The 222,955-nt window shown below is 53.4% G+C and carries 239 protein-coding genes, 2 tRNA genes, 2 pseudogenes and 1 riboswitch (2 of these 244 only partly in view); of the genes and pseudogenes, 94 read left to right on the top strand and 149 right to left on the bottom strand.

Annotated features, from left to right (window positions below):
• From CYQ09_RS04290 to CYQ09_RS04280, 3 genes are all read right to left on the bottom strand, one after another.
• On the bottom strand, positions 1-636 hold the 5' portion of the coding sequence (locus CYQ09_RS04290; protein ID WP_106744173.1) for a lysophospholipid acyltransferase family protein. It extends 222 nt beyond the left edge of the window; 636 of the gene's 858 nt are visible here — the first part of the coding sequence; its start codon is at positions 634-636; the stop codon falls past the left edge of the window.
• Positions 611-1,387, bottom strand: coding sequence for a GNAT family N-acetyltransferase (locus tag CYQ09_RS04285; protein ID WP_106744172.1), 777 nt, complete (start codon positions 1,385-1,387; stop codon positions 611-613). Before CYQ09_RS04285 ends, CYQ09_RS04290 begins: the two co-directional genes overlap by 26 nt.
• Before the next feature lie 100 nt (positions 1,388-1,487).
• Positions 1,488-1,667: a DUF3553 domain-containing protein gene (locus CYQ09_RS04280; protein ID WP_106359024.1), complete on the bottom strand. Its 180-nt coding sequence runs from the start codon at positions 1,665-1,667 to the stop codon at positions 1,488-1,490.
• Positions 1,668-1,696: 29 nt separating this feature from the next.
• Between CYQ09_RS04280 and CYQ09_RS04275 the strand changes: the two genes are divergently transcribed.
• A complete protein-coding gene (locus tag CYQ09_RS04275) occupies positions 1,697-2,287 on the top strand; it encodes a histidine phosphotransferase family protein (RefSeq protein ID WP_106744171.1) in 591 nt (196 codons plus the stop codon).
• Here the strand turns inward: CYQ09_RS04275 and CYQ09_RS04270 are convergent.
• The 9 genes from CYQ09_RS04270 to CYQ09_RS04230 all read right to left on the bottom strand — a co-directional run bounded on the left by CYQ09_RS04270 (position 2,284) and on the right by CYQ09_RS04230 (position 8,311).
• Positions 2,284-3,549, bottom strand: a complete 1,266-nt coding sequence (locus tag CYQ09_RS04270; protein ID WP_106744170.1) for a glutamate-5-semialdehyde dehydrogenase — start codon at positions 3,547-3,549, stop codon at positions 2,284-2,286. The two genes, CYQ09_RS04275 and CYQ09_RS04270, sit on opposite strands and share 4 nt — an antisense overlap.
• Before the next feature lie 12 nt (positions 3,550-3,561).
• Positions 3,562-4,668 (bottom strand): glutamate 5-kinase, encoded by a 1,107-nt coding sequence (gene proB, locus CYQ09_RS04265; RefSeq protein WP_106744169.1) that lies wholly within the window; start codon positions 4,666-4,668, stop codon positions 3,562-3,564.
• On the bottom strand, positions 4,656-5,702 hold the full coding sequence (gene obgE / locus CYQ09_RS04260; RefSeq protein WP_106744168.1) for a GTPase ObgE: 1,047 nt from the start codon (positions 5,700-5,702) through the stop codon (positions 4,656-4,658). The genes proB and obgE overlap by 13 nt, the downstream gene beginning before the upstream one ends.
• A 38-nt stretch (positions 5,703-5,740) precedes the next feature.
• On the bottom strand, positions 5,741-6,238 hold the full coding sequence (locus CYQ09_RS04255) for a GNAT family N-acetyltransferase (protein WP_106744167.1): 498 nt from the start codon (positions 6,236-6,238) through the stop codon (positions 5,741-5,743).
• Positions 6,231-6,458: a GNAT family N-acetyltransferase gene (locus CYQ09_RS04250; protein ID WP_106744166.1), complete on the bottom strand. Its 228-nt coding sequence runs from the start codon at positions 6,456-6,458 to the stop codon at positions 6,231-6,233. Before CYQ09_RS04250 ends, CYQ09_RS04255 begins: the two co-directional genes overlap by 8 nt.
• Positions 6,455-6,745: a GNAT family N-acetyltransferase gene (locus CYQ09_RS04245; protein WP_162617565.1), complete on the bottom strand. Its 291-nt coding sequence runs from the start codon at positions 6,743-6,745 to the stop codon at positions 6,455-6,457. Before CYQ09_RS04245 ends, CYQ09_RS04250 begins: the two co-directional genes overlap by 4 nt.
• A complete protein-coding gene (locus CYQ09_RS04240) occupies positions 6,745-7,284 on the bottom strand; it encodes a GNAT family N-acetyltransferase (RefSeq protein WP_106744164.1) in 540 nt (179 codons plus the stop codon). Before CYQ09_RS04240 ends, CYQ09_RS04245 begins: the two co-directional genes overlap by 1 nt.
• Before the next feature lie 127 nt (positions 7,285-7,411).
• Entirely contained in the window at positions 7,412-7,681 is a 270-nt protein-coding gene (rpmA, locus tag CYQ09_RS04235) for a 50S ribosomal protein L27 (RefSeq protein ID WP_090197892.1), read from the bottom strand.
• A 12-nt stretch (positions 7,682-7,693) separates the two neighbouring features.
• On the bottom strand, positions 7,694-8,311 hold the full coding sequence (locus tag CYQ09_RS04230; RefSeq protein WP_106744163.1) for a 50S ribosomal protein L21: 618 nt from the start codon (positions 8,309-8,311) through the stop codon (positions 7,694-7,696).
• 187 nt (positions 8,312-8,498) lie between these two features.
• Between CYQ09_RS04230 and CYQ09_RS04225 the strand changes: the two genes are divergently transcribed.
• A complete protein-coding gene (locus CYQ09_RS04225) occupies positions 8,499-8,846 on the top strand; it encodes a hypothetical protein (RefSeq protein ID WP_106744162.1) in 348 nt (115 codons plus the stop codon).
• A gap of 17 nt (positions 8,847-8,863) precedes the next feature.
• Here CYQ09_RS04225 and CYQ09_RS04220 read toward each other — a convergent pair whose 3' ends face one another.
• From CYQ09_RS04220 to CYQ09_RS04175, 10 genes are all read right to left on the bottom strand, one after another.
• On the bottom strand, positions 8,864-9,268 hold the full coding sequence (locus CYQ09_RS04220; RefSeq protein ID WP_106744161.1) for a hypothetical protein: 405 nt from the start codon (positions 9,266-9,268) through the stop codon (positions 8,864-8,866).
• Between the two features lie 193 nt (positions 9,269-9,461).
• The gene (locus CYQ09_RS04215; RefSeq protein ID WP_106744160.1) at positions 9,462-10,685 is read right to left on the bottom strand and encodes a cysteine desulfurase; all 1,224 of its coding nucleotides are present in this window, start codon (positions 10,683-10,685) and stop codon (positions 9,462-9,464) included.
• Positions 10,682-11,272, bottom strand: coding sequence for a YIP1 family protein (locus tag CYQ09_RS04210; protein ID WP_162617564.1), 591 nt, complete (start codon positions 11,270-11,272; stop codon positions 10,682-10,684). The genes CYQ09_RS04215 and CYQ09_RS04210 overlap by 4 nt, the downstream gene beginning before the upstream one ends.
• A complete protein-coding gene (locus CYQ09_RS04205) occupies positions 11,269-11,772 on the bottom strand; it encodes a YIP1 family protein (protein WP_106744158.1) in 504 nt (167 codons plus the stop codon). Before CYQ09_RS04205 ends, CYQ09_RS04210 begins: the two co-directional genes overlap by 4 nt.
• On the bottom strand, positions 11,772-13,058 hold the full coding sequence (locus CYQ09_RS04200; RefSeq protein ID WP_106744157.1) for a SufB/SufD family protein: 1,287 nt from the start codon (positions 13,056-13,058) through the stop codon (positions 11,772-11,774). The genes CYQ09_RS04205 and CYQ09_RS04200 overlap by 1 nt, the downstream gene beginning before the upstream one ends.
• A complete protein-coding gene (sufC, locus tag CYQ09_RS04195; RefSeq protein WP_106354087.1) occupies positions 13,058-13,813 on the bottom strand; it encodes a Fe-S cluster assembly ATPase SufC in 756 nt (251 codons plus the stop codon). Before sufC ends, CYQ09_RS04200 begins: the two co-directional genes overlap by 1 nt.
• A gap of 166 nt (positions 13,814-13,979) precedes the next feature.
• Positions 13,980-14,489 (bottom strand): hypothetical protein, encoded by a 510-nt coding sequence (locus tag CYQ09_RS04190; protein ID WP_106744156.1) that lies wholly within the window; start codon positions 14,487-14,489, stop codon positions 13,980-13,982.
• A 114-nt stretch (positions 14,490-14,603) separates the two neighbouring features.
• A complete protein-coding gene (sufB, locus tag CYQ09_RS04185; RefSeq protein WP_106744155.1) occupies positions 14,604-16,127 on the bottom strand; it encodes a Fe-S cluster assembly protein SufB in 1,524 nt (507 codons plus the stop codon).
• A gap of 12 nt (positions 16,128-16,139) precedes the next feature.
• On the bottom strand, positions 16,140-17,171 hold the full coding sequence (locus CYQ09_RS04180; RefSeq protein WP_106744154.1) for a cysteine desulfurase family protein: 1,032 nt from the start codon (positions 17,169-17,171) through the stop codon (positions 16,140-16,142).
• Between the two features lie 60 nt (positions 17,172-17,231).
• On the bottom strand, positions 17,232-17,693 hold the full coding sequence (locus tag CYQ09_RS04175) for an Rrf2 family transcriptional regulator (RefSeq protein ID WP_106744153.1): 462 nt from the start codon (positions 17,691-17,693) through the stop codon (positions 17,232-17,234).
• A gap of 163 nt (positions 17,694-17,856) precedes the next feature.
• Here CYQ09_RS04175 and CYQ09_RS04170 point away from each other — a divergent pair, with 163 nt between their 5' ends.
• The 6 genes from CYQ09_RS04170 (at position 17,857) to CYQ09_RS04145 (ending at position 22,729) form a co-directional block, all read left to right on the top strand.
• Positions 17,857-18,510 carry an alpha/beta hydrolase gene (locus tag CYQ09_RS04170; RefSeq protein ID WP_106744152.1) on the top strand — a complete coding sequence of 218 codons (654 nt, stop codon included), beginning with the start codon at positions 17,857-17,859 and terminating at the stop codon, positions 18,508-18,510.
• Between the two features lie 6 nt (positions 18,511-18,516).
• Positions 18,517-18,924 carry a hypothetical protein gene (locus CYQ09_RS18575; RefSeq protein WP_343229852.1) on the top strand — a complete coding sequence of 136 codons (408 nt, stop codon included), beginning with the start codon at positions 18,517-18,519 and terminating at the stop codon, positions 18,922-18,924.
• Entirely contained in the window at positions 18,924-19,505 is a 582-nt protein-coding gene (locus CYQ09_RS04160; protein ID WP_106744151.1) for an HD domain-containing protein, read from the top strand. The genes CYQ09_RS18575 and CYQ09_RS04160 overlap by 1 nt, the downstream gene beginning before the upstream one ends.
• 97 nt (positions 19,506-19,602) lie before the next feature.
• Positions 19,603-21,693 carry a DEAD/DEAH box helicase gene (locus CYQ09_RS04155; protein WP_106744150.1) on the top strand — a complete coding sequence of 697 codons (2,091 nt, stop codon included), beginning with the start codon at positions 19,603-19,605 and terminating at the stop codon, positions 21,691-21,693.
• 239 nt (positions 21,694-21,932) lie between these two features.
• Positions 21,933-22,265 (top strand): TfoX/Sxy family protein, encoded by a 333-nt coding sequence (locus CYQ09_RS04150; protein WP_106744149.1) that lies wholly within the window; start codon positions 21,933-21,935, stop codon positions 22,263-22,265.
• A gap of 41 nt (positions 22,266-22,306) precedes the next feature.
• Positions 22,307-22,729, top strand: coding sequence for a DUF4112 domain-containing protein (locus tag CYQ09_RS04145; protein WP_106744148.1), 423 nt, complete (start codon positions 22,307-22,309; stop codon positions 22,727-22,729).
• Here CYQ09_RS04145 and ndk read toward each other — a convergent pair.
• Positions 22,726-23,148, bottom strand: a complete 423-nt coding sequence (gene ndk / locus CYQ09_RS04140) for a nucleoside-diphosphate kinase (protein WP_106354065.1) — start codon at positions 23,146-23,148, stop codon at positions 22,726-22,728. The genes CYQ09_RS04145 and ndk overlap by 4 nt on opposite strands.
• Before the next feature lie 230 nt (positions 23,149-23,378).
• Here ndk and CYQ09_RS04135 point away from each other — a divergent pair, with 230 nt between their 5' ends.
• Positions 23,379-25,103, top strand: a complete 1,725-nt coding sequence (locus tag CYQ09_RS04135) for a Hint domain-containing protein (RefSeq protein WP_239495867.1) — start codon at positions 23,379-23,381, stop codon at positions 25,101-25,103.
• 57 nt (positions 25,104-25,160) lie between these two features.
• On the opposite strand, the gene CYQ09_RS04130 is transcribed toward CYQ09_RS04135, so the two are convergent.
• Positions 25,161-27,320, bottom strand: coding sequence for an esterase-like activity of phytase family protein (locus CYQ09_RS04130; protein ID WP_106744146.1), 2,160 nt, complete (start codon positions 27,318-27,320; stop codon positions 25,161-25,163).
• A gap of 134 nt (positions 27,321-27,454) precedes the next feature.
• On the opposite strand from CYQ09_RS04130, the gene abc-f reads away from it, so the two are divergent.
• The 3 genes from abc-f to CYQ09_RS04115 all read left to right on the top strand — a co-directional run bounded on the left by abc-f (position 27,455) and on the right by CYQ09_RS04115 (position 30,624).
• A complete protein-coding gene (abc-f, locus tag CYQ09_RS04125; RefSeq protein WP_106744577.1) occupies positions 27,455-29,308 on the top strand; it encodes a ribosomal protection-like ABC-F family protein in 1,854 nt (617 codons plus the stop codon).
• A 98-nt stretch (positions 29,309-29,406) separates the two neighbouring features.
• On the top strand, positions 29,407-30,036 hold the full coding sequence (locus CYQ09_RS04120) for a MarC family protein (protein ID WP_106354059.1): 630 nt from the start codon (positions 29,407-29,409) through the stop codon (positions 30,034-30,036).
• A gap of 9 nt (positions 30,037-30,045) precedes the next feature.
• Complete coding sequence (locus tag CYQ09_RS04115) at positions 30,046-30,624, top strand: retropepsin-like aspartic protease family protein (protein ID WP_106744145.1); 579 nt, start codon at positions 30,046-30,048, stop codon at positions 30,622-30,624.
• Between the two features lie 88 nt (positions 30,625-30,712).
• Here CYQ09_RS04115 and CYQ09_RS04105 read toward each other — a convergent pair whose 3' ends face one another.
• Positions 30,713-31,168, bottom strand: coding sequence for a DNA polymerase III subunit chi (locus tag CYQ09_RS04105; protein ID WP_106744143.1), 456 nt, complete (start codon positions 31,166-31,168; stop codon positions 30,713-30,715).
• Position 31,169: 1 nt separating this feature from the next.
• Positions 31,170-32,636, bottom strand: coding sequence for a leucyl aminopeptidase (locus CYQ09_RS04100; protein WP_106744142.1), 1,467 nt, complete (start codon positions 32,634-32,636; stop codon positions 31,170-31,172).
• A gap of 139 nt (positions 32,637-32,775) precedes the next feature.
• Here CYQ09_RS04100 and lptF point away from each other — a divergent pair, with 139 nt between their 5' ends.
• From lptF to rsmA, 6 genes are read left to right on the top strand one after another with little or no spacing between them, the layout of a single operon-like run.
• A complete protein-coding gene (gene lptF / locus CYQ09_RS04095) occupies positions 32,776-33,906 on the top strand; it encodes an LPS export ABC transporter permease LptF (protein ID WP_106744141.1) in 1,131 nt (376 codons plus the stop codon).
• Positions 33,903-34,997, top strand: a complete 1,095-nt coding sequence (gene lptG, locus CYQ09_RS04090; protein ID WP_106744140.1) for an LPS export ABC transporter permease LptG — start codon at positions 33,903-33,905, stop codon at positions 34,995-34,997. The genes lptF and lptG overlap by 4 nt, the downstream gene beginning before the upstream one ends.
• Positions 34,997-37,096: an LPS-assembly protein LptD gene (locus CYQ09_RS04085; protein WP_106744139.1), complete on the top strand. Its 2,100-nt coding sequence runs from the start codon at positions 34,997-34,999 to the stop codon at positions 37,094-37,096. Before lptG ends, CYQ09_RS04085 begins: the two co-directional genes overlap by 1 nt.
• Positions 37,097-37,116: 20 nt before the next feature.
• Positions 37,117-38,334 (top strand): peptidylprolyl isomerase, encoded by a 1,218-nt coding sequence (locus tag CYQ09_RS04080; protein ID WP_106744138.1) that lies wholly within the window; start codon positions 37,117-37,119, stop codon positions 38,332-38,334.
• Positions 38,331-39,302 carry a 4-hydroxythreonine-4-phosphate dehydrogenase PdxA gene (gene pdxA, locus CYQ09_RS04075; RefSeq protein WP_106744137.1) on the top strand — a complete coding sequence of 324 codons (972 nt, stop codon included), beginning with the start codon at positions 38,331-38,333 and terminating at the stop codon, positions 39,300-39,302. Before CYQ09_RS04080 ends, pdxA begins: the two co-directional genes overlap by 4 nt.
• A gap of 47 nt (positions 39,303-39,349) precedes the next feature.
• Positions 39,350-40,198, top strand: coding sequence for a 16S rRNA (adenine(1518)-N(6)/adenine(1519)-N(6))-dimethyltransferase RsmA (rsmA, locus tag CYQ09_RS04070; protein WP_106744136.1), 849 nt, complete (start codon positions 39,350-39,352; stop codon positions 40,196-40,198).
• Between the two features lie 33 nt (positions 40,199-40,231).
• Here rsmA and CYQ09_RS04065 read toward each other — a convergent pair whose 3' ends face one another.
• From CYQ09_RS04065 to CYQ09_RS04040, 6 genes are all read right to left on the bottom strand, one after another.
• The gene (locus tag CYQ09_RS04065) at positions 40,232-40,792 is read right to left on the bottom strand and encodes a DUF4167 domain-containing protein (RefSeq protein WP_106744135.1); all 561 of its coding nucleotides are present in this window, start codon (positions 40,790-40,792) and stop codon (positions 40,232-40,234) included.
• Positions 40,793-41,015: 223 nt separating this feature from the next.
• A complete protein-coding gene (prmC, locus tag CYQ09_RS04060; RefSeq protein ID WP_343229851.1) occupies positions 41,016-41,852 on the bottom strand; it encodes a peptide chain release factor N(5)-glutamine methyltransferase in 837 nt (278 codons plus the stop codon).
• Complete coding sequence (prfA, locus tag CYQ09_RS04055) at positions 41,849-42,904, bottom strand: peptide chain release factor 1 (RefSeq protein WP_106744134.1); 1,056 nt, start codon at positions 42,902-42,904, stop codon at positions 41,849-41,851. Before prfA ends, prmC begins: the two co-directional genes overlap by 4 nt.
• Positions 42,905-42,922: 18 nt before the next feature.
• The gene (locus tag CYQ09_RS04050) at positions 42,923-43,360 is read right to left on the bottom strand and encodes a DUF1499 domain-containing protein (RefSeq protein ID WP_239495843.1); all 438 of its coding nucleotides are present in this window, start codon (positions 43,358-43,360) and stop codon (positions 42,923-42,925) included.
• A gap of 19 nt (positions 43,361-43,379) precedes the next feature.
• A complete protein-coding gene (gene speB, locus CYQ09_RS04045) occupies positions 43,380-44,357 on the bottom strand; it encodes an agmatinase (protein ID WP_106744133.1) in 978 nt (325 codons plus the stop codon).
• A gap of 30 nt (positions 44,358-44,387) precedes the next feature.
• On the bottom strand, positions 44,388-45,545 hold the full coding sequence (locus CYQ09_RS04040; protein ID WP_106744132.1) for a M20 aminoacylase family protein: 1,158 nt from the start codon (positions 45,543-45,545) through the stop codon (positions 44,388-44,390).
• Between the two features lie 145 nt (positions 45,546-45,690).
• Here CYQ09_RS04040 and mazG point away from each other — a divergent pair, with 145 nt between their 5' ends.
• On the top strand, positions 45,691-46,512 hold the full coding sequence (gene mazG, locus CYQ09_RS04035; RefSeq protein ID WP_106744131.1) for a nucleoside triphosphate pyrophosphohydrolase: 822 nt from the start codon (positions 45,691-45,693) through the stop codon (positions 46,510-46,512).
• A 67-nt stretch (positions 46,513-46,579) separates the two neighbouring features.
• Complete coding sequence (locus CYQ09_RS04030; protein WP_106744130.1) at positions 46,580-47,584, top strand: Fe(3+) ABC transporter substrate-binding protein; 1,005 nt, start codon at positions 46,580-46,582, stop codon at positions 47,582-47,584.
• A 150-nt stretch (positions 47,585-47,734) separates the two neighbouring features.
• Here the strand turns inward: CYQ09_RS04030 and CYQ09_RS04025 are convergent, their stop codons facing one another.
• The 3 genes from CYQ09_RS04025 to CYQ09_RS04015 all read right to left on the bottom strand — a co-directional run bounded on the left by CYQ09_RS04025 (position 47,735) and on the right by CYQ09_RS04015 (position 50,802).
• Complete coding sequence (locus CYQ09_RS04025; RefSeq protein WP_106744574.1) at positions 47,735-48,118, bottom strand: GFA family protein; 384 nt, start codon at positions 48,116-48,118, stop codon at positions 47,735-47,737.
• 131 nt (positions 48,119-48,249) lie between these two features.
• Positions 48,250-50,058 (bottom strand): ABC-F family ATP-binding cassette domain-containing protein, encoded by a 1,809-nt coding sequence (locus CYQ09_RS04020; protein WP_106744129.1) that lies wholly within the window; start codon positions 50,056-50,058, stop codon positions 48,250-48,252.
• Between the two features lie 30 nt (positions 50,059-50,088).
• On the bottom strand, positions 50,089-50,802 hold the full coding sequence (locus tag CYQ09_RS04015) for a GNAT family N-acyltransferase (protein WP_106744128.1): 714 nt from the start codon (positions 50,800-50,802) through the stop codon (positions 50,089-50,091).
• 73 nt (positions 50,803-50,875) lie between these two features.
• On the opposite strand from CYQ09_RS04015, the gene msrB reads away from it, so the two are divergent.
• Positions 50,876-51,271: a peptide-methionine (R)-S-oxide reductase MsrB gene (gene msrB, locus CYQ09_RS04010; RefSeq protein WP_204353898.1), complete on the top strand. Its 396-nt coding sequence runs from the start codon at positions 50,876-50,878 to the stop codon at positions 51,269-51,271.
• Between the two features lie 366 nt (positions 51,272-51,637).
• Here the strand turns inward: msrB and CYQ09_RS04005 are convergent, their stop codons facing one another.
• The gene (locus CYQ09_RS04005) at positions 51,638-52,501 is read right to left on the bottom strand and encodes a DMT family transporter (RefSeq protein ID WP_106744573.1); all 864 of its coding nucleotides are present in this window, start codon (positions 52,499-52,501) and stop codon (positions 51,638-51,640) included.
• Between the two features lie 75 nt (positions 52,502-52,576).
• A riboswitch (FMN riboswitch) is annotated at positions 52,577-52,720 on the bottom strand.
• Between the two features lie 71 nt (positions 52,721-52,791).
• Entirely contained in the window at positions 52,792-53,265 is a 474-nt protein-coding gene (locus CYQ09_RS04000) for an outer membrane protein assembly factor BamE (RefSeq protein WP_106744126.1), read from the bottom strand.
• 81 nt (positions 53,266-53,346) lie between these two features.
• Here CYQ09_RS04000 and CYQ09_RS03995 point away from each other — a divergent pair, with 81 nt between their 5' ends.
• The 8 genes from CYQ09_RS03995 to CYQ09_RS03960 all read left to right on the top strand — a co-directional run bounded on the left by CYQ09_RS03995 (position 53,347) and on the right by CYQ09_RS03960 (position 58,603).
• Positions 53,347-53,892 carry a YceD family protein gene (locus CYQ09_RS03995; RefSeq protein WP_239495842.1) on the top strand — a complete coding sequence of 182 codons (546 nt, stop codon included), beginning with the start codon at positions 53,347-53,349 and terminating at the stop codon, positions 53,890-53,892.
• 162 nt (positions 53,893-54,054) lie between these two features.
• Entirely contained in the window at positions 54,055-54,261 is a 207-nt protein-coding gene (gene rpmF, locus CYQ09_RS03990) for a 50S ribosomal protein L32 (RefSeq protein ID WP_106354002.1), read from the top strand.
• A gap of 22 nt (positions 54,262-54,283) precedes the next feature.
• Positions 54,284-55,405 (top strand): phosphate acyltransferase PlsX, encoded by a 1,122-nt coding sequence (plsX, locus tag CYQ09_RS03985; protein WP_106744124.1) that lies wholly within the window; start codon positions 54,284-54,286, stop codon positions 55,403-55,405.
• Between the two features lie 5 nt (positions 55,406-55,410).
• Positions 55,411-56,382, top strand: a complete 972-nt coding sequence (locus CYQ09_RS03980) for a beta-ketoacyl-ACP synthase III (RefSeq protein WP_106744123.1) — start codon at positions 55,411-55,413, stop codon at positions 56,380-56,382.
• A 96-nt stretch (positions 56,383-56,478) separates the two neighbouring features.
• The gene (gene ihfA, locus CYQ09_RS03975) at positions 56,479-56,781 is read left to right on the top strand and encodes an integration host factor subunit alpha (protein ID WP_106353995.1); all 303 of its coding nucleotides are present in this window, start codon (positions 56,479-56,481) and stop codon (positions 56,779-56,781) included.
• Between the two features lie 4 nt (positions 56,782-56,785).
• Positions 56,786-57,319 carry a MerR family transcriptional regulator gene (locus CYQ09_RS03970; RefSeq protein ID WP_106744122.1) on the top strand — a complete coding sequence of 178 codons (534 nt, stop codon included), beginning with the start codon at positions 56,786-56,788 and terminating at the stop codon, positions 57,317-57,319.
• A gap of 59 nt (positions 57,320-57,378) precedes the next feature.
• Positions 57,379-57,455, top strand: a tRNA-Pro gene (locus CYQ09_RS03965).
• Positions 57,456-57,517: 62 nt separating this feature from the next.
• The gene (locus tag CYQ09_RS03960) at positions 57,518-58,603 is read left to right on the top strand and encodes a 2'-deoxycytidine 5'-triphosphate deaminase (RefSeq protein WP_106744121.1); all 1,086 of its coding nucleotides are present in this window, start codon (positions 57,518-57,520) and stop codon (positions 58,601-58,603) included.
• Here CYQ09_RS03960 and CYQ09_RS03955 read toward each other — a convergent pair.
• The 10 genes from CYQ09_RS03955 to CYQ09_RS03910 form a co-directional block, all read right to left on the bottom strand.
• The gene (locus tag CYQ09_RS03955; protein WP_106744120.1) at positions 58,593-58,781 is read right to left on the bottom strand and encodes a hypothetical protein; all 189 of its coding nucleotides are present in this window, start codon (positions 58,779-58,781) and stop codon (positions 58,593-58,595) included. The genes CYQ09_RS03960 and CYQ09_RS03955 overlap by 11 nt on opposite strands.
• A 68-nt stretch (positions 58,782-58,849) precedes the next feature.
• Positions 58,850-60,232: a GGDEF domain-containing protein gene (locus tag CYQ09_RS03950; RefSeq protein ID WP_162617562.1), complete on the bottom strand. Its 1,383-nt coding sequence runs from the start codon at positions 60,230-60,232 to the stop codon at positions 58,850-58,852.
• A 66-nt stretch (positions 60,233-60,298) separates the two neighbouring features.
• A complete protein-coding gene (scpB, locus tag CYQ09_RS03945; protein ID WP_106744118.1) occupies positions 60,299-60,943 on the bottom strand; it encodes an SMC-Scp complex subunit ScpB in 645 nt (214 codons plus the stop codon).
• Positions 60,936-61,733, bottom strand: a complete 798-nt coding sequence (locus CYQ09_RS03940) for a segregation and condensation protein A (RefSeq protein ID WP_106744117.1) — start codon at positions 61,731-61,733, stop codon at positions 60,936-60,938. The genes scpB and CYQ09_RS03940 overlap by 8 nt, the downstream gene beginning before the upstream one ends.
• 6 nt (positions 61,734-61,739) lie before the next feature.
• The gene (locus CYQ09_RS03935; protein ID WP_106744116.1) at positions 61,740-62,723 is read right to left on the bottom strand and encodes a glycoside hydrolase family 3 N-terminal domain-containing protein; all 984 of its coding nucleotides are present in this window, start codon (positions 62,721-62,723) and stop codon (positions 61,740-61,742) included.
• Between the two features lie 6 nt (positions 62,724-62,729).
• Positions 62,730-63,644 (bottom strand): SPOR domain-containing protein, encoded by a 915-nt coding sequence (locus CYQ09_RS03930; RefSeq protein ID WP_106744115.1) that lies wholly within the window; start codon positions 63,642-63,644, stop codon positions 62,730-62,732.
• 70 nt (positions 63,645-63,714) lie between these two features.
• A complete protein-coding gene (gene argS / locus CYQ09_RS03925) occupies positions 63,715-65,454 on the bottom strand; it encodes an arginine--tRNA ligase (RefSeq protein WP_106744114.1) in 1,740 nt (579 codons plus the stop codon).
• A 118-nt stretch (positions 65,455-65,572) separates the two neighbouring features.
• Entirely contained in the window at positions 65,573-66,127 is a 555-nt protein-coding gene (locus tag CYQ09_RS03920; protein WP_106744113.1) for an MOSC domain-containing protein, read from the bottom strand.
• On the bottom strand, positions 66,124-67,959 hold the full coding sequence (locus CYQ09_RS03915; RefSeq protein WP_106744112.1) for a cation:proton antiporter: 1,836 nt from the start codon (positions 67,957-67,959) through the stop codon (positions 66,124-66,126). Before CYQ09_RS03915 ends, CYQ09_RS03920 begins: the two co-directional genes overlap by 4 nt.
• The gene (locus CYQ09_RS03910; RefSeq protein ID WP_106744111.1) at positions 67,949-69,121 is read right to left on the bottom strand and encodes a deoxyguanosinetriphosphate triphosphohydrolase; all 1,173 of its coding nucleotides are present in this window, start codon (positions 69,119-69,121) and stop codon (positions 67,949-67,951) included. Before CYQ09_RS03910 ends, CYQ09_RS03915 begins: the two co-directional genes overlap by 11 nt.
• A gap of 73 nt (positions 69,122-69,194) precedes the next feature.
• Here CYQ09_RS03910 and CYQ09_RS03905 point away from each other — a divergent pair, with 73 nt between their 5' ends.
• The 5 genes from CYQ09_RS03905 (at position 69,195) to CYQ09_RS03885 (ending at position 71,511) form a co-directional block, all read left to right on the top strand.
• Positions 69,195-69,521: a HesB/IscA family protein gene (locus CYQ09_RS03905; RefSeq protein WP_204353897.1), complete on the top strand. Its 327-nt coding sequence runs from the start codon at positions 69,195-69,197 to the stop codon at positions 69,519-69,521.
• Complete coding sequence (locus CYQ09_RS03900) at positions 69,521-70,033, top strand: hypothetical protein (protein WP_106744110.1); 513 nt, start codon at positions 69,521-69,523, stop codon at positions 70,031-70,033. Before CYQ09_RS03905 ends, CYQ09_RS03900 begins: the two co-directional genes overlap by 1 nt.
• A 34-nt stretch (positions 70,034-70,067) precedes the next feature.
• Positions 70,068-70,265, top strand: a complete 198-nt coding sequence (locus CYQ09_RS03895; protein WP_106744109.1) for a hypothetical protein — start codon at positions 70,068-70,070, stop codon at positions 70,263-70,265.
• A 54-nt stretch (positions 70,266-70,319) separates the two neighbouring features.
• Positions 70,320-71,120: an exodeoxyribonuclease III gene (xth, locus tag CYQ09_RS03890; protein WP_106744108.1), complete on the top strand. Its 801-nt coding sequence runs from the start codon at positions 70,320-70,322 to the stop codon at positions 71,118-71,120.
• A gap of 64 nt (positions 71,121-71,184) precedes the next feature.
• Positions 71,185-71,511 carry a hypothetical protein gene (locus tag CYQ09_RS03885; RefSeq protein ID WP_106744107.1) on the top strand — a complete coding sequence of 109 codons (327 nt, stop codon included), beginning with the start codon at positions 71,185-71,187 and terminating at the stop codon, positions 71,509-71,511.
• Here CYQ09_RS03885 and CYQ09_RS03880 read toward each other — a convergent pair.
• On the bottom strand, positions 71,508-72,656 hold the full coding sequence (locus tag CYQ09_RS03880; RefSeq protein WP_106744106.1) for an FAD-dependent monooxygenase: 1,149 nt from the start codon (positions 72,654-72,656) through the stop codon (positions 71,508-71,510). The two genes, CYQ09_RS03885 and CYQ09_RS03880, sit on opposite strands and share 4 nt — an antisense overlap.
• 1 nt (position 72,657) lies before the next feature.
• A complete protein-coding gene (gene dksA, locus CYQ09_RS03875; RefSeq protein WP_106744572.1) occupies positions 72,658-73,080 on the bottom strand; it encodes an RNA polymerase-binding protein DksA in 423 nt (140 codons plus the stop codon).
• A 189-nt stretch (positions 73,081-73,269) separates the two neighbouring features.
• On the opposite strand from dksA, the gene CYQ09_RS03870 reads away from it, so the two are divergent.
• The 6 genes from CYQ09_RS03870 (at position 73,270) to CYQ09_RS03850 (ending at position 78,073) form a co-directional block, all read left to right on the top strand.
• Positions 73,270-74,109, top strand: a complete 840-nt coding sequence (locus CYQ09_RS03870; protein ID WP_106744571.1) for an AAA family ATPase — start codon at positions 73,270-73,272, stop codon at positions 74,107-74,109.
• 73 nt (positions 74,110-74,182) lie between these two features.
• A complete protein-coding gene (locus tag CYQ09_RS03865; RefSeq protein ID WP_106744105.1) occupies positions 74,183-74,632 on the top strand; it encodes a GNAT family N-acetyltransferase in 450 nt (149 codons plus the stop codon).
• Positions 74,629-75,975, top strand: a complete 1,347-nt coding sequence (locus tag CYQ09_RS03860) for a DUF2927 domain-containing protein (protein WP_106744104.1) — start codon at positions 74,629-74,631, stop codon at positions 75,973-75,975. The genes CYQ09_RS03865 and CYQ09_RS03860 overlap by 4 nt, the downstream gene beginning before the upstream one ends.
• 14 nt (positions 75,976-75,989) lie before the next feature.
• The gene (locus CYQ09_RS18395) at positions 75,990-76,160 is read left to right on the top strand and encodes a hypothetical protein (RefSeq protein ID WP_204353896.1); all 171 of its coding nucleotides are present in this window, start codon (positions 75,990-75,992) and stop codon (positions 76,158-76,160) included.
• 3 nt (positions 76,161-76,163) lie between these two features.
• Positions 76,164-77,351, top strand: a complete 1,188-nt coding sequence (locus tag CYQ09_RS03855; RefSeq protein WP_106744103.1) for a vWA domain-containing protein — start codon at positions 76,164-76,166, stop codon at positions 77,349-77,351.
• Positions 77,352-77,392: 41 nt separating this feature from the next.
• Complete coding sequence (locus CYQ09_RS03850) at positions 77,393-78,073, top strand: M48 family metallopeptidase (RefSeq protein WP_106744102.1); 681 nt, start codon at positions 77,393-77,395, stop codon at positions 78,071-78,073.
• Here CYQ09_RS03850 and CYQ09_RS03845 read toward each other — a convergent pair.
• The 3 genes from CYQ09_RS03845 to CYQ09_RS03835 are packed head-to-tail and all read right to left on the bottom strand — an operon-like array spanning position 78,070 to position 80,412.
• Positions 78,070-78,612, bottom strand: coding sequence for an RSP_2648 family PIN domain-containing protein (locus CYQ09_RS03845; RefSeq protein WP_106744101.1), 543 nt, complete (start codon positions 78,610-78,612; stop codon positions 78,070-78,072). The two genes, CYQ09_RS03850 and CYQ09_RS03845, sit on opposite strands and share 4 nt — an antisense overlap.
• A complete protein-coding gene (locus tag CYQ09_RS03840) occupies positions 78,609-79,817 on the bottom strand; it encodes an RSP_2647 family RNA methyltransferase (protein WP_106744100.1) in 1,209 nt (402 codons plus the stop codon). Before CYQ09_RS03840 ends, CYQ09_RS03845 begins: the two co-directional genes overlap by 4 nt.
• A gap of 43 nt (positions 79,818-79,860) precedes the next feature.
• A complete protein-coding gene (locus CYQ09_RS03835) occupies positions 79,861-80,412 on the bottom strand; it encodes a DUF6778 family protein (protein WP_106744570.1) in 552 nt (183 codons plus the stop codon).
• A 179-nt stretch (positions 80,413-80,591) separates the two neighbouring features.
• Here CYQ09_RS03835 and edd point away from each other — a divergent pair, with 179 nt between their 5' ends.
• Positions 80,592-82,397, top strand: coding sequence for a phosphogluconate dehydratase (edd, locus tag CYQ09_RS03830; protein ID WP_106744099.1), 1,806 nt, complete (start codon positions 80,592-80,594; stop codon positions 82,395-82,397).
• Positions 82,398-82,477: 80 nt separating this feature from the next.
• Positions 82,478-83,122, top strand: coding sequence for a bifunctional 4-hydroxy-2-oxoglutarate aldolase/2-dehydro-3-deoxy-phosphogluconate aldolase (gene eda, locus CYQ09_RS03825; RefSeq protein WP_106744569.1), 645 nt, complete (start codon positions 82,478-82,480; stop codon positions 83,120-83,122).
• On the opposite strand, the gene CYQ09_RS03820 is transcribed toward eda, so the two are convergent.
• Positions 83,123-83,392 carry a hypothetical protein gene (locus tag CYQ09_RS03820; protein ID WP_106744098.1) on the bottom strand — a complete coding sequence of 90 codons (270 nt, stop codon included), beginning with the start codon at positions 83,390-83,392 and terminating at the stop codon, positions 83,123-83,125.
• Positions 83,382-86,150, bottom strand: coding sequence for a glutamine-synthetase adenylyltransferase (locus CYQ09_RS03815; protein WP_106744097.1), 2,769 nt, complete (start codon positions 86,148-86,150; stop codon positions 83,382-83,384). Before CYQ09_RS03815 ends, CYQ09_RS03820 begins: the two co-directional genes overlap by 11 nt.
• Before the next feature lie 78 nt (positions 86,151-86,228).
• On the opposite strand from CYQ09_RS03815, the gene CYQ09_RS03810 reads away from it, so the two are divergent.
• The 4 genes from CYQ09_RS03810 to CYQ09_RS03795 all read left to right on the top strand — a co-directional run bounded on the left by CYQ09_RS03810 (position 86,229) and on the right by CYQ09_RS03795 (position 88,492).
• Positions 86,229-86,432: a hypothetical protein gene (locus CYQ09_RS03810; RefSeq protein ID WP_239495841.1), complete on the top strand. Its 204-nt coding sequence runs from the start codon at positions 86,229-86,231 to the stop codon at positions 86,430-86,432.
• A gap of 219 nt (positions 86,433-86,651) precedes the next feature.
• Positions 86,652-87,071: a DUF2852 domain-containing protein gene (locus CYQ09_RS03805; RefSeq protein ID WP_106744096.1), complete on the top strand. Its 420-nt coding sequence runs from the start codon at positions 86,652-86,654 to the stop codon at positions 87,069-87,071.
• Positions 87,072-87,137: 66 nt separating this feature from the next.
• Positions 87,138-87,566 carry an RDD family protein gene (locus CYQ09_RS03800; protein ID WP_106744095.1) on the top strand — a complete coding sequence of 143 codons (429 nt, stop codon included), beginning with the start codon at positions 87,138-87,140 and terminating at the stop codon, positions 87,564-87,566.
• 119 nt (positions 87,567-87,685) lie between these two features.
• Entirely contained in the window at positions 87,686-88,492 is an 807-nt protein-coding gene (locus CYQ09_RS03795) for an arginyltransferase (protein ID WP_106744094.1), read from the top strand.
• Positions 88,493-88,560: 68 nt separating this feature from the next.
• Here the strand turns inward: CYQ09_RS03795 and CYQ09_RS03790 are convergent, their stop codons facing one another.
• The 3 genes from CYQ09_RS03790 to CYQ09_RS03780 all read right to left on the bottom strand — a co-directional run bounded on the left by CYQ09_RS03790 (position 88,561) and on the right by CYQ09_RS03780 (position 93,084).
• A complete protein-coding gene (locus tag CYQ09_RS03790) occupies positions 88,561-90,915 on the bottom strand; it encodes a TRAP transporter large permease (RefSeq protein WP_106744093.1) in 2,355 nt (784 codons plus the stop codon).
• Between the two features lie 15 nt (positions 90,916-90,930).
• Positions 90,931-91,878, bottom strand: a complete 948-nt coding sequence (locus CYQ09_RS03785) for a TRAP transporter small permease subunit (RefSeq protein WP_106744092.1) — start codon at positions 91,876-91,878, stop codon at positions 90,931-90,933.
• 123 nt (positions 91,879-92,001) lie between these two features.
• On the bottom strand, positions 92,002-93,084 hold the full coding sequence (locus tag CYQ09_RS03780; RefSeq protein WP_106744091.1) for a TRAP transporter substrate-binding protein: 1,083 nt from the start codon (positions 93,082-93,084) through the stop codon (positions 92,002-92,004).
• A gap of 241 nt (positions 93,085-93,325) precedes the next feature.
• Between CYQ09_RS03780 and CYQ09_RS03775 the strand changes: the two genes are divergently transcribed.
• Entirely contained in the window at positions 93,326-94,753 is a 1,428-nt protein-coding gene (locus CYQ09_RS03775; protein WP_106744090.1) for a cache domain-containing protein, read from the top strand.
• Positions 94,750-95,382 carry a response regulator transcription factor gene (locus tag CYQ09_RS03770; RefSeq protein WP_106353915.1) on the top strand — a complete coding sequence of 211 codons (633 nt, stop codon included), beginning with the start codon at positions 94,750-94,752 and terminating at the stop codon, positions 95,380-95,382. The genes CYQ09_RS03775 and CYQ09_RS03770 overlap by 4 nt, the downstream gene beginning before the upstream one ends.
• A gap of 39 nt (positions 95,383-95,421) precedes the next feature.
• Here CYQ09_RS03770 and CYQ09_RS03765 read toward each other — a convergent pair whose 3' ends face one another.
• Complete coding sequence (locus CYQ09_RS03765) at positions 95,422-96,543, bottom strand: LysM peptidoglycan-binding domain-containing protein (RefSeq protein ID WP_106744089.1); 1,122 nt, start codon at positions 96,541-96,543, stop codon at positions 95,422-95,424.
• 212 nt (positions 96,544-96,755) lie between these two features.
• On the opposite strand from CYQ09_RS03765, the gene yghU reads away from it, so the two are divergent.
• Positions 96,756-97,613 carry a glutathione-dependent disulfide-bond oxidoreductase gene (gene yghU, locus CYQ09_RS03760; protein WP_106744088.1) on the top strand — a complete coding sequence of 286 codons (858 nt, stop codon included), beginning with the start codon at positions 96,756-96,758 and terminating at the stop codon, positions 97,611-97,613.
• Positions 97,614-97,645: 32 nt separating this feature from the next.
• Here yghU and CYQ09_RS03755 read toward each other — a convergent pair whose 3' ends face one another.
• The gene (locus tag CYQ09_RS03755; RefSeq protein WP_162617561.1) at positions 97,646-98,380 is read right to left on the bottom strand and encodes a GGDEF domain-containing protein; all 735 of its coding nucleotides are present in this window, start codon (positions 98,378-98,380) and stop codon (positions 97,646-97,648) included.
• Positions 98,381-98,709: 329 nt separating this feature from the next.
• Between CYQ09_RS03755 and CYQ09_RS03750 the strand changes: the two genes are divergently transcribed.
• Both CYQ09_RS03750 and ilvN read left to right on the top strand, forming a co-directional pair.
• Entirely contained in the window at positions 98,710-100,461 is a 1,752-nt protein-coding gene (locus tag CYQ09_RS03750; RefSeq protein ID WP_106744086.1) for an acetolactate synthase 3 large subunit, read from the top strand.
• Positions 100,462-100,566: 105 nt separating this feature from the next.
• Positions 100,567-101,130 (top strand): acetolactate synthase small subunit, encoded by a 564-nt coding sequence (gene ilvN, locus CYQ09_RS03745; RefSeq protein WP_106744568.1) that lies wholly within the window; start codon positions 100,567-100,569, stop codon positions 101,128-101,130.
• A 42-nt stretch (positions 101,131-101,172) separates the two neighbouring features.
• On the opposite strand, the gene CYQ09_RS03740 is transcribed toward ilvN, so the two are convergent.
• The gene (locus CYQ09_RS03740; protein ID WP_106744085.1) at positions 101,173-101,415 is read right to left on the bottom strand and encodes a hypothetical protein; all 243 of its coding nucleotides are present in this window, start codon (positions 101,413-101,415) and stop codon (positions 101,173-101,175) included.
• 343 nt (positions 101,416-101,758) lie between these two features.
• Here CYQ09_RS03740 and CYQ09_RS03735 point away from each other — a divergent pair, with 343 nt between their 5' ends.
• Both CYQ09_RS03735 and CYQ09_RS03730 read left to right on the top strand, forming a co-directional pair.
• A complete protein-coding gene (locus CYQ09_RS03735) occupies positions 101,759-102,700 on the top strand; it encodes a nucleoside hydrolase (protein ID WP_106744567.1) in 942 nt (313 codons plus the stop codon).
• Positions 102,697-104,097: a protein adenylyltransferase SelO gene (locus tag CYQ09_RS03730; RefSeq protein ID WP_106744084.1), complete on the top strand. Its 1,401-nt coding sequence runs from the start codon at positions 102,697-102,699 to the stop codon at positions 104,095-104,097. The genes CYQ09_RS03735 and CYQ09_RS03730 overlap by 4 nt, the downstream gene beginning before the upstream one ends.
• Here CYQ09_RS03730 and CYQ09_RS03725 read toward each other — a convergent pair.
• From CYQ09_RS03725 to CYQ09_RS03715, 3 genes are all read right to left on the bottom strand, one after another.
• Entirely contained in the window at positions 104,054-104,971 is a 918-nt protein-coding gene (locus CYQ09_RS03725) for a DMT family transporter (RefSeq protein WP_106744083.1), read from the bottom strand. The two genes, CYQ09_RS03730 and CYQ09_RS03725, sit on opposite strands and share 44 nt — an antisense overlap.
• A gap of 169 nt (positions 104,972-105,140) precedes the next feature.
• Complete coding sequence (locus CYQ09_RS03720) at positions 105,141-105,686, bottom strand: peptidylprolyl isomerase (protein ID WP_106744082.1); 546 nt, start codon at positions 105,684-105,686, stop codon at positions 105,141-105,143.
• Positions 105,679-106,185, bottom strand: coding sequence for a peptidylprolyl isomerase (locus tag CYQ09_RS03715; protein ID WP_106744081.1), 507 nt, complete (start codon positions 106,183-106,185; stop codon positions 105,679-105,681). Before CYQ09_RS03715 ends, CYQ09_RS03720 begins: the two co-directional genes overlap by 8 nt.
• Positions 106,186-106,314: 129 nt before the next feature.
• On the opposite strand from CYQ09_RS03715, the gene CYQ09_RS03710 reads away from it, so the two are divergent.
• Positions 106,315-107,490 carry a phosphoglycerate kinase gene (locus tag CYQ09_RS03710; protein WP_106744566.1) on the top strand — a complete coding sequence of 392 codons (1,176 nt, stop codon included), beginning with the start codon at positions 106,315-106,317 and terminating at the stop codon, positions 107,488-107,490.
• A gap of 556 nt (positions 107,491-108,046) precedes the next feature.
• On the opposite strand, the gene CYQ09_RS03705 is transcribed toward CYQ09_RS03710, so the two are convergent.
• Positions 108,047-108,787 (bottom strand): SDR family oxidoreductase, encoded by a 741-nt coding sequence (locus CYQ09_RS03705; RefSeq protein ID WP_106744080.1) that lies wholly within the window; start codon positions 108,785-108,787, stop codon positions 108,047-108,049.
• A gap of 106 nt (positions 108,788-108,893) precedes the next feature.
• On the opposite strand from CYQ09_RS03705, the gene CYQ09_RS03700 reads away from it, so the two are divergent.
• From CYQ09_RS03700 to CYQ09_RS03690, 3 genes are all read left to right on the top strand, one after another.
• The gene (locus CYQ09_RS03700; protein ID WP_106744079.1) at positions 108,894-109,778 is read left to right on the top strand and encodes a LysR family transcriptional regulator; all 885 of its coding nucleotides are present in this window, start codon (positions 108,894-108,896) and stop codon (positions 109,776-109,778) included.
• 121 nt (positions 109,779-109,899) lie between these two features.
• Positions 109,900-110,829 carry a class I fructose-bisphosphate aldolase gene (locus CYQ09_RS03695; protein ID WP_106744078.1) on the top strand — a complete coding sequence of 310 codons (930 nt, stop codon included), beginning with the start codon at positions 109,900-109,902 and terminating at the stop codon, positions 110,827-110,829.
• Positions 110,830-110,946: 117 nt separating this feature from the next.
• Entirely contained in the window at positions 110,947-111,246 is a 300-nt protein-coding gene (locus CYQ09_RS03690; RefSeq protein ID WP_106353878.1) for an FtsB family cell division protein, read from the top strand.
• A gap of 58 nt (positions 111,247-111,304) precedes the next feature.
• Here the strand turns inward: CYQ09_RS03690 and CYQ09_RS03685 are convergent, their stop codons facing one another.
• Positions 111,305-111,700, bottom strand: a complete 396-nt coding sequence (locus CYQ09_RS03685; protein ID WP_106744077.1) for a DUF5071 domain-containing protein — start codon at positions 111,698-111,700, stop codon at positions 111,305-111,307.
• Between the two features lie 231 nt (positions 111,701-111,931).
• On the opposite strand from CYQ09_RS03685, the gene pdhA reads away from it, so the two are divergent.
• Genes pdhA through CYQ09_RS03665 form a run of 4 tightly spaced genes read left to right on the top strand, consistent with a single transcriptional unit; the run spans position 111,932 to position 116,173 of the window.
• Positions 111,932-112,933 carry a pyruvate dehydrogenase (acetyl-transferring) E1 component subunit alpha gene (gene pdhA / locus CYQ09_RS03680; protein ID WP_106744076.1) on the top strand — a complete coding sequence of 334 codons (1,002 nt, stop codon included), beginning with the start codon at positions 111,932-111,934 and terminating at the stop codon, positions 112,931-112,933.
• Positions 112,934-113,482, top strand: coding sequence for a hypothetical protein (locus tag CYQ09_RS03675; protein ID WP_106744075.1), 549 nt, complete (start codon positions 112,934-112,936; stop codon positions 113,480-113,482).
• Between the two features lie 12 nt (positions 113,483-113,494).
• Positions 113,495-114,859 (top strand): pyruvate dehydrogenase complex E1 component subunit beta, encoded by a 1,365-nt coding sequence (locus CYQ09_RS03670; protein WP_106744074.1) that lies wholly within the window; start codon positions 113,495-113,497, stop codon positions 114,857-114,859.
• Between the two features lie 12 nt (positions 114,860-114,871).
• The gene (locus CYQ09_RS03665; protein ID WP_106744073.1) at positions 114,872-116,173 is read left to right on the top strand and encodes a pyruvate dehydrogenase complex dihydrolipoamide acetyltransferase; all 1,302 of its coding nucleotides are present in this window, start codon (positions 114,872-114,874) and stop codon (positions 116,171-116,173) included.
• Between the two features lie 55 nt (positions 116,174-116,228).
• Here CYQ09_RS03665 and CYQ09_RS03660 read toward each other — a convergent pair whose 3' ends face one another.
• The 3 genes from CYQ09_RS03660 to CYQ09_RS03650 all read right to left on the bottom strand — a co-directional run bounded on the left by CYQ09_RS03660 (position 116,229) and on the right by CYQ09_RS03650 (position 118,065).
• Positions 116,229-117,113 carry an NAD(P)/FAD-dependent oxidoreductase gene (locus CYQ09_RS03660; RefSeq protein ID WP_204353895.1) on the bottom strand — a complete coding sequence of 295 codons (885 nt, stop codon included), beginning with the start codon at positions 117,111-117,113 and terminating at the stop codon, positions 116,229-116,231.
• A gap of 3 nt (positions 117,114-117,116) precedes the next feature.
• The gene (locus CYQ09_RS03655; protein WP_106744072.1) at positions 117,117-117,560 is read right to left on the bottom strand and encodes an Rrf2 family transcriptional regulator; all 444 of its coding nucleotides are present in this window, start codon (positions 117,558-117,560) and stop codon (positions 117,117-117,119) included.
• Positions 117,561-117,636: 76 nt separating this feature from the next.
• Positions 117,637-118,065 carry a MarR family winged helix-turn-helix transcriptional regulator gene (locus CYQ09_RS03650; RefSeq protein WP_106744071.1) on the bottom strand — a complete coding sequence of 143 codons (429 nt, stop codon included), beginning with the start codon at positions 118,063-118,065 and terminating at the stop codon, positions 117,637-117,639.
• A 109-nt stretch (positions 118,066-118,174) separates the two neighbouring features.
• Between CYQ09_RS03650 and CYQ09_RS03645 the strand changes: the two genes are divergently transcribed.
• Entirely contained in the window at positions 118,175-118,606 is a 432-nt protein-coding gene (locus CYQ09_RS03645; RefSeq protein WP_106744564.1) for an organic hydroperoxide resistance protein, read from the top strand.
• Between the two features lie 58 nt (positions 118,607-118,664).
• On the opposite strand, the gene cysE is transcribed toward CYQ09_RS03645, so the two are convergent.
• From cysE to fabD, 23 genes are all read right to left on the bottom strand, one after another.
• A complete protein-coding gene (cysE, locus tag CYQ09_RS03640; RefSeq protein ID WP_106744070.1) occupies positions 118,665-119,471 on the bottom strand; it encodes a serine O-acetyltransferase in 807 nt (268 codons plus the stop codon).
• 368 nt (positions 119,472-119,839) lie between these two features.
• A complete protein-coding gene (locus CYQ09_RS03630; protein WP_106744068.1) occupies positions 119,840-123,730 on the bottom strand; it encodes a baseplate multidomain protein megatron in 3,891 nt (1,296 codons plus the stop codon).
• A gap of 6 nt (positions 123,731-123,736) precedes the next feature.
• Positions 123,737-124,168: a peptidase gene (locus tag CYQ09_RS03625; protein ID WP_106744067.1), complete on the bottom strand. Its 432-nt coding sequence runs from the start codon at positions 124,166-124,168 to the stop codon at positions 123,737-123,739.
• On the bottom strand, positions 124,165-125,049 hold the full coding sequence (locus tag CYQ09_RS03620; RefSeq protein WP_106744066.1) for a DUF2163 domain-containing protein: 885 nt from the start codon (positions 125,047-125,049) through the stop codon (positions 124,165-124,167). The genes CYQ09_RS03625 and CYQ09_RS03620 overlap by 4 nt, the downstream gene beginning before the upstream one ends.
• The gene (locus CYQ09_RS03615) at positions 125,046-125,678 is read right to left on the bottom strand and encodes a DUF2460 domain-containing protein (RefSeq protein WP_106744065.1); all 633 of its coding nucleotides are present in this window, start codon (positions 125,676-125,678) and stop codon (positions 125,046-125,048) included. The genes CYQ09_RS03620 and CYQ09_RS03615 overlap by 4 nt, the downstream gene beginning before the upstream one ends.
• Before the next feature lie 11 nt (positions 125,679-125,689).
• Complete coding sequence (locus tag CYQ09_RS03610) at positions 125,690-126,349, bottom strand: phage tail tape measure protein (RefSeq protein WP_106744064.1); 660 nt, start codon at positions 126,347-126,349, stop codon at positions 125,690-125,692.
• On the bottom strand, positions 126,342-126,545 hold the full coding sequence (locus CYQ09_RS03605) for a rcc01693 family protein (RefSeq protein WP_106744063.1): 204 nt from the start codon (positions 126,543-126,545) through the stop codon (positions 126,342-126,344). The genes CYQ09_RS03610 and CYQ09_RS03605 overlap by 8 nt, the downstream gene beginning before the upstream one ends.
• Entirely contained in the window at positions 126,542-126,856 is a 315-nt protein-coding gene (locus tag CYQ09_RS03600) for a gene transfer agent family protein (RefSeq protein ID WP_106744062.1), read from the bottom strand. Before CYQ09_RS03600 ends, CYQ09_RS03605 begins: the two co-directional genes overlap by 4 nt.
• On the bottom strand, positions 126,856-127,272 hold the full coding sequence (locus CYQ09_RS03595) for a phage major tail protein, TP901-1 family (RefSeq protein WP_106744061.1): 417 nt from the start codon (positions 127,270-127,272) through the stop codon (positions 126,856-126,858). The genes CYQ09_RS03600 and CYQ09_RS03595 overlap by 1 nt, the downstream gene beginning before the upstream one ends.
• A gap of 21 nt (positions 127,273-127,293) precedes the next feature.
• Positions 127,294-127,707 carry a DUF3168 domain-containing protein gene (locus CYQ09_RS03590; protein ID WP_106744060.1) on the bottom strand — a complete coding sequence of 138 codons (414 nt, stop codon included), beginning with the start codon at positions 127,705-127,707 and terminating at the stop codon, positions 127,294-127,296.
• Entirely contained in the window at positions 127,704-128,042 is a 339-nt protein-coding gene (locus CYQ09_RS03585) for a head-tail adaptor protein (RefSeq protein ID WP_106744059.1), read from the bottom strand. Before CYQ09_RS03585 ends, CYQ09_RS03590 begins: the two co-directional genes overlap by 4 nt.
• On the bottom strand, positions 128,039-128,638 hold the full coding sequence (locus CYQ09_RS03580) for a head-tail connector protein (RefSeq protein WP_106744058.1): 600 nt from the start codon (positions 128,636-128,638) through the stop codon (positions 128,039-128,041). Before CYQ09_RS03580 ends, CYQ09_RS03585 begins: the two co-directional genes overlap by 4 nt.
• Positions 128,639-128,802: 164 nt before the next feature.
• The gene (locus CYQ09_RS03575) at positions 128,803-129,984 is read right to left on the bottom strand and encodes a phage major capsid protein (protein WP_106744057.1); all 1,182 of its coding nucleotides are present in this window, start codon (positions 129,982-129,984) and stop codon (positions 128,803-128,805) included.
• Positions 129,985-130,015: 31 nt separating this feature from the next.
• A complete protein-coding gene (locus CYQ09_RS03570) occupies positions 130,016-130,546 on the bottom strand; it encodes an HK97 family phage prohead protease (RefSeq protein ID WP_106744056.1) in 531 nt (176 codons plus the stop codon).
• The gene (locus tag CYQ09_RS03565; RefSeq protein WP_106744055.1) at positions 130,543-130,755 is read right to left on the bottom strand and encodes a hypothetical protein; all 213 of its coding nucleotides are present in this window, start codon (positions 130,753-130,755) and stop codon (positions 130,543-130,545) included. Before CYQ09_RS03565 ends, CYQ09_RS03570 begins: the two co-directional genes overlap by 4 nt.
• On the bottom strand, positions 130,745-131,926 hold the full coding sequence (locus CYQ09_RS03560) for a phage portal protein (RefSeq protein WP_106744054.1): 1,182 nt from the start codon (positions 131,924-131,926) through the stop codon (positions 130,745-130,747). The genes CYQ09_RS03565 and CYQ09_RS03560 overlap by 11 nt, the downstream gene beginning before the upstream one ends.
• Positions 131,927-132,043: 117 nt before the next feature.
• Positions 132,044-133,402 carry a DNA-packaging protein gene (locus CYQ09_RS03555; protein ID WP_106744053.1) on the bottom strand — a complete coding sequence of 453 codons (1,359 nt, stop codon included), beginning with the start codon at positions 133,400-133,402 and terminating at the stop codon, positions 132,044-132,046.
• On the bottom strand, positions 133,335-133,661 hold the full coding sequence (locus CYQ09_RS03550) for a hypothetical protein (RefSeq protein ID WP_106744052.1): 327 nt from the start codon (positions 133,659-133,661) through the stop codon (positions 133,335-133,337). The genes CYQ09_RS03555 and CYQ09_RS03550 overlap by 68 nt, the downstream gene beginning before the upstream one ends.
• A gap of 158 nt (positions 133,662-133,819) precedes the next feature.
• A complete protein-coding gene (gene mltG, locus CYQ09_RS03545) occupies positions 133,820-134,977 on the bottom strand; it encodes an endolytic transglycosylase MltG (RefSeq protein WP_106744051.1) in 1,158 nt (385 codons plus the stop codon).
• Positions 134,977-136,239, bottom strand: coding sequence for a beta-ketoacyl-ACP synthase II (fabF, locus tag CYQ09_RS03540; RefSeq protein ID WP_106744050.1), 1,263 nt, complete (start codon positions 136,237-136,239; stop codon positions 134,977-134,979). The genes mltG and fabF overlap by 1 nt, the downstream gene beginning before the upstream one ends.
• A 264-nt stretch (positions 136,240-136,503) precedes the next feature.
• On the bottom strand, positions 136,504-136,737 hold the full coding sequence (locus CYQ09_RS03535) for an acyl carrier protein (RefSeq protein WP_045996352.1): 234 nt from the start codon (positions 136,735-136,737) through the stop codon (positions 136,504-136,506).
• Positions 136,738-136,928: 191 nt separating this feature from the next.
• Positions 136,929-137,666, bottom strand: coding sequence for a 3-oxoacyl-[acyl-carrier-protein] reductase (fabG, locus tag CYQ09_RS03530; RefSeq protein ID WP_106744563.1), 738 nt, complete (start codon positions 137,664-137,666; stop codon positions 136,929-136,931).
• A gap of 14 nt (positions 137,667-137,680) precedes the next feature.
• On the bottom strand, positions 137,681-138,619 hold the full coding sequence (fabD, locus tag CYQ09_RS03525) for an ACP S-malonyltransferase (protein WP_106744049.1): 939 nt from the start codon (positions 138,617-138,619) through the stop codon (positions 137,681-137,683).
• 178 nt (positions 138,620-138,797) lie between these two features.
• On the opposite strand from fabD, the gene CYQ09_RS03520 reads away from it, so the two are divergent.
• A complete protein-coding gene (locus CYQ09_RS03520) occupies positions 138,798-139,973 on the top strand; it encodes a cytochrome b/b6 domain-containing protein (protein WP_106744048.1) in 1,176 nt (391 codons plus the stop codon).
• Between the two features lie 60 nt (positions 139,974-140,033).
• Here the strand turns inward: CYQ09_RS03520 and CYQ09_RS03515 are convergent, their stop codons facing one another.
• Positions 140,034-140,612 carry a YceI family protein gene (locus CYQ09_RS03515; protein WP_106744047.1) on the bottom strand — a complete coding sequence of 193 codons (579 nt, stop codon included), beginning with the start codon at positions 140,610-140,612 and terminating at the stop codon, positions 140,034-140,036.
• 124 nt (positions 140,613-140,736) lie between these two features.
• A complete protein-coding gene (locus CYQ09_RS03510) occupies positions 140,737-141,318 on the bottom strand; it encodes a hypothetical protein (RefSeq protein WP_106744046.1) in 582 nt (193 codons plus the stop codon).
• Between the two features lie 263 nt (positions 141,319-141,581).
• Here CYQ09_RS03510 and rpsF point away from each other — a divergent pair, with 263 nt between their 5' ends.
• The 4 genes from rpsF to CYQ09_RS03490 all read left to right on the top strand — a co-directional run bounded on the left by rpsF (position 141,582) and on the right by CYQ09_RS03490 (position 143,483).
• A complete protein-coding gene (gene rpsF / locus CYQ09_RS03505; protein ID WP_106353806.1) occupies positions 141,582-141,935 on the top strand; it encodes a 30S ribosomal protein S6 in 354 nt (117 codons plus the stop codon).
• A 26-nt stretch (positions 141,936-141,961) separates the two neighbouring features.
• Positions 141,962-142,189: a 30S ribosomal protein S18 gene (rpsR, locus tag CYQ09_RS03500; RefSeq protein ID WP_106353804.1), complete on the top strand. Its 228-nt coding sequence runs from the start codon at positions 141,962-141,964 to the stop codon at positions 142,187-142,189.
• A 13-nt stretch (positions 142,190-142,202) separates the two neighbouring features.
• Entirely contained in the window at positions 142,203-142,814 is a 612-nt protein-coding gene (gene rplI, locus CYQ09_RS03495) for a 50S ribosomal protein L9 (RefSeq protein ID WP_106744045.1), read from the top strand.
• Between the two features lie 81 nt (positions 142,815-142,895).
• On the top strand, positions 142,896-143,483 hold the full coding sequence (locus CYQ09_RS03490) for a hypothetical protein (RefSeq protein WP_162617560.1): 588 nt from the start codon (positions 142,896-142,898) through the stop codon (positions 143,481-143,483).
• Between the two features lie 25 nt (positions 143,484-143,508).
• Here the strand turns inward: CYQ09_RS03490 and CYQ09_RS03485 are convergent, their stop codons facing one another.
• Complete coding sequence (locus CYQ09_RS03485; RefSeq protein WP_106744043.1) at positions 143,509-143,922, bottom strand: VOC family protein; 414 nt, start codon at positions 143,920-143,922, stop codon at positions 143,509-143,511.
• Positions 143,923-144,160: 238 nt separating this feature from the next.
• On the opposite strand from CYQ09_RS03485, the gene CYQ09_RS03480 reads away from it, so the two are divergent.
• Complete coding sequence (locus CYQ09_RS03480; RefSeq protein WP_106744042.1) at positions 144,161-146,119, top strand: bifunctional 2',3'-cyclic-nucleotide 2'-phosphodiesterase/3'-nucleotidase; 1,959 nt, start codon at positions 144,161-144,163, stop codon at positions 146,117-146,119.
• A 117-nt stretch (positions 146,120-146,236) separates the two neighbouring features.
• On the opposite strand, the gene tig is transcribed toward CYQ09_RS03480, so the two are convergent.
• The 3 genes and pseudogenes from tig to CYQ09_RS18620 form a co-directional block, all read right to left on the bottom strand.
• Complete coding sequence (tig, locus tag CYQ09_RS03475; RefSeq protein ID WP_106744041.1) at positions 146,237-147,568, bottom strand: trigger factor; 1,332 nt, start codon at positions 147,566-147,568, stop codon at positions 146,237-146,239.
• Positions 147,569-147,589: 21 nt separating this feature from the next.
• Positions 147,590-147,674 (bottom strand) — tRNA-Leu (locus CYQ09_RS03470).
• A 123-nt stretch (positions 147,675-147,797) separates the two neighbouring features.
• A pseudogene (locus CYQ09_RS18620) lies at positions 147,798-149,443 on the bottom strand (NAD(P)H-hydrate dehydratase).
• A gap of 173 nt (positions 149,444-149,616) precedes the next feature.
• On the opposite strand from CYQ09_RS18620, the gene CYQ09_RS03460 reads away from it, so the two are divergent.
• Both CYQ09_RS03460 and glnA read left to right on the top strand, forming a co-directional pair.
• A complete protein-coding gene (locus tag CYQ09_RS03460) occupies positions 149,617-149,955 on the top strand; it encodes a P-II family nitrogen regulator (RefSeq protein WP_045996366.1) in 339 nt (112 codons plus the stop codon).
• A gap of 60 nt (positions 149,956-150,015) precedes the next feature.
• Positions 150,016-151,422, top strand: a complete 1,407-nt coding sequence (gene glnA / locus CYQ09_RS03455) for a type I glutamate--ammonia ligase (protein WP_106744040.1) — start codon at positions 150,016-150,018, stop codon at positions 151,420-151,422.
• A gap of 60 nt (positions 151,423-151,482) precedes the next feature.
• Here the strand turns inward: glnA and CYQ09_RS03450 are convergent, their stop codons facing one another.
• Both CYQ09_RS03450 and CYQ09_RS03445 read right to left on the bottom strand, forming a co-directional pair.
• Positions 151,483-152,352, bottom strand: a complete 870-nt coding sequence (locus CYQ09_RS03450; protein ID WP_106744039.1) for an endonuclease/exonuclease/phosphatase family protein — start codon at positions 152,350-152,352, stop codon at positions 151,483-151,485.
• Positions 152,353-152,442: 90 nt separating this feature from the next.
• Positions 152,443-152,913, bottom strand: coding sequence for a DUF6314 family protein (locus tag CYQ09_RS03445; protein WP_239495840.1), 471 nt, complete (start codon positions 152,911-152,913; stop codon positions 152,443-152,445).
• A 30-nt stretch (positions 152,914-152,943) separates the two neighbouring features.
• On the opposite strand from CYQ09_RS03445, the gene purB reads away from it, so the two are divergent.
• The gene (gene purB / locus CYQ09_RS03440) at positions 152,944-154,251 is read left to right on the top strand and encodes an adenylosuccinate lyase (RefSeq protein WP_106744038.1); all 1,308 of its coding nucleotides are present in this window, start codon (positions 152,944-152,946) and stop codon (positions 154,249-154,251) included.
• A 45-nt stretch (positions 154,252-154,296) separates the two neighbouring features.
• Here purB and CYQ09_RS03435 read toward each other — a convergent pair whose 3' ends face one another.
• Together CYQ09_RS03435 and CYQ09_RS03430 are read right to left on the bottom strand one after the other, a co-directional pair.
• Positions 154,297-154,974, bottom strand: a complete 678-nt coding sequence (locus tag CYQ09_RS03435; protein WP_106744037.1) for an acyl-homoserine-lactone synthase — start codon at positions 154,972-154,974, stop codon at positions 154,297-154,299.
• Between the two features lie 126 nt (positions 154,975-155,100).
• Complete coding sequence (locus CYQ09_RS03430; protein WP_343229848.1) at positions 155,101-155,811, bottom strand: helix-turn-helix transcriptional regulator; 711 nt, start codon at positions 155,809-155,811, stop codon at positions 155,101-155,103.
• Between the two features lie 36 nt (positions 155,812-155,847).
• On the opposite strand from CYQ09_RS03430, the gene CYQ09_RS03425 reads away from it, so the two are divergent.
• The 3 genes from CYQ09_RS03425 to CYQ09_RS03415 all read left to right on the top strand — a co-directional run bounded on the left by CYQ09_RS03425 (position 155,848) and on the right by CYQ09_RS03415 (position 158,413).
• A complete protein-coding gene (locus CYQ09_RS03425) occupies positions 155,848-156,336 on the top strand; it encodes an autoinducer binding domain-containing protein (protein WP_106744036.1) in 489 nt (162 codons plus the stop codon).
• 46 nt (positions 156,337-156,382) lie between these two features.
• A complete protein-coding gene (locus CYQ09_RS03420) occupies positions 156,383-157,426 on the top strand; it encodes a FliG C-terminal domain-containing protein (protein ID WP_106744035.1) in 1,044 nt (347 codons plus the stop codon).
• A 99-nt stretch (positions 157,427-157,525) separates the two neighbouring features.
• Positions 157,526-158,413: a lysophospholipid acyltransferase family protein gene (locus CYQ09_RS03415; RefSeq protein WP_106744034.1), complete on the top strand. Its 888-nt coding sequence runs from the start codon at positions 157,526-157,528 to the stop codon at positions 158,411-158,413.
• Here the strand turns inward: CYQ09_RS03415 and CYQ09_RS03410 are convergent.
• Complete coding sequence (locus CYQ09_RS03410) at positions 158,410-159,102, bottom strand: DUF1223 domain-containing protein (RefSeq protein ID WP_106744033.1); 693 nt, start codon at positions 159,100-159,102, stop codon at positions 158,410-158,412. The two genes, CYQ09_RS03415 and CYQ09_RS03410, sit on opposite strands and share 4 nt — an antisense overlap.
• Before the next feature lie 218 nt (positions 159,103-159,320).
• Between CYQ09_RS03410 and acnA the strand changes: the two genes are divergently transcribed.
• Entirely contained in the window at positions 159,321-162,092 is a 2,772-nt protein-coding gene (gene acnA / locus CYQ09_RS03405) for an aconitate hydratase AcnA (protein ID WP_106744032.1), read from the top strand.
• Positions 162,093-162,249: 157 nt separating this feature from the next.
• Here the strand turns inward: acnA and CYQ09_RS03400 are convergent, their stop codons facing one another.
• The 10 genes from CYQ09_RS03400 to yajC all read right to left on the bottom strand — a co-directional run bounded on the left by CYQ09_RS03400 (position 162,250) and on the right by yajC (position 169,049).
• Positions 162,250-162,960: an imm11 family protein gene (locus CYQ09_RS03400; RefSeq protein ID WP_106744031.1), complete on the bottom strand. Its 711-nt coding sequence runs from the start codon at positions 162,958-162,960 to the stop codon at positions 162,250-162,252.
• A 105-nt stretch (positions 162,961-163,065) separates the two neighbouring features.
• Positions 163,066-163,602 (bottom strand): DsbE family thiol:disulfide interchange protein, encoded by a 537-nt coding sequence (locus tag CYQ09_RS03395; protein WP_106744030.1) that lies wholly within the window; start codon positions 163,600-163,602, stop codon positions 163,066-163,068.
• On the bottom strand, positions 163,595-163,738 hold the full coding sequence (gene ccmD / locus CYQ09_RS03390; RefSeq protein WP_106744029.1) for a heme exporter protein CcmD: 144 nt from the start codon (positions 163,736-163,738) through the stop codon (positions 163,595-163,597). The genes CYQ09_RS03395 and ccmD overlap by 8 nt, the downstream gene beginning before the upstream one ends.
• Positions 163,731-164,459: a heme ABC transporter permease gene (locus CYQ09_RS03385; RefSeq protein WP_204353894.1), complete on the bottom strand. Its 729-nt coding sequence runs from the start codon at positions 164,457-164,459 to the stop codon at positions 163,731-163,733. The genes ccmD and CYQ09_RS03385 overlap by 8 nt, the downstream gene beginning before the upstream one ends.
• A gap of 31 nt (positions 164,460-164,490) precedes the next feature.
• Entirely contained in the window at positions 164,491-165,147 is a 657-nt protein-coding gene (gene ccmB / locus CYQ09_RS03380) for a heme exporter protein CcmB (protein ID WP_106744027.1), read from the bottom strand.
• Complete coding sequence (gene ccmA / locus CYQ09_RS03375; RefSeq protein ID WP_106744026.1) at positions 165,144-165,758, bottom strand: heme ABC exporter ATP-binding protein CcmA; 615 nt, start codon at positions 165,756-165,758, stop codon at positions 165,144-165,146. Before ccmA ends, ccmB begins: the two co-directional genes overlap by 4 nt.
• Entirely contained in the window at positions 165,758-166,111 is a 354-nt protein-coding gene (locus CYQ09_RS03370; protein ID WP_106744025.1) for an Mth938-like domain-containing protein, read from the bottom strand. Before CYQ09_RS03370 ends, ccmA begins: the two co-directional genes overlap by 1 nt.
• Before the next feature lie 9 nt (positions 166,112-166,120).
• Complete coding sequence (gene secF / locus CYQ09_RS03365) at positions 166,121-167,089, bottom strand: protein translocase subunit SecF (RefSeq protein ID WP_106744024.1); 969 nt, start codon at positions 167,087-167,089, stop codon at positions 166,121-166,123.
• A 1-nt stretch (position 167,090) separates the two neighbouring features.
• Positions 167,091-168,752, bottom strand: a complete 1,662-nt coding sequence (secD, locus tag CYQ09_RS03360; RefSeq protein WP_106744023.1) for a protein translocase subunit SecD — start codon at positions 168,750-168,752, stop codon at positions 167,091-167,093.
• Between the two features lie 18 nt (positions 168,753-168,770).
• Positions 168,771-169,049, bottom strand: coding sequence for a preprotein translocase subunit YajC (gene yajC, locus CYQ09_RS03355; RefSeq protein ID WP_106744022.1), 279 nt, complete (start codon positions 169,047-169,049; stop codon positions 168,771-168,773).
• Positions 169,050-169,286: 237 nt separating this feature from the next.
• Between yajC and serS the strand changes: the two genes are divergently transcribed.
• Entirely contained in the window at positions 169,287-170,579 is a 1,293-nt protein-coding gene (gene serS, locus CYQ09_RS03350) for a serine--tRNA ligase (protein ID WP_106744021.1), read from the top strand.
• On the opposite strand, the gene CYQ09_RS03345 is transcribed toward serS, so the two are convergent.
• The gene (locus CYQ09_RS03345) at positions 170,576-171,772 is read right to left on the bottom strand and encodes a DUF2235 domain-containing protein (RefSeq protein WP_106744020.1); all 1,197 of its coding nucleotides are present in this window, start codon (positions 171,770-171,772) and stop codon (positions 170,576-170,578) included. The genes serS and CYQ09_RS03345 overlap by 4 nt on opposite strands.
• 114 nt (positions 171,773-171,886) lie before the next feature.
• On the opposite strand from CYQ09_RS03345, the pseudogene CYQ09_RS18460 reads away from it, so the two are divergent.
• The 5 genes and pseudogenes from CYQ09_RS18460 to CYQ09_RS18240 all read left to right on the top strand — a co-directional run.
• A pseudogene (locus CYQ09_RS18460) lies at positions 171,887-172,207 on the top strand (hypothetical protein); the annotation flags it as partial.
• A gap of 87 nt (positions 172,208-172,294) precedes the next feature.
• Positions 172,295-172,696, top strand: a complete 402-nt coding sequence (locus CYQ09_RS03335; RefSeq protein WP_106744019.1) for a hypothetical protein — start codon at positions 172,295-172,297, stop codon at positions 172,694-172,696.
• A complete protein-coding gene (tnpB, locus tag CYQ09_RS03330; RefSeq protein ID WP_162617559.1) occupies positions 172,693-173,043 on the top strand; it encodes an IS66 family insertion sequence element accessory protein TnpB in 351 nt (116 codons plus the stop codon). The genes CYQ09_RS03335 and tnpB overlap by 4 nt, the downstream gene beginning before the upstream one ends.
• A gap of 774 nt (positions 173,044-173,817) precedes the next feature.
• A complete protein-coding gene (locus CYQ09_RS03325; protein WP_106744017.1) occupies positions 173,818-175,416 on the top strand; it encodes a hypothetical protein in 1,599 nt (532 codons plus the stop codon).
• Between the two features lie 335 nt (positions 175,417-175,751).
• The gene (locus CYQ09_RS18240) at positions 175,752-176,030 is read left to right on the top strand and encodes a hypothetical protein (RefSeq protein ID WP_162617558.1); all 279 of its coding nucleotides are present in this window, start codon (positions 175,752-175,754) and stop codon (positions 176,028-176,030) included.
• Here the strand turns inward: CYQ09_RS18240 and der are convergent.
• From der to CYQ09_RS03285, 7 genes are all read right to left on the bottom strand, one after another.
• Positions 176,005-177,462, bottom strand: coding sequence for a ribosome biogenesis GTPase Der (der, locus tag CYQ09_RS03315; protein WP_106744015.1), 1,458 nt, complete (start codon positions 177,460-177,462; stop codon positions 176,005-176,007). The genes CYQ09_RS18240 and der overlap by 26 nt on opposite strands.
• 50 nt (positions 177,463-177,512) lie before the next feature.
• The gene (locus tag CYQ09_RS03310; protein WP_106744561.1) at positions 177,513-178,808 is read right to left on the bottom strand and encodes a PQQ-like beta-propeller repeat protein; all 1,296 of its coding nucleotides are present in this window, start codon (positions 178,806-178,808) and stop codon (positions 177,513-177,515) included.
• Positions 178,809-178,828: 20 nt separating this feature from the next.
• The gene (locus CYQ09_RS03305; protein WP_106744560.1) at positions 178,829-179,485 is read right to left on the bottom strand and encodes a tetratricopeptide repeat protein; all 657 of its coding nucleotides are present in this window, start codon (positions 179,483-179,485) and stop codon (positions 178,829-178,831) included.
• Positions 179,486-179,608: 123 nt separating this feature from the next.
• Positions 179,609-180,808 carry a multidrug effflux MFS transporter gene (locus CYQ09_RS03300; protein WP_106744014.1) on the bottom strand — a complete coding sequence of 400 codons (1,200 nt, stop codon included), beginning with the start codon at positions 180,806-180,808 and terminating at the stop codon, positions 179,609-179,611.
• A 66-nt stretch (positions 180,809-180,874) separates the two neighbouring features.
• Positions 180,875-181,474, bottom strand: coding sequence for an exopolysaccharide biosynthesis protein (locus tag CYQ09_RS03295; protein WP_106744013.1), 600 nt, complete (start codon positions 181,472-181,474; stop codon positions 180,875-180,877).
• A 24-nt stretch (positions 181,475-181,498) separates the two neighbouring features.
• Positions 181,499-183,325, bottom strand: a complete 1,827-nt coding sequence (locus CYQ09_RS03290; RefSeq protein WP_106744012.1) for an ABCB family ABC transporter ATP-binding protein/permease — start codon at positions 183,323-183,325, stop codon at positions 181,499-181,501.
• A gap of 66 nt (positions 183,326-183,391) precedes the next feature.
• Positions 183,392-184,582, bottom strand: a complete 1,191-nt coding sequence (locus CYQ09_RS03285; RefSeq protein WP_106744011.1) for a LysM peptidoglycan-binding domain-containing protein — start codon at positions 184,580-184,582, stop codon at positions 183,392-183,394.
• A 111-nt stretch (positions 184,583-184,693) separates the two neighbouring features.
• Here CYQ09_RS03285 and CYQ09_RS03280 point away from each other — a divergent pair, with 111 nt between their 5' ends.
• Both CYQ09_RS03280 and CYQ09_RS03275 read left to right on the top strand, forming a co-directional pair.
• Complete coding sequence (locus CYQ09_RS03280; protein WP_106744010.1) at positions 184,694-185,248, top strand: TIGR00730 family Rossman fold protein; 555 nt, start codon at positions 184,694-184,696, stop codon at positions 185,246-185,248.
• Between the two features lie 19 nt (positions 185,249-185,267).
• Positions 185,268-185,999 carry an imm11 family protein gene (locus CYQ09_RS03275; protein ID WP_106744009.1) on the top strand — a complete coding sequence of 244 codons (732 nt, stop codon included), beginning with the start codon at positions 185,268-185,270 and terminating at the stop codon, positions 185,997-185,999.
• Here CYQ09_RS03275 and rarD read toward each other — a convergent pair.
• From rarD to CYQ09_RS03260, 3 genes are all read right to left on the bottom strand, one after another.
• Positions 185,996-186,892 (bottom strand): EamA family transporter RarD, encoded by an 897-nt coding sequence (gene rarD, locus CYQ09_RS03270; RefSeq protein WP_106744008.1) that lies wholly within the window; start codon positions 186,890-186,892, stop codon positions 185,996-185,998. The two genes, CYQ09_RS03275 and rarD, sit on opposite strands and share 4 nt — an antisense overlap.
• Complete coding sequence (locus CYQ09_RS03265; RefSeq protein WP_106744559.1) at positions 186,889-187,866, bottom strand: threonine ammonia-lyase; 978 nt, start codon at positions 187,864-187,866, stop codon at positions 186,889-186,891. The genes rarD and CYQ09_RS03265 overlap by 4 nt, the downstream gene beginning before the upstream one ends.
• Positions 187,867-187,963: 97 nt before the next feature.
• Positions 187,964-188,815, bottom strand: coding sequence for a hypothetical protein (locus CYQ09_RS03260; RefSeq protein ID WP_162617557.1), 852 nt, complete (start codon positions 188,813-188,815; stop codon positions 187,964-187,966).
• Between the two features lie 82 nt (positions 188,816-188,897).
• Between CYQ09_RS03260 and CYQ09_RS03255 the strand changes: the two genes are divergently transcribed.
• Positions 188,898-189,104: a hypothetical protein gene (locus CYQ09_RS03255; protein ID WP_106744006.1), complete on the top strand. Its 207-nt coding sequence runs from the start codon at positions 188,898-188,900 to the stop codon at positions 189,102-189,104.
• Between the two features lie 104 nt (positions 189,105-189,208).
• On the opposite strand, the gene CYQ09_RS03250 is transcribed toward CYQ09_RS03255, so the two are convergent.
• The gene (locus tag CYQ09_RS03250; RefSeq protein WP_106744005.1) at positions 189,209-189,808 is read right to left on the bottom strand and encodes a superoxide dismutase; all 600 of its coding nucleotides are present in this window, start codon (positions 189,806-189,808) and stop codon (positions 189,209-189,211) included.
• A gap of 40 nt (positions 189,809-189,848) precedes the next feature.
• Between CYQ09_RS03250 and CYQ09_RS03245 the strand changes: the two genes are divergently transcribed.
• Positions 189,849-190,691, top strand: coding sequence for an MFS transporter (locus tag CYQ09_RS03245; RefSeq protein ID WP_343229847.1), 843 nt, complete (start codon positions 189,849-189,851; stop codon positions 190,689-190,691).
• Positions 190,692-190,697: 6 nt separating this feature from the next.
• Positions 190,698-191,165 (top strand): MFS transporter, encoded by a 468-nt coding sequence (locus tag CYQ09_RS03240; protein WP_106744003.1) that lies wholly within the window; start codon positions 190,698-190,700, stop codon positions 191,163-191,165.
• A gap of 45 nt (positions 191,166-191,210) precedes the next feature.
• On the opposite strand, the gene CYQ09_RS03235 is transcribed toward CYQ09_RS03240, so the two are convergent.
• Positions 191,211-192,347, bottom strand: coding sequence for an NADH:flavin oxidoreductase (locus tag CYQ09_RS03235; protein WP_106744002.1), 1,137 nt, complete (start codon positions 192,345-192,347; stop codon positions 191,211-191,213).
• 98 nt (positions 192,348-192,445) lie between these two features.
• On the opposite strand from CYQ09_RS03235, the gene CYQ09_RS03230 reads away from it, so the two are divergent.
• Positions 192,446-192,820 carry a winged helix-turn-helix transcriptional regulator gene (locus CYQ09_RS03230; protein ID WP_106744001.1) on the top strand — a complete coding sequence of 125 codons (375 nt, stop codon included), beginning with the start codon at positions 192,446-192,448 and terminating at the stop codon, positions 192,818-192,820.
• An 18-nt stretch (positions 192,821-192,838) separates the two neighbouring features.
• Here CYQ09_RS03230 and CYQ09_RS03225 read toward each other — a convergent pair whose 3' ends face one another.
• The 6 genes from CYQ09_RS03225 to CYQ09_RS03200 form a co-directional block, all read right to left on the bottom strand.
• Entirely contained in the window at positions 192,839-193,219 is a 381-nt protein-coding gene (locus CYQ09_RS03225; protein ID WP_106744000.1) for a hypothetical protein, read from the bottom strand.
• An 18-nt stretch (positions 193,220-193,237) separates the two neighbouring features.
• Entirely contained in the window at positions 193,238-193,801 is a 564-nt protein-coding gene (locus CYQ09_RS03220) for a sarcosine oxidase subunit gamma (RefSeq protein ID WP_106743999.1), read from the bottom strand.
• The gene (locus CYQ09_RS03215; RefSeq protein WP_106743998.1) at positions 193,794-196,808 is read right to left on the bottom strand and encodes a sarcosine oxidase subunit alpha family protein; all 3,015 of its coding nucleotides are present in this window, start codon (positions 196,806-196,808) and stop codon (positions 193,794-193,796) included. The genes CYQ09_RS03220 and CYQ09_RS03215 overlap by 8 nt, the downstream gene beginning before the upstream one ends.
• Positions 196,805-197,134, bottom strand: coding sequence for a sarcosine oxidase subunit delta (locus CYQ09_RS03210; protein WP_106743997.1), 330 nt, complete (start codon positions 197,132-197,134; stop codon positions 196,805-196,807). The genes CYQ09_RS03215 and CYQ09_RS03210 overlap by 4 nt, the downstream gene beginning before the upstream one ends.
• Positions 197,135-197,236: 102 nt before the next feature.
• Complete coding sequence (locus CYQ09_RS03205) at positions 197,237-197,452, bottom strand: hypothetical protein (protein ID WP_106743996.1); 216 nt, start codon at positions 197,450-197,452, stop codon at positions 197,237-197,239.
• Between the two features lie 187 nt (positions 197,453-197,639).
• Positions 197,640-198,884, bottom strand: coding sequence for a sarcosine oxidase subunit beta family protein (locus CYQ09_RS03200; RefSeq protein WP_106743995.1), 1,245 nt, complete (start codon positions 198,882-198,884; stop codon positions 197,640-197,642).
• A 203-nt stretch (positions 198,885-199,087) separates the two neighbouring features.
• Between CYQ09_RS03200 and ccmI the strand changes: the two genes are divergently transcribed.
• The 3 genes from ccmI to CYQ09_RS03185 are packed head-to-tail and all read left to right on the top strand — an operon-like array spanning position 199,088 to position 201,008.
• The gene (gene ccmI, locus CYQ09_RS03195; RefSeq protein ID WP_106743994.1) at positions 199,088-200,281 is read left to right on the top strand and encodes a c-type cytochrome biogenesis protein CcmI; all 1,194 of its coding nucleotides are present in this window, start codon (positions 199,088-199,090) and stop codon (positions 200,279-200,281) included.
• Positions 200,278-200,754 carry a Holliday junction resolvase RuvX gene (gene ruvX / locus CYQ09_RS03190; protein WP_106743993.1) on the top strand — a complete coding sequence of 159 codons (477 nt, stop codon included), beginning with the start codon at positions 200,278-200,280 and terminating at the stop codon, positions 200,752-200,754. Before ccmI ends, ruvX begins: the two co-directional genes overlap by 4 nt.
• On the top strand, positions 200,751-201,008 hold the full coding sequence (locus CYQ09_RS03185) for a DUF1289 domain-containing protein (RefSeq protein WP_106743992.1): 258 nt from the start codon (positions 200,751-200,753) through the stop codon (positions 201,006-201,008). The genes ruvX and CYQ09_RS03185 overlap by 4 nt, the downstream gene beginning before the upstream one ends.
• A gap of 81 nt (positions 201,009-201,089) precedes the next feature.
• On the opposite strand, the gene CYQ09_RS03180 is transcribed toward CYQ09_RS03185, so the two are convergent.
• The 4 genes from CYQ09_RS03180 to CYQ09_RS03165 all read right to left on the bottom strand — a co-directional run bounded on the left by CYQ09_RS03180 (position 201,090) and on the right by CYQ09_RS03165 (position 205,075).
• On the bottom strand, positions 201,090-201,884 hold the full coding sequence (locus tag CYQ09_RS03180) for an alpha/beta hydrolase (protein WP_162617555.1): 795 nt from the start codon (positions 201,882-201,884) through the stop codon (positions 201,090-201,092).
• 151 nt (positions 201,885-202,035) lie between these two features.
• Positions 202,036-203,106 (bottom strand): ABC transporter ATP-binding protein, encoded by a 1,071-nt coding sequence (locus CYQ09_RS03175; RefSeq protein ID WP_106743990.1) that lies wholly within the window; start codon positions 203,104-203,106, stop codon positions 202,036-202,038.
• Between the two features lie 62 nt (positions 203,107-203,168).
• Positions 203,169-204,296 (bottom strand): hypothetical protein, encoded by a 1,128-nt coding sequence (locus tag CYQ09_RS03170; protein ID WP_106743989.1) that lies wholly within the window; start codon positions 204,294-204,296, stop codon positions 203,169-203,171.
• Positions 204,296-205,075 carry an SDR family oxidoreductase gene (locus CYQ09_RS03165; RefSeq protein ID WP_106743988.1) on the bottom strand — a complete coding sequence of 260 codons (780 nt, stop codon included), beginning with the start codon at positions 205,073-205,075 and terminating at the stop codon, positions 204,296-204,298. The genes CYQ09_RS03170 and CYQ09_RS03165 overlap by 1 nt, the downstream gene beginning before the upstream one ends.
• A 94-nt stretch (positions 205,076-205,169) precedes the next feature.
• On the opposite strand from CYQ09_RS03165, the gene CYQ09_RS03160 reads away from it, so the two are divergent.
• A complete protein-coding gene (locus tag CYQ09_RS03160) occupies positions 205,170-206,132 on the top strand; it encodes a Hint domain-containing protein (RefSeq protein ID WP_106743987.1) in 963 nt (320 codons plus the stop codon).
• Here CYQ09_RS03160 and CYQ09_RS03155 read toward each other — a convergent pair.
• A complete protein-coding gene (locus CYQ09_RS03155; protein ID WP_106743986.1) occupies positions 206,129-206,740 on the bottom strand; it encodes a hypothetical protein in 612 nt (203 codons plus the stop codon). The two genes, CYQ09_RS03160 and CYQ09_RS03155, sit on opposite strands and share 4 nt — an antisense overlap.
• Positions 206,741-206,826: 86 nt before the next feature.
• On the opposite strand from CYQ09_RS03155, the gene CYQ09_RS03150 reads away from it, so the two are divergent.
• The 3 genes from CYQ09_RS03150 to CYQ09_RS03140 all read left to right on the top strand — a co-directional run bounded on the left by CYQ09_RS03150 (position 206,827) and on the right by CYQ09_RS03140 (position 210,619).
• Positions 206,827-208,422 (top strand): peptide chain release factor 3, encoded by a 1,596-nt coding sequence (locus CYQ09_RS03150; RefSeq protein WP_106743985.1) that lies wholly within the window; start codon positions 206,827-206,829, stop codon positions 208,420-208,422.
• A gap of 147 nt (positions 208,423-208,569) precedes the next feature.
• Positions 208,570-209,001, top strand: a complete 432-nt coding sequence (locus CYQ09_RS03145) for a hypothetical protein (RefSeq protein WP_106743984.1) — start codon at positions 208,570-208,572, stop codon at positions 208,999-209,001.
• Between the two features lie 169 nt (positions 209,002-209,170).
• Positions 209,171-210,619: a DEAD/DEAH box helicase gene (locus tag CYQ09_RS03140; protein WP_106743983.1), complete on the top strand. Its 1,449-nt coding sequence runs from the start codon at positions 209,171-209,173 to the stop codon at positions 210,617-210,619.
• Between the two features lie 62 nt (positions 210,620-210,681).
• Here CYQ09_RS03140 and CYQ09_RS03135 read toward each other — a convergent pair whose 3' ends face one another.
• The 13 genes from CYQ09_RS03135 to nuoH form a co-directional block, all read right to left on the bottom strand.
• Complete coding sequence (locus CYQ09_RS03135; RefSeq protein ID WP_162617554.1) at positions 210,682-211,557, bottom strand: hypothetical protein; 876 nt, start codon at positions 211,555-211,557, stop codon at positions 210,682-210,684.
• A gap of 31 nt (positions 211,558-211,588) precedes the next feature.
• Positions 211,589-213,253, bottom strand: coding sequence for a ribonuclease J (locus CYQ09_RS03130; protein ID WP_106743981.1), 1,665 nt, complete (start codon positions 213,251-213,253; stop codon positions 211,589-211,591).
• Entirely contained in the window at positions 213,250-214,023 is a 774-nt protein-coding gene (locus CYQ09_RS03125) for a type III pantothenate kinase (protein ID WP_106743980.1), read from the bottom strand. Before CYQ09_RS03125 ends, CYQ09_RS03130 begins: the two co-directional genes overlap by 4 nt.
• Before the next feature lie 14 nt (positions 214,024-214,037).
• Positions 214,038-214,796: a biotin--[acetyl-CoA-carboxylase] ligase gene (locus tag CYQ09_RS03120; RefSeq protein WP_106743979.1), complete on the bottom strand. Its 759-nt coding sequence runs from the start codon at positions 214,794-214,796 to the stop codon at positions 214,038-214,040.
• Complete coding sequence (nuoN, locus tag CYQ09_RS03115) at positions 214,786-216,222, bottom strand: NADH-quinone oxidoreductase subunit NuoN (protein WP_106743978.1); 1,437 nt, start codon at positions 216,220-216,222, stop codon at positions 214,786-214,788. The genes CYQ09_RS03120 and nuoN overlap by 11 nt, the downstream gene beginning before the upstream one ends.
• A 12-nt stretch (positions 216,223-216,234) precedes the next feature.
• A complete protein-coding gene (locus CYQ09_RS03110) occupies positions 216,235-217,776 on the bottom strand; it encodes an NADH-quinone oxidoreductase subunit M (protein ID WP_106743977.1) in 1,542 nt (513 codons plus the stop codon).
• Positions 217,776-219,896, bottom strand: a complete 2,121-nt coding sequence (nuoL, locus tag CYQ09_RS03105) for an NADH-quinone oxidoreductase subunit L (RefSeq protein ID WP_106743976.1) — start codon at positions 219,894-219,896, stop codon at positions 217,776-217,778. Before nuoL ends, CYQ09_RS03110 begins: the two co-directional genes overlap by 1 nt.
• Positions 219,897-219,901: 5 nt before the next feature.
• Positions 219,902-220,207 (bottom strand): NADH-quinone oxidoreductase subunit NuoK, encoded by a 306-nt coding sequence (gene nuoK / locus CYQ09_RS03100; RefSeq protein ID WP_106353662.1) that lies wholly within the window; start codon positions 220,205-220,207, stop codon positions 219,902-219,904.
• A gap of 85 nt (positions 220,208-220,292) precedes the next feature.
• Positions 220,293-220,898 carry an NADH-quinone oxidoreductase subunit J gene (locus CYQ09_RS03095; protein ID WP_106743975.1) on the bottom strand — a complete coding sequence of 202 codons (606 nt, stop codon included), beginning with the start codon at positions 220,896-220,898 and terminating at the stop codon, positions 220,293-220,295.
• On the bottom strand, positions 220,895-221,293 hold the full coding sequence (locus CYQ09_RS03090; protein WP_106743974.1) for a carboxymuconolactone decarboxylase family protein: 399 nt from the start codon (positions 221,291-221,293) through the stop codon (positions 220,895-220,897). Before CYQ09_RS03090 ends, CYQ09_RS03095 begins: the two co-directional genes overlap by 4 nt.
• On the bottom strand, positions 221,290-221,709 hold the full coding sequence (locus CYQ09_RS03085) for a DUF4259 domain-containing protein (protein WP_106743973.1): 420 nt from the start codon (positions 221,707-221,709) through the stop codon (positions 221,290-221,292). The genes CYQ09_RS03090 and CYQ09_RS03085 overlap by 4 nt, the downstream gene beginning before the upstream one ends.
• Positions 221,710-221,720: 11 nt before the next feature.
• Positions 221,721-222,215: an NADH-quinone oxidoreductase subunit NuoI gene (gene nuoI / locus CYQ09_RS03080; RefSeq protein ID WP_106743972.1), complete on the bottom strand. Its 495-nt coding sequence runs from the start codon at positions 222,213-222,215 to the stop codon at positions 221,721-221,723.
• Position 222,216: 1 nt separating this feature from the next.
• Positions 222,217-222,955, bottom strand: partial view of an NADH-quinone oxidoreductase subunit NuoH gene (nuoH, locus tag CYQ09_RS03075; RefSeq protein WP_106743971.1) — the 3' portion only. 302 nt of this gene lie beyond the right edge of the window; 739 of the gene's 1,041 nt are visible here — the last part of the coding sequence; its start codon lies beyond the right edge, outside the window; it ends in the stop codon at positions 222,217-222,219.

Genomic DNA, 222,955 nt, shown 5'->3' with positions numbered 1-222,955 from the left:
GGCGTGATAGATGACCGTCACAGCCTGCACCGACAATTGATCACGCAGGGCTGGGTCAAAAAATGCTGCGAATAGCGTCGGTTTGAATGGTAAAACCTGCAATCCATCTGTCGATGTGCCTTCGGGGAAAAACAACAACCTGTGGCCGACAGCAAGACGTTCTTTGAACATGGCGACCTGCTCTGCCGCGGCAGTGCGCGACCGTTTGATAAACAACGTCCCTGTTGCCCGCGCAAGCCAACCAATGCCGGGCCAGGCTGACACCTCTTTCTTTGCGACAAAATAGATCCGCTTGCGCGCATTCAGTGCAAAAATATCAAGCCATGACGCATGGTTCGCGACCACTGCGCCTCCGCTCTTCATGGGAATACCAACACTGTCGAACTGGATGCCAAGCAAAACAAATGCGCCACGACAGACAAATTGCGTAATATATGGGGTCACAGGCCGACCTACCCCACAAAAGGGGCGTTCAATCAGCCGGACAATCAGCAACACAACTAATCCACCAAACACCAATACGATCAGCGGCACGGCACGGGCAATCACCCGCAACCATCCAGCCCAGCCGATATGTAATCGGGGCGGCATATCAGTGCTCGTCCATGTGTTAGACACGGGGATTGCCTTTTCCATAGATATTACCCTGTAAAGTAGAGACCGCATCCGCCGCCAAAATCAAACAAATATCGATCGTATTAAATGCGTGATCAACAAAAGCGCCGTCACCAACTGTCCCGCCAAGTCGTAAATACGCTTTGATCAATGCTGGTGTATCACGCATCGCAGACACCCGGTCGATCTGATCTTCCGGTACTAAATTCATCAACGCCGCATGGGGCCCTGTTGCTGTCACACGTAGTTTAGGTGGCGCGAGATGCCTGTAATAAAGCAAGCTCAGCGGTCCCGCCAAAGCCTGTGTATCTGTGCCGTGAAATGATGCGGCACCAAACATGACATCAATCTTCTCGCGGCGCACGAAATCCGCAAGCGCGCCCCAAAGATGCATCATCGCTGTTCCGCCACGGTAATCTGGGTGCAAACACGATCGGCCTAATTCAAGCAACCGCTTGCCGCTTGCCTTTAGCACAGACAGATCAAATTCGTCTTCGCAGTAAAACTGGCCCGCATCTGCTGCACGATCTTCGGTCAATAAACGGTAAACGCCGACAACCTGATCTTCTGCGGGGCGCGCCATATCCCGTAACAAGAGATGCACTGCAAAAGGGTCAAAGCTATCTTTTTCAAGCTGGGCCTCATGATCCACCATATCACCGCCGCCCCCCAATTCGCGCACGAACACGTCGTAGCGCAGACGCTGCGCAGCTCGGACATCATCATGAGAATGAGCCAACGAAATCTGAAACTGTGGTGCGTGGTAAGACATATGTACCTGTGTCAGAGCCTCTGGCTTAGATCGCGGTTTCTACTGCGACGTTAACGGTTTGACAACCATTGTGACGATACGTCTAAACAACGGACTTTAACTATTGATCAACCAAGATGAGACCCAGCCGTGCCCCATCAATCACAACCTTGCCTTCTTCACGAAAGTTTACCGTAATCTTCCCGCCGACGTTTGACTGTACCTGCCCCACGCCCCAATCTGGTTGGGTCGGATTACGCACCAACATTCCGGGTTCTAAAATGGCATTCATGCCTATCATTCAACTTCCCTCCAAAAGGAGACCGCGCCATGCAACCTGATCTGGCCGCACTTGTGGGTTCACGTATTTGCCACGACCTTATCAGCCCTATTGGGGCAATCGGCAATGGGGTCGAACTTTTGGCGTTAACCAGCGGGAACACCGCCCCCGAAATGTCATTAATTAACGACAGCGTAGAAAATGCCAACGCCCGAATCAGATTATTCAGAATTGCATTCGGCGCTGCGACCGACAGCCAACGCATCAGCAGTACCGAAATACGCAGCATTCTCGCGGCGATATCGCAAGGGGCGCGCAACACTTTTCATTGGGATATCCAAGGTGATCAGCAACGACGCTGTGTGCGATCGGCGCTGTTGGTCCTGCTTTGCTTTGAAACTGCGCTTCCTATTGGTGGTGACGTGGTCATCAAACAAGTTGGGGATGCTTGGCTCTTTGACGCGCGGGCAAAACGCGTGAACTTTGACGCCGACCTATGGAACAGCATTACCGACCCCAAAACCAACCTTGTTCACACTGCCGCACAGGTCCAATTTGCGCTGTTGCCAACGGCCCTCGCTGAGGCAGATCGCCAGCTTTCTTTCAGCGCTGGCGATACCATGCTTAACGCGCAGTTTTAGCTACGCACTGTTCCGTCACCCGTCACAAGGTATTTGAAGCTGGTTAACTGTACTGCACCAACAGGACCACGTGCATGCAGTTTACCAGTCGCAATGCCGATTTCAGCACCCATTCCAAATTCACCGCCATCCGCGAATTGGGTCGACGCATTGCGCATCAAGATCGCGCTATCAAGCTCTCGGAAGAACTGATCAGCCACATTATCATTTTCGGCAATGATTGCATCCGTGTGGTTTGAACCGAATTCGCGGATGTGTGAAATCGCACCATTGATGCCATCCACGGTTTTCGCTGCGATGATCATATCCAAGAACTCATGCCCAAAGTCATCAGGCGTTGCCGGCACTGTGCCTGCGGTTTCAGCGAGCGTACCAGACGCGCGCACCTCAACCCCGGCATCCAAGAGATCACGGGTTAAAACATCACCGTGTTTGTCAAGAAATGCCTGATCGACCAATAAGCATTCCGCCGATCCACAAATCCCGGTCCGACGTGTTTTAGCATTAATCAAAACGGCACGTGCTTTTGCTAAGTCGGCGCTCGCATCGACGTAGATGTGGCAAATACCTTCTAGGTGGGCGAACACCGGCACGCGGGCCTCGCGCTGAACCAATCCAACAAGCCCCTTACCACCGCGTGGCACGATCACATCGATATAATCTGTCGCCTGAATCATTGCAGAAACGGCTGCCCTGTCGCGTGTTGGGATCAATTGAATTGACGCCTCTGGCAGACCAGCGGCCTGAAGCCCCTCAACCAGACAGGCATGAATGGCTTGGCTTGAATGAAAGCTTTCAGAGCCGCCGCGCAAAATCACTGCGTTCCCTGACTTTAGGCAAAGAGCACCTGCATCAGCGGTCACATTAGGACGGCTTTCGTAGATCACACCGATCACGCCAATCGGCGTACGGACGCGTTTGATGTTCAGGCCCGTTGGTTGTGTCCATTCCTCGGTCACGACACCAATCGGGTCGTCCTGCAAGGCCACGGCGCGCAGACCTGAAACGATACCACCGATCCGGTCCTCATCCAGCATCAAGCGGTCCATCATCGACGGGGAAAGACCTTTCTCAGCACCGAACGCCATATCTTGTTTGTTCGCAGCAATAATCGCGGCACGTTGTTCCCAAACGGCATTTGCAGCCGCATTCAGCGCCTCTTCTTTCGACGCCGCCGGAGCAGTTGCAAGAACGGTAGCCGCAGCGCGGGCAGCCGCACCAATTTCGGTCATCATCGTCGCGATTTGCGTTTGCTCGTTCATTTTCTAGACCTCTTAAAGCACCATATCATCGCGGTGCACCAATGCAGCACGACCTTCATAGCCTAATACTGCTGAAATTTCATCTGATCGGCGCCCCATTATCTGACGTGCTTCCGCGGCTGTGTAGCGGGTCAAACCTTGCCCTAACTGCACGCCTTGCGCATCCAAAATTGCAACAACATCCCCACGCCCAAAACGCCCAGATACTTGCGTAATACCAGCAGGTAACAGGCTATTTCCGCGCTTCAATGCTGTCTTTGCGCCATCATCTATGCTGATCGTACCAGCCGCCTTCATCGAAGCGATCCAGCGCTTGCGAGCCGCTTGCGGATCAGTTTGCGCAGCAAACCAAGTCGTTCGCGCACCATTTTCCAGTGCAGCAAGCGGACTTGTTTCGGTCCCTAAGGCAATGGCCATAGCGCAACCTGCTTCGGTCGCCATACGGGCCGCCATGATCTTTGTGATCATGCCCCCCTTAGAAAGACCAGAGCCGACATCACCCGCCATGCTTTCAATTTCAGGAGTTAATTTCTCGACATTATCAATATGTTTCGCGTCAGAATTGACACGCGGATTGGCAGTGTACAGCCCATCGACATCGGACAAAAGTATCAACTGATCTGCACCAATCGTTACGGCAACTTGTGCAGCTAAACGGTCATTATCACCGTATCGAATTTCATCCGTCGCAATCGTGTCGTTTTCGTTCACGATGGGTGTCACCCCTAGCGAAAGCATCGTTTCCATCGTCGCCCGGCTGTTTAAATAGCGACGACGATCATGTGAATCTTCAAGAGTAACAAGCACTTGCCCCGCGATAATCCCGTGAAGCGCGAGCGCCTCCTCATAAGCACGGGCAAGACGAATTTGGCCGACCGCTGCAGCGGCTTGCGATTGCTCTAAGGGCAATGCAGCGGCAGGCAATCCCAACACGCCGCGGCCCAAAGCGATTGAACCTGACGACACCAAAACAACGTCGGTGCCGCGCGCACGAATACGCGCCACATCAGAAGCCAATGACGTTAACCATTTTTCCCGCAACGCACCGGTATCTGCATCAACGAGCAATGCAGATCCGATTTTAACAACAAGCCGCTTTGCTTCGGTTAAGGCTGCCATGGGGCGTCCTCTTCCGCTTCCTCCGCAGCTTTCCGATGGCGCAGACGGTTATCGTCGATCTCTGAACGCAAAGCGCGTAGAACTTCGGGTATACCCTCGCGGCTTACACCAGACATCAACAACACTGGACCGGCCGCAACGGCTTCGATCTCTTCCTTCAAGAACGCACGTTCTTCGTCGTCTAGCGCGTCGATCTTGTTCAGAACCGTAATACGGGGCTTTTCAGCTAACTCACCGCCGTAGGCTTCGAGTTCGCCGATAATCGTCGTCAGGTCGACGGCCGGATCACCCGAAGTGCCATCAATCAGATGCAACAACACCGCGCAGCGTTCAACGTGACTAAGGAATGTGTCACCCAAACCACGTCCTTCGGACGCACCAGCGATCAAACCGGGGATATCCGCAACGACGAATTCGACCTCGTCAATCCCAACGACACCAAGGTTTGGGATCAATGTCGTAAACGGGTAATCAGCAACTTTTGGGCGCGCGTTAGATGTCGCAGAAAGGAACGTTGACTTCCCTGCATTAGGCATCCCCAACAAACCAACGTCAGCGATCAATTTGAGCCGAAGCCAGATTGTCCGTTCAATGGATTCTTGGCCGGGGTTCGACCGACGCGGGGCTTGGTTTGTGGCAGACTTAAAGTGCAAGTTGCCCCAGCCACCGTTACCGCCTTTGGCGATGACAATGCGTTGGCCTACTTCAGTCAGGTCGGCGATAACGGTTTCTTCGTCTTCGTCGATGATCTCGGTCCCGACAGGGACACGTAAAACCTTGTCATCGCCGTCTTTACCAGTCCGCTGACTGCCCATACCGTGTTGGCCATTGCCCGCAAAGAAATGCTGCTGATAACGAAAGTCGATCAGCGTGTTCAGGCCATCGACAGCCTCAACAATGACATCGCCGCCGTTACCGCCGTCACCACCGTCTGGGCCACCGTATTCAATGAACTTTTCACGGCGGAAAGAAATACAGCCACCACCACCGGCGCCGGATCGTATATAGACCTTTGCGAGATCAAGAAATTTCATAGGTTTTGCTTTCCGCGCTGTTCAGATGTGCCGATAGTCTATTGTGCGTCACACCTCAAGCGGTGCCAGACATCGCGCGATAGACTATAATAGTGCGACGTTGTTTTCTCGTCCCTTGCAAGCGCGTGTTCGGTGCCGTCATGTGTTTTGACGAACCCTAGTTTGGCCAACACGCGCCCGGATCCGTGATTGTCACCCCAAATACTGGCAGTCACTTCAAGCAGCGCCGGGTCACGAAACCCATGATTAATAGCAGTGCGCGCCATCGCGGTTACGATACCCTTCCCCCAATATTCACGGGCAAGAAGATATCCAAGCTCGCCCTCAGTGACCGCAACCATCCCGATGAGTTCAGGAGCAAAGAGCCCCCAAACAAACCCAGCGCCTTTATAAGTGGTACAACGCGATTCAGTAAAGCGGTACTGCGGCGGCCAAGGCCAGCTTCCCATTTGACGAACGACGTCCCAGTCGCTGACAATCGCATGCAATGCATCCGTGTCTTCAAGGCGCAGATCACGATATGTTAGATTATGCATTCTCTTGATCCCATTGTGCGCGGCTCAATTTCATAACGCGGGTATCAACATTCGTACCGCGCGCGACAGAGAATTGAGCCTTTGCCCCAACATCCGCAAATCCGAGCTTTTCCAAAACACGACGCGAACCGTGGTTCCCAACGAAATAGCTGGAATTGATCTTGGTTGCTTCGGTGTCCGAGAAATGAAAACTGAGGACCGCATGCACAGCTTCGGTCATAATGCCCTGCCCCAACACGACGGCTCTAGCCAGTAACCAAGGCCTTCACCGGTTGAAACGACACCAATAAACGCACCTTCTTTTGTGATGGCCCAAAGATCACTTAGATCGCCTGCCAAATCCATCTGAAGGAAGGCTTCGGCATCCGACCATGTGTATGGATACGGGACCACAACCAACCACTGCGATATCTCGTAGTTGCCAGCGCATCGCACGACTTCATCAAGATACTTATGCTCAAGCGCACGTAAAACAAGCCGTTGCGTACGCAGGGTTGGGACCGACATCATTTCACCTTGAGCGTATATGTCCATGTGGAAACTGTAGCGTTGCGCGCCACTGAAAACGCCTCTGCATCACCAAGATAATCGAAACCGCAATTCGTCAACACACGCGCAGAACCCGGGTTGTCTTGAAAGACCTCGGCGAACACACGTTCAGATTTATGCGGGTTTGCAGCGATAAGAGCGCGAACAGCCTCTGACGCCAATCCAGTGTTCCAGAACGCAGGCGCGATCCAATAAAAAATTTCAGATTGCTGGCGGTCCATCCGCTCAAGACTAATCAAACCCAAAGCCTCTAAATGGCCTTGCGCTGATCCATCGATAACCCAAATGTCCTCGGTCCGGTCGGGCTGCCCCGCACGATCAATCATCGCCTCAATGGTACCGGGCGGCAACGGATGCGGAATGCCGCGCGTACCACGTGCGACACGTTCGTCGGCCGCGTACATGGCAATCAAGCCTGCATCAGACTTGCGGCAAGGACGCAGGACAAAGCGTTCTGCGGTTATCGTATCTTGAACTGTAATCTCTTCATGAATCATAGCTTTCCCTCCTCGAAAACATGATCACCCCGAGGCACGTCTAAAATCATAACGTGGCAAGAGTATGAACGAAAAAGAGGACCGGCTTTCGCCGATCCCCTGAAATTTGCTACCTGAGGTAATCGGCCTATTCAGCGGCCTCCGCCACAGGAAGAACCGAAATAAAGGTGCGGCCTTTTAGGCCTTTGTGGAACTGTACGTTGCCTTCGACGGTTGCAAAGATTGTGTGATCTTTACCCATACCAACGCCCATGCCCGGCCACATTTTTGTGCCGCGCTGACGCATAATGATGTTGCCCGGAATGACGACTTCGCCACCGAACTTTTTAACGCCAAGACGACGACCAGCTGAGTCGCGTCCGTTACGGGATGAACCGCCTGCTTTTTTATGTGCCATTGGTGTCTCTCCTTAGCTTTTTGCTAGATCAGCGGCTTGCGCGATCCAACCTTCACGGTCGATGCGGCCCTTGAACGACAACTTCTCGTCCATTGCAGCAACATCTTCTGGTGTCCAAGCTGCGATTTGGGCGAATGTTGTTACGCCAGCTTCGATCAGCTTTTTCTCAAGTGCGGGGCCAACTCCGGACAATTGTTTCAAATCGTCTGAACCAGCAGCAGCCGTTTTAGGCGCAGCCGCTTTCTTAGCAGGCTTTGCAGCAGATGCGTCAGCAGCAACAGGCGCAGCGCCGTTTACAGCAGCTTTCACACCAGATTTGTCAGCGCCTTTTTCAAGGATATCACCGATGCGTACCAGCGTCAGTTGCTGACGGTGGCCTTTTTTGCGTGCAGACGAATGCTTACGACGACGCTTTACGAAATTGATCGTCTTTGGGCCTTTGATCTGGTCGATGACTTCGGCTTGCACGCCTGCGCCTTCAACCAAAGGTGCGCCAACAGTGGCGCCGACCATCAGAATCTCGTTGAATTGAACTGTTTCGCCAGCGCTAGCCGCCAGCTTTTCTACGCGGAGCACGTCGCCAGAAGCGACTTTGTACTGCTTGCCGCCGGTTTTCAAAACCGCAAACATATGATCTTCCTTCGTTTTTCGCGTCTCTGAGGCCCCGGTGATCCCGGCGTTAGTGGCTGTTGCCGCCTGTAAACAGCGCGCCCACTTGGGCGTGATTTCGCATATAACCGCACAAAACCCTTGTACGGATGGCGGCTTATCTGACCAATACCTTTCTAAGTCAACCCATAAGAAGGTGGAAAACCCTATGTACCGTATACTTATCGCCCTCAGCCTACTTGGCGCATGCAGTACAGATGCCAATCATATTGGTAATCCGCTAAAGTTGCCAGTCTCGGGGATACTTACCGGGATCGGGAACGCCGCTTATAATCAGCGACGCGGCCAAGTCGAGATATTTGTTAAGACCAACCACCCGGCCATTGTGAACGACATACAAAATGGCGGTGGGCAAACCATTGACGAAGCGATGGATATCGCAGAAATTCGGACAGGTGATCGCCCTGCCCGATTGATCCAACTCAAGTCTGATATTGGTATCTACCAAAACAGCCCTGATGCTCTTATCGTGGCGCTCATGGTTTATGCATCATAATGATGCACACCTAAGCGCTAGAAATTGGCATATGCTGAATCGCGCTGTGCCACGAGATCCCAAAATGCCTTAGACTTTGAAATATCTGTCGCCATTGCGGTTGGGATGCCTCGCGCAATCATACGCTGATACAATGTTTGCGGGTATCCTGGGGTAACCGGTGGAACGCTAACCATCGGGTTGATATCAGCCGCACGAGCACGCGCCTCAACAGGACAGTCTTTGGTGGGGTTGCCTGCAACAGTGCCACCATCAGCTTCGATTTTGGTCACGGCAGCGAAATATATCGCGCATTCACTCAACACAAGTGCCTGCTGACGCGGATCATCTACTGGTAAATTGTCTTCGACCACAATCGGAGGTGTCTGATCACAGGCTGCAAGCAAACATAATGAAATCACGGTTGTCTTTAATGGTGACAAGTCACTTTCCTTCTTTCTTATTGTGGCGACACCATACGACCTAAATGCCAGAATCCAAGACCACCACCGCCATCAAATTGTCGCGCCGCAACAAAGCACTACCGTGCGCCAAAGCCTCCCTTCAGCGGTTCGTGAAGCAAGCTGTCGACCGGCGCGCATCCACTGGCCCTCGATTTTAGACTTTGTGATGAAATCAGGCAAATAGGTCGTGACACAACTCAAGCGCATCGATGAGAGCATCAACATCGGCTTTCGTGTTGTACATCGCAAACGATGCCCGGCAAGTCGCGCCCACGCCCATGTGTTCCATTAACGGCATGGCACAGTGCGTCCCTGCCCGCACCGCGACACCTTTTTTATCCAACACTGTCGAAATGTCGTGCGCATGGGCAGCACCATCAAGCGTAAAGGAAAAGATGGCACCTTTGGTCGCAGATTTCCCCTGCACGTTTATACAGTTCAACCCATCAAGTCGTTCACGCGCATAGCGGCAAAGCTCGCTTTCGTGGGCTGCAATATTGTCCATGCCGATGGTCATCATATATTCAATTGCAACGCCCATACCGATGGTCTGGACGATACCAGGCGTTCCGGCCTCAAACATCATCGGGGGGGCATTATAGGTCACGGCATCGCGTGACACTTCGCGGATCATGTCACCGCCCCCCATAAAGGGCTGCATTTCTTTCATACGATCCGGCGTGACATAAATTGCACCAGAGCCGGACGGACCATAAAGCTTGTGGCCAGTTATCGCGTAGAAATCGCATCCGATATCAGCGACATCCACTGGCATATGCACCGCGGCTTGCGATCCGTCGATCAAAACTGGAACGCCTTTTTCATGTGCGCCCGTTGTGATGGCTTTCACGTCGACAACAGTTCCCAGCACGTTGGACATATGCGTAACGGCAACCAGTTTCGTTTTTGGACCAATCGCATCGATCACTTTTTGCGGATCGAGATCGCCGTTTGCGTCAACATCGACCCACTTGATCACGACACCCTGACGTTCGCGCAGGAAATGCCATGGCACGATGTTGGCATGGTGTTCCATGATTGACAAAACAATTTCATCACCCGCCTTTAAACGCGGCATCGCCCATGAATAGGCGACCATATTGATGCCTTCGGTCGTGCCGGAATTAAAGATAATGTCATCCTCGGACGGGGCATTCAGGAACTTTGCAACAGTGCCGCGCACGGCCTCGTATTTATCTGTGGCAAGGTTACTTAGGAAATGAAGCCCACGATGCACGTTTGCATATTCTTCGGCATAGCCACGTGTAATGGCATCAATAACCACCTGCGGCTTTTGTGCCGACGCGCCGCTATCCAGATAGATCAACGGCTTGCCGTTTACTTCGCGTGACAGAATAGGAAAATCCGCACGGATCTTTTGTACGTCAAAGCTCATATCGCTTCTCCTTGGGGGGCAATGCCAAGCAGAGCCATCAAAATGACCACTGCAAAAATTGTGCCAATCATGGCGATAAAGAATGCGGCTCCGGCTTTGCCAAGGGTGTCAAACCCGTGCAGCACTTTGACAAAGTGAACCATGCACCACAAAAGCATCATTAACGCGCCAACGCCCACAAGCACCGCCAAAAACGGGCTGAACAACATGACAAGGATTTGCGCAACATCGAATGTCAGACCGACCGCCTGCATCCATACGACAATGGTCAAAGCCCCGTTAAAACTGCCTGTTCCGCCCAACATTTTTCCGGCCCGTGAAATCGCTGAAGCTAGAATGAGCATGCTACCCGTGATCAGCATCCCAAGCGTGAACGGCGTGACCTGTAAAGCGTTCGCTTGCCCAGTTGCAGGCGTTATCATCCATGTCACAGCAAGGAGAAGAACATTGGCAATTGCAACCACAATTGCAGCCTGCACCAAATTGGGTCGTTCGAAATGATATCCGAGTACGCGCTCTGCGGCTTCTTCAGGCGTATTCAACGTCATTGCGACGGCGCGCAACCAGCCTTGTAGCGTCAGGTTCATTGCCCGCGTTCCGATGCGACCATGCATTGGATCCAGATATAGGTGAACGCCAATGCCCATACCGCACCAACCAAGGTAGCCTGCATTCCCGCCCCAATAAAGCCGCGTACCAAACCATGCAAAAGTAAAAGCGGTGTCGTCGTCAGCAACGCCCAAAAGAACGACAGCCGCGCAGAATACCAACTGCCCTGCCCACGAAATGCCTTGGCGATCAAATGCGCAACCGCCGCCAAGCCATATAGCGCAAGCGGCAGCATGATGACGACAGCATAGAACGTGTAAGTCATCATGCCTTCAAAGTTGATCTCAGGCGGCCACGGCGATGGCTCGTAGCCGTTCGCGATACGTGACAGACGCGGCCATTGCGCCACGAAGATCAGAAAACATGCGATCATAACAAAGGCGACGGCGCGATCTTCGCGCCGTCCCTGATCCAATAGATCACGGATCACAGCGCGCGGCGCGCGCCATGTCCGGACGATATCGGCAGTCAGTGCCATCAGCTACGCCGTGCCAGCCAACCCTCGAGCCGGTCGCGAAGTTCTTCGGCCAGCGTCGGGTCGGCAATTTCGTCTAAAGCTTCGGCCATAAACGAAAGCGTCAAAAGATTGCGTGCGTCGTACTGCGGAACACCACGCGAACGCAGATAAAACAGGGCTGTTTCATCAATCGCACCCGATGTTGACCCGTGTGAACAAGCCACGTCATCGGCGTAGATTTCCAGCTCTGGCTTGGCCAAGAACTGTGCATCGTCATCCAACAAAAGCGATTGGCTGATCTGATAACCGTCAGTCTTCTGCGCGCCTTCTTTCACAAGAATTTTCCCTTGGAAAACGCCTGTCGCACCGTTGCGCAGCACCTTTTTGAATACCTGACGGCTTTCGCCGTTCAATGCATCATGTGTAATAAAGACGGTATCATCGTGGTGGAAATCATTGCCATCACCGACACAAACACCCGCGACATGTGCGATCGCATCATCGCCGATGATCTCAAGAACGCATCCGTTGCGCGTCATCACACCGTTAACGGTCAGCGTAAATGACTTAAACGACGATTCAGCACCAACCCTTGCAAAACAATGCGTTACGGTGCGACGCTCATGATCACGGCCTTGCGCGCGCACGTGGTGGAATGAACCGCCGTCGGCAACTTCGACCTCAAGACAGCCAGAAAAACGCGCCGCAGCAGGACCGTTTTCAAGCAGTGTCACTTCGGCACCCGTTTCTACTTTAACCAAGTTGTGCAGCACGGCATCTGATGTCTCGTCCTTATGGAGGTAGACAAGATGAATTGGCTTGGCGACTTTGCCGGTCGCCCGTATCACCACACCGTCAGTTGCAACCGCAGTGTTCAGAGCAGCCAAAGGACGCTCAACAGGTGTTTGACCACGCGTTTCCAACACACCATACAAGTCTTTTGCCCAGTGAATGTCCGCCGCCATCGCATCAGCAAGGCGTTCAATCTCAACACCCTCGCCCGTCAATTCGTCGGACGCATCAGCATCAAAAACACCATCGACAAAGACGATCTTCAAACGATCAACAGCGTCGAACAATGGCACTTCACCGGCATCAAAAATCGCGGCTTTTGGCGCTTCGGCTGCAGTCAGCTCGGACGGGTTTGTGTATTTCCAATACTCGTCGCGCTTTGTAGGTAGGCCCATTTGACGCACACGCGCCAAAGCATCGGCACGCGCGGCATTCGACCATGCGGCACCTTCTGGCAGGGTAACCCCGGCCAGACGCGCCTCTGTCGCATCAGATTTCAGTTTAGCAAGGGCCATTAGGACACCTCTGCCAAAATGTCAGAGTAACCGTTGTTTTCAACTTCCAAAGCCAGCTCTGGGCCACCTGTTTTTACGATACGACCATCGGCCATGATGTGCACGACATCAGGCTTAATGTGGTCAAGCAGACGCTGGTAGTGGGTGATCACAAGGAACGAACGCCCTTCGGAACGCAGCGCATTCACACCATCCGCGACCAGTTTCATCGCATCAACGTCAAGACCAGAGTCCGTCTCATCCAAGATGCACATCTTAGGTGACAACATTGCCATCTGAAGAATTTCGTTCCGCTTCTTCTCACCGCCAGAGAAACCAACGTTAACCGGACGCTTCAACATATCCGCGTCGATTTTCAGGTCTTTCGCCTTGGCGCGTACTTCCTTGAGGAAATCACCCGCGCTTAGCTCTTCTTCGCCACGTGCCTTGCGCTGTGCATTTACCGCTGTGCGCAAGAAAGTCATGTTGCCAACGCCCGGAATTTCGACCGGGTATTGGAATGCAAGGAAAAGACCAGCCGCAGCACGCTCTTCTGGTTCCATATCCAGCAGATCTTCACCTTCCAGTTCAGCAGAACCGTCAGTCACTTCGTAGCCATCCTTACCAGACAACACGTAAGACAAAGTCGATTTACCCGACCCGTTTGGCCCCATAATCGCGTGCACCTTGCCGGTTTCAACGGTCAGATCCAATCCTTTTAGGATTTGTTTATCTTCGTCTTCAAGTTTGACCTTCAGGCCTTTGATTTCTAGCATTTTTCTTCCTTCGGCATATCAGCACCTTGCAGTGCATATGGGTTTTAGCAGCGTGGGTTAGGCCGCGCTGCGAATAAGTGAAAATTGTTGGATGACGCATCAAAAACGGCCGCCCGCTTAGCAGCGGACAGGTTCATGCATGATCTTGGGGATTGTAGCGCCTGCGTTAGAACGAAAAGACGTTGCCCTGAAACAGGATTGATCCGGCTGTCGTCGTTGACTTGATCTCGGCAACATACTCTGGCGTGTAGATTTTGGCCATCAGATCCGGCCATTTCCAAACAAAGTTGTGTCCCGCGACCAGCATGAGACATAGACCAGCGATTTGTCCAAAACGACCAAGCAGTTGTCTGCGTTTCATAAGAGCGGAAAACAACAGAACCATCCACAGCCCGATCAAAAGATCGGAAAATGTGACGGCCGAATTGCCCCCGGTCATGCCCAAATATCGCACGCGCACGACCTGCGCGCAAAACATCGCGGCCCCGCCGATAACCATCGACACCAATATGGCGGACATTGCTTGACTGCTTTGCGACGGAGGTTTGACCGCCTTTACGCGCGTTACCCTTTTGGGGACATGCATCCCCAGATCTGGGTCGTAATACGAATTGTTGCGCGGGTTCTTGATGCGCTTTATCCGCGCATCGAAATCCTCTTGCCCCATATTCGCCATTTCGGGAGCCCCTCCGTTGCTGCTGCGCGCAAGATCGCAACAAACTACGGCAATAACGCGGCCTCTCGGGGGCGGTTGCGCGGCGGGCGCAAAGATATGTTGCGCCCAAACGCATCAGCCGACAGACCCTTCCAAAGAAATCGCAACCAAAGCCTGTGCTTCCATCGCAAATTCCATTGGTAGCGCTTGAAGCACTTCTTTACAGAAACCATTCACAACCAGCGCGACGGCTTCTTCCTCGTCCATGCCACGGGCACGGCAGTAGAACAGTTGCTCATCATCGACCTTGGATGTGGTCGCCTCATGCTCAACGCGGCTACTGTTATTTTTGACTTCGATATAGGGTACTGTGTGCGCACCGCATTTGTCGCCAATCAGTAGGCTGTCGCACTGCGTATAGTTGCGCGACTCCTTCGCCTTAGGGTGCATCGAAACAAGCCCACGATAGGTGTTCTGCGCCTTGCCTGCCGAAATACCCTTAGACACGATCCGGGACTTGGTGTTTTTGCCAAGATGCACCATCTTCGTGCCGGTATCGGCCTGCTGCATATTGTTCGCGATAGCGATAGAGTAGAATTCACCTTGTGAATCGTCGCCGCGCAGGATGCAGCTAGGGTATTTCCAAGTCACCGCGGACCCGGTTTCAACCTGCGTCCACATGATCTTAGCGCGGTCACCACGGCAATCAGCACGTTTAGTCACAAAGTTGTAGATACCACCGTTGCCGTCTTCGTCACCGGGATACCAGTTTTGGACGGTTGAATATTTCACTTCGGCATCTTCTTCGATGATGATCTCAACCACGGCAGCGTGCAGCTGTGCTGTGTCGCGTTTCGGAGCTGTACAGCCTTCCAAATATGACACGTAGCTGCCTTTGTCGGCGATGATCAGTGTGCGTTCAAACTGACCCGTGTTTTCCGCATTAATCCGGAAATAAGTGGACAATTCCATTGGGCAGCGCACACCCGGTGGCACATAAACAAACGACCCATCCGAGAAGACAGCCGAGTTCAGCGTGGCGTAAAAGTTGTCAGATGGCGGCACGACAGTACCTAGGTACTTTTTGACCAACTCAGGGTGCTTTTCGATAGCTTCTGAGATTGAACAGAAGATCACACCAGCCTTTTCCAGTTCCTTTTGGAAAGTAGTCCCAACAGACACGGAATCAAAAACAGCATCAACGGCGACCTTACGGCCCTCGGCGGGCATGTTCTCAGCACCTTCGACGCCTGCAAGAATCATTTGTTCTTTCAGGGGGATGCCCAGCTTTTCATAGGTCGCCAGCAGCTTGGGGTCGACCTCGTCCAGCGACTTGGGCTTTTCTTCCATGCTTTTGGGACGCGCGTAGTAATAGATGTCTTGGAAATCGATGTCAGGGTAGCTGACCATCGCCCACGTTGGTTCTTCGATGTTTTCCCACCGCGCAAACGCTTCTAGACGCCACTCGGTCATCCAGTCGGGTTCATTATTCTTGTCAGAAATCAAGCGTACGATATCCGTGTTCACGCCTTTAGGAGCGTAATCCATCTCGATCTCGGTATTCCAACCGTATTTATAGGTGCCCGACAGTTTCGAGACAGCATCGACAGTTTCCTGATCAACGCCTTCCTTGACCTCTACGTCTTTGATAGCAGCCATATTACTTTCCTCTCATGCGGCCCGCAGCCGCGCCCGTTTCTTCGTCCAGGCCTGCACAAAGCGCATGACCTCGTCTTCTGTTGTTTCAACCCCAAGTGACACGCGCAGCGCACTTGCAGCGGCATCATCGTCAAGGCCAATCGCGCGCAACACGCGGCTCACTTTGACCTTGCCGGACGAACAAGCAGAACCCGCCGATACGGCAAAGCCAGCTAAATCCATCGCCATCACTTGGGTCTCACCCTTCCAACCCGGCGTCGCAAAGCAACTGGTGTTGGGTAATCTGTTCGCGTCTTTCCCGACGAAAATAGTGTTCTTTTCGTCAGCCTCAATGGCCTTTTCTAGAATATTTCTAAGTTCTGCAACCCGTTCCCACTTTCCCGCCGCAAGGTCAGCCTGCGCGGCGGTCACTGCAGCGCCCATTCCAGCAATCGCAATCACATTCTCGGTACCTGAACGGCGGCCCATTTCTTGACCGCCACCTTTGATTTGGGCAACCACATCGGTCCCCGCTGGGAAAACCAACGCACCGACACCGGCTGGCCCACCAAACTTATGCGCCGACAGAAAAACCATCTGCACACCAGACCATGAAAAGGCAAACGGCACCTTCCCAAACCCTTGCGTAATGTCACTCACAGCAAGACCCGACGGAAGGGTCTGCACAATTCCCGTTTCTGAATTCGCAAGCTGAACAGCCGAATTTGCAGGATCATCAATCTGCACAACGCCGTCCTTCAACGCCAAAACGGGGTCAATCCATGCGTTCACGGCGTCGTGCTCAATGGATGCGGCTTTTAATCCACGCCCAGAAAGCGCAAGCGCCGCCGCTTCAGTCGCACCAGAAGTAAAGACAACATCAGCACCCGAAGCCCCAACAGCATCGGCCACCTGCAGACGCGCCTTCTCAATTATCGCCTTTGCAGCACGTCCCTCGGCATGCACCGAAGACGGATTGCCAATGACACCCATCGCCGCAATCATCGCGGCGCGCGCTTCGGCCCGCAAAGGGGTCGTCGCGTTATGATCCAGATAGGTTCTCATCACATCATCTTGCCAAAACTACTCCGGGGGAGGCCGCAGGCCGGGGGCAGCGCCCCTTCTTCATTCTTCATCAACAACTTCGAACAGTGCAGGTACCGCGGGGCATGGCGCCAAACCATTACCAATCACGTCAGAAAGCCGCGCCTGATGCAAAAAAACATAAACATGGGCGCTCAGCCCCTCCCATAGACGATTGGTCAACGACTGGGCCCGCGATCCTGATGCGCCACCAGATGCGCCAGCCCCCTTGTGCATCGCCGACACGGTCTCATCTACTGCGCCTAAAATGTCAGACACACGCATTTCCGACGGTGGCTTCGCAAGACGATAACCGCCGCCCGGCCCACGTACTGATTCCACTAATCCTGCACGACGCAACTTCACGAACAATTGCTCAAGATACGGCAAAGATATGTCTTGCCGTTTGGATATTTCAGTCAGATTGACAAGCGTATCTGCCGGTTGAAGCGCCAAATCAGCTAGCGCAACCATGGCATAACGCCCTTTCGTACTTAATTTCATCGCTCTTCCCCATCCATGCGCGCAATTTTATTGACGGCACGGCGCTGCGTCATTACTTCACCGAGACTAGACAATTTGGGATTTCACCCAGATTAGAATCTTTCTAAGGTGCCCGAGCATTTTCGTCAACAATGCTCATGCGCCGCAGCAGCGACGGATCAATATGCCCGAAGTTATCTTTCCCGGACCCGAAGGACGCCTAGAAGGGCGTTACCACCCGCAAAAAGACCGCGATGCACCAATTGCAATCGTTTTGCATCCGCATCCACAGTTTGGCGGAACAATGAACAACCGGGTGGTCTATAATCTGCACTATGCATTTTATAACATGGGTTTTACTGTTCTTCGGTTTAACTTCCGTGGCGTTGGCCGCTCTCAGGGTGAATATGACCAAGGTGTTGGTGAACTCTCTGATGCAGCATCTGCGCTTGATTACCTCCAGTCGATGAACAACAACTCCAAGCACTGCTGGGTTGCTGGTTTCTCGTTTGGGGCATGGATAGGTATGCAGCTATTGATGCGCCGTCCAGAGATTACAGGCTTCATTTCGGTCAGCCCGCCTGCAAATATGTATGACTTTAGCTTCCTTGCGCCCTGCCCGTCTTCGGGTTTGATCATCAACGGATCAAACGACCGCGTTGCACCGCCAGCAGATACGGTGAACCTTGTAAACAAGCTTCACGAACAAAAGGGTATTACAGTCACACACGATGAAATGGACGGCGCAGGCCACTTCTTTGAAGATCCATACATGGATCCGATGATCGACACTGTAAAAACATACGTTCGTCGTCGCCTCACTGAAAACACACGGTAATAGGCTATGGCTGAATCCTACGTCCAACGCGTCGCCGATGAACTTGCTGATTTGGCACTTGCAGATCAAAAAGCATCAGGTGACATCGCAATCGTAGATGCCATTGGCGATATTCTTGGAGCGTCATCGCAGACGCTTCAGGAAACTTACCTGACTTCTGTACGGGTACGTCGCGCTGAGGAGCGCGCGCGTGCAATGCTGGATTCGCGCTTGGCCAATGGGTATAAAGACGCCCCAGCGCCCAAAGCTGCGCCCCTTCAAGGCCTGTCTGACGAAGACAAAGAACGCGAAGAAGCAAAGATCGCGGAAGAATCTGCCGCCAAACAGACCCCGCCAGCCCCAGAGCCCGAAGCAGAACCCGAAACATCAGCCCCAGAACCAACGGTTGGCATGCCCCGACGAGTTAAGCGATAATGTCCGATCGGATCGATGCGCAGCTCGCGTTTCTAATCGAGGCGGATAAGCTGAAATCAACGCTACGTGCGACGACATTGTGCGACCAATCACGCCGCGAAAACTCTGGCGAACATAGTTGGCACATCGCGCTTTATGCATTGGTCATGGCTGAACATGCCGCGCGCGCCGTCAATATCGACCGCGTTATCAAAATGCTGCTGCTCCATGACATCGTCGAGATCGATGCAGGCGACAATCCAATCCACGGCAACTATGACGCCGCTGAAATGGAAGCTGTCGAACAAGCCGCAGCTAAACGTATCTTTGGTCTGCTCCCCAGCGACCAAGCCGCTGCATTTCGCGCACTTTGGGATGAATTCGAAGCAGCCCAAACAGACGATGCCATCTTTGCGAAATCCATCGACCGCGTACAGCCTGTCATTTCGAACCTCGAAACGAATGGCGGCACTTGGCCCGAATACAATGTGACACCAAAGCAATTGCATTCGCGGGTCGGGGTAAAGGTCCAACGCGGCGCGCCGGCAATCTGGAACGCTCTAAAGTCGCGTATTGACGCGTGGTTTCTGCAAAACACCTGACGTAGGGCTAGAAAAGCAACGTTTAATAGCGTCTTTCCCCTATACAAACGGCTTTCATCGGCGTAGTGCGCACGCTTACCCGCCAGAAAGCCCCCCGATGACCACGATGATCCAGACCCTTGCCGATGCACTAGCCAAACAAGGCTACACCGACCTGACCCCCGTTCAGGAGGCTGTGACCAACCCAGAACTTGAAAGCAAAGACCTGCTTGTCTCTGCACAGACAGGTTCTGGTAAAACAGTTGGCTTTGGTTTGGCGATTGGGCCGACAATCCTTGCAGAGGACGGCACATTCGGTCCCGCCGGACGTCCGCACGCGTTGGTCATCGCGCCGACACGCGAATTGGCGCTTCAGGTGAAGCGCGAATTGCAGTGGCTTTATGCAGGGGCTGGCGCAACGCTGGCGTCATGTGTTGGCGGGATGGATTTCCGCGACGAACGTCGCAGCCTAGAACGCGGTGCACATATCGTCGTGGCAACGCCGGGCCGTTTGCGCGACCACATCATGCGCGGCACGATTGACCTAAGCGACATCAAAGCTGTTGTTTTGGACGAAGCCGACGAAATGCTTGATTTGGGTTTCCGCGAAGATCTGGAATTCATTCTCGAACAAGCGCCCGAAACACGCCGCACCCTACTCTTCTCGGCGACAGTGCCGCCAATGATCGCGAAACTCGCGCAATCATATCAGCGTGACGCCGTTCGCGTTGCGACTGTTTCCAAAGAAAAGCAGCACAGCGACATCGAATACCGCGCGCTTCGCGTTGCGAACCACGACATCGACGCCGCGATCATCAACTGCCTTCGCTACTATGATGCACCAAATGCAATCGTATTTGCGAACACCCGTGCAATGGTGACGCGCCTAACGACCCGCCTGTCGAACCGTGGCTTTGCGACAGTTGCCCTGTCTGGTGAGCTTTCTCAGAACGAACGTTCGCACGCGCTGCAAGCGATGCGCGATGGCCGTGCTAAGGTTTGTGTTGCGACAGACGTTGCCGCCCGCGGCATCGACCTGCCAAACCTCGAATTGGTGATCCACGCAGAGCTACCAACAAACGCAGAGACCTTGCTACACCGTTCCGGTCGTACAGGTCGGGCCGGTCGCAAAGGCATCTCAGCACTGATCGTGCCTGCAAAAATGAAACGCCGCGCGGAAAACCTGCTTAAGTGGGGCAAACTGACAGCTGAATGGGCAGAACCGCCCACCGCGGAAGAAGTAAACGCCAAGGACGAAGAACGACTGCTGACAGATCCGGTTTGGTCTGAAGAATTCACTGCCAGCGAACAAGACTTTGCCAAACGTCTGCTTGCTGAACACGATGCCGAAAAGATCGCAGCTGCTTATCTGCGCCTATACGCCGGCAAAAACTCTGCACCCGAGGTCCTGTCTGAATACAAAGACGGCCCACAGCGTGGCGAACGTCCAGAACGCGCACCGCGCGAGCACAAATCATTTGGTCCGTCCAAGTGGTTTAGCGTCGACGTCGGTCGCGAAGGCAAAGCCGAAGCACGTTGGCTGCTGCCAATGATCTGCAAAGCCGGTGACATTACAAAGAACGAAATCGGTGCAATCCGGATTCAGCCTAATGAAACCTTTGTAGAAATCGCGGAACCTGCAGTCGCGGGTTTCCTTAAGGCCGTTGGCGCAGACATGAAGCTTGAAAATCAAGCAAACTTAAAGGCGCTTGATGGTGCTCCGCAGCTTGGTGAACGTGGGCCCCGTAAAACAAAGCGTGACTATGACGACCGGCCAAAGCGCGATTATGGGGACAAGCCAAAGCGCGACTACGGTGATAAGCCCAAACGCACAGCGCCACGAGATCGCCCTGCTCCGCCACCGTCATCGCAACATGATGTACCCGCGATTCAACCAGTTCCGGGTGCAGCTGACGATTACAGCACAAAGCGCAAGCCCCGTCACAAACCCGAACGCCGCGATCATGGTGATGCTTTGGTCGAAAAGCGGAGCAAACCACCCTACAAAGGTAAATCTGACGGCGGGAAGCCTGCCTATAAAGGCAAGTCAGACGGTGGAAAGCCTGCTTACAAAGGTAAATCTGATGGTGGCCCGCGCGGCGGCAAGCCAAAAGGTAACGCCAAGGACACGTCAAAGCGGTTCGTGCCTCCCGGTGGCAAAGGAAAGCCACGCAAAGGTGGCAACACCCCTCCCCGAAAGGGTAGGTAACTGTGCAGATTTGACAGGTATTAGAACTTTTTCCCCGGTTTTCTAGCAGCTTAACGCTGCTACATTAACTGCATCAGGAGAAAGGATACCTATCATGGCTAATTCAGACCCTAAGAAAACAAAAGCGGAGCCAACCAAAACACCGGCTCCGCAACCACAAGCACCGAAGCGTCAAATCTTTTTCGACTTTGCGAGTATCTAGTCTAGGCATGTGTATAAGGCGCGCGTAAAATCGCGTCATGAGCGCACTCACTAGCATAAAGAATATTGGCCCCGCGTTAGAAAAATCGCTGACCGAAGCTGGCATAACCACAGCCGAACAACTGCGCGAAATCGGTGCCGATGAAGCTTATCAAAAGCTATTAGAAAACGGCGCCCGCCCTCATTTCATCGGGTACTACGTGTTGCACATGGCGCTTCAAGGACGACCATGGAACGACTGTAAGGGCGAAGAAAAGAAGTCGCTCCGTAAGCAATTCGATAAAATAAAATCTGGAAGCTTCGACGAAAGCCGATCCGAACTGGAACGGTTTTTGAACCAAATTGGCGTGGTCCAAGTGGATCGAAAGTAAACACCCTTCACATTTAGTGCAGAATCGTTTATGTTAATAGCATGAACATTGAGCAAGACATTAATCATGAACTTTCCCGCCTGCGCATAGTCGCGTGGCGGATGGACGCATTATTTTACATCCCGGGCACCAATATTTCGATCGGGCTGGATAACATTTTAGGGCTTGTACCGGTCGTTGGTGACATAGCCGCGCTTGTGCCATCGCTTTGGATGATCAAACAAGCGCATCGTCTTGGGGCAACCCCGGGTGCGCTGGCTTATATGAGCCTGAATACACTGCTAGATTTCTTTATTGGCAGCATTCCACTCGTCGGTGACATCTTTGATGCCGTGTATAATGCGAACATCCGCAATTACCGTGCACTTGAACGTAATCTCGACAAAAAGGCCGCCCGCGCCAAAACGGTGCGGACGGCCCCAAAAGATATTGGCTGGGCGAACCCTAACCTACTGTCGGATTAACCAACCAGTTCAAGACCTGAGAAGAAGAATGCGATTTCTTCAGCAGCAGTTTCTGGGGCGTCAGAACCGTGAACAGAGTTTTCACCGATAGACAGTGCGAACTCTTTACGGATTGTGCCTTCTGCCGCGTCTGCTGGGTTCGTTGCGCCCATGACTTCGCGGTTTTTCGCGATCGCGTCTTCGCCTTCAAGAACTTGAACAACAATTGGTTCAGAGATCATGAATTCACACAGTTCGCCAAAGAACGGGCGCTCAGAGTGAACACCGTAAAACGTTTGTGCTTGCGCCAGTGTCAGCTGAATACGCTTGGATGCGACGATGCGCAGGCCAGCTTCTTCGAATTTCGCTGCGATTGCACCAGTCAGGTTACGCTTTGTTGCGTCTGGTTTGATGATAGAGAATGTACGCTGAATAGCCATGTTTACAGGTCTTTCATGTCATAGGGTTTGTTTTCTCGCGTCCCCTAACATGGGGCGCGCGGCGTGAAAAGAGGGCATGACTATTCGTAAATATCGCAGACCTTTTTCCCATGCGCTGGGTCGTTCAGATTTACACTTATAACAATTCAAGATTGACTCAAGCGCAACTTAAAGGGTTAATAACTTCCTATATATCGCCACCGGCACTATTGGAGCACATATTGGCAACTATGAATACAGGGCTCGGCGGACCAGCTGGCTATGGAGAAAACGTATTTTCGACGTCTGGACTGACGGCCGGAAACGTTGACGATGGCAGTATTCTTGTCGATGTGACATCAGTATTTGGTGCAACTGGCATTGATTATTACGGTACCGACTACACTGGTATTTACATCAATTCCAACGGGCTCATTACATTCGAAGGTCCCGAGACCTCTTATCAACCGTCTGGCATTTCTAACTACACCGACCCTGCAATTGCGCCATTTTGGTCTGATGTCGACCTAAACAAGGGCGGCGAAATTTATTGGGATCTTGATCCCGCCAATGGAACGGTCACCGTCACTTGGGATGGTGTGGCTCCCTTCTCGGGAACGGGTTCAAATTCATTCCAAATGATTCTTTCCGATACCGGAGGCGGCAATTTTTCGGTCGAGTTCATTTATGATAATATTGAATGGACCGAGGGTTATTCCGGCGCTGGTCCGGCTACCGTCGGTTTTACGGATGGCGGCAGCAATCTAACGACCCTCCCAGGCTCGGGCGATGCAACGGCTCTTACGCAGTTCGATACGACCGACTTTGGGAATGGCGACCCAGACGGTACATGGGAATCTGACGTCGTAGGCGGCGTAACGCTTTCGAGCGATGGTGTAGTGAGCGGCACGTCGGGTGACGATGTTATCGATGCAGCTTATGATGGCGATATTGATAATGACTTTGTTGATGGTGCCGATGGAACAGGTACCAATAGAAATGACGATGTCATATCTGCTGGTGCGGGGAACGATACCATCAGCGCTGGCGAAGGTGACGATAGTGTCTTTGGCGGGTCCGGGGATGATATTATCGACGGCGGTCTGGGCGCGGATACACTGCGCGGTGAAGACGGTGATGACACCATCACTGTCGCCCAAGGCGACACCGCGACCGGGGGCGACGGCGATGATACATTCCTTGTCACAGATCTAGGCGAACCGGGCATATCAACCATCACGATCACTGGTGGCGAGGGGAACGAGACCGACGGTGACACGCTGAACTTTCAAGATCTCATTGGTTTTGGTGACGTCACATACACAAACACTGATGATGCAGCTGGCGGGCTGAGTGGGTTTGCCACTTTAGCTGACGGCACTGTCGTCAATTTCTCTGAAATTGAAAACGTCATCATCTGTTTTACGGCTGGAACGCGCATCGCGACCCCTTATGGGCAGCGCCCGATTGAGACACTGGATATCGGCGATACTGTTTTGACCAAAGGTAACGGCCCTAGGCCTATCCGCTGGATCGGCAAACGCACAGTGCCCGCAATCGGAAAGCTCGCGCCTATTCGTATAAAGGCCGGTGTATTTGCAAACACGCGTGACCTTCTTGTGTCACCGCAACATCGGATGATTTATGATGGCTGGAAAACACAAATTAACTTTAACCAAGACGAAGTCTTGATCGCGGCCAAGCACCTTGTGAATGACGATACAGTTGTTCGCGAAACCGCTGATGAAGTCACTTATATCCACATCATGTTTGATCAGCACGAAATCGTCTTTGCAGAAAATGCCGCATCCGAAAGTTTCTTTCCCGGAACATCCGGCTTAGATGCTGTCGAACACGCAGCCCGAGAAGAACTGTTTTCGATTTTCCCTGAATTGCGCAGCATGCCAACCACCTTTGGTCCGACAGCCCGCATGTGTTTACGCCAATTCGAAGCTCAGCTTTTAAATGCGACATAAACGCAAACAACCACCGACGTAAGATCGGTGGTTGTTGTTAAGTTCGTTGGGAAACGGCTAGTCGTTGAGCCCCTCAAGAGCAAAGAACATTGTTTCGCCTGAATGGTCATCAACCCCGTCGTTATCTGTCACAACATAGGCAGTGCCATTTGGCGTAAATGTCAGCCCTTCAACCTTGTCTAGCACATAACCACCAGTGGCTGTCAGATCTGGGATCAGGTCGCGCACGACTTCTTTGGTTACCACTGGCAGTTCCCCACCCAATGGCGCAGGTACCATTTGATCAAGCGAAACACGCGTGATTTGCTTGACCACAGCGTTTGCACCGATCTGGTTATCGCGCTCAAGCAGGTATACATAATCACCTTGCGCAACGATCTCGGACAGGCCCATCCACCCGGTTTCAGCTGTTTCCAGCGGATAAAGCACCGCGCCCCATTCTTCGGTTTCTAGGTTATAGGCGACCAATTTCACCATCCCCTTGGCGTCGTCTTCCCATTCCCGTTGCACGGCCATCCAAAGCGTATCACCGACAACCGTAATACCTTCAAAACCAAATCGTTTCTGGACGCCAAGCAGCGCATTTGGCAGCCCGATCTCTGCGTCGATCTCTCCGTTTGCATCAACATGATAGATCGCGTGGGGCACCATACGGTCAATCCGACCCTCGGAAGCGATCCAGAAACCATCGGCGCCGTCAGACGCAATCCCTTCCATGTCCAGCTTTTGCGCGGGGTAGCCACCACGTGTCACCGATGTTGCCTCTGTGATCCGCGCCGGGGTTTCGCTGACATCGATAGTAAAGATCGTTGGCTGGTAGCTATAAAAACTGTCGTTCACGGCGACCAGCGTATTATCGTCAACCGCTGCAAGACCAGATAACGCCCCCCAGCCAATCAAGTCATCAGCACCAGCAGATGTGATCATCGGATAAGATGCATCCGCGTCAGAGTATTCAAAGATCATCACATGACTGCGAACGCCGCCATCTTCGATCAGATCAACTTCGTTTGCAGAAACAAGCAGGTTACGCGATGGGATTGCAACATAGCCCTCTGGCCCAATACCCGAAGGTAAAAGCTGCATCAGCGTCGGATTCGCAAGATCAGAAACGTCGTACACGCCAACCATCGAAGCGCGCTCTGCACCAACGAACACCATAGGGGTATCGTTGAATGTTGCCGTTTCAATTGACTCGGGCTCTACGCCTTTACTGTCAGAGCGTTTATCAGGGTAATGGCCAGCCTGAACGATCGCGTATTCAAAGCGAGTTCCGCTATCATATACGATGGTTCCATCGGCGTTAAAGAGTGTCCAACCCCGCGTACCGCCATCCATGTCGCCCTCGTTCGCGGTGGCAAAATGCGCGTCATCAATCCATTTTACCGCATCTGGTTCACGCGGCAGATCAGATTGAGATTCAGTAAACAATAGCGCCGCGCGTTCATCTGTCGCGTCGATTCCGTCTAAATCTACGGTGCCCGCACTAAAGTGGTTTTTGATCGCTCCATCACGACCAACAACAACCATGTGGTTGTTTTCCTGCATTGTTACAATGATATCGCCGTCAGAATTGATATCGACAAACTCTGGTTCTGGGTCTTCTGGGCTAACCTCGGCCAGATCTGTCATGCCCACATTGATCAGCGTATCGCAATCGGCAATGCCATCCGCGATCTGTACCAAGCTCAACGCACCTGCCGGCAGTTGACCGGTGCGACCATCGCCCAAATCCTCGTCACGTTCGTTTTCAATCGCAACCGCGACAAAACTTCCGTCTTTTGCCACTGCAATGCTATCTGGCTGACCGGGCAACACACAGCTTGCGAGCTCATCACCTGAAACCACATCAAAAACCGCCAAGCGACCCGAAGGATCGGTGTAACTTTCGGATGTGTTCACTCCAACGAATGCAATCTTGCCGACGATACCGACAGATGTCGGCTCACCTCCGACATCCACGTTGCCAAGCGGCGCAGGGTTCGCAGGATCGGTAATATCAATACGCCCAATCACACCCAGTGGGCTATCGGTATAGACCAGCGTCATACCATCATCGGTGGCCGCGATAATCTCGGCAGAGGTTTCGACGTTTTGGTCGCCCTCTCCGATATTCAAATGCGTTGGAAAAGACGAAATACGGTTAAAAGCATCGGCGTGCGCCATGCCAGCGGTCAAAGCCAGAACAGAAGTCAGGCAGCAAAGACGGTAAGTCATGATTGTCCTCAGGTTACTTATGCGCCATCCCATGCAGCCGATCCACAACGTTTGCGTAACATACCGATGACGTTTTCATGACAGGGCTAAATCATATGATTGACCCGGCCCCTTGGATCAAGCATAGCCGCATTATGCTTAAAATTTCTGATCTCACATACTCTGTCGAAGGCCGCACGCTGGTCGAACATGCAACCGTCACGATCCCAACAGGCCACAAGGTGGGGCTTGTCGGACGCAATGGTTCGGGCAAGACAACGCTGTTCCGCATTATCCGCGGCGAAATGGTGCTGGATACCGGTAGCGTGAACATCCCGCGAGGCTGGAAAATCGGCGGTGTGAGCCAAGAAGTCCCCGGAAACGAAGTATCGCTTATTGACACAGTGCTACGTGCGGACACCGAACGCGAAGCACTCATGGCGGAAGCAGAAACAGCGACCGATCCTGAACGCATAGCAGAGGTACAAACCCGCCTTGCCGACATCGACGCATGGTCGGCCGAAGCGCGCGCAGCCACGATCCTTAAGGGGCTTGGGTTTACACATGAAGAACAACAGCAACCCTGCTCTGCTTTTTCTGGCGGCTGGCGGATGCGTGTTGCGTTGGCCGCAGTGTTGTTTTCAGAACCGGATCTTCTGCTGCTGGATGAGCCAACAAACTATCTTGACCTCGAAGGCGCGCTTTGGCTCGAGGCCTATCTTGTCAAATATCCCCATACTGTTCTGATCGTCAGCCACGACCGCGAACTACTGAACCGCTCTGTTGGTGGCATCCTACATCTCGAAGATAAGGGGCTGGTGTATTACACAGGCACCTACGACATGTTCGCCAAGCAACGCGCAGCAAACCGTGCTGTTCAGGCTGCTGCCGCGAAAAAGCAAGATGCACAACGCCAACACCTTCAGGCTTTTGTTGATCGTTTTAAAGCAAAAGCATCCAAAGCAAAGCAGGCGCAGTCTCGTGTGAAGGCACTTGAAAAAATGGAAACCATTCGTGCACCAGAAGATGCTGCGCGGACAGTGTTCACATTCCCAGAACCGGAAGAACTGTCACCGCCCATCATTGCGACCGAAGGTGCCGCCGTTGGATATGATGAAACGATCATTCTGCGCGACCTAAACTTGCGCATAGACCAAGACGACCGCATTGCACTACTTGGGCGAAATGGCGAAGGAAAATCGACGCTTTCCAAGATGTTATCTGGTCGGCTTGAAGTCGCAAATGGCAAGATGGTCACATCAAACAAGCTGCGTATCGGTTTCTTTGCGCAGCACCAAGTAGACGAGCTGCGGATTGAAGAAACCCCACTTGACCACCTGTTCCGCGAACGCGGCCACGAAGGCCAAGCCAAACTGCGCGCACGACTTGCGGGCTTTGGATTGGGTGCTGACCAAGCCGATACAGAAGTAGGTCGCCTATCGGGTGGTCAAAAGGCGCGATTATCCCTGCTGCTGGCCACCCTGCCCGCACCGCATCTGCTGATCCTCGATGAGCCGACAAACCACCTTGATATCGAAAGCCGCGAAGCACTAGTCGAGGCGCTGACCGCTTACTCTGGGGCCGTGATCCTCGTCAGCCACGACATGCACCTGCTGTCGATGGTCGCAGATCGTCTCTGGTTGGTCAAAGACGGGCACGTCAAACCATATGACGAAGACCTCCAAGCCTACCGCAAACTGCTGCTCACCCCCGAAAAGCAAGTCGAGAAAGACAAACCCAAGCCTGCCAAAATTGCAAAACCAAGCCGTGAAAAACTGCAGGCGCTACGATCTGACGTGCGTAAAAACGAAGATCGCGTAAAAACGATCAACGAAATGCGTGATAAGCTTGCCAAAAAACTCGCAGACCCAGTTTTGTACGAAGACGGCAAAGCCGGAGAACTAGCAACATGGAACAAAAAATACGCCGAAGTCATGGACGCCCTAGAGCGCGCGGAAGCGATGTGGATGGTGGCGCTCGAACGTTTGGATAAAGCCGAGAAAGCATAGCTTAAACCGCACGGCACGAACATCATCTTGCCAATAATACTCCCGCCGGAGGCATCAAATTTCTAGAAATTTGATCTTCCCTCGTTCATAAGTTTCACATGACAGAACTTCACGCGTTGATCGCCGCCTTTACAACGATGTTTATCATCATTGACCCGCCGGGCCTTGCGCCAGTGTTTATCGCGATGACTCAAGGCATGTCATCCGCACAGCGCCGCACGATTGCGATCCGTGCATGCGTCGTTTCCGCGTTTTTGATGATGGTCTTTCTCCTCCTTGGCGAAGCCGTTCTTGGTTTCATTGGGATTTCAATGGATGCTTTTCGTATCGCTGGGGGCATTCTTCTGTTTCTGACCGCGCTAGAGATGCTGTTTCAAAAACGCCAAGCACGCCGCGAGGACAACGCAGCAGAGGGGCTTGATGAACACCACGACGACCCATCCGTATTTCCACTGGCTTTACCGCTAATCGTCGGTCCCGGTGCAATCACAACCGTTATCCTGCTTGCAGGGCAAGCGCAGGGTGCGACAGATTTTGCCGCGATTGCCGGCGTGATCCTTGCGGTTTTGTCGATCGTATTTTTGGCCTTTCTTGCGTCTAACGCGATTGAACGCGCCTTGGGTAAAACCGGTCTAAACATTCTAACCCGCGTCTTAGGAATGTTGCTCGCTGCGCTTGCAGTGCAATTCATCCTCGACGGGCTACGTGGCTTTGGAATCGGCGGTTAAGGGAATGTCATGACCACCGACCAAACAATGCGCGCCCTATACTTGGGCATTCTCGGCCTCGCTATTGCTGGGTCAGTTATTGTTTCCGGTCGTGAAAGTCTCAACAAAACGTTGCAGCAGGCTGCAATTTGGCTATTCATCTTTCTAGGCGTCATCGGTGCCTATGGCCTGTGGGAGGACATCAGCCGCGACACCACTGGTCGCCAAGCATATCTGACGGACGGACGGATTGAGGTTCCCCGTAGTCAAGACGGCCACTATTATCTCACGCTTGTGGTGAACAATGTACCGCTTCGGTTTGTAGTGGATACCGGCGCAAGCCAGATTGTCCTGACCCAACAAGACGCTCAGCGCATTGGCATTGATCCGGACAAGCTAAATTACTGGGGCTATGCGATGACCGCCAATGGCGAAGTTCGCACAGCACCGGTCGTTATTAGCAGTATCGCGCTGGGTCAAATCAAAGACACGGACATCAACGCTGTCGTAAATGGTGGCGAAATTGATATGTCGCTATTAGGTATGACCTACCTTAACCGCTTTGATCACATCGAAATCAGCAACAACCAAATGGTCCTAAGTCGATGAAATATGCCTTCTTACTTGCACTTTCACTCGTGGCTTGTGCACCTGCACCGACTGAACTTCCCGAAGATTTCGATCCTACCTTCGAATTCTAAGCCTTCTCGGCTTTTTTGGTCCAGCGCCCGTCTTCTTGGGCCCAGTACTGCGCTTTGCAGCCAGCGTCAGTCAGCGCTTTCCACTGCCCGCGCGCATACTGTAGCGCCTCTTGGTCCCATCCATCGAACAAGATGCATGTCCGTTCTGCGGCGTTGATTTCTTCGGCGGTTACATCCGCTCCTGCGACGCTCATTAAACAATGAAACCCTTCAGCAGGCACGTTGCCCAACAGCACTGGTTGATCGGAATCATGCGGACCACCAGCCACCCCATGCGGATTAAACCCATCGTCAGGCCCCTGCCACAGAACGCCGTCTAATCGTTTTGTTAAACCATCATTATTCGTGCGAACCAGCACACGCCAGCCCGCCTCACGCGCTTTGCCAATCAACATCGGCAAAGTCGTCTCAAGCGGGCTGTCCGTTAAGTGGTAAAAATAGGCGGCGCCCACATCAGGCCTCGTATTTGTCAGCAATCAGACGGTTCAGCGCCATAACGCCCCACCCAGTGGCACCAGCAGGCGCAAGCCCAGTTTCCGATTTCACGCTCGCGACGCCAGCAATATCAAGATGGCACCATGGCAGGTCTTCCTTGACGAACCGTTGCAAGAATTGCGCCGCTGTAATCGACCCGGCGACGCGGCCACCGATATTTTTTATATCAGCGATCCGCGATTTCAGCATCGCATCATAGGCTTTGCCCATCGGCATCCGCCACGCGCCTTCACCCTCAAGTGTGGCCGCTTTGATAAATGAATCGGATAGGTCGTCTGAATTCGAAAACACGCCAGCATTTTCATGCCCCAAAGCAACAAGGATCGCACCGGTCAGTGTTGCAAGGTTGATCATGCCAACGGGTTTAAACCGTTCCTGCGCGTACCACATCACATCGGCCAAGACCAAACGCCCTTCGGCGTCTGTGTTAATGACCTCGATTGTATCACCCTTCATCGATTTCACGACATCACCGGGACGAACCGCATTGCCCGACGGCATATTTTCAACCAATCCAACGAGGCCAACAACATTGGCTTTCGCTTTACGCAAGGCCAATGTGCGCATGACACCTGCGACAACGCCTGCCCCGCCCATATCCATTGTCATGTCTTCCATGCCTGCGGCTGTTTTTAGGCTGATCCCGCCCGTATCAAAGACGACGCCTTTCCCGACCAAAGCAAATGGCGCTTCATCCCCACCACCGTTCCACGACATCACAACAACCTTCGATGGGCTATCGGACCCCTGCCCGACACACAGCAAACTGCCCATGCCAAGCCGTTCAAGATCGTCTTCTTCGAGAATTTCAACCTCAAGCCCCAGTTCATGCATCGCGGCAAGTCGTGCAGCAAAGTCATCCGTCGTTAGGACATTCGCGGGTTCGTTTGTCAGGTCGCGGGTAAAGAACACGCCTTCGGCTATCGCTGCCATTGGGGCTGCGGTCTTTGCAACATCTTCGGGGTTGGCGACCATGAACGAAACAGCGCCTGTCGGCGTTTTTTCAGCCGTTTTATGCGTATCAAATTTATACCCGCGCAGCGCCAGCCCCAACGCGATTTCGTCCGCGCGCGCGATGCTACCTGCGAGAACTGTCAAATTTGCATCGCCTTGCGCTTTGGCAAGTTGTGCCCCCGCTTTGCGCGCCTCTTGCGATGAAGGGCGGCGTGAAAGTTTAGTCACAATCACGGCTTCGGCTGCCAGCCCGGCAGGATACGCAATCTGAGAGACATCTCCTGCGCTCATTCTCTCAAACTTTTCGCTGTCTAGAAACCGCGACAGCGCTTTGCGGGTCAAGGTGTTAACTTTGCGTGCCCCAAGGTCCAGTTTTCCGTCGTTATCAACAAATATGGCCAACTTTCCGACAGCGGTCGCAACCACATCAAGATCGACGTCTTTGAACTGAATTTCCGCTGGCGTTGTCATGATGAATCCTCAAGGTGAATTTGATCTCTGCAATAGGTAGCCCGTGCACCACACAATGACCAGATAGCTGTTCAATCCGGCGCGCCAATGGGCTAGCGTGCCGTCAATTAAGCGCAGCGCCTGCACGAAGGATCCTCATTTGGCAAAATTTGACAGATATCTACTGTCACAATTGATGGTTCTGTTTGGCTTTTTTAGCCTTGTATTGGTGCTTATCTATTGGATTAACCGGGCCGTTGTCCTGTTCGACCAACTGATCGCTGACGGGCAATCAGCAGGTGTTTTTCTTGAATTCACGGCATTATCTTTACCTTCAGTCATTCGCCTTGCGCTTCCATTGGCGGCCTTTGCTGCGTCGGTTTACGTGACGAACCGAATGACAACCGAATCTGAATTGGTCGTTGTACAAGCCACCGGGTACTCTGCGTTTCGCTTAGCACGCCCTGTTTTGTATTTCGGAATCATTGTCGCATTTTTGATGATGATCCTTATGCATTTTCTTGTCCCAATGAGCGCCGCGCGCCTTGCTGAGCGCCAATCGGACATTTCACAAAATATAACCGCACGGCTTTTGACCGAAGGTCAGTTTATCGAACCGATCAACGGGGTCACATTCTACATTCGCCACATCACCCCATCAGGCGAGCTACAAGACATCTTTTTGTCTGATACACGCAGTTCAGAGCAGCACGTGACATACACCGCCACACGGGCATTTTTGGTGAATGACACGGGTGAAACACAATTGGTGATGATTGACGGTTTGGTCCAAACCCTACAACTGAGCGGACAGCGGTTATCTACAACATCTTTCGACGATTTCGCTTATAACATCGGAAGCCTCCTTGAGAAAACCAGCAAACGTGGACGCCGTGATTCACATCTTTCGACTTGGGAACTTTTGCATCCAACGCCAGAAATACTGGTCGAAACCGGCCGTTCACAGGCGCAGTTAATTGCGCGCGGCCATGATCGCTTTAGCCAATCTATACTAGGCACTGTCGCAGCTCTTTTGGGATTTGCGACGCTTCTTGTTGGCGGTTTCAGCCGATTTGGGGTGTGGCGGCAGATTGTTGCCGCGATTCTGCTTATTGTTGTCGTGAAGGCCATGGAAACCGCAGGACTGAACCTAGCACGTAGCGACGAACGTTTTTGGGTGGCAACGTATCTTCCGTCGGTTGCAGGATTTGCAATCGTGTGGTTCTTGCTGTTTTGGGCAACCCGACCGTATCTGTTCAAACGTCGCGCCAAGGAAGAGGCCGCGTCATGATTTTGCATCGCTATTTCGCACGTCGGTTTTTAATGACTTTTCTTGGGGTGCTTGCGGTTTTCTTTATGATCATGGTGTTCCTCGACATTGTGGAACAGCTACGCCGTTACGCGTCGGCTGACGCTGGGTTTATGGCAATTTTGGCGCTGACTTTGCTCAATATTCCGCAAGGCGTGTATCGCATTTTGCCACTTATCATGATCTTGGCCTCAATCGCGTTATTTCTTGGTCTCGCGCGATCATCCGAAATGGTTGTCACCCGTGCTGCAGGACGATCAGCGTTGCGTGCACTGAATGCTCCGCTGTTTGTTGCCCTTTTGATTGGTCTATTTGCAGTGGGTGTTGTGAACCCAATTGTCGCCAGCACATCCAAAGAGTACGAGGTACGCTCTGGCGCGTTGCGCGGGGATGGCTCAGTCCTTTCTATTGGGTCGTCTGGGCTTTGGCTGCGTCAGGGAGGCGAATTGGGTCAAACCGTTATTCGCGCCCAAAGCGCAAATTTGGACGGTACTGCGCTCACCGATGTGACCTTTATCAGCTTTGGCCCGGACGGAAGCCCAACACGGCGTATCAATGCAAAATCTGCAGCATTACAAACCGGGTCTTGGCAGCTTAGCGACGCAAAACTCTGGCGCTTTGACGACGGTTCAACACCAGAGGTAACCGCACTCATTCAGCCGAATATGTCTATCCCTTCGACACTTACACCGGATCAAATTCGTGACAGCTTTGGCACACCTTCATCGATCCCAATTTGGGAGCTACCTGCCTTTATCGAACGCCTTCGCAACGCCGGTTTTTCAGCACAGCGTCACGTTGTTTGGTTCCATTCCGAAATTGCCCAACCGTTGTTTTTGGTCGCAATGGTCATGATCGGAGCAGCCTTCACGCTACGCCACCAGCGCGGCGGACGCACCGGATTGATGGTGATGTTCGCAATCTTGCTAGCCTTCGTCATCTATTTCATCCGTAACTTTGCACAAGTATTAGGTGAAAACGGACAATTGCCTGCGGTACTTGCAGCTTGGGCGCCTCCACTGGCCGCAATCGGGCTTAGCTGGGGTATTTTGTTGCACAATGAGGATGGCTAATGCGCCTATTTGCTACGATCATATTGATGTTATTCCCCCAACTTGCACTGGCCCAAAGTGCCGCGACATTGGTCGCTGACAGCGTACGTGTCACGGAAAACGAAGAATTGATCGCCAGCGGAAATGTAGAGGTTCTATATATGGACACACGCATGACGGCTGCGCAAATAACGTATGACCGCACCAGTGATAAACTTAGCATTACTGGCCCGATCGTCATTCAAGCCGATGACGGTACGATCCTGACGGCGCGGGCGGGACAGCTTGATCCCACATTGAAAAACGGAGTTTTGCAGGGCGCGCGCATCGTTCTTGATCAGCAGTTGCAGCTTGCCGCCAACCAAATTGACCGCCGAGATGGGCGCTATTCACAGCTTTACAAAACGGTCGCGACCTCATGTCAGGTATGCGGAGATCAGCCACCACTGTGGTCCATCCGTGCGCAACGAGTTGTACATGACGACATCGAACAGCAACTTTACTTTGAAAATGCAACCCTGCGCATTCGTAATGTCCCTGTGCTCTGGCTTCCGCAAATGCGTTTACCTGATCCAAATTTAGAACGTGCTACTGGGTTCTTGATCCCTGAGCAGCGCAATACATCACAATTGGGAACAGGGATCAAAATCCCTTACTTCGTTACATTAGGAAACCATCGTGATGTAACTCTCACTCCTTACGTATCGGCTGAAACGCGCACCTTGGAATTGATATATCGACAAGCATTCCGTGGCGGTGATTTACGCATCGAAGGCGCCTATAGCGATGATACCTTAGAAGATGCGACCCGATCCTACGTCTTTGCGGCGGGCGAATTTGATCTATCTGACGGCTACCAGCTTACCTTCGACATAGAAGCTGTCAGCGATACCGCATATTTGCTTGATTACGGCTATTCCGACAAAGATCGACTGGATAGCGAAATTGCGTTGACCAAAGTGACCGATACGACACTTACGCAAACGCGGTTTACATATTATCAGACGCTACGCGACGATGAATCAAACGCGTCGCTGCCGCCGATTATTGCCGACGCAAGCCACGAGGCACGGCACTATCCGGACATTGGCGGGACTTTGACGACTGGTGCAAGCATTGATAGCGCTTATCGTTATAGCAACGTCAACGGTGACTCTGGGCGTGATGTAAGCAGAATTGGTGCTTTCGGCGACTGGGATAACAGTTGGATCATCAGTAGCGGCGTTTTGCTGAACCTTGGCGCAGGAATGCGTGCGGATCTATATCATGTACTAGACGATAATAGCTTTCCCACGAGTGATGCGCGCGTGATGCCCACTTTCCGCGCGGGCTTACGCTGGCCGCTCGCAGCCTATTCTTCCAGCGGTACATCTCACTTAATTGAGCCAACTATAAACCTGTCTTGGTCCGAAAGCTACGGTGCGACCGTACCAAACGAAGATAGCACCCGCAGCGAATTGGACCAAGGTAACCTATTTGATGTGTCTCGTTTCTCTGGCGATGATGCCGTAGAAACCGGGTACCAAGGTGCCGCAGGCATAAGCTATACACGATTAGGAAAATCCGGCGTGTCATCCACGCTTGCGTTTGGTCGGGTCGTTCATGACGAAGTGCAAACAGCATTTTCCAAATCATCTGGTTTAGATGGGCTTCAGTCTGACTGGCTGGTCGCAGGGCAACTTACAACTGACGAAGGCTTCTTATTGGATGCACGCGCGTTGTTTGACGACAGCCTTGGCATCACGGTTACCGACAGCCGGATTGGCTGGAAAAACGACCGTATATCACTCGCGGCAGCGTACATATGGCAGGCAAAAGATGCCGCCGAGGATCGCACTGAAACCGTTTCAGAATGGACGCTCGACGCTGGCTTTATCGTCAATGACGCATGGAGCATCGACCTTGACGGTCGTTACAACGTCGCAGACGACAGCCCCGTAAGAGCAGGCATTGGCATCGGCTGGCAGAACGAATGCGTGAACATTAACGTTTCGGCCTCGCGTCGCTATACGTCTTCCACTACGGTTGAACCAACAACGACTTATGGGCTAAGCGGCTCACTGACAGGTTTCTCTGCGGGGCGGTCCAAAGCTGGGCTAGCGGCAGGGTGCCGGAACTAAATTTGATAACGAGGACCCAAATGCGCGCATTTACCTACATAGCCGTTATTCTGGCTTGGGCGCTGACATTCAGCACAGCAGCACTGGCACAAGGGCAGCTTGCTCCGGTGATCACCGTGAACGACCAAGTGATCACCCGCTATGAACTAAACCAGCGTATGCGGCTGCTTGAAATGTTTCGGACTCCGGGCGATTTGAACGAAGTCGCGCGAACTGGTCTGATCGAAGATCGGCTAAAGCAACAAGAAATGGCACGTGTCGGTTTACAGCTTAGCGATGCATCATTGCAGACCGCGATGGAAGAATTCGCTGGGCGCGCAAACCTCAGCCTGCCACAGTTCACCAACCTTCTCGCGCAAAACAACGTAGATCTCGTTACGCTACGCGACTTTGTAAAAGTCGGCGTTGCTTGGCGGGATTACATCCGCGCTCGCTATAGCCGCGAGGTGACCGTGACAGATGCGGATGTCGAACGTGCGCAACAACGCCAAGGCAACCGCCCCACACAGATCGAAGTCCTTCTGTCGGAAATCATCATCGCACCGCCGCCTGAACGTCGTGCACAAGCAGAAGAAGCCGCGCGCGAAATTTCTCAAATGCGCTCATATGCAGATTTTGAAGCCGCGGCACGTCAGGTTTCAGCACTTCCATCGCGTGAAAATGGTGGGCGCTTAGGCTGGCTACCGATTTCGAACTACCCAGCACAATTGCAGCAAATGTTGCTTGATCTTGAACCGGGCGAAGTCACCGACCCCATCGAAATTCCCAATGCGATTGCTTTGTTCCAAAAACGCGGTACGCGAGAGGTCGCGCGTGCAACAAGCGCACCGGTCAGCATTGACTACGCGGCATATTACATCCCCGGCGGCAAATCAGATGATGCACTACGCACTGCCATTGGTGTCAAAAATCGTATCGATACATGTGACGATCTTTACGGTGTCGCCCGGAATCAACCAGCCGAGGCGCTCGACCGTTTTAATGTCCCACCTGCGGAAATCTCGCGTGATGTAGCGCTTGAACTCGCACGCCTTGATCCGGGCGAGGTGTCCTACAATCTGACACGCGACAATGGCCAAACGCTTGTATTCCTGATGATGTGCGCACGTAGTCAAGCGGGTGATACGGACGTTAATCCGGATGCGATCCGTAACCAAATCACGAGCCAACGTCTGGCAGGGCTGGCTGACGCGCTGGTCGAAGATTTGCGGGCATCGGCCGTTATTGTTTCACGATGAAGCCAATTGCAATCAGCTGCGGTGAGCCAGCAGGCATTGGCCCTGAAATTGCGGTCGCTGCGTGGAGGGCTTTGCGCGATGAAGTCCCGATCGTTTGGATCGGTGATCCACGGCATCTGCCGGATGGGACACCCGTTAAAACGATAGATGATACAAGCATTGCTGCCGATCTTTGCAGCAACGCATTCCCTGTTTTACCTCGTGAATTCGGGTCTGACGTTCAGCCTGGCGTCGCAAACCCAGACCACGCGCAGAGCGTTATTGATGCAATTGCCGATGGCGTTCAGCTTGTGCAAGATGGCAAAGCAAGTGGATTGTGCACCGCGCCAATCCACAAAGCAGCATTAATTGACGGGGCAAATTTCCCTTATCCGGGCCATACTGAATATTTAGCCGCACTTGCTAACATCGACCGTGTTGTCATGATGCTCGCGTGCGATGAACTACGCGTTGTACCAACGACGATCCACATCCCACTATCAGAGGTGCCGCGCCAGCTCACGGCATCCTTGCTGACAGACACTTTGCTGATCACCCATGCCGCAATGCGCCGCGATTTCGGGATCGCCGCACCGCGCATTTCTGTCACGGGGCTAAACCCTCATGCTGGTGAAGACGGAAAAATGGGACATGAAGAAATCGACATGATTACGCCCGTCCTGACGGCGTTGCGTGCACAAGGGATGGACGTGACAGGACCCTGGCCAGCGGACACAATGTTCCATGCTGGTGCGCGGGCGAAATATGATGTTGCGGTCTGTATGTATCACGATCAAGCCCTGATCCCAATCAAGACCATTGATTTTTCGGGTGGTGTGAACGTGACGCTGGGGCTTCCCTTTATTCGCACATCCCCAGATCATGGCACCGCATTTGATATCGCAGGCCAAGGCGTGGCTGATCCAACATCAATGATCGCCGCGATCAAAATGGCCGCAACAATGGCGAACAGCCGCGATCAAATTTAGCTAAATTTGATCTGCCCCACCGCATAACGCATCGGTAAGAACAAAACATGAGCACGATTGATAACCTTCCCCCGTTGCGAGATGTCATCGCAACCCACGAGCTGGCAGCAAAAAAATCGCTCGGTCAAAACTTTCTGTTAGACCTGAATCTAACTGCAAAGATCGCACGCCTTGCTGGCGATTTATCGGGTGCGGATGTGCTGGAGATCGGACCGGGCCCCGGAGGTTTGACACGCGGTTTATTAGCCGAAGGTGCGCGCCGCGTGCTTGCCATTGAAAAAGACCCGCGTTGCATGCCTGCCTTGGCTGAAATCGCCGACGCCTATCCGGGCCAACTGAAGACGATCAACGGCGACGCCTTGGATGTGAACCCGCTTGAGCATTTGACCGCCCCGATAAAGATAGCCGCAAACCTGCCCTATAACGTCGGCACTGAATTGTTGGTGCGTTGGCTGACGCCACCTGACTGGCCCCCATTTTGGGAAAGCCTCACACTGATGTTCCAACGCGAAGTCGCACAGCGTATTGTCGCGGAACCGGGCAGCAAGGCCTATGGCCGGCTTGCTCTGCTCGCCCAATGGCGTACCGATCCACGTATCGTGCTTGAATTACCACCAGAGGCATTTAGCCCGCCGCCAAAGGTCAATTCTGCAGTGGTCCATCTAACCGCCCTGTCCGCGCCCAGATTTCCAGCAGATCCCGGCATTCTAAACAAAGTTGTCGCAGCCGCATTTAATCAACGGCGCAAGATGCTGCGTTCCGCGCTCAAATCTGTCAGTCCTGAAATTGAAGACCACTTAAACGCGGCAGGCATCAAGCCAACTGAACGGGCGGAACAAGTCGGGCTAGAAGCATTCTGCGCTCTTGCACGCAGTTTGGAAACCGCCACCCCTTAAAACAAAAGCCCTCCGAGATCGGAGGGCTTTTTCTTATTCTGCGGCCTCTGGCGCGCTATCACCTTTGGGTGTCTCGGTCGGTGTTTCGACCTTAGGCTTGCGCGGCGCACGCGGCTTGCGTGCACGTGGCTTTGGCTTTTCCTCTGGGGTCTCGACCAAACCATTATCTTGGCTATCGTCGGCATCCAGCACTGGCTGTTCAAAGCCAGCCGACTGTGGCTGCTCTGCATTCGCAGGATCGTTCGACGCTGCTTCTTGTGCCTTTACGCGCTCTTGGCGTTCGCGATCACGTTCTGCTTGGCGTTCGCGGTTCTGGGCTTCTTGCTCTTCGCGGCGCTGGTCGACTTCGCGCTGCGCTTCGGCAAGCATACGTGTGTAGTGCTCTGCGTGTTGTGCGAAGTTTTCCGCGTTCACGCGGTCACCTGACAACTGCGCATCACGGTGCAATTGATTGTATTTCTCGATGATCTGCTGCGGGGTGCCGCGCACCTTGCCATCAGGACCAGAGCTGTCAAACACTCGGTTAATGATGTTCCCGCCCGAGGGCCGGTTATTACGGTTCTTGTTCCGTGACCGTGACTTCGATGATCTCATTGATTTGCTTTCAAGCCCTTGGCTGTCGTTGCGCTAGACCTATGTCGCGCCCTGTGCGCGTTTCAAATTTCTGGCCTTGCGATGTTTTGGCGACTGATCGGGGGGAGATCCAAACTGGCCCTCTTACCGTCCGATGCATTTGAATAAACATGTGGGGGGCATCAAGACAAGCATAAATTATCGATCACGCGCAATTTTACGCCATAATTATGCATTTCTACCGTTATTTGGGCATTTCCCCCGCGACTACGCGGTCGCGTCCGTCTAGGTCGGGACGAACACCGATATTAACCAACCCAGCGTCTGACATGAATCGAGATACGGCCACAGCTTGGGTTGGCCCGATTTCAACAATCAAGCGTCCCCCCGGCGTTAAGTGCGCAGGCGCATCACGACAGATAATGCGATAAGCGGATAAACCATCGGCTTCGTCAGTGAGCGCCATACGTGGTTCATGCAGGCGGACCTCTGGCTGCAAATCATCCATCTCGTCAAGAGCGATATATGGTGGATTGCTCACGATCAGGTCGAAGCGACCGGCAATCGCCTGATACCACCCCGAGTGTACACATTCGATGCGATCATTCACCTGATGGGTCTTCGCATTCTGCTTCGCGACCTCTAGGGCGTGCGGTGACAGATCAGATGCAATCCCTATTGCATGCGGGCGTTCAGCGGCAAGCGTCACGGCGATCGCCCCGCTCCCAGTCCCTAAATCCAAGAACTCCGTAAATGGACGCGATAGCGCCGCGACTATTAGGCTCTCTGTATCGGGGCGCGGATCAAGAACATCAGCAGTAACCTTGAAACGCCGACCATAAAAATCGCGGCCACCGATCAAATGCGAAACGGGAACCCGAGATACGCGAGACAGAATAGAGGAAAAAAAGGCGGCCTTGGCCATTTCATCCATTTCGTCATACATATGCAGTGTTAACCGATCAGACGGGACACCCAACGATGCAGCCAACAAAAGACGTGCGTCTCTTGCTGCGCCGTCTATATTCGCCTCTCGTAACTGTGAAACCGCGGATTGTAGCGCCTGTTGGACTGTGATCACGCGCCCATTTCCGCGAGCAATGTCGCCTGTGCGTCCGCTTGCAGCGCAGTGATCGTTTCTTCTAGGTCACCCTGCATAATCGGGCCTAATGAATAAAGTGTCAGGTTAATCCGGTGATCCGTCATGCGACCCTGCGGGAAGTTATAGGTGCGTATGCGTTCAGATCGGTCACCCGACCCAACTTGCGCCTTGCGATCGGCAGAACGTTCGCCATCCACGCGCTGGCGTTCAAGATCAAACAGCCGTGTCTTGAGAACCTGCATCGCGATTTCACGGTTCCGGTGTTGGGACTTTTCGGCGCTGACCACGATGATCCCCGTTGGAATATGCAAAATGCGCACAGCGGAATCGGTCGTGTTCACGTGTTGACCGCCAGATCCTGACGCACGCATTGTATCGATCCGCAAATCGCCCGGATTGATTTGGATATCAACGTCTTCGGCCTCTGGCAGAACGGCGACCGTCGCAGCAGACGTATGAATGCGCCCGCCGCTTTCGGTTTCAGGGACGCGCTGCACGCGGTGCACACCGCTTTCATATTTCAGTTTTGCAAAGACACCATCACCCGCAACGCGGGCGACAACTTCTTTAATGCCGCCAAGTTCGGTCTCGGACATCTCTAGAATTTCGAACTTCCAAGCTTGCCCTTCGGAATAGCGCTGGTACATGCGCAACAGGTCACCTGCAAAGAGCGATGCCTCGTCCCCGCCAGTGCCAGGACGAATTTCAATAAGCGCAGGGCGGCCGTCAGCCGCATCCTTTGGCAACAACGCAAGCTGGACATCGTGCTCTGAGGCATCAAGTGCCGCCTTTAGGTCCGGCAATTCCGCTTCGGCCAATTCTTTCATTTCAGGGTCGGACAACATCGCCTCGGCGTCGGCAATTTGTGCGACCAAATCTTTGTAGGCCGTTACGGTTTCGACCACAGGTCTTAGCTCGGCGTATTCACGCCCCAGTGCCGCGATTTCGTTCCCCGCAGCGCCATCGGCCATCTTGGCCTCTAGGAACTGGAACCGGTCAATAATCTGTTCAATTTTATCGGATGCTATCATGGTAACCCGATTGGCCGATCAAAGCGGCTCGGTCAAGGGGGCAAGCGTTTCCAGCCACCCCACTATGCGTGCTTTGTTTACCCCCATGTCGGATTTACCAAAGCGAAGACGCCCTGAAATTATCAGAACCCCATCCTGTGCCGTGATGGTCGTGTAATCTGGAAAGCCCATAATCAACGATCGCGTTTCAAACGTGAGCATGCCTTTATCGACGCTTCCTGCGATCAATTTCGTGCGTGGCGTTGCAAGCGCACGCTGCTCTGCGGCGCGCAATGCGTCCTGCGTTGATGCAGTCAGTTTGCGTTCCGCGCGAAAGCCAACCGGGGATTGATAGTCGCCTGCCCCTGAAGACAACGGTGCCTTGTGCCATTGATCCACACGCGTTGGCGCAAACCGGATATAAAGCATCACGCCAAAAACAATAACAATAGCGAAAATTATGATTCGAATCAGCATATTGAAGACCACTTTTCATTCACGCGACAGGAAGTTCACGTTTATTACACAACGCTAGACAACATAGTTCCGTGGCGACATGTGCACCCGCAATGGCTGTGGCACCAGTTGTATCATAGGGTGGTGATACTTCGACGACGTCGCCGCCGACCATGTTGATCCCTGCTAAATCGCGCAAGATCGCAGCTGCCTGCCAACTCGCCAAGCCGCCCCAGACAGGCGTACCAGTACCGGGCGCGAACGCCGGATCAAGCGCGTCTATGTCAAAGGTTACATATGCCGGATGACCTCCGACAATATCCTTGACCTGCTTGGCGACGTTAACTGCCCCCTGTTCATGACAGGTACGTGCGTCGATGTATTGAATGCCGTGGTAATCATCACATTCCGTGCGGATACCGATTTGAACGGATCGCTCGACATCAATCAACCCTAGCTTAACCGCCTTGTACATGAACGTACCATGATCGATGCGGTTCATATCATCATCTGCCCATAAATCAGAATGGGCATCGAATTGGATGACCGACATCGGGCCATACTTCGCAGCATAAGCACGCAAAATCGGCAACGTCATGAAATGATCACCGCCAAGAGCGACCGTCCCCGGACCAGCGTGCAAGATATGCTTAAAATGGGCTTCGATCAGCGCAGGCACCTCGGCGACATTAGCATAGTCAAAGGGCATGTCACCGTAATCGATAATCTCGAATTCAGACAAGGGGTCAAATCCGCCCCAACCATAGGGCGGATCATAGGGCTGCAAGCACGATGCCTCGCGGATGGCACGCGGACCGAAACGTGCGCCGGGGCGATGCGTCACCGCCTGATCAAATGGAATACCTGTAATCGCCAGATCAACGCCATCAAGGTCTTTGGTGTAGTTTCGGCGCAGAAACGAAACTGCACCACCAAAGGCGTTTTCATAGGCCAATCCCTTGCGATTGGTCCGTGTGAAAGCAAGGTCCACCTGCCCCTTCGCGTCTTCTAATGCCATGTGTCCCCCCGTTTCTGATTTGGTCTACTATCACCCGATTGGCTGCGCACGTTCAACCAGACGCGCAAAATATGACGCACCGACAGGCGCAACAGTATCATCAAAATCGTAATTCGGGTGATGCAGGCCTGCCGTGTCGCCGTTTCCAATGAACAGATATGCGCCTGGGCGTTTATCCAACATATAGGCAAAATCCTCTGCGCCCATTTCGCGACCACCGTCATCAACGACATCTGCTGAAACTTCGCGCGCAACCTTTACCGCAAAGGCTGTTTTGTCAGCGTCATTAACAGTAGCCGGATAACCTACCTCATAGCTAAGATCAGCGTGAACGCCGAATGCGGCCGCCTGCCCAGCAACGATCTCTTCTAACCGCTTCATCACCATCGCCTGTACGTCCCGTTTGAACGTACGTACTGTTCCGCTCACCAGTGCTGTTTCTGGGATAACATTATCAGCTGATCCCGCATGAAATTGCGTGACCGATATCACAAGATCATCTTGTGGATAGTGGTTGCGGCTGATGATCGTTTGAACAGCATTATAAATGGCGACCGCAGCAACGATCGGGTCAACGGTGTCTTGTGGCTGGGCGGCATGCCCACCCTTACCCGTAATCCGCACACGAAACTCGTCCACTGCAGCCAAAATCGGACCCGGCGTTGTATAGAAAGCGCCCACAGGCGTTCCCGGCGCATTGTGAAGCGCATAAACCTGACCGATGTTAAACTTGTCTAATATTCCTTCTTTGACCATGATATCAGCACCCCCGCCATCTTCCTCGGCGGGCTGAAAAATAAGCGCGACACGTCCTGAAAAATTTCGCGTTTCTGCAAGGTATTTCGCAGCACCCAACAGCATCGTGGTATGACCATCGTGCCCACAGGCATGCATCTTGCCCTTTACCGTCGATGCATGATCCAGCCCAGTCAGTTCATCCATCGGAAGCGCATCCATATCCGCGCGCAAACCAATGGTCGGACCCGCACCTTGGCCATCAATAATCGCGACAACACCGGACTGCGCAATGCCTTCATGGATTTCGTCGATGCCAAATTCACGCAAACGTTCAACCACAAAGGCCGCGGTTTTGTGACAGTCAAACGCCAATTCAGGATGGGCGTGAAGATGCTGGCGCCATGTCTGCATATCATTTGCATAGTCAGCGATACGATTAATCACAGGCATTCTAGGTCTCGCTTTATTGGTGGTAATCTTTGCACTGACAGAGTGCCTATTTCGGGGTGGTGTCAACCGCTTTCCAATCACAATCCGCCCCTTGGCCTTAGGGGCACGATTCGATAGCGTCATGCGAAATAGCACGAGGCACAGCATGACTGACGACACCCTAATTCATGACCCAAACGGCGGCCTCCCGCGCCTGCTTGAGATCATGCGCCGCTTACGGGACCCTGAAACGGGTTGCCCATGGGACATTGAACAAGACTTTGACAGTATCGCGCCTTACACAATCGAAGAATCTTACGAAGTCGCCGACGCTATCGCCCGTGAGGATTGGCCAGAACTGGAAGGAGAGCTGGGCGATCTTCTGTTGCAGACCGTGTATCACACGCAAATGGGATCAGAGGCTGGATTATTCAGCTTTGACAGCGTTGTGAAATCCGTGGCCGATAAAATGGTCGCGCGCCATCCACATGTGTTCGGCGACGAATCGCGCGACAAATCAGCAGATCAACAAACCGCAGACTGGGAAAAGATCAAAGCAGCCGAACGCGCCGGTAAAAAACAAGGTCGGACGCTTGACGGTGTCGCGGCTGGGCTACCGGCCTTAACACGCGCAGTAAAATTGCAAAAACGTGCAGCGCGCGTTGGGTTTGATTGGCCTGACACCAGCCAAGTCATCGACAAAATCCAAGAAGAATCCGCCGAACTGGTCGAAGCACGCGACACGTTGACCCAAGCGGAAGTTGAAGAAGAATACGGCGATCTATTATTTGTTGTCGCCAATCTTGGACGGCATCTTGGCCTTGACCCAGAGGCCGCGCTGCGCGGAACGAATGCTAAATTCACACGTCGATTTGAGGCAGTCGAAGATGGGCTTGCTGCAATTGGAAAAACGCCTAGCGATAGCGATCTTTCCGAAATGGACGCCCTTTGGGATGATGCAAAAATGAGCGAAGCGAAGCCGAATTAGGCAAATACACATTGACCCAAGTAAAATAGTCAGATTTATAGGCGCCGATTAAACAAGGAGCCTCTTTATGACCCTACGTACCTACCTACTTGCAAGCGCATGCGCCGCCGTTGCCGCCCCGGCTGTTGCAGATGTAAACATCTACACAACACGCCAGCCAGAGCTGATCCAACCCGTTATGGATGCGTTCACGGAATCCACAGGAATCGCCGTAAACTTGGCATTCGTTGATGGTGGCATCGTTGAGCGTCTTAAAGCTGAAGGCGACCGTTCCCCTGCTGATCTGGTGATGACTGTCGATATCGCCAACTTGCAACAAATCGTCGATGGCGGCGTTATTCAGCCCGTCGAAAGCGACGTCTTGACAGCAGCAGTACCAGCGTCACTGCGCGCTGAAGACAACAGTTGGTTTGGCCTGACCAAACGTGCGCGTATCGTTTATACTTCACGTGAACGCGTTGCTGACGGCGAAGTCACAACATACGAAGATCTGGCGTCCGACAACTGGGAAGGCCGCATTTGCACACGTTCCGGCGTTCACAACTACAACCTTGCTCTGACCTCTGCTGTTGTGGCGCATCACGGCGAAGAAGGTGCCGCCGAATGGGCCGCTGGCGTTCGTGAAAACCTTGCGCGCAAGCCAGAAGGTAACGACCGCGCACAGGTCAAAGCGATCTGGGCCGGCGAATGCGACATTAGCCTTGGTAACACATACTACATGGGCAAAATGCTGCAGGACGAAGAGCAGACCGAATGGGCGAACTCTGTCCGTATCGTGTTCCCAACATTTGAGAACGGCGGCACGCATGTAAACATCTCTGGTGTTGCGATGACCAAAGCGGCACCAAACCGCGAAGAAGCGCTGCAGCTGATGGAATACCTCGTATCCCCAGAAGCACAGAGCATCTACGCAGAGCTGAACTACGAATACCCAGTGCTTGAAAGCGCAGAGCTGTCTGAACTGGTTGCAGGTTGGGGTGAATTCACGGCCGATGACGTTCAGCTAGAAGAACTGGCGTCACACCGCCCTGCATCCTTGCGGATCATGGAAGAAGTTAACTTCGACGGATAAGTAGCTGGGGCATCTCCCAACGACGCATCGCTAAGACTTACTCGCCCGCAACGACATTGCTCGTTGCGGGCGAGCTGCTTTTGCAGGATAAAACGGCTGTGAACTAGGCTGTTCAAATGATGTCACGGCACATTAATAGCACCACTTCAGCTAGTAGGTTTCTATCTGCGGCGCGTCATCGATGATTTCATAGTAGTCAGCTTTGTCTTTGACAAAAATATGCTTACCAATAGTCAGACCGGTCGGTTGGTCCAGACACCCCGGCGCGATACTGATGCTATCGTCATCATTCATCCGATAGAACAAGCTCGAACCGCAGCTTTTGCAAAATCCACGCTTTGCAAAGGCCGATGACTTATACCAAGTCAGTCCCTGCTCGTTTGTAAAAACAACCTTGTCAAAAGATGCGTGTATTGACGCCCACTGATGACCGCTTGTCCGTCGGCACTGGCCGCAATGACAAATCGTCACTTCGGCTCCTAAACCACTGACCTCAAAACTAACTGCGCTGCAATCACAACTGCCTTTGGCCATATCGCGTCTCCAATATTGCTTCGTTAAATACGTATTCGCAGTCAATGCGATCAACGTGTTTACGTCAACGATACTGAACATATCTCTATCAAATTAAACGACAGAGAAAACGCTAGCCGTTCTTCTACAAACTACCCAGCCGCTTTTTCCTCAAGGGTCATCCATTCGTCTTCTGCGTCCGATAGTGCGATTTGGCGGGCGACAAGCGCATCAGAAGCTTTCTGAAATTTCACAGGTTGCTTGGTGAATAGCTCTGGATCTGCCAGCAGTTCCTCGAGCTTGCCAATCTCTGCGGTCAATTGATCAATCACGCTCGGCAGTTCTTCAAGACGGTGTTTTTCGGTGAATGAAAGTCCGGTCTCGGCTTTCTTTTCAGCCTGCTTTTGCTTTTTCGCCAATGGCTTCGACGCTTCTTTGCTTTCCACAAAGTCCCCGCCGCGTTGCGCGCGGTAGTCAGTCCAGCCACCTGCATAAACAACAGCCTGCCCGTTGCCTTCCATCGCGATGGTCGTTGTCGCGACCCGGTCAAGGAAATCACGGTCATGGCTAACCAGCAGAACAGTGCCGTCATAATCGCCCAAGATATCCTGCAACAGATCAAGCGTTTCGATATCCAGATCGTTTGTCGGCTCATCAAGGATCAACAGATTGCTTTCGCGTGCCATCAGGCGTGCAAGCAGTAGGCGCGCCTTTTCACCACCAGACAGTGACCGTACAGGCGCGCGGGCTTGCGCCTCGTCAAACAAGAACTCTTTCAGGTAGCCAACAACATGTTTCGGATTACCCCGAACCATGATCTGATCCGATTTACCACTCACCCCAAGTTCAGGATCATTCGCCAAGTTTTCCCAAAGCGACATTTCCGGGTTGAGCGCAGCGCGGGTCTGGTCAAACAACGCGATATCCAGGTTAGTACCCAGCTTAACCGACCCTTCATCTGGTTCAACTTGCCCCAATAACATCTTGATAAGTGTCGTTTTTCCGACGCCATTTGGACCAACAAACGCAATGCGATCGCCACGTTGCACAGTCAGGTCTAGCCCCTGCACAATCTGCTTATCACCAAAGGATTTGGTCAGGCCAAACGCCTCGACCACCTTTTTACCAGAGGTGCTGCCACCATCAAATGCCATGGCTGCTGTGCCTTGGCGTTTGATCTGCCCTGCCTTTTCGGCCCGTAGATCTTGCAACGCCCGAAGCCGTCCTTGGTTGCGGGTACGACGCGCAGAAATACCTTCGACAGCCCAACGGGCCTCTTGCTTGATCTTACGGTTCAGCTTGTGACGCTGCTGGTCTTCTTCTTCCCAGATTTTATCACGCCAAGCCTCAAAATTTTCAAACCCTTCTTCGGCGCGACGTACTGCGCCACGATCGATCCAAAGCGTGGCACGCGTCAGCGCACGCAAAAACGCCCTATCGTGGCTGATCAACACAAATGCAGCTCGGGTCGATTTCAGTTCTTGTTCAAGCCACGCAATCGCTTCGATATCCAAATGGTTTGTCGGTTCGTCCAAAAGCATCAGTTCAGGCGCTTCGGCCATTAGTTTCGCCAACGCAGCGCGACGACGTTCCCCACCCGATGCGGTGGCCACTTTGCCTGCGGGGTCAAACTTCAGCCCCTCAGCAACCATATCGACTTTATACGCCTCATCCGGGTCAAGCCCGCTGGCCGCGTATTCGCCTAATGTATCGAACCCCTCCATGGTGGGGTCTTGTTCCATATAGCCGACTTGCACGCCGGGTGATGCGACGCGGGTGCCGCTGTCGACCTCGACCAGACCGGCCATGACCTTCATCAAGGTGGATTTACCCGAACCGTTGCGCCCGACAAGGGCCACTCGGTCACCGGGTTGAACCACCAATGACAGGTCTTCGAATACAGGATCGCCGCCGAAGGTCAGCGCGATGTCGGAAATTTGGAGTAAGGGTGCTCTAGCCATATTGCCTGCTACGGCGCGGTGCGCGCGTCGTCAACTAGCAACAGCACGCAGACGCGCCACACGGGCCGCAGACATGGCATTTACTTCAAGGCAGGTGAACACATGAAGCGTATTCATTTCGTGATCAACGACGACATGGTCTCCAACCCAACCGCCAAGCGAAAGATAGGATTTCAACAGCGCGGGCATCGGGGCAATACCGGTAACAGGAATATCATCGAAACGCCGCGCTTTTGGGTCGCGCAGATCAGGGCGTAACGCTGCTGGGCCTAGATGATTGCGGGCAAGGCGGTGAAACACCGCACCGTAGCGGCTGGGGTTCGTTCCTGTAAAACTGGTACAGCCAAACAGCATCGCAATTCCATGTGCATCCACAATACGGGTCAAAGCGCCCCAGAGCATCCGCAAAAGATCCGCGTCCAGATCATTTGGACGCGTACAAAAGCGACCAATCTCTAGAAATGGGCCTGCAACATGCTGCCAGCGGGCCAAATCATAATGCCGCGCGACATAGCCATTGGTGAGCTCAGCGCCCTGCACCGAGACACGAAATCGCAATGTCCCGAGTAATTTTCCGGCGCCATCTTCAATCATCAAATGCTGAAATAGCGGATCCAAAGGAGCAACGTCGACACCCTCGCGCCCGAAAAAGCTAAGGTGCCTAAAACCCTGGCACGCGCGCAAGTCTTCCGCTCCGGCAGCAAGCCGAGCCGTTAAACGCCCCTTTTCGAACGGAAATGTCATCACTGCCCACCTTGGCGAACCTCTCTTGTCAGCTTAAGTTAGAAGCTAAGAATGCAAAAGGATTATGAACCCAATGGACAAAATTGTGAAATCTGACGCCGAATGGCGTGAAGAACTATCCGATCTTGCCTATAAGGTAACGCGCAAACATGGGACCGAACGGTCCGGCACGCATGACAGTTTCCCCAAAGACCCCGGAACATTCATGTGTGTCTGCTGTGGCGCGCACTTATTCGACCAATCTGCAAAATTCGAAAGCGGCACAGGCTGGCCATCCTTTTACCAACCCATCAGCCCAGAGGCCGTCGGTGAAAGCGTTGACCGCAAGTTTTTCATGAAACGCACCGAAGTCCACTGCGCCCGCTGCGAAGCCCACCTCGGCCACGTCTTCCCCGACGGCCCACAACCTACAGGCCTACGGTATTGTATGAACGGGGTCGCAATGACGTTTGAGCCGGTGCGTGAGTGAGGCTAGTCCGCTTCACTCACGCACCGGCTTGCTCGAGTCCAAGTATAATCGTAGCAACTGTCGAATCGAAAACCGGAACAGTCCCTGCTCGCACAGGCGTCCAAGCGCAGCATCAGTCGTGACGTCTGCGGACATTCTGGATGGCCCTGATAACTTCAATTTCTGTGTAGAACGCGTTTGCGTCAATTTTTTACGAAAACTGGCGCGGATTCATACGCGCTTGCTGCGGCACCCAAAGGTAAAAATACAGAAAATGACAGCAAAATGATGTTACGAAACGGCAAGCGACTATTCTATGATTAATAGACTTAATACAGGTAAGAACGACTGCCATTTCAATCTCACGTCAGAACTGAAGACTGATACTCACCCCACCTCATCACGCATCACCCATGCGCTGGCCCCGATAATTACGCCAGCTCCAATCCACATCATACCCGGCGGTGCAAATCCGAAAAATACGATCCCCAGCGCTACGTTGAGTGGCAGTTTCAGGTGGTCAAACGGCTGTAGATACGCAGCATCTGCAACCATATAGGCCCGCGCCAGCAGGTATTGCGCTCCGGCGACGAACAATCCCGCGAGCATGACCAACCATAGCGCCTCGGGGGTGACGGTGAAACCGCTACCCACTGCGGCAAGCCCGTTCACAGGCACCAGCAATACCAGCAAAGCGAGCGTTAGCGTTCCGGCGTTTTCGGTTTTGGTGAGTTCTTTGGTAACAAGCGATGACCCGGCCCAAAACGCCGCAGCAGCGACGGGCATTAGTGCGGACCACTGAAACGCGTCTTTCCAAGGCGCGAGGATGATAGCCCCACCAACGGCCCCAACCGATACGGCGATCACACGCGAACGCGACAGGTGTTCTTTCAAGAACAGCCCTGCCCCAAGCGTGACAAATAACGGCGAGGTCAGAATCAGTGCGACAGCCTGCCAAATTGGTACTACCGCTAGTCCGGCAACCCAGAACTGCACGCCGATCGCGGCCAACACCACCCGAAGAAGATGCATCAATGGCCGATCACTGCGCCATGATGCGGTCCACACCATTGGCAGCACTGCGATACTGGCCAGCGCATATTGCCAAAATGCAATCGTTGCAGAGGGAACACCATAGACCATCCCTGCGCCTTGCACCGCAGTATTAGAACCGGCAAATAGCGCCCCCGCGATGACAAAATATAGCGGGCCAACAATGACACCGCGGTTCATGGTCTTAATTTGGATCATCGCTTCTGTCCTTTCGTTTTGCGATTGACCCAAGGCAAAACAGGACAGACCCGGCGCGAAAACGCACCAGATTTGCTCCATTCTCTTTCATCCGGACTATGACCGTCGGCTCAGGCATCGCACCTGATCTGCTGACCAAGGGGAAACCCCTTGCGCTCGCGGGCTCGCCCATATGGGCATACCGCCGGTGGGGAATTCCGCCCCGCCCTGAGAACGTGCCGCCCAAAACAGAACGACCTCTGCGAGATAGGCAGAGGTCGTTTAAAGATCAAGAGGATGGCTTTAGGGGGCTATTCGTCACCCAAAAATGCGCCCGCATCTACGCGGCCAAGCGCCCCAAGCAACTGTCCAATGACTGAAACGTCATTAATGCCGTCTTCGGTCACGCGGCGATCAAGCGCGACAACTTTGCCGTCTTGCAAAGTATAGCGCGCAACATCGCGGGTGACATTATTGCTATCAAAACGGATCGCAACCACCTGTCGGTCCACTTCTTTGGGCGCAAAAGCACCGTAGTGAACAAATTGACTCGAGGCATAATAGACTGCGTTAGTGGTCAGCGCACCTTCTGACATCGGCGGGCCAAAGCGCGCGATAACCTCATCTTTGGTGGTCTGCCCGATCGCCACCTCTGTTAGGGCTTCGTTCGACGGCGCGAAACCGTGGAATTTGTCAATCTTGGTGCACGCCGAAGTGCCAGCCAAAAACAGTGCGACCCCTACAATACGTGTCGCGATTTTGATTTTACCGGTAGTCCTGCTCATGACAGCCCTCTTGCTTTGGCGCCTTATGCCTTTTATCCCCACTATATCACACCCCGCCACTGTTCAAGAATGGAAGCACCTTTGGCCCAATTGCCTACATCACACCTACGTTTGGCAGACCTGACCACGCGCCGCGCAACCCAGTTTGATCTGACCCCTAACGCTGCTGAACGCAAAGCGATTGCCGAAGCGTTGGGAATCATAGGGATCAAAAAGCTTCGTTTTGAAGGCGCTCTCACGCCAATGGGCAGGTCAGACTGGTCGCTAACCGCCAAAATTGGCGCGACAGTTGTACAAGAATGCGTCGTGACGTTGGCGCCGGTCAGCACACGCGTCGATGAAGAAGTCACACGTCGCTACATGGCTGATCTGCCCGAAATAGACGCCGCCGAAGTCGAAATGCCAGAGGATGATACCATCGACCCACTGCCCGAGTCGGTTGATGTGGCGCAGGTCATGATTGAGGCCCTATCGCTTGCGTTACCAACCTATCCACGCAGTGAAGACGCCGATTTGGATCAAACTGTATTTACCGAACCTGGTGCAAAACCGATGACAGATGAAGATGCAAAACCATTTGCTGGCTTGGGGGCATTAAAAGAAGCACTTGAAAACAAGGACAAATAGTCGTCTAAGCTGCCACTAGGAAAAAAGGTTGCGCTAATACAAAATCGCAGTATGTTCGCGACCTCTTTTATATCTCTCTCGACAGGGCTGCCAGTTTGGCGTAGGACCCGCCGAGAACGCACGAAAACAGGGCCACCGGCCCACTTATCATAGGGTTGAGACATGGCTGTCCAGCAGAATAAAGTATCCAAATCCCGCCGTAATAATCGGCGCTCGCACGACTCATTGGTCGCGGCAAACCCAAACGAATGTGACAACTGTGGTGAGCTGAAGCGCCCACACCACGTTTGCCCATCTTGCAACCACTACGCGACACGCGAAGTGATTGCAGACACAACAGAAATCGATCTGGACGAAGACGCGGCATAAGCTGCGTCGTAGGCACATTGATATGGCACAGAGCCTGACGGACACTAATCCTGTGATGGCTTCTGACGCATCTCATGTGCTGTCGGTTGACGCCATGGGTGGCGATAAAGGGCCTGCAACTGTCGTTGCGGGCCTTTCAAAGTTTCTCAACAAAAACCCTGACGCGCGCGCCATGTTACATGGGCCACAAGGCACACTCGACGCCCTCGTGCAAAAGCACAAAATTGCGGATCGTGTGACGGTCTGTGCGGCAGATGATGTTGTGAATATGACCGATAAGCCAAGCCAGGCGCTGCGCCATGGCAAGGCAACGTCAATGTGGTCCGCAATTGAAGCCGTACGTGACCACAAGGCCGCCGTCTGTATCAGTTGTGGGAACACAGGCGCTTTGATGGCAATGTCCATGTTACGCCTACGCAAAGCAGAAGGTGTGAACCGCCCTGCTATTGCGTGCCTGTGGCCATCCCGAAACCCTGCTGGCTTTAACGTTATGTTAGATGCAGGTGCAGATATTCGGGCGGATCAGGACGATCTACTAACTTACGCTCTGATGGGCGCGTCCTATGCACGCAACGGACTTGATATTGCGCGCCCGCGTGTTGGGCTGCTTAATGTTGGCACCGAAGAACACAAAGGCCGCGCTGAGCTGAAAGTCGCGCATGAGATCATCGGCGAAGCGGCTGACGCTGGCGAATATGAATACATCGGATTTATCGAAGGTGGCGACCTGCCATCAGACAAAGTCGACGTTATCGTAACCGATGGGTTCACCGGAAACGTCGCCCTTAAAACAGGCGAAGGCACCGCAACGCTGATCTCAGAATTGCTGCGCGAAAGCCTCATGAAAACGCCTTTGTCCATATTAGGCGCGTTATTTGCACGTGGATCGTTAAAGCGGCTGCGCAAACGCATTGACCCCCGCCGCGTCAATGGAGGCGTGTTTTTAGGGCTGAACCAAACGGTCATCAAAAGCCACGGATCAGCCGATGCAACAGGCGTCGCCGCGGCACTTCACTTGGCCTACCAGCTCGCACAAAGCGGTTTCTCAGACAAGCTGGCCGCTCGGGTTGCATCTGCGGCATCACTTGCCCAAGATACCCCCCAAGAAGCTGGCTCTGACAAACCAGGCACTAAAACAGGCTAATATCCATGACACGTCGCGCAGTCGTTAAGGGAATCGGGCATTATCTGCCGGAACGTATTGTCCCAAACTCTGAATTTGAAAAGACGCTAGATACGTCTGACGAGTGGATCAAAACCCGTTCTGGTATTGAACGCAGGCACTTTGCTGCCGAAGGCCAAAACACGTCACAAATGGCAACCAGCGCCGCGAATGCCGCCCTTGCGATGGCGAAAATGGATGCCGAAGACCTTGACGCTATCATTGTAGCAACATCAACGGCGGATATGACATTCCCATCAGCCGCAACAATGGTGCAAAGCGCGATTGGTAATACGTCAGGTTACGCCTTTGACGTTCAGGCCGTTTGCGCAGGGTTTATCTATGCGCTGAGTAACGCAAATGCGCTGATTGCCTCCGGCCAAGCCGACCGCGTCTTGGTCATCGGCGCAGAAACATTTAGCCGGATTATGGATTGGACTGACCGTTCAACCTGTGTGCTCTTTGGTGACGGTGCAGGTGCGCTCATCCTCCAGGCAGAAACAGGCGACGGAACAAACAAAGATCGCGGCGTGTTATCTGTCGATCTGAATTCAGACGGTCGTTACAAAGATTTGCTTTACGTCGACGGTGGCGTATCCACACAAAACACTGGTGTCGTACGCATGGAAGGTCCGGAACTATTCCGACATGCGGTGGAAAAGCTCGCCCAAACCGCCGATACCGCGCTTGATAAAGTGGGTCTGACATCTGATGACGTTGATTGGGTTGTACCCCATCAGGCAAACATTCGTATCATTCAAGCAACGGCCCGTAAGCTTGGCGTTGGGATGGATCGGGTGATTGTCACGGTCCAAGATCACGGTAACACGTCTGCGGCATCGATTCCCTTGGCGCTCTCTGTTGGGGTGTCAAACGGCCAAATTAAGCCCGGCGACCTTGTCGTAACAGAGGCAATCGGCGGCGGATTGGCTTGGGGATCGGTCGTATTGCGCTGGTAGCTTACAAATATGGGATTAAGCCCCATTGCCAAGCCCTTGTTATTGACTCTGAAATTAACGCACGCTTATGCTCAATAAATATTTAGGGGAAGCGTAATGGTAGACAAAACACTAACTCGTATGGACCTTGCTGATGCTGTGCATTCACAGGTTGGACTTTCACGTAATGACAGCGCTGATCTTGTTGAAAGCGTTTTGACTCATGTGTCGGATTCGCTCGTTTCAGGCGAAACCGTGAAAATTTCTTCATTCGGTACATTTTCCGTGCGCGAAAAAGCTGCACGCGTCGGCCGTAACCCAAAAACGGGCGAGGAAGTTCCCATTCACCCGCGCCGCGTTTTGACGTTCCGTCCATCGCACCTGATGAAAGACCGGGTCGCAGCGGGAAACAAGTCTTAACGTTATGGCCAAAGCCAAAGACGCCTTTCGTACGATCAGCGAAGTCGCTGATTGGCTTGATACCCCGACACATGTGCTACGTTTCTGGGAGAGTAAATTCTCTCAGATCAAGCCCGTAAAAGGGGCTGGTAGCCGGAGATATTACCGCCCATCCGACATGGAGTTGCTGGGGGGGATCAAGCAGTTATTGCACGAAGATGGGATGACCATCAAAGGTGCTCAGAAATTGCTGCGTGAAAAGGGTGTTAAGCACGTCGCGACGCTTGGTAAAACGCTTGTTCAAGCACCGGTTTCCATTCCAGAATCGCCCCCGACTCCCGGGGTCGTACAACATGCCTTACCGTTGACTACCACTACGTCACCAGCTCAGAATCTCACAATTGACATTCCACCGCTGGCCGAAGAACCACCCTTGCTTAATGCGCGGTTGGTGGGTGCACGACTTGTCGATCCAGCTACGCTGCAAGATCGTGCAGCACAAATTGTGCCGCTTCTCGCGCGTCTTGAACAGCTGCGCGATCAGATGCACAAACAGTAGTCATGTCGTCGCTTTTCGGGCTTGCCCCCACAAACATTTCGGGTATGAAAGCGCCTAGTCGGGCTATAGCGCAGCCTGGTAGCGCGTCCGTCTGGGGGACGGAAGGTCGCAGGTTCGAGTCCTGCTAGCCCGACCAATCATAACCGCCCGCTTGCGTCTTGGCGCAGCGGGCGTTTTGTTATCCTTCTGGGGGCTCAGATGAAAACACCCGGCGTTCTTGCTGATCATCAAATCCGCGCGTTAATCGCGACCGACAATATTGGTGCTACGGCCCCTATTACGGAAATGCAAATTCAACCAGCGTCACTGGACCTGCGGCTTGGCACCACAGCCTACCGCGTACGCGCTTCATTCTTGGCTGGTCATAAACGGAGCGTGAAAGATCGCCTTGCTGACTTCCAAATGCATGAGATCGACCTGACCGGTGGTGCTGTCCTCGAGAAAGGGTGCGTCTATGTTGTGCCATTGATGGAAAACCTATCCTTACCCCAAGGGATGACAGCCGCAGCAAGCGCGAAATCCTCTATTGGCCGCCTCGATTTACTCACCCGGATTATTACCGATCGTGGCGTCGAATTTGATCGTGTTACTGATGGTTACACTGGCCCACTTTACGTCGAAATTTGCCCACGTTCGTTTTCGGTGGTCGCCCAACCCGGACAAATGCTGAACCAAATTATCTTTCGCCAAGGCAAAACACTGATGTCCGACGACGATCTGCGCCGACTACATGCGCAAACGCCCATCGTGTCAGGTGATCCCGTAATTTCTGATGGTTTGGGTTTTTCTGTAGATCTTAAGCCCGCGCACAGTAACCTTGTCGGGTATCGCGCAAAGCCACACACTGGCGTCGTCGATTTGTCAAAACTTGACCACTATGATCCCGCTGACTTTTGGGAACCGGTGTATACAGACGACGGCTGGATCATCTTGGATCCCGGCGCTTTCTATATCCTTGTGAGCCGCGAATCGATTGTAATACCTCCGATGCAGGCCGCCGAAATGGCCCCATATTTGGCGATGGTCGGCGAATTCCGCGTCCATTACGCTGGCTTCTTTGATCCCGGCTTTGGCTATGCCGACGCGGGAGGAGAAGGATCACGCGGTGTTCTTGAGGTCAGATGCCACGAGGCACCGTTTGTGTTGGAACATGGACAGGTTGTCGGTCGGCTGGTGTACGAACATATGGCTGCTATGCCCGATGCCTTATACGGTCGCGAAATTAAGTCAAATTATCAGGGCCAAGGTCTAAAGCTATCTAAGCACTTTAAATCTAACGCATAAATCGGCGCATAATCCGCATACCTTTGCGTGCTTTTTGCATGCTTTGGTTTGCAGTTTGGGCAGATTTACGTTCGTCGGCGCTCATGTTTTCGGTGCGTTTTCCACGGTTCGCAGCCATCTTGATGCCGCCGTTCACAAGCATCCGCATTCCCATATTGATCAAGCGATTTATATTCATTTTTCAAAACCCACAGAGAACTAAGATTATAATATAGCTCTCTTTGATCGAAATTCAAAGTCGTGCAGTCATGCTGCGACAATTCCTTGGTCGTCGTTCTCATAAAACTGCACTTGGTCACGCCCTCCGTCCTTTGCACGGTAAAGTGCAAGATCAGCACGTTTTAGCGCGGCTGCGACACCTGTGTCCGTTTCCAGTAAGACGCTAACACCAAATGACGCTGTTACTCCGCACGGAAATGGTCGACCGTCAGGCGCGTGCATCTCAGCAATCGCCTCTCTAATCCGCTGACACACGGCCGTCGCCCCCGCGATTTGCGCCCCATCCACCAAAATAAGAAATTCTTCACCGCCCCACCGCCCCAACGCATCATCACTGCGAATGAACGGGCGAATTTGTTGACAGAGTGACACAAGAACTTTGTCACCCACGTCATGTCCATAGCTGTCATTTATTTTCTTAAAGTAGTCAATATCCAGTAAAATCACCCCTGCGCTACGTTGTTCGGTCACAAACCGGCGCCACAAAAAATTTAGATGTGATTGCGTGCCTTCGCGATTGAGCACACCTGTTAGCGCATCATGATGCGCAACATGCGCCATGTGCCGTTCAAGCATACGCCGCTGGCTATCGCCTTTTTCTTGCATACGACCAGAGTAAAGAACAATGGCCGTCATCGCACAGATGATCAGGCTTAGGACAGCCGCCTCGACCGGAAACACCCGCACTGGCGCATCCGCAATACGGTAAATCACCAATCCGCCAAACCAAGGCAAAAAGCAGCTCGCACCAAACAAGAAACGCGTGCGCGCGCCAATAGCATCACCGATCAAAAATAGCCGCATCACGGGGTGATGTGCATAAATCGTGAGGACCGCAAAACACGCAGGGATCAGCGCGACAAGCGTCGACAAAGCAAGGTGCGTTTCAAGAAAATACACATTGAAACTATGCTCCATAAAACTGAACAAAAGAGAAAACACAGCAAAGGCGGCAAAGACGCCCCCTAACCCATTATTTTTTCCGGCCAACAACATTGAGAGAACAAGCGCCCCGAGCAAAAGCGTGGTGTCTGTGCCCATTCTGCTATCCGCCACCGCTGACCAGTTGGAAAACAGGGCATGCAATTGATCCGGTAGAAACAGGTTGCACCCAAGTATCACGCCCCCCGACCCAAGCAGCAGAAACCGCCAAAGCGGGCGCCTTCGACCAAGACGGAACATTAGGATGTCAAAAGACAGCAACATAATCATAAGCGCAGTGAGCGGGTGGGTTCCCAAGGTTGCGCCAACGCTGCCCAGTGACAGCCGTATGTTAAATAAGTTGAGGAGCAACCCGCTAACCCCTGCTGCCATAGACACCGCGGCGAGCGGAATACGCAGCATATGCGCCTGCCGCACGAACGCAAAGCGCGCGCGGCTTCTAAGATGTGTTGAATTTGTTCTGTTCACGCGATTCACCTTCGTTCCACGCAAACAAGTATTCACCACATTGATGAACCAACATTTAAAGACGGCTCAAAAGAGTTCGGTTTGATCTTCTTCGTTACTATCTGGATCAACGTCATCAGTATCCATAAGCCCCACACTGCCTGGCGGCGGGCGGTTTTCAAGCAAGCCAGCGGCGCGCAGGTCTTTTAACCCCGGCAGATCCCGTGCAGTTTCCAAACCGAAATGATCAAGAAACATTGGCGTTACAACAAATGTAACGGGCCGCCCCGGTGTCATTCGCCTACGCCCAAATCTGATCCATTCCATTTCAATCAGCTGGTCAATTGTCCCACGGCTGACACCAACACCGCGAATTTCTTCGATTTCGGCACGGGTGACGGGTTGGTGATAGGCAACAATCGCCAGCGTTTCGATTGCAGCACGCGACAGTTTGCGTGTCTCAACGGTTTCCTTTTGCATGAGAAACCCAAGGTCCGGCGCGGTCCGAATTGCCCAAGCATTGTCGATCTTCACCAGATTGACACCGCGGCCCTCGTAACGTTTTCGCAGATGCGCAATCGCAGCGGCCGGGTCACAGCCATGTGGCATCCGCCCGATCAATTCCTGCACCGTCACAGGATCCGCCGTTGCAAACATGATCGCCTCTACCATGCGTTCTTGTTCGCCCATTGGCGGCGCCTCAAACAGGCTGTCGTTCTCGGGCTTACTCATCACGTGGGGCCTTTTTACGAATTTGAATCGGGGCAAAGGTTTCACCTTGCCGAATTTCGATCTTGCCCTCTTTGGCAAGCTCAAGGCTGGCGGCAAATGTCGCAGCAGTGGTTGAACGGCGACGCTGCGGATCGGCATCCCAGCCATCGGGCAAGTAGCTAGATATTTCAGTCCAATTGCCCGCAAAGCCAATGAGATGACGCATACGTTCTAACGCTTGCTCCATCGTCATAACATGCTGACGATCCATCACAAACGGCCGGAAATCATCGCGTGTCCGGATACGCGCATAGCCCTGCATCAGATCCAAGAGGGTCGCGGTATAGCTAACGCGCCGCACGCGTTGGACGTCTTCTGTGATCCCACGCGCAAAGAAATCGCGGCCCAGCTGGTCACGCGCCATCAGCTTGGCGGCAGATTCCCGCATGGCCTGTAACCGCTCGAGCTGGAACGCGAGGTGCGCAGCAAGCTCTTCACCTGACGGCCCCTCTTCTTTGGGGTCAGGTGGCAACAGCAGGCGCGATTTTAGAAACGCAAGCCAAGCCGCCATCACCAAATAATCGGCAGCCAATTCCAACCGCAACTGCTTGGCCTTTTCAACAAAGGCCAAATACTGTCGCGCCAGTGCAAGAATGGAAATCTGTCTTAGGTCGACTTTTTGGGTGCGTGACAGCGTCAGCAGCAAATCAAGCGGGCCTTCGAACGCGCCAACGTCCACGATCAACGCCTCAGCGGCGACCCGTTCGCTAACGCTCAGCTTATCGTCTTGAAGGTCTAAATCTTGCTGCATCTCTACTCACGCTAAAAGCGCTTCAAGTTCGGCCTCCAGCGCCGCGATGTCAACAATTTCGGGAGGATTGCGTAACGATAGCGCGAAATCCGCGCGTTTTTGCGCAGCCTTCGTCATATCGCCAGCGGCTGCGGCCACCAACTGCATCTCGGCCGCGTCGCCATTGCAGTGCAAAACAACGTCGCAGCCAGCCGCAATCGACGCTGTCGCGCGGTCCGCAACGGTTCCCGATAATGCCTCCATCGACAAATCATCTGTCATCAAAAGCCCATCGAACCCAATGTCGTTCCGAATGACCTTGATCATCGCAGGTGACGTGGTTGCCGGGCCGGTGGGGTCAATCGCCGTAAAGACAAGATGCGCGCTCATCCCCATGGGTAGGTCATTCAGCGCTTTGAATGGCGCAAAGTCTTTGACGTTCAGCTCATCGCGTGTCGCGGTGACCGTCGGCAGATTAAGATGGCTATCCACCGCCGCCCGCCCGTGCCCCGGAATGTGTTTCAGAACGGGCAAAACGCCACCATGAATATGCGCATCAGCACAAACGCGTGCGGCAGCCACGACAGTTTCAAGGTCACGCCCATACAGGCGATTTTGCAGAAACGGATGCGTGCTGTCTTCGGCAATGTCAGCCAAGGGTGCGCAGTTCACGTCGATCCCAACACGATGTAGATCATCTGCAATCAGCCGATTCCGTATCCAGTGGGCACGCAGCGGATCACTTGCGCGCTCCATCTGATCCAGCGCTGGTAAGAATTCACGCCAATGCGGGCTACGCATCCGTTGAACCCGACCGCCTTCTTGATCGATCAGGATCGGTGCCTCGCGCCCTACGGCATCACGCAGATCACATGTCAAACGACGCAACTGTTCGGGATTTTCGATGTTTCGCGCGAATAGAATAAAGCCAAGCGGCTGAACATCTCGGAAAAAGTCGCGTTCAAAGTCGGTGATTTCGGGCCCCTCTGGCCCAAAAATCGAAGCATTCATGACCACTTAGTTAACCACGACTGCGATGCAGTCAGCGCCTTCAGCTTCTAAGGCGGCACAAAAACGGCGCGCTTCGGCACGATCGGCGAACCCACTTGCGCGAAGACGGTACCACGTGCCACTTGATTGATCGCTTACTTGGATGACCCGTTCTTTGCCGTCGATCAACGTGTCAAAACGGCCTTCGATCAACGCCCATTGGGTCGCGGCCAACTCTGGCGACGGGAATGCACCCAACTGCACAAGGTTGGTACCTGCAACAAAGCTTGTCGTGCTGACAGCAACTTCGTTTGAGTTCGTCGCCACAGGTGTAGCCACTACTGGCGTAGAAACGCGTAGACTTGCTGGGCGAATGATCGGACGCAAAGAACGTGAAACGCCGGGAACAGACGCAGAAATTGTATCCGCTGACGTCGTGTCAGTGTCGACAATCGGGTCAGCACCAGCCGCAATTTGATCGGCCAGTGCCAGAATTTCATCAACTTCCATCGTCGCCAAATCAGGCACGTCAGCGCTCGCTAAGGTGGTGGATGGATCAGCAGCCGCAGCAGTTGCACGCATTTCACCGGATTCAGCAACGGGCTGCGCATCAAGGTCTTCTTGGGCCAAGCCCGATGTCGTTGGCGCCAGAACCAGACGGTCTTCTGGCCCGCCTACACCGCCCAATGCAGCGACTTCGTTCACTGACAGGCCGGTATGCGAAGCAACTGCACCACCCGGATTGTCAGGCAGCACGCGCATCTCGCCTTCCATGGCGCGCACAACGGGGATCCCGCTGACGTCGCGCATAATCAGCTTATAGCCCCAAAAGCTAACCCCAATGATCAGCGCAAGGGACAGGCCAGCGCCTGCAAAATTCATGATGTTATTGGTGCGCGATACGTCACCCGATGGGGCGAACCCCTCGTTATAAACTGCCATCTCTGCCTCACTGCCCGCGCCTTTTTGGCTTATGGGTCCGTTAAATCAGGTCAATCCGGCAGCCTGTGCGTTAGCGCATCTCTTCCGCCGGAGTGACCCCAAGAATACCCAATCCGTGCGAAATAACAATCGCTACGGACCTGATAAGGGCGATTTTCGCCTGTGTTGTGTCTGCGTCACTCTCTTGTACAAAACGTAGTGCGGTTTCGTCGTTGCCACGGTGGTACAGGGCATGGAAATCAGACGCCAAGTCGTACAGGTAAAACGCGATGCGGTGCGGCTCATGTCCTTTGGCTGCGATTTCTACCAAACGCGGCCATTCAGCAAGCTTCTTGATCACGTTCAATTCCGCATCGTGGGTCAGCCCGGACAGATCCACCCCTGCCAATGTCGCATCGTCGACCTTTGCAAATGCGCTTGCCTTGTTCACGGCTGAATTCACCCGCGCATATGCATAGTTTACATAAAACACGGGGTTATCTTTGGATTGCTCAAGCACTTTGTCGAAGTCGAAATCAAGCGGCGCGTCGTTTTTCCGCGTCAGCATGTGGAACCGGGTCACGTCAGGGCCAACTTGATCAACAACGTCGCGCAGGGTCACAAAGGTCCCTGCCCGTTTTGACATTTTGAATGGCTCGCCGTTTTTATACAGCTTCACCAGCTGGGTCAGCTTGATATCAAGCGGCACCTTACCGTCGGAAAGCGCTGAAACTGCGGCCTTCATCCGTTTGACGTAACCACCGTGATCGGCGCCAAAGACGTCGATCAACTGATCAAAGCCGCGCTGCACCTTGTCATAGTGGTAGGCAATATCAGGCGCAAAGTAGGTCCATGAACCATCAGATTTTTGCACAGGCCGGTCCACGTCATCGCCATGCTCGGTCGATTTGAACAGCGTCTGTTCGCGTGGCTCCCAATCTTCGGGCATTTTGCCTTTTGGCGGCTCAAGCACACCACGATAAATCAGCCCCTTCGCGTCCAACTCGGCAATCGCCTTTTCAATCAGACCAGTACCATAAAGCGATTTTTCGGAAAAGAAGCTATCCATCGTGACGTTCAGCTGGGCCAGATCTTCGCGGATCAGCTTCATCATTTCTTCGGTCGCGAATTCGCGGATTTCTTCAAGCCAGAACTGTTCACCTTTGTCGATGAACTTGTCGCCAACATTGGCTTTCAGCGCCTCACCTACCGGGATCAGGTAATCACCCGGGTATGTGCCTTCGGGGAACTCAACGTCCTGACCATGGGCCTGAAGATACCGCAAGTAGACTGACCGCGCGAGAACATCGACCTGCGCCCCGCCATCGTTGACATAGTATTCTTTGGTCACGTCATAGCCTGCGTAATCCAGCAACCGCGCCAGCGCGTCACCAAATACAGCGCCCCGTGTGTGACCAACATGCAGTGGGCCGGTTGGGTTGGCAGATACGTATTCCACCATCATCTTTTGGCCCTGCCCCAATGACGATTGACCAAATCCTAGATCAGTCAGAGCAGTCTTAACAACACCCTGCCAGACGCTTGGGTCCAAGCGCATGTTCAAGAAACCCGGCCCTGCGACCTCGGCCACTGTGATCATCGGATCAGTCAGCAATTTCGCAGCTAATGCCTCTGCGATTGCGCGCGGGTTCATCTTTGCTGGCTTTGCCAAAACCATCGCCGCGTTGGTTGCCATGTCACCATGTGCCGGATCGCGAGGAGGCTCCACCGCGACAGCAGCAGTAGACAGACCTTCGGGCAATGTGCCCTCGGTGACCATCTGATCAAGGCAAGAAATCACACGGGTACGGATATCAGCAAACAGGTTCATAGCGGTCCTTTGGTCCCATTTGGGACGGAAACAGAGTTTCTGCGGGTTTAACATCGTAACCAGCAGCGTCAATGCAAGCAAAACCTGTCACGGGCTGGCTTGCATATATAATTGTGGCCTATGCCTTTAGAAGTCGGTCACCGACATGAATGACACCATCCTGCACGATCGAACATAGAATACCACGCAAACGATACGGGCGGTTTGCGCGTCGATTGATCCATCGGACGCTCTCAGCGCCGTAATTGTTGCGCCATTTCACGCAGCCGGTATTGAACTGGATACTTACCTCAATCACGGCAGTGCCAACGTTTAGGCGCGTCCCCACGGGCAGGTTTTCCATGCCAAGGTCCATATCGACAACCAGTGGATCGCCGGGATGACGGTCTTTGTTTTCTTGATCCCGCCAACATAAATCCATGACCCGCTTTGACAATACAGACACCTGAATTTTCGGGTCGGGTGATCCATCGGGCAACCGAAGCCACGGTGAAGTCTTCCAACGATCACCAATGATGCCGTTTTCAACCGTTAGCTCTAGGCTGTCCGGGAATGCGCGCGCCCCAACATCAGGACGCAGGCATAGTTCATTTATGATGGCACCATCTTTTGGCGCATCAAGCACATGCCCAAGCGCGGCCTCACATTCGGCCAGTGTTACTTGCGCGGTCATGTGTCTGCTGGCGGTTGTTCGCCCTCTTCGTCACCGGGTGGCCGCAGGGCAATAATACGCACGTCTGGTGCGCCTTTGACCTCCTCGTCCTTGCGGATCAAACGGATCGCACCGTTTGGACCTATACGCGCGAACAGGTGCGCATCGGGACGTTTTGTCCGCCAATCTTCAAGCGTGTATTCCTCGGTTAGGCGTGTAATCCGGAACGTCCAACCGTCCGCAATCATACGATTTAAACCGGAGTGGGTTTCCTCTGCACCGAATTTACGACCACCTAAGGTACGGGGCAATTGATGGCGCGCGCTATCGTTTTTAGTGCGCATCACTTGGAACACGGAATCGCGACCAAATTCAGGCGCAAGGTCGGTCGCGACCAGCGTGTTGTAGGCATCATTGTCCGTCGCTGCGACCAATGTTGCATAGCTGATCAACTCTAGCCGCTGTTCGGCCGCTTCGGACAGAATATCTCCAGAAAAAGTCGGAATACCCGCTGCCCGTGCACCACGCAGATTACCAAAATTGGGATCAGTCATGAGCACTGGCACGTCGGCCTTTTTCAAAGCCTCTGCAAACGCGGTTGTCCATGTTGATCCACCAATCACGACCACACCGGGCACATCTGCCCCTGTTAGCCCAAGCCAACGCGCAAACGGCGCGAGGGTAAAACCATGTAACACAACGGTAAACGCAACCAGAACAAAGGCCAGTGGCGCGATGAGTGTCGCATCTTCGAACCCAAGACCAATCAGTCGGTCGCCAAACAGCCCCGCCACCGCAACAAGTACAACACCGCGAGGCCCCGTTAAGGCAACGAGAATTTGCTCTTTGTATGGAACGCCAGAACCTAGCAAGGATAAGAAGACAGTCAGCGGACGTGCAATAAGAACAACGGCCAAAACAAACGTGAATGCCCGTATATCCAACTGCCGCAACGCGCCGAAATCAAGGCTGGCAGCAAGCAGGATAAACACGCCCGAAACCAACAAAACAGTCGCATGTTCTTTAAAGCGGCGTAGCTCTTCATAGCTAGGAAGGTTCGCGTTCGCGATCACGATCCCCATTATGGTTACCGCCAAAAGCCCACTTTCATGAAGCACGTGATCTGACACGCCAAAGATTGCCAGCAACAGCGCAAACAACACTGGTACCTTCATATATTCAGGCACCCAACCGCGCTTGAACGCCCGCGCAAGCCCATAACCAGCTGCGACACCCAGAATCGTCGCAAAGCCGATCCCGATCACTAAATCCATCACAGCAGCTTGCACCGTCGTGGCAGTGTTTAAGACCAAGACGACTTCGTACGCGAAAACAGCCGCCAACGCACCGATTGGGTCGTTGATGATCGCTTCCCACTGCAAAAGTGCAGCAGGGCGTTTGGAAAGTCGCGCGGTGCGCAGCAAAGGTGCGATTACCGTGGGTCCAGTCACAATCATGATACCGCCAAAGACAGCAGCGCTTTCCCATGACAGCCCCGCCCCGTAACGCAACGCCAACGTCGATGTCAGCCATCCCAATGGGGCACCAACAAACACCAATCGCCGCACGCCTTTGGCAGCGTCACTTAGCGAATGAAAGTTCAGTGTCAAACCGCCCTCAAACAGGATGATCGCAACAGCAATCGAGATAATCGGCCCCATCAAGGGTCCAATATCACGCGCTGGGTCAAACACCCCGGCCACTGGACCGACCAGAACGCCCGCGACCAACATCAACACAATGGCTGGCATGCGCAACCGCCACGCAAGCCACTGTGACCCGACGCCAAGTGCGCCCACCAGCGCGAACGCCATTACTGGCGCCATTGCGCCTGCTTCAACTTCAATTGCCATCAATGACCCCCGCCGGAATGACTTCACCGCCGATTAACCGTTTATGTTCTTGGATCGCGAACCGATCCGTCATGCCTGCAATATAGTCAGCAACGATGCGTGCCAACGTAATTTGATCAGGTGCATCCGCCACATCCTTGCGCCATTGCTTTGGCAACTCGTCCGAATTTTCCATAAAGAATGGAAACAGGTCGTTGATCATTTGTGTCACAACCACGCGCATTTCCACGACTGCCGGCGCACGATACATACGATCAAACAGGAATTTTCGTATGACTTTTAAGTCCGTCCAGAGTTCTGGCGAAAACTGAACCATCATGCGTCCCGCATGGCGAATGTCATGCACTGTCGCCGGATTTAGATCCGACAAATTACGTTGCGTGACCGTGATTACATCTTCGACCAACACCCCAAAGAACCGACGCAACGCTTCGTGGCGGCGGCGGTAATAGTTCAGTCCGGGGTATTTTGCGTCAACCCGAGCAAAGCAATCAGACAAGATCGGTAGCTCTGCAAGATCATCTGTGCTGAAAAGTTCTGCACGAAGACCGTCGTGTAAGTCATGATTATTATAGGCAATATCATCAGCCAATGCCGCAACCTGTGCCTCTGCGCTTGCGTGCGTATGCAATTCAAGATCATGCCGCGCGTTGTACGCAGCCAATGCATAAGGAATGTCGCCCGTTACCGGGCCATTGTGTTTGGCGATACCTTCCAGCGTCTCCCACGTCAGGTTCAAGCCATCCCATTCAGCATAGTGCCGTTCAAGATCGGTCACGATCCGCAAGGCCTGCGCATTGTGATCAAAACCACCGTAGGGCTGCATCAATTCATCAAGCGCCTCTTCCCCGGTGTGACCAAAGGGCGTGTGACCCAGATCGTGGGCCAGCGCGACAGCTTCGGTGAGTTCCACGTTCAAACCAAGCGTGCCAGCAATCGTACGGGCAACCTGCGCAACCTCGATCGAATGTGTCAGACGGGTGCGGAAATAATCGCCTTCATGCTCAATAAACACTTGCGTCTTGTGTTTTAACCGCCGAAACGCCGACGCGTGGATAATCCGGTCGCGATCCCGTTGAAAAGGTGAACGAAAATAGCTTTCTTCTTCGGGGTAAAGTCGCCCGCGCGCATTTTCCGGGTCGGTCGCATATGACGCTGTCATGATATTTGCCTGCCTTGTCCGTCTTGCCTGTGATCCCTATATTGCAATTGAACACAAACGAATAGGTCGCAAAATGCTGACGATTCCCCCCAAAGTGACCCCACGCGCCTTTGAAAGGCTTGCAGAAATCGGGGCTGCGTCCCAAGGAAAGGCGCTACGCATCGCTGTTGAAGGCGGCGGATGCTCGGGCTTTCAGTATGAAATCGACTTGGACGAACCAAAAGAAGATGATTTGGTTCTGTCTGACAACGGCGAAACCGTCGTGATCGACGCGGTGTCCCTGCCCTTTTTAGCTGACGCCGTCATTGATTTTTCTGAAGAGCTGATCGGCGCACGCTTTGTTATCGAAAACCCGAATGCTGCGTCGTCTTGTGGCTGCGGCACTTCGTTTTCGATGTAATGCAAAACAATCCAAGGCTGGCGCGGCTGATCTTGGATCAGGTGCAACGCGACGAACGAGATGATGATTGGAGCGGTCGCGAGATCGAGATCGCAGATCTGTTGGATCAGGCGGTCACGACTGGCCAATCACGCATTGATCTGCGCAACAGGCTGGTTACTGGCACACGCGCCACGAATTCGATGATCTACCGCGACTTGGCCGAGGCAATTTCCGAATCTTTGACCGATCAAATCCGAGATTTGGATAGCGACATCGCCAAGCTCGAAAATGACCTAATCCCAAGTCGGCTTGTCATGGGGACAATTATCGGACTTATCTTGGGTGCATTTGGGGCCGTGGTCTATGGATCTGCCGATATTCTGACCGCTGCCAGTATTACAATCGCGATGGTCACCGCTTTTTTCGGGGTTCAAGCCTACCGCAGGCGCGCATTCGTAATTATATCTGAATTGAAAGGTCGCCGAACCAATTATGACGCTTTTCGCAATCTTTTGCGCAGCGACCCATAATATGTTAAGCGTCTTGTGACAGAGGAGTCTCACAATGCTCGACCAACTGATGAAGATAACCCCAACAGAGATCGCCTTGGCGATTTTCGCTGTTGCGATGCTTGTGCAGCTTGCTGTTTTTCGTGCGCATGTGAATAACGCAGAAACCAAAGGGAAAACTGTACGTTTTCCGGGGCTGATGACGTCGCTTGCCCGCATCCCGGTACGCACTGACGACAAACCCAAAAGCTAAACGCTTGTGCATTGCCGCCTACTGCGGCAAAACTGCCCCAAACGAGGGGCAGCCATGAAAATTGCGACATTCAACATCAACGGCGTGAAAGCACGCATCAACGCGTTGACTGACTGGTTGGACGATGCCAACCCCGATGTCGCGATCCTGCAAGAGATCAAATCGGTTGACGAAAACTTCCCGCGCGAAATCCTAGAAGACAAAGGGTACAACGTCGAAACCCATGGTCAAAAGGGTTTTAACGGCGTCGCGATCCTGTCCAAGCTCCCGCTAGAAGACGTGACACGCGGCCTGCCGGGCGCCGCTGGCGCTGGACGTGAAGGTGTCGATGACGAAGAAGCCCGCTATATAGAAGCAACCGTCGTGGGCGATGTCGCAATCCGCATTTGCGGGCTTTACCTGCCAAACGGAAACCCCGCCCCCGGCCCGAAATACGACTACAAATTGCGCTGGATGGATCGGTTATATAATCGCGCCCAAGAGTTGATGGCAGCAGAAACCCCTGCCCTGATGGCAGGCGACTACAACATCATCCCCCAAGCCGAAGACGCCGCACGTCCAGATGTGTGGCGCGATGACGCATTGTTCCGCCCAGAAAGCCGCGCGGCATTCCGCAAGATCGTGAACCTTGGCTTTACCGAAGCTTTCCGCGCGCGCGAATCTGGTGCAGGCCATTATTCGTTCTGGGATTACCAAGCTGGCGCTTGGGAAAAGAACAACGGCATCCGCATCGACCACTTTTTGCTGACGCCACAATGTGCCGATTTGCTGAACAATTGTTGGATCGAATCCGAGGTGCGCGGCAAGGAAAAGCCATCAGATCACGTGCCCGTATGGGTTGACCTAGCCGCTTAAGCGGCTAAACACACAAAAAACAATAATCGAGCAGATTTGGTTAGCTGTAAGGAGCGCGTTTAAAATGCTCGGAAAAACTTTGTTTATGGCCGCGTTTACGGCCTGCATGACTCCATCAATTTCATATGCACAGTGCCGTATTGCGGTCGCTGGGACCAATTGCGTGTCCGTTCCAAAGTCTACTGCTCCACGCCCTAGCCCTGTTGAAGTCGGAAGCTACTTAGAACGTGGGGAACATTCGGTACTGATGAACGCGCGCTACTACGGCCTGCCGCCTGTCAGTGATGGCTGGGTCTATATGCGCGTCGAAAATGATGTATTCCGCGTTGATTTTGGCAGCTTCGAAGTGCTTGAGCGCGTCACCTACATGACCAACAATCACTGGCGCTAAGCCGTCACATCTAAATCATAAAGCCAGTTCATCCGGTTGAGGAACGCGTTTGGCGCGACCTTTCCCATCGTGCGCAGCCCAGCGTGGGCAACAAAGCGTTGGACGCCGCCAAGGTGGTAGTTTCGCGCATTCGCGTTCGCGCCTTTGACAGCTTTGACCACACGATCGCGCCGCGCTGCTTGATAGGCTTGCAACCCTTGTGCCAGATCGGTGTGTTCATCACAACAATGCGCAAGCACATAGGCGTCTTCGATGGCAAGGTTGGCACCCTGCGCAAGGAATGGCAGCGTCGGGTGCGCTGCATCACCAAGTATTGCCACTGATCCCGCATGCCAGCGTTGGGCAACCGGATGCCGGAACAGCCCCCACAGGTTCACCTTTTCAACATCGCTCAGAATGGATTTCAGGCTCCAGTGGCAGTCTGCAAAAACTTGGCGCAGATTGCCCGGGTCATCTTGGTGATGCCAGCCTTCTTCAGCCCACTGACTGCGTTGCTGAACTGCGACGATGTTCAGCCGCCCACCAGACAACGGATAAGTCACCATATGCCGGCCCGGCGCCATCCAGATCCGTGCCACCGGATCAGCATCTTCGACCTTAACCAATGCGCGCCATGCTACCTGACCTGTAAAGAAAGGCTCTGCCGGCTTGTTGATCAAACCACGTATGTTCGACCGTACACCATCAGCCCCAATCGTCAGGTCTGGCGTTACACGAATACCATCGACATCAAACGATCCATCGGGCCGTACATCCGTGATCCGCGCGTTAAGCTGCACGGTCACGCCATTTGCGGCGCACCCCCGTGCAAGTAGATCAATTAGCGCCGCGCGGTGAAAGAAACGGTATGGAGGAGATTGAGAAGTCAGATCAAAGCGCGCAATTTCACGCCCGGACAAAGCATCCGTCGGTATCACAGCCTTGGCTTTGACCCCGCTCATATCGAGCGCGGCCTCCAGACCCAGCGCATAAAGCGCCCGCATTCCATTAGGGGTAATTTGCAGCCCTGCGCCAACCTCGGTCAGTTCGGGCGCTTGTTCGTAAGCGGTTACCGCCGCGCCTTGTCGTGCGAACGCCAAGGCTGCTGTAAGGCCACCGATGCCGCCACCGATGATGGCGACATTGCGTTGTGCTTTATGTTGCACCTTAGTCGTCGCGATGCACCTTCTCGCGACGCTCGTGACGTTCTTGTGCTTCAAGGCTCATTGTGGCGATTGGACGTGCATCCAAGCGCTTAAGCGAAATCGGCTCGCCTGTCATTTCGCAGTAACCGTATTCACCTTCGTCGATGCGGCGCAGCGCTGCGTCAATTTTGGTGACCAGTTTGCGCTGACGGTCGCGTGTGCGTAGCTCTAGCGAACGGTCAGTTTCTTCGGATGCGCGGTCTGCAACATCGGGAATATTGCGAGTCTGATCTTTCATGCCTGCGACAGTGTCGCGGGTGTCTTCAAGAAGCTCAGATTTCCAGTTTAAAAGCTTGCGGCGGAAGTATTCCGTTTGGCGTTCGTTCATGAACGGTTCATTATCGGCTGGAATATAGTCTTCTGGCAGAAACGTTTCGGCTTTCATCGTCATACCCTATCAATTCTCCGGCGTGGCAGAGGATTGGGGCCGTAATTGCGTTCCCTCTGCCCTATTTTAAGCGGGGTTTACTCTCTTGGGGGCTCACTGTCACCCCCTGAAATTATCCTTTGGCGGTATGTTGATGATCGCTGGCGACCTGCTAGGTTGACCACACAAATCAAAGGGTTCGCGAAGATGCAGTTTACCGGTACCGACAGTTACGTTGCCACAGATGACCTAAATATGGCGGTAAATGCTGCTATGACATTGCAAAGACCCCTTTTAGTTAAGGGCGAACCCGGCACAGGCAAAACAGAACTGGCCCGGCAAGTCAGCGCGGCGCTGAATATGCCTATGATTGAGTGGAGTATTAAGTCCACAACCAAGGCGCAACAAGGCTTGTACGAATATGACGCAGTCAGCCGTTTGCGTGACAGCCAATTGGGCGACGAGCGTGTGAATGATGTCGCAAATTACATCAAAAAAGGAAAACTTTGGCAGGCCTTTGCGGCCCCCGAACGGACCGTTCTGCTGATTGACGAGATCGACAAAGCCGATATCGAGTTCCCGAACGACCTTTTGCAAGAACTCGATCGAATGGAATTCCACGTCTATGAGACAGGCGAAACCATTCGCGCCCAGCATCGCCCGCTTATCATCATCACATCCAATAACGAAAAAGAACTGCCTGACGCGTTTCTGCGCCGCTGCTTTTTCCACTATATCCGCTTCCCGGACGCGGAAACGCTGCGCCAAATCGTCGAGGTCCACCACCCCGGCATCAAAGAGGCACTTCTTACAACTGCACTGACTCAGTTTTACGAAATCCGCGAGACAACTGGCCTCAAGAAAAAGCCGTCGACGTCAGAAGTGCTGGATTGGCTCAAGTTGTTATTGGCCGAAGATTTAACATCGGATGACCTAAAGCGTGATGGTGCCAATGCGCTTCCCAAGTTGCACGGTGCCCTTTTGAAGAATGAACAAGACGTGCATTTGTTTGAACGACTCGCATTCATGGCCCGCTCTGGACGTTAGTCGCGCACGGCTATTTTACTGGTACCGCCCATAAAGACAGATATGGTCGCATTTAGGTTATAAGCAGGTAAAGATGACAGAAACGGTAATCAGACCGCTCCGCGCTACGGATCGACCCGCTTGGGACAATCTATGGGAACGCTACCTAGCTTTCTACAAAACTTCTTTACCAACGGATGTTTATGACGCGACATTCGCGCGACTGTTGACCGACGACAGCCATGACTTCAACTGCCTGATCGCTGAGCAAAACGGTGAACCCGTCGGATTGGTGCATTACTTGTTTCACCGCCACTGCTGGCGCGTCGAAAACGTATGCTATTTGCAGGATCTGTTCGCGGCGCCATCTGTGCGCGGCACTGGCGTGGGCCGCAAACTGATCGAGGCTGTCTATTCAGCCGCTGATGATGCTGGTGCTCCGAATGTCTATTGGCTGACCCAAGACGACAATCAGACAGGTCGCCAGCTTTATGACCGGGTTGGAACGCTCACCAATTTCATCAAATACCAAAGGCCTGCATGAAACCTTTTGCCGCTTTTGCACTGGCCTTGGTGTCAGCTTGTACTCAAGTCCCCGAGGGACCGCCGCCGACCCTGCTTGAGTTCCCGGCGATGCGCAGCTTTGCCACGGCCACATCCACCCCACCACAACGTCCAAATTCAGAAATCGCGCAAGATTTTCTTGATCTGGTGTTTCGGATGGAGAGCGGTCAGCCCCTTGCTGCGCTCACCCGCTTTGAAGAGCCGATCACAGTAAGCACTGTTGGACAGGTCCCCACGCAGATGTCACGCGATTTGGATCTATTGCTCGCGCGGCTACGGTCAGAGGCGCGGATCGACATTCGTCGCACCGAAAATCCGAACGCAAGCATCGTCATCGAAACGGTATCACAGCGTCAAATGCAGCGCGCAGCACCGAACGCGGCATGTTTTGTCGTTCCGCGCGTACAAAGCTGGTCAGAACTTCAACGCTCTGGTCGCAATGGCGCGCTAAATTGGGGAACGCTGACCAAACGCGAACATGCGGCGATTTTCATCCCGACAGGCATCCCTCCGCAAGAAGCGCGCGATTGCCTGCACGAAGAATTAGCCCAAGGGCTCGGGCCGCTTAACGATCTTTATCGCCTGCCTGATTCTGTTTACAACGATGACAATATTCACGCTGTGCTTACCGGCTTTGACACATTGATTTTACGTGTCTTTTACGACCCTGAACTGCGCAACGGCATGTCACGTTCTGACGTCGCAGCCCGCCTACCCAGCATTCTGGCACGGCTAAACCCGCGCGGCCAGCACGGTGGCGGTCAGACAGTACGGTTAACACCACGGACGTGGATTAACGCGATGGAAACCGCCCTAAGCGGCCGCGGCAGCGAAGCATCTCGGCGAACGGCGGCAGCGCGCGCCATCGATATTGGGAACCAACTTGGGTGGCGCGGCGCACGCGAAGGTTTTGCGTATTACGCCTATGGCCGTCTTCAAATCAGCAATGATGCGTCGCAAGCACTGAATGCATTCAATGCAGCAAACATTGCCTTCGCCCAAAGCCCAACAACCGACATTCACGCCGCCCATGTCGCCGTGCAGATGGCGGCATTCACATTGATATCAGGCGATGCGCAAACAACGATACGTATCGCGGATCAGGCGATCCCCGTCGCGCGCCGCCACGAAAATGCGGCCCTTATGGCGTTGTTGATGATGTTCAAAGCCGAAGCGCTGGACATGCAAGGTAACACTGACGCAGGCATGGCACTGCGACTGGACAGTCTCGCATGGGGGCGTTACGGGTTCGGAAGTCGTGACGAAGTGATTGAACGGCTCAATGAAATCGCGTCATTGCGACCACAAGAACCACCTAGCTAACAAAGGGCTGACCCATGATTTACCCGCTGATCGGAATTTTATTCGGGGCTGTTTTGGGGGCCTTGCGCGCCAAGATACGCGGTGGCGCTGGCAAGGACATCGTACAATGGGCGTTTGTTTTTGCAATCATATTTGGACTGGTCGGACTGTTCACCCTAATTTTCATCGAACGCAGCTACGTGTAAAAGATGTTTTTGCCCTTCTTCGACAATTTGCGTAATCAAGGGGTCCCAGTATCCTTACGCGAATTCCTGTCGTTTCTTGAGGGCATGAAAGCAGGTCTTGCGACCTATGATATCGAAGCGTTTTATTTCCTCGCGCGGACCATCATGGTCAAAGACGAACGCAACCTTGATAAATTCGACCGCGCCTTTGCTGCGACCTTTCAAGGCTTGGACGCGATCCCACCAGAGGCCGTGATGAACGCCGTAGATATTCCCGCCGATTGGTTGGAAAAGCTGGCTGAAAAACACCTGACCGAGGCTGAAAAGGCTGAAATCGACGCGATGGGTGGCTTTGACAAGCTGATGGAGACGCTCAAAAAACGGCTTGAGGAACAAAAGGAACGTCATCAGGGCGGCAACAAATGGGTTGGCACAGCCGGCACTTCACCGTTTGGCGCATATGGCTACAATCCCGAAGGCGTACGCATCGGCCAAAAAGAAAGCCGCCATCAACGTGCCGTTAAAGTCTGGGATAAACGTGAATTTCGTAATTTGGACGACACTGTTGAACTGGGCACCCGCAATATCAAGGTCGCGCTGAAACGGCTACGCCGCTGGGCACGTGATGGCGCACATGATGAGCTAGACCTTAACGGGACGATCCGCGCCACTGCTGAACACGGTTATCTGGATGTGCAAACGCAACCGGAACGCCGGAATGCCGTAAAGGTACTGCTTTTCCTTGATATAGGCGGCTCCATGGATCCACATATCAAGCTGGTCGAAGAACTGTTCAGCGCGGCCAAATCTGAATTCAAACATTTCGAGCATTTCTACTTTCACAACTGCCTGTACGAAGGTGTGTGGCGCGACAATGCGCGCCGGTGGGATGACCAGACGCCAACTTGGGACGTGTTGCGCACCTATGGTCCTGACTACAAATGCATCTTTGTCGGCGACGCGAGCATGTCTCCCTATGAGATCGCGTTCAAAGGTGGCGCAAATGAACATTGGAACGCCGAAACCGGCGAAACATGGCTGACCCGCGCACGCGACCAATGGCCAAGCCATCTTTGGATCAACCCGCTAGATGAACGCTATTGGGGTTACACCCAATCCGTTCAAATGATCCAAGATATCTTTGGCGCAGACCGTATGGTGCCGATGACATTGTCAGGTATCGAAGCTGGCATGAAGTCATTGGGGCGCTGATCCCCATTGCTATTCTGCAACTCGCCCCCAATATCTAAGACATGATCAGATTTACCCCTATTCTTCTGGCGGTCCTCTACGGGCTTGCGATGTATCGGTTCTCCGTCTGGCGCACCGCGCGTGAACTGGACGCAAAGTCGGTCGAAATGGACGATCCGGTACTAAACCAGTTAACAGCACGTATGGCCAAAGCCCTAGAGATCGATCGCATCCGCGTGCATATTTACGAGATCGAACCTGTTAATGGGCTCGCCGTCGCAGATGGCCGGATTTTCATCACGCGTGGATTTTTCAACAAATACCGCGAAGGCAAAGTGAGCGCCGAAGAAATGGCATCCGTCATTGCGCATGAATTGGGGCATGTCGCCTTGGGGCATGCTAAGCGCCGAATGATCGACTTTTCTGGGCAAAACGCGATGCGTACCGCGCTTGCGATGGTGCTTGGGCGGTTTATTCCGGTTATCGGCCCGTGGCTGGCGACGATGGCGATGCGACTGGTCGCTGCGGGCATGTCACGTTCAGATGAGTTCGAGGCGGACGCCTATGCATCGGCGCTACTGACAAAATCCGGCATCGGCACCGCACCGCAAAAATCTCTCTTTGCGAAGCTTGAAGGGCTGACTGGCGCACGTGGTGCCAGCGCGCCTGCATGGTTGATGAGCCACCCTAAAACGCCGCTACGCATCGCAGCTATCGAAGCAAACGAGGCAAAGTGGCGCTAGGCCACTAATGCCTTACCAAAGCGTGGAAGCCGCGCTTTTTTCATCAGGGTGCGCATCTCCCATGGTCGATCTGACAGCCGGTTTGCTTCGGCTAAAACGCCATCGGCAACGTTACGCACCTTATCCGGTGCATCCTCGAACATCTGGCGAATGAACCCATCTGGGTCGCGGCGCATCAGGTCTTCCTCTGCTAGAATATTCCCGGGGAAGTCCTTGGCATTCATCGTTAAAATCGCATCACATGATCCAACAACTGCCGCTGTAAGCACGTGAATGTCGGCGGGGTCTGGTAGCCAAAACCGCGCCTCAATTGCGGTGTCGTAGCTAACGCTTGCCTTTGGGAATTTTGCATTGAGCATCGCGATTTCACCCCGCGCCCAGACTTCTTGCTCCGGTCCCAGCTTGATCGTCGCCCGCGCCCATTCTTCTAAAATGCGCGGGCTCCAACGCGGTTCGAAAAGGCCGTGGCCCGCACAGCCAAGCACGACTTCGCGCATGACTGTTGGATAAAGAACGCAGGCGTCGATCATGACCCTCATAGGCGGTAGACAACTACCTTTAGGTATCCGCTTTCGGCCAAATGCGGCATCTGCGGGTGATCGGGGCCAGCAAAGCCCGTGTAGATAATCTGCCCACGCCGTCCGGCCCGACCAATCCCACGCGAACATGAATTGCGGAATTTGGTGATGTCAGCCGCGTGTGAACACGAACACAGCACTAGGTAACCACCTTCGGCAACCAGTGGCGTCGCCAAACGCGCAACGCGCTCATAGGCCCGCAGCCCGGCCTCGGCGGTGTTGCGTGTCGGCGCAAACGCTGGCGGGTCACAAACGACGACATCGAACTCTGCGTTTTCTTCGGCTAACGCGGCCAAGACATCAAACGCATCGCCTTTGCGCGTTTCAAAGCGATCAGCGGCATCCATCGCTGCTGCGCCCTTCTCTGCCAGTTCAAGCGCTGGTGCTGAACCGTCGACAGCCAATGCTGATTTCGCACCGCCAGCCAAAGCAGCCAAACCAAAACCACCAACATGCGAGAAGACATCAAGCACACGGGCGTCCTTGGCCAGACTTGCCGCAAAGGCATGGTTCGGACGCTGATCAAAGAACAGACCCGTTTTCTGACCGCCCATAACGTCGGCCATATAGGTTGCACCGTTCATCGGCACAGGGATCGGTCCTGCTGGCGCATCGCCAACAAGAACGACGGTCTTTTCTTCGAGACCTTCCAACGTGCGAGCCCGACCTGTGCCGTTCATAATCACGGTGGTTACACCGGTGACATCCTGCAACGCCGCAACAAGCGGTGTGATCAGAACATCAGCCCATGCCGCATTTGGCTGAACAACGGCGACGTCGCCAAAGCGGTCGATGATAACACCGGGCAACCCATCAGATTCTGCATGAACAAGTCGATAAAAAGGCGCGTCACATAGACGTTCACGATGCGCAAGAGCGCGTGTCAGGCGGGTCGCGAACCAAGCCTGATCGATCACTGCATCTGGATCTTGGTCCAACATGCGGCAAATGATTTTTGACGCAGGCGTCACCGCGACAATACCCATGGGCGTGCGGTTGGCATCTTCGAGCCGCGCAATCGTGCCGGGCGTTAGGTTACGGGTGCGTCGGTCTGTTACCAATTCATTGGCATAGACCCAAGGGAAGCCGTGACGGATGGCACGGGCTTCGGCCTTGGGGATCAAGCGGACGACGGGCAATTCGGGGGAGGTGTCAGTTGTATTCATAACTGCTCTCCTACCCCTATTTACCCCCGCTTGGGAAGACGTCTTAGATAAGCTGATTACGCAAGGTCGCAGTAAGAAAATTGGTCACTTCGACTTTTTCGGTGCGGCCTTGGTGCTCTAACGCCATCGCTTCACTACCGCCTGGAGCAGGAAGATCGGCAACAACCCGGCGCGCCGGCTCAATCACTTCGCCGGTGCGCGCATCACGAACCGTCAGCATGAAGATAATGTTGTAGACACCGCCAATCGACGCGCGCGTGCGTTCGGTAACGCCGTGAAACCGCAAAAGCTGCACATCGATCACAATCGGAACATCGCCACGAATGACCGATTTATTCCGCTCAGCAGCCGTTTTAAACATTGCGCCGATTTGATCGCCGCGCGGACCCGGGGCATCGCCACGCCAAACAATGTCGGATGTCGGATAGTACCGATTTTCTTCAGAAACGGTTAACCCTTCGGCAACTGCAAAATTCAGACCAGTTAATGTGTACGACCGATCCATCACAGGGCGCACATCAGACTGTGACGTCGGCAACGAACATGCTGCCATCCCAATGAGCAGCACCATTAGGCTTAGTAAGCTTTTGAACATAAACAACTCCTGGTCTTTTCTTTGAAGTTCAACGCGCAACCCGCTAGCACGCTTAATCATAATTTGTAACCGTTTAGGTAGTGCTAGCTAACTTTTAGTCATTTTCCTTCCCGCATGATACTTGTTAGCGCTAACAGACTGTGATAAGATTGCATCAAAGAAATGCCATGAGGAAGCCAATGCCACTTCATCCCAAAATCGCCGCGGTCACCGACCGCATTCGCGCCCGTTCGGAAGATACGCGCCAAGCCTACCTCGAAAATATGGCCCGTGCCGCATCCGAAGGGCCACGCCGCGCCCATATGGCCTGCGGTAACCTTGCCCACGCTTATGCTGCGATGGGCGAAGACAAAGCCACATTGGCCGAGGGGCGCGCACCGAACATCGGAATTATCACTGCCTACAATGACATGTTGTCGGCGCACCAACCCTTTGAACTATATCCGAATCTGATCCGTGCAGCTGCGCGTGCGGCCGGTGGCACGGCGCAGGTTGCAGGCGGCGTTCCCGCTATGTGTGACGGCGTGACGCAGGGCCAGACCGGAATGGAGCTATCCCTATTTTCGCGTGACGTGATTGCGCTGGCTGCGGGTGTTGGCCTTTCGCATAACGTCTTTGACGCTGCGATCTATCTTGGCGTCTGTGACAAAATCGTTCCCGGCCTTGTCATGGCCGCTGCAACATTTGGCTATATTCCAAGTGTGTTCCTGCCCGCAGGTCCGATGACATCCGGTTTGCCGAACGACGAAAAAGCCAAAGTCCGCCAGAAATTCGCTGTCGGCGAAATTGGGCGCGACGAATTGATGGCCTCTGAAATGGCATCCTATCACGGGCCGGGTACTTGTACCTTCTATGGCACAGCCAACACCAACCAGATGTTGATGGAGTTCATGGGCCTGCACCTACCCGGCGCATCGTTTGTGAACCCGAACACGCCAATGCGGGATGCGCTGACAACGGCGGGCACCGAACGTGCGTTGGAAATTACGGCATTGGGCAACCAATACACCCCTGTTTGCGATGTGTTGGATGAAAAGGCATTTGTGAACGGCCTTGTCGGCCTGATGGCCACCGGTGGATCAACGAACCTTGTGCTGCACCTGCCCGCAATGGCGCGTGCGGCTGGTATCATCCTTGATCTGCAAGATTTCAGCGACCTATCAGATGTAACCCCGCTCATGGCGAAGGTTTATCCAAACGGGCTGGCAGATGTGAACCACTTCCATGCTGCTGGCGGTCTTGGGTTTATGATTGGTGAATTGCTGAACGCTGGCCTGCTACACGATGACGTAAAAACGGTCGCGGGTGACGGGCTGCATTTGTATATGCAGGAACCCAAACTGACAGATGGTCGGATTACCTATTCCGCTGGTGCTGGCAAATCCTTGAACGAAAAGATCCTGCGCCCTGCAAGCGACCCATTCCAGCCCGAAGGTGGGTTGAAGCAACTTGTCGGCAACCTAGGCCGCGGCGTAATCAAAGCCTCTGCCGTCGCAAAAGAGCGCCACATCGTCGAAGCCCCTGCCCGTGTGTTCCACACCCAAGAGGCCGTCAAAGACGCGTTCAAAGCTGGTGAGTTTACCGAAGACACAATCATCGTGGTTCGGTTCCAAGGGCCGAAATCAAACGGCATGCCCGAATTGCATGGGCTGACACCAACGCTTGCCGTTCTGCAAGATCGTGGGTTGAAAGTAGCACTGGTCACTGACGGTCGTATGTCTGGCGCTTCCGGCAAGGTGCCGTCAGCAATTCACCTATCGCCCGAGGCCGCTGATAACGGCCCAATCAGCCTGATCCAAGACGGCGACATGGTGCGTCTGGACGCCACAAAGGGAACTATTGATGTCTTGGGTGTGGACCTGACCACGCGCAGCCCTGCAATCGCTGACCTGACTGGCAACGGCAACGGTGTTGGACGTGAATTGTTCGAAGTCTTCCGCCGCAACGTGGGTCTTTCATCTGAAGGCGCCGCAGTGGTTGTCTAGCTGACACATATTTCCCATAAGCATACCAACGCGGCGTCAACGACGCCGCGCTGCACCAATAACCGATGAAAGCCTGGAACATGACCCCACAAGAAGCCTCTGCCGCCGCTGCCAAAGTCTGCCTGCTTGCCCCTGTTGTCCCTGTCTTGGTAATTGATGACGCCAGCACAGCAGCCGATTTGGCGCGTGCGCTTGTCGCTGGCGGCCTCCCCGCACTTGAAGTCACATTGCGTACACCTGCCGCTCTGGACGCGATCCGCGAGATGGCGTCAGTGCCCGGCGGTGTTGTTGGCGCTGGCACATTGCTGACACCAAAAGACGTCGAAGCTGCAAAAGAAGCAGGTGCAACATTCGGCGTATCACCCGGCGCGACCGACCGACTTCTAGACGCGTGCGAAGCAAATGACCTGCCGTTGTTACCTGGTATTGCGACTGCGTCCGAGGCTATGCGCCTACTGGAACGCGGCTATAGCGTGCAAAAATTCTTCCCTGCGGAAGCCAACGGCGGCGCACCTGCGCTTAAGGCGATCGGCGCACCGATCCCACAAGTTAAGTTCTGCCCGACTGGCGGCGTAAGCCTTAAAAATGCGAATGATTACCTAAGCCTAAGCAACACTCTTTGTGTTGGCGGATCTTGGGTTGCACCCAAGGGTAAGGTACTAGCGGGCGATTGGGCTGGCATTACAGCGCTTGCCCACGAGGCGTCACAGCTGCAAGCTAGCTGATTAATCACGAACGCGCGCTCGCCTGCCGCCCCTGCGTTTGGGCGGGCGCACATCATCCAATGCTGCTGTTAGCGTAACGATCATCGGATGATCCTGCGGCATGTCGCTGTAATTCACGAGATGCGTTTTGATCGCGGCCTTGGTGTCGACATCACCATCGGTCCCCATCGCCCATTCCAAAAATATTGTCCGGCATTCTGCTGTGGTAATGCCCTCGATCCGGAACGATTCACGGATCAGGCCAGTCGGATCGATGGGATCACGCGTCATCTGCTGCACCCAACATCCGGCTAATCACCGCATCAGCAGCTGCGGCCTGCGCGTGCAACTGGTCAGACAGGTCTGCCAGATCGTGGCAATTTGTTTCACGCAAGATCAAACGCTTGGCCCCTTCACCAACTTCATCAGGGCGCAGCGGCCCACCGGTTAACAAACGAGCAACCGCTTGCAAGCGCCACATAAGCCGCGCCGCGTCGTTCACCGCCTGCGCGTCAGCGGCACTCACCCAGCCGTCTGCGACACCGGCCTTTAATTGTGCGTCCAATTCACGTGCCGACGACCCAGCACGCAAACATGCCGTCTGTGCGAACAGTTCGATATCCTGCAAGCGACCGGGGCCAATCTTGGCATCCCAATCACCTTGAGAAGGTTTTGCAGCCGCAATCCGGCGACGCATATCTGCGACATCGGCAAGAACGGTTTCGCCTTTACCCTTTTCGGCCAAGACGGCACCGCGGACGTTTTCAATCTCTTCCGCTAGCTCTGGATTACCTGCCATCACACGCGCGCGTGTCAGCGCCAGATGCTCCCACGTCCAGGCTTGGTTGCGCTGATAATCTGTAAACGCCTCAAACGAGGTTGCGACCGGCCCCTGCCTGCCAGACGGGCGCAACCGCATATCCACCTCGTACAAACGCCCCTCTGACATGGGCGCAGAAAGCGCGGTTACCAATGCTTGGGTCAATCGCGCGTAATATGGACGGGTCGCAAGCGCACGACGCCCGTCTGATGCCTCAATCCCCTGGGCATCATACACCATAATCAGGTCGAGATCTGATTCCGCGTTCAACCGCCCGGCTCCAAGCGACCCCATGCCCAGAACCACGCCACCGCGCCCCGGCATCGAACCATGTTTCTTGGTGAATTCTTCAACGATGATCGGCCATAGCCCCGCGACAACAGCCCCTGCCAGATCAGCATATTGGCTACCCGCCACCTCTGCGCTGATCAAACCGCGCAGCAAATGTACACCAACGCGGAAATGCCATTCCTTTGCCCATCGGCGCGCAGCGATAAGTTGGGTTTCGTAATCGTCGAGAGAACCCAAAGTGGCGGTCAGGTCAGCCTGCAAACCATCCTTGCCCGGCCAAGGGTCAAAGAACGCGCCGCCGATCACGGCGTCAAATACGCCAGAGTTACGCGATAGATATTGCGACAGTTCTGGCGCAGTCGCAGCGATATCCACGATCAATTGGGTCAGCTGCGGGTTGGCCTCGAACAAGGAAAACAATTGCACGCCAGCAGGAAGGCCGGACAGGAAACCATCAAACTGGATCAAAGCCTCGTCCGGCTTTGCGGCCTCTTGCAGTCGAGCCAAAATTTCAGGCTTAAGCCGTTCAAATATCTCGATTGCGCGAGATGACCGGAAGGCTGGATAATTGGCCCACCGCGCAACAATTTCCGCGCCCCAATCGCTGGTTTCGCTTGGCGCGGCATCGGGCGCAAAGAAGCCTTCGGTTAACGCGTGCACCTCTTCGATACGATCCGAAATTTCCGACCTTAGTGCATCCACTTCCGTTCCCATGAATGCAGCAAGGCGTTCGAAACCGTCCGCGTCATTTGGCAAGTGATGGGTCTGCGCGTCATTGATCATCTGCAATCGATGCTCGACTTCGCGATGAAATTTATAATGATCGTATAGCGTTACAGCATCATCTTCAGGCAACCAATTAGCGGCCGACAGCCTATTCAGCCCGTCGCGTGTTCCGCGCACGCGCAGTGACGGGTCACGCCCACCTGCAATCAATTGCCGCGTTTGTGTAAAGAACTCGATCTCGCGGATACCGCCGCGCCCTAACTTCATATTGTGCCCTTCAAGCACAAGTTTTCCGTGCAGTCCTTTGTGGTCACGGATCTTCAGACGCATGTCATGGGCGTCTTGGATCGCGGCGAAATCCAAATGCTTGCGCCATACAAACGGGCGCAGTGTATCTAGGAATCCACCACCGGCGTCGACATCGCCCGCGCAAGCGCGCGCCTTGATATAGGCGGCACGCTCCCATGTCCGGCCCACACTTTCATAATACCGTTCGGCGGCTTCCATCGACAAACAAACCGGGGTCGCTGACGCATCAGGCCGCAAGCGCAGATCGGTCCGAAACACATACCCGCCCCCACGAACATCCGACAGCATCGCAGCCATTCGTCGTGTCACGCGGATAAAGCTGGCGCGGATTTCGTGATAGTCGTCGGGATCAAATCGGGTTTCATCGAATAGGCAAATCAGATCGATATCGGACGAATAGTTCAATTCGCCCGCGCCCATCTTTCCCATCGCTAACGCGACCAGACCGCCGGCTTGCGACGGATCATTGCCACTGGGCAGCTTGCCTCGCGTTACTTCTGCCTCGACTAGTCGCACCAAAGCAGCCTGAACAGCGCTATCCGCAAAGTCGGTTAAAACTTGTGTAACGGTCTCTAATGGCCATACGCCACCTAAATCGGCCAACGCGGTAATCAGCGCGATCCGCCGTTTGCACTGGCGTAAATGTGCAGTCAGTGCGTCGAGCGAGATTTCGGGCAATCCGCGCATGATTTCGTCAACAGCCTGCTCTGGGGCTTCCATTGCCGAAACAATCCATGCCGCTTCGACTTGTAACAAAGTCGCGAGATAGGGGCTGCACCCGGCTGTGCCTTCGATCAGCGGAACCAACGCCGCTGGCAAATCAGGAAGATGCGATAGCGCATCTTGTCCCCTGTCTAAGTCATAGGGGCGCGGGTAACGGGTAAGGCGATCAGTAAAAGACATGCGCCACAGTTACCTTGCACAGCGATCCGGTCAATCAGAACCCGCCCGATAAAGTAGATCAAAAAGGACATGAAGATCATGAGCAAAAACCTAAAATGGGTCATTCGCGTCCTAAATGATGCGGGATTGGATATTTCACCGCGCGAAATTGGCATGGCGCAGCAAGCAGCAGACGCTGGGATGATCCGTGCGCAAACGGGCTTGGCAATCGGCAGCTGTCTCAGCCTCTATGGTGTCACCATCCGATCAGGACCTTTGTGGATCCTCGTTTGTCTAAATTGAGTGAAATTTGGGGGTCTGCAGGGACACTTCGGCATCTTTTCCCAATTATCCCGGATCGTTTATACTAGTTTTTTATCACATAAACCACTGATCCTAAAGTATAATTTAGGTTAATGTAAGAAACATTCACATAGACCCTTGAAGGTCATGGCCCCAGTTCCGATATCTACTCATGTGAAAGGCATTCACATAGTAACAAACCACATAAAGGAGCCCACCATGAACACCGCCACCCAATCCCAGATGGCCCCGCCCCATCCTCTTGGGTTTTTCGCCCGAGCCGAATCTTGGCTAGACGAGCGCGGAAAAGGGGCTTGGATCGCCGCAATGGTTCTGGGCTTTATCTTTGTCTGGCCAATCGGCCTTGCCCTTCTTGCCTATATGATCTGGAGCAAACGTATGTTTAACAAATCTTGCAGTCACAAATCGCACCGTCGTCACATGCGCCAATCTAGCGGGAACAACGCCTTTGACGCGTACAAGCACGAAACCCTGCGCCGCCTTGAAGAAGAACAGGATAATTTCGAAGCTTTCTTAAAACGTCTGCGCGATGCAAAGGATAAGGCCGAGTTCGATCAGTTCATGAACGAACGTGCCAACGCTACAAGCGACGATGCGCTCCCTGAACCTGCCAACTAAACAAGTGAACAGGCGCCCCAACCACCTTGGGCCGCCTGCCCCTTTCATTTAAATCAGAGCATTCCAATGACTGACACACCGTATTACCCGACCGCCGACGCATTTTCTGGCGTCACATTAAAACGCGGCCTCGCGTGGATTTTTGACATCATCATTATCGGCGTCCTCTGCGCGCTCGCCTTGCCGTTTACAGCATTCACCGGGATATTCTTTTTCCCCGCGCTGATGCTGACTGTTGGATTTTTCTACCGCTGGTTCACCATCGCAAACGGGTCTGCGACATGGGGCATGCGCATGTTTGGTATCACACTCAGGGACCTATACGGTCGCCCGCTGTCTTCAGGAACTGCGCTTGCGCACACGCTGGGATACACAATAAGCGTCTGTATTGCACCTTTGCAGCTTATCTCTGTGATATTGATGCTAGTGTCGCGCGAATCCAAGGGTCTGACTGATTACCTTCTTGGGACCTATGCGATGAACCGCTATGCGTGAGAAACCTCAACCATCGGATGTAACACATATACGAAAGCGTTGTTGCCAGATCGGAAACAGGGCTTGGCCTGATGAAAATGGATTGTTAAGGTTTTGAGACACATTACTCGGATGACCTCATGCGCCACACGCTTCCTATTGCACCGCAGTTCTATGTGACTGCACCGCAACCCTGCCCTTACCTTGAGGGCAGGATGGAACGGAAGCTGTTTACTGCACTGCAAGGCGACGCGGCCACGAAACTAAACGATTCCCTTTCAAAACAAGGGTTTCGTCGATCCCAAAATGTGCTTTACCGTCCATCTTGCGCAGAATGCTCCGCCTGTATGTCTGCACGTATTGATGTTTCAAAATTTACGCCAACACGCAGTCAACGCCGCGTTAGTAAGCGTGGCGCGTATTTGGATCGGCGTGCCACATCCCCATGGGCAACGGAAGAACAATACGACCTGTTTCGCGAATACTTAGATGGTCGCCACGCGACTGGCGGCATGGCAGACATGGATATGTTTGAATTTGCTGCGATGGTCGAAGAAACACCTATCAGGTCACGTCTGATCGAATACACACACAACAGAAAACTGCATGCGGTTTGTCTGACTGATATTCTCGATGATGGGCTTTCGATGGTCTATTCGTTTTTCGACCCGGCGTTAGAAAAACTGTCTCTTGGGACATATATCATTCTTGATCATATCAATATCGCGCGCGAGCTTGGCCTGCCCTATATCTATCTTGGCTATTGGGTACCCGGCAGCCGTAAGATGGATTACAAAGCCAAGTTCGAAGGCTTAGAAATTTACAAAGGTGGCCAATGGACACCCTTGGGCGATCCATCCCAGTACAGTTCTGATGTACATCCGCTATCGAACGATCCGATTGCGGAACAGGTAGCGCAGATTAAGCTACCTGACGGACGCATCTAAAATCCAGCCAGACAACGAAAAAGGCGCGCGCAGTTTCCTGCACGCGCCCTTCTTTTGTGTTTTCTCGTTTACTTGAGCAGGTTTGGCACGATTGTCACAACGCTTGGCACCAATGCTAGCAACATCAACGCGCCGACCTGAATAGCGATGAAAGGCATCACACCACGATAGATTTGGCCCGTTGTAATCGACTTGGGTGCAACCCCGCGCAGATAGAACAGTGCAAACCCGAATGGCGGCGTCAGGAACGATGTCTGCAGGTTCACCGCAATCATGATCGTGACCCATTTGGGATCAAATGTACCGCCATAGATGACTGGCCCAACGATCGGGATTACGATGTAGATGATCTCAAGGAAGTCCAAGACGAACCCTAGGATGAACAGAACGAACATGACCAGCAAGAACACCTGCCATTCGTTGTCAAACGACCGCAGGAACTGCTGGATATAGTGTTCACCACCGAACGAGATCAGTACGAGGTTCAATAGTTGCGACCCGATCAGGATCGTAAACACCATCGATGTCACCTTGGCTGTTTCGCGGACAACGGGCGAAAGTACACCGCCCGAAAGCAGAACCCAACATGACCACCCAAGACCAAACATCGCATAAAGGAACGAAACGAACGCAACGAGATAGGCGATGCGGTTTTCGAACAGCACGACCTCTTGGCCCATACGCATGTCAAAGTTCACACCAACCAGCAACATCAGCGCAATAGCACCTGTGGTTTGCAGAACGATCCGGCCAGACAGCCCTTGGTCTTGACGCTTGCGGTACGCAGCAAGCAATAGCGCACCACCTGCCCCCAAGGCCGCAGCCGGGGTTGGGTTTGTGATCCCGCCAAGGATCGAACCAAGCACTGCAATGATCAGAACCAGCGGTGGAAAGACCACACGCAGGATTTCATTCGCAGCAAGGTACTTGATCGCGACACGCATCCCGAAGAAGGCAACCAAAAGCGGCAGCGCGATAATCACGGTCGTAACACCCGGAGATGTCAGCGGCGAAATGAACGCAAGATCAGCGAGCAACAGCAGTACAACCCCGGCCACACCAATCAGCAATGGACGTGCGTCCTTGCTTGGTGCAACACCACGCGCAATAGCGAGCGTCAGCGCAAGGAACATCGCGGTGATGCCGATGCCTTTGCCAATCGGGGCAGCAGCCGCGACACGTTCAGCAGTCAGCGTTGCGCGTTCTTCGTCGCTAAGCGCGCGCGCCTCGGCGACGCCGCCTGCTTCGTTGATGGCGGCTTGTTCTGACAACGCAGTATTCCATGCCTCTTCACCATGAAGATCAAGCATTGCGGCGGCACAGTCGTCACCAACGTTTGTGCGTAGTGACGCGGTTTGTCCGGCATCGGTAAAGCTATCAACGATGATCGTCTGATTGCCTAACAAACCAGTTTGGCCAAGCCCGATGGTCAAACCAATGATCCCTACCGGTACAGCAAGGAACCAGGTAAAGGCCTCGTTCCGGGTGACTGTTTCACCTGTGCCGCTAGTTTCGAATTGAACAGCAGGCGCTTTGGACGGGTTAAACAGAGCAAAGACAAACGCATAACCCGCATAAAGCACCGCGAGCATAATCCCCGGCAGCATCGCTGCTTGGAACAACGTGCCGACGGACACAACAGCAGGTTCACCCAGATATGTCAGCGCATCAGAACAACCCGCAAGCTGCGCGCGTTCTTCTTGGGCGGCTGAATAAAGGTCACCAGCAAGCGTACCCAATAGAACGATAACAATGGACGGCGGAATGATCTGGCCAAGTGTACCAGAGGCCGCGATCACACCTGTCGATAGTTCAGGCGAGTATCCGTTCTTAAGCATGGTAGGCAGCGCCAGCAGGCCCATAGTCACAACCGTGGCACCTACGATACCTGTAGACGCAGCCAGAAACGCCCCCACGATCACGATGGATACAGCCAAACCGCCGGGCAATGGACCGAATACTTTGGCCATTGTTGTCAGCAATTCATCCGCGATCCGCGACCGCTCTAGCACGATGCCCATCATGACGAACATCACAACGGCAAGCAGTGTTTCGATAGACTGACCAGCAAGAACACGTTCGTTCATGCGGTTCACAAGGAAACCAACGTTACGATCAAGAGCTTGTTCCCAACCGTTGGGGAACAGCACATGTTCATAACGCGGCAATTCGGGGTATCGGAACACAGATATCGCGTCCGGGCGCACACCTTCGGCAATCAGCCCTGCATAGTCCGCAGAGTTTGTATCAATCGCGGCATGAATCAACAGACCAGAGCTGTCGAGAGCGGCGATAATTCCGAATGAAATAACGGCAGAACCACTAATCGCAAAAGCGACAGGAAAGCCCGACAAAATCCCAGCAAACAACGTCAAAAAGACGATGATGATGCCGATTTCTACGCCATCTAAACCTAAAAGCATATCTCGCGCCCTACCTTAGTGAATTTCTGCGACAAGTTCAGCGGTCGCATCGCCGATGACATCACGGTCAAGGTTCTTGCCGTCACTGTCCGGGCCTTCTTTTAGCTCAAGGTACGAGCGATAGAAGAACGCGACAGCCTGCACCATCACCATGATGGTGAAGGTCACCAGTAGGATTTTGAACAGGAAGTAGGCGTTAAACCCATTTGGCGAAAAGCCGATTGTTTCAACGTTCCAACGCAATGCGCGTGCCTTGTTCACCAAACGGTCAAGGCTATCGGACGCCGATGGGTTCGGCACCACAAGGTTGCGCCACAAGAAGAACCAGCCGTAAAGCCATGTTAGAATAGCGGCAGGCACCATCAACAACAGTGAACCAACCATATCGATGATCCGCTTGGTACGGTGGCTTACTGCGGAATAGACCAGATCAACGCGGACGTGGCCGCCTTGGACGAATGTATAGCTCGCGCACATGCAGACGATCATCGCGTTATAAAGCTTGAGCTCTTCTGACCACCAGCTGACGTCCTTGGCAAAGTTGACGCCAAAGCCGACACCGATTTCAGACACCGCAAAGATGCGCTGCATAAAGATGATCACGATCTGCTGCAGGACCATCAGCAGCCCTGCCCAAGCGAAAAAGCGACCGACCTTGTTTGCGATGCCTTCTAGCACGCGCACGCAGCCCCACATGAACTGGTTGTTCACAAAGCCAACGATGCTGACGATCATGAAAATGACAAATACGACAAAGAACAATTCGACCGAGGCGCCGTAGTAGATAAAGCGCATGAGCGCCTGTTTGACCTCAAGGTCGTCCATTGCTGAATTGGTAAAGGGAATCCACGACAACCATTGGCCGGGATGTGTCACTGCGTAGCCAAAATTGTAAAATGCTTCGATTAGGTTGGCAAAGAACCAACCAATGGGGTTACCCCCCCATGCTTCGACCAGGCCCATGTCCCAATCCCCCTGTCGCGATAATTTTTTGATAGGTGCTTCCCTTGCACCCCTATGCATGAGGGCCCCTATGCAAAACGCATCGGGCCCTCACGTTAGATAGTCACGTTAAGTGAATGGGCCTTAGCCCATTACACGGTCACGCTGGGCGCGGTAAGCACCTTCAGATTTCTGGATCCAGCCAGAAGACGCAGCCATAGATGCGTTGTAGCTTGCACGCAGACGGTCATAGATGTCGTCGCCAGCATACTGGTCCAGAGTTTCTTTCGCAGCAGAACCCATTGCATCCCAAACTGTGTCAGGGAATTCCAGAACCTTAACACCGCCAGCTTGTAGACGCTGCAACGCTGCACCGTTGTTGTTCATGAACTGTGCAAGGTTCCACTGGTGCGCTTCGCCAGACGCGATTTCGATGATCTTCTGGTGCTCTGGGCTTAGGCTTTCGAACACGTCAAGGTTCGTCGCAAGTGACAGACCAGCGCCCGGCTCGTGCATACCAGCTGTGTAATAGAACTTAGTAATTTCTTGGAAACCAGCTTTTTCATCTGCCCATGGGCCGATCCACTCAGTTCCGTCGATCGCGCCGGAAGCCAGTGCTTGGTACACTTCGGCACCTGGCAGGTTTTGTACAGATGCACCCATTTTACCCAGTGCCTGACCACCCAGACCTGGCATGCGGAACTTCAGACCTTGGAAATCCTCTGGGCCAGTGATCTCTTTTGAGAACCAACCACCAGCCTGTGGACCAGTGTTACCAGCAAGGAAGGATTTCAGACCAAAGATCTGGCCGAGTTCGTCGTGGAAGCCCTGACCTTCGCCTTGGTAGTACCAGTTTGCAAGTTCTTGTGGCGTCATGCCGAAAGGTACGGATGTGAAGTATGCATAACCAGGGTGCTGGTTCACAAAGTAGTAGTCCGCACCATGGTACATGTCAGCCTGACCAGAAGTCACAGCATCAAATACTTCAAACGCACCAACAAGTTCGCCAGCGGCCTTAAGGTCGACTGTCAGCGAACCGCCAGACATCGCAGTGATTGTATCAGCAGCACGTTGTGCAGCATCGTGCACACCAGCCAGACCACGTCCCCACGTTGTCACAAGCGTAAGCGTACGGTTGCCCTGCGCGTATGCTGGTGCAGCAAGCGCTGTCGCAGCAGCGGCCGTACCGCCAAGTGCAGAATTCTTTAGAAATGAACGGCGATCCATGAAATTTCCTCCCAGATATTATTCTTCCACCCAAAACACGGGCAAAAGCAGATCATTCTCGTTCGGGCAGGTTATCGCGTGATTGACGAAGCGAAAATACGTAGTTTTACGTAGAAAGCGCATTTTTGTTACATTTCCTGACCAATCCCGCACTATTATTAGGCAAACATAGCCACCTATATACACCGACGCCGACGGCTTGGGGTTTGATTCGTAGCGATTCATCGCTAACGATCACACCATGAATGGGAGATTTGCGCGCCTTCGCGACATGTTGAATATAGACTACGGGCAAAAGGTCTTTCTTTTGGCCACTGTGCCGCTTGTCTTAGCGGTGTTTCTGATTTCATTGGTCGTCGCAACGCAGTCGCGTCAGCTTGCAGAACGCGAAATTCAAGCCCTTGAGGCGCAGCTCATTGCGACTAAACGCGCGGAACTTCAAAACTACTTGTCCATTGCCCGCACAGCTGTGGTGAATACCTATGGACGTGCAGCTCCGGATGACGAAGTCGCAAAATTAGCAGTCACCCAAGAATTATCTTCGATGCTCTATGGGCAAGATGGGTATTTCTTTGTGTTTGACTACGATGGAAACAACCTTGTCGCGCCGCGCCAAACCGACCTCATTGGGCGAAACTGGCTGGGTCTTACCGACCCGAACGGAATCGAGATCACCAATGAACTAATCCGGATTGCTCGTACGGGCGGTGGTTATCACAGCTTTATCTGGACGAAACCATCAACAGGTGAACAGGCGCGTATGATCGCCTATGTGAACGGCTTTCAGGATTGGCGCTGGGTCATTGGCACCGGGATTTTTATCGATGACGTGCTTGATAACGTGGCCACGTCGCGCGCCGAAGTCCAAGCACGCATTACACGGACCTCTTTCTACATTGTAGTAATCGCGATCATTGCCCTGATTGGCGTGTTTCTGACTGGCATGTTTTTGAACTTGCGCGAACGGCGGTTGGCCGATGTGAAACTCAAAGAACTGACCCAGCGCATCATCGATACCCAAGAGGAAGAACGCGGTCGCGTGGCGCGGGAATTACACGACGGGATTAGCCAGATGCTGGTCGGTGTGCGCTATGCGCTTGAACTAACCCGCCGCAAGCTTGGGGACAACAGCATCGACAGCTTGAACAAGGGGATCGACGGGCTGGGTCAAACCATCCAAGAAGTGCGGCGCATTAGCCGGGACCTGCGTCCTGGGGCGCTTGACGATCTTGGGTTGGGCCCAGCACTGCAAGCGTTGACCGATGAATTTCGCACACGTACCGGAATCGATACAGAATTTGAAACGGTCGTTTTTCGCAATCGCCTAGACCAAGATGCAAGGATCGCACTTTATCGCATTGCCCAAGAGGCACTGACAAATATTGAACGCCACGCCAACGCGACACATGTTCACATGACGCTCAAGGGGCATCGGTCAGGTGCGATGTTGCGCGTCACTGACAACGGGTCGGGCATGGCCTGGCCGCAACCAGAGCGGCGCGGCGCGCATGGCCTTGGGCTCCGAAATATGCAAGAACGCATCGAACAAATCGGAGGCACCTTGCGCATTGAAACATCACGCAACGCCCCCACCGGAACCATTATCGAAGCACAGGTCCCACTGACCCACTTATTAAGTCCACAAAAGACGCCAAAGGAAAACGCATGACGATCCGCATTTTGATCGTGGATGATCACCCCATGGTCACCGAAGGCATACAAGCCATTTTAGAAAGCTATGACGACATCGAAGTTGTCGGTGCGCTTAATAACGGCCAAGACGCGGTGGATCAGGTGATTGCACTCGCACCCGATGTGATCTTGCTTGATCTGAACATGCCCGGACTTTCGGGATTAAACGCAACCGAGATCATATTGGAAAGACGACCAGATACGCGAATCGTAATCCTTTCGATGCATGACAGTCCGGCCTATATCTCTACCGCGCTCAGCCACGGCGCGCGCGGATATATTCTGAAAGATGTACCAACAGAATCGATCCGGCATGCAATTGATGCGGTGATGGCTGGCGAACAATATCTGTGCACCGGCGCCAAAGGGTCGTTGCGCCCCAAAATTAGCGACGGGCGCGAAACCCTAACCAGTCGTGAACAAACGATCTTGCTTGAACTCGCCCAAGGCAAATCCAATAAAGAAGTCGCAAACACGCTGAACATCTCGGTCCGGACCGTTGAAACACACCGCAATAACATCAAGGGAAAGCTTGGGATCAGTTCTACTGCTGGGCTAACCCGATACGCAATGGAACATGGCGTGCTTCAAGGTACTGGGATCTAGAGAAACCGTGCCCAACACAGTTAGGCACGGTACAAGTGTTTAGTTTTCGACCGTGGTTTTGATACCTTCGCGTACGATCTCAAACCACTCACCCGACAGGCGGAGCTCTTCCAGCCCTGCATTAATGATCTCCATATAGGCTTCGCCATTCGGATTGCTTTTTGACACAAACACATGAAGCGTTTGCTTAGATGTCAGCGCGGGCAGATCGACCACAACCTCTTTCATACCTGCATTCGTCGCGTCTTCCTCCGCCGGTAGTGCATCGTAGGTCACAACATCCACTTCGCCGTCACGTAACAAATCCCAGCATGCCGCTTGGGTTGGCGGCTGAGTGAGTTCGATATTCGGGGAAACAAGTGCCTCACCCTCTAAATCAAACGTGAACCACGCATCCGGGCGGCACAATCGCGCGCCGAACAGGTCAGAATAGCTATCTGCAGTGGCATAGGCACTGTCAGCGAGCGTATAGTACCCCACCAACGCGTCATAAAATGGCTCTGAATGATTGAAATCAGTGCACCGATAGGCGTTCGGCGCAGAAAGATTATCCACTTTTGTACAATCCGGCTTAAACCAAGGGAACGCCATGTCGATCGCGCCCGACGGCAGCAAATCTTGCAGGTGCGAATTCCAGTCATTGACAAACATGATGTTAAATTCTTGATCTTCGTTACCAAGCTCCATTGAACGACGCACCATCTGCGTGAAAAGACCACCGCCGGGCAGGCTTTCTTCGGTGAATGGCGCATAGCCGCTTGAAGTCACGAATCTAAGCGGGCGATCAAGGCTTTCAGGCTGCAATGTTGGTGTGGCATCAGGAACGGATGCCGTCGCTTCAGTCACGGGGAGCGCGCCGTCTGCACAAGGGATCTTTAAAACCTGCCCAACCTCAAGCAAGTTTGGGCTATCTAAGACATCGGTATTTGCGTTGAACAATACCTGATAACCGCCGGGGACCTCTGCCCGTTTTGCAACCTGGCTAAGCGTGTCACCGCGAACAATCGTATAACTTGTGCACTGCTCTTGCGCTTGAACTTGCCCGGCGGATGCCGCGACAATCCCAAAACTCATGGCGCACAATGCGGCAAAACCGGATGAAGAAAACAAAGTTACTCGTGGCAGGACCATTTTACCGGCTTGGGTTCTAACATTCGACATTCATCATCCCTTTCGCTTATCATTTATCGTGTGTTTACTATTTCACAGAAATTCAAAATGTCTTGAAAATAATGTAATTACATCGACAATAACCCAGAAACACTTGATATCACCGCGAAAACAGCGTCAATTATTTTAGAACCGCCTTGCGCTTAGGCATCATGCAATGCCTATTTGCAGACAGAAAAACGGATCACAAGTCGGAGCGAAAGATGACCGAAACATCAAAGTATGTCCCACCAAAAGTCTGGACATGGGACGCCAAGAATGGCGGTGAATTCGCCAGTATCAATCGCCCCATTGCTGGCCCTACCCACGACAAAGAGCTACCGGTTGGAAAGCATCCGCTACAGCTTTACTCTCTTGCGACCCCAAACGGGGTAAAAGTTACCGTTATGCTCGAAGAGTTGCTCGCGGCGGGACATGATGCCGAATATGATGCTTGGCTGATCAAGATCGGCGATGGCGATCAGTTCGGCAGCGGTTTTGTTGATGTGAACCCTAACTCAAAAATCCCTGCTCTTATGGATCATGGGACCGGAAGCCGTGTTTTCGAAAGCGGTGCGATACTATTGTATCTTGCCGAAAAGTTCGGCGCGTTTTTACCGACAGATCCAGCGGCTCGCACTGAGGCGATGAATTGGCTGTTCTGGCTCCAAGGGTCTGCGCCTTATCTGGGCGGCGGCTTTGGTCACTTCTACGCCTATGCACCCGAAAAGTTCGAATATCCGATCAATCGCTTTGCAATGGAGACCAAGCGCCAACTTGATGTTCTTGATCGCCAACTTGCCGATAATCGCTACCTGTCGGGCAGCGACTATACCATCGCTGACATGGCAACCGCGCCCTGGTACGGCCGCATGGTCAAAGGCGAAGGTTACGATGCTGGCGAATTCCTCGATGTGGGAATTTACAAAAACGTGATCCGTTGGGCGGACGAGGTTATGTCGCGTCCCGCATTTATGCGTGGTGCTATGGTTAACCGCACATCTGGCCCGCCAGAAGGTCAATTGCACGAACGCCATGATGCCGGCGACTTTGATACAAAAACCCAAGATAAAATTGGGTAAGACCGCCACCCTTAGCTAAGATGCATCCAACGTCAGATGATTGCGTTGGGTGTATCATCAGCGCAGTCGATCCATGCCAACTGCGCCCGCCCCGCCGCTTTGGCATGATACAGCGCCTTATCAGCAAAACGCAGCATATTCTCGATACTGTCACAACACCCTGTTGCGACCACCCCAACAGAAGCCGTCACTGAAATCTGCTTTTGCGTAGACGGATCCAAATATATCGTGCCTAGAGACATTCGTTCGCCGAGGCTTTGAGCTTCATTTGGGGTCAAAGCAGGAACAAACACCGCAAATTCTTCGCCCCCTAATCGGCCAACAAGATCGGTTTTGCGCACCAAACTCTTCATCACGTGGCCCATTGCACATAAAACTTGATCGCCAGCAGGATGACCGTAACTATCGTTGATGATCTTAAAGTGATCCAAGTCCAGCATAAACAAAACGCCCGCCGACTGCATAGAAAGTGCATCAAGAAATGCGCGCCTATTTAGCAAACCTGTCAGCGGATCCTTTGACGCCATATTAATCGCGTCTTGCGTCAATCGATTTGACTGCCGCAGTATCACAATCGCAAAGACCACCAACGGCGCAGACGTGATGATCGCCATCCAAAAATGTCTTACCGCATGGTAATTTGTGTGGTCTTGCACAACGAGTTCCGACAAAAACCCCAAAAGACCGACGACGCCCCCCCACGTCAAAATCGAAATTACCCAGTGCCACCAACGACGTGGCACAACCCATGCGACAAAATTCTGCATACCAACTAAAAACCCAACTGCTACGTCGTTGGTATGATTTGATTCCCCTAACGCACACTTAAGCTGGGGCACGAAACATACGATATGAAAGAAAGTTCCAAAAATGCCCGCGCAAACGACATTTTCTCCAAACGGACTGTTGACCCTTGGATGAGCCAACACTATTGTCATCCCACGCAAGAGGAACCCCGATGAACAACGTCGTACTCATTCTAAGATTCACGCGCATGGGCCGGTAACGGTAAGACCATAACGATCCCATGCGCCCCCGACAAACTCGGGGGTTTTTTTGTGACCAATGATAAAATAGCGGATAGGACGCGAGAACAATGACAAAAGCCATGACGGGCGCAAAAATGGTAGTACAGGCTCTGATCGATCAGGGTGTGGAAGTCGTCTTTGGATATCCCGGTGGCGCCGTCCTACCGATCTACGACGAGATTTTTCAGCAAAACAGCATTACCCATGTTTTGGTGCGTCATGAACAGGGTGCGGTTCACGCCGCCGAAGGCTATGCACGTTCCACAGGCAAACCAGGGGTTGCGCTGGTGACATCCGGTCCTGGCGCAACAAACGCTGTGACTGGCCTGACTGACGCACTGCTGGACAGTATCCCACTGATCGTTCTGACGGGTCAGGTTCCGACCTTCATGATCGGGTCGGATGCATTCCAAGAGGCCGACACCGTTGGCATCACCCGCCCCTGCACCAAGCATAACTGGCTGGTCAAAGAAACCGACCAACTGGCCGCAACCCTGCACGAGGCGTTCCATGTTGCGACGTCTGGCCGCCCCGGCCCGGTTCTGATCGACATTCCAAAGGATGTTCAATTCGCGACGGGTACATATACGCAGGCGAAACAAGTCGAAACCCATTATAACCCGCAGGTTAAGGGTGACATGGACGCGATCACCGAACTGGCGAAAGCTATGGAAACGGCGAAACGCCCCGTGTTTTATACCGGCGGCGGCGTTATCAACTCTGGTCCTGCGGCATCACAATTGCTGCGTGAATTGGTTGCCGCGACTGGTTTCCCGATCACATCAACCTTGATGGGTTTGGGGTGTTATCCTGCCTCTGGCGATAACTGGCTGGGTATGCTGGGCATGCACGGGTTGTACGAGGCCAACATGGCCATGCACGATTGCGACCTGATGATTAACATCGGTGCGCGTTTTGACGACCGGATTACTGGACGTCTGGATGCCTTCAGCCCCGGATCAAAAAAGGCCCATATCGATATCGACGCGTCCTCCATCAACAAAGTCATTCATGTTGATATTCCCATCTTGGGCGACGTTGCCCATGTGTTGGAAGACCTTCTGAATGTTTGGAAAGCCCGCGGCCGCAAGACCGACAAAGAAGGCCTGTCCAACTGGTGGGATCAGATCAACGAATGGCGCAATGTGAAATGCTTGGATTACAAACAAGACAGCAAGATCATCAAACCGCAGTACGCCCTGCAACGTCTTGAAGAACTGACCAAGAAGCATGATCGTTACATCACCACCGAAGTAGGCCAGCACCAGATGTGGGCAGCGCAATACCTTGGTTTTGAAGACCCTAACCGTTGGATGACTTCGGGTGGTCTGGGTACGATGGGTTACGGTTTCCCTGCCTCAATCGGTGTGCAAATGGCGCATCCTGATGCGTTGGTCATCAACGTCGCAGGCGAAGCATCATGGCTGATGAACATGCAAGAGCTAGGCACCGCGATGCAGTACAAACTGCCGGTAAAACAGTTCATCCTGAATAACGAACGTCTGGGCATGGTGCGCCAGTGGCAGCAACTGCTACATGGCGAACGCTATTCATCAAGCTGGTCTGAATCCCTGCCTGATTTCGTAAAATTGGCCGAAGCATTCGGTGCTAAAGGTATCCAATGCCACGATCCCGACACGCTGGACGACGCGATCATGGAAATGATCACATATGACGGACCTGTCCTGTTCGATTGTCTGGTCGAAAAACACGAAAACTGCTTCCCGATGATCCCATCAGGCAAGGCACATAACGAAATGTTGTTGGGGGATGACTCGACCGAGGGCGCCATTCAAGGCGCTGGCGAGGCTTTGGTCTAAGACGCTTTCGCCCGCCGCGGTTCGTAAGCGGCGGGTTTCATTCAATCCAGGGTCAGATGCCGCCCTTTGCGCCTGACCGTCAAAGATCAAAACAAGGCACATCACATGTCAGCACTAAAAATCAAAAAAGGCGCTACAAGCCACTCTGCATATAACCTCCGTCCCAATTATTCGGACACTGTTGAACGTCACACACTGGCTGTTCTCGTTGAAAACGAACCCGGTGTTCTTGCCCGTGTGATCGGGTTGTTTTCGGGACGTGGTTACAACATCGACAGCCTGACCGTGGCCGAGGTCGACCACCTTGGTCACCGCTCTCGGATCACCATCGTGACATCGGGCACACCACAAATCATCGAACAGATCAAAGCACAACTGGGTCGCATCGTGGATGTGCACAAAGTGAACGACCTTACTGTCGAGGGCCCATCAGTAGAGCGTGAATTGGCCTTATTCAAGGTCGCGGGAAAAGGTGAAAACCGGATCGAAGCCGTTCGCCTTGCCGATATCTTTCGCGCGAACGTGGTCGATAGCACATTGGAATCATTTGTGTTTGAAATAACTGGAACGCCCGAAAAAATTGATGCGTTTGCAGAATTGATGCAGCCACTGGGCTTGCAGGAAATTGCGCGCACTGGTGTCGCTGCGCTGTCACGTGGCGCTGTGTAATAGAACGCGCCGGGTCAGCCCCCTGACCCGGCGCTCTTTCGCTTAGCTTGGCAGAAGGCCAGCTTCTTGCCCTGTGGCAATTTCGTCAGCGTCCAGCAGGCCGTCAGCAGAAACATCCATTGCTTCAAAGTCAGCTTCTGTCAGATCAGGAAGAACCGCTGTCAGCTCTGGGTAGCTGTACATTCCGTCGCCATTGATATCGATAGCAGCGTCTTGCGCGAACGCAGGAACAGCAAGTGTCATAACGATAGCAGTCGGTGCCAGAAGTGTTTTTAGGTTAGTCATTATCGTTCTCCATTAAGGACATTAAGAAGGTCATCGTGCCTTCCCCATAAGACATGGCTGTCCTGAGCACCGGTTACCACGCCATAACGAAAAGCAAAGAGAAAACGGCGCAAGCCCGCCATATAAGGAAACAAAGATAGCAAATATATGCTTATGTTTCCCAAATCGATACAAACAGGCCGATTTTCACTCTGTAAAATCAACATATACGGCAAAGCTTAGCCGCCCCACCCCAATGCCGCGATTGTGAACAACCGTCCGATTGGAAAACATGCCTTTTGCCCCCTTGCCCCTGCTGCGCGCAAAGGACACGTTAGCAAAGAAACACCACAGGAATATCGACATGGCTCCGCGCAAAATCATTATCGACACCGACCCCGGCCAAGACGACGCGGTCGCGATTCTTTTGGCGCTCGCCTCGCCTGAAGATATCGACCTGTTGGGGATCACCGCAGTCGCAGGGAATGTTCCCCTAGCACTTACCGAGAAAAACTCGCGGATCATCTGCGAACTTGCGGGAAAGCCTGACACATTAGTCTTTGCTGGCTGCGATGCGCCGATGCACCGTAAATTGGTGACCGCTGAACATGTTCACGGGAAGACTGGGCTTGATGGTCCACAACTTGATGACCCCAAAATGTCGCTGCAAGCCCAGCATGCGGTGGACTATATTATTGACACCCTACGCGCAGAACCCGAAGGCACAGTTACGCTTTGCCCAATCGGGCCGCTTACCAACATTGCAACGGCCTTTGAAAAAGCCCCTGACATCATCCCACGCGTTCAGGAAATTGTTCTGATGGGCGGTGCCTATTTCGAAGTAGGTAACATCACTCCCGCAGCGGAATTCAATATCTATGTTGATCCTGAAGCCGCCAAAATTGTCTTTGATTCTGGTGTGCCATTGGTCGTGATGCCGCTTGATGTCACCCATAAAGCGCTGACAACAAAGGGCCGCATTGACGCCTTTCGCGCGATGGGCTCAAAGGTCGGTGATATGGTCGCAGCGTGGACTGACTTTTTTGAGCGCTTTGATATGGAAAAATACGGATCAGAAGGTGCCCCCCTGCACGACCCTTGTACGATTGCATACCTCATTGATCCTTCTCTGTTCACTGGCCGGAAGATCAATGTCGAAATCGAGGTTGAATCAGAGCTAACCCTTGGCATGACCGTCGCCGACTGGTGGGGCGTGACAGATCGTGAACCCAACGCGTTGTTCGTCGGTGATTTGAATGCCGAAGGGTTCTATGCCCTGTTAGCTGACAGATTGGCGCGGCTGTGAAAATTCCGTTCGATAACACCTATGTAAAACTACCAGCACAAATGTATGCGGCGCAGCGCCCGACGCCCGTACAGTTGCCGGCATTGGTTGCCTTCAATCATTCACTTGCAGAGACCTTAGGGATATCCGGAGATCCAGACGCTGATATCTTTGCAGGAAACGCAATACCCGAGGGTGCATCCCCTATTGTACAGGCCTATTCGGGCCATCAATTCGGCCATTGGAATCCACAGTTGGGCGATGGGCGTGCGGTTTTATTGGGCGAGGTCGTGGGCAAAGACCGCATCCGCCGCGACATCCAACTTAAGGGATCAGGCCAAACACCGTTTTCACGGCGTGGCGATGGACGTGCATGGCTAGGTCCGGTGTTGCGCGAATATCTAGTGTCTGAAGCAATGCATGCGATGGGTGTTCCAACGACCCGTGCCCTAGCCGCCGTGACAACAGGCGAAGACGTATACCGTGAAGAAGTCCTTCCCGGCGCGGTGTTAACACGTGTCGCCCAAAGCCATATTCGCGTCGGCACGTTTCAATACTTTGCCGCGCGTCAAGATATCCAAGCGCTGCAAGCCCTGACAGATCATGTTATAGCCCGCCATTACCCTACTGCGACGGGCCCCGCTGATTTGCTGGATCAAGTTATCGCGCGGTACGCCCATCTGATTGCAAAATGGATGGGGCTTGGTTTCATCCACGGCGTCATGAATACCGACAACGTTTCGATCGCAGGCGAGACCATTGATTATGGCCCTTGCGCCTTTATAGACGGATTTCATCCTGATCAGGTCTTTAGCGCAATCGACCAACAGGGCCGCTATGCCTATTCAAACCAGCCGGGTATCGGCGCATGGAATATGGCACAATTTGCTACTGCACTGATCCCGCTGATGCCCGATCAAGATGCGGCAATCGAACAATTCACCGAAGCCGTTAACCGTTTTCCTGATATCTATCTCAACGCTTGGCGGGATGTATTTGTTGCGAAACTTGGCGTTGACAATGTGGACGACGATGACACCGCGCTGATCAAGGATTTGCTGGAACTCATGGCGACAGATGGCGCGGACTTTACAAACGTCTTTGCGAAACTCGCCGATATTTCCGTCCGCGATCAGTTCTTAGACCGCGATGCCTTTGACGCATGGAAAACACGCTGGGAGGTACGCAAATCGCCTAACGCCGCGCAGATCATGGCGGCCGCGAACCCGCAAATAATCCCGCGCAATCATCAGATCGAGGCCGTGATTCATGCAGGCCGCGAAGGTGACTTTGCACCATTTCATGGCATGCTCTCGGCCATCACGCGACCCTATGCCGCGCTGACGGATACGACCGAAAAATACGCGCGTGCCCCTACCCAGAATGAACGGGTGACGCGGACGTTTTGCGGGACTTAGAAGGTCGGTTGATCAGCACAATTCCGATTGCGACCAAAACCAAAGCGCCGATTAAATGCGGCCCAACTGCTTCACCCAACAGCAACCAGCCGAGCCCAACGCTTAGCACTGGTGAAAGAAAGCTGAACGATGCCACACCAGACGCCGGGTAGATCGACAAGAGCCAAAGCCAAAAGATGAACCCGGCGCTGACCACAACCACAATCTGGAACGCTAGTCCTGCGATGTGAATCGGACCTAGTTCACGGACAAACGGCCCAAAAAAGAACGCCGCTATCAGCAGGATGGGCGTGGATACCGCGACTTGCCAAAACAACTGCATCTCAGGGCGCACCCGTGACAGCGGCGATGCCTTTGCGATCATTGCATTAATCGCCCAAGCCAAAGCGCCACCCAGCGCCGCAAGATCGCCCCAAATGCTTCCTGCCCCTGAACTGCGATCAAGCATTGCCCAAGCCACACCAGCCATCGCAAAGGCCAATCCAATAGCTTTGATCGGGGTAATCTTGTCACTAGGCATGACCCAATGCGCAATAATCGCAAGCCAAACAGGCATCGAATAAAAGATCACAGCAGAGCGTCCAACGGTTGTAAGATCAAGCGCCACGAATAGGCATAAAAACTGGATTCCAAAGAATACGCCCGCGACAAAACCAGCCAATCGTGTACCCGGTTCAAACCGTAATGGGATGCCGCGCCAGCGCAGGTACAGCCAGATGCAAACGACTGCGCCTGCCGAACGTAACCCGGCAAAAAACACAGGCTGCAACCCACCATTCGTGACCTTAATCACAACCTGATTAAAAGCCAGAAAAAGGGCAAAACCCGTCAAGGCAACTGCGCCAAACGTATCGATTTGTGATTTGCGTTCCATAGACGCAACTGATTCCGATAGCCCAGCTAAGTCAAGGCCTTAGCCGGGATCAGACATTTGGCAATATGACAGGCAAGTTACCCGTAAATTTGCATGATATGCATCGGCAAATGGACCATATGCCGGAAAGGTTAAAGTGCCCCCTTATCTAAAGAGGCACTTTAATGGATTACTCGGTGACACGCACCGCAGTCATGACATCAGGCTTGCCGATAACAGAGCCGTTTTGCCCAGCACCACGTTTGATCGCGTCGACAATATCCATGCCTTCGGTGACTTCACCGACAACGGTATATTGACCGTTCAGGAAGTAGCCCGGCTCGAACATGATAAAGAACTGGCTGTTCGCAGAGTTCGGGTTCTGCGCACGGGCCATGCCAACGATTCCGCGCTCAAACGGACGATCCGAGAATTCCGCCGGGATGTCAGCGAATTCAGAACCACCGGTACCAGCCATCGACAGATCACCACCCAGCACGCCGTTTTGCACGTCACCGGTCTGCGCCATGAAACCGTCAATCACGCGGTGAAAAACCACACCGTCATAACTGCCAGATTCGGCAATCGCCGTAATTTGTGCGGCATGCAGCGGTGCTGTGTCCTCGAACAGGTCGATGACGATTGTGCCGTTGGCCTCGCCTTCGACATCGATCTCAAGACCCGCGCTGAACGCGGGTGTGGCCATTACAGCCAGAAGTGCTGCGACCTTATACATCGGCAGCAACTTTTACGCTGATCATGCGATCTGGGTTCATTGGCGGCTCGCCTTTGACGATCGCATCAACGTGTTCCATGCCGGAAATAACCTGACCGTAAACAGTATACTGACCGTTCAGAAAGTCGTTATCTTTAAAGTTGATAAAGAACTGGCTGTTCGCAGAGTTCGGGTTTTGCGAACGTGCCGCGCCCAAAGATCCACGTGCGTGTGGGATTTTTGAGAACTCAGCAGGCAGGTCAGGCAAATCAGAACCGCCTGTACCAGCACGGCCAATGTTAAAGTTGTCTTCCATATTGCCGTTCGCCACGTCGCCTGTCTGCGCCATGAAACCGTCAATCACACGGTGGAATGCAACGTTGTCGTAAGAACCTGCGCGCGCCAGTTCTTTCATACGTGCTGTATGGGCCGGGGCCACATCAGGCAGCAGTTCGATAACAACGTCACCGCCTTTAAGGGTCATGATGATAGTGTTTTCTGGATCTTTAATATCGGCCATTTTGGGCTCCTCTTTTCTGTATTGGCCAAAGACATATGTGCCTCAGCGCAAAATGCCAAGCACGTCTAGTTGACGCGGGCGCTTGATTACCGCAACAAAGCGCTAAACCTCGCCCTAAAGGAACATCAAATGACTTGGAAAACTCTGGACGATATGGATTTTGCCGGTAAGCGCGCATTGGTGCGTGTCGATATCAACGTGCCTGTCGAAAACGGCGTGGTCACGGATACAAGCCGGATCGAACGCATCGCCGCCACGGTCGATGACATTCAAGCCAAAGGCGGCAAAGTAATCCTAATGGCGCACTTTGGGCGTCCAAAGGGCCAAGTTGTCCCTGAAATGTCGCTTGAGATCATCGCGCCGGCCGTGTCCGATGTCCTTGGCCTACCTGTGACCTTTGTGAACGGCGATTATGCAGAAGCCGTCGCAGAGATGGACGAAGGCGACGTGTTGTTGCTTGAAAACCTGCGTTTCAATCCGGGCGAAGAAAAGAACGACGAAGGTTTCGCAAAGCGTCTTGCTAGCCTTGCTGACATCTACGTGAACGATGCGTTTTCTGCCGCCCACCGCGCACATGCCAGCACCGAAGCAATTGCGCGCCTCTTGCCCGCTTGCGCAGGTCGTTTGATGGCCGAAGAATTGGGCGCACTGGAAAAGGCGCTCGGTTCCCCTGAACGACCGGTTGTTGCGGTTGTTGGTGGTGCTAAGGTTTCAACCAAGCTGGACCTGCTTGGTAATCTAGTCGGTAAAGTCGATCACCTCGTGATTGGCGGTGGCATGGCAAACACGTTCCTTGCGGCGCAAGGCATCAACGTCGGCAAATCTCTGTGTGAACATGATTTGGCCGACACTGCCCGCGATATTTTGACCAAGGCAGAAGCCGCTGGATGCGAAATCATTCTGCCACGTGACATCGTGATCGCACGTGAATTCAAAGCCAACGCACAAAATGAAACCGTTGCCGCGACCCAATGCCCTGACGACGCGATGATCTTTGACGCAGGGCCAGAAACCGTCGCCTATATCAACGACGTCGTCGACGGTGCCAAAACGCTCATCATGAACGGCCCACTAGGTGTATTCGAGCTTGAACCATTCCATGCGGGTACGTTTGCAATCTTGAACGAAATCGCCGACCAAACCAAAGCCGGAAAACTGGTGTCTGTCGGCGGCGGCGGCGACACGGTCGCAGCGATCAACGCGTCAGGCCACGGTGACGATTTCACCTACATCTCAACAGCTGGCGGTGCATTCCTCGAGTGGATGGAAGGTAAGGAACTGCCCGGCGTCGCAGCCTTGGGGTAAGACCTAGCCTTTTACCATCTACGACAAGACGAGAAAGGTGCTTACGTTGGCTGAACTCACTGACATCGCCAGCTCATACCCTTAAACGTAGAGGGGTAAATGATCAGCTTGTGGTGGTTTTTAGTGGCGTGGGGCATTCTATTCGAACGCCCCACAAGATCGAGTTCTTTGGAGCCGCCACAACGAACAACTGCAAGCACGCATTGTTCATCAGTGAATACAAAGATAAAAACGTAGAGCTTTTACCAAACACACAGCAACAAACTTATATAGTCCACGGCTCGTCTCGGGGTGAATTAATTCACGCACTTCGGTTCCCCGAAGTGCAAGGGTGCAGACATTTCATTCTGCGGGGCTACGGTCACGCCCTAGCATCGCGGCTAAAACCACAAAATTCTTTGTCCTGTTGATCGCCGCCGCGATGGCAGCTAGGCCACGTCAGTTTAAAATATCGTGCAACAAAATGGCGGAATGTGGCGAAGCAGGTAGGTTAGAAACTGGCAAAATCGTACGCTTCCCACCCCGCCTGCCCCACCATCAGCCCCGAACGAATGACCTAGGCCATACCACCATTCACGCGGATGGTTTGGCCGTTTGTCCATTTTGCATCATCACTCACCATTGCCGAGACCGCGTTTGCGATATCGTTGGGTTCACCAATCCTCCCCATTGGGTTTAACCCGGCAACAAAGTCGAGCTGTTCTTGAGTTTTTCCGGTTAGATATAGCTCTGTGCCGACGGGACCCGGTGCGACTGCGTTGACAGTAATATTGCGCCCGCCCAGTTCTTTGGCGAAGATTGGTGTCATTGCCTCGACGCCAGCCTTTGCCGCGCAGTAGCCCGCGTAGCCGGGAAAGTTAACAGCCAGAGCCGTTGTCGAGATATTTACGATCCGGGACCCGTCCGGCATCTGCTGTCCAGCCTCGCGCAAACAGTTAAACACGCCCTTTAAGTTGATCGCGACCATTGCATCGAAATCAGCGTCAGTCGTATCGACCAGCGGCGCAAGCGTCATAACACCGGCGTTGTTCACCAAGACATGCGGTGCGCCAAAGTGCTCTGCGGTAGCATCAAACAGCGACTTGACCTGCGCGGGGTCGCTTACATCCGCTTGCACCGCGATTGACGTACCACCCGCCTGTTTGATCTGGTCGACGACTGCATCGGCGTTTTCTTTACGTCCGGCGTAATTCACGACGACGGCATACCCGTCATTGGAAAGCCGCAGCGCAATTGCGGCGCCAATGCCGCGCGATGCGCCAGTCACGATGGCCGATTTTTGTGTGTTATCTGGCATTTTCAGTCTCCTGTTTCTGATAGGACCGATATATTTTATTTGCTATTGCCGGATAATATGCCAAAAATCGGTTTCACTATTTGCACTTTCCGCACAAAGGATCAGCATGGATCGGATCGATGAAATGCGCATTTTCATGCACGTCGTTGACGCACGCAGCTTTCGCAGCGCGGCTGCCGCATTGGGATTACCACCATCAACGGTTACTGATGCGGTGAAACGGACCGAAGCCCGATTAACGACCCGACTTTTGGACCGAACCACACGCGTGGTGTCGCCAACGCCCGATGGGATTGCATGGTATGATCGCTGTCGCAACATCACTGCAACCGTTGAAGATGCGGAAGCTGCATTCAAAGGGATGGAACCCGCCGGGCGCGTTCGACTTGATGCGGTTGGTTCGCTGGCGCGTGAAGTGTTGCTGCCAACCCTACCCGCATTCTTGGCCCGCTACCCGAAGCTAGAGCTCGTTTTGTCCGAAGGAGAACGGCTGGTTGATCTGATCCGCGAAGGCGTTGATATTGCTTTGCGCACAGGCCCACTGAATGACAGTGATCTGATCCGCCGGCCTTTAGGGACGCTCAAAGAAGTTACGGTTGCGGCGCCGTCTTATGTGGCGGCGCATGGCACCCCTCAGGATATTGACGATTTAGAACAGCATCAGATGATCGGCTTTTTCTCAAGCCGAACACAAGATGTCCTGCCGCTCGACTTCGTTTGTGATGGCAAAGTTGTCACCCGCAAGCTATCGACCGCTTTAACGGTGACCGGGACTGAGACCCTCATCTCCGCGGCGCGCGCGGGCTTGGGTATTGCCCAAATTCCACGATACCGGTTGGCCGATGATCTGGATAGCGGACGCATGTTAGAGTTGCTTCCCGACAACAAACCAACACCCTCTCCACTTGCGGCATTATACCCGAAAGACCGCCATCTTTCGCCACGTGTGCGTGTTGTGCTCGATTGGCTTTCCACGCTGAAATTCGGCTAAACTCCGCCCGTTTCCATAGTGTTAACGCAAACATTCAAAGTGTTAGCGCAACCGTTATTGTACTGCGTTTTCTGGCTGCTAAAGCCCCTATGAGCGAACAGCATTAAAGGGATGCCACGTCATGAAAACCACGAAAGCCGTCCAACGCATTTTAGCAAACTACGAAGGTGAAACACCCGGCGTCAAAGCAAACCTTGCCCGTATTATGATGGCAGGGAAGCTTGGCGGAACTGGTAAGATGATCATCCTTCCAGTTGATCAAGGATTTGAACACGGACCTGCCAGGTCATTCGCCCCGAACCCTGCAGCCTATGATCCACATTATCACTTTCAGCTTGCCATTGATGCCGGGCTTAACGCCTATGCCGCCCCGTTGGGGATGTTAGAGGCTGGCGCCGACACATTCGCAGGTCAAATCCCGACCATCCTTAAAGTGAATTCAGCCAATTCCCTTATCCCTGACGCAGCACCAAAGACGCAGGCAATTACTGCGTCTGTAGATGATGCGCTGCGGCTTGGCGCATCTGCAATTGGCTTCACGGTTTACCCCGGATCATCCGCCGCATTGAACATGTTCAGCGACATTGCCGAAATGCGCCGTGAAGCCGCGGCCAAAGGCATTGCGACTGTGATATGGTCTTACCCACGCGGTGAAGCATTGGACAAAGACGGTGAAACTGCGATCGATATCGCTGCCTATGCGGCACAAATCGCTGGGCTGCTAGGCGCGCATATCATCAAGATCAAGCTTTCGACCGATCACCTGTCCCTGCCTGAAGCGAAAAAAGTATACGAGGCCGAAGGTATCGACATTTCCACCCAAGCTGCACGCGTCAAGCATTGTGTCGAAAGCACCTTGGGCGGTCGTCGCTTGATGGTCTTCTCGGGCGGTGCGGCCAAAGGTGCTGATGCGGTCTATGACGATGCCCGCGCAATTCGCGATGGTGGCGGCAATGGCTCGATCATTGGACGTAACTCGTTCCAGCGCGATCGCGACGATGCGCTCGCCATGCTCGGCAAGCTGATGGATATCTACCGCGGCAAGGCGTAAAGCCGCTAAAAATATGTGATTATCCCCTGTTTCAGGAAAATAGGGGATTCACATTCCGAATCATCTGTGCGATTCTAGCTTCAGTCACCCGCAAGAGGCGACACTTGAGGCAAGCACATGTTCCGACGTAACCGCCCCCCGATGGGCACCCTTTTGTATTTCCTAGGCGCGTTAATGCTTGGGCTGTATTTCACCTTTGCCGCTGTGCAGGGGGACTACGGTCTATTCAAACGTATTGAGATCCAAGCGGAGGGCGTCGCGCTGGAACAGGAACTGGCAATCCTTCAGGCGGAGGTGGGGCGCATGGAAAACCTCACCTCGCGCCTGTCGGACAATTACCTTGATCTTGACCTACTCGACCAACAAGCCCGCGACGTACTGGGGCTAATTCGGGCGGATGAAGTCGTTATTCGGTAGCACTTGCACCATCCCAAAAGTCCGCTGTGTGGGACTTTGCGGCCTTTCATAATTTTATTCAGCTTTGGATCTCCTTTGTGATCAAGATGCTCTGCGCCAAAGCGGCAACATCTTCCGTTTGATCATATTGCGTCGGATCTTCAGTCAGCCTCACAAGGTCATCGCACAGTTCCAAAAGAACATCTGCGTCCAAATTCCTGACAACAAGGTCGATTGCCCAATATTTCCAAGTTCCATCGTCTGAGCGCAAGATAGTTTTGATATGAGGCAGTATTTCGAGGCCAGCATTCGAAAGTAGCACGGCTGTTTCAGCTGCGACTGGCCAATTGGCATCCTGTACCCATTCCAGTAAATCCGAGAGGATTGAATTGAGCGAAGGAAAACCGATTTGGTTCGCCCGCTCTATCGCTGCGGTATCAAACTTGTCTTTCGGGATGCAGTTATTGATATCCATTTGGCGAAACTAGATTGCGGCGATGATGTACACAATGGGCTCTTAGTCGCCATTCGCTGCGGTTCAGCCAAACGACATATAGCAGTGCAGGCTACGCAAAACTTCGCAATATCGAAACTTCACATTACCTACAGCGCGCCCCATTCACTTTACCCCTCGTAATTCGCGCACACTTCCGTTATAAGATAGTTTAACATTAAACTATATTGCAAAAACGCTGGAGGAGCACCCATGCCGCCAAAAAAGGCCGCCGCGAAACCAAACGTCTCAGCCGAGGAATTGCTGGGTCATTACCGTGAAATGTTGCTGATCCGTCGATTTGAGGAAAAAGCAGGCCAACTGTACGGCATGGGCCTGATTGGCGGTTTCTGCCACCTTTATATCGGACAAGAAGCCGTTGTTGTTGGCCTAGAGGCTGCAGCCGATGAAGGCGACAAGCGCGTCACATCTTACCGCGACCACGGCCACATGTTGGCTTGCGGCATGGACCCGAAGGGCATCATGGCTGAACTGACTGGCCGCGAAGGTGGTTTTTCCAAAGGTAAAGGCGGTTCCATGCACATGTTCTCGAAAGAGAAGCATTTCTATGGCGGCCACGGTATTGTTGGCGCGCAGGTACCTTTGGGTGCTGGTCTTGCGTTTTCAGACAAATATAAAGGCAATGACCGCGTGACCTTTACCTATTTTGGTGACGGTGCTGCGAACCAAGGTCAGGTTTATGAAACCTACAACATGGCGCAACTTTGGGACCTTCCCGTTGTTTTTGTTATAGAAAACAACGGCTATGCGATGGGCACATCAGTGGTCCGCTCCACCAAGTCCCCATCGCTTTGGGAACGTGGTGCTGCATATGGCATCAAAGGTGAAGAAGTTGACGGCATGAACGTGCTGGCTGTAAAAGAAGCTGGCGAACGCGCTGTCGCGCACTGTCGTGCGGGCAAAGGCCCCTATATCCTTGAGGTCAAAACATACCGCTACCGTGGGCACTCAATGTCTGACCCAGCGAAATACCGGACCCGCGATGAGGTCCAGAAAATGCGTGATGAGCGTGACCCGATTGAACAGGTCCGTGACATGCTGCTGACTGGCAAACATGCAACCGAGGATGACCTGAAGGCCATCGACAAAGAGATCAAAGCGATCGTCAACGACGCGGCTGAGTTCTCAAAGGAAAGCCCAGAGCCCGCATTGGAAGAGCTTTGGACAGACATTTACGCAGAGGAACACGTTTAAATGCGGCTGTCTGTTTCTCTATGTGCGTTGGCTGCGTTGTCAGCCTGCATAAGTGATTCAGACGTCGATGTCGCCGTGGCAAAAGCGATCTCAATCGTCAACGAGACGCAGCCAGAGTTTTATTCACAATCGATAGCTTTGGCACAGGTTGATGATTGTGATGTTTCGCTGAACTACGTTGGTCCGATCCCAACAGGTGAAGCTGGCACATTCGCGGTCACAACTTTCGCTGATATGACACGACTAGACTATGAGAACGCGTCGATTGAACCAAACCTGCTTACGCAAAGCAAAGGTGTTATGCTGGCAATCCCATACATGGGGGCTCCATTCCCACAAACAATTCGCACGACCGATACTGCAGTGTCTTTTCAGGAATACGTTGCAAACACCGGACGTGGAAGCTGTGTGGATGCGACCTGCGAAATGACTTGGGAAGCACCGCATTTATTGTTCAGAATTGACGTAAACGAACCAGAACCCGCCGCCGAGGCGATCCTCGCGGCACTTGCCGAAGTCGGCGCGGCTTGCCGCGCTACCGGTCTTTAACGGAGAAAATGAATGGCAACTGAAATACTGATGCCCGCCCTCTCGCCCACGATGGAAGAAGGCACCTTGGCCAAATGGCTTGTGAAAGAGGGTGACACTGTTTCATCCGGCGACATCATGGCCGAAATCGAAACTGACAAAGCCACGATGGAATTCGAGGCCGTAGACGAAGGTATCGTTGGTAAGATCGTCATCGCTGAAGGCACCGAAGGTGTCAAAGTGAACGACGTCATCGCGATCTTGGTTGAAGAAGGCGAATCTGTGCCAGAAGTTAGCGCAGCATCCGCCCCCGCTGCAGTACCCGATGCTGCTGAACCACAGGCAGCACCAGCCGTTGCTGCGGCACCTGCGGCCCCGGCCGTGGACACGACCCCTGATTGGCCCGCTGACGTTGAAGTCAAATCAACTACCATTCGCGAGGCTCTTCGTGATGCGATGGCCGAAGAAATGCGTCGCGACGAAGACGTGTTCTTGATGGGTGAAGAGGTTGCTGAATACCAAGGTGCCTATAAAATTTCCCAAGGTCTGCTGGATGAGTTTGGTGCCAAGCGTGTGATTGATACACCGATCACCGAACACGGTTTTGCTGGTATCGCAACTGGTGCTGCCTTTGGTGGACTAAAGCCAATCGTCGAATTCATGACGTTTAACTTCGCCATGCAAGCCATTGACCACCTTATCAACTCTGCCGCTAAGACGCTGTATATGTCTGGCGGTCAGATGGGTGCGCCGATGGTGTTTCGTGGTCCAAACGGTGCAGCGGCACGCGTGGGTGCACAGCACAGCCAAGACTACGCGGCTTGGTACATGCAGATTCCCGGCCTTAAGGTCGTGATGCCTTACTCTGCGGCGGACGCCAAAGGTCTGATGAAGACGGCGATCCGTGACCCTAACCCGGTGATCTTCCTTGAGAACGAAATCATGTACGGCAAGTCATTCGATGTGCCTGTGATGGATGACTTCACCATTCCATTTGGCAAGGCCAAGATCGAACGCGCTGGTGACGATGTAACCATCGTGTCATTTGGGATTGGTATGACCTACGCTTTGGCAGCAGCCGAAAAGCTGGCCGAGGAAGGCATCAACGCCGAGGTCATCAACCTTCGTACATTACGCCCGATGGATACCGAAACCATCCTTGCGTCAGTCCGCAAGACCAACCGCTGCGTCACCGTCGAAGAAGGCTGGCCGCAGGGTTCAGTCGGCGGTTATATCAGCGGCGTCATCATGCAAGAGGCGTTCGATTATCTCGATGCCCCTGTCATCACTTGCACTGGCAAGGACGTTCCAATGCCATATGCAGCCAACCTTGAAAAACACGCTTTGCTGACCGCCGACGAAGTCGTCGACGCCTGCAAAAAAGTGACTTACCGCTAAGGAGACAACGCGATGCCTACAGAAATCCTGATGCCCGCCCTGTCCCCCACGATGGAGGAAGGCACATTGGCCAAATGGCACGTCAAAGAGGGCGATACTGTCTCCTCTGGTGACATCATGGCCGAGATTGAAACTGACAAAGCCACGATGGAATTCGAAGCTGTCGACGAAGGTGTGATGGGCAAAATCCTGATCGCCGAGGGCACCGAAGGTGTGAAGGTCAACGATGTGATCGCGATTTTGCTGGAAGACGGCGAAAGCGCAGATGACATTTCCGCGACGCCTGCGGCAACACCAGCGGCGCAGCCCGCCGCGACCGAAGAGGCAGCCCCCGCTGGGGGCTCCGATAAGGTCGCCGCCCCTGCCCCAGCGGCACCCGTCAAAGATGGTAACCGCGTGTTTGCCACGCCTTTGGCCCGTCGCATCGCTGCGGACAAAGGTCTTGATCTGGCAGCGATCACAGGTTCCGGCCCACATGGTCGTATCGTGAAAGCAGATGTTGAAAACGCGACCGCTGCGCCGAAAACTGCCGCTGCACCCGCAGCAGCCAAGACTGACGCGCCTGCTGCTGCAGTGGCGGCTGGCCCGTCAACGGATGCGGTTCTAAAAACATATGCGGATCGACCGTTCGAAGAAGTCAAACTGGACGGCATGCGCAAAACTATTGCTGCCCGCCTGACCGAAGCAAAACAGTCGGTGCCGCATTTCTATCTGCGCCGTGACATCAACCTTGATGCACTGCTAAAATTCCGCAGCCAGTTGAACAAACAGCTGGAACCACGTGGTGTTAAGCTGTCGGTCAACGACTTTATCATCAAAGCCTGCGCGCTTGCATTGCAGCAAGTTCCAGAAGCCAACGCTGTTTGGGCCGGTGACCGCACGCTGAAGTTCGAAAAATCGGACGTTGCCGTTGCTGTGGCTATTGATGGTGGTTTGTTCACCCCGGTCTTGAAGGACTCTGACAGCAAATCCCTGTCTGCCCTTTCAAGTGAGATGAAAGATCTGGCCACGCGTGCCCGTGATCGCAAACTTGCGCCGCATGAATATCAAGGTGGATCGTTCGCGATTTCTAACCTTGGCATGTTTGGCATCGATAACTTTGACGCGATCATCAACCCACCGCACTCGGCCATTTTGGCTGTTGGCGCGGGCGTCAAAAAACCAATCGTTGGCGCAGACGGCGAACTGACCGTTGGCACAATCATGTCCAGCACATTGTCGGTCGATCACCGCGTGATTGACGGCGTTCTAGGTGCAAACCTGCTGAACGCAATCAAGGACAACCTTGAAAACCCAATGACGATGCTAGCCTAAGCACAACAATACGCTTAACAGCCGGCCCTTAATAGGCCGGCTGTTTTCATTTGTATTAGCCAAACACAAGCGACGCATGGACTTGGGCACCGGCCCATGCTCCGTCACCGACGGCGAGCGAGACAGAATGCGGCACGCGGGCCACGTCGCCACATGCGTAAGCGCCTGGAATTCTGGTGGCTTTGCCACTGTCGGTTTCGATCATTGTACCAAAGCCCGTTTCAACGATTGTACATCCAAGGCTTTCCGCAATTGGTGATGCAGGCGCATTCGTCGAGGCTGTGAATAGCCCCGCAAAAGATAGGATTCGACCGTCCTGTAAAACAACGTCGGCCTCTTCTTGTAATCGCGAGATGGCAACAGTTTCGATCTCGACGCCACGCGCGATTAACTGGTCGCTCGTTTCTTGATCTAATGTCAGTGCGTCATTCAAGAAGAACGTGACATCGCCCCATTCGGGGATCAGCCGCGCCTGATGGACGGACATCGGACCCGTCGCGATCACGCCAATGCGGCCTTTATTCAGCTCATACCCGTGGCAATAAGGGCAATGGAAAACGTGTCGGCCCCATCGTTCCTGCAACCCTTCGATTTCAGGCAATGCGTCTGAAACGCCTGTGGCAAAGATAATGCGGCGGCCTTGGTGGGTTTTTCCGGCGTCCGTTGCAACGCTGAAGTTGTCATTGTCACCTATCGCGCTCAGTGCCTTGCCCGTTACCCAAGTTAGTGTTGGATATTTTTCGAGCTGGGCCTTCGATGCTGCGGCAATCTCGGCAGGGTCGATACCGTCTTGGCTGACAAAGCCATGTGCATGTGTCGCGAAACGGTTGCGCCGTTTGCCTTCATCGATGATCAGCACTTTGCGATGTGCGCGCAAAAGCTGCAGGGCGGCTGCCATTCCGGCGTAGCTGCCCCCGATGACGATCACGTCATGGATCATGTTCTATTCCTTTTGTTGTCGGTATGTCGCGTGTCTTTGCGCAAAGTCAGCGGCAAGATTGGCGAGTGTAACTGTTTTAAATCGTTCGATTAAAAGCGCTTCGGCCTCGGCAAAGGCATCATCAAGGGCGCTATTCACAGCTTGTTCGACCAAACAATCAGGGCTGTCTTGGCGATTACCGATTGCGAACACTGTCGGTTCGCCCAATGCCTCGTGTAGGTCGAAAAGCGTTATATTGTTTTGGTCTGCAGTTATGCGCCACCCGCCTGCGTGCCCACGTTCAGACGTGACAAGCCCCGCATTGCGCAACAGACCCATCGTTCGACGCACGACAACAGGATTAGTTTTCATACACATCGCAAGGATGTCGGATGTTACAGGCTTGTCCTGCTCGGCCATATGAAGAAGCGCATGCAAGACAGAGGAAAGGCGGCTATCCTTTTTCATGTAACTATTAATGTTACGATTCGCATCGAAATGCAAGCGCGTTAAATTACCTACGTCTATTCGGGGTGATCTGAGATTAAGCTAGGTTCGACCGCATCTTACGAAGTAATTCCCTAAGCTGCTGAAACTCTTGTAGCGTCAGACCTGCTGCGCCGACCAAACATTCAGCCATTTGATCGCGCCTGTTTGCCATATCGCGCCCTTTTTCCGTTAGTGAAATGTGGACTTTTCGCTCATCTTCGACCGCGCGCAGACGCGTGACCATACCTGCGGCAGCCAATCGTTTGATCAAAGGCGTCAGCGTCGAACTTTCCAACCCGAGTAATGCCCCTATCTCTCCGACTGCCTGTCCGTCCTTTTCCCACAAGGACATCAACACAAGGTACTGAGGATAGGTCACGCCGAACTGTGTCAGTAATGGTTTATACAGTCGACCAATTGCCAAGTTTGCCGCGTAAACGTCAAAGCAAATCATATCGTCAAGCGTGATCATACATGTAGTCATCGGTATCTCCTGTGATGCCAATTTAGTTATCACGCGATACAATCGCAAGCATTGACATATTTATATCGCGCAATAAGTATTACTACACAATCAAATGAAAGGAATCGATATGCCTGCTTCAAAAGTTCTTTATTCTACGAAGGCGACTGCAACGGGGGGACGTGACGGTACATCAAAGACCCACGACGGCGCGCTTGATCTCAAACTGTCTACACCCAAGGAACTTGGCGGTGCTGGTGGTGAAGGTGTGAACCCCGAACAACTTTTTGCCGCAGGCTATGCCGCCTGTTTCCTTGGCGCGATGAAAGCATACGCGCGCGGTAAAAAGATTGCTGTGCCCGACGATGCAGAAGTCACTGCAACAGTCGGCATTGGACCACGTGATGATGATGGTTTCGGTATTAAAGTCGAGATCGAAGTCTCGTTGCCCGGCGTTGCGGATGATGTTGCCGACGATCTGATTGCTGGCGCGCATCACGTTTGCCCATATTCAGATGCGACACGCGGATCGCTAGAAATTACGCCAACTCGCGCTGTGTAATACAAAAAAAGCGGGGCATATTTGCCCCGCTTTGCATCGTGCTTAGACGACTTACATCTTATTTTGTATCGATAAATTGGTTCATCGTCATCGACGGCTGAGAACACCCTGCCTCGCCTACGATCCGCGCTGGTACACCTGCGACAGTCTTCATTGGCGGCACGTCATCAAGAACGACTGACCCAGCAGCGACCCGGCTACAATGCCCGACCGTAATGTTGCCTAGCACCTTGGCCCCCGCACCAATTAGAACACCATTGCCAATCTTAGGGTGGCGATCGTCATCTTCTTTTCCGGTCCCGCCAAGCGTGACGGAATGCAACATTGATACATTATCGCCGACCACAGCAGTTTCACCAACAACAATGGAATGCGCGTGATCAATCATAATCCCCTGCCCGATCTGAGCTGCTGGATGGATATCAACACCAAACAATTCACTGACGCGCATTTGCACGAAATAAGCCAAATCGCGACGGCCTTGTGTCCACAGCCAATGACCTAGGCGGTAGGCTTGTACAGCTTGGAAGCCTTTAAAAAACATCAATGGTTGCAAGAAACGATGGCATGCTGGGTCGCGATCAAAAATCGCAACGATGTCCGCACGCGCCGCAGCCGTCAGTGCGGAATTTTCTTCATACGCAGCATCAGCAATTTCGCGAATGATTTGCTCGGACATCTCGGGCGAGGCTAGCTTCATCGACAATCGATAAGCCAAAGCGCCGTCAAAACCGTTGTGATGCAGGATACAAGCGTGAATCATCCCACCAATCAAAGGTTCTGCTTTGATTGCGTCCTCGGCCTCAGTACAGATGCGTTGCCAAACAGGATCAAGTTCGCGCAGTGAGGGTTTCAGATGTGCCATAGGGGTATCCTTTGCGTTTCAGACCCTTTGTGTAGATCATAAAACGTACTGTCGCCAAGAACAAAGCTGTGATTTTATCCATCACTGATCACGATCAATGGGCAAAATGGTCGTAAGTATAGCCATACATTGCAAATAATCCGCATCGCAAAAGGCGCTTCGCGGTACGGCTTTGTGTTTTTGAGCCGCCGACATGAGCGTCCCAGTCCCATACAAGGGATGTGGTTTTCCTGTTGCTTCGCGGTGGCGCGCAGCAATTGATGCCTCCTGATGCAGCTGAACGACCATTCGTCGCCGTGCAGTTTCTGGCGCTGCCAATAGCACCCGCACGGCGACCTCAAGATCGGCCAGTTGGACTGGCCGCACCACTAAACCTGCACATCCACGCCGACGAATGGCCCAGCGCCGTATCGGCTTGATAGTTGCGCGACCTCGATCCGATACGGCAACGTACCGACCTCTGCGGCGCGGGCGCTATCGCTGTAAGACCAAGTGGCCGTATTAACGATGTCTTGACGCTGCACGATACCGTCTTGCATCACGCGTATTTGGTAGGCCTCGCTTTCTTCACCAAGCGGGATTTCACCTTCGCCCCAAATATCTCCGTCAATCCGCCCACATCGGATCCATGACAGCTCGATAGCATCCTCCACGCGCTTTCCACGCAAGTGAGCCACTGGATAGGGCCGTAACCCATTTCCTTTAAACGCGGGAATTACATGACGGTAACTGGCGTCGGTCATCGGGCGTGTCGCAGGACCATAGCGGAAGTGCCTTGGTAGCCCGCGAAGCGCGGATGGAATGGTGACCTGCTCCGGCGTGCCATCCATTACGACGATCCGCGCCCCGACAGGCCAGTCATCTGGCATTAACGCATGACTACCCGCTTGCCCGCGCAGTAATCCAGTCAGCCGGTATGTACGCTCTGCAATTGGTACGGCTTGGCGAAACTGGATGATCTCCCATTTATCGGGCGTACCATCGCCAATCGCGATTGTATTCGCACCTGATAAAACGGCGGCATCACTGGCAGAACTGAGTTCCCCGTTGATCAATGTCACCTCAAGTCCTGCTTGCCGATCCCAAATACCAATCGGCCCTTGCCTCACCACACCTGCCGTAAGACCAATCGTGGCAGAACGATCCATCACGGTCTGCAAAGTGTAACCGCTATCCTCGGATGAGCCATAAAGGGCGATACTACCCGGCCAAGGACGCCCTGCCGTGGCGACATAGGGCGCAGTGGGTTGTTCGTCGCCAGTCAGCATCGGCAGATCCATGAAGAGCGCCTCAACAGGGACTGGGCCGACATATGGCTGTAACACGGGTCCGTCACCGTCAAATGTCTGCCCACGATAGGCTTCGGCGTCAATACGCGTGGCCTCAATCAGGCGCAAACCGGCTTCTTCGACACGGTCGACACGGTAGCGACCACGATGATCTACTGTATCCAGCGCGACAACGTCACCTGCCCCAACCTGCATTTGCGACGGCGGCAAAGCAAAGCTGGCCTGATCGCGCGCAACCCGCGCTTCTTGCAACCAGCGGGTTACCGTGTTGCGCCCCTCTGTCCGGGTCAATGCAAGCGGAACTTCGGTCTTGTTCACCCCATAGGTTTGGGTGTCCGGATGTACGGCCTCGGCAGCGACGGCTTCGTAGTCTCCGTCGTTGTCGAGGTGAACCAGCTGAAGACGCGCTGCAACTTCGGCGGCTGGACTGCGCGTCAGCGCAATTGAGTGGTCCTTTTCGGTATCAATGGCCAGATCATCATGCGTCAGCACATGATCCGCACGCCCAGCGCGGTTTTCAAAGACGAGCACACCATCGCGTTCCATCGCATCAAACCCGTAGGCCATCATCAACGGCTGTAACGCAGAGCGGCCAGAGCCGATGTTAGCGACGGCAAAACCGCGCACCACACCGTAGAGCCGTGACACGTCATAGCGGGTCACCCCAGAGCGCTCACATATCTCGGCAACCACAGATGCCAGTGCACGGTTGCTAACCCGTCCATTCAACCAATGCCCACGCGCATAGTTTTCTCCATCAGACCAGAGCGTCCGGTTACCGGGAAAGAACGGATATGGTCGCGCATCCCATGCCCATACGTGCATACGGCTCGTATCGACCATAGGTGCCCCGTATTCCGTTGAGACCGGGTTGTTCGCAACATCGCTGAAATGCCCATGGACGGCGCGCAGATATTGCATCTGCATAAAGTCATCACGGTTCCCATTAGAATAATGGGGCAATCGGGACTCGGATGATTTGGGATCAATGAACTTGTTGGGTTGGTTCGCGCCCTTATCAATGGCCGCACAGCCGAATTCAGTGAACCAGATCGGTTTGCTTTCAGGTATCCACGCAGTTGGAGTTACCTCTCGGACCCCATCTATTCGGTTATGGTGCGGGTTAGACCACCAACCATGAAAATCCTTATTGCGCCACACCCACGGCTCGCCTTCTCCATCAGTGATCGGCGTACGACGCTGGGCCTCGCGTGCCTCCGGTGTTGTGTAGTACCAATCATACCCCTCTCCTCCAGCCACATTGGAGCGCAAGTAATCCAAGTTATAAATAGATTGGGCTTCTATATCAGCGTGATCGTCCCCATCCCGCCAATCGGATAATGGCATGTAGTTATCGACCCCGATGAAATCGATATTAGGATCAGCCCACAGCGGGTCGAGATGGCATAGTTTGTCAGCAGTCCCAATCGGCTGATACCCATGGTATTCGGACCAATCCGCCGCATAGCTAATCTTACAATCTGCCCCAAGGATTGCGCGGACGTCAGCTGCTAGCTGGCGCAGGGCATCTACTGCAGGAAAACTATTCCCCGCCCCACGGATTTGGGTCAGCGCCCGCATCTCGGACCCGATACAAAATGCGGACACACCTCCGGCCGCTGCACATAGGTGTGCATAATGAAGTATGAACCGGCGATACCCCCAATCAGCAGGGCCAGTATAGCTAACGGTCGTTCCATCAACGCTGAAATCAGACGCAGTCGCATGCCCCATAAATGCAGATACCTCGGACACTGCCCCTGCGGTGCCATCGGTCGTGCCATCCATATATGGGGCAAGCGCAGTCGTAATCCGCCCACGCCATGGCAATGCAGGTTGGCCGGGGTTTCCTGTCCATGGATCGGTTAAAGTATTATCGCTTAGCTGCTCCATCAGAATGAACGGATAGAAGACTGGCGATAGACCGCGAGACTTCATATCGCGCAGTGCCTCAACGACAGAGGCATCGGTTGGCGTCCCGCCATAAACCGGCGCACCATCTAGTTCGGGGACTTCCTCGGCTGTGGCACGACTGACACCTGACACCCCCCAAGGCATCGCGTCCGCATCGACTTGGCGCTGTTCTACCTTCGGCATGATCTGGCATTCACCACAGCGCAGGTCATCGCCAAACCAAGAGACCACCATAACGACGGACTGACACGCCGGGACTTCGCCCTGCAACGCATCCATAGAGGCGCTAAAGTCGCTTTGCCCTAGGGGTGAATTCGTATTAACCGCGACCTGTTCACCGTATGAGGGCGACATATACACCTGCGACGTCGCCAGCCCGTATTCACCTGTACCCGGAATCAGGGCGACACCCGTTACCAGATCACCCAATTCTTCTTCACCGGCGCGCATGACTTCGAACGTCAGTTGCGGAATCCGATTACCGAACTGCGCCAATGGCATGTCTTCGAACACGACATATGCGGTGCCTCGGTAGGCAGGGGTATTGTCGATCCCTTCCACTGCTGCAATCTTGGGATCGGGCTGTTGGTCCATAGCGCCTGTGTAGACGCGCATATTCAGATCATCTTGCGGCACCTCGGTGCCATCGGCCCAAATCCGGCCCACCCGGCTAATCTCACCTTCACAAAGCGCAATCGCAATGCTGACACTGTACGAGAACGATTTGACCTCAGGCGTCGGCGGCGCACCTTTACCACCGCCAGATGTCTTACTGCTTTCTTTGAACTCGGATGCCCAAATTACCTGCCCGGGAACGCGCATACGGCCATAGATTTGCTGCAGGTCGGCGCCTTCGTTCGCACCCGTCAAACGCAGACGATCAACGCGCCCCGTTTCAACAGGTTCGCTACCTGCGCCCATGATCTTTTGATCAATATGACGGCCAATCGCAGCGCCTGCTGCACGACCAATGGTCGCCATAGACAGCCCCATGACAGTGCCACCGATTGAACCGCCAATAGCCATACCAGCTGCGGAAAGAACGATTGTCGCCATGACCAGTTATCCTTTTGAAATCTCAAATTGCGCCGCGATACGTCGACGCCATGGGGCGGAAAGCGGGCTTTCCACCACACCATGCCCGGAATACGAATGAATAAATGCAGGAGCGCTACAGGTGCTGGAGAGAATACCAATATGCTTTGCGACTGCCCCGTTACGCATTCGAAACAGCAGAACCTGGCCTGCTGCCAAAGGCGTGCCCGTCACATCACCCATATGGCGCAGCCCCGCCTGATAAAGCGCCTCTTGCCCCTGCGGTTCGGACCAATCCGCAGTATAGGCCGGCACAAGTTCGGGTTCAGCGCCATAAAGGGTCCGCCACACACCGCGCAGCAATCCCAAACAATCGCACCCGACACCCCGCACAGACGCCTGATGTAGATAAGGTGTGCCAATCCAATCCCGTGCCACTTCGACAATCTGAGAGGTCATCGGCTACGGCTCCCACCGGAATTCATGCCATTATTACGCGGTACGCTTACCAGCCAATCGTCACCGGGAATGTCAGGAAAGCCCTGAAAGTTAATGAAATTGCTAAACTTGTCACGACACGACGCGGCACGCCTATCGCAACCTGCGATCAGGCGAACACGATCGCCGATTTCCATTGTGGCGCGGATCGGCTCCCACAAGGTGATCTTTCGGTTTCCTTCAATCACATCATCGGACTTGATCACACCGCGCAGCGTGGCCGCCGAACCAGTCTCAACGATGAGCTGGCCACCTTCGAACCACTGGTCATTAAACGAAGACACGTTAGCGAATGAAAACACCTGCCCATCTGTTGCAATGGTCAGTTCAGTCGTAACCGCAAACGCCGGATCATCCAAATCGACACCACATCGCCGATCACCCAAAACCGCACTACACGTCTTTAAATAAGATCGGCCCTGCGGTTGGTTCAGGGCCTCGGTCAAACCACGTAGTTCCGCTTGAAAACCACCCTGCGCCCGCGTGATCTCGCCTATCGTGCCATAGAACCGCACCTGCCGGGCCGCTGGGTTGTCCCATTGAACCAACCAAGTCGTCACTTCCGCCCCATCATAGCGCCCCGCATCAATGTCCGCTTCGGTAATAGCCGACGCAGACAGCACACCAATCGCTTCGGTGTTGTTGACAGACAGTCCTGTGGTACTCGCCAGCGCACGCGCGCTTAGCCCGCTTTCCGGGGTAAACGTGATACCGTCAAACTGAATGGCGACATCATGGTCGGTAAAGCCCAATGTCACGCCATCCGCGCGTCTTAGCGCCCAACAATGGCAGACATGTGTGGTACCGGTCGCCAAATGGGCGTGCAATACTGTGGCGGTCATACGCGGACCTCCACAATTGGAACATTGGGAACTTCACCAGCCTGAAAATTTGAAACCGACGTCATGATTGCATCAGTATCGAACCTTACGGGCACATCGAACTCAAAGCCCGCGCGGACATCCGAACCAACATCCGGCGGATGACCAAAATTCAGCACACCCGTGTTGTTGTCGACATTAAAATCAACGTCTTCTTGCTGCAGCACCCCGCCAATCGACACACGAACTGAGCCTGGAACAGGCTTAGAAATCGGACGCGCGTATGATGTGTCGCCAGACCGATAAGTCTTGTTCAGTTGGAACTGGGCAGTGACTTCATCCCCAATCGCGATCAACTGGTCCTCTGCATCGATTTCCTTGGATGGCGAGCAGGATTTGAAATCGCTCCAATCTTTCCAACGAAATCCAATAAGCTGGCCTTGGCGGGCCTCAAAAAACGCGATCAAGGTTTCTACGTCATCAAGTGACCGTAACCCCATACCCGCGTCATAACGACGACGGGCGTGCGCCCATGGCGTGTTGCGTTCTTCAAACCCATTCGCAAGCGTCACAATATCGGTACGGCGTTCCGGGCCGCCCACCGAACCGAAACTCAGCGAGGCGGGAAATCTTATGTCATGAAATGCCATCAGTTCTACTCCTATCGGTTACGTTGGCCACGGCCCAAGGCGCGCGCCATCTGTGACGCAACCTGCCCTTGGGACCGTTGAAAGCTCTGGGCGTCTGGCGTTGTGATGTTCATATTCACAGTCACAGAACCGCCCCCTTGGGTACGCACGCCCAAACGACCATCAGCGCCACGTGAAAGCGGCATGATCGCCTCTGGCCCGGCCTCACCCATCAACCCGGTGCCACCGCGCATCGAAAAGGTCACTGGGCTGCTGACAACACCACCTTTGGCAAATGGCATCACGCGGCCTTGGGTAAACGCACCACCATCGGCAAATGGCATCATGCTCGACACGGCCGAGTTCAAACCATCAGCTAAAACACCACCCATGTGGTTCATTACCGGATTAACAGCGGCCGAATAGGCGGTGTTGATCATGGATTGCGCAAGACCACTCAGCGCGTCAGACAACTTCATCCCATCCAGAACCAGGCCATCAAACGCACGGCGAAGCCCGCCTGAAAATCCGCGTTCAAGATTACCTAAATCACGTGTCGTATCCGCAAGCGCGCCTTGGACACCGCGCAACTGGCTATCAAAGGCTGCGGTGACTTGTGACGCATCTCCAATTGTCTGCTCCAGCGCACTGACGTCACTCTCTAACTGATCAATCTTATCCAAATCATCCATCCAAATTCTCCTTATCCACATCAGGAAATGCGGTCTGCAATTCGGCCAATCGGTCCCGGCCCATTGGGGGCGACGTTTGAGCAAGGCCCAGCATGATTTGCAGTTCAGTCGGGGTAAGCGCCCAAAACTGATCGGGCGTCAGGCGCAATCCATGCAAGCCTGCCTGCATCAAACCGCGCCAATCCAGCCCGATCATGTGGGCGTGGCAAAGGCACGCGCGAGCAAAGTGGCCGCCACCTGTGCCGCCCCAACGGGGCCACCCTCAATTTCAGCGGTCATCAGATCATCAGACGTCCCACGCCAACCACCACCGCGTAGCCCCGCAACAACGACCGCCATCACATCGCGGCTTGAAAACGCGCCGCCCTCGAACCGGCGGATCAGGTCAATCAACGACCCTTCACCCAAGCGCGTCTCAAGCTCGGCCAATGCGCCCAAAGTCAGTTTGCAAATGTGTGAAACGCCATCTATGCGCACCTCGGCTTCGCCGGTCCAAGGGTTCGCCATCAGATCAACGCCGTAAAGATCAGCGCACCAGCCGATGCGAGCGACAGCTCATAAGTCGCCTCGCCGTTATGCGAACCAGCGTATTCGATTGATGTGATCTGAAACGGGCCTTCAACGGTGCCGAAATCCGGAATGATCACCTGAAAATTGGGGGTCTCACCATCAAAGAAAATCTGGCGTGCACGTTCATCCGTCGCGTCATCTTTGAACACACCGGACCCCGAAATCGATGCAGTCTTAACACCAGCGCCACCAAGCAATTCACGCCACCCGCCTGTGCTTTCAAGGCTCGTAACATCCACGCTCTCAGCGTTAAAACTGATCCGGGTTGCACGTAGGCCCGCTGCCGTCTCAAACAAACCGCCGCCTGTCATGTCTATTTTGACCAGCAGGTCTTTACCGTTCTGGGCTACCATAGCCAGTACTCCTTTTAGGGATTAAGCGTTATCCGCGACACGCGCGCGGAAAATCAGGTTGATCTGGCGGACGTCACCCGTGCCAACACGGGCGGCTTTCGCCTTATAGAAATTCAGGGACACCAGCGCGCCGCGGGTCAACGTGAGATCAGCATCAACCAAAGCGTCAGACACGGCGGCAGCGGCAGTCTTCGCCGTCGAAAACCCCGCGCTCTCGGTCACGACAGTCACCGTAAATTCGTGCAGCGCACCACCGCCAGTTTTGTCCGACGCATCGCGCACATCTTCGGCACCAAGCACCACATACAACGGCGGTAGTGCGCCACTAGGCAGTGCGTCATAAATTGCTGTGCCAACAAGACCTGTAAGATCGGGATCATTCGACAGCTGGCCATAGACGGCGGCCTGCAAAGCAGAAGCAACTCCATAACTCATGATGCAGTCTCCTCAAGCGCGTGACAGGTCAGAAACCGGCCATCACTGCCCTGCTCTGCCACTGCGGTAATGTTGAAAATACGGTTACCTTCACGAAAACGCTGACCTGCAACGGGGCGCGACTGTGCGCCTTGGGGCGCGGCGCGCACCGTGATCCGGTAAGGTACACGTGAAATAGTCGCAGCAAACGCGGCCGCCTCGCGGCCAGAGCCGGCCTTGACCGTTGCCCAATGAATGCCCAGCGGCTGCCATTCACGAACATAGCCACCAGCACCGTCGCTCACCTGCAAAGGGGCCTCTAACACAAACGCGCGGTTCAAACGCGGCGCTTTCATACCGGGTTCCCCATAAACAGACGCACGGTGCGGTACTGTTCGATCAAGGCAGACACGCCAAACGGCATCGACGCAGTGCCGTGCGAAACCTCATGACGGAATTCGTAATAATGCGCAGCCAACATCAATACGGCGTGCGCCAAATCAGCAGGTAAATCTGACCACTCGGGACCGAAGCCAGCCATCAACCCAATGCGCACGGTGCCGTTTGTCGGGATAGACGGCAGCGCAGCGGCGCTCGCCTTTATGCTGGGGCGCAGCATATCTGGCTCCAGATACCAAGCCCCCACATCAGGAATAACCTCGTCACCACTCATCGCGATCAATATGACGGACGAAATCGCGCTGACAGGGGCAACAGGAAGCGGCTGACGGCGGGCATCGCGCCACGCAGTCAACATCCAACTAAACTCGCGCTCGATGAGGATTTTACCAGTGCGCGCTTCGATCGCCGCCATAGCAGCGCGCAGATAACTTTCCAGCACACCATCTTGTAACCCATCATCCGAGAAACCCGAACCAAGGCGCATATGGTCTTTGAATTGTGCGACCGGAAGCGCCGATTGCGGCACGGTGGTCTCTTCGACTAACATCATGGGTTATCTCCGAAATCTTCTGATCTTGGGACCGTTAAGGTCAAGAACCCCGGACGCAGGCCACCCTGCATCACTCGGACGGAAGGAAGCTGCTAGACGACACAGGATCGCCTTGGATGCGTCCGGGGACCGGGGGCAATCACGCCCCCGCTTTCACGCCAGACTTAGCTGGTCGCGAACTTCAAAAGCTTGATTGCGCCAAAATCGCTGACGGCACCGCCAACACGTTTCGTGGCATAAAACAGCACATGTGGCTTGGCCGAGAACGGATCGCGCAGCACGCGTATATCTGGACGTTCAGCAACGGTGTAACCCGCACCAAAATCACCAAAGGCAATCGCCATCGCGTCCGCCGCGATATCAGGCATGTCTTCGGCAATCAGCACTGGGTAACCCATCAGACGCGCAGGCTCGCCCGCAGCCAGACCATCAGACCAAAGGAAACGACCATCATTGTCTTTCAGCTTGCGAATTGTGCCCGCCGTCTTGGAATTCATTACGAATGTGCCGTTCGCGCGATATTCAGCACCCAGCGAATAAACAAGGTCCACAATCGCGTCGCCGCCATCAATGCCACCGGCTGTACCCGTCGGCACATAACCAATGTTACCCCAAGCCCAAACGTCATTGTCGACAGTTGGATACGTCATCAGACCAGTAGGTTTGTCGATGCCATCACCATTGATAAACGCGCCCGCTTCAGAACGAGCGAATTTATCGGCGATACGACCGGCCAGCCAACCTTCGATGTCGAACGCGCTGTCATCCAACAAACGCTGGGACGCCTTAGGAAGCGCAGACAATTCGTGCAGTGGGATCGTGATACGATCGATCTGCGGCGTGTCAGTCTCAGCCACCGAACCCGCTTCAGTCGCCCAGCCCGCACCCATTTCGGTATGATCAACCAGCACATCATACGACGTCGCATCGACGTTCACGACATTCGCAATCGCACGGATCGATGCCGTAGACGAAAGCGTACCTTTCACGGTGTCCGACGTCTGTGGATCAACCAAGTAGCCACCATCAGCCGCAATTGAAGTATTCAGCGATTTACCGTCCAGCTCCAGACCGCGCAGCGCGTCATCATCACCTGAACGCAGGTAGGCGGCAAACGCCTTTTGGTGCGGAGCATTTTCGGCGGCACAAGTTGCCAACGCCGCACGAGAAGTCATCATTGTCTTACGATCCAGCTTGTTCATCCGGTCATCCTGTTTTTGAAGTTTGGCATTAACGCCGTTAGAAAAGTCTTTGAATTCGCTCATAAACCCGACAACAGCCGCGTTCAGTTCTCGGGCAGGAGACACATCTTCCCCGACCCGAGAATCGCTCTCAGTCTTGCTCATCAATCTTCCTTTGATTGTGGTGCGGCGGGGGTTAGTCCCGCGCCATCAAACGGCGGGCATCTTCAAACACCGCTGCCAATTCACGCATCGCACCGACGGCAGGATCATCCCCCTTCGCCGCTACACGCGCATCGGGAAGCATGGGGAATGTAACCAAAGACACCTCCCACAGCTCCAACTGAGACAAAAGGCGTCCGCCCCTGTCGTTCTTTTGGGCCTTCACGGTGCGATATCCGATGGACAGCCCATCAATCGCGCCGGCGCTGACCAATGAGGCGGCTTCGCGCCCCTTAACAACATCGGTCAGCAATCGGCCTTTAACCCATAGGCCGTTTGCGTCTTCACGCACCTCATCCCAAACGCCAATCGGCTGGGCGGGGTCGTGCTGCCATAGCATCTTGATCTGGCGGCCCTGCGCCAGTGACGCGGCATATGCACCCGGCACAACAGTATCACCGCCCTGATCAGCCTTTCCAAACAAGGATGCATAACCACTAATCACCGATCCATCCGTGACTGTGACATCAGCACCCAACTGGCAAAATTTATGTTCCAAACTCATAGCGCTCTCCCGCTCAGTGCTTTCACAATTTCGAAAACCAACAGGCCAAAACAGCCGCAGACCACGGCCCAAATTTGGCGCTCTAACCGCGTGACCATGAATTCGATCCGACCAAGGCGCACATCGACTTGGGCAAACCAGAAATCCGAAACCGGAGGTTTCACTTCACGGTGTGGCTTACGCTTCAGATCAACGACCTTACCGGGCATCGCCAACCTCAATTGCAGGAAGGCCAAGCAACGCACGCTTTTCGGGATCGGTCAAAAACGCAGCCTCTCCCACACGACGCCATTGGGCATCTCGTTCAGCTGAAAGCGCTGGTATCTGGTCCAAATCCGGGCGCAGTTCGATCCGCTCGCTAGTGAAATCGGACAACCAATCTGCAATCGTACTTGTGACGCGTGTCACCAGCGGCAACACAGTCAAACGGTAAAACGCGCGGTTTGCCTCTTGGTAATTGGCATAGGTCGCATCACCCGGAATCCCCAACAGCATCGGCGGCACACCAAAGGCAATCGCGATTTCACGCGCGGCGGCTTCCTTGGTTTTCTGGAACTCCATATCTGATGGCGAAAACCCCATTGGCTTCCAATCCAGCCCACCTTCCAACAGCATAGGGCGACCAGCATTACGGGCACCCTGGTGCTGGGTTTCCATCTCGCTTAGCAGGCGATCATACTGATCCGCCGACAGTGATGCCTGCCCGTCCGCACCGCGATACACAATCGCACCAGATGGCCGGGCTGCATTATCCAGCAAAGCCTTTGACCAACGCGAAGCAGCGTTGTGAACATCCACCGCATTCGCAGCGGCCTGCAAAGCAGACAGTCCATAATGATCATCCTGCGGGTGAAAACTCTTAATATGGCAAATCGGACCCTGCCCGTCAGAAACTGCGAAACGATGCTTGCGACCGTTCACACTGTATTCATAGGCCATCGGCCAACCATCTGTACCCGGCACAACCGACATCCGGTCAGAGCGCAAGACATGCATCTCGAGCGGCAAGCCATCATCGCCAACAGCCTCAAGATATCCATTCCCGGTCAACAGCAGTTGACCAAACAACGCTTCAAGCAACTCTGCACGGCCATGCCCGGCATTTGGACGGTTCAACAGTGCCAACACCGGATGGGTGTCATAGCGGCGCTCTGCATCCTGCAAAACGACTGGAACAGCAGCGGCCGCCTCAGCAATCATCTTAACTGCACGAAACCCGATCGGGTTATTCGCAAACCCGGTACGGGTCAGTGACACGACATCTCGCGGGCTCCACGCCACACGACCCGCACCTGACATCGCCATCACACGACCCGTGGCCGAGGCTTTAACCTCAGCCACCGGCTGTTCCGGCGTAGCGCGGTTCAAGAATTCAAACATTCAAAACTCCTTTGGTGCCAATCGGCCGTTGATGACCGTCTGCGATCCATGAAAACAATTTGCATTTAAATGATTACAAAGATGGTAGGGATGCGTACGCACCCCTACGCAACGGGGTCAAAGCCCGCGAATACTGGGGTTACGCCAATTTTGGGCCGGTTCAATCATCAAATCATAAAGCGCCCAAACCAACGCATCGACCCGGTCAGGCGATCCGCGACCGACGAATCCTTGGGTGGTTAGCTGACACATCTGGTCTTCCAGCTTGGCTAAGCCACGCGCGTGACGCACACGACCTTGCTCATAAAGCGCGGCAATCGGCTCTGCTCGGGCAACCTTACCCTTTGAGGCGTGAACAGACCGATAGGATACCATTGGATCAACCTGCCGCAAAACGGCCTCGACCATGTCCCCTCCTTGATTGACCTCAGCGACCAAACGATCAGCGCCAAACCGATCCATTGCATTGATCGCAGCTTGCGCCCAATCAGTTGGACGCGCCGCAGACATCGACACATCAGCCAAGACATAGGCACGCCACTCCTGCGGGGGGCCATCCATTACGACACCCGCAACCACAATCCCACATTCATCAGATCCCTTATGCGACGTCCCCGGCGGGTCAATTGCGACGACAACACGCGTGCAGGGCGGCAAATGATCGGCCTGCACCCCCGCCAATTGATCGGCCCCCCAAAGCGCACCATCAACGTCATCCAACAGCGCACCATCGATTTCTTGGCGGCCCAAAGACGTACCACCATAACGCGCCTCAATCTCGGCGATAAAACTCGGGGCAAGGTTCGCGCGGTTCGCTTGCGTAGGTGCATGGGTCACCACGGTCGTGTCCATCTCAAGCAAATCACGCAAAACCGCCGCACGGCGCGGTGTGGTCGTCACACAGGCCCGAGGATGATCACCCAATCGCAACCCAAACTGCAACATATCCCACGTGTCACCACCTTTGCGCCATTTCGCCAATTCATCCGCCCACAAGGCATCAAACTGCGGGCCACGTAGGCTTTCTGGTTCATGCGCAGAAAACAACTTCGCTTGCGCACCGTTGGGCCAAACCAGCAAGCGGCGCGTGGCAATCCAGTCTGGGCGGCGATCCGGCGGGCTTACCGCCATAATGCCACTTTCGCCAAAGACCATCACCTCGCGAGCCTGATCCATGGTTTCGGCGACAATCGCCATGCGGCGGGCGCGGCCGGGCACGGTGGGGCGTGGGCCTTCCAGCATCGCACGCACCCACTCGGCCCCTGCCCGCGTTTTGCCCGCACCACGGCCGCCCATAATGACCCAAGTGCGCCAATCACCGTCAGGCGGCAGTTGGTGCGGCAGCGCCCAAAAGTCGAACAGATAAGGCAGTGATGCGATCTGTGCAGACGTCAGTTGGTTTATAAACTCAACCTGCGCGGGTCGCGGCGCGGAGGCGATCAAGCTGGCTCCCGATGTCAGCGCGCAGGGCGTCATAGTCGATATCGGCGTCGGACTGATTGGCTTGCTGTTGGGCATGAAACGCCTCCTCTGCCGCAAGCACCTTGAGATGCGCGGATTGTAATTCGCTTAGCTTTGTCAAAAGGGGTTTAGAGGCCACATCAGTCGGTAACCCAATTTCTGCAATCATGTGACGGATAGTATTCCGAACACTCACATACAGCTCCGCAATCTCGGTCACGCGGGCCGATGCATCATCAAGGGCCACCTGCCCCTGATCGTCTAATTTGTTCATGTATATTCGCCTGTAAGGGGTGAGCTTCCGTTACATCGAGAGGCGATAATCGACGCCTTCTAGCACAACAACTATAGGCACAGGCAGGCCCAGAAGTCAATCAGCCGAGGGTACGGACGCGCACCCTCGGCTAAATTTTCATTAACCTTTACAGCGCCTTAATTATCAGATGCGCGCTCAGCTTCAATCTCGCGCCAGCGGGCAACATTGCGATTATGTTCGTCCAATGTTGTCGCAAAAGCGTGGCCACCAGTTCCATCAGCCACAAAAAAGATATATTCTGTGGTGTCTGGATTCAGCGCCGCTTCGATACTCGCGCGACCGGGGTTGGCAATCGGTGTTGGCGGCAGACCCGGGATCACATAAGTGTTCCAAGGTGTCTCACCACGCAATTCACTTTGACGCAAACCACGACCCAGAATTCCCTCACCCTGCGTGAGTCCATAGATAACCGTCGGGTCCGTTTGCAGCTTCATGCCTTGGTTCAGGCGGTTCACAAAGACGCTCGCAACTTGGCGACGCTCTTCAGGAACACCTGTTTCCTTCTCAACGATACTTGCCAGAATCATTGCTTCTTCTGGCGAAGCCAAAGGTAAGCCATCAGCACGTTCTGCCCATGCTTCTGCGATGATCGCAGACTGCCGCTCTGTCATCTGCGCAATGATCGACGACACACGCGTGTCAGGTGTGATGTCATAGCTATCAGGCGCGAGCGATCCCTCAGGTGGGGTCTCTTGCACGTCAGCAACCAAGATATCAATCGCGCTCAGCTCGTTTACGATCTGCCAACTGGTCACACCTTCGGCCAATGCAACACGATACCGGGTATCGGATGCTTCACGGACTTCGGTGTACTCCGCAGGTGTTTCGACCTCACTCGGATCATAATTCACCAGCTCAACAAAACGGTTCGTCGCGGGGTCAAGCTCGCGCACCTGAATTAGCATCTTGTTGATACCAACGCGGTAAACGACTTCGGTGCCGCAAGTATTCTGACCACCACGGGTCACGATGCTCACGATATCTTCCATCGACGCTTGCTCTGGCACCAGAAAGCTACCAGCTTTCAAAAGACCCGACTTTTCAGAATAATCTGCGCCCGTCTCAAAAATGAACTCAGACGAAATCGCACCTTGATCAACCAGTTTCGAAGCGACACGAGACATGTTAGTCCCACGATCGACTTGGAAACAAATTGCCTGCGCCAAGGGCCCCGGCGCAGAATATTGCTTCATTCCCCAGCCGATACCACCGACCAAGAGGAACAAAGCAACAATAAAGAACGTCAAAAAATTAGACGCTATGTGGCGCCACATTAGGTGACCTTTCCGAACACGACACTGGCATTCGTGCCGCCAAAGCCGAACGAGTTCGACAATGCGATATCGATCTTACGCTCGCGCTTTGCATTCGCGCAAAGGTCGACCACGGTGTCAACGGCAGGATTGTCCAAGTTGATTGTCGGCGGTGCAACCTGATCCCGGATCGCAAGGATCGAGAAGATCGCCTCAATCGCACCAGCGGCCCCCAAAAGGTGACCCGTCGCTGATTTGGTCGATGACATCGTTAGTTTCGCAGCAGCCTCTGGGCCAACCAAACGCTCTACCGCGCCCAATTCAATGGTATCAGCCATCGTCGAGGTACCATGCGCGTTTACATAATCAATCTGCGTTGGATCGATACCGGCATTCCGGCACGCAGCACGCATCGCGCGCTCAGCACCTTCATGATCAGGTGGTGGGGCTGTGATGTGGTGGGCGTCGCCGCTCAGACCATAGCCCAGAACCTCTGCATAGATTTTAGCACCACGGGCTTTAGCGTGTTCATACTCTTCCAGAACGACCATCCCAGATCCCTCGCCCATGACAAAACCGTCACGGTCTTCGTCCCATGGGCGGCTCGCCTTTGCGGGGTCGTCGTTATATTTCGTGCTCAGCGCCTTACAGGCGTTAAAGCCCGCAATGCCAATTTCACAAATCGCAGCTTCAGCACCGCCAGCGACCATAACGTCAGCATCGCCGTGCTGGATCAAACGAGACGCATCACCAATCGCGTGCGCACCTGTAGAACAGGCCGTCACAACAGCGTGGTTCGGGCCACGGAACCCGTATTTGATCGAAACCTGACCAGAAATCAGGTTAATCAGCGCACCGGGCACAAAGAATGGGGAAACGCGACGTGGGCCTTTTTCGGCCATCATCACAGCAGTGTTCGCAATCGAATTCAAACCACCGATACCCGACCCCATCAGAACACCCGTCCGCTCAAGGCTTTCACGGTCTTCGGGCATCCAACCTGCGTCTTCAATCGCTTGCTGGGCTGCAGCCAAACCGAACATGATAAAGGTATCAACCTTACGCTGTTCTTTCGGCTCCATGTATTTGTCGGCGTTGAATGTACCATCGGTGCCATCGCCCAACGGAACTTCGCACGCATATTGCGTGGTTACCTTACTGGGATCAAAGCCCGTAATTTTACCAGCGCCAGATTGACAGTCCAAAATCCGTTCCCAGGATTTTTCGACTCCATCAGCTAGCGGGGTTACCAAACCCAAGCCTGTTACAACAACACGACGCATATTCTGCCCTCACCTTTTGGCGTATTTGAATGCACTAATAACCTAGCCAACAGCACAGGAGCAAGTCCGCGTCACAACGCCAGCATCGGGTTGCCTACAAGGGAACAACTCTTGCCTATTACTGTTCAACTTTTATCTGCCACGTTGGCACAACACTCTTTAACGGATTGGTTTGTCATTAAGTCACGAGACGCGCTTAAAACAACCTTCATACAAAAAAAACGGCGCCGTAATGGCGCCGTTTCCTTGTTCTTTGATAACGGCTTATTGTGCGCCGTTGATGAACTTAACCGCGTCACCAAATGTCTGGATGGTTTCTGCAGCGTCGTCAGGGATTTCGATACCGAATTCCTCTTCGAACGCCATAACCAGCTCAACAGTGTCAAGGCTGTCTGCACCAAGATCATCGATGAAGGACGCAGTTTCCGTCACTTTGTCTTCTTCAACACCAAGATGCTCTACTACGATCTTGCGTACGCGGTCTGCAACGTCGCTCATGTCAATTCCTCACGTCTTTCTGGGCCAGTGCCCGTTTTGATTTGGGCTGTTGCCCGACTTAACTTTCCCCTTGCGGGGTTCAACCGATCTGCGCAGCAAACATCCGACGTGGCGTCACATGCACTTTTTCGGCAAATCTGGGTGGCCTATAGCAGAGAATTCCGCTTAGGCAAACGGTTTCATAGCCGCTGTTAAAGCATGGCCATCCCACCGTTCACATGCAAGGTGGTACCAGTAACATAAGCCGCCTCTGGGCTAGAAAGATACAAAACTGCCGCAGCAATCTCTTCGGCGTCACCCATACGACCAGCAGGAACTTGCGTCAAAATTCCTGCCTTTTGCTCATCATTCAGCTTATCTGTCATCGCAGTGGTAATAAATCCGGGTGCCACGCAGTTCACGGTGATTCCACGGCTCGCAACCTCATATGCGATGGATTTTGACATCCCAACCATACCTGCCTTTGATGCCGCATAGTTCGCCTGACCCGGATTACCTGTTGCACCAACGATAGAAGAAATATTCACGATGCGGCCCCAACGCGACTTCATCATGCCGCGGATCACGCCTTTGCAAAGACGCATGGTCGATGTCAGGTTGACCTCTAGAACCGACGACCATTCTTCATCCGACATGCGCATAAAGATATTGTCACGCGTAATCCCCGCGTTGTTCACAAGCACGTCAACAGAACCCATCGCCTCTGCAGCCTGTTTCGGCAGCGCGTTTACAGCGTCTGCGTCGCTTAGGTTACATGGTAAAACATGCGCACGATCGCCCAGTTCGGCGGCCAACGCCTCAAGCGGCTCAACCCGCGTACCAGACAGTGCAACAGTCGCCCCAGCACCGTACAACGCCTTGGCGATTGCACCACCAATGCCACCCGAAGCACCGGTAATAAGGACATTTTTCCCATTTAGATCAAACATTTCGAATTCCTTCTTCAATCTTTTAGCGCAGCGATAGCCGCAACAATATCTTCGGGCGTACCAACAGCTGCTGTCGCCAGGCTACGGTCAATACGTTTAACCATTCCACATAGCGCCTTGCCAGCACCGATTTCGAACACCTCAGTCACGCCCTGCGCGGCCATGTAGCCAACGCTTTCGCGCCAGCGCACGGAACCCGTCACCTGCTCAACAAGCAATGAACGGATTGAAGCTGGATCAGTGACGCTGCTCGCTTCAACGTTGGCGACCACTGGTACAGCTGGTGTTTTGATTTCAACATCATCTAGTGCCTCGGCCATCACGGCAGCCGCCGGGGCCATCAAGCTACAATGGAATGGGGCGCTTACTGGCAATAGTAACGCGCGCTTTGCACCTTTTTCTTTGGCAATGACGGTTGCCCGCTCAACGGCAGCCTTGCGCCCTGACACAACCACCTGCCCCGGATCGTTATCGTTTGCGGCTTGGCAAACCTCGCCTTGCGCGGCTTCTGCTGCAATTTCGGCAACTGTCGCGAAATCCAGCCCCAGAATCGCGGCCATTGCGCCAACGCCGACAGGCACGGCATCTTGCATTGCAGTTCCACGTAAGCGCAACAAACGTGCGGTGTCCGCAACCGTCAATGCGCCAGCCGCAGCCAAGGCCGAATATTCGCCCAATGAATGCCCAGCAACATAACTTGCTGCCGAAACAGAAACGCCTTCAGCCTCAAGCGCGCGCATCGTCGCCAAGGATGTCGCCATCAACGCAGGCTGCGCGTTCCGCGTCAGCGTCAGTTCCGCGATATCGCCACCCCAAATTAAACCAGACAGGTTTTCGCCAAGCGCCTCGTCAACTTCGTCAAAAATCGCCTTTGCAGATGGATAAGCGTCAGCCAAAGCCCGCCCCATTCCAATTGTCTGCGCCCCTTGGCCCGGAAATACGAATGCCCGCATCAGACCTCTCCTCTTTGATATGTTATTTGCGGTCAGGCTTACCTTGCTGTGACATAGCGCACAAGCAACCCGTCAACTGATCGGTGATGCACAAAGCCTGTAAGCTGGCACACACACTCAATCATTTGCGCGAATCCACGCTGGTGATAGCGTGCTTACAATCATTCGGAGAACAACAATGCCCGCCACAAATACCGCCAGCACATACGGTACAGTCACCAAAGCTTTTCATTGGCTGACTGCTTTACTGATTCTCACCGTAATTCCATTAGGACTAATTGCCGAAGACCTTGCCTTTGATGCGCCCCTTAAGGTGCCGCTCTTCTCGGCGCACAAGACACTGGGCGTCATTATATTCTTTGTTGCGTTGGCACGCATCCTATGGGCATTGACCCAGACAAAACCGGGAGACCTTCATCCAGACCGCCGCTTAGAAACACTGGTTGCGCATATTGTACATTGGTTACTTTATGTCGCCTTGGTCGTTGTGCCGCTGTCAGGCTGGCTACACCATGCAGCCACTTCGGGGTTTGCCCCTATTTGGCTGCCAATCGGTCAAAGCCTTCCGTTCATTCCTCAAAACGAAAAACTGGCCGAGATTTTCTCGGGGCTGCATTGGGTCTGGAGCAAGATCCTCATCGCTTCAATCCTGTTGCATATTGCTGGTGCACTTAAACATCAAATCATCGACAAAGACGCGACGCTATCCCGCATGTGGTTCAAGCAATCGCAAGTACCGGACACATCGGAACGCGAAAAGGCGATTTTGGCCCCCATCTTTGCGCTCGGCATCTATATAGTCGCGGCAGGCGGCGCTGCGGCGGCAGGAATGCTTTCGCACGGAGATCGCGAACCTGCTGTCGTATTAGAACAAGTCACGTCGGATTGGATGGTGACGGACGGAACTATCGGCATCACGGTGCGCCAGCTTGGAAACCCGGTATCGGGACAGTTCGACGATTGGACCGCTGTCATCGACTTTGATCCAAACGCGACAGGTACGCTTGGCCACGTCACAACAACAATCGCGATCGGATCGTTGCACCTTGGGTCGGTTAGCGATCAGGCAATGGGCGCGGATTTCTTTGCTGCTGATGCCTTCCCCACAGCGACATTTGACGCAGACATTACAGCCGACGGCGGTACATATCTGGCAACTGGCACGCTAAAGATCAAAGACATCACGCTGCCTGTCACCCTGCCCTTCGTACTTAACCTTGAGGGTGATACAGCCGAGATGGCTGGGTCACTCGCGCTTGATCGGCGCGACTACCAAATTGGGCAAAGCATGGCAGACGAAAGCAGCCTCGGATTTGACGTGGGGGTTAATATCAACCTAACCGCCACACGATAACAAAAAAGGCTGCGCCTCGGTCAACCAAGGCGCAGCCAGTTTTTCTAGTGAGTTGCTGAATTATTCAGCCTTCATCGCCTCAACAGAAATCGTGACTTCGACTTCGTCGCTGACATATGGCGCGAATGCTCCGACTTCGTAGTCAGAACGCAGCAGCGTTGTTGTCGCGTCGAAGCCTGCCCATTCTTTTTCAGCCATTGGGTGCATACCAGTTTGATTTAGCTTCGCGTCCAGCACGACAGATTTCGTCACACCGTTCAGCGTCAAATCGCCAGTGATCAATGCGGTGTTGTCGCCAGTAACTTCGATACCTGTAGACGTGAATGTCACCATTTCGTCCTCATCGGCACCAAAGAAGTCACCTGACATGAAGTGTTCGAAACGGCCTTCCCAACCTGTCAGCATGCTGCGCACTGGGAATGAAACGTTCACGCTTGATGCTGCTGGGTCTTCAGCGTCAAAGCTGATTTCGCCTTCAAAGCCAGAAAACATGCCCATGCCGGTCGAAAAACCAAGGTGGTTATATGTGAACATGATTTGGCTGTGGCTTGCATCCAGCACATATGCCTCAGGGGCTGCAAATGCTGGCGCGGCGATTGATGATGCAGCGACTGCGGCTGCGAAAAGTACGTTCTTCATTGGAATCTCCAGTTGTGAGTAGTTTACACCCTCTATTGAAGGTGCATCACCGCACAAAGCAATTCTGCAATTCTGAACAAATTGTGTTCGACAACACAGTAGCCGGCGCTGTCGACGTGGTCTTTCAGGCTGCGCTATGCGGCGTGATCATCAAATCTTGTGCCAGTCGATCACGCAAGGGAATCAGTTGCGCCTCTATGGCTTCGGCCACGCATACACGCTGATTGGTATCGCGATACTGCAGCACGAGCGACGCTAAGCCATTTTCCGGCTGAGATTCAATAAAAACACCACCAATCGCGTCGAAACCGTAAGCCCCGATCGTGGTAGGCTTGCCAGCGCGGTTACTGATAACCTCACGAATTTCGCCTACGCTCGTGTCGACATGAATTTCTGCCTGCGACCCGCGACTTGCAAACCACAGCAAATAAAACCCAACCGCCGCGAATAATACTGACGCGGCAAGCCGGATCACACCAACATCGCCATTGAAAAACAATACAGGCAGGGCAAGCATGCTAACCGCAGCAATCATAAAGCACGCGCCAAAGAAATATGAGAACAACTGCGCCATCATCACGCCAATCGCTGGCGCACGACCAGACCGAATTTGATACCCCCAAAAAGTATCTTCTACTGCAAAGTGAGTTGGTTTTGCCATTTGCCCCTGACCGCCTGAAAATTGAGTTGCCACGCTTCCAGTCATGACGTCTCCTTGATGTCGTTTTCATATGAAATAACAGTAAATCAGGGCGACAAATAGGCATTGGCATGGCAGGTTATAGAAAACAAATGGCAGCCAATTCCAGCCAATAAAAATAGGGCTTTGATACTTGCATCACCCGGTTGGACCTGTATAAGGCCGCAACCTTTCTGTGTAATGTTGAACTGCGCAGTCTCTCGTGGGTGGGGTGCAGAAAGGTTCACTGCCCCACGCTTTGAAATGCGCTGATAATGAATGGAGTACGCATGCCGCTATACGAGCATGTCATGATTGCGCGTCAGGATCTTTCCAACTCGCAAGCTGAAGCACTTATCGAACACTTCGGATCCGTTCTTGCCGACAATGGCGGCAAGTTGCTGGAAAACGAATACTGGGGCGTCAAAACGATGGCCTATAAGATCAACAAAAACCGCAAGGGTCACTACGCACTACTGCGGACTGATGCGCCAATTCCTGCGATTCAGGAAATGGAACGTCTGATGCGCCTCCATGACGATGTCATGCGCGTGCTGACTATCAAAGTCGACGCACACGAAGATGGCCCATCTGTACAGATGCAGAAACGCGAAGAACGTGGCGAACGCCGCGAGCGCCGCTAATCAGATCTTAGATAAGGACAACAATCATGGCTACTAAACCATTTTTCCGTCGTCGTAAGTCCGATCCGTTTGAAGGCGATAACGCGCCAAAGATCGACTACAAAGACACTCGCCTTTTGCAGCGCTATATCTCTGAGCGCGGTAAAATCGTTCCAGCCCGTATCACAGCTGTTGGTGCCAAGAACCAGCGTAAGCTCGCCCAGGCGATCAAACGCGCGCGTTTCCTTGCCCTGCTGCCATACGCAGTAAAGTAAGGACACCGATCACATGGATATCATTCTCCTTGAGCGCGTGGCCAAACTGGGCCAAATGGGCGAAGTCGTTTCTGTTAAAGAAGGCTACGCACGTAACTTCCTGCTGCCACAAGGCAAAGCACTGCGCGTAAACGCTGCAAACCTTGCACGTTTCGAAGCAGAAAAAGCACAGCTTGAAGCACGCAACCTTGAAAGCAAAACAGAAGCAGCAGCATTGGCTGAAAAGCTGGACGGCGAAACATTCGTCATCATCCGCTCTGCATCTGATTCTGGCGCGCTTTACGGTTCTGTCACAACGCGTGACGCCGCCGAAGTTGCAACCGAAGCAGGCTTTACCGTCGACAAAAAACAAGTTGTTTTGTCTGCAACAATCAAAGACTTGGGCCTGCACGACGTAACCGTCAACCTGCACCCAGAAGTCGCTGCAACAATCACACTGAACGTTGCACGTTCCGCAGAAGAAGCCGAGCTGCAAGCAGCTGGTAAATCTATCGCAGAACTGGCCGCCGAAGAAGAAGCAGCTGCTGAATTCGAAATTCAGGAACTGTTTGACGACATCGGCTCTGCCGCTGACGAATTCGGTGACGACGAAGAAGCGCCTGCACAAAGCAACGACGAAGACTAATTCGATCTGCTTTTACAGTACATTAGGCCGCTCCGTTTGGAGCGGCCTTTTTTAAACGAGTATCCTGCCACGGGCCATTTTGTGCGCGTCCAGTTATGTTACAGTCGGCAGGACAGGAGAATAAAGCTGAAAACTCTTGCCCCACTTATTCTGACCACCGCGATAACGGCCTGTACCGTACCAGTCGGTGACATTCGCTGGAAACCCGAATTACTTTCCCCCGGTGATTACGTCTCGGTGCATCAAAGCCGTTCTGGCCTCATCCACCACATGTACAACGGTCGCCAAGGCAAAGATTACCTAGTCGAAAGCTATCGGGGCCAGAGCCCAACCGGAACACCGGCATTTACCACGCGGCTTGATGGCAATGGAAATTACCTTTCATGGCAGCGCTCTGACGGCTATGAAGTGCGCTACCAACCACACGACTGTACCCGCACGTTGGGCAAATGCCGCTACACTGAAATCCGGCCGAACGAAGAACGTATCAGATGGACGCGTATCACGACGGCGACCAACATCGGTTTCAAATATGTTGAGACCGATACAAACGGCGAACGCCGCGTAACAGGCGAGATCGCAATTGACGAACGCGGATTCGCAGGAAGCGGACAGGTAAGCGGCCATTTCGGAGCACAGACCTTCACCCTGATTGGCCAAAGTGATTAGCGTCAACGCGGTAGAATCGCATGAGTTACATGTTAGTCGGCGCACGAAAGACCACACTGTCGGCTGAACGTGTGGCTGGGCCGTGGTAGACTGCTTCAATATTATTGCCCTCAGGGTCCAAGGCATATGCTGCGAAATAGCCCGGGTGATACGCACGCTCACCCGGTTCACCATTGTCGGTGCCGCCGTTTGCTATTGCCGCTTCATGAAACGCTCTCACTTGATCACGGCCGTCCGCCTGAAAAGCCATGTGCACGCTGCTGTGCCTATCCGCAGACTGAGAAACATACAGCTCATCAGCGATAAAGAACTGTTCAGCTTCCACTGAAATGTCCCGCCCAAGTACGGCTAACACGGAGCGATAAAACACCTTACTCGCTACAATATCAGCGACCTGCAGGTGGATATGATCAATAAGCCTACCTTTATGAACTTCCATTGATTAGGTTCCTCTTTTGCGAAAAGGATAGCATAAAACGTTCCGATATTCAGCTTTCGACGCGGATAACACCGTGCCGACAATCGCATGAACGACTATTTTTCTATCAATTCAAATAACTTACGACTGAAACGAGACAATTCAATAGCGACAGCACGGTCTGTATAAACACACACTTGTTACAAACCCCATCCAGATGTCTACTGACCAAACATCTAGAAATCCGGGGGATTATCTCATGTCACTTCGTCTAAATCGTCGTCACTTCATCGCAGGCTCTGCTGGGCTGATCGCGATGCATCCGTTTTCTGTCAGCGCGGCCACCAATCAGGCGCACCTGCGCTTGATGGAAACCACTGACCTTCACGTCCATGTTTTTCCTTACGACTATTACGCTGACCGCCCTGTGGATACGGTCGGCCTTGCCCGGACAGCATCCATCATCGAAGGCGTGCGCGCAGAATCGACAAACTCACTCCTGCTCGACAATGGTGACTTTCTTCAAGGGAACCCAATGGGCGATTACATCGCCTATGAACGCGGCATGAAAGAGGGTGACATGCACCCAGTCATCACAGCGATGAACACACTTGGGTTTGATGCATCGACGCTCGGCAACCACGAATTCAACTATGGGATTCCATTTTTGATGAAGTCGGTCGCTGGGGCCGCCTTCCCTGTTGTGTCTGCCAACGTCGTCAAAGAAATGGGCGCAACGCCCACTGCTGACACTACCCTGCTGCCACCTTACACAATTCTTGAACGCACGCTGACCGATGGGTCCGGTGTCGCGCACCCGATCAAGATCGGGCTTATCGGATTTGTGCCACCACAGATTATGAACTGGGACCGCAAGCATCTAGAAGGCAACGTGCAGGCCCGCGATATCGTCGCATCCGCCCGCGCATATGTTCCACAGATGAAGGAACAAGGCGCAGATATCATCGTCGCACTTTGCCATTCTGGCATCGGCGAAGCGAATGAATCTGATGGCATGGAAAACGCCGCGATACCTTTGGCGGGCGTGGACGGCATTGATGCCATCTTGACTGGCCACAGCCACCTCGTCTTCCCATCTTCAAACTACGACGACTGGGCGGGCGTTGATGTCGCCGCAGGAACGATCAACGGCAAACCCGGCGTGATGGGCGGCTTTTGGGGCAGCCATATGGGACTGGTCGATCTACTGCTTGAACGTGACGGCAACGGATGGCGGGTTCTTTCGCACACGTCCGAGGCGCGCCCAATCTCGCGTCGCGAAGAAGACCGTAGCATCACCCCACTGGTCGAAGACTTCGTACCTGTTTTGGAATCAATTCAAGACATCCACGATCAGACACTTGACTATGTGCGCACAGCGGTCGGTAAAACCGATGCACCGCTTCACAGCTATTTTGCGCTGGTCGCCGATGATCCATCCGTTCAAATCGTGTCGAACGCGCAAACTTGGTACATCACGGAACAAATGGTCGGCACCGAATTTGAAGGGCTACCAATCCTATCCGCTGCCGCTCCGTTCAAGGCTGGTGGCCGCGGCGGTCCCGAATATTTCACCGACGTTCCCGTTGGCGACGTGGCAATCAAAAACGTGGCGGATTTATACCTCTACCCCAATACTGTACGAGCGGTGAAGGTAACGGGTGCGCAGGTCAAGAACTGGCTGGAACGCAGCGCCGGGATGTTCAACCAAATCGAACCCGGTTCATCCGATGCAGTGCTACTGAACCCTGATTTTCCAAGCTACAACTTCGATGTAATCGACGGGGTCACCTACCAAATTGATCTATCCCAACCGGCGATGTTCGACCGTGAAGGCGAAGTGATCAATGCCGACACAAACCGCATCGTAAATCTACAATTCAACGGTGCACCGATCGACCCATCGCAAGAATTCATCCTTGCGACGAACAACTACCGGGCATCCGGTGGAGGCAGCTTCCCCGGCGCAGATGGATCGACGGTCATTTTTGAAGGGCCCGACACGAATCGCGACGTGATCGTGCGCTACATCGTCGACAAAGGTACGGTCAGCCCACGCGCGGATGCGAATTGGTCATTTGTGCCGATGGACGGCACCACCGTCATCTTTGAAACGGGGCCCGCTGGCGCAGAATACGCAGACAGCGTTGCAGGCATGACCATCACACCCGCAGGCAGCAGCGAATCTGGATTCGCTTTGTTCCGCATCACGCTTTGACAAAATCGGGCCCAGCCTCTGATGGGGCGGCTGGGCCAAATCTTATTTGGCTAGACCTTCAAAACAAAAGGCGCCCCAAACTGGAGCGCCTTTTTCAGATTAAATCTGGCGTTGATCTTACTCTTCTTCGAGCTTCTCAACAGCTTTTTGCAGATCGTCTTTGCTGACTTCTTTGTCAGTGACCGCAGCTTTTTCAAAGATGTGGTCGACGACTTTGTCTTCGAACATTGGCGCCTGCAGTTGCTGACGGAACTGAGCGTTCTGCTGTACGAATTCAAAGAACTGACGCTCTTGACCTGGGTACTGGCGCGCTTGGTTCATGATCGCTTGTGTCATTTCTTGATCGGTGACTTTCACGTCAGCCTTCTGACCGATGTCAGCCAATAGAAGACCCAGCTTTACGCGACGCTCAGCAAGCTTCTTGTGCTCGTCAGTTGGTTCGATCTCTGGGTGATCGTGACCTTCAACTTCTGGGTTTTCTTCGTGCCACAGCTGGTGAGCGATCTGGTTTGCTTCAGCAGTAACCAAAGATTCTGGCAGGTCGAAAGAAACAACTTTGTCCAACTCGTCCAGCAGCGCGCGTTTTGCAACAGCACGTGATGCACCCGTGTATTCGGCTTCCAGACGCTCAGTGATCTGTGTCTTCAGGCCTTCCAGATCTTCTGCGCCGAATTTCTTCGCCAGCTCATCATCCAGCTCAGGCGTCTTTGGTGCCTTCACTTCTTTGATTGTGCAGGTGAATACAGCTTTCTTACCAGCAAGGTTTTCAGCTTGGTAATCTTCTGGGAATGTGACTTCGATGTCTTTTTCGTCGCCAGCTTTGACCTTCAGCAGGCCATCTTCAAAGCCAGGAATGAAAGAGTTTGAACCGATAACAAGTGGGTAATCTTCCGCAGCGCCGCCTTCGAATGCTTCGCCGTCAACTTTACCAACAAAATCCAGAACGACTTGGTCGTCTTTCTTTGCTTGCGTCTTTTTCGCTTCGTAAGAAACAGCCTGAGGTGAAGACGCGAGGTTATCCAGCGCTTCCTTAACTGATTCTTCGTCGGCTTTAACAACCAGACGCTCTAGCTTGATTTTGCTGAAATCTGTGTCCGCGATTTCCGGAAGTTTCTCGTAAGAAACGTCAACGGCAACATCATCGCCCTCTTTCCAGTCTTCGTTTGTCATCTTCATTTCAGGCTGTGCCGCAGGACGGTCACCTGATTCTTCAAGGTGCTTGCTCAGGGCGCCGTCGATGGCTTCCTGCATGCTTTCGCCCATAAGACGTTGACCAAACTGCTTGCGCAGCAACGCCATCGGTACTTTACCCTTACGAAAGCCCTTCATTTCAACGGTTGGCTGAGCTTCTTTAAGCTTCTCTTCAACCTTCGCGTCCAGTTCAGCCGCCGTAACGGTGATAGCGTAGCCGCGCTTGAGGCCTTCGTTGAGGGTCTCAGTGACCTGCATGTGCTGTCCTTCATAAATTAATGGTGCGGGTGAAGGGACTCGAACCCCCACGCCTCGCGGCGCCAGAACCTAAATCTGGTGCGTCTACCAATTCCGCCACACCCGCATGATTATAAGGGGCAGTTATTAAGTCCGACCCCAAGGTTGGGCGCTTACTAGCAAAGGAGTTACCGGGATGCGAGAGGAAAAATGCGCTTTCTGCGACCAAATGTGCAGAAAGTTTGGAAGGTCATAGATTTAGGTCACGCATGACCCTTGGTAACTGCTCTGGTAGGTCCTCTGCAATCAGCCCCGGACCAAACTTGATCGCGCATTCTGTATGTAACCACGACCCTGTTTCTGCAGCCTGCATCGGCGCAAACCCACGCGCCAGCAGTCCAGCAATAAAGCCTGCCAAAACATCACCTGATCCGGCGGTCGCCAACCACGGCGCTGCACGTTCATAAACCGATGCGTTAATACTGCATCGCCCACTTGGATCGGCGATCGCCGTATTTGGCCCTTTGAATAGCACAACACACCCTGCCCGCTTGGCCGCTTCGCGCGTGGCATTAACCTTAGAATAGGCCGGGCCAGTCGTTGCAGGCGCGCTTAACTTTTCAGCAATGTCAGGAAACAGCCGCGCAAATTCTCCCGCATGGGGTGTGAGCACACAACGATCATGCAAACAATCAAATAACTGCGCGTCGCCTGCCAATATCGTCAAAGCGTCCGCATCCAGAACCGTAGGGCGTGGATTTACCCCGCCCTTACCAAGAACAGCAGCGACCAAGCTGCGCTCTCGATCACCCAGACCGAATCCCGGCCCAATGCAAAGCGCATTGATCCGTTCATCCTCCAAGGCACTCACAAGTGTCTCAGCATCTTCGATTACAGTCAGCATAACCGCATTTAACTGCGCCGCATTCTCGATAAGCGCGCCCTCAGGGCAACCAACCGTCACAGCCCCTGCCCCAATCCGCAAAGCGCCCCGCGCCGCAAGCCGAGCCGCGCCTCCTTTGCCGGAGCCACCAGAGAAGATGAGAGCGTAACCGTGGGAGTATTTGTGGGCACTATCATTCTTACTAAGCTGCCCAATTACATCAGCACTCTGCGATCGGCCGGCAGCGTTGCCCCCATTAGTCATAGACCAATATCCACGATGATAATTTTACCGCATTTAGATGCACATGCAGCCACCATGTGCCCCAATTTCTTTCGGTGAAAAGTCACAGTTAGATTGAAATTTGCTATTAGTTGAGGGTCTGTGTACGATATTTTCTCGGCTAAATAAGCGTCAGAGTAGTCAACTAACGCACCTGAATCCGCATTAAACCCGCTTGGAATATCAACTGCGACACATCGCTGACTTCCATAATTACCAAATTTATCAATGATTTCGCGCCAGGGTTGCTCAATTGGCCGAGTCAATCCAATCCCAAATAATGCATCGATGATCAGCTCTGCCTCATATACTTCTCCATGTGACCAACCATAAGCGGCAATTTCTCCAAAGACCTCCCCCAGCTTCGTCCACCGCTCATAATTCACCCGCGCATCCTGTGGCAGCTTTTCAGCATCCCCATACAAAAACACCTCAACGCCCCACCCGGCCTCATATAGCAGCCGCGCGACAACAAAACCGTCACCGCCATTATTCCCCGGCCCGCATAACACGACCGCCCTATGCTTCCTCTTCTCATCATCTTGCAACAAATACTCCGGGGGTTTGGGGGTTGGCCCCCAAGACGGTGCAAGCTCAGGCCACTCCTCAAATATGGCTTCCACAACGCCCCGCCCCGCGCGCTCCATCAGTTCTAACCCGGTGACTTCGCCAGAGGCGATCGCAGCCGCTTCGATGGCGCGCATTTGGGCAGCGGTTAAAAGTTCGGTCATCTACTTAGGCATTCCAATTTTCATTTTGCATATTTTTCGGGATAATTGCACAATATTTAATCAGTTGTTGTTCTTTACCCCGTTGCATCTGCCTTCAAGGTTCGCCACGAATTGTCCCGATGCAACAGAAATGTTCTGACCACCATAAATAACCGCTAGGGGAGTCGCGGCCTATGAAAAAGATCGAAGCGATCATCAAACCATTCAAACTCGACGAAGTGAAAGAAGCGCTCCAAGAAGTGGGCGTGCAAGGGCTTTCTGTTGTCGAAGTCAAAGGCTTTGGCCGCCAAAAGGGTCACACTGAACTGTACCGTGGTGCAGAATATGTTGTCGATTTCTTGCCAAAAGTAAAAATCGAAGTCGTATTGGCCGATGATCAAGTCGACGCCGCCGTTGAAGCAATCATTGGCGCCGCAAAAACCGACAAAATCGGTGACGGCAAAATTTTCGTATCCCCAGTTGAGCAAGCGATCCGTATCCGGACCGGCGAATCTGGCGACGACGCACTCTAATCTCGTCTCGGCCACGCCCGAGACCCAAAGAATACCAAAGACGTTAAGAAAGGTACCAAAATGGAAAACAAAGATGTCATCAAGCTGATCAAGGATGAGGAAGCCGACTATGTCGATATCCGCTTCACTGATCCACGCGGCAAATTGCAGCACGTGACCGTCGTTTCTGATCTGGTTGACGAAGATTTCCTTGAAGAAGGCTTTATGTTTGACGGTTCCTCCATCGCTGGTTGGAAATCCATCGATAAATCCGACATGAAACTGATGCCTCAGGCAAGCAGCGCTTATGTTGACCCATTTTATGCTGAGAAAACTGTCTGCATCCACTGTGATGTTGTTGAGCCAGACACAATGGAAGCATACGACCGTGACCCACGCGGTACAGCTGCAAAAGCTGAAGAATACCTGAAATCTTCAGGTATTGGTGATGTTGCTTACTTTGGTCCAGAAGCCGAATTCTTCGTGTTCGACGACGTGCGCTTCCAAGTGTCCATGAACAAAGTATCCTACCAAGTTGACGCAATTGATGGTGCTTGGAATTCAGACACCGAATACGAAATGGGCAACACAGGTCACCGTCCGGGCGTTAAGGGCGGCTATTTCCCTGTAAACCCAATCGATGACGCGCAAGAAATGCGTTCCGAAATGCTTTCCACCATGAAGCGCATGGGCATGAAAGTTGACAAGCACCATCACGAAGTGGCGTCTTGCCAGCACGAATTGGGCCTGATCTTTGGCTCACTGACGCACCAAGCGGACGAAATCCAAAAGTATAAGTACGTTGTTCACAACGTTGCCCAAGCTTACGGTAAATCTGCGACATTCATGCCAAAGCCAATCGCTGGCGATAACGGCACAGGTATGCATGTGAACATGTCGATCTTCAAAGACGGCAAGCCACTGTTCGCAGGCGACAAATACGCCGATCTGTCACAAGAAGCGCTATACTTCATCGGTGGTATCCTGAAGCACGCGAAAGCGCTGAACGCGATCACCAACCCATCAACAAACAGCTACAAGCGCCTGATCCCAGGTTTTGAAGCACCCGTTCTGCGCGCATACTCTGCGTCGAACCGTTCGGGTTGTGTACGTATCCCTTGGGCAGAAAACCCAAAGGCAAAGCGCGTCGAAGCACGTTTCCCTGATCCAGCAGCCAACCCATACCTGTGCTTCGCAGCACTGCTGATGGCTGGCCTTGACGGCATCAAAAACAAAATCGATCCGGGCCCCTCTTCTGACAAAGATCTTTACGATCTACCACCAGAAGAATTGGCAGGCATCCCAACTGTTTGTGGTTCACTGCGCGAAGCACTTGAAGCACTTGAAGCTGACCATGACTTCTTGATCCAAGGTGACGTATTCACCAAAGATCAACTTGAAGGCTACATGGAATTGAAATGGGAAGAAGTGTACGCATACGAGCACACACCACACCCAATGGAATACAAGCTGTACTACAGCTGCTAATTCCGCAGATCCTAATTTTGGAAAAGGCACCGCTACGGCGGTGCCTTTTTCGTTGAATACCTAGCTCTCTAACGCCAAATGCGCCAACACCCCCAAATGATCAGACCCTAGCAAACCGCGGTAGCTCAAACTGCCTCCGCCGGGTGCATAAACATGGTCCAAAAACAACGGCGCACCATAGAGTTTAAAAGTCGGCCGGAGCGGACCAGCAATTTTCGTCTCTGATGCCTGTCGTATCTGCCGAACAGATGACGCCCACGGAAAGATATTGAAATCTCCGCCGATCACCAAAGGTCCTTCAAGCGCGTCAAACAACGCCACGGCTGCCTGTGTTGACGCATTTTGACGATAAGGATACGGCCACGGCAAATGCACGGAGGCTACCCAAATATGATAGCCATCGTTTTCAATTTGCGCCGCAGCAACACCAGTCACGTCAGAACACCGGGGCGGCCTAACGAACTGTGTCTTGGACAAGACCGCCACCCCGCTCCACCCGGTAAATCGGCACAAATGTTGAAATGGGTAAGCGTCTTTAAGTATCATCAGAAATGGATCATTGCGCTGACTGACTTCTTGTAGTGTCACGACATCTGCATCAGTTGCACGAATATCTGCCGCTAACGCAGCCCATTCATCATTTCGGTAAAGTAAGTTTTTTGTATAAAGTATGAGGCTTCCAGGTGGCTGCGATCGCATCAATAGTGGCACCGTCGTCATCAGTGCTGCGAAGCCTGCCACGGCAAGCATGTAACGCAATATGCGCGCCACCGGAAATACGAGCGCGACAAGACACATCCCACCCAACGGCATACGAAGCAAAGAGACACTATCTGCAAAAGGGTGCAGTCCGCCCGCGAAACCTAGGACGATGCCGACACACACAAAAAAGCAAGAGAACGCCGCAAATCGGCGGAATAGTACACGCATTGATTTCTGCTCCGTTGAACAACATTTAGGCCTTACTAAACGCGTCGGAGCTGCAATCTTAGGTGAAGGGATGTGCAGCGTTTGTGCAGATCAACGCCAATACTGCGATACCATTTCATAATCTTTTCGCGGACCGCTGACCTGCCACGTCGCCTGCCATTGCGGCCAGTCCAAAAAATCGTAACGCACTTGATAGAAGTCCGCGCCACATGGATGGTCGATACCTTGAGGCTGGCCTGCCGGAACAAAGCTATGAAATGCACCGCCGTCTTCGAAAAATACGTCAACGGCACTGACGCCGAACACCCACCGATTGCAACGTTTCGCAACCATTGTCGGACCATCACCGAAACGCAAGTCTCCGACTTCAGAATATAACAAGGCCCCCTCTCCGTTAGGGTCGAACCGCGCAGTTCCAGACAAGGTGCCAACTTGATCACTATAGCGGTCTGTGATCACGCGCGAAAGTTGCCAACGCCCTTTAAAATCTTCGCATTCCAGCATTCGCGTGATCTGTCCCTTGAGGCTTTGGCCCGCCCCCTTTATGACGCGGGGGAACATTGCTGCCCACCCCAAGAAAGGTGCTACCTCATGATCCCTCGCTATTCTCGCCCGGAAATGACTGCAATCTGGGAACCTGCCACCAAATTCAAAATCTGGTACGAAATCGAAGCACACGCCTGTGACGCGCAGGCCGCGATTGGTGTGATCCCCAAAGAAAGCGCCGCGGCCGTTTGGAAAGCTAAAGACGTTGAATTCGACGTGGCCCGGATCGATGAAATCGAAGCTGTCACAAAACACGACGTTATCGCGTTTCTGACACACCTGGCTGAACACATCGGATCAACTGAGGCACGCTTTGTTCATCAAGGCATGACATCATCCGACGTTCTGGATACCACATTCAACGTTCAACTCGTCCGCGCTGCTGATCTGCTGCTGTCAGGCATGGACCGCGTGTTGACCGCATTGAAAACCCGCGCCGTTGAGCACAAGGACACTGTTCGTATTGGCCGTAGCCACGGTATTCACGCAGAGCCCACAACAATGGGTCTGACCTTCGCACGTTTCTATGCAGAAATGGACCGCGGGCGCACACGCCTTGTTGCGGCGCGTGAAGAAATCGCAACCGGCGCAATCTCCGGCGCGGTTGGTACATTCGCAAACATCGATCCATCCGTCGAAGAACACGTTTGCGAACAACTTGGTCTTTCGCCTGAACCTATCAGCACCCAAGTCATTCCACGTGACCGCCATGCCATGTTCTTTGCAACATTAGGCGTCATCGCATCATCCATCGAAAACATCGCAACCGAAGTCCGCCACATGCAGCGCACCGAAGTCCTTGAGGCCGAAGAGTTCTTCTCCAAGGGGCAAAAAGGTTCATCTGCGATGCCACACAAACGCAATCCAGTTTTGACTGAAAACCTGACTGGTCTTGCCCGTCTGGTACGCATGTCTGTCGTTCCTGCAATGGAAAACGTGACGCTTTGGCACGAACGTGACATCAGTCATTCTTCTGTCGAGCGTGCGATCGGCCCAGATACGACTGTAACACTGGACTTTGCCCTGCACCGTCTGGCTGGTGTGATCGAAAAGCTGGTGATCTATCCGGACAACATGCTCGCGAACATGAACAAGTTCCGCGGTCTCGTGATGTCACAGCGTGTTCTTCTCGCCCTGACACAAGCAGGCGTTAGCCGCGAAGACGCCTACAAACTGGTTCAGCGCAACGCGATGAAAGTTTGGGAACAAGGCAAAGATTTCAAAACAGAGCTGCTAGGCGATGATGAAGTTCTTGCCGCCTTGTCAGCCGAAGAGATCGAAGAAAAATTCGACCTTGGCTACCACACAAAGCACGTTGAAACGATCTTCAAGCGCGTTTTCGGCGATAACTAAAATATACGGCCGGACGGAAATGCTCCGCCCGGCCGTAAAATAGATTTACTTGACTGAAGGCGCGTGTAGCGGCGCTTGTGCGCCCGCAGCGCCAGCCTTGCGGACCTGTGCAGCACTATTCGCGACTTTGGTTTTACGGCGATGTTTTGCCGGCATACTCATCGCGACATAGCGACGGTTATCATGGCAGTTCACGTAGGGGTCACCGATCAAATCAACATCGTACCCGAGCTGGCGTAAAGTACGCGCGAAAACTGGCGGGCAAAGCGCCATGATTTCAGTACCGCCATTTGCAGTAGCTTGATCAACAACACCATCAAGCACAAGACCCAGACACTCAGACCGTTCAGCTTGGGTTTTGACCTCGTCAGAAATGACAACACGCGTTGCCTCCCAAACATTTGGTGTGACGGTCGCAATTTTGATAATGTCTTCTGGAATACCAATCAGTTTGCCAGCAACTGCATCACGCAGCATATAGGTATGCGAACCCCACTGTGCCGTCGTCGCCATCGCGCGCATTCCGCCAATCACCTTACCGTCGCGCAGTACTAACGAATAATGTGCGTTAGGGTTATCATATTGATCCATCTCAACGCTATCATCGTGCGGGATATCCCAACCAAGCTGGTCTACAAAGAACTGTTTGCGCAATGCAAGAAATTCATAAAAGGCAGTTCCGTACTGGTGAAGCTGAGCAAAATTAAACGAAATATTTTCCATGGTGGTTTCTCTCTACCGATAAGCGATATTGACGCCAGTTTACATCTGTTGATTGTCACGAATTTCGTGCCTCCAACAAATTAGCGCCAAATTTTCAATAAGTGATAAAAAAATTGATAGTATTTTTCAGATTAGGCCGTACTGGTTCGCAAGTGCCGCAGCTTGGGTGCCCGTTTTCGCACCCAATTTCAATTTTGCATTCTTTAAACGCTGCTTTACCGCGCCCTCGCTCACACTCAACTCAAAGGCGATTTCCTTTAATCGCTTTCCATCTTTAACCATACCTAGCGCCTCTAATTCCGCGCGTGTTAAATTAGTGGGAGGAGCCGTTTCATTATGCCGCCTGACGAGTAAAGCCTTTAAGAGTTTCACCTCAAGGTCGGTATATTCACGATCGGCGCGCGTAAATGACGCGAAGGAACGTTGGGCATCGACGTTACCATCAAAAACGGAAACAGTGACCCCGTACCGCAAGCCAAAGGTCTTCGCTTGAGCAATAATCCGCTTAGGATCGTCGAGTGGGATCTCGCTCCATCGGCAAATCCCAACGTTACTATAGGCCCATCTAACTATTGGATCGAACAGCATAAAGCGCTGCGCCGTATAGTGCTGCACCCATTCAGGAGGGAAAGCATTCACCTCCTCCATTGGAAAGGCAAAACCTATCCGTAACGCAATATAATATCCGGACGGAGCGAGCTGCTCAATTTCGTCCGGACCCATCAATGTCGCCATCCGTTTTCCCCGAACCTTTGATTTCTGACAAAGGCCTTGTTGCTTCTGCACTGTTTTCTGTACAATACAAATGAACAATACTTTGTCAGAGAGTATTGCCATATGACCACCATTGGCAACCGGAAAGCGAGTAACTGAATGTCACAAACGGAACTAAACATAAGTGAGATTCTGGAAAATTTGGGTGAGCTCGCCCCGGCGGGATATGCACTTGGCTTTCATATCGCCTACACTACACCAAAGTTTATGTTTCAATCATACCCTAAGGCGTGGCTCGACTACTATTCACAAAACGGACTAGTCATGTCGGATCCAATGGTAGCATGGGGATTCGAAAACACTGGGACCTGTCGTTGGTCCGAATTGGAAGATCCCGCAGGCGTCATGCAAAAAGCTGCAGACCACGGAATGACGTTTGGCATGGTTTGTACATTTAAAACTGACGATAGCCTTAGTATATGCGGTTGTGCGCGTGCAGACCGCGAATTCACAGACGACGAAATATCAGAAATATATAGCAAAGTTAAATACTTGCACTCCAACACTGCTGACAAAGCTCAGCTAACGCCGGAAACAGTTCAGCAACTGAAAAACCTATCGATTTCTTTCACACATCCTGGCTCATAAGCTGTAGCTATAACCATTCATTTACCCCGCCTTGCTAGACGGGGGTATGACACTAAAAACCCTAGACCTCAGCACGCCGGCGATTTCTCGCCGACGCAAGGCTGCAATGATCGTCCAGATGATGATCAGCGACGGCGGCAACCTGTCGTTGTCTCAGCTTCCCGAATCGCTGCAAGAACTCTTAACCGAAGAGCTTGGAGCGATTCGCCTCGTTGATCGCACGACTGTCGCGTCGGTTGCCAAAGAGTTCACGACACAGCTTGAGGCGGTTGGAATGACGGCTCCGGGCTCTCGGGATAACGCAATTAATGCTCTCTCGGAACACCTTACTCCCTCCCTTGCGGAGCGGCTTCAAGCTCAGACCGATACCGTGCGACACGGCGACCACTGGCCAATTGTGTCGTCCCTTTCAACACCACGGATCGTTGATATTATGACGAGCGAAAGCGTGGAAATAAGTGCAGTTGTACTATCAAAACTCCCGGTGGGAAAAGCAGCAGAGGTTCTTACAAAAACTCCCGGAGAGCGCGCGCGCCGGATAACATATGCGATGTCACTTACCGCTAAGGTGGCACCCGACGTTGTCCACCGTATTGGGCAGTCCCTCGCCAAAAATTACGCAACCCCTGCCAATCGCGCCTTTGAAAATGCACCGGTCGAACGATTGGGTGCTATATTGAATTCGACCGTCGCTGAAACGCGTGAAAGCCTTCTTGAGGGACTTGATAGCGAAAACCCTGAATTCGCCACAGATCTACGCAAAGCAATCTTTACTTTTAAAGACATCCCAGCGCGGATTAAACCTGCTGATATTTCCGCCTGCCTGCGACCAGTCGATGCAGAAACGCTTGCGCGCGCAATTGCGGCCGCTTTAGCCGACGAAGGCCCACTTTCAGCCGCTGCTGAGTTTATTTTGGGTAATGTCTCGCAACGGATGTCCGCTCAAATGCGAGAAGACGCCGAAGAAACTGGTGCAGTCAAAAAAGCAGACGCCGAAACCGCAATGTCGGCTGTGACAGCTGCAATCCGTGAATTGGCTGAAACGGGAACGATTGAATTTATTGACCCTGGTGCAAACGATAACGAATAGCGCGTGGACAGATGATAGTAATTTGAATTAATCATGACACATGAAACGGTCTCATGCGCTTCGCGCCAATTTAATCGAAATTCAGGCGTGGGTTTATAGATGAGCACGAGAAAAACACTCAAAGGGACAACGGCCGATTGGCTGGCAGATCGTGTTTTGCGCGGCCTCATCGGTACGATGCTGCGTCTCCCCTACGAACGGCGGGTACCTGCGATGGGGCACGCCTTGCGCAGTGCGGTCGCGCCTTTGGCTGGCTATCAAAAGCGTGCCGAAGAAAATCTCAAATTCATTTATCCGAACATGGCTGCCGATAAACGACGCCAAATCGCGCGCGATTGCTGCGACAACTTTGGTAGGACGTTGATCGAAAACTACGCCTGGCGGGAATTTTCAAATCATCTTAGCGGCACAGTGCCAACCGGAGACGGGCTTGAACCACTTGCTGAGGCCGCAGAAACACAGCGGCCTGTGATCTTTGTGACGGCGCATTACGGCAATCACGAAGCACCACGCCAAGTGCTAACCGCCATGGGCCACACCATTGGCGGGCTTTATCGGCCCATGCTGAACCCCTATTTCAACGCCCACTATGCGAAAACGATGACGTCTTGGGGTGGACCCGTGTTTGAGCAGGGTCGCCGCGGCACAATGGGATTTGCCCGGCATTTGAAATCCGGCGGCATGGGAACATTGCTATTTGACGTGTCAGCAAATGGCGCCAAAATACCGTTTTTAGGACAGCCTGCGCATACTGCGACATCTGCGGCTGACATCGCGATTAAGATGGACGCTTTGGTCATCCCCTACTTCGGGATTAGACAGTCAGACGGGCTTTCGTTCGCTGTCGAAGTTGAGACCCCAATTAAAACTGGAACGCCTGAAATGATGATGACTGAAATCACCCAACGGCTTGAGGCACAAATTGCACGTGATCCGGCGCAATGGTTTTGGATTCACCGACGCTGGAAAGCACGTAAAGACGGTTAACGTAGTTGGGCTGCTCCAACGATGGGCCCATGCCCGCCTTCCTGAACCAACACGACGATTGCATCGCTGCCGGGGGTCGTTGCGGTAACTTTTAGCGTACCTGCCCCATCCCACTCGGCGATTGTATCAAGCGAGCTCACAATATTTGTGTATTCCAGCTGACGGCCTGCGTTTTCACCACGCTGAATATCGACGATTGCCGTCGGAATATAGCGTATAAGCTCAACGATATAATTACTAATCTCGGTCGATGTCGCGGATATCTGAAGCTGATCATCGGTGCGGGACAATGACACTGAAACTGGATAATCGTTACGTCCATGGGCTTGAATTAAATCCATCACTTGCATTGGTCGCGATCCAATAACGCGATCAACGCCACCAATGATCATCTGTGGTGTATAAACCGTTGTCGCGCGCGCAGCGCGGGCATAGGCATGTTGGCGGGCTGTGTTCTCTGCGCTGCCAAAAATATCCGTCCAGCCGATGTAATCCCAGTAATCCACATGAAGCGCGAGCGCGATAACATCATCACGCTGTGCTAAATCATGCAGCATTTCATCCGCTGGCGGGCAAGAAGAACAGCCTTGCGACGTATATAGCTCCACGACCACCGGATCGGCTTGTGCGACAACCGGCGCGACCTGGAACGCACCAATCACAGCAAGAGTAGAGAAAATCGCACGCATTGTTCATCCTGTTACAAGTTGAATATCGGTGTAGCCCGCCCCGGCTGTAATGACCAATCAATGAATTGAGAACAGTTTGTTATGTATGTTTCAATGGCAACAGGTTGAATTGTGCACAATGGTATACACATAGTCTAACAGCCTCTTGTACGCTGTCGCGGCTTGATGCAGAAATGTAAAATAGCCTTACACAGCAATTGCCTTTGAAAGGGATAGCCATGACAATCACAGTCGGCGCAGATACAGCCAAAACACGCAAAACCCTAAGCGTTGGTAACCAGTCGGTTGCCTATTATTCGATTCCCGCCGCCCAAGCTGCTGGTTTGGGCGATTTTTCGAAACTACCCGCAGCGTTAAAAGTTGTTTTAGAGAACCTTTTACGTTTTGAAGATGACGGTTTTTCGGTGTCTTTAGACGACATCAAAGCTTTCTCTGAATGGGCTGAAAAGGGTGGTAAAAACCCACGTGAAATCGCCTACCGCCCTGCCCGCGTTCTGATGCAGGACTTCACCGGTGTTCCAGCAGTTGTTGACCTTGCCGCAATGCGTGATGGTATCGTGGCGCTTGGCGGCGACGCACAGCAGATTAACCCGCTGAACCCTGTTGATCTGGTTATCGACCACTCGGTCATGATTGACGAATTCGGTAATCCACGCGCGTTCCAAATGAACGTGGACCGTGAATATGAACGCAACATGGAGCGCTACCAGTTTCTAAAATGGGGCCAAGGTGCGTTTAATAACTTTCGCGTTGTGCCACCGGGCACAGGTATCTGTCACCAAGTGAACCTTGAATACCTTGCACAGACTGTTTGGACTGACAAAGACCAAAACGGCGTCGAGGTTGCATACCCTGACACATTGGTCGGCACTGATTCTCATACAACAATGGTGAACGGTCTTGCTGTTCTTGGTTGGGGTGTTGGCGGTATCGAAGCCGAAGCCGCGATGCTGGGACAGCCTATTTCGATGCTCATCCCCGAAGTTGTTGGTTTTGAGCTAACGGGCGAAATGGTTGAAGGCACCACAGGGACTGACCTTGTTCTAAAAGTCGTCGAAATGTTGCGAGAACTTGGCGTTGTCGGCAAATTCGTCGAATTCTTCGGCGAAGGTCTGGATCGTCTGCCACTGGCCGACCGCGCGACAATCGCAAACATGGCGCCAGAATATGGCGCGACTTGTGGCTTCTTCCCAATCGACAACGAAACACTGCGTTACCTGCGGAATACTGGCCGTGACGAAGACCGCATTGCGCTGGTCGAAGCCTACGCCAAAGAGAACGGTTTTTGGCGCGACGCGGATTACAACCCAGTCTACACAGCGAAACTTCACCTTGATATGGGGACAATCGTTCCCGCGATCTCGGGTCCAAAGCGCCCACAAGATTACATCGCGCTAACCGAAGCAGCAGGCGCATTTGGGAAATACATCAGCGGTCAGCGCCCAGAAAAAGCCGTACCCCCAGCTGAAAAAATCGATATGGCATCAGAGGGAGGCCCGGTCGCCCCCCACCATATCCCAGGTGACGAAGGGCATCATAAAAGCCAAAAAGTCGAAGGCGAAGACTATACACTACATGACGGCTCAATCGTGATCGCGTCGATCACATCATGCACTAATACATCCAACCCATATGTGATGATTGGGGCCGGGCTGGTTGCACGCAAAGCTGCTGCATTGGGCATGAACCGGAAACCTTGGGTCAAGACATCGCTCGCGCCGGGGTCACAGGTCGTGTCGGAATACCTAGAGGCCGCAGGTCTCCAAGAAGATCTTGACAAAATTGGGTTCAACTTGGTCGGCTATGGCTGCACGACATGTATCGGCAACTCTGGCCCAATCCAAAAGGAACTGTCTGATGCCATCGCCAAAGGTGACCTGATCGCAACCTCCGTCCTATCTGGTAACCGCAACTTCGAGGGACGTATTTCACCTGACGTGCGCGCCAACTATCTGGCCTCTCCGCCGCTTGTTGTCGCCTATGCGCTGGCCGGTGATATGAATATCGACATCACCAAAGACCCAATCGGGCAAGACCGCGATGGCAATGATGTGTACCTAAAAGACATCTGGCCAACCAACCAAGAAATCAACGAACTGGTTGAAAAAACAGTCACCCGCGAGGCGTTTATCAGCAAATATGCTGACGTCTTTAAAGGCGATGAAAAATGGCAGGCCGTTCAGACACCTGATTCTGAAACCTACGACTGGCCAGCCGCATCGACATACGTTCAAAACCCGCCCTACTTCCGCGGCATGTCCAAGGATGCAGGCACAATCGAGAACGTTGAAGGCGCAAAAGTTCTGGCTGTCCTTGGCGACATGGTCACAACCGACCACATCAGCCCTGCGGGTTCGTTCAAAGACACGACCCCTGCCGGTCAGTACCTGATCGAACGTCAGGTGCCTGTGCGCGAATTTAACTCTTACGGGTCTCGTCGTGGTAACCACGAAGTCATGATGCGCGGCACATTTGCCAACATCCGCATCAAGAACGAAATGCTGGACGGCGTCGAAGGTGGTTACACCAAAGGCCCAGATGGCAATCAGACTTCGATCTTTGATGCCGCGATGGAGTACCAAGACGCAGGCACACCGCTTGTGATCTTTGCGGGCGAACAGTACGGCGCGGGGTCTTCGCGTGACTGGGCAGCCAAAGGTACGGCCCTGTTGGGTGTCAAAGCGGTCATCGCAGAAAGCTTTGAACGTATCCACCGTTCTAACCTTGTTGGTATGGGCGTTGTTCCATTCGAATTCACTGGTGGCGACAGCCGTAAAACGCTTGGCCTGACTGGCAAAGAAACAGTGACCATCGAAGGTCTGGATGCCGTGAAACCGCTGCAGGAAATGACTGCACAGATCACAATGGCAGACGGCACTACCAAAGAGATCACGGTCAAATGTCGGATCGATACAGCGGTCGAAATCGAATACATTGAAAACGGCGGCGTACTGCACTATGTTCTGCGGAACTTGGCAAAAGCGTCTTAAAATAAAAAGAGGCCTCGGCGGAAACGCCGGGGCCCATTCAAGGCCATATTTTCGCGTTCAAGCCCAGATATACAGAGAAAAACAGCTTTCGTAGCCGCAGATAGGGTGTCATCAAGCGGCCAAAGAGGTTGCAAAGCCGAAGACTCCTGATGCGCAATCAGGGAACGTCTTTCAGCTTGTAAAGCTTAGAGCCTGTGAACCCCGCCTTTTTAAATGCCGCTGCCATTTCGTCAGACATACACATCTCCGGAGCACCAAGTAGGCGCTCCTTCCAAAGATGCGCGGACCCAATCACGGATCGGGACATCGCGAGACCTGAGCAGAGCTTACTTTCTGGGAAATTAACATAATATGCGAACTCACTTGGATGCTCCCAAGACCCTTCATCACTTTCATCCGGCTGAAAGCATTCCAGATAGCGTCCAAAGCGGATCGTGTAATAGAGTTCGGGCCATTCTTCCCCTTTAGGCAACGTGATCCGAACAGGCCAAAAATCATGGACCCCGGGCTCAAGCGCTTCGATGGCAGTTTTTAATTCTTCGCTCACGGCACGATACCCAAGCTGCATCATCGCGCTCAGCCCTTTGGATGGCTTCTTCGCCAAGCGAAACTCTTTAGGTGCTTCATGATCCAACACAGGGCCAGCAGGCGGCAGGCCATCCTTTATATAACCCGGCTCTTTCGTGAATTTTTTGGTTACATATGCAGAATAGTCGATATGTTTGCCACCGCTGTTCTCAAAAGGCTCTTTGTCCGCATCGCTCATTACTTCGTAGTAGTAATGTTTTAGCCCTTCGTCATAGCCCACATATTCACCATCAGGCAGATAGCTACCAAAACTCGTTGATTCATAGATACCCCAGGTCATCCGCTCTCTCCAAACTTCTAGACGCGACCACGTGGGGTGATACGCACAGTTTTCTTAACAACATTCGATAAAGGTCTGGCCTGTCCGCTTATCTGCCTTTCGGCACTACTCCACCGCCTTGATCAACTCCGGCAAAAACCGCTGCTCATAGTCCGACCCGACCAGCGGACCGACGAACCGGAACAGCACAGTTCCATCGCCATCCACGATGAATGTCTCGGGCGGTGCGGTGACGCCCCAGTCGATGGCCACTCTGCCCCGCAGGTCAAATCCTGTGGCAAAGAATGGGTCTTCGTAATCTGTTAGATAGGCAGACGCCTGATCCTGCGCATCGCGGAAATTGACACCTGCGATCCGGTATCCTTGTTCCGCAAGCTCTAACAGTTGCGGATGCTCGGCACGGCAAGGCGGGCACCAGCTCGCCCAGAAATTCACCAGTGTGATTTCACCACTGCGTAGGTCGGCATCGGTAAGTTGCTGGGTCCCATTTACGGCCTCGACCGGAACGGCGGGTGCTTGTTGTCCAATGAACGTGGACGGCAGATCATCGTTTTTTCCTTGCCACATGCTCACCGCGAACATGCCTGCAAGTGCGGCAAAGATCGCCGGTGGCAGGATCATTAAAGGCGATATTTTAGCCATTGTTTTCAATCCGTTCCAAAGCAGCCCGCACGCGAACAGACTGACGCCAGCTTAGCAGAACGACGACGGCCAACAGCCCAAGGCTCACACCATAGGCAGCAAGGACTTCGACTGCATATTTTCCCAAATCAGGCACGGCGCGCCCTCGCTTCTAGGGCCCGGATACGACGGGCACGGATTTCAGTACGTGTGCGCAACAGCACCAGCCCAATAAACAACAGGACAAACCCAGCGATGCAAATCACTAGCGGTTGCCAGAAAACGTCTGATACGTTTTCCTCTTTATCGAGCGACAGCGACGCCCCTTGATGCAGCCCTTGGTTCCAGAAATTCACCGCGTAGCGCGACAAGATCGCAAAGATCGACCCGACCATGCACAAGACAGAAGTTAGATCAGCAGCGGTGTCCGGGTCTTCGATCGCTTCCCAAAGGGCGATGTAGCCAAGGTAAAACAGAAATAGGATCAGAAATGACGTCAGCCGCGGGTCCCACGCCCAATAGGTGCCCCACATCGGCTGCCCCCAGATAGCGCCAGTGAATAACGCGATCAGCGTCATCGTCAGGCCCACAGGGGCCGCCGCACGCGCCGCCAGTGCCGACACGTGGTGCCGACGCACCACCCAGATCAGGGATGCCACCAGCATCATGATCCATGCGTTAATCGCCATCAGCGCAGCAGGGACATGCAGGTAGATAATCTTGACCGTCGATCCTTGCCGATAGTCGTCAGGCGTAAAGAAAAAACCCCAGACCAAGCCCACAATCAGGCACAGCGCGGCCAGCCCAAATGCATAGGGCAGCACGGGCGCGGTCCAGCCCATAAACTTTTTCGGATTTGCATATTCCCAGATCGACATTTCGATTACCTATCCTGCCCGTTGCGCCCGATCAACGCAGATTGATGCGTAACGTGGCCGCAGTCACGAAGGGCAACACCGCAAAGCTACCTGCCGTAATCATACCAAGCAGGATCAAAGCGCCAGTTGGGTCCAAACCGTCAGCGCCACGTCGCACGGCCTCTGCCCCGAAAATCAACGTCGGAACGTAAAGTGGCAACACGAGTAGCGACAAAAGCAATCCTCCGCGACGCAGCCCGACTGTCAGCGCCGCGCCAAACGTCCCGATCATCGACAGCGCAGGCGTTCCCAACAACAGCGACAAAAGTAGGTATTTGTAGGCTTCTGGCGCGAGCGACAACAGAAACCCAAGCGCGGGCGCCGCCAACGTCAGCGGCAGTCCCGTCGTTATCCAATGCGCGAGCGCCTTGGCCAATGCGGCCCCCTCTAAAGGCAACGGAGATGTCGCGAGCAAGCCCAGCGACCCATCCTCAAAATCCAACGCAAAGATGCGGTCAAGAGAAAGAAGGGCCGCCAAAAGTGAAGCCACCCATAAAATCCCTGGCGCAATTCGCGATAGCAATTCGGTCTGCGGGCCCACCCCAAGTGGAACAAGGACAACGACGATCAGAAAAAACGCGAGCCCTAGTCCAAACCCTCCCCCTGCCCGTACCGCAAGCCGTAGGTCACGCAGGAGCAAAGCGATCACAAGAACGCCTCGTCTGTGGCACCACCTGCCTCTGGCGCGGATTTGAATGGCGTCAGGTCGAGTTCAGGCGCTGTAATGCCAAGGTCAATATGCGTCGCAATCACAGCTACACCACCGCTGGCAAGGTGCTTGTCTTGCAGCCAGTCGGCGAACAATCTAACCGAAAACCCGTCAAGCGACACAGTGGGTTCGTCTAAGAATAGCACTTTGCGCCCGATCACGCCAAGACGCGCCAACCCCAGCCGGCGTTTTTGCCCAGCCGAAAGAGTGCCTGCAATACGCTCTCGCAAATCGGCCAAATCGAATGTGTCCCAAATATCGTCGGGTACAGGCTGGCCATAGACATCGGCCCAGAAGCTCAGGTTCTCTGTGACGCTCAGCGCGGTTTTGATCCCATCGGCGTGGCTCGCATAGGCCACCTCATCCGCCGGATGGTCGACTTCGCCAGCCAAAGCGGGTTGCAGCCCCGCCAATGTCCGCAGCAACGTCGTTTTCCCGATACCATTTGGACCACGCAGGATCAGCGCCTGCCCTGCATGTACGTCAAAGCTTATGTCGCTTAGCACTGGGATTCCGCCCCGTGCACATGTCACGTTACTGACGCGCAGCATTAGACCGGGATCAGGGCGATAGCGACGCGGCGCCCTTCTGACAGTAGAATATTGTAGGTCCGGCAGGCGGCGGGTGATGCCATCGCTTCGACCCCGATACCGGCGTCTTCTAGCGCGGTACGAAAGTCGGCGGGCAAATGCGCGACCTCTGCGCCCGTGCCGACAAACAAGACATCCAGCGTTTCAGCCTGATCTAGCAAAGTGGCGGTATCTTCATAACCGCCCCACGCCTTTACCCCAGTCGCAAATGCCGCAACTGGGCCCTCATGTTTCGTGCCTCCGATGCGAAAGAAACCCGGACCATATCCATCGACCGGGGTCGCATCGTTATAGTTGATTTCATTCAAACGCATCGGGCATCCTTACTGATCTAAGTGCGCATAGCGCGTGCCAGCGGCTGGATCCTTTTTGGACCAGTCGCGTTTCACACCCAGCACAAGCAGAATAGTCGAAGCAACAAAGATCGATGAATAGGTCCCGATGACAACGCCCCAGATCATCGCAAAGACAAACCCGCGGATCACATCACCGCCAAGAACATACAATGACACAAGCGCCAGCAAGGTGGTGACCGATGTCATCAATGTCCGGCTAAGTGTTTCGTTGATCGACAGGTTCAGCACCTCTTTGAGGTCCTTTTGTTTGTATTTGCGCAGGTTTTCACGCACCCTGTCAAACACGATCACAGTGTCGTTGATCGAATAACCAACGATCGTTAACAGCGCGGCAATAATCGCGAGGTCAAATTTGATCTGCAATTCTGAGAAGATACCAATTGTCAGTAATACATCATGCACCAACGCCAACACAGCACCGACCGCGAACTGCCATTCGAACCGCATCCAGATATACAACAAAATCGCGGCAACGGCCAAAGTCACAGCCAAAATCGCGGTATTAATCAATTCGCCTGATACTTTCGGACCAACGGATTCAATCGACTGAAACGTGATTGTCGGATCAAGCCCAACCAGCGCTGATTGGATTGCGTCGACGGTGTCAGACGCGATCCTCTCATCGCCCTCTTGGGCTTGAATACGGATCATTGCGACGTGCTGATTATCCGCAAAGCTTGGATCGTTGACCTCTGCGATAGAAATATCGCCAAGCTCTAACGGCTCGAGCGCGCCGCGGTAGGCCGCGACATCGACTGCGACCTCAGACTGGGTACGAATGCTTGTCCCGCCTTGGAAATCGATCCCAAAGGCAAGCCCTTGGATCAGAAACGACCCAAGCGCCACGACCATCATGACCAGCGATATGCCAAGCCAAATCCGTGCCTTACTGAAAAAGTCGATGGAGGTATTATCGCGTACAAGTTTCAAGCGCATTTTAAACCTTAATTGTCTTAGGACGGGCGCGGGCAAACCAGATCACGATCAGTGATCGGGTTACAAAGATGGCGGTAAAGACCGACGTAACGATACCAAAGCCCAAAGTCACAGCAAAACCACTAACCGGGCCAGACCCGATCACGAACAAGATCACCGCAGTGATAAAGGTGGTGATGTTCGCATCAATGATCGACGACAAGGCTTTTTCATAGCCAAGTTCAATGGCGCGTGCCGCACCTTTGGCAGTCTTCAGTTCTTCGCGGATACGTTCAAAAATGATGACGTTGGCGTCGACGGCCATACCAATGGTCAGCACGATACCTGCAATGCCGGGCAGCGTCAGCGTGGCACCGATGATCGACAGCAGACCAAAGATCAGGCCGACGTTGATGATGAGCGCGATGTTCGCGAACAGGCCAAACAGGCCGTAGCTTAGAACCATAAACACAAGGATCGCGATACCTGCAACCATGCAAGCAACCTTACCAGCGTCGATGCTGTCTTGGCCAAGTTCAGGGCCAACAGTGCGTTCTTCAAGAACGGTCAATGGTGCAGGCAGCGCCCCTGCGCGCAAGAGGATCGCAAGATTAGTTGCTTCTTCGACAGTGAAGTTACCCGTGATGATACCCGAACCGCCCGGAATGTGGCTTTGGATACGCGGCGCAGAGATAACTTCGCCATCCAGAACAATCGCAAACGGTGACCCGATGTTTTCTAACGTGTAATCACCAAATTTGCGGGCCGCAGTTGTGTTAAAGCGGAAAGCAACAGCAGGTGATCCATTTTGGTCAAAATCAAGCTGCGCATTTTCTAGATCTTCGCCTGTTACAACGGCGCGCTTTTCAAGGATGTAAAACAGACCTTCGTTTTCTGCGTCAGGTGCTAAGATATTACCAGTACCGGGTGATTGCGCAGGGTCGCTTGAGCTTCCTAAAACGGAATTGAACGTCAGCTGGGCAGTAGTACCAATTAGATCGATGACCTCTTGTGCGGAACCAACCCCGGGAACTTGGATCAACACGCGATCCGTGCCTTGGCGTTGAATGGTGGGTTCGCGTGTACCAGCTTCGTCGATACGACGACGCACGATTTCCAGCGTTTGCGCCATCGTGCGGTCGTTCATGGCGACTTGCTCTGCTTCGCTGAGCTTAATCGTCAAAACCGGCCCGTTAATCGACACATCCAGATTGCTACCTGCCGCCCCTGTCAGGGATGTCACCGGGCGACCAAGACCGCGCACCAGTTCCAACGCACGTGTTGCGCCATCCGTCTGGGAAATGCGCACACGCAATTCATCAGCTGGGCTGTCATCACGTGTCACAAAGCCAACAGTGTCACGTTCAGCAGCAAGTGTATCACGTACTTCTGGCCAGAAACCTTCTAGATATGATCCATGCACATCTTCCAGCGCGACCTCGACCAACAAATGCGCACCGCCGCGCAGATCAAGGCCAAGGTTCACAAGACCCGAAGGCAATACGTTTGGCCACTGGGCCGCATCCGCTTCAAGCGCGGCATTGGCCTGCCCACTATCTATGACAGCGACCGCGTCATTATGTGTTTCTACCCGCGTATAAAACGCATTGGGCATCGCAAACAGCAAGCCAAGAACAACAGTTCCCCAAATCAGGATCTGCTTCGGCATCGAAATATTCAGCATGACGCGGCCCTTCGGCGGTTAGGATTTCGCCGGTTCGGTTTTGTTCAGAACGGTTGTAATAGTTGATTTCACCACACGGACATTCACGCCGTCAGCAATTTCAACTTCAACTTCGTTGTCGTCTTTCACTTTAACCACTTTACCCTTCACGCCACCTTGGGTCACGATCTGGTCGCCACGGCGTAGTGCCTCAAGCATTGTTTGATGCTCTTTCAGCTTTTTCTGCTGTGGACGGATCAGCAAAAAATACATGATCCCAAAGATCAACAGCAGCATTATCAGGTCTTGAGGTCTCATTTCGCAATCCTTTAAATTCGCAAGGGCCGTACGACCCGAAAGTCGCGGCACGTTACTGGCGAGATAAGCAATTAGCAACCAGATGCAAGGTTATATCAAGGCCAGCCAAGCAATTTGAAGGCACGTTCAATGCCCCCACCAAGCCAGAGGCAATCAATGTATGACAATTGTGGGTTCACATGGTGTTAGTGATAGGGCATATCACGCGCAGAATTAACGCCAAAAAGGACCGATGCTATGCACGATATTCGCGCCATCCGTGACAACCCCGCCGCTTTTGATGCGGCTCTGTCTCGTCGTGGGATCTCTGCTGCATCGTCCGAAATTCTGGAGCTCGACGAGGCTCGTCGCGCCAAGATCTTGGCAGCAGAGACCGCACAGGCCGAAGCGAACAAAGCCGCGAAAGAAGTCGGCGCCGCTAAAGGTCGGGGTGACGAAGCAGAATTTGAACGCCTGCGTGCTTTGGTTGCTGAAAAGAAATCTCAAATCGCCGCACTCAACGACGAAGCGAAAGCCCAAGATGCTGCGCTAAACGATCTATTGATGCGCATTCCGAACCTGCCAGACGAAAGCATTCCGGACGGCGAAGACGAAGAAGACAACGTCGAAATCAAACGCGAAGGTGACCCGCGCAACTTTAGCTTTACGCCGGTCGAGCATTACGACATCCCCGGCATCCGTCCGGGTATGGATTTCGAAACCGCTGCAAAGCTATCCGGTAGCCGCTTTGTGCTGTTGTCAGGCGCCGTCGCGCGCCTGCACCGCGCGCTTGCGCAGTTCATGCTTGATACACATGTCGACGAACATGGTCTGACCGAAACCATCACCCCTGTGCTGGTGCGCGAAGAAATGATGTACGGAACGGGTCAGCTGCCAAAATTCGGCGAAGACAGTTATCAAACCACAAACGGTTGGTGGCTTATTCCTACGGCAGAGGTCACGCTTACCAACATCGTTAACGGTGTGACCATCGAAGAAAGCTACCTGCCCCGCCGCTATGTTGCACATACGCAGTGTTTCCGCTCTGAAGCTGGTTCTGCCGGTCGTGATACATCTGGTATGCTGCGTCAGCACCAATTCGAAAAAGTCGAAATGGTCAGCGTAACCAAGCCAGAAGATAGTGCGGCCGAACACCTCGCTATGACAAAGCGCGCGGAAACCATTCTTGATAAACTAGGACTGCCTTACCGCACCGTTGTGCTGTGCACGGGCGATCTGGGCGCGGGTATGCGCAAAACCCACGATATCGAAGTTTGGCTACCCGGTCAGAACGCCTACCGTGAAATCGCGTCCATCTCGGTTGCTGGTGATTACCAAGCACGCCGCATGAATGCGCGTTTTAAACCTGCGGCAGGCGGCAAGCCTGAATACGTTCACACTTTGAACGGCTCTGGCCTTGCTGTCGGGCGCTGCTTGATCGCCGTCGTCGAGAACGGCCAGCAAGAAGACGGCTCTGTTGATCTACCAGCCGTATTGCACCCCTACTTGGGTGGCAAAACACGCATTTCTGCCGACGGCCAACTGGTCTAATCAGGCGGGAGCAGATCATCACTGGTGATCTGCTCGTGCAACTTAGTCATGACTTTGGCCAGCGTTTTGGGCTGATAGTCCTTGTCACACGCGATCCGATCCAACGTGATCTGACTGACATCTTCGACCCGTGTCGGGCCATCACGATCAATAGCGCTCCATAGCATCGCCTTCTTCATCAGCCCGATCCGGGTTTGATTCATCAACGGTTCGCGAATATTTCGCGTGTCACGCACGCGGTCCAACACGTTGCTATCCATCTCAAGCCCGGCACGCCCTGCCCCTTCGGCGATCCAGTCACAGGCAAACGAAGACAGCCCAACGCGGTCGCCACCGCCACCCACCGATCCATGATCGCCCGGGAACCATTCCTGCCGATATGCCCATTCCGCGCGGCGCTTTGGATCAAGCGAAACGTCAGCATCAAGGCCAAGTGCCGCGCGGTTCATTACATCCAGCTTTTCTGACCACATCGCTGGGGGAAACGTTTTGCGCCGCTCGTCAATTGCGACGGCATGGCGGGCGGATTTAACCATGCTGCTGAGGTGTGCGTCATGAAATTGATGTTTTTTGTTGAACAGCTTAGCAGTGGCCCAATGGCCCGGGACACCAAGCGCACCGACCGTATCCCAAACGCCCAGATAATTGATCCCAAGGTTGACACAGAGGTTCGGCCGGGTCTTTAGCCGCCAATTCCATTCTGCCTTGCTTGTCGCAGTATAGGGCGCGAAATCAGCGCGGAACAGAAAGCTTTCGGGATCATCTGGGTGGGTATTCTTGTCGCGCGAACGATAGCGGGACATCGCCTCACCCAAGCGGTGCACATTTTCGCGTGGCGGGATACCACAAGACCGAATGAGCCCCGCCAGAGATCGCGCGGTATAGGCGCCACGTGAGAAACCAAAGATGTAGATTTCATCGCCGGGTTCATATGCAAAGACAACACTGCGATATGCGTCCTCGATGTTTTCGACCATACCCAAGCCCATAGCACCGCCCAGCGTACGATCAAGCCAACGTGCCACCTTGTTTGACCCGCGCCCTGTGCCGACACCCAGTACATAAAATACTTCTTGCTTGCGACCGTCTTCGGCCGTGTGTTTTACCGCCTGCGCAAGACGTACGACGTTGGTCGGGTGTTCTGCATCATGGCGGTTCCATGTGCCGTCGCAAAAAATAGCAATCCGTTTCATAATAAATCCATCCCCATAAATAGTGATATGTTCGGAAAAACCGCTATTTACTGGCAAGTCTGCAATTCCCTACCCTGCATTTGATTTTTACAAACGTGATCTAAATCGTGATATATGAAGAACATGCGCGCAATATTGACACTCATCCTGACCTTAACGTTTGTAGTATCGCCCTTCCTGACCAGCCCTTTTTCGGGGTTTACGGCTGATCAGCTGCCTATCCCGCAGATCAAACCGCCAATCCAACCTGCAGGTTACGCTTTTGCAATTTGGGGGGTGATTTACGTATGGCTGGTAATTTCTGCCGTTTACGGGCTTTGGAAACATAAGAATGATCCCAGGTGGGACCGCGCCCGCGCACCCTTGATCGTCAGCCTTGCCGTGGGCACGCCGTGGCTCGCCATCGCGAACCAAAGCGCAATTTGGGCGACCATCCGTAAGCGTTGCATCTGGGGCCCGAAACAGCCCCCACAACACGTATCACTCTGTGCAATAATGCCTCAAAACAAATGAGGTTACAGCATGGTTCATTCAGGACAGTCCTTCGAAGTCTACGGTTTCAAAATCGAAGTCCACGCCGGCGGCCGTCGCGTTTGGCCGCCTAGCTTCAAGCGTTTCGTCAAAGAAGGCCTCGACAGCGGCAAACTGGTCCTCGCCGACGTCATGAAGGAATGTAACGTCTCACAGTCGCTGGTCTACAAATGGCGGGCGGACGTCAAAGCTTCGCGGATCAGAACGACGACAGCAACGGAAGATGCATTCTTTTCAGAGATTGTGGTTGACGAAAACCAGCCAACTGACCCACTGACCAATCAAACTAAAGAGATACTTCTGCGCGGGCGCGAAATCGAGGTTGCCCTTCCCTCCACTTATCCGGTCCCCGACTTGATCAAAGTTATTCTGTCGCTAGAAGGCCGCGCGTGATTTCGCCCTCTGGAAATTTCAAACTCTACCTCGCTTCGAAGCCAGTGGATTTTCGTAAGGGGATGGATGGGTTGGCAGCAATCGTCATGAATGAGTTTGATTTGGATCCGTTCAGTGGCGCAATTTTCATTTTTCGTTCCAAGCGATCTGATCGAATGAAGTTAATCGTCTGGGACGGAACCGGCTTGGTGATGACGTACAAGCGGATCGAAGGCAGTGGATTTGTCTGGCCCCGCATGACGGATGGTGTGATTACGATCAACAGATCGCAATTCGAGGCCTTGTTTGAGGGATTGGATTGGCAGCGCGTCGTTCCAAGGCATGTTCGGAAGCCGATTGCTGTCTGAACTCTCAAAGCGGTCGTTGGTGCAACACGCAGCTAAGGTCGGAAGAGAGCCCACAGCGGAAGCCTTCATTTTTCGCTGCGCGCGCTCGCAGCGCGGAAATCTCTGCAAGTGCGCATCCTAGCGTGCTGCAGCGCCGCGATAGATCCGGTCATTCGTTGGCGGCGGAGCATAAATGAAGGGTCGAACTTAAGTGTCGCGGGACAGAGCTGCATTTCGCTGCTCGCAGGTGAGTGACTGGTTAGGTCACTCCGACTAAGAAAACCGCGTCAGCGTTTCCTTAGTGACGATCAAAATACGGCACTTCGTAGTTCTCGTAACGAAGTGCGGCCTCTTGTTCCAGCTCAGCACTTTTCGACGTGCTGCCAAAATCATTTTTACGCAGTTTATGAACAAAGCCCCGTCGAGATGATTTCTCACAGCCCCATGTAGTAAGAAAATTCTGTCGCAAAGGACGACAACTCGCAACCAAAGTACGAATGTCTGTAACTCATTCATAAAGGACTGTTACGAGGAATTACTATGATATTCTTCGCCATGACAACCGAGCAACGATGGATAATATCAGCGTACAATCGCCAGCTTTGCACGTGATATAGGATATCAATCGCAATGTATGCATAAACCTTGCACAACCATGAGGCAAATTTCCGAGCGTGAACAACTCTTTTTGATCAAAGCTCTTAACACAAAACCACAAAATGACGACTCACAATGTGACGCGCAAAGTCAGCGTATGCCGCGCGGCATCCTGATAAACCTTCGCAGAAAGTCCACATGAAAAACGTTATCCTTCCACTGATCGCAATGGCAGCCCTTGGCGGCGGCACCTATTATTACATCTCGCTGCCTAAGCAGCCACCGATCGCACACAACGAAAACGTGCGGGCGATCTACAGTCCTGCGCTGGCGTTGGGCGAACATGACTATGGCAGTCTGATTGCGCAACAGGATCAATTTGGCAGCGCGGTCGCCTTGCGCGGTCATCTGCTGCTTGTCGGGGCCCAAGAGGCCGATCACGACTACAAGAACATCGGTGAGGCGGGCCTCGCTTATCTCATCGACACCCGCGATGGCACGCTGCTACAGACATTCAGAATGCCCGAAACTGTCGATGAGACAGCACCAACAGAGCGGTTGCACGACGGCTATGTGAACTACAGCCCCGGATTTGGCAGTGCTGTCGCTATGAACAGCAAATACGTGCTCATTGGCGCACCAAGTGCGGCACAGACGGATGGCGCTGCTTACTTGTTTGACTTGAACACAGGCGAATTCGTGCACCGGTTCTCTAACCCCGATATGGTTCATGCCGCCTGGTTCGGGGCAAATATCGCCCTGTCCGAAACACAAGCCCTGATCGGCGTGGGCAATACTCACCCACGGGTGGGCTATGAACAATCCTATCTCTTCGATCTGGAAGAGCCGGATAAAATGGTGCGCATCGCGGCTGACCGCACTGACATTCGGATGGCCGATGTCTTGTCCGTTGCATTAAGCGACCAGTATGCCGTGATCGGTCGGAGCCATGAAATCGCGATCAATAGTTATGAGTACGGCGTCTACACCACCGCCGTGCAGGTCTTTGACACATGCACTGGACGGCTCGTGCAGACAATTGAACCAGAGAACTGGTACGAAACCCAGTTCGGACAGGCGATTGCACTACATGACTTCCACCTGATGATTGGCTCACCCGTAGCACTGAGTGCCGAGGCCTTGGCCCTACGCGGCGTGAACTCAGAAAACCATGATCCGCGCGGCGCGGCATACATCTATGACCTGCGCGACAGGACCCTCGTTTCAGAGTTCCGCCCCTCTGATACGGCACGACAGGAAAGCTTTGGCACAGAGGTCGCGCTAACGACCGCATATGCGGCAACATATCAAGGGGACCGTCTGATCACTTTTGACCGGGACACGCAGGATGTGCTTCTGGATGGGAACATCGGCATGGTCGAGGAATACGACCCGATCGGTCTTGCCGTGTCCGAAGGTGCCGTGGCCGTTGGCGTGCCAATGGACAATTACCAGGCTTTTCAAGCGGGCGCCGTCTTTGTCGCCGCTTTGGACACCAAAGCCGCACCATCTACCAATGCGGACACAGCGTTTGATCCGGCCTATTGCAGAACCACTTTCATGAAGCATGCCGAAAGCGCGCGCACTGCCGCCGAGATAACGCTGGCCGCCTATTCCGCTGCCGCCGCCTACCAAACGGGTGACATATCATTTGATGATGCAACAAAACTGGCAGAGGCTGCGAACTTCAACCAGCTGCGTTGGAACCTTGCCATCGAACGGGGCGAGATGAGCGACGTGCAACGCGCCGTCCAGAACCTCAATGAAATCCAGGACGTCCTGAACAGTCTGGACTAAGCGGGTGGAAGATAAGGGAATGTTGGATTTCGGATGGATGTTGGCATCACGTTACAACACTGGCCTTATTTTCGGATAGTTCATCAAAGCCGGCTCTTTATACAAATTGTCGTAAAGGGCGGCTTTGATGCAGGTTTAAGCAAGCGGATTTGACATGCGATCAATCGCTGTCAACCAACTATGCGAAATCTGGATATGAGCGGCTCGTCACAATCTCTAGCCGCAACGCCAACCTCTTTACGGATTTAGCAGGTCTGGTGAATAACTCTTCAAGCGAGCGTAGATCAATTCAAAATAAGGCATGCGACGCGGTTTTAAACGAATTTTCTAATAAAATGCTGACAGAAATCGGCGCCATCAAACATCTCACTCAGCAGATTCGAAACCTGCAAGACGAGATCGATGAGCTCCGGCGAACACAGGGAATTGTCGCACTGGCGACCATGCGCCATAGCCGCAGGCCAGCCTATGGGCTTGCTGTGGTTTGGGCGCTGGTGGGTATTGTTGTCGCAAACGGCACCGCCCCTCTTGGTGTCAGCATTCTGGCAGGCATCGGGGCGGTGGTGTTGTTGGGACTAAGCGTCGCGTCTAGCGGTCACTCGGTCCCTTCTTAAGGTGCTTCGATAGACGTGAAGGCTGCGAAGACTTCTTGTCTTTGTATGGGTTCTTGTCGCCCTGATCGCGCAGGTACAGGCGAATTGGCGTACCCGGCATATCAAAGTCGACACGCAAGCCATTGATAAGATAACGCTTATAGCTTTCCGGCATCAAATCTGGGTGCGAGGTCATCACAACAAACGCTGGCGGACGCGTCTTTACTTGGGTCATGTAACGCATCTTGATGCGCTTACCGCCCGGCGCGGGTGGCGGGTGCTGTTCCAGCATCCCAACAAGCCAGCGGTTCAAGTTCGCGGTGCTCACGCGGCGGTTCCAGACATCATGGGCGCGCATGATGGCCTGCTGCAAACGATCAATCCCCTTGCCTGTCTTCGCAGACACAGTCACCAGTGGCGCACCGCGCAGCTGTGGCAAGTGACGTTCAAAGCTTTCGCGCAGTTCTTTCAGCTTTGTTTGCTTTTCGTCTTCGATGTCCCACTTGTTCACCGCAACAACCACGGCTCGGCCTTCGCGCTCGGCCAAATCGGCGATGCGCAGATCTTGCTGCTCAAACGGGATTTCAACGTCCAACAGGACAACGACAACTTCGGCGAATTTAACAGCGCGCAGACCATCGGAAACCGACAGCTTTTCTAGCTTTTCCTGAACCTTGGCCTTTTTACGCATACCAGCGGTGTCAAATATCCGCATGGGCACCCCGCCCCAGTCTTGCTGGACGGAAATCGCATCGCGGGTGATACCAGCCTCTGGGCCGGTCAGCAGGCGCTCTTCGCCGATGATCTTGTTGATCAGCGTGGACTTGCCCGCGTTTGGACGACCAACAACAGCGATCTGAAGCGGCTTGGCATTTGTTGGAACACGTGGGGCGTCTTCGTCGTCTTCACCAACGTCGACATCAACCTCTGGCGCGTCAGCGGCAGCGCGTTCTTCGTGTTCGTCATAGATCGGGCGCAACATATCCATCAATTCGCCCATGCCTTCGCCATGCTCCGCAGACATGCGGATTGGTTCGCCAAGGCCAAGCGAATAAGCCTCTAGGATTGTTGCATCGGCGGCTTTGCCTTCGCCCTTATTCGCGGCAAGGATGACGTTTGCGTTTTTCTTACGCAGGATTTCGGCGAAAACCATATCGGCAGGTAGAACACCCGCACGGGCATCAATCATGAACAGGCAGACGTCAGCCATTTCAACGGCGCGTTCTGTAAGGCGGCGCATACGGCCCTGAAGGCTGTCGTCGGTGGCTTCTTCCAGACCCGCACTGTCGATCACGGTGAATCGTAGATCAGCGATCCGCCCCTCGCCTTCGCGTAGGTCGCGCGTTACCCCCGGCTGGTCATCGACCAAAGCCAGCTTTTTGCCAACCAAACGGTTGAACAGCGTGGACTTGCCCACATTGGGACGACCCACAATAGCAAGGGTAAAACTCATCTTTTCGGCTCCTGACGGATGTTGAGGCCCGCCGATACACCAATCAGCGCCTAACGGAAAGCATGCAATTTGCCGTCTTTGCTGACAACATACAGCGTTTGCCCAGCAACAACAGGTGCAGACGCCGCGCCACCGGGTAAATCAATGGTCCCAATGAGCGCACCAGAGGTCGGATCAAACTGTCGGATAAAGCCATCTGAAGATGTCACAATCAGACGTCCACCAGCCAGAACAGGGCCATAATGTGCATAAACACGGCGCTGACGGCTTGTTTTGCCCTCGGTAAAGTTTGGCAGATCGACGCGCCAAACTGGGTTCCCTGTTTCGGCGTCTAGGCGCACAAGTTCGTTCAGGTCATTGACAACGAAAACGGCATCACCAACCGGCCATACAGGGCTAAGCGCGCCCTCGGATGCAGTCCAAATGCGACTTCCGTCCTTCAAATTGAGCGCAACGATTCGGCCACCAAAGTTCCCGACATAAACACGGTTGCCCGCGATCACTGGATCACCTGCGATATCGCTGACCAACGATGCGGCGCGGCCGAGGCGATCACCAGAAACGACCGCGGACCAGCGACGAATACCGCCAGCTGGATAAGTTGCGATGACTTCACCTGATGGGAATGGCAAGATAACCGTATCACCCGAAACAGCAGGTGACGCGCCACTATCAAAATTCGCAACCGAAGGCGTGCCATTTTGCTGCCAGCGAATGCGGCCGTCGTTCACATCCAATGCCCAAGCCGTGCTATCACGTCCAACGACATAAACCAGATCACCACGCAATGTCGCCGACGCGTTTACCGGCGCATCAAGGTCCTGCACCCAGACAGTCGCGCCAGTCGCGGCATCAAGCGATGTGATCTCTCCAAATCCGGTGGTTGCATAAACCCGTCCGCCGCCGACCATAACCGCGCCCCCAGACGCATCAGCAGTGCGTGCGCGGGCTGGTGTCAGGTCACGCGACCACAAAGTGCGGCCATCTACAGTCGTTGCGGTTACAGTTGCGCGTGCATCGACTGTATAGACAATCCCACCTGCGACAACGGGCTCTGCTGTAATTCGGGCACGACGGCTGTCACCTGCTCCAATCGGAGCAGTAAACAAAGGTGTAAGCGTCGCACCAAGCGCTGGGTGCGTAATCTGATGCGAAGGACCACCATTACGGTCAGTCCAATCGGCATTCGCCCGTGCCTGTGGAAGACTAATGGGTTGTACAGTGTTTTCGAATACAGGCGTATCTCGTAGTGCAAACCGCTCTCCGGGGAGGATCACGTCTTCTTCGCCACAAGCAGCCAAAAGCGCGATTGCAAGGCTCGCGCCGAGAATTGTTTTTGCCGTCACGGTGCGTTCCAATCCAAGTATTATTGCGCTACTGGCTCGGGCATTGGTTCGCCCAAAGCGATCATCAAATTTTGCACGCGTTCACGCAAGCCCCGTGATGATGCAGCATCTTCTTCGATCTGACGAAATACTGCGATTGCAGCATCCGTGTCCCCACCTTCAAGGTTTGCGTAAGCAATTTGTTCCATGGCAAGCAGATAATATGGCTGACCCGGACGCGCCAAAGGTTCAAGCGCTGCGATCTTAGCAGCTGTATCGTCATTGGGCAGCATAGCGGCCTTTAAAGCGGCCAAATCACGATACATTTCTGGCGCCGTATCATCAGCGGCTAAAGCGGTCAAAATTGACGCAGCCGAATCCAATTCGCCAGCATCGACTTGGGATGATGCAGCCATCAGTGCAGCAATCGCAGTTGCATCACCTTCAATAGGCAGATCGGCAAACACTGCGGCACGGGCTTCGGCATCAGTTTCTTCCAATGCATCAAAAATTGCATCACCTGCGGCCTCTGCGCGGGCTTGGTCTTGGGCCGACCTATATTCAGTCCACGCCGCGCCACCAACAATCGCAAGCACCACAGCGACGGCAATGGGGCCGTATTTCCGCATTTGTGCATAGAGCCTGTCGCGCTTCACCTCGTCGGTGACTTCATCGATAAAACTGTCCGAGTTGCTCACCTTGGCCCCCAATTAACGCAAAACGCGATATTCTGTTTTTGCGTTCATATCGTGAAGCGGGCCAGATGGACAAGTAAGAAGGCGCCCCAAGGGGCGCCTAATCAACATTACACAGAGATTTTATCAGCCAACCGAGGCTGCCAAGGCTTCCTCTCGGGCCATGATACCAAGGGTACGCAGGGCCAAAACAAGTGCCAACACCGCACATAGTGCGATTGCGCCGATCATCGGGACGGCGGTGCCATCAAAGAACAATCCGGTGATAACCACCATAACGCCGCCGGTCACCATCTGCAGTGTTCCACCCAAACTGGATGCAAGACCGGCAATATCTCCATGTGGATCGAGCGCGACAACCATTGTCGTTGGTAAAATCAAACCAAGGCATGCGTTGGCCAAGAACAACCCAGCGATAATCACATAGAGGCTCGCGAAACCGGCAAACCCGATAAGCAGCAGGGTTACAGCGAATCCAGCGAAGCCAATAACCGCCCAGCGCATCACAGGCAGAATTCCATATTTTTCCCCAAGAGGCCCCGCCAATTGCGACGCACCAAAAAAACCCAGCGCATTGATCGCAAATGCCACACTAAACCCTGTTGGGCTTAGGCCGAATTCTTCGGTGTAAACAAAGGCAGCGCTGGCGATGAAAACCATAAAGCTGGAAAAGCCAAAGCCACCGATCAACGTTAACCCCATAAAGACTGGGTCACGCAATAATACTTTGGTACCATGCCAAAGATTGGCAAAGTTGACTTTCACCCGATGCTCAACCGGAAGCGTTTCCGGCAACACAGCGCCAACTAAGCCTAGGCTAAGCAACGCCACAAAGGCCAGCACCCAGAAGATAATATGCCAATCGCCCAGCACAATCAGACCACTCCCCGCAAGCGGAGCCAGCATGGGTGACACAGAAATCACCAGCATAATCATCGCCATCAGCTTAGTTGCCTCAGTACCGGTATGCATATCGCGGACGATTGCACGTGGGACAACCATCAATACGGCGCCCCCCATACCTTGGAACGCACGCGCTGCAATAAGCCAGCCAATCGTTGGCGCCATTGCACAACCGATAGTACCAAGGACAAAAATTCCGATACCAACATATAGCGGGACTTTACGCCCGACCTGATCAGCCCAAGGGCCATAGAACAGTTGAGCAAGGCCAAAGGCAACGAAATATGATGTCAGCGTCAACTGTACAGACGCAACATCTGCGTTCAAAGATGCAGCGATCGCCGGCATTGCGGGTAGATACATGTCGATCGCAAACGGACCAACAGCAGAAAGAAGCCCCAGAATAAGGGCAGCGCGTAACATGGGCATGGGAAGACCTGATATTGTATGAATCACCTCTACGCTATCGGGGGGCTGTCCCACTGGCAATCAGGTCAATAGCGCAGAGCCCTGTGCAAAAATGAACCAAGGCACAGCCATTGCCACGCATACAAACAAAAAACCAACCACTGCGAAAACGCCATCACGCGCGAGCATACCAATCGCCAGCAGCGATACCCCTGCCCCAATCATCGATGATGACATCGGCACCAATTCGAGCAGCGGAATCATCGACGCAGCCAAAGCGCAAATAAAATAGACGACAGGTCGCGCAGGACCAACCACAAGAAACTGCAGGCGCTGCCGCGTGACCTTATCTAACCAGCCAGCCAAACGCGCCATCGTTTTCGTCGCCCTATGTGTTTTTTCAGCAGGAATTGGGCGTCTGCATATAAATTCAGGAAGCCAGGGCTGTCCGCGTCCAAAGACACCTTGCAGCGCAATCAGAACAATTGCGATCCCGCATAATGATGAAAAGAACGGAATAGCACTCAGCGGTGAAGTGACCAGTAAGGCAGGCACGATCAATGTCGGCAAAAGCGCGCTATGCCCAAACGCACCTAATAGTTCGCCTGCCCTAACATTATCGTCAGTCACTGTCTCATCTATTTTATCGACAATGTCTGAAACCGGTGTCTCTTGCTGCATGGTGCCTACCTACGCATTGTGATGCTACGATAAGGCAACGCTCTCTTCTGACTGTCGGTTCCATAGATTCGCGTAACGTCCGCCCTGCGCCAGCAGCGCATCATGTTTGCCCTGCTCAATAATCACGCCGTTTTCAAGGACAACGATCTGATCTGCATCGGCAATCGTGGATAGGCGGTGCGCAATCGTAATGACGGTACGCCCTTGACCCATCGCCTTCAGCTCTGCCTGAATTTCCATCTCGGTCTGGGTATCCAGCGCAGAAGTCGCCTCGTCCAATAGCAAGATCGGTGGGTTCTTTAGCAAGGTACGGGCAATGCCGACCCGCTGCTTCTCGCCACCGGACAGTTTCAGACCCCGCTCGCCAACCGTGGTTTGGTAGCCGTCTGGTAGGCTAACGATAAAGTCGTGAATTTTTGCGGCCTTTGCTGCGGTGATGATCTCATCCTGGGAAGCCGTAGGACGACCATAGGCAATGTTGTAATGCACCGTGTCGTTAAACAGCACCGTATCCTGCGGCACGACACCGATCTGGGCGTGCAGGCTGTCTTGGGTCACATCGCGCACGTCTTGGCCGTCAATACGCAAGGCACCACCGTTCACATCGTAGAACCGGAACAAAAGCCGCCCAATCGTCGACTTTCCAGACCCGGACGATCCAACAATCGCAACGGTTTGGCCGGGTTCAACCCGCAAATCAATGCCCTTCAGGATTGGGCGCTCTGCATCATAGCCAAAAGCAACGTTGTCCAATGTCACCTGCCCACCAGTTACAGTCAGCGGCTTGGCATCAGGCTTATCTTGGACCTCGGCCGGTTGTTCGAGCAGATCAAACATATCACCCATATCGATCAAAGCCTGGCGAATTTCGCGATACACAGTCCCAAGAAAATTCAGCGGCATGGTGATTTGGATCATGTAAGCGTTGACCATAACGAAATCGCCGACGGTTAGATCACCACGCTCAACCCCAATCGCCGCCATCACCATAACCGCAGCAAGGCCACTGGTGATCAGGAACGACTGCCCAAAGTTCAGGAACGCCAAAGAATAATTGGTACGAATAGCCGCCTTTTGGTACTGGGCCATCGCGCTATCGTAACGATCCGCTTCCCATCTTTCGGCACCAAAGTATTTGACGGTTTCAAAATTCAGCAGGCTATCAATCGCCTTTTGGTTCGCGTCCGTATCCTGTTCATTCATCACCTTACGGATCTTCACCCGCCATTCGGTAACCTTGAATGTAAACGTGATATATAGCGCAATCGTCACAAAAACGACGGCTAAGTACCAAACATCAAAAAGGAAAAACAGAACCGCTGCGATCATCAGCAGTTCAAGCACCAGCGGACCGATGCTGAACAACAAAAAGCGAAGCAAAAATTCAACGCCCTTCACACCGCGTTCAATCGCGCGGCTTAACCCGCCTGTTTTGCGCATGATGTGGTAACGCATCGAAAGACGGTGAATATGTGTGAATGTCTCAAGCGCGAGCTGCCGCAACGCGCGCTGCCCTACGGGAGTGAACACGACATCGCGTAGCTGCTGAAAGCCAACGTTCATCAGCCGCGCAATACCATAAGCCAACGTCAGACCAACGGCACCAAGCCCCATGAATGTCGCGGCTGACGCGCCTTCAGGAGCAAGCGCATCAACGGCCTGCTTGTAAAACAATGGTGTCGTGACCGCGATGAGCTTAGCGGTAAATAGGACCGCCATCGCTAGCACGACGCGGCGTTTGACCCAAGCCTGCCCATCTGGCCACAAATACGGCGCAACGCGGCGGATCACATCCCATCCCTGCACTTTGGTGTTGTCGAGATTGGCAGAGGTAGTGGATAAACGACGCATGTGGGCACTCCGGCTAGCAGCGCCTCTAGTTAGAGTGCCACTGTGCCGAATACCAGTCCTGCGATGCTATTGATTGATCTCCGGCATACGGAAAATCTGACCAGGGTAAATCAAATCGGGATCACGGATCAGATCACTATTGGCCTCATAGACTTGGACGTAATAGACGCCATTCCCAAGACTTTCTTCGGCAATTGCCCAAAGCGTTGAACCTGGTTGAACGGTGCGAACAGCAACGTCAAAACCATCCGATTGCGTCTCTTCTGCCAAAACGGCGGCAACATCCGCAGCCTCTTCGCGTTTAAATGGCGTCTCCAGCCGGGATACAACGGCACCCGCTGTATCCACCTCATCCACTCGAAGAGTATACACACCCGTTTCCACATCCTGCAGATCAATGCGCCAGTCGCCACCTTCGGTCACAGGTGACGTCGAAACAGGTTCGTTATCAAGATAGACTTGCACAGAACCATCACCGACTGCACGACCAGATAGCTGCACCTCACCTTCGGGATCATAGGTGATCGCATCAAGCCCCACATTGGGGGTATCAAGGCTGGGCCCCGCTTGTACAACACGCACACCATCAGCATCCGCTTGCAACACTGTTGGCGCCGACGGCGCCTGCGGTACATTGGCAGGTTCGGCGCTGGGCTTTGGAAGAACAGGCGTGTCTGGCGTCGGAGTCGGCTCTTCAGCCTGAGGGCTTGGGAGCGTAGCGGTTTCAGCTTCGTCCTGCGTTACATCTAGATCTTGCGCGGGCGGCTCTAACGCGGCCACAACGACTTCGGGTGCGGCGATTGGTGATACGATATAGCTTGTCTCGGACTGGATGGCCTTCCCGTCGGGGTCAGCAATCAGCGTTAAACTACGCGGAAGCGGCGATACTCCGGCCAAGGGTAACACCACGAAATTACCAGAAGCATCAGCCGTTGCTCTTTCAAGTTCTTCGCCAGCAAGCATGATCGCAACAACCTGCCCCGGCTCCGCGCGCCCTGCGACCACCATGCTACCGTCAGCTTCAACACGGAATGTGTCAAACTGCGGGCTAAATGACTTGCGCGGCGACGCAGCCGCAGCAACATCTTCGACTGGTGTCGTCAAAACGACCGGCGTTGCAGTATCCGCACTTGATTGATCCTGTATCCCCGAGATTTCAGCCTGCGGCACGAACATAACAACACCCACCCCGACAACAACGGCAGCCACTGCGCCCAGCATAATCGGAATGGCGTTTGATTTGGTTTCTTCGGTCACGTCTTTTCCCCTAACAAGCCATTGTAATCGGCGTCCCTACCGCACATGCTTAAGTCACCGTAACAACGCCACAATCAGGCGTCAAAGTTTAGCTGCGCAAAAAGGTTGCCCATGTCCACATTTCCTAAATCCGTTTGCGTCTATTGCGGGTCCCGCGATGGCGTTGCCCCCGCATACGCAGAGGCTGCCAAAGCAACCGGCGAAATGCTGGTGCAAAATGGCTGGCGGCTGGTTTACGGCGCAGGGGATGTCGGGCTGATGGGCCGGGTCGCAAATGCGGTCCAAGACGCAGGCGGCAACACATTCGGCGTCATCCCCACTCACTTGATGGATTGGGAAGTCGGCAAACGCGACCTTGATAGCTTTGTCATTACCGAAACGATGCACGAACGCAAAAAGGTCATGTTCATGAACGCCGACGCTGTGGTCGTTCTACCCGGTGGGGCCGGATCACTGGATGAATTCTTTGAGGCGCTCACTTGGCGGCAACTCAAACTCCACGCAAAACCGATTGTGCTGCTGAACATTGACGGGTTCTGGGACCCTCTTTGGACGTTGCTAGAACATGTCGTAAAGCAAGGCTTTGCCGGCGATGACATCCTATCTTATGTGTCGATCGTACCTGACGTGACATCGCTCGAGGTGACGCTGAAAGAAGCACTTTAGATCGTCTGGGGGAACCATCATGGCATATTTCATCACAGGTGGTCATCCGCTTCCGGATGAGAGTTTTCACGCAAAAGAGCGCCGCGGAAACTCGTCGTTTAAAGAAATGGATGGGGATACCGATCTGATTAAGCTGGTCGATGCAACGCAGGATGATGGGCGCCGAATTTTAGATGGTTCGCCAAGCGTAGGACGACCGTTGAAGCCTGATCATATTCCGACAAAACTTAGTCGAGAACCATGGGGTATTGAACGTGTTCCGTTGTTGGACGTGGAAACCTATTATGGTGGTAACCTTCTGGTCTGTCAGTCCTTCAAAGACGTGCTGGAAGAGTTGGAACCCGACGTTCATCAATTCTGGCCGATGGAAATCTATGTCAAAGGCGAGAAGGTAGCTCTGCGTTACTGGTTTATCGCTTGTCACCGCATTCGTACGTTAAGTACGGAGCATTGCTACCCGCCACTCCAGGGGCACGGGTATTGGCGCCCCAGTCCTCTGGGTCAAAGAGAAAATGACCGAGTTGTATTTTCCAGCGAAGCTATTGGCGGCCGCCACGCTTGGGTGGATATGGCGCATTCTGATCGGATGTTCTCGGACGCGTTCGCAGAGCGATTGATGGCGCTTAATCTAACAGGCCTGAAGTTTAGCCATAAAAAAGAGGCCACTGCGGACACTCCGGTACCATCGATACTAAATGCAACAAAACCCAAGTCGCGATCATTCTTTAGCCGTTTACTTGGCAAAACCTAACGCGCCGCCCTGTCCTGCCGGATTGCTGTCACTGAATACAAAATCACCGCGGCCCAGATCATTGGGAATGCGATCATGTGCACGGTGCCGAATGGCTCTGCAAAAATCAAAACGGCGACCAAGAACTGGAGCGTCGGATTGATGTAGAACGCGATGCCTGTTGTCGCCATCGACACGCGGCGCGCGCCATAGCTGAACATCAATAGCGGGATCGACGTGATCGGCCCCGCGCAGATCAGCAAGATACTATCGCGCCAGTTACTGCCGAACGCGCCGCCCGTGGTTGGCTTAAACCCTTCGAACCCAGCAAAATGCACGCCCGCCAGCCAGATAACCGCCAAGGGCAGTACCAGCGTGACTTCGGTTGCAACCGTTAGGACTGGCCCTGCCGACACGCCCTTTTTGATCAGCCCATAGATCGCGAATGTCACTGCCAATGACAGCGCCACAAACGGCACAACGCCAAGCCCAAGGGTCAGCACCGTCACTGCCGTAAAAACCAAGCCAATTGCGATCCATTTCAGGGGGCTTAGCGGCTCTGACAAGACAAAGCGCCCGATCAACACCGATAGCAACGGATAGATGTAATACCCCACGCTCGCCTCGGTGGACCGATCAATTTGAGATGACAGGATGAATAGAAACCAATTCGCGGAAATCATCAGCGCGGCCAGCCCCATCAGTACAGGCTGTTCGCGGATCAGGCTAAACATCTGACCAAAACGGCGCTGCACGATCAAGATCACCGCGAACAGCAAAAACGACCAAAGCGCGCGATGCGATAGTACCTCTAACGGGGGCACATGTGACAATGCTTTGTAATAGATCGGAGATAGCCCCCAGATCACGCAGGTCGCGACGATTGCGATGATGCCCTTGACCGTGTCGGTCATTGCGCAAGATCACCCATCAACGCAGCATACCGCGTAATCGAGATATTCGACCCACAAGCGATAATCCCAACGTGCCGCCCGACTAATTCGTCACGCAACGGCCCCAGCACAGCAGCAAGCGACGCAGCGCAGGCAGGCTCCGCAGTGATCCGCAGGATACGTTGATAGTGGTTCATCGCATTTAGCAGTTCTGTATCTTCGACACGCACAATGCGGTCCACGTTTGCCCGCGCGACGCTATAGGAATACGGCATGGCATAGGGCGCACCAAGGCTATCGGCAATCGTATTAACCCGATCCAGTGTCGCGGGTGTGCCTGCCTCAAAACTGCGGTACATGCTATCCGCGCCGAATGGTTCGACACCAATGACAGTGGCATTCGGGTTCAGCTGTTTGATCGCGCAGGACATCCCGCTAATCAGCCCCCCGCCCCCAATGGGTACGACGTAGGTGTCAATCTTTGGGGCTTGGGCATGGTATTCTGCACCGCAGACCGCAGAGCCAAGCGTCATGTGTTCACCCTCAAACGGATGCATCAAAGTACGCCCCGCGTCGGCCGCATCGTTCATCGCAGCAAAAGCAGCTGCCATGTCATCGTATAACTGAACAGTGGCTCCCAAGGCCTCGCAGCCTTGAATACGGGACGGGTCAACCGCACGCGGCATACAGATCAGCGCATCTACGCCCGCAGCCTGCGCCGCCCACGACACAGCCAACGCATGATTCCCGCCACTTGCGGCAACGACACCAGCAGCGCGCTGGGCGTCGTCCAACTGGCTAAGCCCCAGATAAACGCCGCGCGCCTTGAACGATCCCGCTTGCTGAAACAGCTCTAGTTTAACTGTCACGCTGGCGCAGTCAGGCAAAACACCATTCCAACGACCGGAGGTAAGCGGCAGGATGGGCGTGTGAATAAGAGCGCCAGACAATAGGTCAGCAGCCGTATGAATTTCGGGTAAAGTCGGACCAGTCATTGCAGCCTCAAGAGTAAATACGATTGTGTCCCACGGTGCAAAAACATTGTCCACAAGGGAGTTGGATGAAAACACCCCCCATGGACAATCATTGTATTTACTTTTGATGTTTTTGCATTCGCGACCGTAGCAATGCGCCAATATCTTCAGAACGTGCGTGCTGGGCCTCAACTGCGGCATTCCGGCTCGCTGCACTTTGCGCGGCACGGCTTGCGTAGCTAAGCGCGGCCCCAGCACATTGCAGGCAAAACAGCCAGATCGATACTAGAATGGCAGCGGCCACCATGAAGGCATGCAGCATTGTGAAAGACACATCCTTGTCGTCAAAAACGAAAAGAACAATATCGCCCAGTTCATTTGTCAGCACATTGGTCAACCCAAGGTATCCAAAGGCGTCGCCCGCAAACGGAATAATCACAGCAGAGATGCCTGTGATCATCAATAGCAAAGCCATCATCGTGATGAGGTTTGACCCAAACCCATCAATAGACGAATAAGATACGCCATTTGGGCTACGCCCTGCCGCGAAATTCGCGAGTGCAGGAAGTATTGCGGCGCGCAGCGCCATCACGGCAACCGCGCTTAGAAACGAAAGGACCGTTATCGCACCAAAGGCCAGTTCCCTTGATAGGGTTGCGATGGGATCAACCGTTGGATCGACCTGCAATGCTGTCAATAATCCGACTTCGCTTCTTAGCAAAATCAATGAACCCGCAAACAGGATTGATGTGAATATGAATGCGACGATTGCCTCAAGCAGCCCATAGCCTGTCGCACCGATAAGCAACCGTTTTTGCGAGGGGTCCGTTCTAAACCCGAGCACCCGCAAGCCGATCCTGATCCCAATAAGGTACGGGTGCATCGAAATAATATAGACGATCGCCGTGATGGCGAACGGAATAACGATCATCGCCAAAAGCGTTACAAATAGATTGCTCCCGATTAGCATCAGACTGCCAAAAACTGAAAAAACCGTAATCACAAGATAGAAAGCGGTCCACAACGGCAGGACAAGCAAGAAGCGCCAAAAGATGGACAAAGAAAGCGGAAAGCTACGCAATAAAATCAAACTGGTTTCCTTTCAAAAGATCGGTTTTGACACAGCAGACAAAGACCAACACTGCGAACGCATTCGCGGTGATCCTCTTGCCGGTTGTCATACGGTGCGTCTGCCTGCTGAATGCGGCGACACTTGGCTAGATGCGCAGAATTTGCGCGAAAATAGTTTTAGTTATTAATGGTCTAGCAATACATATATATATGTACGCGCTTAGCTGTTTTCAAGACAAAGGCCCGCCACGCGATGCGCGACGGGCCCTCAAATCAGCTTATAAGGATGGTGTTACAGGCGGCCTGCAACGTTTTCCCAGTTGACCAAGTTATCTAGGAAGTTGGTCAGGTAAACAGGACGCTTGTTACGGAAGTCGATGTAGTATGAGTGTTCCCAAACATCACAACCAAGCAGCGCAGTTTGACCAAAGCAAAGTGGATTCACGCCGTTTTCGGTCTTGGTCACTTTCAGGCTACCGTCAGTATCTTTCACCAACCAAGCCCAGCCAGAACCAAACTGACCAGCGCCAGCAGCGCTAAACTGCTTTTTGAATTCGTCAACCGAGCCAAAGCTCTCGTTCAGTGCTTTTTCCAGCTCTGTTGGGATCGCAGTATCGTTCGGGCTCATCATTTCCCAGAACTGGTTATGGTTCCAAAGCTGTGAAATGTTGTTGAAGATACCGTTTTGCGCCACAGCCGTTGGGTTGTAGGTGCCCTTGATGATCTCTTCGAGAGACTTGCCTTCCCACTCGGTGCCCGCGATTGCGGCGTTGCCGTTGGTGACATAGGCGTTGTGGTGCAGGTCGTGGTGGAATTCCAGTGTCTCTGCAGACATACCTTTCGCAGCAAGCGCGTCATGAGCATATGGAAGATCAGGGAGTGTAAAAGCCATTGTCTTAACTTTCTGTGTTGAGGACAGGATGCAATGATACATGTCACATAGCAGCGTAACGTCAAGGGCTAGAGCGGCTAGAAGTGGTGGTTCACAGCACCTTGTTCATGAATGCACATTCATCACGCGATTGACCACATTGCACAACTGTTACAATCTCGGGGTAGCCGCAAATATGATTAGCTTCAGAACCCCGCACGCAGTTTTTATTCTTCTGCTATTGTTATCCGGCACTTTATGCACCGCATCGCTTATTCCATTTATGGGGGTGTATATCGTCGAAATCCTGGGAAAAGACCCGTGGATGATCAGCCTCTATGCAATGTTGACCCTAAGTTTGACGGTGGTTGTAAACCGCATTTATGGTGAATGGATCGATAACGGTAGGCGCATCGCCCCACTAATTCTGACATCGATATTGGCATTCGGTTTTGCACTATGCGCGATGTTGGTCTTCAAAACCTATGCGGTATTGATCTTCATCTGCGCGCCATGTTTCGCACTATCAAATGCTGCGGTATCAACCATGTACAGCTTTGGTCACCTAAGCGCTGAACAAAACGGATGGGACATCGCGCGCTACAATTCCTATCTGCGTGCGACAACGTCACTTGGTTGGATGATCGCCCCGGCCGTCACATTTCTGATCGCCGGCGCGTTTGGTGCAAGCTATGTTATGATCAGCGCGCTCGTGCTGACAGCCGTTTGGGCCACCCTATGGTGGATGGTCATGCCGCGCGATTTCGTAAAGCAGTCGCGGATCAAAGACCCGTCAACAGACGGTGGAAACCTGTCTGGCAATGCCAAAGCGATGTGGACTGCAGCAGGCGTGTGTCTACTTTTTTCGCTCGCGCATTCTGCAACCACAAGCTCATTGCCATAGTTCTATATCCGCGAGGCTGGACTCCCGGTTTATGCGGCTGGCCTGTCGTTTTCCATAAAGACGTTCATTGAAATTCTGGCAATTTTATCGACGCCCTGGTTAATTACGACACTGGGTGTCAAGCGCTGTCTTGGTGTCGCAGCAGTCATCGCTATCTGCGCATTTCTTACATTGGCTAACGTTCAGTCACTGTCACAGCTGGTTGTCGGCGCATCACTAGAGGGGTTGTATTACGGCATCTTCGCCGCCGTCGGTTTGCTGTACATTCAAAGCTTTGCAGGTGATCGCCTTGGCCGCGCCACGTCACTGTATACGAACAGCCTGTACATAGGTGCTCTCATTGCGAGCTCTATGATGGGGCTTGTTGCGCAACTTGCAGGTTTTCGCACCGTGATCTTGCTTTCAACAGTATGGGCGACGCTGGCATTGCTTGTTCTTATCGTCTCGGGTCGCACCCCAACACGACTTTCATAGTATGGGGAGCCACATCAATTGCGGCGCCCCATATGTGTTTGTGGCTTAGGTTAGTTTACCCAGATCGCTCGGATCAAAGCCGACCAAAGAAGCCGTATCACCTGTACGGATTTTCTCGGCCCAGTCTGGGTCGCTCAGCAACACGCGCCCAACCGCGATTAAATCAAATTCGTCACGGTCCATGCGGGTCAGCAGTTTATCGATCCCAACATTCGCTGAACCGCCACCAGAAAACGCGCTAAAGAAATCAGCATCTAGCCCGACAGAGCCAACGCTGATCGTCGGCTTTCCGGTGATTTTCTTGGCCCAACCGGCAAAGTTCAACCCGTCGTCGCCATCGATATCCGCGAATTCAGGTTCCCAGAACCGCCGCTGTGAACAGTGGAATATATCAACGCCTGCGTCTGACAATGGCGCAAGCCATGCTTCCAATTCATCAGGTGTTGCTGCCAATCGCGCTGTGTAATCCTGCTGTTTCCATTGGCTAAGGCGCAAAATGACCGGAAAATCCGGACCAACCGCAGCGCGGACGGCTTTGACAACCTCAACAGCGAAACGGGAACGTTCGGCCAAGGTTTTACCGCCCCATCCATCTGCACGCTGGTTTGTGCCTTCCCAGAAGAACTGGTCAATCAGATATCCGTGTGCACCATGAAGTTCCGCCACATCAAAACCCAGACGCTTTGCATCTGCGGCGGCGCTTGCGAATGCCGCAATCGTATCTTCGATGTCCTTTTCAGTCATGACATTACCGCTTGGCTTGCCCGGCGCGAACAGACCTGATGGGCTTTCCATCGGGGCGTCCGCTTCCCACCCGCTAGAGCTGGGTGCGGTGGCGGTATGCCAAATCTGAGGGCCGATACGGCCACCCGCCGCATGCACAGCATCGACAACAGTTTTCCAACCCTCCAACGCGTCATCGCCATGGAAAAACGGAATTCCCGGTTCATTTCGTGAAACGGGGCGATCAATAACCGTCCCTTCCGACAAAATAAGCCCAACGCTGCCCGCTGCACGGCGTGCATAGTAGTCGGCGTTTTGTTGCGCGGGGATACCGTCAGGCGCCATGCCACGTGTCATCGGCGCCATGACAATGCGGTTCTTAAGTTCAAGCGATCCATGTTTAAATGGTTTAAAAAGCGGTGCGACATCCGCTGTTGTTGCTGGGTTATCAAGCGTCATTTGATCTACTCCATATGATCTACAACGCCTAAGTATATTTTATAGACTTAGTTTCAATTAGGCACTATTGTTGCACTAGGTTTACTTGAGGAAACCACATGCCCAAAGACAGCGCCGAGACCAAATATTTCACCGTAGATTGCCCAAATCGTCTGTTGTTTGCAGAAATTGCAGACAAATGGTCGATGATGATTTTATCAGTACTTGATACCGGACCGCACCGTTTCAATGGCATAAAACGCTGTCTTGAAGGCGTATCGCAAAAATCACTAACCCAGACGTTGCGCAAATTGGAACGCAACGGGATCATTTCGCGGACTGTGCGCAGTACATCACCTGTTGCCGTGGAATACGCGATGACACCGCTTGGCATGTCGCTGCTGGGGCCCTACCGCGCGATTTACACTTGGACATGCGTGAACCTAAGCGAGGTGAATGCCGCACGGTTGGAATACGACGGGCGACAAACCTAAGATGAAAGCAACAGACGTTTATCGCTGAAATCCGGCCGTAAACTCATTTCCAAAATTGACTTGCGCAGTCAGCTTCGAACCAGAAAGCCACGTCTTAATGTCATCGGTCACTGCCCCCAAAAAGGTTATCTCGCGAAGCGTCGCTACTTTGTGAAGTGCCTGCATTTCCGGCCAATCCATTGCGATATCATGGTGTCCGATCCACGCCGCAGCATTACGATATGTGATCACGGCCCGTGCGTCCCTGTCTGTCCCATTCACGAAAAAGTGATACGATAGAACACCAGCATGCCCATCGTTCCTTACACGACGCACAAGCGCTGTGATCGCGGAACGAAAATCATTTTCAGTGCCAATCAGCGCATAATGATTAAATATGATCAGCTCTAGATCTGGCATTCGTGCCCTTCGGCAATATCAAAAGTGCCCCACCGCGCCCGCCTTTGCCGATGTGGCAAGAAGGTTGAAAGTGTAATCAGCCACGGACCGGAAACAGATCACTTCGATTGTGTCTGCATCCCGCATCCAAAACGCTGCGGCCACTTGGCCAAGGTGCGTACGTCGGAAGCGACCGGGTTGGAATGTGTCAGGGTGAAGGTCGACAGGCGCCAATTTTGCTATCACATCGCGTGCATAGTCCCCTTCGACAAGGATCAGCGCACGCGCGTCGGACACATTTTCTGCCAGATGGTGTTTCTTTTTCAGGTTATTTGCGATCAATTCCGACGCAGCGTCGACCTCGGCATATGGCACAAGGATCAGCATTTCATCGGGTGACATCCAGCACAGCCCCTTTTCACCAACGCAATTCGCGTGGCCGGGCATAGGAAAATCGACGCCAGTTAGTCCGGTGCAAACGGACTTTAGTTTACTATCTGACAGGTCGCCGCGCAGCGTGATCATGCCGCGTAGGCCTGCGTCGCTGATTGTGACTTCGCCTGGGGCAACTTTGCCATTCAATGCGCTGACTGCATTAGACATTCTGCTTTTCCCCTTCCTTATCGTAGAACACCGGATCGACGATTTTCGCGGCTATGGTTGTGCCGTCAACCTTGTTGAATTCAATCACCTCGCCCATGCGATCAGTGCCGTTATGGACGAGTCCCATAGCGATCCCCTTATCAAGGGTCGGCGAATGATAGGTCGATGTCACGCGGCCTTGCGTGTTGCGTTGGCCGTTTTCATTGTCGCCTTCGGCAATCGCATATGCACCATCAGGCAACACAGACCCATCGACGGTTTCCAAGCCAACCAGTTTCCACCGGTTTGGATCAGCCATATGGCTGCGTGTGTGTGCACGCTTGCCAATATAGTCTTCTTTCTTTTTGGATAGCGCCCAGTTCAGGTTCAGATCCTGCGGGATCACAGTCCCGTCAGTTTCATCCCCGATCATGATAAAGCCCTTTTCGGCGCGCATGATGTGCAGCGCCTCGGTGCCGTAGGGCATCACGCCGAACTCTTCTCCGGCCTCAAGCAGTGCGTCCCAGAACGCGGCACCCTGCCCGGCGGGCACTGCAACCTCGTAAGATAATTCACCCGAAAAACTGATCCGAAAAACACGCGCGTCGAAGTCACCGATTTTCCCGGCCTTCCACTGCATGAATGGCAGCGCCTCAGCCGACAGATCCATGTCACCACCCAGTTTACGCAATAGCTTGCGCGCCTTGGGACCGACGACCGCGATCTGTGCGTATTGTTCGGTCACATTGGCCACATAAACCTGCATGTCCCACCATTCGCACTGCAGCCAGTCTTCCATATGGGCGTGGATCCGTTCGGCCCCGCCGGTCGTCGTGTGACATAGCCACGTGTTGTCATCCATCCGAACAACGACACCGTCATCCATCAAGAACCCGTTTTCAGAACACATCAGACCATACCGGCATTTACCGACAGGCAACGTGGACATCATGTTCGTGTACATCAGATCAAGGAATTTGCCCGCATCGGGGCCTTTGACGATCAGCTTACCAAGCGTTGACGCATCCAACAGGCCAACGTTTTCACGGGCATTGCGCACCTCACGGTTCACGGCGTCATGCACCGTTTCTTCGCCACGCAGATAGGTATAGGGCCTGCGCCATTGGCCGACGGGTTCGTTGTCAGCCCCGTTTGCATTGGCCCAGTCAGAAACAGGGGTTGTCCGGATTGGCTGGAACAGCGCGTCGCGCGCAGCACCTGTAATCGCCCCCATAGAGATCGGCGTATAAGGCGGACGGAACGTCGTCGTCCCAACATTGGGGATATCCGCATTCAACGATTTCGATAGGATCGCCAAACCGTTGATGTTGCTTAGTTTGCCCTGATCCGTGGCCATGCCTAGCGTGGTATAGCGCTTTGCATGTTCAACGCTTTCAAAGCCTTCTTGCGCAGCAAGCTGCACATCGGACACCTTAACGTCGTTCTGGAAATCCAACCAAGCCTTCGACCGCAGCGCATGTTTTGCGCCCTGCGGCATCAGCCAAACGGCAGCAATCGGGCCTTCCTCGATATCTTCGCCCATCGGGGCCTGACCACCGCGTTTTGCGTGCCCTGCCGCCTTTGCCGCCGCGCGACCTGCGGCCCAACCATCTGCAACAGCCTCGGCGGTGAACAAATGACCATTGGCGATACCTGCGGTGTTCACGAAAGGCTGACCGTCGGCACCTGTTGGCGGCTTTTCATGGTCAGGCCGGAACATAACCTGATCTGCATCCCACACCAGCTTACCGCCGCAATGCGACCACAAGTGCACGACCGGCGACCAGCCGCCCGACATCGCGACGCAATCACATTCGATTTCCTCAAGGATCGCGCCTTCGCCAGCTTGGGCACAAAGACCAACCGATTTCACGCGCTTGCCGCCTTTGACTTTGGCAATGCCTTTGCCAAGCTCAACCCGGATACCAAGGTTGCGTGCCTCATCAATCAACGGGCCTTCGGCCTCTGGGCGGGCGTCGATGATCGCGGGGATATCAAGGCCAGCTTGCTTTAAGATAATCGCCGTACGGTAGGCGTCGTCGTTATTCGTCACGACGACGGTTCGGTCGCCTAGTGACACGCCATAGTTCACAACATAATCACGCACCGCAGCAGCCAAGGTCACGCCGGGAATGTCATTGCCCGCGAATGATAGCGGGCGTTCAATCGCGCCAGTTGCTGTCACAATTTGCTTGGCACGGATGCGCCACAAACGATGGCGTGGACCTTCGACCTCTGGCGTGTGATCGGTCAGGCGCTCATAGGCCAAGGCGTAGCCGTGGTCATAGACACCCGACCCCATACAGCGCAAACGCATGTCAACATTTGACATATTTTCAAGCGCTTGAATGGTGCTATTAATCCACTCCTCCGCAGGTAAACCGTCGATCTTTGGCGTATCAACTACCGCACGGCCACCCCAATATGCACCCTGTTCAACCAACAGAACACGCGCGCCACGCTCGCCCGCAGCAAGCGCCGCGGCAAGCCCCGCGATCCCGCCGCCGACGACCAATACATCGACATGCGCATGAAAATGTTCATAGGTGCTGCTATCGCGATCTTTGGGGGCTTTGCCCAAACCAGCGGACTGGCGGATGATCGGTTCATAGACATGTTTCCAAAACGCACGCGGATACATGAACATTTTGTAGTAAAAGCCAGCCGGCAAAAACCGAGAGAAAGCAGTGTTGATCGCACCAACGTCAAACTCTAGGCTTGGCCAGTGGTTCTGTGAGGTCGCGGTTAGACCGTCGAACAGCTCTGTCGTGGTGACGCGTTGATTGGGCTCAAACTGCCCGCCCTCACCAAGGTTCACCAAGGCGTTTGGCTCTTCTGCACCAGAGGCGACAACGCCACGCGGACGGTGGTACTTAAACGAACGGCCCATCAGCATCTGGTCATTCGCCAGCAATGCAGAGGCAAGCGTGTCGCCCTCAAACCCGCGAAAGCGCTTTCCATTAAAGGTAAACGATACGGCTTTGTTATTATTAATCAAACGGCCCATTGCGGCCAGACGGGTGCTCATTTAAAAATCCCCCATGACCAGCCGGGTCGCGTCCCAGAGATCTTGTCTTTGATGTCTTGTGGTGGCTCTAGGGTTTGGGCCGAATAAGTTCCGAACACCTCTAGTGTTGCGGTGCAACGTGCTGCGTGAAACCACTTGCCGCAGCCATAGACGTGGCGCCAGCGTTCGAAGTGCACGCCCTTTGGGTTTTCGCGCATAAACAGGTAATCCTCGAATGCGTCATCCGATGATCCCGGCCCTTCGCGTTTCAGGTGCGCTTGGCCGCCTGCATGTAGATCAGTTTCATCGGCATCAACGCCGCAATAAGGACAATGCAGGATCAGCATAGCGAAGCCTCGGTATTTAGGGTCAGTCCAGTGAACCAAGCGCAAAAGGCGAACGCATTGCTGCGCCCGCCTTTCACGACTTGGGAAGAAGTAAGTGAGGAGTTAGTGAGTGGTTGCCCCTGATGATGGGACAGGTGTGCCGTCAAGTGTAGACACCGTAATAGGGTAGATCGGTGCAGGACCGTGGGGAGCGGCCTGTGCCGAGGCTTGGCCCATCGCGAAAATGACGGCAAGCATCCCAGCAAACGCGATGCCCACGCCGAAAAAGAAAGAAAAACCGCCGCGACTGCGCCGAGGTTTTTTGGTGAAATCAAGCATGTCGCATCTCCTTGCTGTGATGCGTCTACTTTGCTGATCCCACGGCACATTGAAAGATAAGCGAAATTCCCCGCGAAATTTTGGCTATTCACAGCCGAATACTCAACCACAGGTAAGCCAAAACCCGCCGTGCGGTTTATGGATGCCATAGGAATGCCGTTTTTTATGAATGACGGATTATGCGTCATCAATGCGCTACCCCGGCAGCGACACTTTCATCAATGAACTTGCCTTCGCGGAAGCGGAACATGCTGAATTCGTCGGTCAGTGGTGATTGTCCTTTGGCCATCAGTTCGGCCATGGCCCAGCCTGATCCGGGGATTGCCTTGAACCCGCCAGTCCCCCAACCGCAATTCACAAAGATGCCATCGACCGGGGTTTTGGATAGGATCGGCGAACGGTCACCCGTCACATCCACGATCCCACCCCACTGGCGCAACATCTTAAGCCGCGAGATCATTGGGAAGGTCTCGACCAAGGCGCGCACGGTTTCCTCGATATGGTGGAACGACCCGCGCTGGGTGTAGTTGTTATAACCGTCAGTACCGCCGCCAATGACCATCTCGCCTTTGTCGGACTGAGACATATAGCCATGGACGGTGTTCGCCATCACAACGACATCCATACAAGGTTTGATCGGCTCTGACACCAGCGCCTGAAGCGCGACTGATTCCATAGGCAACCGGAAACCGGCCTTCTCGGCAAGCACACTGGCGTGGCCAGCCACGACCATGCCCAGCTTATCGCAATCAATCGGTCCCTTGCTGGTATCGACACCAACGACTTTGCCGTTTTCTTGGCGAACGCCAGTTACTTCGCATTGCTGAATGACATCCATGCCCATGTCGGAACAGGCACGCGCATAGCCCCACGCGACCGCATCGTGGCGGGCAGTACCGCCACGTTCCTGATACAAGCCGCCCAAAACCGGGTAGCGCGGACCGTCGATATTCATGATCGGGCACAGTTCTTTGACGCGCTTTGGACCGATCCACTCGGTCTTAACGCCCTGCAACGCATTCGCTTGCGCTGTCCGCTGATAGCCACGAATTTCGTGCTGGGTTTGCGCCAACATGATCACGCCACGCGGGCTGAACATGACATTATAGTTCAAGTCCTGCGACATCGTTTCATACAGGCTGCGCGCCTTTTCATAGATCGCTGCAGATGGGTCCTGAAGGTAGTTCGACCGAATAATCGTTGTATTCCGACCGGTATTCCCGCCACCAAGCCAGCCCTTTTCCAAGATCGCAACATTCGTGATGCCAAAATTCTTACCAAGGTAATAGGCGGTCGCCAGACCATGGCCACCTGCCCCAACGATAATTACATCGTATTTCTTCTTGGGTTCACGCTTGGCCCAGGCCCGGTCCCATCCGGTGTGCTGGCGCATAGCTTCGCGGGCGATGGCAAAGGCGGAATAACGTTTCATGCGATCATCGATTCCCTAGTTTGGTCAGATCCTTGGCTTACATTCTATCTGTATGCATCCCAGAACCAAGAGGATACTATGTGCGGCGTCTGACCGTCATTTTACGACATAGGGCATTTCGCCTCAGTCGCCAGCATGCAGCAGCCCCTTTTCAGCAAGGCCCCTGACCGCTATGTCAATCCGAACGCTATCGGTGGAATATAATGATTTTTTGGCTAATTTGCGGACTACTAACCATAGGTGTCGCGGGTATTTTGACCGCGCCAATGAAACGCGCGCCCTCTATCAATACTGAAAACCCCGATATTGCAGTGTATAAGGCCCAACTTTCCGAAATCACACGCGATCTTGAACGTGGCGTTTTGCCCGCTGATGAAGCCGAACGCGCCCGCGCCGAGGTCGCACGCCGCCTACTAGCCGCAAGCAAGTTAGAAAGCCCTGCGCAAACATCAACGCAATCGCGCCCGATGATTATCTATAGCTGTGTCGCGTTGATCGCAGTATTGGCGTTTGGCATTTACGCAAGCCTTGGCGCGCCCGGATATGGTGATCTACCTCTTCAAGCACGTCTTGCAGCCAGCCAAGACATACGCGCGAACCGCCCCTCACAAGCAGAACTTGAAGCAAACGCCCCTGTAGCTGCTCCGGTTGAAGCGCCCCAAGAGTACCTTGATGCAATTGCAAAATTGCGTGTCATCGCACCCACACGCCCCAACGACACAGAAGTATGGTCGCGCCTTGCCTTTCACGAAGCAGAACTGCGTAATTTTGCAGCGGCGGCACGTGCCCAAGAGCGCCTGATTTCGATCACAGGAAACGCATCAACGGATGATTTACAACGCCTTGTTGACCTGCAAGTCGCCGCAGCCAACGGCCTGATTTCACCCGAAGCAGAAACGACCATCCGTCAAATACTGGGTCGCGACGAGCAAAATATCGCAGGGCGTTATTACCTTGGTGCGTTGTATAATCAGACCGACCGCCCTGATTTTGCCTATCGACTGTGGCGCGACATTGCTGAAAACGGCGACGTTCAGAATTTTCATGTCGCGTCAGCGCGTTCTCAAATAGAAGACGCCGCGTTCCGCGCAGGTGTCGATTACACCCTCCCCGAAGTACGCGGCCCATCCGCTGCCGATATAGCAAACGCCCAAGACATGTCACAAGCTGACCGTGACGCCATGATTGCCGGCATGGTCGCAAGCTTATCAGCGCGGCTTGCAAACGAAGGCGGATCACCATCAGACTGGGCACGACTAATCACAGCATACAGCGTATTGGGCGATCAGGACGCAGCACGAGGCATCTGGGTCGAAGCACAAGATGTATTTGGTGCGAACGACGCAGCAATGGAAGTGCTGCGCAACGCAGCAGAGCAAGCAGGAATACAGGAATGATCTGTGAGACGCCTCAGGAATTCGCCGCAGCCATCCCCGACTTCGGGGCGATAGCAGGGCTGGACTTGGGAACTGTCACAATCGGTGTTGCCGTATCCGACCTGATGAAGAACGTCGCCACGCCGCTTGAAACCATCAAACGTAAGAAATTTGGCGTCGACGCGGCAAAGCTGCTTGAGATAACGACGGCGCGCCAGATCAAGGGGCTTGTTTTAGGGCTACCGATGAATATGGACGGGTCAGAAGGGCCACGCTGCCAAGCAACACGTGCGTTTGCGCGCAATTTAGAACGCCTCACTGATTTACCAATCACCTATTGGGACGAGCGCCTGTCCACGGTCGCGGCCGAACGCGCCTTACTGGAAGCTGACACATCACGTAAACGGCGCAGCGAGGTCATTGATCACGTGGCCGCCGGATATATTCTACAAGGCATGTTGGATAGGCTCGCCAATCTAAGGAACGCATCATGAGCGGACCAGATGATACTGACGGCATTTGGTCACGTAATGAAATCGAAAGCCCATGCATTAAAATTTGCGTCATTCACCGCGAAAGCAGGCTCTGCACTGGCTGCCTTCGGAGCATCGATGAAATCGGATCATGGTCACAAATGACACCCGAAGCCCGTCACCAAATCATGACAGATTTACCAAGCCGCGCCGGCAAAATAACAAAACGACGCGGTGGACGCGCAGCAAGAATAAGCAAAGCGCGTATCACATAAATCACATTTTGGTCGCCGGTTCGAAGTGACTTCCAGCTGGTCGGGGCAAAGCCTCATTAGCTGTTATAAAACTGAACACGGCTATGCCGCATTCACACCACTGAATTCACGTACTTTACCAATCATACGCGCAAAGGCTTTATGGCGTGCTTCATTTGGTGATAGGCTCCAAGAACCATGATGGTTCTGGTCCGACAACATCAATTCTATTGTCGAATTTTTACTCGCAAGATCGATGATAGGCTGAGAGGGTACTCTTGGGTCTGACGGATTATGGAGAGCAAACACCGGAGTGGTCACCAGTGGTGGCGTTAGAGAATACGCGTATCCGCCAGAACAGGATATTACGCCTCCTACTTCTTGCTTAGTCATTTCAAGCAACGGAGCAAGATAGACCACGTTTAATGCAGTGATCGCCCCAGCTGAGCTACCCCCCAAGACAATCGGCCCAGAAAATCCATATTCGTCTCGCTTACCCTCAAGCCAAGCCAAGAAAGCGACCGCATCTTCTAAGGCTGCCATCGCGGCGGCACCACGGAAGTTGGCCGGGAAATCAGGACGCGCATAAGCCTTCATCGCCTCAAGGCCCTCCCGCGACAGATTTGTTAAATCTCTTGGACGTGACCTTAACCTGTACTCAGGAAAAACGACGGAAATGTTAGATGCCGTTAACCAACGCGCCATGATCCGGTGATTTTTGTGCAAAATGCGTCCGGTTTTGAAACCACCCGAATGAAGCCAAACAAATACTGGCGATGGACCGGCACCTTTTCCCTTGAAGTAATGCATACTCAAAGAAGTGGGCTTTCCCCTTACGTTTGCATGTCTGAAATCTTCGATAATGTCAGGTTGATACCCCACTTCCGCGACAGACATAGCAAATAAACCCTTTTCTAACCCACTATAGCCCCACAGCGACTGCCGGGCTTACTCTCTATAAATTAAAATACGTATCATTGGCGACCCCCGAGATTCTGCTAGTTCAGGGCCTGATACGCCCTCATAACTTCGTGCTAAATAGCCATTATCAATGTGGAAACACAAAGCATCGATCACGCCGGATCATCAACCACAGGGGTGTCCCCGGCTTTGGCAAAAACACAGATGGAACGGTCGCTTTCAGCACGGAACCATCATGATCCATCCGAAACTCAACAAGGCTTGATGCGCCAACAAACCGTGCGCGTTCGACAACGCAGCGCGCAGGCGTACCATCCACTGCAGTTGGGTTGGGGCCACGCCCATCGCGATCAAAGTCAATTTTCAAGTGTTGGGGGCGGATAACAATATCAACAGCCGTACCATCGGGCACACCCGGCGCAAGAAACTGGCCGAAAGGTGTTTCAGTCAAAGCGACCTTAACTTCACCCCGTATAACATTGATATCGCTGAAAAATGCTGCTGATTTTAAATCTACTGGCGTGTTGTATATATTATACGGTGCGCCTTGCTGAACAATTTTACCGTCCCGCATCAGCGCGATTTCATCGGCCATCCGCATCGCTTCGCCGGGTTCATGTGTAACAAGTAAAACTGCGGTACCTTCGCCCTTCAATACTTCGAGCGTTTCATCCCGAATATCGTCGCGTAGGCGGTCATCCAACCCCGAAAACGGTTCATCCATCAACATGATCCGAGGACGCGGCGCCAACGCGCGGGCTAACGCGACACGCTGCTGTTCACCACCAGACAACTGATGCGGGTAGTCGTCAATGTAGCGCGCCATGCCCACTTTGTTCAAAAGCTCTTGCACGCGGGCACCAACGTCACGGCCTTTTCTTAAACCGAAAGCGACATTTTGCCCTACGCTAAGATGCGGGAACAGCGCAAAATCTTGGAACATTAATCCAATTGACCGTCCCTCGGGCGGCACCCGATGAATCGTATCGCACACTAACTGCCCATCGACATGGATCGTGCCGGTATCTTGCATTTCGACGCCTGCGATAATGCGGAGCGTCGTTGATTTGCCACAGCCAGACGGCCCCAAAAGACAGGTCACTTGGCCCGGCATCACTTGAAGGCTGACATCATCGACAACCTGACGGCCACCAAATGATTTGACAATATTTTTGATCTCTAGGCGGGGGGCTTGCATAAAACGGGCTTTATCCCTGACTGACACATTTGGGGTTTTCCGCACCTAACAAGCGATGCGGGTTAGGGCAAGCTTCGCAGATCGAAATCAAGGCTTTGTACAACACGCCCGTTAATTTGACAGTGAATACGATGTGCACCGGGATAAAGACGGAACGTGGTCGCGTCCCCTTTGAACTTGTGTTTCTTCGTGATTGATACAGTCTGCCCCGCTTGGACTTCCAACTGCTTAAGCTTAAAAACCTTTGGCGCGGTCTTGCCGTTCGATTTCACAAAATCGATCACATAGTCGACGATCAACGGCGTGTTCTCTGCGGCAGTTATATTAAGTGAAACGTCAACGGTGTCGTCGATAGTCACGACGTTAGGCGCAATAGAAAAATCAGACACCGTCACGTTCGCATTTGGCGCATATCCAAGATGCACCATAGCTGCCGGATCACCCGATTTAATCAAGCCACGCAACGCATGTTTGCGTATCCAATCAAGCTCGAGCTTTTTCTGCCCATGTGCTGCTTGCCATGCCTCTAGACGGTCAATTACCGCAGCACCGTCATTTTTTGTAATGTCATTCAAATGGTTTGCTACCGATCGTGTCACAAACCGCGTACTGTCACCGTAAAGCTGATCCAAAAGCGGCAAAGTTTGATCACTGCTAAGCCCGATCCCCTGCCCCCATGGCAGCTTTGGTCTGGTTCCTTCGGACACCAGACGCCGAACATGATAACTATCGTGGCTGACCCAATCCTGCATCCGCTCCAGCGTCGCGGCCTCATGAGTGTTTAAAAACGCCCGAATTGAAAACTCCATCGAAAACCGCTGCGTAATTTGCTCAAGCAAATAGAGGCTTCGCTCGTGATGATTTTCAATACCCTGTGTTTCGACATACACCCCTAATGGTGCATAGATGAAATGGCCAAAATCATCGTCCGTTTTTGTTGGATCTAATGCGGGAGGCAGCGCAGCTAAAATGGCGTCTGACGCCGCATTAAAATCATCTGGCAAATATCCGGCCAATACGTCAGCCATCATATTGATACGTGCCTTTAGCTCTAACGGGGCGATTTGCGCCATCACATCCGTCACAAAGGGGGCGGCATCAAAGACGCCCGCCTTTTCAAAATGATCGCCCAACCGACCAACAGTATCGGCGTTGAACAGTTGATCCTTTAGACTAAAGCCCTGCGCCATCAGATCGTCGCGTTGATCGCGCCACCATCAACGACGAGGTTCTGACCAACAATAAACCCGGCATGCTGCGAACACAAAAACGCACAAGCCGCGCCGAATTCGGCTGCAGTACCGTAACGGCGCGCTGGGATCGTTGCCTCGCGCTGCGCCTTTGCGGCAGCGATATCGATACCTTGCGCCTTTGATACGCCGGCATCTAGGCTCGCGGCGCGATCGGTGGCATGAATGCCCGGCAGTAGATTGTTAATGTTAACGCCATGCTGCGCAACCTGACGCGATGTGCCAGCAACGTAACCAGTCAACCCAGCACGGGCTGAATTCGACAGGCCCAACTGTGGAATCGGCGCTTTGACCGACCCAGATGTGATGTTCACGACGCGTCCCCATCCACGATCAATCATACCCGGCATCAGCGCTTTCATCAGCGCAATTGGCGCAAGCATGTTCGCATCTAATGCTGAAATAAAATCGTCGCGATCCCAGTCTGACCATACCCCCGGGGGCGGCCCACCAGCATTATTAACCAAAATATCAACATCACCCGCCGCAGCTAAAAGCGCAGCGCGCCCGTCTTCGGTAGACACGTCAGCGGCAACAGTCGTGACAGACACGTCGTACTTACGACGAATCTCGGTCGCGGTCGCCTCAAGGGCTTCTGCCCCACGTGCGTTTAGCACCAGATCAACACCAGCCTCGGCAAGCGCTTCGGCACAGCCACGCCCTAAACCTTTTGAAGAAGCGCAGACAAGCGCGCGTTTACCTTTGATGCCAAGATCCATGGGGTGTCCTCCGAATATGATTTACCAAAGACCTAACACTCCGGCCGCGCCGGGTCTATTCCATTCACTGGCATACGCGTGTAGCTAGTAAAGTATGACTGACCATGCACTTAGCGTTGAGATTTATAAGGCCGAAAATTTCACGGCAACCGAAGGTGTGCGCATCGGCGACACAATGTCATTTGCCGACGACTTGGTGATGGACGATATCTACCGGCTACATCCGAATGCACGTAGCTTGGATTTGTCGCTCCTTGATAACGGTGAGTCGCTGCGCCGTGCAGATGGCGCGCATAATCTGGTGCATATCGATTCTTGCTTGACGATGATCGCACCTGACGGCGGCACGCAAGAGGCGCTTGTTTTGGTCGAAGTCTCGGATGATATTGCAGAGGCAATCTATATCCTCCCGCTAGGGGAATTTGTGGTTGGGACGGATTACAGGCTCATCGGCATCGAACGGCACTCCGCGACCACCCGGTTTGCGCAGGCGGCTGGCGGATCATTTGCACGCGGTACATTGATCACAATGGGCAGCGGTGAAATGCGCCCGATTGAAGATCTTGTTGCTGGGGATCAAATACTGACACGCGATAGTGGGCGACAGCCGATTAAAATGGTTGGCCAATGCACGTTGCGCGCCACAGGTCGCTTTGCGCCTGTCGTCATCACCAAAGGCGCGCTGCACAACGAAAACGATTTGGTGGTGCGCCCCGATCATAGATTATTGGTCTATCAACGCGAAGACTATCTTGGCGCAGGACGCGCAGAGGTGCTGATCAAAGCGCGTCATCTTATCGACAACACGACTGTGCTTCGCCGCAAGGGAGGATTTGTCGACTATTTCCAATTGGTTTTTGACGAACATTACATCATCTTTGCCGAAGGAATCGCAGCAGAGTCTCACCTGCTTGATCAACGAAGCCGAAGCGCCCTTGCACAAAACGGTGCGTTGCAAAATCATACGCCACGCAATCACCAAGGCTATGAAATTCAAGGCAACCTTGTGCCAAAGCTTGATGTCGCCAACCTATTGCGCCGCGCATCGACAGGTTAAGGTGCGCCTGCGGTTTCACCGACGATAATAACTGTCGCATCAACCCAAGCACCGTTATATGTACTCTCTGGCTCGTAATCGGCAGCAGCAATTGCCGATACCGGATCACCAAAAAACGCACCGTTCATCGTCCCGCTTAACGTCAATGTGTCGCCTGCGGCCTCAAGAGCCCCACCGTAGCCGAGCGAGATGCCATCACCGACAGACCCGCCATCGATAACAATATCACCACTGTAATCAGTGACATCCCCATCAGCATTCGTTCCAAAAAAACGATCCAGCCCGCCCTGCACCGAATGGTCATCAAAGCCCACTATGATATTCGCATCGCCATACAGAACAAGAGGCGTGTCCGGATTTTCAACACGGATCGTAGCGAAACCCGCAAATTCCGCAGTCCCTGTAGCGGGCAGCATATCATCTGGGGTAACGGACATACCGATGGCCCCGACACTTAGGTCCCCCAACACACGCGCATTCAAAGCATCATACCGATCGATCCGGGCGATACGTGGGTCAATCCCGCTTCCGGGGCTTTCGCCGCCGCCCCCGCCACAGCCGGCCAACAAGATAATACAGCAAAATAGAATGTGTTTTAGATAGATCATCTGGACAACTTAGGGAGCAAATCCAAAGCAATCGTTAAGCGTAGTGTGGATTGCCCTTTGTTCTGCAACCGCATAAAGCATCTGCCATGACAAATCGCCCTGAACTGCCCGCAGAAATTGCCCGCCGCCGCACCTTTGCGATTATTTCGCACCCGGATGCCGGTAAGACGACATTGACCGAAAAATTCCTTTTGTATGGTGGCGCCATTCAAATGGCGGGCCAGGTGCGCGCAAAAGGTGAAGCACGACGGACCCGTTCTGACTTTATGCAGATGGAAAAGGATCGCGGGATTTCGGTTTCGGCATCAGCAATGTCGTTTGATTTCGAAAAATACCGTTTCAACCTTGTTGATACGCCCGGTCACTCTGACTTTTCGGAAGATACCTATCGCACGCTGACAGCCGTGGATGCTGCGGTCATGGTGATCGATGGTGCCAAGGGTGTTGAAAGCCAAACGCAAAAACTGTTCGAAGTCTGCCGTTTGCGCGACCTGCCGATCTTGACCTTTTGTAACAAAATGGACCGTGAAAGCCGCGATACATTCGAGATCATTGACGAAATCCAAGAAAACCTTGCAATCGACGTGACGCCTGCGTCATGGCCGATTGGCGTTGGCCGTGAATTCATCGGTTGCTACGATATCTTACGCGACAAGCTCGAACTTATGGACCGTGCGGATCGCAACAAGATTTCCGAAAGCATCCAAATCAGCGGCTTGGACGACCCCAAATTGGCGGAACACGTCCCTGCACACCTGCTTGAAAAGTTCCTCGAAGAAATCGAGATGGCCAAGGAACTGTTGCCGGCACTTGATCCAGAGGCACTACTGAACGGTTCAATGACACCGATCTGGTTCGGGTCTGCAATGAACTCGTTCGGGGTTAAGGAATTGATGGATGGCTTGGCCACCTACGGCCCTGAACCACAAATTCAGTCCGCGCAACCGCGCAACATCGCCCCAGAAGAGACCAAAGTCGCTGGTTTCGTGTTCAAAGTTCAGGCGAACATGGACCCTAAACACCGGGACCGCGTGGCGTTCGTACGCCTTGCATCCGGTCACTTCCAACGCGGCATGAAGCTAACGCACGTACGTAGCAAAAAGCAGATGGCGATCAGCAACCCTGTGCTGTTCCTAGCAGCCGACCGTGAATTGGCCGAGGAAGCATGGGCTGGTGATATCATCGGCATCCCGAACCACGGACAGCTACGTATTGGTGACACATTGACCGAAGGCGAAGAAATTCGCGTTTCTGGCATTCCGTCTTTTGCGCCTGAACTTCTTCAGTCGTGCCGCGCGGGCGACCCGATGAAAGCCAAGCACCTTGAAAAGGCGCTGATGCAATTCGCCGAAGAGGGTGCAGCAAAGGTATTCAAACCGACATTTGGGTCCGGTTTTATCGTGGGTGTGGTGGGTGCGCTTCAGTTCGAAGTCCTCGCTAGCCGGATCGAGATGGAATACGGGCTGCCCGTGCGGTTTGAACAATCACAGTTCACGTCCGCACGCTGGGTGTCCGGCGGCAAAGATGCGGTCGATAAATTTGCGAACGCAAACAAACAGCATATCGCGACCGATAACGACGGTGACACGGTATTTCTAACCCGCCTACAATGGGACATTGACCGCGTGGGGCGCGACTATCCAGACGTCGAACTGACCGCGACTAAGGAAATGATGGTCTAAGCACAGTGCGCGCCCGATCCGGCGCGCACGCGATAGTGAGTTGGCACAGCAAAACCCCGCTGCCATAGTAAAATCAAAGTTGTTTAATTCATCGGTATTCCGGTAAACTCTTCGTATACAGTTCAACGCATCAAGCACGAGACGAACATGAAAAATGTAAGCACGACCGCTCTAACTGTTGCCCTATCCACAATCACAACAGGTGCTTGGGCGGATGACTGGGATTTGTTGCGCGGGATCACCGTCGATGAGGTCGTGACGGACACATCATATCAGGTAAACAAAACTTTCCCTGCTGCGATCCAGAACGGGCGTGAAGGGATGGTTTTGACTGGCTACGCTGTGCCTTTAACTCCGGGTTCCGATGTACGTGAACTGGTGCTTGTTTCTGATATTGGGTTTTGCCCATTTTGCGGTGACCCAAGTCACGGGGCGAGCGTCCAAGTTTCACTTGAAACTGCCGTTCCAGGACTTGAAGAGGGCGCACGCATTACGCTGCGCGGTGACATGACACCCATTCATGACCCCCAGACGTGGAACGCGGCAATTTTGAAAAACGCGGTTATCATCGAATCCTAAAGCGAGCCGAACTGACCACGACCTAAATATGGTCATTCTGCGCTTCGCTTGACCCTAAGCATGTTTTTCGGTATGCGCTCAGTCGACGATATTGGTCGTCGACGCCGGGGCGCTGGGGAAATTGCGTCCTTTCACATATGCGGATCGAACCCGCACACTTAGGACGCACATGACGAAATTCTCAGACTTGAACCTTGATGCCAAGGTTCTAAAAGCTGTCGCCGAAACTGGCTACGAAACACCGACCCCTATTCAAGCTGGGGCCATCCCCCCTGCCCTTGAAGGCCGCGACGTACTGGGGATCGCCCAAACCGGCACCGGGAAAACGGCAAGTTTCACACTCCCAATGATCACGTTACTAGGTCGCGGGCGTGCACGTGCCCGCATGCCACGTTCGCTTGTTCTTGCTCCGACGCGGGAGCTCGCGGCACAGGTTGCCGAAAACTTTGACGCCTATGCCAAATACACAAAACTGACCAAGGCGCTGCTGATCGGTGGCACATCATTCAAAGACCAAGACAAGTTGATCGACAAAGGTGTCGACGTGCTGATCGCGACCCCAGGTCGCCTGTTGGACCACCTGGAACGCGGCAAACTGATCCTCACGGACGTAAAGGTCATGGTCGTGGACGAGGCCGACCGGATGCTCGACATGGGGTTCATCCCCGACATCGAAGAAATATTTAAGCGCACACCGTTCACACGCCAAACCCTCTTCTTCTCGGCAACAATGGCACCTGAAATTGAACGGATCACCAATACATTTCTGTCCAACCCTGCCAAAGTTGAAGTCGCGCGCGCAGCCACGACCAACACCAACATCAAACAAGGTGTTGTGGTGTTTAGCGGATCTGACAAACGCAAAGAACCATCCGAAAAGCGCGCACTTTTGCGGGCGTTGATCGACGTCGAAGGAGATGCATGTTCCAATGCCATCATCTTTTGCAACCGAAAGTCGGATGTCGATATCGTCGCTAAGTCATTGAACAAATATGGTTATGAGGCTGCGCCGATCCACGGTGATTTGGATCAAGCTCATCGGACGCGTACCCTCGAAGCATTCCGCGACAACAAGCTACGGTTCCTCGTGGCATCCGATGTTGCTGCACGTGGCCTCGATATTCCTGCTGTGACGCATGTGTTCAACTTTGATGTGCCAAGCCACGCCGAAGACTACGTACACCGCATTGGCCGTACGGGCCGTGCCGGTCGTACTGGCACGGCAATCATGATCTGCGTGCCACGCGACGAAAAGAACCTTGCTGATGTCGAAGCGCTCGTAAAGGAAGCGATACCACGTCTCGAGGCACCGAAAAAGGCAGCCCCTGCACCATCTGTCGCCCCCGAGGCAAGCGAAGAGGCAGAAAAACCAAAACGTGTTCGCAGGTCACGCAGCCGCAAGTCGGATCAAATGCTAGAAGACGCGAAGCCCGAAGTAAAAGCCGACGCGCCAAAACCTGAAGAAAAGCCCAAGCGCGAACAAAAGCCACGCGAAGAACGCCCCCGCAACAACCGCGGCCGCAACCAACCGCGCGACAACGGCCCAGCTATTGTCGGCATGGGCGACGATACGCCAGCGTTTATTGCGCTTAGTTTTGAAGAACGGGCAAAGACATAAAATAGGACGGGATGGAATTACATTCCGTCCCGTCTGTCCGAATTATGCATCCTAAAATTAGGTTATAATGCCGGGGCTTGGCATTCTGAATTAGATTGCTCACCTACGTCAAACGTCGCGTCTCGTTCGCTTGCGATTTTCAAATCGCTGTATCCAATGATCAGCGGGCAACCTTGTACCGACCCAAAGTTTGTCTCTACACGATGGTATTGGTCTCCTTCCCGCATCGTATATGGGTACTCAATAAATGTTGAAACCTCGTCAATTTGATGTTCTTCGCCCCATAAAACATCATACTCATCTTTCAAAAGGGCAACTGCATCAGAATTTACTAAAGCAAATCTATTGGTTTCAACCCGACATCGACGTGCCACACCAGAATCCGCATAGTAAGTGCTCAACATTTCGTAGGTAACCTTGAAGGCCTTATCGACCGTAAACCACATTTGTCGCGTGTACGGCACAGAGTAATCCACCCTATCCTCACCTCTTGAGGTCAAGCCTGCTTCGTTAAATGGTTCGTTCTGAGAGACACTTACCCAGCAGCGCTGCATTAGATCATCCCAAGTATCGTAATAAAGAGGCGTGACATCTTTGAAACGTGTATTTGACGGAATAACAAGCTGCTCGTCTGGCGGAGTTTGGCCGTCTGGCACCGCACCAGTACGTTGTCGCATCGCTTCGGCGAACGCTGCCGACTGAGCGGCAACTTCAGGGCTAACATTCCGGGGTTGAAGATCAGTGATATCACCATCACCATCACCATTAATGACGCGTTCAAGCCTTTCCTGCGCAGCCTCAAGGCTTTCATCGCCGGCATCTGATATTTCTGGTGCAATGGGTGGAGGTGTTTGGAAACCTCCCTGCAAGACGAATATCCCCCCTGCACCGAGCACCATCAATATCCCCAATGCGAGCACTAAATGTACTAATTTCATCTACTCATCCCCTAAATAACCCATTCAAAAATTACCCCAACCGGCTGACAATCACCGTCACTTCGGGCTTTTTCCCGATCTCGCCTTGGGCCGAACGGCGCGCGATTGTTCTTAGCTCTTTTTCCAGCTTCACTTCGTCGCGCAGGGTTTTGGCATTTGCACGGTTGATGAATTGGCTCAGGTCTTCTTCGACGACCTCGACCAAGGCTGCGTTGTTCCTGCCGGTTTCGGCAAGGCCCGAAATTTCGACCCATGGATCACCCAGTGGCTCATCGTTTTCGTCGATGATAAGCGTCACAATCATATGGCCGTTCAGCGCCATGCGGATGCGGTCGCGCACGATGCCGTCCATTGCGCCGATCTGTACCGACCCATCCAGATAGGTGCGGCCGGTTTCAATATATTCAGCGACCTTAGGTGCGTTGCCTGATAGGTTGATCATCATACCATTGACAGCCACGATGCCCGTAAGCCCTGCCGCATTGCCGACCTTGACGTGTTCACGCAGGTGACGGTGTTCGCCATGCATTGGGATCAGGATTTGCGGCTTAACGATCTGGTGCATGGTTTCCAGATCAGGGCGGTTCGCGTGACCGGACACGTGGTATTTGCCACCCGCATCGTCGATCACATCAACGCCCAGTTCGGACAGTTGGTTCATGATACGGATCACGCCGCGCTCATTCCCAGGGATCGTCTTGGATGAGAACAGGAAGGTATCCCCTTCCTTTAGCTTGAGGCCCAGATATGACCCTTGGGCAAGCTGTGCAGATGCGGCGCGGCGTTCGCCTTGGGATCCGGTCACCAACAGCATCACGTTCTCACGTGGCATGTTCAGCGCGTCTTCTGGGGAAACCACGGGTGGGAACCCCGACAGGATGCCAACTTCGGTCGCCGCTTCTACCATCCGGCGCATCGCACGGCCAAGCAACACGACAGAGCGACCACCTTTTTGCGCCGCAATTGCCAGTGTTTTCAGACGTGCGATATTCGATGCGAAGGTTGTCGCAACGACCATCCCTGTCGCTTCTTTCATCATGTCAGCGATTGCATCGCCGATGGTCGCCTCTGACCGGCCTTCTGCATTGGAGAAGATGTTCGTACTATCACAGACAAGCGCCTTAACACCGTCTTTGGACACTTCTTCCCATAGGGCTGCATTCCATGGGTCGCCGACCACTGGCGTTTCGTCGATCTTAAAATCACCCGAATGCAACACACGTCCATCAGGCGTATCGATCAACAAGCCCGCGCTTTCGGGAATAGAGTGACTGATCGGCAGGTAGGATACTTTGAACGGGCCGCAATCGATAACTTGAGGATAAACGTCAACGACGTTTACAACGCTATCCGGCAAACCATGTTCACCCAGCTTGCGGCGCGCAATATTCGCAGTGAACGGACGGGCGTAAACAGGCGCACCCAGACGTTCCCAATAGTGGCCGATCGCGCCGACATGGTCTTCGTGCGCGTGCGTGATAAAGATGCCTTCGATCTGTGATTTGCGTTTCTCAAGCCATGCAATGTCTGGCAAGATCAGGTCAACACCCGGCGTCCCGTCCATATCAGGAAATGTCACGCCCAGATCGACAACGATCAGCCGTTCCTTACCCGGAGCGCCATATCCATAGACATAAGCGTTCATGCCGATCTCGCCGGCGCCCCCTAGAGGCAGGTAAATCAAGCGGTCGGTCATGTGTTATCCTTGTTGTATTTATGGATGACGGTCAGGCCGTGCATCGTCAGATCGTCTTCGAACGCGTCGAACAGGTTTTCAGCCTGCTGGAACAAAGGCGCAAGCCCCCCGGTCGCGATGACCTGCATTGGAACGCCACGTTCTGCTTTGATCCGCGCACATATCTCGCGGACAAGGCCAATGTAACCCCAAAAGACGCCCGATTGCATGCACGCAACAGTATTTGTCCCTACGACACGTTGGGGCTTGGAAATATCGACATGTGGTAGCGCAGCTGCCGCATTATGCAGCGCTTCAAGACTGAGATTTACGCCCGGTGCGATCACCCCGCCAACATAGGCCCCGTCTACATCGACCACATCAAAGGTGGTCGCGGTGCCAAAGTCAACGACAACCAAGTTACCACCGTGGCGATCAAACGCACCCGCCGCGTTAACAACCCGATCAGGCCCAACTTGCGTTCCTTCGTCCACACGCGGGGACTGGGGAAGCAAGCAATCAGGCTTACCAACAACCATTGGGCGGCAATTAAAATACCGATCTGACAGCACCCGCAAGTTAAACACCACACGCGGAACCGTAGAACTGATGATTACCTCGTTAATAGCCACGTCAACCTTTTGGAATTCCATCAGCGTGGACAGCCAGACATAGTACTGGTCCGCCGTACGCTGCCATTCGGTGCTCGTACGCCATGTCGCGATAAACGATTTACCGTCCCAGATCGAAAAAACGGTATTGGTATTGCCGCAATCAATTGCCAAAAGCATGAAGCGTCCCCTTATCAGAAATAGACATCGGCGGCGGGAATGATCCGCGGCCCTTGTGCTGTTTGCAACACAAGATTGCCATCCAGATCGACCGTCTCAAACAGACCGGTGATTTCTTCGCGCGCCGTACGGGCAGTGATGACCTCGCCTAGCCGGGCGGCCTTGGATAGCCAATCGTCGCGGATACGTGCAAAGCCGATTGTCCTCAGCTTGTCTTCTTGCGTTGCATAGGTATCAGCCAGAACCGCTAAAAAATCCTCTGGGTCCACGTCCCATCCGCCTGCAGCGCGCAGGCTTGTTGGGGCAAAGGCCGCGCCAGTCACACCGTCCGGCGTGTGGGCCAAATTTACGCCTATCCCAATCGACAGCCAATCAACAACGCTACCCTGCCCGCTGCTTTCAAGCAAAATGCCAGCGACCTTTCCGCCGGAAAGCAGCACGTCATTCGGCCATTTCAGCGCCAGTTTTTCGGGTTGGATATAAATCGCGAGTGCGGCCTGAAGTGCGTTGGCGGCAAGGAAAGATCGCTTTGCCGCATCGGCGGGGCTACAGCTGGGTTTAAAGACCAAAGTCGCATTTAGATTTCCGGCAGGAACGATCCACGGCCGCCCGCGCCGACCGCGTGCAGCGGTTTGGGTGCGAGCCATTATCCAAGTGGGTTGTTCTAAAGTGGGCGCGAGGCGCGCAGCCTCGGCCATTGTGCTATCCACGCTATCGTGGATCACACGCCCATAGCCGGTAGGCCAATGCGCGTGTGTACCGTCAGTTGACAAGCGCTGCTGCCGCGCTTGCGGCCATTGGTTCGATGCCGAACAAGTTCACGACGCCAACCAGCATGATCAGTGCAGAGGCCATCAAGAATGTCCAAAGAACTGGGTTCATCTTACCGTCAAGCGCGTCAGTTTCTTCGCCGAAGTACATGTAGTAAACGATGCGCAGATAGTAAAACGCACCAATCACGGATGCGATCACACCAGCAATAGCCAACCAGCCAAGGCCCGCATCATATGCTGCACGCAACACATAGAATTTTCCGAAGAAGCCAACCATTGGCGGCACGCCAGCAAGGCTGAACATCAGCACCAGCATCGCAAGTGCACGCAGCGGCTGGCGCTTTGAATACATCTTAAGGCTTTCAATCGACGTAACCGGGCGACCATCACGTTCCATCCCAAGGATAAACGCGAATGTACCGACGTTCATGGTCACATAGATTACCATATAGATCAGCATCGCCTGCACACCCAGAACGGTGCCCGCAGCAAGGCCCATCAAGGCAAAGCCCATGTGCGCGATAGACGAATACGCCATCAGACGTTTGATGTCTTTTTGACCAATCGCGGCAACCGCACCAAGAAACATGGACACAACAGCCAAGAACGCAACAATTTGCTGCCATTCGCTAACGATCCCGCCAAACGCATCATGTACAACGCGCGCAAACATTGCCATTGCCGCGATCTTTGGCGCTGTAGCAAAGAATGCTGTGACTGGTGTCGGGGAGCCTTGGTAAACATCTGGTGTCCACATATGGAACGGCGCAGCCGACACTTTGAATGCAAGACCAGCAATCAAGAACACGATACCGAACAGCAGGCCCAATGATGGATGATGTGCGCTCGCTTCAATGATGCCGCTAAACAATGTTGTTCCCGCGAAACCGTAAGTCAGCGATGCACCGTATAGCAGTAGACCAGAAGACAAAGCGCCCAGTACAAAATACTTCAGACCAGCTTCGGTCGATTTCACGCTATCACGGCGCAGCGATGCCACAACATACAACGCAAGCGACTGCAGCTCTAGCCCCATGTAAAGCGCCATCAGGTCGCCAGCCGAGACCATAACCATCATGCCGACGACAGAAAGTGCGACAAGAATTGGGTATTCAAAGCGCAGCAAACCGCGGCGTTTCATATAGGCTTCGGACATGACCAGCACGGCGGCAGCGGACAGCAGGATTGTGACCTTCGAGAAACGCGCAAACGCATCATCGTTGAACATGCCGTCAAAGGCTGTCTGTGTGCCCTGTCCGTTCATGCCGATCCAAAGGGCCAGCAAAACAAACAAGCCAGAAGTCACCCAAGTCAGCAGTGACGCCATCTTGTCTTTCGTTGTGTAAACAGCGCCAAGAAGGGCCAGCATGGCATACACTGCCAGCAGGATTTCAGGCATGACGATTTGGATATCTGCGGAAATCATGTCATCCGTTCCTTAATGCGACGCAACTTGGCCGACGGTTTCAAACCCCGCCACAGCCGTTTCGTAATTTTCAACCAGCGCAGCAACGCTCGGCCCGATGATGTCCAGAACCAGTGCAGGGTAAACACCCAGCAGCAGGGTCATGACGACCAGTGGGATAAAGATTACCTTTTCACGCTTGGTCATGTCAGAGATCGTCTTCAGGCTTTCCTTAATCAGGTCACCCATCACAACGCGGCGGTACAGCCACAGCGCATAAGCCGCCGAGAAGATAACACCAGTTGTCGCGATAGCAGCCACCCAGGTGTTCACTTGGAAGATACCAACCAGAACCAAGAATTCGCCGATAAAGCCAGATGTGCCCGGGAGACCAACGTTTGCCATGGTGAAGAACATAAAGATCAGCGCGTAAGCAGGCATCCGGTTAACCAGACCACCGTAAGCGTCGATTTCACGTGTATGCATGCGGTCATAGATCACACCAACACAAAGGAACAACGCGCCAGAGATAAAGCCGTGGCTGATCATCTGGAAAATCGCACCGTCGATACCATGTTGGTTCACCGCAAAGATCCCCATCGTCACGTACCCCATGTGGGCTACCGATGAATAGGCGATCAGCTTTTTCATGTCTTCTTGGACAAGTGCGACCAGCGACGTGTAAACGATCGCGATTGCGGACAGCCATAGAACCAGCGGCCCCATTACCTCGGACCCGATTGGGAACATTGGCAGGCTGAAGCGTAGGAAGCCGTAGCCACCCATCTTCAACAGGATTGCCGCCAACACGACCGAACCAGCTGTCGGCGCCTGAACGTGCGCATCTGGCAACCATGTGTGCACAGGCAACATTGGCATTTTCACAGCAAAGCTTGCAAAGAACGCGAGCCACAGCAGAGTCTGCATACCACCAACGATCTGCACGCCAAGGATGCTGAAGTTTTCAGATCCAAAAGTGAATGTCATCAACGTTGGAATGTCGGTCGTACCCGCTTGCGAGAACATCGCAACCATCGCAACCAGCATCAGCACTGAGCCAAGGAAGGTGTATAGGAAGAACTTAAAAGATGCGTAGATCCGGTTCTTGCCACCCCAAATCCCGATGATCAGGAACATTGGGATCAGGCCCGCCTCGAAGAACAGGTAGAACAACACCAGATCAAGCGCCATGAACACGCCCAGCATCAAAGTTTCCAAGAGCAAGAAAGCGATCATGTATTCTTTGACACGTGTTGTGACGTTCCAGCAGGACGCAATAACAAGCGGCATCAGGAATGTGGTCAGCATCACGAACAGAATGCTGATACCATCAACACCCATCTTATATTGCAAACCAGCAAGCCAAGACCGTGTCTCGACCATTTGGAAGCCGGTGTCGTTAGGGTTGAAGTTCGACAAGATGAACAGCGACGTCAGGAACGTAACCAATGTCGTCACCATGGCGACCCATTTGGCGTTCCGCTGGGCGGCAGCGTCATCACCGCGCAAGAAAAGCGCAAGAATGACGGCACCCAATAGCGGAATGAACGTGGTCAGCGAAAGAATGTTGCCCATTAGTTTGCCCCCCCGGTCATCGTGACCCAGGTCAGCAGCACCGCAATCCCTATGACCATTGCCAGCGCATAAGTGAACACATAGCCAGACTGCGCACGCCCTGCCAGCTTTGTGAAGAATGGAATGATGCCCATTGCCAAACCGTTAATCCCACCGTCGATTAGTTTCGTATCACCCTGCTTCCACAGGAACCGCCCAATGGCGAAAGCCGGCCGAACGAAGATAAAGTTGTACAGCTCATCAAAGTACCATTTGTTGAGCAAGAAATTGTAAAGCGGCGCCTGCTGCTGGGCCAATTTGGCGGGCAGATCGGGGCGACGAATATACATCAGATAAGCCAAAGCCAAGCCAAGGATCATCGCAACGAATGGCGATACTTTCACCCAAATAGGAGCGTGGTGCGCATCATCCATAACATGATTGTCAGGAGACATGTGGATCGCGCCCTGCCCCGGTACAGCTGCAACACCGTGGCCATCTTCGTTGGCTTCGGTTGCGTGACCGTCGTCAGACCCCTGTGTTGTCTCAGCTGCGTAGGCTGCAGAGATTAGGCTAAAGCCGCCAGCGTGATCTTCGACATGTGCTTCAGCTTCAGCAATACCAAAGAACACTTCGACCTTATGGTGATCACCAAAGAACGAGCTGTACCAAAGCATCCCAGAAAAGATCGCACCAAGGCTAAGAACACCTAATGGGATCAACATAACAGTCGGGCTTTCATGCGCGTGGTCATGCGTATGTTTGTCGCCACGCGGTTCGCCGTAGAACGTCATGAACATCAGGCGCCAGCTGTAGAAGCTTGTCATGAATGCCGCAATAACCAGCATCCAGAAGGCATAACCACCAGAAGTACCTGCGTATGCGCTTTCGATCACCGCATCTTTGGACAAGAAGCCAGCGAAACCAAAGTGCGTCAGCGGAATGCCTACACCCGTAATGGCCAGCGTACCGATCATCATCGCCCAGAATGTGTAAGGGATCTTTTTACGTAGACCGCCGTAGTTCCGCATGTCTTGTTCGTGGTGCATCGCGTGGATCACAGAACCGGCGCCAAGGAACAGCATCGCTTTAAAGAACGCGTGTGTCAGCAGGTGGAACATCGCGACCGAGTAAACACCAACGCCAGCGGCAACGAACATATAGCCCAGCTGTGAACAGGTTGAATACGCGATGACGCGTTTGATGTCGTTCTGCACCAGACCAACGGTCGCCGCAAAGAATGCAGTCGTCGCACCAAGGAACACGATGAAGTTCGTCGTTTCCGGCGCATATTCCATCAGCGGTGACATACGGCAAACCAGGAAGACACCCGCAGTAACCATGGTCGCAGCATGGATCAGCGCTGACACAGGTGTCGGACCCTCCATCGCGTCAGGCAACCAAGTATGCAAGATCAGTTGCGCCGATTTACCCATCGCACCGATGAACAGAAGCATCGCAATCAGGTTCGTTGCGGACCAGTCTCTCCAAAGGAAGTGCAGGTTTTGTTCCGCGAGGTCGGGCACGGCAGCAAAGATATCATCAAAGCGGATGCTGTCCGTCATCATATACAGTGCAAAGATACCCAGCGCGAAACCAAAGTCACCGACACGGTTCACAACAAACGCTTTGATCGCAGCGGCACCGGCAGATGGCTTTTTGTAGTAGAAACCGATCAACAGGTAAGACGCAACGCCCACGCCTTCCCAACCAAAGAACATCTGAACAAGGTTGTCAGAGGTGACCAGCATCAACATCGCAAAGGTAAAGAACGACAGGTACGCAAAGAAGCGGGCCTTGTAGTGCTGGCCTTCGCTGAAATGCTCATCATGGGCCATGTAGCCGAATGAATAGAGGTGCACCAACGCAGAAACAGTCGTGATCACGATCAACATGATCGCGGTCAGACGGTCCATACGGATCGACCAATCAGTAGACAGCGTGCCGCTTTCGATCCAACGCAGGATGTGGATTGTCTCGGTCGTGCCATCAAATGACAGGAATACGATCCACGACAGGAATGCCGCGAGGAACAGCAGGCCTGTAGTAATCCACTGCGCGGCGGTTTCCCCGATCAGCTTCCAACCAAAGCCGCCAATAATCGCGCCCACTAACGGGGCAAAAAGGATGGTGGTTTCCATTTGCGTTAGCCCTTCATCACGTTGACGTCTTCAACGTCGATGGTTCCGCGGTTACGGAAGAAACACACAAGAATTGCCAGACCAATCGCGGCCTCTGCGGCGGCAACAGTCAGAACAAAAAGCGTAAAGACCTGACCAACCAGATCATTCAGGTAGCTAGAGAACGCAACAAAGTTGATGTTCACCGCCAACAGCATCAATTCGATGCTCATCAGCAGGATGATGACGTTCTTTCGGTTCAGGAAAAGACCAAAGATGCCAATGACAAACAGGGCCGCAGCCACCGCAAGATAATGTTCAAGTCCTATCATTGTGTCATTCCTTTTGCTGTCATACGCACAAAGGAAATTCTAGAATTTCCTTCTGGGTCGAAAATTTTTCTCGAAAATTTTCCCATCACAGCCCCTGCCCCGGTTTTACGTCTTTGAGTTCCATTGCCTTCGCGGGATCACGGTGCATTTGCGCGATCACATTCTGGCGTTTGATATCCACGCGGTGGCGCAACGTCAGGACGATCGCGCCAATCATCGCTACCAGCAGGATCAGACCAGCCAATTGGAATAGCATGATGTATTTGTCGTAAATCAGCATCCCGAGGGCCGCTGTGTTATTCGCGTCACCCTGCGGTGCCGCAATGCGGTCGGTAACACCGTCAGAAAAGCCCCAAACGCCGAATGCCAGCGCCAGTTGCATGATAATGACGATCCCGATCAACAAAGCCAGCGGCATGTATTTCGCCATTTCTGCCTTCAGTTCGGCAAAGTCGACGTCCAACATCATGACAACAAACAAGAAAAGAACAGCGACCGCGCCGACGTAAACGATAATTAACAGCATCGCGACGAATTCAGCGCCAAGGGTCACAAACAGCCCCGCCGAGGACAGAAATGCAAGGATCAACCAAAGCACCGAATGTACTGGGTTCCGGCTGATGACTGTAAACAACCCACCTACGACCGTGGTGATCGCAAACAGATAGAATGTGAACGCGAAAACACTCATGCGGTTTCGTCCTTTTCCAACACTTCGTTGGCCAATTGCATGGCCTTATTCATTGCAGGAACGCCGCCAAACATACCCATCTGGGCGATCGTTTCAGCGATTTCCTGTTTCGTGGCGCCCGCTTCGGTCAGGTGTCGAACGGTCAACCGGATTTGCGCCTCGGCCTGCGCGCCCAGCACAGTCAAGCCCGCAAGCGTCAACAAAAGGCGCGTCTTTGCATCAAGCCCGTCAGGGTTGACGCCTTTGCCAAAGAACATCTCCATTGTTTCCTTGGGCATCGTTGGCCATAGGTTCTCAAATCCCTTGGGCGTGAAGGCGTCCAAGTCAACATTCATGGATTTGGCCCAGTCTTGACCAATCTGCATCATGGCTTCAAAGGGGTTCTGATCACTCATGCCGCGTCCAACCTCGCGCGCAAAGTATTTACCTGCGATAGCCATTGATCCAGCTCATCGGCCTCTTGCCAAAGATCATACAGCTCAGAGCTATCGGAGTCGGCGGTCAGAGCTTCCAGCGCCTCGCTGGTTCGGGCCTGAACATTATCAATATCCAACAACGCGTCTTTATGATTTTCAACGGGTTCTTCAAGTTGGTCAGCCAGATCCTCATCCGGTTTACCAAGTGCTGCGACAACAACTTCGGCCAAAGCAACAATCGCAGAACCGATGTCGCTTTCGACATACCCACTGGCGATTGCGTCCGAGCAAGCGTCAAGAACATCAGATGCAGCGGATGCACCGAATTCGTTAAAGTCAGTTAGCCAGTCTTGACTGCCATCGTTATCGAGTGATCCTACGCCCCAAGCGCCCATTGTCTTGTCCCCTACCGATACGGTGCGTCGAGTTCGAGATTGCGGGCAATCTCGGCTTCCCAACGGTCGCCGTTCGCCAGCAGTTTCTCTTTATCATAATAAAGTTCTTCGCGGGTTTCGGTGCTGAATTCAAAATTCGGCCCCTCAACGATCGCATCCACCGGACAGGCTTCTTGGCAGAAGCCGCAGTAGATGCATTTGGTCATATCGATGTCATAACGCGTGGTGCGGCGCGAACCATCATCACGCGGTTCCGCGTCAATGGTGATTGCCTGCGCCGGGCAAACAGCCTCGCAAAGCTTACAAGCGATACACCGCTCTTCACCATTCGCATAACGGCGCAAAGCGTGTTCACCACGAAAACGTGGGCTCAACGGCCCCTTCTCATGCGGGTAGTTTAACGTCGCCTTGGGCGAGAAGAAATACTTCAATCCCAATTTAAAACCGACATAGAAATCCTGAAGCAGGAAATACTTTACGGCACGGGTATAATCCATTTGGCTCATATCAGCCTCCCATCGTCCAGCGGGCCCAGAATCCGCCGAGCACTTCGAATTTCGCGAGGAACGACACTAAAACCACCCATGCCAGTGACAGTGGCAGAAATACTTTCCAGCCGATCCGCATCAGTTGGTCATAGCGGTAGCGTGGCGTAATCGCCTTTACCATTGAGAACATGAAGAAACACATCGCCATTTTCAGGATCATCCACAGGATGCCATCGGGCAAAAACGGCAGTGGTGACAGCCACCCCCCAAAGAACAGCAGTGAAATCAGTGCGCACATGAGAACCACGGCCATCAATTCACCGATCATGAACAGCAGGAATGGCGTGGAGGAATATTCAACCTGATAACCAGCAACCAGTTCTGATTCCGCTTCGGGAAGGTCAAATGGCGGGCGGTTGGTTTCAGCCAAGGCCGAGATGAAGAAGAGGAACAGCATTGGGAAGTGTGCAACCCAGTACCAGCTGAACAATCCGCCTGCCCCGTCTTGAGCCGCGACGATATCGCCAAAGTTCATCGAACCGGTTGAAATAATCACACCGATGATGATCAAACCAAGTGACACTTCGTAAGAAATCATCTGCGCGGCGGACCGTAATGACCCAAGGAATGGGTATTTAGAGTTCGAAGCCCAACCGCCCATGATCACGCCGTATACTTCAAGCGAGGAAACCGCGAAGACAAACAAGATCGCAACATTGATATTGGACAACACCCAGCCGTCGTTAAACGGAATGACC

Source organism: Yoonia maritima (assembly GCF_002933395.1).
GTDB lineage: Bacteria > Pseudomonadota > Alphaproteobacteria > Rhodobacterales > Rhodobacteraceae > Yoonia > Yoonia maritima_A.
The sequence above is the reverse complement of the archived record's forward strand: the minus strand, read 5'-3'. Positions and strand labels throughout refer to the sequence as shown.

What these genes read in the sequence shown, in the direction of transcription:
- CYQ09_RS04285 (WP_106744172.1), bottom strand. Translation starts at nt 1,387, where the DNA reads ATGTCTTACCACGCACCACAGTTTCAGATTTCGTTGGCTCATTCTCAT.
- CYQ09_RS04280 (WP_106359024.1), bottom strand. Translation starts at nt 1,667, where the DNA reads ATGATAGGCATGAATGCCATTTTAGAACCCGGAATGTTGGTGCGTAAT.
- CYQ09_RS04275 (WP_106744171.1), top strand. Translation starts at nt 1,697, where the DNA reads ATGCAACCTGATCTGGCCGCACTTGTGGGTTCACGTATTTGCCACGAC.
- CYQ09_RS04270 (WP_106744170.1), bottom strand. Translation starts at nt 3,549, where the DNA reads ATGAACGAGCAAACGCAAATCGCGACGATGATGACCGAAATTGGTGCG.
- proB (WP_106744169.1), bottom strand. Translation starts at nt 4,668, where the DNA reads ATGGCAGCCTTAACCGAAGCAAAGCGGCTTGTTGTTAAAATCGGATCT.
- obgE (WP_106744168.1), bottom strand. Translation starts at nt 5,702, where the DNA reads ATGAAATTTCTTGATCTCGCAAAGGTCTATATACGATCCGGCGCCGGT.
- CYQ09_RS04255 (WP_106744167.1), bottom strand. Translation starts at nt 6,238, where the DNA reads ATGCATAATCTAACATATCGTGATCTGCGCCTTGAAGACACGGATGCA.
- CYQ09_RS04250 (WP_106744166.1), bottom strand. Translation starts at nt 6,458, where the DNA reads ATGACCGAAGCTGTGCATGCGGTCCTCAGTTTTCATTTCTCGGACACC.
- CYQ09_RS04245 (WP_162617565.1), bottom strand. Translation starts at nt 6,745, where the DNA reads ATGTCGGTCCCAACCCTGCGTACGCAACGGCTTGTTTTACGTGCGCTT.
- CYQ09_RS04240 (WP_106744164.1), bottom strand. Translation starts at nt 7,284, where the DNA reads ATGATTCATGAAGAGATTACAGTTCAAGATACGATAACCGCAGAACGC.
- rpmA (WP_090197892.1), bottom strand. Translation starts at nt 7,681, where the DNA reads ATGGCACATAAAAAAGCAGGCGGTTCATCCCGTAACGGACGCGACTCA.
- CYQ09_RS04230 (WP_106744163.1), bottom strand. Translation starts at nt 8,311, where the DNA reads ATGTTTGCGGTTTTGAAAACCGGCGGCAAGCAGTACAAAGTCGCTTCT.
- CYQ09_RS04225 (WP_106744162.1), top strand. Translation starts at nt 8,499, where the DNA reads ATGTACCGTATACTTATCGCCCTCAGCCTACTTGGCGCATGCAGTACA.
- CYQ09_RS04215 (WP_106744160.1), bottom strand. Translation starts at nt 10,685, where the DNA reads ATGAGCTTTGACGTACAAAAGATCCGTGCGGATTTTCCTATTCTGTCA.
- CYQ09_RS04210 (WP_162617564.1), bottom strand. Translation starts at nt 11,272, where the DNA reads ATGAACCTGACGCTACAAGGCTGGTTGCGCGCCGTCGCAATGACGTTG.
- CYQ09_RS04205 (WP_106744158.1), bottom strand. Translation starts at nt 11,772, where the DNA reads ATGGCACTGACTGCCGATATCGTCCGGACATGGCGCGCGCCGCGCGCT.
- CYQ09_RS04200 (WP_106744157.1), bottom strand. Translation starts at nt 13,058, where the DNA reads ATGGCCCTTGCTAAACTGAAATCTGATGCGACAGAGGCGCGTCTGGCC.
- sufC (WP_106354087.1), bottom strand. Translation starts at nt 13,813, where the DNA reads ATGCTAGAAATCAAAGGCCTGAAGGTCAAACTTGAAGACGAAGATAAA.
- CYQ09_RS04190 (WP_106744156.1), bottom strand. Translation starts at nt 14,489, where the DNA reads ATGGCGAATATGGGGCAAGAGGATTTCGATGCGCGGATAAAGCGCATC.
- sufB (WP_106744155.1), bottom strand. Translation starts at nt 16,127, where the DNA reads ATGGCTGCTATCAAAGACGTAGAGGTCAAGGAAGGCGTTGATCAGGAA.
- CYQ09_RS04180 (WP_106744154.1), bottom strand. Translation starts at nt 17,171, where the DNA reads ATGAGAACCTATCTGGATCATAACGCGACGACCCCTTTGCGGGCCGAA.
- CYQ09_RS04175 (WP_106744153.1), bottom strand. Translation starts at nt 17,693, where the DNA reads ATGAAATTAAGTACGAAAGGGCGTTATGCCATGGTTGCGCTAGCTGAT.
- CYQ09_RS04170 (WP_106744152.1), top strand. Translation starts at nt 17,857, where the DNA reads ATGCCCGAAGTTATCTTTCCCGGACCCGAAGGACGCCTAGAAGGGCGT.
- CYQ09_RS18575 (WP_343229852.1), top strand. Translation starts at nt 18,517, where the DNA reads ATGGCTGAATCCTACGTCCAACGCGTCGCCGATGAACTTGCTGATTTG.
- CYQ09_RS04160 (WP_106744151.1), top strand. Translation starts at nt 18,924, where the DNA reads ATGTCCGATCGGATCGATGCGCAGCTCGCGTTTCTAATCGAGGCGGAT.
- CYQ09_RS04155 (WP_106744150.1), top strand. Translation starts at nt 19,603, where the DNA reads ATGACCACGATGATCCAGACCCTTGCCGATGCACTAGCCAAACAAGGC.
- CYQ09_RS04150 (WP_106744149.1), top strand. Translation starts at nt 21,933, where the DNA reads ATGAGCGCACTCACTAGCATAAAGAATATTGGCCCCGCGTTAGAAAAA.
- CYQ09_RS04145 (WP_106744148.1), top strand. Translation starts at nt 22,307, where the DNA reads ATGAACATTGAGCAAGACATTAATCATGAACTTTCCCGCCTGCGCATA.
- ndk (WP_106354065.1), bottom strand. Translation starts at nt 23,148, where the DNA reads ATGGCTATTCAGCGTACATTCTCTATCATCAAACCAGACGCAACAAAG.
- CYQ09_RS04135 (WP_239495867.1), top strand. Translation starts at nt 23,379, where the DNA reads ATGAATACAGGGCTCGGCGGACCAGCTGGCTATGGAGAAAACGTATTT.
- CYQ09_RS04130 (WP_106744146.1), bottom strand. Translation starts at nt 27,320, where the DNA reads ATGACTTACCGTCTTTGCTGCCTGACTTCTGTTCTGGCTTTGACCGCT.
- abc-f (WP_106744577.1), top strand. Translation starts at nt 27,455, where the DNA reads ATGCTTAAAATTTCTGATCTCACATACTCTGTCGAAGGCCGCACGCTG.
- CYQ09_RS04120 (WP_106354059.1), top strand. Translation starts at nt 29,407, where the DNA reads ATGACAGAACTTCACGCGTTGATCGCCGCCTTTACAACGATGTTTATC.
- CYQ09_RS04115 (WP_106744145.1), top strand. Translation starts at nt 30,046, where the DNA reads ATGACCACCGACCAAACAATGCGCGCCCTATACTTGGGCATTCTCGGC.
- CYQ09_RS04100 (WP_106744142.1), bottom strand. Translation starts at nt 32,636, where the DNA reads ATGACAACGCCAGCGGAAATTCAGTTCAAAGACGTCGATCTTGATGTG.
- lptG (WP_106744140.1), top strand. Translation starts at nt 33,903, where the DNA reads ATGATTTTGCATCGCTATTTCGCACGTCGGTTTTTAATGACTTTTCTT.
- CYQ09_RS04085 (WP_106744139.1), top strand. Translation starts at nt 34,997, where the DNA reads ATGCGCCTATTTGCTACGATCATATTGATGTTATTCCCCCAACTTGCA.
- CYQ09_RS04080 (WP_106744138.1), top strand. Translation starts at nt 37,117, where the DNA reads ATGCGCGCATTTACCTACATAGCCGTTATTCTGGCTTGGGCGCTGACA.
- pdxA (WP_106744137.1), top strand. Translation starts at nt 38,331, where the DNA reads ATGAAGCCAATTGCAATCAGCTGCGGTGAGCCAGCAGGCATTGGCCCT.
- rsmA (WP_106744136.1), top strand. Translation starts at nt 39,350, where the DNA reads ATGAGCACGATTGATAACCTTCCCCCGTTGCGAGATGTCATCGCAACC.
- CYQ09_RS04065 (WP_106744135.1), bottom strand. Translation starts at nt 40,792, where the DNA reads ATGAGATCATCGAAGTCACGGTCACGGAACAAGAACCGTAATAACCGG.
- prfA (WP_106744134.1), bottom strand. Translation starts at nt 42,904, where the DNA reads ATGATAGCATCCGATAAAATTGAACAGATTATTGACCGGTTCCAGTTC.
- CYQ09_RS04050 (WP_239495843.1), bottom strand. Translation starts at nt 43,360, where the DNA reads ATGCTGATTCGAATCATAATTTTCGCTATTGTTATTGTTTTTGGCGTG.
- speB (WP_106744133.1), bottom strand. Translation starts at nt 44,357, where the DNA reads ATGGCATTAGAAGACGCGAAGGGGCAGGTGGACCTTGCTTTCACACGG.
- CYQ09_RS04040 (WP_106744132.1), bottom strand. Translation starts at nt 45,545, where the DNA reads ATGCCTGTGATTAATCGTATCGCTGACTATGCAAATGATATGCAGACA.
- mazG (WP_106744131.1), top strand. Translation starts at nt 45,691, where the DNA reads ATGACTGACGACACCCTAATTCATGACCCAAACGGCGGCCTCCCGCGC.
- CYQ09_RS04030 (WP_106744130.1), top strand. Translation starts at nt 46,580, where the DNA reads ATGACCCTACGTACCTACCTACTTGCAAGCGCATGCGCCGCCGTTGCC.
- CYQ09_RS04025 (WP_106744574.1), bottom strand. Translation starts at nt 48,118, where the DNA reads ATGGCCAAAGGCAGTTGTGATTGCAGCGCAGTTAGTTTTGAGGTCAGT.
- CYQ09_RS04020 (WP_106744129.1), bottom strand. Translation starts at nt 50,058, where the DNA reads ATGGCTAGAGCACCCTTACTCCAAATTTCCGACATCGCGCTGACCTTC.
- CYQ09_RS04015 (WP_106744128.1), bottom strand. Translation starts at nt 50,802, where the DNA reads ATGACATTTCCGTTCGAAAAGGGGCGTTTAACGGCTCGGCTTGCTGCC.
- msrB (WP_204353898.1), top strand. Translation starts at nt 50,876, where the DNA reads ATGGACAAAATTGTGAAATCTGACGCCGAATGGCGTGAAGAACTATCC.
- CYQ09_RS04005 (WP_106744573.1), bottom strand. Translation starts at nt 52,501, where the DNA reads ATGATCCAAATTAAGACCATGAACCGCGGTGTCATTGTTGGCCCGCTA.
- CYQ09_RS04000 (WP_106744126.1), bottom strand. Translation starts at nt 53,265, where the DNA reads ATGAGCAGGACTACCGGTAAAATCAAAATCGCGACACGTATTGTAGGG.
- rpmF (WP_106354002.1), top strand. Translation starts at nt 54,055, where the DNA reads ATGGCTGTCCAGCAGAATAAAGTATCCAAATCCCGCCGTAATAATCGG.
- plsX (WP_106744124.1), top strand. Translation starts at nt 54,284, where the DNA reads ATGGCACAGAGCCTGACGGACACTAATCCTGTGATGGCTTCTGACGCA.
- CYQ09_RS03980 (WP_106744123.1), top strand. Translation starts at nt 55,411, where the DNA reads ATGACACGTCGCGCAGTCGTTAAGGGAATCGGGCATTATCTGCCGGAA.
- ihfA (WP_106353995.1), top strand. Translation starts at nt 56,479, where the DNA reads ATGGTAGACAAAACACTAACTCGTATGGACCTTGCTGATGCTGTGCAT.
- CYQ09_RS03970 (WP_106744122.1), top strand. Translation starts at nt 56,786, where the DNA reads ATGGCCAAAGCCAAAGACGCCTTTCGTACGATCAGCGAAGTCGCTGAT.
- CYQ09_RS03960 (WP_106744121.1), top strand. Translation starts at nt 57,518, where the DNA reads ATGAAAACACCCGGCGTTCTTGCTGATCATCAAATCCGCGCGTTAATC.
- CYQ09_RS03955 (WP_106744120.1), bottom strand. Translation starts at nt 58,781, where the DNA reads ATGAATATAAATCGCTTGATCAATATGGGAATGCGGATGCTTGTGAAC.
- scpB (WP_106744118.1), bottom strand. Translation starts at nt 60,943, where the DNA reads ATGAGTAAGCCCGAGAACGACAGCCTGTTTGAGGCGCCGCCAATGGGC.
- CYQ09_RS03940 (WP_106744117.1), bottom strand. Translation starts at nt 61,733, where the DNA reads ATGCAGCAAGATTTAGACCTTCAAGACGATAAGCTGAGCGTTAGCGAA.
- CYQ09_RS03935 (WP_106744116.1), bottom strand. Translation starts at nt 62,723, where the DNA reads ATGAATGCTTCGATTTTTGGGCCAGAGGGGCCCGAAATCACCGACTTT.
- CYQ09_RS03930 (WP_106744115.1), bottom strand. Translation starts at nt 63,644, where the DNA reads ATGGCAGTTTATAACGAGGGGTTCGCCCCATCGGGTGACGTATCGCGC.
- argS (WP_106744114.1), bottom strand. Translation starts at nt 65,454, where the DNA reads ATGAACCTGTTTGCTGATATCCGTACCCGTGTGATTTCTTGCCTTGAT.
- CYQ09_RS03920 (WP_106744113.1), bottom strand. Translation starts at nt 66,127, where the DNA reads ATGACCGCGCAAGTAACACTGGCCGAATGTGAGGCCGCGCTTGGGCAT.
- CYQ09_RS03915 (WP_106744112.1), bottom strand. Translation starts at nt 67,959, where the DNA reads ATGGCAATTGAAGTTGAAGCAGGCGCAATGGCGCCAGTAATGGCGTTC.
- CYQ09_RS03910 (WP_106744111.1), bottom strand. Translation starts at nt 69,121, where the DNA reads ATGACAGCGTCATATGCGACCGACCCGGAAAATGCGCGCGGGCGACTT.
- CYQ09_RS03905 (WP_204353897.1), top strand. Translation starts at nt 69,195, where the DNA reads ATGCTGACGATTCCCCCCAAAGTGACCCCACGCGCCTTTGAAAGGCTT.
- CYQ09_RS03900 (WP_106744110.1), top strand. Translation starts at nt 69,521, where the DNA reads ATGCAAAACAATCCAAGGCTGGCGCGGCTGATCTTGGATCAGGTGCAA.
- CYQ09_RS03895 (WP_106744109.1), top strand. Translation starts at nt 70,068, where the DNA reads ATGCTCGACCAACTGATGAAGATAACCCCAACAGAGATCGCCTTGGCG.
- xth (WP_106744108.1), top strand. Translation starts at nt 70,320, where the DNA reads ATGAAAATTGCGACATTCAACATCAACGGCGTGAAAGCACGCATCAAC.
- CYQ09_RS03885 (WP_106744107.1), top strand. Translation starts at nt 71,185, where the DNA reads ATGCTCGGAAAAACTTTGTTTATGGCCGCGTTTACGGCCTGCATGACT.
- dksA (WP_106744572.1), bottom strand. Translation starts at nt 73,080, where the DNA reads ATGAAAGCCGAAACGTTTCTGCCAGAAGACTATATTCCAGCCGATAAT.
- CYQ09_RS03870 (WP_106744571.1), top strand. Translation starts at nt 73,270, where the DNA reads ATGCAGTTTACCGGTACCGACAGTTACGTTGCCACAGATGACCTAAAT.
- CYQ09_RS03865 (WP_106744105.1), top strand. Translation starts at nt 74,183, where the DNA reads ATGACAGAAACGGTAATCAGACCGCTCCGCGCTACGGATCGACCCGCT.
- CYQ09_RS03860 (WP_106744104.1), top strand. Translation starts at nt 74,629, where the DNA reads ATGAAACCTTTTGCCGCTTTTGCACTGGCCTTGGTGTCAGCTTGTACT.
- CYQ09_RS18395 (WP_204353896.1), top strand. Translation starts at nt 75,990, where the DNA reads ATGATTTACCCGCTGATCGGAATTTTATTCGGGGCTGTTTTGGGGGCC.
- CYQ09_RS03855 (WP_106744103.1), top strand. Translation starts at nt 76,164, where the DNA reads ATGTTTTTGCCCTTCTTCGACAATTTGCGTAATCAAGGGGTCCCAGTA.
- CYQ09_RS03850 (WP_106744102.1), top strand. Translation starts at nt 77,393, where the DNA reads ATGATCAGATTTACCCCTATTCTTCTGGCGGTCCTCTACGGGCTTGCG.
- CYQ09_RS03845 (WP_106744101.1), bottom strand. Translation starts at nt 78,612, where the DNA reads ATGAGGGTCATGATCGACGCCTGCGTTCTTTATCCAACAGTCATGCGC.
- CYQ09_RS03840 (WP_106744100.1), bottom strand. Translation starts at nt 79,817, where the DNA reads ATGAATACAACTGACACCTCCCCCGAATTGCCCGTCGTCCGCTTGATC.
- CYQ09_RS03835 (WP_106744570.1), bottom strand. Translation starts at nt 80,412, where the DNA reads ATGTTCAAAAGCTTACTAAGCCTAATGGTGCTGCTCATTGGGATGGCA.
- edd (WP_106744099.1), top strand. Translation starts at nt 80,592, where the DNA reads ATGCCACTTCATCCCAAAATCGCCGCGGTCACCGACCGCATTCGCGCC.
- eda (WP_106744569.1), top strand. Translation starts at nt 82,478, where the DNA reads ATGACCCCACAAGAAGCCTCTGCCGCCGCTGCCAAAGTCTGCCTGCTT.
- CYQ09_RS03820 (WP_106744098.1), bottom strand. Translation starts at nt 83,392, where the DNA reads ATGACGCGTGATCCCATCGATCCGACTGGCCTGATCCGTGAATCGTTC.
- CYQ09_RS03815 (WP_106744097.1), bottom strand. Translation starts at nt 86,150, where the DNA reads ATGTCTTTTACTGATCGCCTTACCCGTTACCCGCGCCCCTATGACTTA.
- CYQ09_RS03810 (WP_239495841.1), top strand. Translation starts at nt 86,229, where the DNA reads ATGAGCAAAAACCTAAAATGGGTCATTCGCGTCCTAAATGATGCGGGA.
- CYQ09_RS03805 (WP_106744096.1), top strand. Translation starts at nt 86,652, where the DNA reads ATGAACACCGCCACCCAATCCCAGATGGCCCCGCCCCATCCTCTTGGG.
- CYQ09_RS03800 (WP_106744095.1), top strand. Translation starts at nt 87,138, where the DNA reads ATGACTGACACACCGTATTACCCGACCGCCGACGCATTTTCTGGCGTC.
- CYQ09_RS03795 (WP_106744094.1), top strand. Translation starts at nt 87,686, where the DNA reads ATGCGCCACACGCTTCCTATTGCACCGCAGTTCTATGTGACTGCACCG.
- CYQ09_RS03790 (WP_106744093.1), bottom strand. Translation starts at nt 90,915, where the DNA reads ATGCTTTTAGGTTTAGATGGCGTAGAAATCGGCATCATCATCGTCTTT.
- CYQ09_RS03785 (WP_106744092.1), bottom strand. Translation starts at nt 91,878, where the DNA reads ATGGGCCTGGTCGAAGCATGGGGGGGTAACCCCATTGGTTGGTTCTTT.
- CYQ09_RS03780 (WP_106744091.1), bottom strand. Translation starts at nt 93,084, where the DNA reads ATGGATCGCCGTTCATTTCTAAAGAATTCTGCACTTGGCGGTACGGCC.
- CYQ09_RS03775 (WP_106744090.1), top strand. Translation starts at nt 93,326, where the DNA reads ATGAATGGGAGATTTGCGCGCCTTCGCGACATGTTGAATATAGACTAC.
- CYQ09_RS03770 (WP_106353915.1), top strand. Translation starts at nt 94,750, where the DNA reads ATGACGATCCGCATTTTGATCGTGGATGATCACCCCATGGTCACCGAA.
- CYQ09_RS03765 (WP_106744089.1), bottom strand. Translation starts at nt 96,543, where the DNA reads ATGTCGAATGTTAGAACCCAAGCCGGTAAAATGGTCCTGCCACGAGTA.
- yghU (WP_106744088.1), top strand. Translation starts at nt 96,756, where the DNA reads ATGACCGAAACATCAAAGTATGTCCCACCAAAAGTCTGGACATGGGAC.
- CYQ09_RS03755 (WP_162617561.1), bottom strand. Translation starts at nt 98,380, where the DNA reads ATGCAGAATTTTGTCGCATGGGTTGTGCCACGTCGTTGGTGGCACTGG.
- CYQ09_RS03750 (WP_106744086.1), top strand. Translation starts at nt 98,710, where the DNA reads ATGACAAAAGCCATGACGGGCGCAAAAATGGTAGTACAGGCTCTGATC.
- ilvN (WP_106744568.1), top strand. Translation starts at nt 100,567, where the DNA reads ATGTCAGCACTAAAAATCAAAAAAGGCGCTACAAGCCACTCTGCATAT.
- CYQ09_RS03740 (WP_106744085.1), bottom strand. Translation starts at nt 101,415, where the DNA reads ATGACTAACCTAAAAACACTTCTGGCACCGACTGCTATCGTTATGACA.
- CYQ09_RS03735 (WP_106744567.1), top strand. Translation starts at nt 101,759, where the DNA reads ATGGCTCCGCGCAAAATCATTATCGACACCGACCCCGGCCAAGACGAC.
- CYQ09_RS03725 (WP_106744083.1), bottom strand. Translation starts at nt 104,971, where the DNA reads ATGGAACGCAAATCACAAATCGATACGTTTGGCGCAGTTGCCTTGACG.
- CYQ09_RS03720 (WP_106744082.1), bottom strand. Translation starts at nt 105,686, where the DNA reads ATGTATAAGGTCGCAGCACTTCTGGCTGTAATGGCCACACCCGCGTTC.
- CYQ09_RS03715 (WP_106744081.1), bottom strand. Translation starts at nt 106,185, where the DNA reads ATGGCCGATATTAAAGATCCAGAAAACACTATCATCATGACCCTTAAA.
- CYQ09_RS03710 (WP_106744566.1), top strand. Translation starts at nt 106,315, where the DNA reads ATGACTTGGAAAACTCTGGACGATATGGATTTTGCCGGTAAGCGCGCA.
- CYQ09_RS03705 (WP_106744080.1), bottom strand. Translation starts at nt 108,787, where the DNA reads ATGCCAGATAACACACAAAAATCGGCCATCGTGACTGGCGCATCGCGC.
- CYQ09_RS03700 (WP_106744079.1), top strand. Translation starts at nt 108,894, where the DNA reads ATGGATCGGATCGATGAAATGCGCATTTTCATGCACGTCGTTGACGCA.
- CYQ09_RS03695 (WP_106744078.1), top strand. Translation starts at nt 109,900, where the DNA reads ATGAAAACCACGAAAGCCGTCCAACGCATTTTAGCAAACTACGAAGGT.
- CYQ09_RS03690 (WP_106353878.1), top strand. Translation starts at nt 110,947, where the DNA reads ATGTTCCGACGTAACCGCCCCCCGATGGGCACCCTTTTGTATTTCCTA.
- CYQ09_RS03685 (WP_106744077.1), bottom strand. Translation starts at nt 111,700, where the DNA reads ATGGATATCAATAACTGCATCCCGAAAGACAAGTTTGATACCGCAGCG.
- pdhA (WP_106744076.1), top strand. Translation starts at nt 111,932, where the DNA reads ATGCCGCCAAAAAAGGCCGCCGCGAAACCAAACGTCTCAGCCGAGGAA.
- CYQ09_RS03675 (WP_106744075.1), top strand. Translation starts at nt 112,934, where the DNA reads ATGCGGCTGTCTGTTTCTCTATGTGCGTTGGCTGCGTTGTCAGCCTGC.
- CYQ09_RS03670 (WP_106744074.1), top strand. Translation starts at nt 113,495, where the DNA reads ATGGCAACTGAAATACTGATGCCCGCCCTCTCGCCCACGATGGAAGAA.
- CYQ09_RS03665 (WP_106744073.1), top strand. Translation starts at nt 114,872, where the DNA reads ATGCCTACAGAAATCCTGATGCCCGCCCTGTCCCCCACGATGGAGGAA.
- CYQ09_RS03660 (WP_204353895.1), bottom strand. Translation starts at nt 117,113, where the DNA reads ATGATCCATGACGTGATCGTCATCGGGGGCAGCTACGCCGGAATGGCA.
- CYQ09_RS03655 (WP_106744072.1), bottom strand. Translation starts at nt 117,560, where the DNA reads ATGAAAAAGGATAGCCGCCTTTCCTCTGTCTTGCATGCGCTTCTTCAT.
- CYQ09_RS03650 (WP_106744071.1), bottom strand. Translation starts at nt 118,065, where the DNA reads ATGACTACATGTATGATCACGCTTGACGATATGATTTGCTTTGACGTT.
- CYQ09_RS03645 (WP_106744564.1), top strand. Translation starts at nt 118,175, where the DNA reads ATGCCTGCTTCAAAAGTTCTTTATTCTACGAAGGCGACTGCAACGGGG.
- cysE (WP_106744070.1), bottom strand. Translation starts at nt 119,471, where the DNA reads ATGGCACATCTGAAACCCTCACTGCGCGAACTTGATCCTGTTTGGCAA.
- CYQ09_RS03630 (WP_106744068.1), bottom strand. Translation starts at nt 123,730, where the DNA reads ATGGCGACAATCGTTCTTTCCGCAGCTGGTATGGCTATTGGCGGTTCA.
- CYQ09_RS03625 (WP_106744067.1), bottom strand. Translation starts at nt 124,168, where the DNA reads ATGACCTCTCAGATTGTCGAAGTGGCACGGGATTGGATTGGCACACCT.
- CYQ09_RS03620 (WP_106744066.1), bottom strand. Translation starts at nt 125,049, where the DNA reads ATGACCGCCACAGTATTGCACGCCCATTTGGCGACCGGTACCACACAT.
- CYQ09_RS03615 (WP_106744065.1), bottom strand. Translation starts at nt 125,678, where the DNA reads ATGGCATTTCATGACATAAGATTTCCCGCCTCGCTGAGTTTCGGTTCG.
- CYQ09_RS03610 (WP_106744064.1), bottom strand. Translation starts at nt 126,349, where the DNA reads ATGGATGATTTGGATAAGATTGATCAGTTAGAGAGTGACGTCAGTGCG.
- CYQ09_RS03605 (WP_106744063.1), bottom strand. Translation starts at nt 126,545, where the DNA reads ATGATCGGGCTGGATTGGCGCGGTTTGATGCAGGCAGGCTTGCATGGA.
- CYQ09_RS03600 (WP_106744062.1), bottom strand. Translation starts at nt 126,856, where the DNA reads ATGGCGAACCCTTGGACCGGCGAAGCCGAGGTGCGCATAGATGGCGTT.
- CYQ09_RS03595 (WP_106744061.1), bottom strand. Translation starts at nt 127,272, where the DNA reads ATGGTAGCCCAGAACGGTAAAGACCTGCTGGTCAAAATAGACATGACA.
- CYQ09_RS03590 (WP_106744060.1), bottom strand. Translation starts at nt 127,707, where the DNA reads ATGAGTTATGGAGTTGCTTCTGCTTTGCAGGCCGCCGTCTATGGCCAG.
- CYQ09_RS03585 (WP_106744059.1), bottom strand. Translation starts at nt 128,042, where the DNA reads ATGAAAGCGCCGCGTTTGAACCGCGCGTTTGTGTTAGAGGCCCCTTTG.
- CYQ09_RS03580 (WP_106744058.1), bottom strand. Translation starts at nt 128,638, where the DNA reads ATGATGTTAGTCGAAGAGACCACCGTGCCGCAATCGGCGCTTCCGGTC.
- CYQ09_RS03575 (WP_106744057.1), bottom strand. Translation starts at nt 129,984, where the DNA reads ATGAGCAAGACTGAGAGCGATTCTCGGGTCGGGGAAGATGTGTCTCCT.
- CYQ09_RS03570 (WP_106744056.1), bottom strand. Translation starts at nt 130,546, where the DNA reads ATGAGTTTGGAACATAAATTTTGCCAGTTGGGTGCTGATGTCACAGTC.
- CYQ09_RS03565 (WP_106744055.1), bottom strand. Translation starts at nt 130,755, where the DNA reads ATGCCCGGTAAGGTCGTTGATCTGAAGCGTAAGCCACACCGTGAAGTG.
- CYQ09_RS03560 (WP_106744054.1), bottom strand. Translation starts at nt 131,926, where the DNA reads ATGTTTGAATTCTTGAACCGCGCTACGCCGGAACAGCCGGTGGCTGAG.
- CYQ09_RS03555 (WP_106744053.1), bottom strand. Translation starts at nt 133,402, where the DNA reads ATGACGCCCTGCGCGCTGACATCGGGAGCCAGCTTGATCGCCTCCGCG.
- CYQ09_RS03550 (WP_106744052.1), bottom strand. Translation starts at nt 133,661, where the DNA reads ATGAACAAATTAGACGATCAGGGGCAGGTGGCCCTTGATGATGCATCG.
- mltG (WP_106744051.1), bottom strand. Translation starts at nt 134,977, where the DNA reads ATGTGGCGCCACATAGCGTCTAATTTTTTGACGTTCTTTATTGTTGCT.
- fabF (WP_106744050.1), bottom strand. Translation starts at nt 136,239, where the DNA reads ATGCGTCGTGTTGTTGTAACAGGCTTGGGTTTGGTAACCCCGCTAGCT.
- CYQ09_RS03535 (WP_045996352.1), bottom strand. Translation starts at nt 136,737, where the DNA reads ATGAGCGACGTTGCAGACCGCGTACGCAAGATCGTAGTAGAGCATCTT.
- fabG (WP_106744563.1), bottom strand. Translation starts at nt 137,666, where the DNA reads ATGTTTGATCTAAATGGGAAAAATGTCCTTATTACCGGTGCTTCGGGT.
- fabD (WP_106744049.1), bottom strand. Translation starts at nt 138,619, where the DNA reads ATGCGGGCATTCGTATTTCCGGGCCAAGGGGCGCAGACAATTGGAATG.
- CYQ09_RS03520 (WP_106744048.1), top strand. Translation starts at nt 138,798, where the DNA reads ATGCCCGCCACAAATACCGCCAGCACATACGGTACAGTCACCAAAGCT.
- CYQ09_RS03515 (WP_106744047.1), bottom strand. Translation starts at nt 140,612, where the DNA reads ATGAAGAACGTACTTTTCGCAGCCGCAGTCGCTGCATCATCAATCGCC.
- CYQ09_RS03510 (WP_106744046.1), bottom strand. Translation starts at nt 141,318, where the DNA reads ATGACTGGAAGCGTGGCAACTCAATTTTCAGGCGGTCAGGGGCAAATG.
- rpsF (WP_106353806.1), top strand. Translation starts at nt 141,582, where the DNA reads ATGCCGCTATACGAGCATGTCATGATTGCGCGTCAGGATCTTTCCAAC.
- rpsR (WP_106353804.1), top strand. Translation starts at nt 141,962, where the DNA reads ATGGCTACTAAACCATTTTTCCGTCGTCGTAAGTCCGATCCGTTTGAA.
- rplI (WP_106744045.1), top strand. Translation starts at nt 142,203, where the DNA reads ATGGATATCATTCTCCTTGAGCGCGTGGCCAAACTGGGCCAAATGGGC.
- CYQ09_RS03485 (WP_106744043.1), bottom strand. Translation starts at nt 143,922, where the DNA reads ATGGAAGTTCATAAAGGTAGGCTTATTGATCATATCCACCTGCAGGTC.
- CYQ09_RS03480 (WP_106744042.1), top strand. Translation starts at nt 144,161, where the DNA reads ATGTCACTTCGTCTAAATCGTCGTCACTTCATCGCAGGCTCTGCTGGG.
- tig (WP_106744041.1), bottom strand. Translation starts at nt 147,568, where the DNA reads ATGCAGGTCACTGAGACCCTCAACGAAGGCCTCAAGCGCGGCTACGCT.
- CYQ09_RS03460 (WP_045996366.1), top strand. Translation starts at nt 149,617, where the DNA reads ATGAAAAAGATCGAAGCGATCATCAAACCATTCAAACTCGACGAAGTG.
- glnA (WP_106744040.1), top strand. Translation starts at nt 150,016, where the DNA reads ATGGAAAACAAAGATGTCATCAAGCTGATCAAGGATGAGGAAGCCGAC.
- CYQ09_RS03450 (WP_106744039.1), bottom strand. Translation starts at nt 152,352, where the DNA reads ATGCGTGTACTATTCCGCCGATTTGCGGCGTTCTCTTGCTTTTTTGTG.
- CYQ09_RS03445 (WP_239495840.1), bottom strand. Translation starts at nt 152,913, where the DNA reads ATGTTCCCCCGCGTCATAAAGGGGGCGGGCCAAAGCCTCAAGGGACAG.
- purB (WP_106744038.1), top strand. Translation starts at nt 152,944, where the DNA reads ATGATCCCTCGCTATTCTCGCCCGGAAATGACTGCAATCTGGGAACCT.
- CYQ09_RS03435 (WP_106744037.1), bottom strand. Translation starts at nt 154,974, where the DNA reads ATGGAAAATATTTCGTTTAATTTTGCTCAGCTTCACCAGTACGGAACT.
- CYQ09_RS03430 (WP_343229848.1), bottom strand. Translation starts at nt 155,811, where the DNA reads ATGGCAATACTCTCTGACAAAGTATTGTTCATTTGTATTGTACAGAAA.
- CYQ09_RS03425 (WP_106744036.1), top strand. Translation starts at nt 155,848, where the DNA reads ATGTCACAAACGGAACTAAACATAAGTGAGATTCTGGAAAATTTGGGT.
- CYQ09_RS03420 (WP_106744035.1), top strand. Translation starts at nt 156,383, where the DNA reads ATGACACTAAAAACCCTAGACCTCAGCACGCCGGCGATTTCTCGCCGA.
- CYQ09_RS03415 (WP_106744034.1), top strand. Translation starts at nt 157,526, where the DNA reads ATGAGCACGAGAAAAACACTCAAAGGGACAACGGCCGATTGGCTGGCA.
- CYQ09_RS03410 (WP_106744033.1), bottom strand. Translation starts at nt 159,102, where the DNA reads ATGCGTGCGATTTTCTCTACTCTTGCTGTGATTGGTGCGTTCCAGGTC.
- acnA (WP_106744032.1), top strand. Translation starts at nt 159,321, where the DNA reads ATGACAATCACAGTCGGCGCAGATACAGCCAAAACACGCAAAACCCTA.
- CYQ09_RS03400 (WP_106744031.1), bottom strand. Translation starts at nt 162,960, where the DNA reads ATGACCTGGGGTATCTATGAATCAACGAGTTTTGGTAGCTATCTGCCT.
- CYQ09_RS03395 (WP_106744030.1), bottom strand. Translation starts at nt 163,602, where the DNA reads ATGGCTAAAATATCGCCTTTAATGATCCTGCCACCGGCGATCTTTGCC.
- CYQ09_RS03385 (WP_204353894.1), bottom strand. Translation starts at nt 164,459, where the DNA reads ATGTCGATCTGGGAATATGCAAATCCGAAAAAGTTTATGGGCTGGACC.
- ccmA (WP_106744026.1), bottom strand. Translation starts at nt 165,758, where the DNA reads ATGCTGCGCGTCAGTAACGTGACATGTGCACGGGGCGGAATCCCAGTG.
- CYQ09_RS03370 (WP_106744025.1), bottom strand. Translation starts at nt 166,111, where the DNA reads ATGCGTTTGAATGAAATCAACTATAACGATGCGACCCCGGTCGATGGA.
- secF (WP_106744024.1), bottom strand. Translation starts at nt 167,089, where the DNA reads ATGCGCTTGAAACTTGTACGCGATAATACCTCCATCGACTTTTTCAGT.
- secD (WP_106744023.1), bottom strand. Translation starts at nt 168,752, where the DNA reads ATGCTGAATATTTCGATGCCGAAGCAGATCCTGATTTGGGGAACTGTT.
- yajC (WP_106744022.1), bottom strand. Translation starts at nt 169,049, where the DNA reads ATGAGACCTCAAGACCTGATAATGCTGCTGTTGATCTTTGGGATCATG.
- serS (WP_106744021.1), top strand. Translation starts at nt 169,287, where the DNA reads ATGCACGATATTCGCGCCATCCGTGACAACCCCGCCGCTTTTGATGCG.
- CYQ09_RS03345 (WP_106744020.1), bottom strand. Translation starts at nt 171,772, where the DNA reads ATGAAACGGATTGCTATTTTTTGCGACGGCACATGGAACCGCCATGAT.
- CYQ09_RS03335 (WP_106744019.1), top strand. Translation starts at nt 172,295, where the DNA reads ATGGTTCATTCAGGACAGTCCTTCGAAGTCTACGGTTTCAAAATCGAA.
- CYQ09_RS03325 (WP_106744017.1), top strand. Translation starts at nt 173,818, where the DNA reads ATGAAAAACGTTATCCTTCCACTGATCGCAATGGCAGCCCTTGGCGGC.
- CYQ09_RS18240 (WP_162617558.1), top strand. Translation starts at nt 175,752, where the DNA reads ATGCTGACAGAAATCGGCGCCATCAAACATCTCACTCAGCAGATTCGA.
- der (WP_106744015.1), bottom strand. Translation starts at nt 177,462, where the DNA reads ATGAGTTTTACCCTTGCTATTGTGGGTCGTCCCAATGTGGGCAAGTCC.
- CYQ09_RS03300 (WP_106744014.1), bottom strand. Translation starts at nt 180,808, where the DNA reads ATGTTACGCGCTGCCCTTATTCTGGGGCTTCTTTCTGCTGTTGGTCCG.
- CYQ09_RS03295 (WP_106744013.1), bottom strand. Translation starts at nt 181,474, where the DNA reads ATGCAGCAAGAGACACCGGTTTCAGACATTGTCGATAAAATAGATGAG.
- CYQ09_RS03290 (WP_106744012.1), bottom strand. Translation starts at nt 183,325, where the DNA reads ATGCGTCGTTTATCCACTACCTCTGCCAATCTCGACAACACCAAAGTG.
- CYQ09_RS03280 (WP_106744010.1), top strand. Translation starts at nt 184,694, where the DNA reads ATGTCCACATTTCCTAAATCCGTTTGCGTCTATTGCGGGTCCCGCGAT.
- CYQ09_RS03275 (WP_106744009.1), top strand. Translation starts at nt 185,268, where the DNA reads ATGGCATATTTCATCACAGGTGGTCATCCGCTTCCGGATGAGAGTTTT.
- rarD (WP_106744008.1), bottom strand. Translation starts at nt 186,892, where the DNA reads ATGACCGACACGGTCAAGGGCATCATCGCAATCGTCGCGACCTGCGTG.
- CYQ09_RS03265 (WP_106744559.1), bottom strand. Translation starts at nt 187,866, where the DNA reads ATGACTGGTCCGACTTTACCCGAAATTCATACGGCTGCTGACCTATTG.
- CYQ09_RS03260 (WP_162617557.1), bottom strand. Translation starts at nt 188,815, where the DNA reads ATGCTAATCGGGAGCAATCTATTTGTAACGCTTTTGGCGATGATCGTT.
- CYQ09_RS03255 (WP_106744006.1), top strand. Translation starts at nt 188,898, where the DNA reads ATGGACAAAGAAAGCGGAAAGCTACGCAATAAAATCAAACTGGTTTCC.
- CYQ09_RS03250 (WP_106744005.1), bottom strand. Translation starts at nt 189,808, where the DNA reads ATGGCTTTTACACTCCCTGATCTTCCATATGCTCATGACGCGCTTGCT.
- CYQ09_RS03245 (WP_343229847.1), top strand. Translation starts at nt 189,849, where the DNA reads ATGTCACATAGCAGCGTAACGTCAAGGGCTAGAGCGGCTAGAAGTGGT.
- CYQ09_RS03235 (WP_106744002.1), bottom strand. Translation starts at nt 192,347, where the DNA reads ATGACGCTTGATAACCCAGCAACAACAGCGGATGTCGCACCGCTTTTT.
- CYQ09_RS03230 (WP_106744001.1), top strand. Translation starts at nt 192,446, where the DNA reads ATGCCCAAAGACAGCGCCGAGACCAAATATTTCACCGTAGATTGCCCA.
- CYQ09_RS03225 (WP_106744000.1), bottom strand. Translation starts at nt 193,219, where the DNA reads ATGCCAGATCTAGAGCTGATCATATTTAATCATTATGCGCTGATTGGC.
- CYQ09_RS03220 (WP_106743999.1), bottom strand. Translation starts at nt 193,801, where the DNA reads ATGTCTAATGCAGTCAGCGCATTGAATGGCAAAGTTGCCCCAGGCGAA.
- CYQ09_RS03215 (WP_106743998.1), bottom strand. Translation starts at nt 196,808, where the DNA reads ATGAGCACCCGTCTGGCCGCAATGGGCCGTTTGATTAATAATAACAAA.
- CYQ09_RS03210 (WP_106743997.1), bottom strand. Translation starts at nt 197,134, where the DNA reads ATGCTGATCCTGCATTGTCCTTATTGCGGCGTTGATGCCGATGAAACT.
- CYQ09_RS03205 (WP_106743996.1), bottom strand. Translation starts at nt 197,452, where the DNA reads ATGCTTGATTTCACCAAAAAACCTCGGCGCAGTCGCGGCGGTTTTTCT.
- CYQ09_RS03200 (WP_106743995.1), bottom strand. Translation starts at nt 198,884, where the DNA reads ATGAAACGTTATTCCGCCTTTGCCATCGCCCGCGAAGCTATGCGCCAG.
- ccmI (WP_106743994.1), top strand. Translation starts at nt 199,088, where the DNA reads ATGATTTTTTGGCTAATTTGCGGACTACTAACCATAGGTGTCGCGGGT.
- ruvX (WP_106743993.1), top strand. Translation starts at nt 200,278, where the DNA reads ATGATCTGTGAGACGCCTCAGGAATTCGCCGCAGCCATCCCCGACTTC.
- CYQ09_RS03185 (WP_106743992.1), top strand. Translation starts at nt 200,751, where the DNA reads ATGAGCGGACCAGATGATACTGACGGCATTTGGTCACGTAATGAAATC.
- CYQ09_RS03180 (WP_162617555.1), bottom strand. Translation starts at nt 201,884, where the DNA reads ATGTCTGTCGCGGAAGTGGGGTATCAACCTGACATTATCGAAGATTTC.
- CYQ09_RS03175 (WP_106743990.1), bottom strand. Translation starts at nt 203,106, where the DNA reads ATGCAAGCCCCCCGCCTAGAGATCAAAAATATTGTCAAATCATTTGGT.
- CYQ09_RS03170 (WP_106743989.1), bottom strand. Translation starts at nt 204,296, where the DNA reads ATGGCGCAGGGCTTTAGTCTAAAGGATCAACTGTTCAACGCCGATACT.
- CYQ09_RS03165 (WP_106743988.1), bottom strand. Translation starts at nt 205,075, where the DNA reads ATGGATCTTGGCATCAAAGGTAAACGCGCGCTTGTCTGCGCTTCTTCA.
- CYQ09_RS03160 (WP_106743987.1), top strand. Translation starts at nt 205,170, where the DNA reads ATGACTGACCATGCACTTAGCGTTGAGATTTATAAGGCCGAAAATTTC.
- CYQ09_RS03155 (WP_106743986.1), bottom strand. Translation starts at nt 206,740, where the DNA reads ATGATCTATCTAAAACACATTCTATTTTGCTGTATTATCTTGTTGGCC.
- CYQ09_RS03150 (WP_106743985.1), top strand. Translation starts at nt 206,827, where the DNA reads ATGACAAATCGCCCTGAACTGCCCGCAGAAATTGCCCGCCGCCGCACC.
- CYQ09_RS03145 (WP_106743984.1), top strand. Translation starts at nt 208,570, where the DNA reads ATGAAAAATGTAAGCACGACCGCTCTAACTGTTGCCCTATCCACAATC.
- CYQ09_RS03140 (WP_106743983.1), top strand. Translation starts at nt 209,171, where the DNA reads ATGACGAAATTCTCAGACTTGAACCTTGATGCCAAGGTTCTAAAAGCT.
- CYQ09_RS03135 (WP_162617554.1), bottom strand. Translation starts at nt 211,557, where the DNA reads ATGAAATTAGTACATTTAGTGCTCGCATTGGGGATATTGATGGTGCTC.
- CYQ09_RS03130 (WP_106743981.1), bottom strand. Translation starts at nt 213,253, where the DNA reads ATGACCGACCGCTTGATTTACCTGCCTCTAGGGGGCGCCGGCGAGATC.
- CYQ09_RS03125 (WP_106743980.1), bottom strand. Translation starts at nt 214,023, where the DNA reads ATGCTTTTGGCAATTGATTGCGGCAATACCAATACCGTTTTTTCGATC.
- nuoN (WP_106743978.1), bottom strand. Translation starts at nt 216,222, where the DNA reads ATGATTTCCGCAGATATCCAAATCGTCATGCCTGAAATCCTGCTGGCA.
- CYQ09_RS03110 (WP_106743977.1), bottom strand. Translation starts at nt 217,776, where the DNA reads ATGGGCAACATTCTTTCGCTGACCACGTTCATTCCGCTATTGGGTGCC.
- nuoL (WP_106743976.1), bottom strand. Translation starts at nt 219,896, where the DNA reads ATGGAAACCACCATCCTTTTTGCCCCGTTAGTGGGCGCGATTATTGGC.
- nuoK (WP_106353662.1), bottom strand. Translation starts at nt 220,207, where the DNA reads ATGATAGGACTTGAACATTATCTTGCGGTGGCTGCGGCCCTGTTTGTC.
- CYQ09_RS03095 (WP_106743975.1), bottom strand. Translation starts at nt 220,898, where the DNA reads ATGAGTGTTTTCGCGTTCACATTCTATCTGTTTGCGATCACCACGGTC.
- CYQ09_RS03090 (WP_106743974.1), bottom strand. Translation starts at nt 221,293, where the DNA reads ATGAGTGATCAGAACCCCTTTGAAGCCATGATGCAGATTGGTCAAGAC.
- CYQ09_RS03085 (WP_106743973.1), bottom strand. Translation starts at nt 221,709, where the DNA reads ATGGGCGCTTGGGGCGTAGGATCACTCGATAACGATGGCAGTCAAGAC.
- nuoI (WP_106743972.1), bottom strand. Translation starts at nt 222,215, where the DNA reads ATGAGCCAAATGGATTATACCCGTGCCGTAAAGTATTTCCTGCTTCAG.